This is a genomic window from Myxococcales bacterium (assembly GCA_016720545.1).
Classification (GTDB): Bacteria; Myxococcota_A; Polyangia; order Polyangiales; family Polyangiaceae; genus JAAFHV01.
On record JADKKK010000001.1, the window covers coordinates 575747 to 806432 of the forward strand.

Here is a 230686-nt window from a genome sequence, read left to right on the forward strand (position 1 = left end):
TCCACGACCCGCCCGCGCGGATACCCCCCGACCCCGGTGGCGAGGTCGAGCGCGAGCGATCCTGTGGAGATCGTGGTGACGGGCTCGATGTCCTCCGCGTCTCCCAGGGCCATGATCGCCCCCTTCCCGAACTGCTTCTCCACGCTCGTCACCACGCTCTTCAGCGCGCGCATCTTCTCGGCGACCTGCTCCATCATCACGCACTCTCGCTTTCGGTTTGGACTCGGTTTCGTATCGGTATTGACTCGGGTTGCGTTCGATTGGCGCTCAGAAGAAGTGGGGTGTGCGGCGGCGACCCGCGGCTCCCTCCGGACCAGGACGCGTCACGCGCCGTGGGGCGGTGTGGGTCCGCGGTCGAGGGCGCGCGCGGCGATCGCCTCGGCGACGTGCGGGGACCTCACCGCCGTGGCCCCGTCGAGATCGGCCACGGTGCGCGCGACGCGCAGCACCTTGCCGTAGGCCCGCGCGGAGAGGTTCAGCTTGCCTATCGCCATGGACAGCAACCTCGCCCCCGCGTCGTCCGGCGCGGCCACGCGCTCGAGGTCGGAGAGCGGGAGCTCGCCGTTGCGAGGAGCCGTCACCTCGCCCGCCTCGTAGCGCGCCGTCTGGACGCCTCGCGCCACCTCCACGCGCGCCCGCACGAGCGCGCTCGCCTCACCGCCGCCCGCGCGCCCGAGCTCCTCCACCGGGACCGGAGGCAGCACCACGTGCACGTCGAGCCGGTCGAGCAGCGGCCCGGAGAGGCGCGCGCGATAGGCTCGCACGCGCTCGGGTGTGCACCGGCACCGCCCCGTGCCGTCGCCCAAGTGGCCGCACGGGCACGGGTTGGTGGCGCCGACGACGATCGGCCGCGCGGGGAACGTCGCCTTGCCTTGCGCCCGCGACACCGTGACGACGCCGTCCTCGAGTGGCTGCCGGAGCGCCTCCACCGCCGCGCGGCGGAACTCGGACAGCTCGTCGAGGAAGAGCACGCCGTGGTGCGCGAGGCTCACCTCGCCCGGACGAGGCATGTCGCCACCGCCCACCAGCCCGACCTCGCTCACGGTGTGGTGCGGGGCGCGGAAGGGGCGCTCCTCCGCGACGCGCTCGAGGCCGAGCGGCATCGCGAGGCTGTGGATGGCCGTGACCTCCACCGCCTCCTCGTGGGTGAGCGCGGGCAGGATGCCGGGGAGCCTGCGCGCGAGCATGGTCTTTCCAGCCCCCGGTGGCCCCACGAAGAGCACGTTGTGGCCCCCCGACGCGGCCACCTCGAGCGCTCGACGCGCCGTCGCCTGCCCCTTCACCTCGGCCAGGTCGTGGTGCGCGAGGGTGATCCGGGCGGGCGACACCTCCGGCGCGCGCGGCAGCTCCGCCTCGCCGCGGAGCGCGCCGACGAGCTCTGCGAGCGAGGCGACCGTGCGCACCGAGATGCCCCGCACGAGCCCCGCCTCGCGCGCGTTCGCCTCCGGCACGATCGCGACCTTCACGCCGCGGCGGCGCGCGCCGAGCAGATGCGGGAGGACGCCGCGCACGGGTCGGACGGCGCCGTCGAGCGATAGCTCGCCGAGGAGCAGCATGTCGCCCGCGACGTGCTCGGGAAGCACGCGGAGGGCCGCGAGCGTCGCGACGGCGATGGCGAGGTCGAAGCCGCTCCCGTTCTTGCGCAGGTCGGCCGGCGCGAGGTTGACCACGATGCGACACTCCGACGTGTCGACCCCGACCTGCGCGAGGGCGCTCTTCACGCGCACCCGGCTCTCGCGGACCGAGGCCTCCGCGAGCCCGACGAGCTCGAAGGACGGCACGTTGCGAGATGCGTGCACCTCGACCCGAACCGGGTGCGCGTCGAGCCCCACGAGGACCGCTCCCATGACCGTTGCCAGCATGAGGCAGGCCTTTGCGCGCGCCGTGCCACGCGGGCACCCAGACAATTCTTTGTAATTTCAGGGGTTTTTCAAGGAGGGTGCTCGTCCTGGCCGTCCCCACGGCGTCCGCGGACGGCCGGTGGCGCAGAGGCGCCGGTCGGCCGAACACTGGCGCTCGAAGCGTCACCCCCAAGGGGCCCGCGCTCGACACGCGGAGAATTGTTGATATTTTTATGGGTGGAGCCGAGCCCGCCGGACCCTTTCTTGCCCCGTTTCGGCAAACACCGGGTATTCTGCACGCTATGGGGAAGGAAGCCCTCCGCGTATCCACGGTCCTCGCCGCCTCGCCGCAGGTGGTGTACCGCGCCTGGTTCGACGCGAGCCAGCACGCCGCGTTCACGAAGCACTCGGCGAAGCTCGACGACTTCATCGGCGGCAAGTTCACCCTCCGCGATGGCAAGATCACCGGGCGCAACATGGCGCTCGAGTTCGGCCGGCGGCTCGTGCAGTCGTGGCGGAGCGCCGACTTCCCGCGCAACGCGCCCGACTCACGGCTCGAGGTCGTCTTCGAGTCGGTGGGCGCCGGCACCCGCATGACCGTCATGCACTCCGACCTGCCCGAAGGCTTCGGCGAGCCGCTCCGCGCCTTCTGGGGCGAGGCGTACGGCGCGCCCATGACCGACTATTTCGGCAAGTTCGCCACGCTCCTCGCCAACACCCCGCCGAGCCAGGCGGTGCTGCCGCTCGACGACGGAGACGACGACGCCACAGAAGAGGCGCCGCCGCCCAAGTCGAAGCTCTCGGGGAAGGCGAAGGCCCGCGCCAAGGCCCGCGCCGCCCGCGAGGCGCGCGAGAACGCGCTCGCCGCCGAGCTTGGTCACCCTGAACGAGTGTCGAGCCCGCGCGCGTCCGCGAAGGCGAGCAAGGCCAAGGTCGCGCCGGAGTCGAGGGTCAGCGAGAGCGCCCGCGCGCGCCCGGTCAGCGCCCCCGAGCCCAAGAAGGCCACGCTCAAGTTCCCGAAGGACGCGCCGAGCGCGGCCAAGGTGCGCCCGAGCGCGAAGACCGCGAAGAGCGCGCCGCCCTCGGAGAAGAAGCCCGCGAAGCCCGCGACCAAGAAGGCCGCCGCGAAGCCCGCGACCAAGAAGGCCGCGAAGCCCGCCCCGAAGAAGGCCGCCGGCGCGAAGGCCAAGCCGAAGAAGGCCGCGAAGCCCGCCCCAGAGAAGCCGGCGAAGGCCCCGCGCGCGACCACCACCAAGGCGCCCAAGGCGCGCAAGTCCGCGACCGTGGCCACGGCCAAGAGAAAGCCGAAGGCGCCCACCAAGTTGAAGCCCAAGCCGAAGGCCAGGCGCGCGTAACCAGGTACCCCACGTACCCACGTATCCACGTATCCAGGTATCCAGGCGAGGTATCCAGGTAACTGGCCGCGGCTATTCGTGCCGAAGGGCCGTGATGGGGTCGAGCCTCGACGCGCGGCGCGCGGGGAAGAACCCGAACGCGACGCCCGTGGCGGCGCTCGTGAAGAGCGCGAGCCCGAGCGCCACGGGGTCGAGCGCCATCTTCCAGTCGAGCGCGCGCGAGAGCCCGTAAATCGCAGCGCTCCCGAACACCGTGCCCGCGAGCCCACCGATGAGCGACAGGCCCACGGCCTCCACCAGAAACTGCGTGCGAATGTCACCTTCGCGCGCGCCGATCGCCATGCGAATGCCGATCTCGCGCGTACGCTCGGTCACGCTCACGAGCATGATGTTCATCACTCCGATGCCGCCGACCACGAGGCTCACCGCCGCCACGCAGATGAGCAGGATCGTCAGCAGGGAGTAGATGGTCTCCTGCATCGCCTGGAACTCTTTCTGCGTACGAATGGCAAAGTCGGGTTCGCGGTCGTCGGGGATACGGTGCCGCTGACGCAAGATGGAGGTGATCTGCGCCACGGCGCGGTCGGTGGTGTCGGGGCCGCTCGCGCTCGCGAAGATCATTCCGGTCTGACCGGGCGGCGTGCGGAGGATACGGGCGCGCATGCTGGCGATCGGCAACAAGATGAGGTTGTCCTGATCGCCACCGAACGGGGCCTCGCCCTTGGTCTCGAGCACGCCGAGCACCGTGTACGCGTAGCGCCCGATCCGCACCGTGCGACCGACGGGATCCACGCCGCCGAAGAGATCCTTCGCCACCGTGCTCCCGATGACGATCACCTTGGTCTTGGCGAGCTCGTCGTACTCCGACCACGGCTCGCCCCGCGCCACTTTCCAGTTTCGCACCGTGAAGAAGGGGAGGGTCGCGCCGATGATTTGCGTCGAGGTGTTCTTGTCGCCATACACCACCTGCCCCCGCGAGCGCAGCGTGGGCGCGTAGGCCAGGACGCTCACGGCCTCGCGCCCGATCGCGCGCCCGTCGTCCTCGGTGAGCCTCGCGTGGCCCCCCGTGGCGGAGCGCGCGCCCGAGGCGTTCGAGGTCCCGAGGGATGATGATGATGACGTTGGAGCCCAGGCTCGAGATCTGGGAGCCGACCGACTCACGCGCGCCGGCGCCGAGGGCCGTCACGGTCACGACCGCGGCGACACCGATCAGGATACCAAGCACCGTCAGCCCCGCGCGGAGGCCGTTACGCACGATGGCGCGCAGCGCGAGGGTGACGCCGACGAAGAACGGCTTCATCAGTCGCTCCTCAGCGCTTCGATGGGGTCGAGGCGCGCGGCTCGGCGCGCTGGAAAGAAGCCGAACGCGACCCCGATGACCGCGCTCGTCGCGACGGCGATGACGATCGCGCGCGAGCCGGGGAGCAGCTCCCACCCGAGCGCGCGACCGAGGCCGAAGACCGAGCCGGCGCCGGCGACGATGCCGAGCGCGCCGCCGATCAGGGTGAGCACGACGGCCTCCACGAGGAACTGGAGGAGGATGTCGCTCTCGCGCGCGCCGATCGACATGCGAATGCCGATCTCGCGAGTGCGCTCGGCCACGCTGACGAGCATGATGTTCATCACCCCGATGCCGCCCACGAGGAGGCTCACCCCCGCCACGCCGAGGAGCAGCGCCGAGAGAATGGAGGCGATCCCCTCCTGCGCCTTCTGGAACTCGCGCTGGGTGTTCACCACGAAGTCGGGCTCGGCGCCTTCACCGATGTGATGTCGCTGCTTGAGGATCTCCTCGACCTGGGACTTCGCGCGCGTGGTGACCTCCTCGGTGGCGGCGCTCGCGAGCAGCATGTCGACGCGGCCCGGCGAGGTGCGCTGGATGCGCCCCCGGTAGCTGCCAATCGGCATGAGGATTCGGTCGTCTTGGTCGTCGCCGAACGTGGAGGTGCCCCGCGCCTCGAGGACACCGATGACGCGGTACGGAGACTGGCGAATACGCACGACGCGCCCCACGGGGTCTTGTGAGCCAAAGAGCGCCTCGGCGACGGTCGCGCCGATGACGCAGACCTTGGTCTTGAGCAGCTCGTCGGTCTCGGTCCACGCCTCGCCGTTGGCGACTTTGTATTTGCGAATCGGGAAGTAGCTCAGCGTGGTGCCGACCGCGAGGGTGGCGGCGTTCTTGTCGCCGTACACCATCTGAACACCCGTGGAGAGGAACGGGGCCACGTTGCTCACGCTCACGGCCTCGCGGGCGATGGCGCGGCCGTCGGACTCGGTGAGGCGGCCGAGGCCCTTCGCGCGAGCCCCCGACTGCTGCACCGCTTGGGGGTTGATGAAGAGCCCGTTCGAGGCGAACCCCGAGATTTCCCCGCCGACCTTCGCCGAGGCGCCGTCGGCGAGGGCGGTGACGATGACCACCGCCGCGACGCCGATGAGGATGCCGAGCACGGTGAGCGCCGAGCGCGTCTTCTGCCGAACGATGGCCGTGAGCGCGAGGCGCACGGCGTTGAGGAAGAGCGACAGCACCCCGATACCCCTCAGCGCCTCGGCGCGAACACGGTCATGAGGCCGTACAGCACGAGGGCGCCGACGAGCGTGAGCCCACACGCCGCGCCGGCGAAGCGGAGGCCCGCCAGCGCGCCCGCCTCGCGTACGGCGATCTCTACCGGCTTGGGCACCGAGGCCACCGCCACGACGCCGCGGAGCAGCAGCAAGAACGCCGAAAAATACAGCGCCGCGCGGAGGCGCTGGTCGCGCGTGAGGGGCCGCCCGAACGACCGCTTCCCGGCGCGCGCCCCCGCGTACGCCGCCGCGACCACGGCGAACACGAGCGGCACCGCGCGCACGTCCTTCGTCATGACGTAGGTGTTGTACAGGGAGCCGAGCATCGCGCCCCCTAGCGCGCCCGCGAGCATCGTGAAGAAGAACCCCGCGGAGAGCGGCGGACCCCGGCGCTCGCCCCGCGCGGCCGGGTCGGCGTCCTCCGCCTCGGGTTTGGAGGCCTCGGGCGGCGGCAGACGCGCGAGCTCCGCCTCCGCGTCCATCGGCGAGTCGTGCGCCACGTCGCTCACGATGCGGCCGTCGCGGAAGGTGATCACCCGCGAGGCGCACGCCGCGATGTCGTGCTCGTGCGTCACGAGCACGATCGTAATGGACTGCTCACGGTTCAGCTTCTGGAGGAGCGCGAGCACCTCGAGGCTGGTGCGGGTGTCGAGGTTGCCGGTGGGCTCGTCGGCCAGGAGGAGGGGCGGGTCGGTGACGAGCGCGCGCGCGATCGCGACGCGCTGCTGCTGGCCGCCAGAGAGCTGGTTTGGCGTGTGGCCCATGCGGTCGCCGAGGCTGACGAGCTGCAGCGACCGCTGGGCGCGCGCCCGGCGCTCGGCGCGACCGACCCCGCGGTACTGGAGGGGCAGCTCGACGTTCTCGAGCGCGGTGGTCCTCGCGAGCAGATTGAACCCTTGAAAAATGAACCCTATCATGCGGTTACGCACGATCGCGCGGCCGTCGTTCGTGCGCGCGCCGACGTCGACCCCGCAGAGCTCGTAGGTGCCGTGGCTCGGCCGGTCGAGGCACCCGAGGATGTTCATGAGGGTCGATTTCCCCGACCCGCTCGTGCCGACGATGGCCACGAACTCGCCGCGCATGAACGTGAGGTCCACGTCGCGGAGGGCATGCACCACGCTCTCGCCAGACTCGTAGTCCTTGGCGACCCCGCGGAGCTCGATCAGCGGCTCGGCGACGGGGGTCATCAGAACGGCTTGCCCTTGCGCTTCTTCTCGTCGGGCTCCGACTCGTCCGTCACGACCTTCGCGCCGTCGTCGAGCCCGGTGACCTCGGTGAACACACCGTCGGTGACGCCGACGCCGACGATCTTCGCCTCCGCCTTCTCGTCGCCGGGGGTGTCGGAGACGAGCACGTGCACGCGCGCTTGCCCTTTGGGGAGCGGCGCCTCGGGCGGGCGCGGCAGCGCCTTGCCGTTTGGGCCGAGCTCGGGCGTCGGCTTGAAGCGGAGCGCCGCGTTGGGCACGCGCAGCGTTGCCTTGGCCTCTTTGGTCTTCACGGTGATGGTGGCCGTCATGCCTGGCCGGAGCTTCTCCTCCGGGTTCTGGACCTCGACCACGGCCGAGTACGTGACGACGCCCTGCACGTTGTTCGGGGAGAAGCGGACCTGCTGCACCTTCCCGTGGAAGATCTCGCCGGGGAACGCGTCGACGACCGCCTCGACTTCCATCCCCTCGCGGAGCTTGCCCACGTCCGCCTCGTCGACGTCGGCCAGTACGCGCATGCGCCGGAGGTCTTGCGCGATGACGAAGAGGACGGGCGCCTGGAACGACGCGACGACGGTGGAGCCGGGCTCGACACCTCGCGAGATGACGATGCCGTCGACCGGCGAGTAGATCTTCGTGAAGCTCTTGTTCGTGGTGGCCTGCGTGAGCTGCGCCTGGATGGCGCCGGCCTGCGCGGTCGCCGCCGCGACCTGTGCCTTGGCCACCTCGTACTGCCCGCGCGCGGCGTCGAGCTCGCCTTGGGACGCGAGGTTCTCGCGGTGGAGGCGCTCGACCCGGTCGAAGCTCGCCTTCGTGGCCGCGAGGTTCGCGCGCGCGCTCTCGCCTTGGGCTCGCTGGGCGAGCAGGCTCGCCTGCGACTGGCTCACCTGCGCGTCGAACACGGTCGGGTCGATCTCCGCGAGGACGTCCCCCTTCTTCACGACGCTGTTGAAATCGACCGGCACCCGGGTGACCCGGCCGTTCGCTTGAGCGCCCACGTTCACCTGAAGGAGCGGCTGGACGGCGCCGGTCGCCTGCACCTTCTCGCTCACGTCGCCCCGGCTCACCGCGGCGGTGAGGTAGCGCGGAGGGGGGGCAGGCTTGTTCTTGGCTCGAACGACGAGGCCGACGGCGACGAGCGCCACGAGCGCGAGCACGACCCCGAGGCGGCGCAGCCACACCCGGCCGCCCTCCTCGGCGGCGAGGGCGCGGCGGAGCTCGTCGGTGGAGGCAGTGGCTGACATTTCGATCGCGACCTTCCCGGCTCGTCGGGGGCGCTCGAGGCCCCCCGAGTCACCCCGAGAGGGCACGAGTCGGCCCCGAGTCAAGCATCGGGGCGCATCCTAACGCTTCCCTCCGCGAGCGGTAGCGCGGCGTGCGGACCCGGGCCGGCCTCGCGCGGAAATTCCGAGCGTCCCGCCCAAGGGTTCCGCTCACTTTCTGTCAAAGGTGGCGTGGAAGCGGTATGGTCCCTCGGTATTTTCGCAGCAAGCGGCCCCGCGTGGGTGTCCGCTGGCGCGCGACCCCGTGTGACCCAGCCCCTCGCCCCCGAAATGGCTTCGAACAGACCGCCCCCCACGTCGGCGCTCACGGACCGTGAGCTGCTCGACCTCGCCAAAGCCGGAGACGCTCGCGCCTTCGGGCAGGTCGTCCGGCGCCACCAGGCCCGGATCCACCGGCTCGCCGTCCACATGGTGCGCGATCGCGCGCTCGCCGAGGACATCGCGCAAGAGGCCTTCTTGCGGGCGTACAACGCGCTCGAGCGCTTCGACGGGCGGAGTGAGCCCTACACCTGGATCTACCGCATCGCGGTGAACCTCTCGCTGAACGCGATCCGGTCGCGCAAGTCGTCACGAGTGTCCGGCGAGGACGACGACGCGCGCCTCGACGCGGTGCAGAGCGACCGGCCCGACGGCCGCGATCCCCAGAGCCAGACCGCCGGGCGAGAACAATACGTCGCGCTCTGCGAGGGCATCGACGGCCTCTCCGAGACCCTCCGCACGACCCTCGTGCTGGTCTGCATCGACGGGGTGTCGCACGAAGACGCAGCCGCGATCCTCGGCGCGCCCGAGGGCACCATCGCCTGGCGCGTGCACGAGGCCCGTCGCAAGCTCAAAGAGTTCATGGTGTCTCGAGGCTTTGGCCCGGAGAGCTTCCCCGGCACCTCTGGAGCAGGAAAATGAGCGTTACAGATCACGAGCGAGACTGGCTCGACGACGCGCTGGCCGCCTGGCCAGGCGCGCTTCGCGCCGACGACGAGCTCGACGCGGCCGCCGCCGAGGTCGAGCGCCGCATCGCGGCAGGCGAGCGTGGCTCGACCGTGGCCGCCATGCCGGACGAAAAAATCTTCGCATCTCCCGTTGGACAGTCGCCCGAAGAGAGTCATAACAACGCCGCCTCGAGCGCGGCTCATAGCAGCACGACGAGCGCGGCGCCCGCATCACGTGGGGCGCGTGGAAAGTCGGAGGAGTCGATGTCGATGTCGTCAGATCGTGAGCGAGACCGCCGTAGTTTGCAGGAGCTTGCCAAGCTCGCCAACGCAACCCCTGCCCCGTCCTCGGTCAAGTTCGACGTCGGCCCGCTCTCGGCGCCGCTGTCCAGCTCGTCCCGGAAAGACGAAGACTCGGGGCTCGTCAATCTGCAGGCGTTCGCGCCAGCGCCGGAGCCCGCTCCGGTCTCCGCGCCGCCGCCGGCCTCCGTCGCGCCCGCGTCTGCACCGCCTGCGTCGGCGGGGCCGTCCTCCGTCGCGCCCGCCAGCGCCGCCCCCTCGTCGACCGACGCCGCGGTGGTCTCGGCCGCGGTGGCGTCGACCACCGCGCCGGCGCCGACTCAAGGAGCAGCGGCCGTGGCCGTCGCCAAGCCTGCCGAGAAGGAGTCCGGCAACGGCAAGCTCCTCGTGATCGGAGGGTTGTTCGCGGCCGCCGCGCTCGCCGCCGGCGCGTTCTTCATGATGAAGCCCAAGCCGGCCGAGCCCGTCGCGATGAACACTCCGGTGGAGACGAAGGCCCCGGACAAGCCCGCGGCCCCGGTCGCGGCGCCCACCGCGGCTCCCGCGGCCACCGAGACGCCGACCGAGCACACCACCACCGCGGCCAAGCCCGTCGCGGCCGTCAAGGGCGCTGGGGCTGCGTCGGGGGGCGCGGCCAAGGTCGATCCCAAGGAAGAGAAGAAGGAAGAGAAGAAGGTGACCGCGGCGGACCTGCCCCCCTCGAGCGGCGCGCCGGGCGACCTCGGCGCCGCCATGCGCGTGGCCGCGGGCCCCGGCGCCCAGACCGCTCACGAGGAGAAGCCGACGGGCCCGCAATTCGCCGCGGGCAGCGTGCCCCAGAAGCCGTCCCAGGGTGCCGTCACAGGCGCGCTCGGCGCGGTGCTCGGCGCCGCCCGCGCCTGCGTCCAGCCGGACGACGCGGTCTCGCGCGCGACGGTCACGTTCGCGTCGGCCGGCAACGTGACGAGCGTGAGCGTCTCGGGTGGCGCGGCGGGCAAGCCCGCCGAGGGCTGCATCAAGGCGGCGCTCATGAAGGCGAAGGTCTCCCCGTTCGCCGAAGCGTCCTACTCGACGCCGGTCACCATCCGCCACTGAGCGCTCGGGCTCGCTGTCGAAGGCTCGGGGTCTCACCTCGAGCCTTCGGGCGTTTTGTGGCGGCGTTCGCCGGGGCGCAACGCAACCGCGCAACGGCGATGCTATGCTCGCGGCGAAACGCACGCTGCCCATTGGCCCCGCCGCGTGCCCATCGCCGATCGTGTGGCGCGTGTACGGATCGCGCCACACCTCCGAACACGGGGGCCGACACGAGGTGAACGGTGAGTACCCAAGATCGTAAGTTGCCCTCCCTCGTCGCCACCATGGCACCCGTGGCGGTGGCCGCGTCGCTGCTCGGAGCGGCGTGCCTCAGCTGCTTCGTCGCGGGCACGCTCGTGTCCACTCCCGATGGCCCCCGCCCCATCGAGTCTCTTCGCGTGGGCGACCTCGTTTGGAGCTACGCGCTCGCCGAGGGACGTCCGGTCGCACGCCCGCTGATCGCGATCCACACCGCGCTGGTGCGCGAGGCGCGGCGCGTCGCGCTCGACGACGGTCAGGTCATCCGGGGCGTCACCCCGGAGCATCCCGTCTTCTCGCCTACGACGCGCCTCTACTTCCCGGTCTCTCGGCTCCGTGAGGGCGATTCGGTCGCAACCTATCGCGAGGGCGCAGAGCACGCGCTCGCCACCGTGGCGAGCGTCGTCGCCACCGAGGTGCCCACACCCACGATTCAAGTGTTCAATCTGAGTGTCGGCGGCGAGGACCAGAACTACTTTGCCGACGGGGTCCTCGTTCACAACAAGAGCCCCGAATGCACGGCCGAGACGTGCTCTTCCTCTGACTCGGCGGCCCCCGACAGCTCGGTTCCCGACTCCACCTCCCCGGACAGCTCGGCTCCCGACTCCGCCTCCCCTGACAGCTCGGCTCCCGACTCCGCCACTCCCGACAGCTCGGCTCCCGACTCCGCCACTCCCGACAGCTCGGCTCCCGACTCGGGCGCAGAGGGCGGCGCGACCTGCGGCGCGTCAGCCATGGGCCAGGCCGTGAGCATTTTTCCGTCGGGCAGCAGCCTCGTCGGGGGCACGCTCACCTACGAGGGGTGCTCTGGCTCGTTCACCCTCGGCGCGACGCCCGCGTGGAACCTCACGGTGGCGGCCGTCCCGAGCTTCTTCCGGTTGCAGGTCCCGGGCTTCCACACGAGCTACTCGGCCGAGATGAACCCGATCGTCTTCTCCGTGCCCGCGCCGATCCCCCTCCAGGCCGTCGGCGCGGCTCAGCTGGCGGGCTACGACGCCACGAAGGCGCACGTCGTGGTGTCGATCGGGGCCGCGTCTGGCGCGCGTGCCAGAAGTCGGGCAACACAGTCTCGCTCCCGGGGCACCCCGAGGCGGTCGTCACGTACGTCAACAGCGACGGCACCGACTCGGCGTCGACGTCGACGCAGCAGAACGGGCTCGCCTGGATCCGCGGCATCACCCCCGGCGCCCCCGTCAAGCCGGCGTTCGTCTCGGGCGTGGCGGGGTGCACCCCGAACCTCGCCTTCAGCACCGGCAACGTCAAGCTCGCCGCCGACAGCGTGTCTGTGCTGAACGTCGAGATGAAGCCCTGAGCACCGCCCTGAAGGCGAGGGCGCCCGTCCCGAGCGGGACGACTTGACACCGGACCCCGCCCCAGCTACTCACAGCGGCCCCGTGAGGTGCGCGCCGTGAGCGGCGAGTCGCCGAGCGCTCACCCAGAAGAGGAATCCATGGTTTCGTCCACTCAGCAGTTCGAGCGTATTCGCAAGCGGAAGGCCACCACCAACGGCAAGCGAAACAAGCGCGAGCGCCGCGCGTCGGGCACGCCCGTGTTCGCGATCCACCCGGCCGGCTACGACGCCGCCGCCGCCGACGCGAAGCCCGCCGTCAAGGCCTGAGCCTACGAGCCTCGCACGCCACCGGGCGCTCCCTTCGGGGGCGTCCGGTTTGGCATTTTGTCGGCATCCTGGGGGCTGTGCCTTGTCAGGCCAGGGCCACGCCGACCCCGTACGCGGCGAGCGCGGCGATCCAGGCGATCGCCATCAGGCCGTCGCCCGTCTCCCACGCGTAGAACGGCGCGAGCGGCGGCACGAGCAGCGCGAGCACGCCCCGCTTCTTGGAGGCGCGCGCCAGGCGCGCGGCGACCACCACGTGGACGCACGCCAGCACGATGAGCGCGACGAGCAGATAGATGCCCAGGGCCCGCTCGTTCAAGGCAAGCCCTCGCCTCGGCCTCGCCTTCGACCTTCGTTGGCCCCTCCGGGCCTCACTTCAAGGTTCATGGCAAGCCCTCCCCTTCGGCTCGGCCTCGCCTTCGACCTTCGTTCGCCCTTCCGGGCCTCACTTCGAGGTTCATGCCTTCCTCCCTTCGTTCGGGCGGCACAGACACGCCGCTCGCCGGTGGCTCGCTCGCGTGTTCACGGCGTGGCCTCGGCCGGCGCGGGGGCGCGCAGGAGCTTGCTCCAGCGAAGCGCGCTGCCGACGAGGATCGCGACGATGAAGACGAGGAGGGTCGAGGTGAACGCGATGTTCACGAGAGCGCGACCGCGCAGGTCGGGGTTCGCGAGCATCGGCACGTAGAGCACGCGAATGCTCTCGACCCCGGCGGCCAGGGTGGTCGAGCCCACGAAGCAGAGCGGGAGGAACGTGACCAAGGCGTAGCGCTTCCGCGGCGCCTCCCGCAGCAGGATCGTGGTCGCGACGGCGAGCGCCGTGCATGCGAGGAGCTGGTTGGCGACGCCGAACATCGGCCAGAGGGTCTGGATGCTACCGGTCAGGATGAAGTAGGTCCACCCGCCGACGATGAGGCCCGTGGCGAGCACCGCCCCGGTCTTGCTCGTGGAGGCGCCCAGCTCTTGCCGCGCGCGCGCCAGAAACTCCTGCATGAGGAAGCGGCCGATGCGCGTGCCCGTGTCGATGGTCGTGAGCACGAACAGCGCCTCGAACATGATCGCGAAGTGGTACCAGTACGACACGAGGCGGCTCATCCCTGGGAGCCCCGCGAACACGCGCGCCATGCCCACGGCGAGCGACACCGCTCCTCCCGTGCGCGCCGCGACCACCTCGTCGGCCTCGCGCGAGAGGGCGGGGAGGTCCTTCACCGTGAGCCCGAGCCTGGCGAAGTCGGCGTCCTCCAGACTGGTCGCGCGCGGCGCCTTCGGATCCACACCAAAGCCAAGCTCGGCGAGCGCGGGGCTCGACAGCGCGAGGGCCTTCGACGCCGAGACGCGGCGCCCGGCGAGGACGTCGAGCGGGAGCGGCGCTCCGTCCTTCGAGCCGAGCAGCTCCCAGTCGTGCTTCCCGAACTTCGACTGCGCGCGCTCGAGGTCCGCGCGGCTCCGCGCGAGGCCGGCGCCGTGGGTCTCTCGGCTCGCGACGACCGCCACCTGCGGATCGGTGTTGATCGCGACGTAGTCCTCCTGGGGCATCGCGCAGGCGGCGATCAGCGCCGTGATGCCGACGAGGCCTTCCATCAGCATCGCGCCGTACCCGATCGCCCGCGCGTCACGCTCCTTGTCGAGCATCTTCGGCGTCGTGCCGCTCGCGACGAGGGCGTGGAAGCCGCTGATGGCGCCGCACGCGATCGTGATGAAGATGAACGGGAAGAGCGGACCTTTGACCACGGGCCCGCCGCCGTGGATCGCGGCCGTGACGCCGGGCATCTTGATCTCGGGGTTCACCACGACGACGCCGACGACCAAGAGCGCGATCGTGCCGATCTTCAGGTAGCTCGAGAGGTAGTCGCGCGGACACAGGAGCATCCACACCGGCAGGACGCTCGCGACGAAGCCGTACGCCGCCATCGCGAGGGTGAGGGTCGTCTTGGAGAGCTTCAAGTGCTCGGCGTAGGCCGAGTCGCCGACCACCTTGCCGAGCCCTAGCGCCACGAACAGCAGCACGACGCCGAACACGGAGGCCTCGCGGATCCCGCGCGGCGAGCCCCCGCGCACCTTGTGGATGTAGAGGCCCATCGCGAGCGCGATCGGGATGGACGAGCCCACCGTGAAGACGCCCCACGCGCTCTCGGCGAGCGCGCCCACCACCACGTTGCCGAGCCCGGCGAGCGCGATGACCACGATGAACAGGATGCCTAGCGCGGTGACCACCCCGAGCCCGGGGCCGAGCTCCTCGCGCGCGATCTCGGCGAGCGAGCGCCCCCCCCGCCGCACGCTCGCGACCAGGATGACGAAATCGTGCACGGCGCCCGCCACGCACACGCCGATAAGTATCCAGAGGTACCCGGGAAAGAAGCCGAACTGCGCGGCGAGGACCGGGCCGATGAGCGGGCCGGCGCCCGTGATCGCCGCGAAGTGGTGCCCGAAGAGCACGACTCGGTGCGTGGGGTGGAAATTCTCGCCGTCGTCGCGGGTGTGGGCCGGGGTCTCGCGCGTGTCGTCGAGGCAGAGCACCTTGGCGGCGAGAAACGCCGAATAATAGCGGTAAGCGACGGCGAGCACCGCCAGCGCACCGAGCATGAAGACGGCGGCGTGCATGGCGCCGAGAAATACCACGCGGAGCGCCCCAGGACGCCGTCACTTCGCGAGAGCCGCGGGAGCCTTTGACGAACGCCCTTCGCCTTGCGAAGCTCACCGGATGCGTCATGTCCACGCGCCCACGGCGGCCCTCGCCGCGGGCCTCGCGCTCTCGCTCGCGCTCACGGTCCCCATGGCGCACGGCGACGACAAGCCTCGCACGATCGCGCCGAACGAGATCCGAGAGGGCATGAAGGGCTACGGGCTCACCGTGTTCAAGGGCACCACGCCCGAGCGGTTCGACGTGGAGGTGGTGGGCGTGCTCCACAACTTCCGGCCGTCGCAGGAGCTCATCCTCGTGAAGACGCCGCACCCACGCCTCAACGTCACGAAGAACGTACGCGGGATGAGCGGCAGCCCCATCTACTTCGACGGTCGTCTGGCCGGCGCCTACGCGTACAGCTGGGCGATGTTCCAGGTGGAGCCCGTCGCCGGCGTGACCCCGATCGCGCCCATGCTCGCGGAGCTTCGCCGCCCGATCCCGCCCGGCTTCTGGCCGCTCGAGGGGCAAGGGCCGCTCCCGCGCGCGGCGGCGGCGGCGCGCCCCGCACCTCGACCCCACGCCGAGCTCGACCGCCCCGCCGTCGACTTCCACGGTGAGCCCGGCCACTACGATCTGGCGCAGCACGCCACGCAGATGCACGCGCGGTTCGCGCCCGATCCGTCCCGGCCGCTCCGCCCCGCGGCGACGCCGCTCATGCTCGGCGGCGTGGGCGACCGCACGGCCGCGAGCCTGCGTGGCGTGTTCGGGCCGCTCGGCCTCGATCCGATGCAGGCGGGCGGCGGCGCGGCCACCGTCGACCCGGCGGCGCCGCAGCACTTCGTCGACGGCGGGTCGCTCGGCGTCGTGCTCGTGAGCGGCGACGTCTCGATGATGGGCCTCGGCACCGTCACGCACGTCGAGGGGTCCCGGGCCGTGGGCTTCGGACACCCCATGATGGAGTCGGGCACGACGGCGCTCCCGACCGCGCTCGCCCGGGTCTTGTGGATCTTCGCGAGCGATCAGCACTCGTCGAAAATAGGTGAGATCATCCGCCCGCTCGGCACGCTCGTGCAGGACCGCATGAGCTCGGTCGTGCTCGACGAGCGCATCGCGCCGCCAATCTTTCCACTGTCGGTCGAGCTGCGCGGCGCCGTCGGCGCGCCGAAGACCTCCTGGCGCACGCAGGTCGCCGAGGACCGATTCATGAGCCCTCAGCTCGCGGCGGCCGTGTACGGCTCGGTGATCGAGGCGAGCACCAACGAGAAGCGCGACGTGACCTGGAAGCTCACCTCCCGCGTGACCGTGAGGGGGCGAGGCACCCTCGAGCTCGACGACTTCGGCGTGTCTTCGGGCTCCATGCCGGACGCCGGCGACTTTCGCGGCGCGCGCGTCGTCCGCTTCCTCGGCGACGTGCTGAACAACCCCTGGGAGCGCGCGTCGATCGAGCGCGTCGAGAGCACCTTCTCGGTGGAGTACACGAACGACGTCTGGCGGCTGCGCGGCGCCGAGGTCCTCGACCCGGTGGTCGACGCGGGGCGCTCGGCGAGGGTGCGCGTGCGCCTTCAACCCAACTACGGGCCCGAGGTCACGCGCGTGCTCGAGGTGCCCATGCGCGAAGATCTCGCGGGCAAGGAGGTGACCCTGGAGATCGCGCCGGGCTACGGCGTGTCGCCGGAGGTGGCGGCCCCGCGCAACCTCGCCGACCTCATCGCGAACGCGGGCCGGCAGCACCTCCTGCCGAGATCGCTCGTCGTGCAGCACGTGGTGGCTTCCCCGGGCGTGGCGTTCGAGGGGCACGTGGCGCCCGAGCTGCCGGGCTTCGCGCTCGATCTGCTCCGGCCCCAGTCGAGCGACGTCGGGCCAGAGGCCGTGCCGTCGTATGCGCGCGCCGTCTTCCCCACCGAGAAGTACGTGGAGGGCAGCGAGCGGGTGAAGGTCAACGTCCGGCGCGTGCTCCGGTAGCGTAGGCCGCTGCTTCGTAGCCCGCGGCCCGCGGGGCCCGTGTAGACTCTCCGAATGCTCGCACTCCCTTGGCGGCTCGTCGCGGCGAAGCCTGTCGCGCTTGACCGCTCGAACGCCGTGAGATCGCCGTCGCGCCGCTCGCGCTCGTACGCCCTCCGGTCTCTCGCCGCCGTCGGCTGGCTCGCCGTGGCCACGCTCTCCACCCGCGACGCGGGCGCCGTAGGCACGCGCGCGTTCTCGCTCGACAGCCTCGAGAGCCTCTCGGGCGGCGATCTCAAGGGCGTCAGCGTAGGGTCGGATGGCCAGGTGCGGGCGGGCCTCACGCTCGGGTCGGCGCCGCTCGGAGCCGACGCGCAGGGCACCTTCTCCGCCCTCGCGCTCCGCGACGGCAGCGTGCTCGTGGGCACGAGCCCACGCGGGAAGATCCTCCGCGTCGTGGGCGACACCGCGGAGCCGTACGCCGACACCGAGGCGCTCGCGGTGACCGCGCTCGCCGAGCTCCGGGACGGCTCGGTCATCGCCGCCACGATCCCCGACGGCAAGCTCTTCAAGGTGACCCGCGGCAAGGTCACGCCCTTCGCGACGCTGCCGGGCGCCAGCTACGCGTGGGCGCTCGCCGTCGACACCGCCGGCACCGCCGTCTACGTCGCCGCCGGTGGCCCGGAGGGGAAGGTGTTCCGGGTCAGCGCCGGCGGGCAGGTCGAGACGCTCTTCAAGAGCACGGAGCGGCACATCGTGTCGGTCGCCGTCGGGAAGAACGGCGAGATCTTCGCGGGCTCGAGCGGGAAAGGTCTCATCTATTCCATCAAGGGCCCGGGCCGGGCCGAGGTGCTCTACGAGCCGGGCGGCCAAGAGGTGAAGGCGCTGGCCGTCGCGACCGACGGCACGCTCTTCGCGATCGCCAACGAGTACAGCTCGCCGCCAGAGCCGCCCCGCAGGAGCGCCGTGGCCGCGGGGCGCCAGCCCGCCGGTCCCACGACGGGGGCGCGGCCGAAGCCCGGCAAGGGCACGCTCTACAAGCTGGACCCGACGGGCCGCCCCGAGAAGCTCATGGCCCACAGCGAGTTCCACTACGACTCGCTCTCGCTCGACGAGCGGGGACGGCCGCACGTGGGCACGGGCGCGGAGGGGCGCGTGTACACGGTCGACGACGCGCACGTCGTCACGCTCGAGGCCGACACCGACGAGCGCCAAATCTCCTCCGTGTCGATCGTCGGAGGACGCGGGTTCGTCGTCGCGAGCGATCCGCCCGTGCTCCACCGCGTGCTGGGTCAGGGTGGCGGCGACGCCGTGTGGACGAGCAAGGCGCTCGACGCGGGCATCCGGGCGCGCTTCGGGCGGGTGACCTGGCACGGCGGCGGTCGGCTCGAGATCTCCACGCGGTCGGGCAACACCCAGGCGCCCGACGAGACCTGGAGCCCGTGGAGCGCCGCGCAGACGAGCGCGTTCACGGTCGCGAGCCCGGCCGCACGCTTCGTGCAGGTGCGGGCCCGGTTCACCGATCCCCGCGCGACCCTCGAAGACCTCAACCTGCCCTTCCTGACGCAGAACCTCCGGCCGGTGGTGCTCGACGTGAGCGCGACCCCGAAGTCGGCGCCCCCGAAGGAGCCGCGGTCCGGGCTGCCTGCCACCGGCGGCGAGGCCCCCAAGCACGATCCGAAGCTCAAGATCTCGTGGCGAGTCGACAACCTCGACGCCGATCCCCTCCGCTACCGCGTGAGCTTCCGCCGGGACGGCACGACCACGAGCTTCCCGCTCACCCAGCCGAGCGAGGTGCTCACCAAGACCGAGTACGAGTGGGACACACAGGCGCTCCCCGAGGGGCGCTACCGCGTCGCCGTCGAGGCGAGCGACGAGCTCGCGAACGGACCGCGCGATACGCTCCGTCACTCCAACGAGAGCAGCGTCGTGGTCGTCGACAATACCCCGCCGCAGCTCAGCGATCTCGCGCTCGTCGGGCGCCGGCTCCGGGCACGCGCGACCGACACGGTCTCGAATATCGCCCGGGTGGAGGTGGCGGTGGACGGCGACACGATCTTCCGCCCGCTGGGCGCGGCCGACGGCGTGTTCGACTCGACCAGCGAGGGCGTCGACGACGACGTCTCGTCCCTCGTGCCCGCCGGCCGGCACGTCGTGACCGTACGCGCCTACGACGCGGCCGGCAACGCCACGAGCCGCGCGCTGGAGGCGAAATAGGCCACGCGCGACCTCGCTGCGCGACAGCGAAGTCATGCGCCGCGCCGCTGCGGCGACCGCGCGGCGACGGAGATTGGCCAAAGGCCGTGAGGTCTCCTACACTTACGAGGTCGCCGGGCGGGGGCTCGACTTCGGCACGCCACATGAATATGCACCTTCGACCCGCATGAGCGCCCCCGCCTCACCGACGCCCCGTCGCCACGCCCAAAGGCGGCTCGGCGTGCTCCTCTCGGCGGTCGTGACGCTGGGCATCTGCGCGGCGGTGCCTGCGTGCTCGGTGCTCGCCCAGGGCGACTTCCGTCCCGACGGCGAGACGCCCCCGCCCGAGGTGATCCCCACCGGCTCCGTACCCGCGAGTGACGCCCGGGCGGCCGACACCGCACCGCCTCCCACGCCGTACCGCGGCAACCCGCTGTGCCGCGCGAAGAAGGACGAAGGCTGCTGGCCCGACGACGGGAGCGCCGGTTGCAGACCCGACGACGGGGGCGCGTCGAAGACCGACGCGGGCACGCGGGAGACCACGCTCACCTGCCGGGTCCACCAGGACGGCCCCGTCTGCACGCCGGTCGGCGCCATCGCCGATGGCGACACTTGCACACGCTCGGCCGAGTGCGGGGCCGGCTCGGACTGCGCGCTCCGCGCCGACGGAACGGGGCAGTGCCGCCCCTACTGCTGCGGCGGATCCTGCGAAAAGATGGGCTCCCCGGCGGGGGGCGCGACCTTCTGCGACGTGGCGCAGCTGGCAGAGGAGTCGAAGCTGAAGGTGCCGGTCTGCGTGCCCGTCCGCGCGTGCAAGCTGCTGAGCGCGGGCGAGTGCAAGGTGGGCGAGACCTGCGCCGTGGTCACCGATCCGGGCGTGACGAGCTGCGTCCCCACGGGCCCCGCGCAAGTGGGCGAGCCGTGTGACGAAGCGCGCTGCGCCGCGGGACTGAACTGCCTGGGGCGCCCGGGCGCACGCAAGTGCTTCCAGCTCTGCCGAGTGGGACAGGCCGCGTGCGGCGAACGCCTGCAGTGCAAGACGAGCTCGCTCATCGGAGACGCGGCTTTCGGCATCTGCCAGCCGCCCTGACCCGCCGACTCGCGCGCACCGCGGGGCCAACGGCCCGTGGCCAGTCCCCGGACGTCCCTGACGCCCGGCGCTGACGCTTCCGGCGATAAATCGGCGTGCCTCGCAGGCGCGCGCGGCGGGCACGAGCCGTGCGTACGACGTGCGGCGGAGAGGCCGAGCGCGGGAGCGAGCGATGGACGAGACCACGGAGCGAAGGACGAACGGGCGAGGGCGCGACGGGCGCGTGCTGACGGCATGCAGCGAGCTTCGCCGCCGAGAGGTCGACGGCCTGTCGGACGCCGAGGCGCTCGCCGGCGTGCTCGAGGGCGCGCGGGCGCTCGAGCGAGCCGCGAGGCTCCTCGACGACCGTGGTGGCCTCCGCGGCCTCACGAGGCTTGGGTTCGGGGAAGCCGTCGAGCTGCTCGGGGCGCGCCCAGCCAGGCGTCTCGTCTGCGCGCTGGCGCTCGGACGCCGCGTACAGGCGAGCCTCGACGAGCCTCGACACCACGTCGACGACAGCGCGGCCGTGGCGCGGTGGGCGCGCGGCCGGCTCGCGTACCTCGAGCACGAGGAGCTCTGGCTCTTGGCGCTCGACGGGCGAAACCGCGTCCTCGCCGCCCGGTGCCTCGCGCGGGGGGGCCCGCACGCGCTGTCGCTCGCCCCGAAGGACGTCCTGATCCAGGGGCTCCGCGAGAACGCGCGCGCCCTCGTGCTCGTGCACAACCACCCGAGCGGCGACCCGGCGCCCAGCGCGGCGGACACGAGGTTCACTCGCGAGGTGGCCGACGCGGGGGCGATCGTGGGCCTACCCCTCCTCGACCACGTGGTGGTCGCGGGGGAGCGGTTTGCCTCCGTGCCCTTTCCACCGCCACGCGCCGTGACGCCCACGCAGGCGACGCCCGGCGAGGCTCGGGTCAGGTGAGCGAGGCGCGGAGCGGGTGGCATCGCCCCACGTAGCCACACGCGATGGCCTCGCAGCGCGGCAGGCTCGCCCGCGGGAACACGCCAAGCCATCGAGCCTCGGCGAGCGCAGACACCGTGTCGGCGACGCGCGCTTCGAGGGCGCCGCGCTCGGCCTCGGGCAGCCACACGGGCTCACCGGGCTCACCGCCGAGGAACACCACGCCGGCGCGCACGACGACCGCCTCGGGGAAGAGGCGACGCGCGGCGAGCGCGTAGAGCTCGAGCTGCAGCTCGTACGGGAGAAGAGCGGGACCTCGAGCGCGCTTGTAGTCGACGACCTCGAGCTCGAGGCCGACCCGGCCCGGGCGGGCGACCACGAGGTCCATGCTCCCGCGAAACAGCGCGGTGCGCCCGCTCCCGACAGGCAGGTGTACGGCGAAGGCGTGCTCGCGGTGCACCGTAGCGCCGCGCGCGACGCGCTCGGTGAGCCACGGTCCCGAGACGAAGCGCGAGAGCCGCCGGGCGATGGGCGCGTGCCGAGGATGATCGAGGGGCACGCCCTCGCGCACGAGCCCCGCGGAGATGCCCGCCAGAGACCGCGGCTGGCCGAGGAGCGCGAGATCGAGCCGCTCGAGCACTCGGTGCATTCGCGTGCCTTCGGACTGAGCGTCGACGCGCGCGGTGGGGTCGGACGGCGCTCTCTCGGTGGGCACCCCGACGGGCGGCCCTTCGCGGGCGGTGGCGCCCTTCGCCCCCCGAGCGAGGTGGGCGTGCTCGGGTAACCCCAGCAGATGCACGAGCTCGAACCTCCGCGCGCACAGGTGAAAGTCTTGGAGCGACGTAGGCGCGATCGGGAGCGTGCGGAACCTGCCGGCCCCGGCGACGCCCGAGGCGACGACGGGCTCCTCGGGGAGCGACGCGAGCGACGCGAGCGACGCGAGCGGCGAGACGGTCGCTCCCTCTCGCGACGGGAGCTCCACGTCCTCCACGGCGAAGGTCGCGGCCGCCGGCCCGATGACGAGGTCCTCGAGCGTCGCCGCCCCGCAGGTGGCGTGCGCGTCCCCGAGCGTCTTCTTCGGCGCTCTCCGGGCGCCCACGGGGAAGAGCATGTGGGACGCGCGGGTCATGGCGACGTAGAGCAGGCGGCGCCGCTCCGCCCGGTCGCGTCGCTGGCCCATCGCGCGGGTGCGCTCGTAGGCGGGCGAGTCGAGCACCAGCCCTCGAGGGTGCGCGAGACGCGGCGCCACGTACACGCCGCGCGCCGTGCGCTCGATGCCGAACGATCCACCGCCCGCGCGCGAAGCGTCGACGAGCGCGCCCATCTGCGGGACGAAGACGACCTTGAAATCGAGGCCCTTGCTCGCGTGGACGGTGAGGAGGCGGACCGCGTCGTCCTCCTCCGAGAACGCCGCGGCCTCGCCCTCGTCGTCGGTCCCGCCCGCCCGCGTGAGCACCCGCGCGACCAGCGCTCGTGGATCGTCGGCCTCGTCGGCCATCGACAAAAACTTACGCACATTCAACACTTTAGACCGACCACGAGGCAGCGACGAGAGGATCTCTTCGAGGCGCAACGTGCGGACGGCCTCGCGGAGCGCGCTGCCCGCACCGACGCGCGGCAGCAGGCGGCCCAGCCGCTCGACGACCTCGACGACCTGCGCGACTCGCGGGCGCTCGCCTTCGTGAATCAACGCCGCGCGCGTCCCTTCGAGGAGCGCCCCGTCGACCCGCCGGAGCCCCTTCCCGCGCTCGGTCATGCCCACCAGAGTCTCGTCGCTCACGGCAGCGAGTGGACCGCGCAGTACGGTGAGGGCCGCGAGGGCGTCGTTTGGGTCGAGCAGCAGGGCGAGGAGAGCCGCGAGGTCGAGCACCTCGCGCGCCTTGTAGAAGCTCTTCCCCGCGAGCACGTACGGGACGTTCACCTCGGCGAGGGCGTACGCTTGCTCGTCGAGCATGTCGTTCGTGAGGGCGAGCACCGCGCAGTCCTTGTAGCGAGGAGACGCTCCCGCCGGCAGCGCGCTCGGGCGCCGGCCCGACGTCAGCTCTTGAATCACCCGCGTGACGACGCGCGCGTCGTCACGCCGCGTGGTGGAGCCGCGCTTGGGCAGGGGAGGCCTGAGCCACACGGTGGGCGGCTGCGCGTCGAGAGGCGACGGCGCGGGCGGCGTGGACGGCGCGAGCAGATCCTCGATGTCGGGCGAGTACTCGAGTTCAAACAGCTCGCGCTTGTCGACCGCGTCCTCGAAGACGCGTGCGGAGAAAGCGTTGATGAACGACAGGAGCTCCGGCGAGCTCCGCCGGTTCGTGCGCAGCGGAAAGAAGTCGGCGCGCGGTTCGGCGGGCGTGTAGACGGCCCCCTCGTCGACGCGGAGCTTCTCGCGCGCCGGCTCGCCCGCCAACCCGACGCAGAGCTCGGCGAACACGGAGACGTCCGCGCCGCGGAAGCCGTAGATCGACTGCTTGCGGTCACCCACGACGAAGAGCCCGGTGGGGCGCACGCCCGCGACGCCCTCCGCGACGCCCTCCCCAGGCGGCGACGCCCACAGCAGCTCGAGCAGGCGCTTCTGCAGCCGCGAGGTGTCTTGGAACTCATCGACGAGGAGCACGTCATAGCGAGCGCCGATCTCCTCGGCGACCTGCGGATCCGACGCGAGGAGGCGCTCGAGGGCCGCGAGCAGCTCTCCGAAGCTGAGCCCGTCCGCCGCCTCTCGGGCGGCGTCGAGCTCGCGCTCACAGGCACCAAGGAGCGCGAGGAGCTGGCGGCCCGCGAGGGCGAACTGCTCGCGGGCCTGGTACGCAGCGAAGACCGCCTCGAGCTTCCCGCTCTTGCTGTTGCCCCGGAGACCCTCGAAGAATTCGCCGAGCGCGACCTCGTCCGGGTCATTCTTCAGCGAACGAACGGCGGCGAGCTGCGCGAGCACCTCGCGGGCGGCGTCGAACGACACCCGGTCGTCGAGGGTCGCGAAGGCGCGCGCGGCCGCCTCGTAGCGCGGCAGGTGAGCGGCGCCTCGCACCCGGGCCGCGAGGTCGAGCCACCGACGCTCGAGCACGCGCGCGTCGTCGGGAGCGAGGGCGAGATCGCGCACGCGCAGCCCGAGCTCTTCGAACGAAGCGAACGTGTGCGCCAGCCGGGAGACCAGCGCGTCGATGCCTCCGGCGAGCCCGACGAGCGCACGCACCGAGGGGCCATCCTCCGCCGCCCGGGCCTCGACCGCTCTTGCTATCGCCCGACCGACGCGGGCACGGAAGTCGGCCTCGTCCACCACCACGATGCCCCCAGGGCGCCCGACCTCGAGCGAGAAGTTGCCGAGCAGCGAGAGCGCGAAGCCGTGGAGCGTGCCGACGAACACCTCCGACGCCCCGCGCGACGCGGCGCGCGCGCCCTGCGCGACGCTCTCGACAGAGCGCGGAGCGAGCCCTCGCGCGCTTCGCGTGTCCTGAAGTACGGGCCAGTAGGGCGACGACTCCGGGGCCTCCCCTAGCGCGTCGAGAGCGAGCGCGAGCCGGGCGCGGATCTCTCGCGCGGCGCGGCGCGAGAAGGTCGTCGCGACGACCCGCGACGGGGACACGGCGCCGAGCTCGGTCTCTCCAAGCAGGGTGTGCACGAGCATGCCCACGAGCGCGTGGGTCTTGCCGGTGCCCGCGCTGGCCACCACCACCGCGTTGCGTGCGAAGCCGTACACGTCAGGCCCCTCCCTCGTGAGGGCCCACGATCAGGTCCTCCTCAGGGGGCATCGCGAAGCGCGGCCGGCGGCACCCACCGGCGAACGGACAGGTGCGGCACTGCGTGTCGAGCACCGGACGCGGCGCGACATCACCCGCGCGGACCCGTCGCACCGCGGCGAGCGCGGACGCGACCGCGCCGCCCTCGCCCGCCTCGCCCGCCTCGCCCCCCTCGCCCGCCTCGCCCGCCTCGCCCGCCTCACCCGCCTCGCCCGTCGCTGCGAGTGCGCGGGCGACGACGTCTTCGCCACGCCGCGCCGCCGCGCCACCTCGCTCGAGCTCACGCAGAGAGAGGTAAATTCCCTTGACCACCCGCACACGCTTCGCCTGCCGCGCCGCCAGGGCGTAGAGCGGCACCTGCAGCGCGGTAGTGCCTACGTGGCGCAGGGTCTCCTCCACGCGGCCGCGCTTGTAGTCGATGACCCGCGCAGCGGCCTGAGTGCGCCCGACGTCGACTCGATCGATGCGCCCGCGCACGACCAGGTCGGCCCCCACCGAGAGGCCCGGCCATCCGACGCGCTCGCCGAACGCCTGCTCGGCTACGTCGAAGTCCCAGACCTCGTCGGCGGCGGCCTCGCGGAGCACAGCCTCCACACGGTGGAGCACGTGGAGGGCGAGGACGCCGGCGAGCGGGGACTCCGCTTCACGCGCGAGGTGTGCGCGCGCCGCGCCGAGGCCCGCGGCGAGGATGTCGGTCGGGACACGCGGGCGCGCGGCGAGCAGGGCGCGCGCGGCCGTGAGCGCCACCGCGAGGGCCGCGTGGAGCGCGGCGCCCTCTTCGCGGGGCGTTGGCACCTCGGCGTCCTCCGGGGCGTCGCGCGCGCCGAGGACGACCTGGGCGAAGCCGCGAAACGGGCACTCCGCGAGCCGCTCGAGGCCCGTCACGGCGAGCGGGTGGCCGACCTCGGCTCCCGTCTCCTCGGCGATGGCTCGGGCGAAGGCCTCTGTGGGGGTGAGCGCGCCCACCCGTGGCGAGAGGGGTCGGCGCTCGTCCAGGAAGAAGCCCTCGCGGGCCCGCTCGACGTCGACGCGCTCGGCGACCGCCGGGTCGGGAGGCACCCCGGCGAGAGACGAGGCGACGCGGTGGTCCCCGAGCGAGAGCGCGCGGTCCAGCCGAGAGCCTGCGCCCCACGTCGACCTCGCCACGCCGGCGCGGAGCAGGCGGGACACGAACGGGGCGACGTCGACCGGGGCGTCGCTCTCGGCCGTCGCGACCGTGAGCACGACCCGCTCCGCGCGCGAGGCGGCGAGCGCGATCCCCGCGACGGCCTTCGCCTCCTCCGGGCCGCCCGCGGCGCCGGCGCCGAGAGCGCGGAGGATGTCGCCGTTGACGAGCGGAGAGCGAGGCTCGGCGGCGAGGCGACCGGAGACGTCGGCCAGCACGAGGAGAGAGAGCTCCTCGCCGGCGAGCTCGCTCGGCGTCGCCACCCGCAGCGCGAACGCGCGCGAAGCGCCGGGCAGCGACGTGGCGAGGGGTGCGAGCGCCGCGAGCTCCTCGACGAAGCGCGCGCGCGGGAGGACGACGTGCTCGGTCTGGAGACGACGCGACGCCGCGGCGAGGCCATCGAGCGCCTCGGAGAGCTCCCCCCACGCCCTCGCGTCGCGCGCGACCGCCTCGCGCTCGAGGCGCGCGCTGGGCGAGGCCTCGTCCGCGGAGAACGCGCCGAGATCGGCACGGCCTGCGAGGGCCTCGACGCCGAGCGCCTGGAAGAGGGCGCGCGTGGCCGCGCACAGCTCCCCCATGGTGCCGCCGAGGGGGAAGCTTGTCACGAGCTCGTGCAAGCGACCGACCTCGGCAGACTCCTCCGCGGAGAGCGAGCGGAGAGAGCCGAAGGCCCCGTGCGCCCCGTCGGCCGATCGCGGGGCGCGATGCAGCGCCCGGGCGACACGCGCGCGGCGAGCGCGCTCCGAGGGCCGCGAGAGGACGTCGACGTAGGGCGACGTGAGGAGCCGCGCGAGCGTGCGTGGCCCTGGTTGGTCGAGCGACGCGAGCACGTCGAACACGAACGTGCGCAAGGCCGAGGCGGGCCGCGGGAGCCCGTGGCTCGGCACGCCGACCTCCGCCAGCGCGCGCGCCAGCGCCGCGAGGTGCGGCTCGCTCCACCGCACGACCCCGACGGCGATGTCGTCGATGCACGCGCCCCCGTCGAGCGCGGTCACCACGGCGTCGGCGATCGCGTGGGCGTGGGACTCGGCGTCCACCGCGAACCGGACCTCGAGCCCCTCCAGCGCGGGCTCGGGTGGAGGGGCGTCGTCGAGGGTCCCGAGCCGCGGGGGGATGGGATCGGTGCGCGGAGCGTCGTCGAGCCACGAGGCCGTCCACGCGACGAGCGCTTCGAGATGGTCCGGCTGCCGCGAAGGGTCGACCGGTCGCTCGAAGCTGGGGAGGCACACGGTGGCGCGACCGCCGAGCTTACCGAGCTCGCGATCGAGCGCCTTGAAGAGCAGCAGCCTGCGCGGCGAGAGGTCGACGAGGAGGCGGGTCTCGAGCACGTGCGAGCCGAGCGCGGCGGCGAGGACCTCGGGGGGGACGCGCGCGCTCTGCGCGACGAGGCGCGTCGCGACGTGTCGCCGTGCGACGAGGCCGTGGCGCGCGAGATCTGCCGAGAGCGAGGTCTCGAGGGCCGCGAGCAGGCGAACCCTCGCGTCCCGGGGGCCGCTCTGCGGAGCTCCGAGGGACGCCGCGCGGCGAGGCTCGACCTCTTCGACGAAGGCCGCGAGGTCGTCGAGCGCCGACTCGCAGGCGGCCGCGAGCGCCGCGCTCGTAGGATCGACGCGGCCCCGGCCGGGGAGCCTCGGCGCGAGCGCCGCGATGGCGGCCCGCTCCTCTGCGCGCGTCGCGACCGCGAGGTCGGGCGCGAGCGCCCCGAGGAGCCGCTCCTCGAGCGCGGGCAGGGTGGTGGCGCGGTAGCCGGCGCCCGTGAGGCGCTCGACATGGCGCTCGGTGGGCACGACGAAAATGGGGCGCCCGAGATCGAGCGGCGGGGCGTGGGCGCGCGGACGCTCCGCGAACCCGAACGACAGCTGGCTCACGCGCCGTCCCCCAGGCCCGACGCACGACGTCGCCTCAAGGGAGCACCCTCGAGGGCAGCCGCAGCGCGTCGTCGAGGCGATCGCGGTCGTAGAGGTACGCGTACGCGGAGGCCGTGCCGAGCACGCGCTTCACGTAGTTGCGGGTCTCCTCGTAGGGGATGAGCTCGACGAACAGCTCGATCTCCTCGGTCGTGCGCCCGGACACCCAGCGGTTCACGGCGCCGGAGCCCGCGTTGTACGCGGCGACGGCGAGCGCCGGGTGGTGGTGCTGCTCGAGCAACTTCGCGAGCAATCTCGCCCCGAGGTCGACCGACACCTCGGGGCGCTTGAGCTCCGACTCGTGCGTCACGGCGCCGCCGGAGATCCACTTGGCCGTGGACGGGATGAGCTGCATCAGCCCGTACGCGTTCGCCGGGCTGCGGATGTCGGCGACGAAGCTCGACTCCTCGCGCATGACGCCCCAGAGAAGCGAGGCCCGCACGCCGTGGGTGGCGGAGCCCCGCGCGACCTCACCGGCGAACGCCTTCGGGTACGCGGTCTCCCACAGGCCGCGAAACGCGCCCTCCGGGAGACGCGCGAGGTGGTCGTGCACGCGCCCGCGAGAGAACCCGTGGCCTATCTCCCAGGCCTCGACCTGGTCGAACAGCGCGCCGACTTCCCACACCGCCTCGGCGGGCGCCGCATCGCCGAGGGCGTGCGCCGCTGCGAACTCGCGCTTCGCGGCCTCGAGGTCGTGCGCCTCGAGGAGCCGTAGGGCGCGCTGGAAGGGCGCGGACTGCAAGAGCTCGCGCGAGGGCGCGGCGAACGCGACGGCGGTGTCGCGGGCGGCCACGCGGGCGAGCTCGGCGCGCGCCCCCGCCAGGTCGCGCTCGGCGAGGTGGGCGTAGCCCCGGCCCATGTAGAACGAGAGCGGCGCGCGCTCGAGCGTCGCCACGAAGAGCGCCCGCGCGGCGGCCGGGTCGCCCGCGCGCTCGGCGATCCGCGCCCGAAAGAACGACGCGCGACCGGCGGTCGCCCAGTGGCGGTCGTCGGGGAAGAGGGCGTCGACGCGCTCGAGCAGGGGCTTCGCGGCGGCGTCGTCTCCCGCGCGGAGCGCGAAGAGGGCCGCGCGAAAGAGGGCCTCTCCGCGCATGTCGCCGGTCGGGTAGCGCTCGGCGAGCTGGACCAGCCGCGACACGGCCTCGGCCTCGCCCCCGTGCTCCGCCACGACCAGCGCGGCGCGCAGCGCGGCGTCGTCGGCCAGGCGGTGGTCGGCGAACCTACGCTCGACCTCGGCGAAGCGCGCCAGCGCCTCTTGCGGGCGCTTCGCGCTCACGCTGGCCTTCGCGCCGTTGTAGAGCGCGGTGACAAGCTCGGGCTGGGCGTCGCACTTCGGGAGAGCGTCGCCCCACGCGTCGGCCTGAGCCGCGCTCTTGGCGGCGCGCGCTGTCGCCTGCGCGCGCACGATCGCCGCGGCGCACGCCCCCGCCGGCGACAGCTTCGGGTCGACGAAGAGAGCTGAAGATTCCGCGAGCGCGCGCGCGTGGTCGCCCGCCTCGAGCCACCCGCGCGACGCGCCGACCCGCTCCTCGAGGTCGAGCTCGACGGGCCGCTTGGCGGGCCCGGCGGCGCGCGCGCGGGACGCGCGCGCGCCGACGTGCTCGGCCCGGTGGGGCGTCTCGAGCAGCACGCGCGACGCGAGCGCGTACGCCTCTGGCGCCGCGCTCGCGTCGCCGTCCGCGAGGGTCGAGGCCGCGTGCCCCGCGGCCTCGACCCAGTGGGGGCCACGCGGCGACGACGCGAGCACCTGGCGCCAGAGCACCAGCGCCTGCGGGCGCTTGCCCGACGCGGCGAGCGCCTCGGCCTGCACCATCTGCGCGTCCTCGGCCGCGGCGACGCCGGCGGCCGCGGAGGCCCCGGCGAGCTCGGCCGCGAGGTCGTACGACCGGACGGCGAGCGCGGCGCGCGCGCCGCCGAGCTTCGCGTAGGGCGCGAGCGGGCACGGAGGCGCGGCGGCGGCGGTGAACGCGGCGGCCGCGGCGGGCGGCTCGCCGCTCGCGAGGGCGAGGCGTCCCGCCAGCAGCGCGAAGGTGCAGCGGTCCTCGAGCGATAGATCGGATCTATAAAGCGCCGCGCCCGCCAGGCGCGCCGCGCCCGGGGCGTCGTGGGCCCGCAGGGCCTCGCGGACACCCGCCATGCGGGCGTCCGCGAGGGCCGGTCGCAGCGCGCTTCGGCCGGCCTTGGGCGCGCTGCCGCCGTCGGCGGCAGCGCGCCGCTGAAGCTCGTTGCCGGCCTCCGCGTCCGTGGGCGCCAGCGCGCGCGTGGGCTCGACCACGCCGCGCCGGCACGAGACGGCGACCATCGAGGCCGCCGCGGCGAGCGCGACGAGCGCCGCGCCGACGGCGCGCGCTCGTCGCGGCGGCGGGGCGGTCACGCGCGCCTCGCGGCGTGAAGATCGGAGGCCTCGTCGTCGTCCGCGCGATCGCGGCGCCGACGCGCGTCGGCGTCGAGCGACGCGAGCCGCCCCACGAGCGCCTGGTGCTCCCCCTGCTTGGTCCCGAGCTCGGGCGCGCGCGGTCTCGGCGGCCGTGGCCGCGCGCGCCGCGGCCTCCGCGTGCTCGCGCTCCGCTCGGTGGAGCGCCTCGAGCCCCGCGTCGCGCGCCTCGCGGAACGCCGCGAGCGCGCCGAGCTCCGCCGCCCGCAAGCGCTCGCGTCCGCGCGCACCTTCACTCTCGGTGCGGAGCTCTGCGTCGCGCAGCCCACGCTCGCGGCGCGCCAGATCGCGCGCCTCCCCGTGGGCCTCGAGGGCCTCGTCGCGGGCGCGCTCGGCCGCGGCGAGCGCCCCTCGCGCCTCGTCCACGCCGATCCTCCGCAGGCGCTCGAGCGCCTGGAGCGCCCGCCTCTCGTCCCCGCTCGTCATCGTGGTCAGCAGCATAGCGAAAAGCGAGCGAGCCCGTAGGTTTTCCCGGGTCGTGCGCGGCCTCAGTGTGGCGATGGACGCACGCGCGGCTGCGCCGATTCCCAAAGATCCTCGCCACCGGTATCGTGGAGCCATGCGGGCCATCCTCCACGACTGCGAGGGTCCGTTCGCGCTCCGCGCTGCGCCCCTCGCGCTGTGGGCGCTCCCCTTCGCGGCGGTGGCCCTCGAAGCCGGCGGCGCGACCACCTATTCGCTCGTGCTGCTCGCGGCGTGCCTCCCGGGCGTGTTCCCTCGCCTCGCGCCGCGCGACGTCGAAGTGCGGCTCGGCGGCGGCGAGCTCCGCCTCGTCGGAGGCGCCCGCACCCAGCGTGTCCGCGCCCGCGACGTCGTCGGTGCCTCGACCGCCCGCGTCTCCCACGGCATCGCGCTCACGCTCGCGCGGCGCGATCGCCAGACCCCCACGACGCTCGTGTTCGCGAACGACGAAGAGCTCGAGCGGGCTCGCGAGGCGCTCGGCATCGGCCACGGCGGGCTCGGCGCCGTCACCTGGCCGCTCGTGCCTGGCGCAGCGCACACGTCGGCGCCTACCGCACGCGCGATCGCCGCGGCGCTCTCGCTCGCGGCGCTCGTGGCCGCGTTCGCCGGCAGCGGCGAGCTCGCGGGAGTGGCGCTCTTCTTCGCCACGTTCCCGGCCTTCCTCGGCGTCGTGTGGGCCGCGCTCCGAGACTCGAGCCAGACCATCGAGCTCGGCCCACGCGGCGTGACCCTCCGCGGGTATCAGCAAAGCCAGGTGCCCTACTCAGCCATCTCCGGGGTGGCTCGCACGGGTAGCATGTTCGAGCTCGGCGTCCACGGCGGCACGCTGCGCGCGCGCCACCGCGTCGGCGCCCTCGCCGGCGCGGGCATCGACGACGCCGAGCTCGAGATCCTCTCGGCGCAGCTCGCGGCCTGCGTCGGACGCGCAGGTGGCCTCGGCCCACAGAAGCCGGAGGCCACCACGCGCATCGACACCTTGCGACGCGGGCACGAGTCGGCGCGCGACTGGCTCGCGCGGGTCGATATGGCCGCGAGCCTCCTCGCTCAGCCCGGCTACCGCGGCGGGACGATCGAGAGAGAGGACCTCTGGCTCACGCTGCGCGATCCCGAGGCCTCCGAGGACCTCCGCGCCGCCGCCGGGCGCGTCCTGATGCGCGTCGAGACCGCGCCCGACGCGCGCGCACGTGTCAGCGACATCGTGGCCGCCGTGCGCGAGGACGAGGTCCAGCGGCGCCTCCGCGTGGCCATCTTCCCCGAGCTCGATCCGCAAGCCGAGGAGCTCGAGCAGCTCGACGAACGAGCCAGGAAGCGCACCTTCACGGCGTCGCGCTGATCGCAGTCCTTCGCCGGCGCGCCTCTTAGCACTACTGCGAGCGCTTGCTCTCGCGGTGGTGCTCGTTGGCCGCCGGAGCGGACAAGACGGAGGGGTGAATCGGCCAGCTTTGTGGCCGACAGGGGGCGCCGCGCCCCCTACAAGAAACGGCTCGCACTACGGCCGTTCGCTCAGCGAACTGCGCAGCGAGAGGAACCTCTCGCAGTAGTGCTAGCTAGCTAGGTGGACCCCCACTCTTGCAGCGATCGGACCGCCGGGGCCGCCCCGCTGCCGCTCGTCGCCTCGAGCGCATCGCACGCCGCCAGCGCGGCGGCCATGGTCGTGAAGTAGGGCAAGTTTTGCAGCACCGCCTGCCTCCGCAGCGAGTAGCTGTCCCGCACGCTGCCCGCTCCGACCGTGGTGTTCACAACGAGCCCCACCCGCCCGCTGCTCAGCGCGTCGAGCGCGTGCGGAGAGCCCTCGCGCACCTTGCTCACGACCCGCGCCGGCACACGCGCGCGCTCGAGCGCGGCGGCGGTGCCACGTGTCGCGACGATCTCGTAGCCCAGCGCGCGGAGGCGTCGGGCGAGGCCACAGGCCAGAGGCTTGTCCGCGTCCTTCACGCTCACGAACACTTCGGGCACGTCCGACGGTCGCGCGATCGACAGGCCGCACGCGAGCATGCTCTTGCCGAACGCGCGGGCGAACGTGCCGGCGATCCCCATCACTTCGCCGGTCGAGCGCATCTCGGGCCCGAGGATGGTGTCCACCCCGGGGAACTTCGCGAAAGGCAGGACGCTCTCCTTCACGGCCACGTGTCTCGGGGCCGGGAGATCGGCCACGCCCTGATCGTCGAGGGTGACGCCCAACATCACCTTCGCCGCGATCTTCGCGAGCGGGCGGCCGGTCGCCTTCGACACGAAGGGCACGGTGCGGCTCGCGCGGGGGTTCACCTCCAACACGTAGACCTCGCCACCCTTGACGGCGAACTGCACGTTCATGAGCCCCACGACGCCGAGCTCGAGGGCGAGCCTCCGCGTCTGCTCCTCGATCGCGAGCTCGATCTCCGGGCCCAACGAGTGGGGCGGCAGCACGCTCGCCGAGTCGCCCGAGTGCACCCCGGCCTCCTCGATGTGCTGCATGACGCCGCCGATCACGACGCGGCGGCCGTCCGCCACGCAGTCGACGTCGACCTCCACGGCGCTCTCCAGGTACTGGTCGACGAGGATGGTCTTCGCCTCCGCGTCACTCGCCGCCTCGACGGCGAGCTTCACGAAGCGGTCGAGCTCCTCCCGCGAGTGCGCGAGCGCCATCGCCCGACCGCCGAGCACGTAGCTCGGGCGCACGAGCACCGGGTACCCGATGTCTTCCGCCACCTTGACCGCCGAGGCTAGCCCAGTCGCCACACCGCTCTTGGGGCGGCGCAGGTCGAGCTTCTCCAGCAGCTCGTCGAAGCGACCTCGCTCCTCGGCACGATCGATGGCATCGGCCGTAGTGCCGAGCAGCGTGACGCCGCGCGCCTCGAGGGCCCGCGCGAGCTTCAGCGGCGTCTGCCCGCCGAACTGCACCACCACGCCCACGGGGCGCTCGACCTCCCAGATGGCGAGGACGTGCTCGAGCGTGAGCGGCTCGAAGTAGAGCCTGTCCGACGCGTCCCAGTCGGTCGACACGGTCTCCGGGTTGCAGTTGACCATGACGGTCTCGAAGCCCGCGTCGCGCATCGCCATCGAAGCGTGCACGCAGCAGTAGTCGAACTCGATCCCCTGGCCGATGCGGTTCGGGCCGCCACCGAGGATCATGACCTTGGGCTTCCCCGAGCTCCGGCTGGCGTCGCTCGCCGATTCATATGCAGAGTACATATACGGCGTGTCCGCGGCGAGCTCCGCGGCGCAGGTGTCGACGCGCAGGAAGGCGGGCCTCACCCCCGCGGCCTCGCGGCGGGCGCGGACCTCGTCCTCGGTCGCGCCCGCCAGGAGGCCAATGCGCCTGTCGGAGAACCCGAGGCGCTTGGCGCGGAGGAGCCCGGCGGCATCGGGGAACCCCTCCGCGAGCCACGCCTCCGCCTCCACGATCGAGCGGATCTCACCGAGGAACCAAGGATCGATCCCCGTGAGGTCGTGGAGCTCCTCTGCGGAGATGCCCACCCGCAGCGCGTCCGCGACGTGGAAGATGCGATCGGCGCGAGGCACGCGGACGATCGCGCGGAGCGCCGCGCGGAGCTCGTCGCCACCGAGCGCGCCGCCCAAGCTCGTGGCGCTCGGGCGTTCGTCGGACGCCGCCTCCATGTTCAGATCCCTCGGGCGGCGCGGCGCCGCGAGCGCGCGGTGGTCGGCCTTGTCGAGCAGCGAGTCGAGCCCCTCGCGCCCGGTCTCGAGCGAGCGCGCGGCCTTCTGGAAGGCCTCCGCGAAGGTCCGGCCTATGCTCATCGCCTCGCCCACGCTCTTCATCTGGGTGCCGAGCGTGTCGTCGGCGCCGGGGAACTTCTCGAAGGCGAACCGAGGCCATTTTACCACGACATAATCGACAACTGGCTCGAACGCGGCGCTCGTCTTGGTGATCTCGTTCGTGAGCTCGGGGAGCGTGTACCCCACGGCGAGGAGCGCCGCGATCTTCGCGATCGGGTAGCCGGTGGCCTTGGACGCGAGCGCCGACGAGCGCGAGACGCGCGGGTTCATCTCGATCACGTGGACCTGACCGTCGCGCGGGTTCACGGCGAACTGCACGTTCGCGCCGCCCGTCTCGACGCCGATCTCCGTCATCACCGTGCGCGCCGCGTCCCGGAGGCGCTGGTACTCGCGGTCGGTGAGGGTCATGGCGGGCGCGCAGGTGATGGAGTCGCCCGTGTGCACGCCCATCGGGTCGAGGTTCTCGATGGAGCAGACCACGATGAAGTTGTCCGCGCTGTCGCGCATGACCTCGAGCTCGAACTCCTTCCAGCCGATGACGCTCTCCTCGACCAGCACCTCGGCGGTCGGCGACTGCGCGAGCGCCCAGGCCACCTTCTCGTCGAGCTCGGCCGCGCTGTACGCGATGCCGCCGCCGCTGCCGCCCATCGTGAACGACGGGCGGAGGATGGCGGGATAGCCGGTGGTGGCAACGATGGCCCGGGCCTCCTCGAGCGACCGCGCGGTGTCGGCGCGGGGGCAGGTGAGCCCAACGCGGGTCATCGCGTCTTTGAAGAGCTGGCGGTCCTCGGCCTTGGCGATCGACTCGGGGCGCGCGCCGAGCAGCTCGACGCCCAGCCTCGCGAGCGTGCCGCGCGCGTGGAGCGCGAGCGCGAGGTTCAGGGCCGTCTGGCCCCCGAGCGTGGGGAGCACGGCCTGAGGCCGCTCGCGCTCGAGGATGGCCTCGAGGGTCTCCACGTCCAGCGGCTCGATGTACGTCCGGAGAGCGAGCTCCGGATCGGTCATGATCGTGGCGGGGTTCGAGTTGACGAGCACCACCTCGTACCCGGCGGCAGCGAGCGCCTTCGCGCCCTGCGTGCCGGAGTAGTCGAACTCGCACGCCTGGCCGATCACGATCGGCCCAGCACCCAAGAGGAGGATCTTCGTCAGGTCGTCGCGGCGCGGCATTGGCACGCGCTGTTAGCAGGCCGACCGACGGCGGCCAAGCGCCGGCGCCCGCGCGGGCCGCGAGGAGAGGCCGAGCCTCGCCCCGCGGCGCGGCCACCCCTCAGGGGCAGGTCGCCTTGATCGCGTCCATCGCGGCCTTGCACTGCGTCGAGAGGGCCGCCTTCCCCGCCGGCGTCCCCGCCGCCTGCTTGAACGCGTCACGCTGGGCCTTGAACCCAGGCTCGGCGGCCGACTTGGCCGCGGCGCCCATCTTCCCGATGCAGGCCTCGTACTTCGTGATGTACGCGTCGCACTCTGCGACGCCAATGCCGGGCGCCGCGGGCTCGTCCTTCTTGCAGGCGGTGACGGCCGCGATCGCCCCAAGCACCAGCACACACACGAGACTCTTCTTGTTCATGGGCACCCCTTCTTCGGCCGCATCGCGCGGCGCCCGTCGAGGCTACGGGACGCCGCCGGCACGTGGAAAGGCTATTGAAGCTTCGCGACGACGACCTTGTGCGCGGCGAGGCACCAGGTCTTGCCGCCAGCGACGGGCGAGGTCTTGTTCTGCCCGTCGATCGTGACCTCCACGAGAGACACGTCGAGCGACGCCTCGAGCCGGCCACCCTTTCCGCCGAACGTGGTGACGTCGACGCTGCCCGTCTTCGCCATGAAGGTCTTCTGGCAGTTCGAGAGGTTGTCGTCGCACTTCGTGCGGATGAGCACGCACGTCTTGCATGTGTCGTAGCTCGCGTCCACGGCGGTGAGCGTTCGCTTGCCCACCGTGACGGCGTTGCCTGTGAGCGGCACGAGGACGAGCTCCATCGCGTCGACGGGAGAGGCGAGGGTCGTCTGGCTCACCACGCCGACCGACCCGTCGGAGGACTTCACGAAGCCGTCGTCGGCGACCGACACGAAGCCGTTGGTGTCGCACGCGCCGGGCACCGCGGTGTCGGGCTTCGACGCGTCGACGGGGCCGCCATCGGGCGGCGGCGGCGGCGTGGCGTCGCTGGCGGCGGCGTCGATCGTCGCGGCGTCGGTCGCCGCGACGCCGGCGTCGGCCGCGGGGGTGGGCGTGGAGGAGCACGCCGCCACCGCGACGAGCGCGGTCGCGAGGGCCACGAGGGGAAACGAGACGAGCGTGGAGGAAGGGCGCAAGATCATGCACCTACCGTAGCGCAGAGGCGACCTGCTGCGCGACCTGCCGCGTGGACCTCGAGGCGCGCGCCGGCGCGAAAACTTGGCCCGAGGTCCCGCGGTTCCTTATGCATCCGGCCCATGAGCGCGAGCGCGGCAGAAGAGACGGTCAAGTCTGGGTTCTCGTCCGGCAACATCGCCATTCCCCTCCCAAGAGCGTTCGGGCGGCTGCTGCTCCTGCGGCTGCTCGCGCGCGGCGGCATGGGTGACGTCTACCTCGCCGCGAGCACGGGAATCGAGGGCGCGGAGCGACCGTGCGTCGTCAAGACCGTGCGACGCGACCACATCCACGACGGCTCGTTCCTCGCGCGGTTCCTCGACGAGGCCCGGGTGCAGGCCCAGCTGAACCACCCGGGCGTCGCCCAGGTGATCGAGGCCGCGAGCGACGAGAACGGCGAGCCCTACACCGTCGTCGAGTACGTCGAGGGTCGCTCGCTCGCCGACGTTCGCCAGCGCGCGATCCAGCTCGGCAGCCGCATCGAGTGGCCCGAGGCCGTCGCGATCGGCGTGGAGCTCGGGCAGGCCTTGGCGCACGTGCACGAGCGCGCCGGCTCCGACGGCACGCCGCTCGGCATCGTTCACCGCGACCTCTCACCTCAGAACGTGATGGTGGGCTACGCAGGCGAGCTGAAGCTCATCGACTTCGGCACCGCGCGCGGCCAGAACCGCAAGTGCCACACGGTCGCGGGCGTGGTCTTCGCGAAGCCCGGCTACGTCGCGCCCGAGGTCGCCCGGCAAGAGGTGGGCGACGGGCGCATCGACGTCTACGCGATGGGCGTCATGATCTGGGAGCTCTGCGCGGGCAAGCGCCTCCTCGCGGGCGATCCGCAGAAGCACCTCGAGGAGGTGGCCCAAGGGCGCTTCACGGTGCCGTCGCTCCCGCGCACGCGCGGCGTCCCCGCCGAGCTCGACGCCATCCTCCAGCGCCTCGTCGCCAACGACCCCGACGAGCGCTACCTGAGCGCGAGCCACGCGGCGAAGGACCTCGCGAAGCTGCTCCAATCGGCCCCCGCCAAGGAGGGCGGCGAGCGGAGCGTTCGCAGCCGCATCGCGAGCTTCATGAAGACCCTCTGGCCGAGCGAGCCGGCGCGCTCGCGGGCCGAGTTCGGCAAGCTGCTCAAGCAGGCCCGCCATCTGCGGTCGGAGAGCGTCACGCCGAGCTCGAACAAGGTCGCGGAGCTCCAAGCCGCGCACATGAGCGACGACCCCTCCACGCTCGCCGGCACGCCGTATCGCCTCGGCAAGAAGATCGGCGAGGGCGAGAGCGGTCAGGTGTTCGAGGCCGAGCACGTCGAGCTCGGGCGCAAGCTCGCGGTGAAGGTGCTGGCCCCGACGCAGTCGGCCGCACATGACGCGGTGGAGCGCTTCCGCCGTGAGGCGCGCGTCGTCGCCAACCTGAAGCACCCGAACCTCGTGCACCTCCACGACTTCGGCAAGGCGCTGGACGGCCGGGTGTTCCTCGCGATGGAGCTGCTCGACGGCGAGACGCTGGAGAGCTACGCGCGGCTCGACTCCGACGACCACGCCAGCCGCGGGCTGCGCACCCGCGACGCGGTAGACGTGTGCGTGCAGATCACCCACGCCCTCGAGACCGCGCACGCCGCGGGGCTCGTCCACCGCGATCTGAAGCCGCAGAACCTCTTCATGACCCGCACCGGCATAGTAAAGCTGCTTGACTTTGGGGTGGCGATGGCCCTCAGCGACGTCGAGGGCGACGAGGGCGCCCGGCCCCGCGGCTTCGCGATCTTCGGCACGCCGGAGTACATGGCGCCGGAGCAGGTCGCCGGCGAGCCGGTCGACGAGCGCTGCGACATCTACGCGCTCGGCTGCGTGCTCTATCAGCTCCTCACCGGCTCCTGCCCATTCACCGGCACGTCCGGCGTGGCCATCATGGGCAAGCAGCTCCGCGACGTGCCCGAGTCGTTCGCGCAGATGGCGCCCGACCGCGTCCTGCCGGCCTCGATCGAGGCGATCGTGATGAAGGCGCTGTCGAAGTCGCGCGACGATCGCTACCCGAGCGCGAAGGCCATGCGCGAGGCGCTCGAGGCCGCGCTCGCCCGCACCGAGCGGCGCCGCGGCGTCGGGCGCGTGCTCGTCGGGCTCGCGGGGATCGCCTCGCTCGCCGTGGTGTTCGCCGGCGGCGCGAGCTACGCGCGCCACAACGGCGGGCTGGCTGGGCTCTTCGGGGGCTCGCCCGCAACGGCGCGCGCGCCCGCGATCCCCGAGGTGACGGTCGACTCGCTGCCGGTGGCGCCCGCCCCCACCGTGGGGGCCACGGCGACCACGGCAGCCGCGCCGAACGCCGAGTCGGCCGCGCTCTCCTCGCCGCCCGCGTCGACCTCCGCGGCGCCGCCGCCCGCGCCGCCGACCAAGCCCGAGGCGGCCCCCGGGGCCGGGCTCGCCGTCGCCGAGCCACCGCCCGCGAAGCCCGGCGAGGAGGCAAAGGCCGCCCTCCAGGACGCCGAGGAGGCGCCCCCCGCGCCGACGAAGCTGCTCCACCGCGCGACCGCCCGGGAGCCCGCGGCGGAAGCGACGGGCGAGCTCGCCTCCGCGCGGCAGGCCGCCGCCGCGAATCCCCACGACCCTCAGGCCCTCCGCGCGTGGGCGCGAGCCGCCTACGTCGCGCGCGCTAGCCGCGAGGCGCGGCGCGCAGGCCGCGAGTGGGCCGCCAACGACCCCGGGCCGGAGCCGCGCATCTTCCTCGCGAAGGTCCTCGACGCGTCGGGACACGGGGGAGAGGCCAAGCAGATCCTGGACGACTGGCTCGCGAAGCACCCCGACTCCACCGAAGCGCGCCGCCTGCGCGCTCGCCTCGGCGGCGGGCGCAAGCCTACGCGGCGCTAAATCAGCGACGGCGGCGGGTCGGCGGCCTACGTAGGGAAGTTTCCCACCTCATGGCGATCCTTGTCAGACGCGGCCATGGGCGGTATTGCCCTGCCTCCCGCGGCGCGCTCGCGCGGCCCGAGCTCTACGCGTGACGCCCAGCAGCATGGAAAAACCGAACTCTGTCGAGCTGCGCCTGCTCGACGGCCCGACCTACCCCACGATCCTCCGGCTCGCGATGCCGACGGTCATCGCGATGCTCTCCCAGAGCGCAGTGAACGAGATCGACGTGGTCTTCTTCGCGCGCCTCCCGGGGTGCGACGGCTCGACGGCCCAGGCCGCGCTCCTGCCGTCGCTCATCTTGGTGTGGCTCTTCGGGGGCTCGCTGTCGGCGATCAGCGTGGGCACCCAGGCGCTCACCGCGCGACGCTACGCGGAGCAGAAGCCCGAGGCCGCCGGGGCCGTGCTCGCGAACGCCGCGTGGTTCTGCCTCCTCGGGGGGCTCATCCTCACGGTGGTCGCGCAGTTCACGGTAGGCCCGCTGCTCCGCATGATGAACCTCGGCCCGGAGGTGCACGCGGTGGCGCTCGCGTACTCGCGCTGGCGAGTGTTCGGCATCATCGGCATGTCGATGACCGTCGGCGTGAAGTCGTTCTTCGACGGCATCGGCAAGACCCACGTCCACCTCGTGGCGGCCGTGGTGATGAACATCTTCAACGTGCTCTTCTGCTGGCTCTTCATCTTCGGGAACCTCGGCGCCCCGAGGATGGGCGCGCCCGGCGCCGGGTTCTCGGCCTTCGTCTCGACGTGGATCGGCCTCCTCATCGTGCTGGCGTTCACCTTGCCAGAGCGCGTCCGCTTCTCGCCGTATCGCCGCTCGAACCTCTCCTGGAGCCTCACGAAAGACCTGCTCAAGCTCTCGCTGCCCGCGGCGGCGTCGACGGTGGTCATGATGGTGGGGTTCGGGGCCTTCTCGCGGGTCGCGGGGCGGCTCGACGAGATCGCCTCGCACTCCGACGCGACGAACGTGATCGTCGGCGCGTGCGGCCGCGCCGAGGCGGTCAACGGGGCCGCGACCACGAACATCGTGGCCATCATGAAGCTCACCTTCACGGCCTGCATCGCGTTCGGGACGGCCACGGCCACGCTGGTGAGCCAGTCGCTCGGCGCGAAGAGACCCGAGACCGCAGACCGCTTCGGGTGGGGCAGCGTGAAGCTTGGCGTGGCCATTTTCGGCTTCATCGGGCTGTGCGAGGGCGTGCTCTTCACCCCGCAGATCGTCGGGTTCATCACCCACTCCGAGGCCGTGCGCGAGGCCGCCATGGTGCCCATGCGCGTCATGGGCGTGGTCACGCCCATCATCGCGATGGCGCTCATCCTGAGCGAGGCGCTGTTCGGCGCGGGGAACACGGTGTTCGTCGCCATCGCGCAGCTGTGCCTCATCTTCCTCATCCTCGTGCCCCTCGCGTTCGTCTTCGCGATCACGCTGAAGATCGGGCTGCTCGGGATGTGGATGGCGGCGGTGCTCTACGCCGTCCTCGCGGCCATCGTCATGGCGCTGAAGTTCCGCGGCGGGCAGTGGAAGGCCATCGAGCTCTGAGGAGGAGGACGATGCGAGACGGTTCACGAAGGTCCGCGCTGACGCGACGCGCGCTCCAACTCTTGGCGGCGCTGCTCCCCGCGGCCGGGCTCGCGCTCGTCGCCACGCAGGCCGAGGCAGCCCCCACGCTGCGAATCGGCGCGGTCTACGCGCCTGGCATCGAGCTCAGCGACGCCTCGCGCACGGGCGATCCGGCCGACGTGCTGCACGCCGTCGCGGGCGGAACGCACAACCTCGGCGCGGAGCTGTCCCTGGGCGGCGGGCTCTTGCGCTACCACCTCACGGGCGCGGTGAGCCTCGCGGCCTCGGCGACGGGACTCCGCGTAGAGCCGGCGACGCTGGGGTTCGCGATCCCGCTGTTCACCCGCCCTCGGTGGCGACTCGAGGTCGAGCCGACCGCGATGCTCGCCAACGTGACGTACCTCGAGGGCGGAAGCTCCGCGGCGTCGATCGTCGCCCTCTCGGCGGGCGCGGACGTGCGCGCGAACCTGGCGTACGGTCACTTCTTCGTCGCGTTGAGCCCGCTCGGCTTCGACGTGCGCTACGCGGCGATCGACGGCAGCGCCGCGAAGGCGCGCGCCTTCGCGGGCGGCGCCGCCACGTTTCGCCTGCGCCTCTTCGTGGGCGTCGAGTTCTAAATCACCGAGCCTGATCCTGGCACGGCAACGCCCCATCGCGCGCGCCGCACCCCTCGGAGACGCGCGCGCCTACCGCGGGCGCTTGCCCGTCCGGGGATCCGAAACCAGGAGTCAGCCTATTTCTTGAGGCGCGCGGCGAGGCTCACGCAGGCCTTCCCCGTCGCCGCGGCGCCGGCGCAGGCGCGGTCGAAATAGGACCTCGCCTTCGCCGCGTCCTTCGCGACTCCCCACTCCCCCGAGCAGGCCATCGCCGCGAGTCGGCACGACTCCTCGCGCTTGAGATCGCAGCCTCGGCCGAGCGCCGCGAGCGCCCCGGGCACATCCTTCTTCGCGTCGTCGCCGAGCGTGCCGTCGAGCATGAGCACGCCGAGCTCCGCGCAGCGCTTCGCGTCTCCCGCCGTGCACGTGCGAGAGAGCACGGCGCGCGCGGCGGCCGGGTTCTTCGGTGTGCCTTGCCCCTTCAGGTACTTGGCCACCACCGCGAAGCAGCCAGGGCCATAGCCGAGGTCGCACGCGCGCTGAGAGAGCGTCACCGCGCGCGGCGCCGCCCGGTCTCGCGTCTCCAGGCGCTCGGCGAGCTTGGCGCACGAGAGCGCGTGCCCGAGGCTACAGCCACGATCGAAGCTCGCGTCCGCCTTGTCGTCGCTCTTGGCGTAGCCGTAGAGCCCCTCAGAGATGTGGCTGCCGACGTAGAAGCACGCGGCCGGGACGCCGTCGGCGCAGGCCTTCTCGTAGAGCTTGGCGCCCTCGAGGTGCTGCGGATAGTTCGCAGCGCCGACGGCGGCGCCCGCGATGGCGATGCAGCCCTCCCCCTTGCCCTTGCACGCGTCCTCGACGCCGGTGAGCAGGTGGGCGAGGTTGTAGCAGCTCGCCGCGCTGCCCTTCTTGCATTGCGCACGACAGGCCGCCTCGTCCGTGGGCGCGCAGAGGAAGGCCTCATCTTTTGCGGCGGTCGTGCACCTTCCAGCGGCGAAGGCGTAGCCCTCGGGGCACGGGCTGGCGATGGTCGAGAGGCCGGTGTCCGCGCCGGGGCGCGCGTCGCCAATAGGGAAGAGCTCCACGCGAATCGCGCTGTGGCAGTCCGCGGGCGCCTGCACCGAGTCGGGGGCGGATTTCTTGCAAGCGTCGAGCGAGCCGTCGCGAAGGTTCGTCTGCTTGTCGCTCTCGCTCTTCGCGTCGGCGGAGCCGCCGAAGAGGGCCGCGGCGGCCGTGACGGTCGCGCCGCTCCCGCGCCTCATCGCGAACGCCCCGACGTAGACCGCTCGCACGAAGTGAGTCGCGCCTTCGCACGCGCCCGTGAGCTCGCTCTTGGCCGCGGCGCTGCCGAGCGCCGTGCTGCGACCGACCATCGCGGTCGCGAGATCCAGGCTCGTCCCACGAGCGACACCGCCCGCGAGCGTCGCGCCCGAGATGGGCAGGCTGGCGCGGATCTCGTCCTGAGACTTCAGCTGGACGACCTCCTCTTTGAGGCTCACGCCGGCGAAGCGATAGTCTCCCTTGAGCTCGCAGCTGGACAGCACGCGCATCCCGTCGCAGCCGTAGTGAACGACGGCGCGGCCCGACTTCATCGCGAGCTCCAAATCGGTCCGCTGCGAGGAGGGGAGATCGATGACGAGCGTCTGCGCGACCGCGGGCACCGCGGTGCACGGCGGGGCCGGGGCGTCACCGAGGGCCTGCTTCGCGCTCGGCGCCTCCACGCGCGCCGCGTTCGCGGCGGCGCCGGGGGAGCAGCTGGCGAGATGGAGAAGCGCGAGCGACCCGAGGGCACCGCCGGCTCGGCGGAGGTTCCGAGGCGCGCGTTCAGCGAAGGCGAGGAAGCGTAGCGTCATGACGCGTCGGGTAGCACGCGCTCGAAATGCCAACAACCCGCAGCCCGGTGACTCAGCGCAGTCAGTGTGGCTCGTCTCGCGCTCGCCCGGAGATGCGCAGACGCAGGCAAGCGTGAGCGCGGCGACGGCACGACCACTTGAACGACGTCCGGTTGGCCTGATTCACTTACGATCCGGGAAGGATGGCCACCATCGGTCCGTAGACTCACACCTATGAGCGTGAAGTCCATCCGCAAAGGCCTGCACCAGCTCGTTGGCGGCGATCCCAACGACGCCGCGATCTGCAACTTTTGTGGAGCTCACCGGAGCGAGGTGCCGCGGATCCTCGAGGGGAGCGCGGGCTACATCTGCGAGGGCTGCGTCTTCGCGGCGGCGGGGGACCTCGCGGCGCGCGACGCCCGCGAGGGCCGGGGCGCGGCGACCACCTTCCACGTCGTCGCGCTCGCGCTCGACTACGTCGACGCTCGCACTCCCCACGCAGGGCTCGAGCCCGTCTTCGACGCGGCCCTCGCGCTGGTCGAGGGCGACCCGTCGCGCTGCCGGCTCCTCGCGTCGCGCGCCTTCCGCCTCCATCACTTCGCGCGCGCGGCGGAGGCGCTCCTCCGTATCGACGAGCCCGTACGCACCGTGACCGACGCTCTCGGGGCACTGGCGGCGCTCGTCGTCGTCGGCGATCGGCCCACGATCGCGCGGGTCCTGGCGGCGCTCGACCCGATCGCTCTCAGCGACCTCCACCGCCTCCAGCGCGATGTGCACCGCGGGTGGGCGGCGTATCGGCTCGAGGCGAGCGCGGGACCGACCTTCACGTTCGACGGCGCGTCGCTCGGACCGATCGTCGAGCGGCTCCGCGCTCTCGACGCGCCGGCGTCGCTCGGCCAGGCGCTAGAGGTCGCCGCCGCCTACGAGCGCACGCGCGATCGTGGCGCTGCGCTCCAGCGTATCGAGGAGGCCCTCGGCGTCGAGGACAAGCCATCGCGTCGGCTCCTCCGCGGCGACATCCTGGCCGACGTCGATCCCGCCGCGGCGCGCGCGTCCTGGGAGGCGGCGCTCGCCCTCGCGCACCCCGACTCCGTCTGGGCCGCTCGGGCACGCGCGCGCATCGCCGGCGCTCGTCCGCGCTCCTGAGGGCGATGTCCGGGCGCCGTGGGGCACGGTGCCGCCAAACGGATGGAACCACCCTCGCTCTCCCGGGCTCGTCACCCAGGTCGGCGACGATCGACGCGCGGACCATCGGCCATGGAACCTGGCGGCGGTCTCGATACGTCTACCTCACGAATGATGCGTCATGGGCACCTCGCGCAGAAGCTCCGTCCGCTCCTTGGAGAGCTGACCCGCTTCGCCCGTTGGCTCGCGCAGACCCCGCAGGAGGCCGACGAGGTCGTCCAGGAAACCCTCCTGCGGGCGCTCCGCGCGCACGAAGATCTGGCGGACACGAGGCACTTGAAGGCGTGGCTCTTCCGCATCGCGCGCAACGCCCATGTCGACCTCCGCCGCGCGCAAGCGGGTCGCGATCGATTCGTCCTCCTTGGTGGTGGCCTCGACGAGCTGTCGGCGCTCGAGACTCCCCCGCCTGTGCCGCCCGCTCGCGTCGAGGGGGTGGACCTCGAGCGCGCCCTGGCCGAGCTTCCCGAGGGGGCGCGCGCGGCGCTCGTGCTCACCGACGTGTGGGAGTTCGATCACGAGGAGGTCGCGCGGATCCTCGACATTCCCGTGGGGACGGTGAAGTCGCGCGTGGCGCGGCGCGCGCGCGTCTGGCGGCACTTCTCGCACAAATCGGTCCGGAACGAGGCGCCGCCTACTCGCAGAGCCGGAGGGACGCATGACGTCGAGCGATCATCTCCAGGACGAAGAGCTGGTGGAACCGAAGTCCCGCACGCAGTCCGAGCATCTCCAGGGGTGCGCCTCCTGCCGGCAGCGACGCGAGACTCAAGACCGCGTGCGAGTGAGCTTGAGGGCCCTCGACCGGGAGGCCGCTGTGAGCCCGCAGGCGCTCGCGATGCTGCAGGAGGCGTCGACCTCCGGCCGGGCCTCGCGCCGTCGTTGGACGGCGGCGGTCGCCGCGACGCTCGTCGTGGCCGCTGCCCTGGCTGGGGTGGCCCGGAGGGCGCACGCGCCGCAGGGACCGCTCTCGGCCCCGCTCCGCGACGAGCTCGCGCTCGACCACCTGCACTACGCGCCGCTTCGTGCTCCTGCCCAGGTGGCCTCCAGCGACTCGCGCGTCGTGGCGGCTGCTCTCGAAGAGCGGCTCGGGCGCCCGGTCGTCGTCCCGACGTGGGAGGCGACGACTCTGATCGGCGGCCGCTCCTGCCGCATCCAGTCGGAGTGGGTCCCGCTCGTCCTCTACGAGCGCGCGGGACGGCGCATTTCGTTCTTCGAGCTTCCGAGTGCCCAGCTGTCGAGGGTGGGCTGTGACCGCGGGGAGGGCGGCCTGTCCATCTGCGCGACGGCGCGACCAGGCGGCGGGGCCTTCGTGGCGGTCGCGGACCTGCCTGCGCACGAGCTCGCCCGCCTCCTCGACCTCGTCCCCAGCTCGTAGTCCCCGCTCCAATGACCAAGATCGCCCTCAAGAACCCGTATCTCGTCGTCGTCGGCTGCCTCGTGCTGATGGTCCTCGGCTATGTCTCGTCGACACGAATCCCCGTAGACCTCCTCCCCACCTTCAAGACGCCGGCCGTCCAGGTGCTCACGCTCTACCCCGGCATGCCTGCGCCAGTCGTCGGCGCGGACATCACGAGCCGCCTCGAGCGTTGGACAGGGCAATCGAACGGCATCGCGCGTCAGGAGTCTCGCTCGCTCACCGGCGTGTCGGTCGTCCGCGACTACTTTCGCGAGGACATCGACCCCAACACGGCGATGAGCCAGGTCTCGTCGCTCGCCGCGAGCGACGTTTACTACCTCCCACCGGGCACCGCGGCGCCGATGGTCATGCCGTTCGACCCGACGGCGCCGCTGCCTCTGGCGCTCCTCTCGGTGTCCAGCTCCACGAAGACCGAAAAAGAGCTCTACGACATCGCTTACTTTCAGCTCCGGAACCTACTCCAAGGGATCCAGGGCGTCGTGGCGCCCGCCGTCTACGGCGGAAAGCTCCGGCGCATCTACGCGTATCTCGATCCCGACAAGCTCGCGGCGCGAGGGCTCGCGCCGATGGACGTCCAGATCGCGCTCCGCGCGCAGAACACGTTCGTCCCCACCGGCAACGTCAAGATCGGCGACCTCGATTACCAGCTCGAATCGAACGCCATCCCCGAGACGGTCGCCGAGCTCAACGCGTTCCCAATCAAGATAGGCAAGGACGGCGCGCCGATGCTGGTCGGGGACGTGGGATCGGTCGAGGACGCCGCGCAAATTCAGTCGAACATCGTCCGGATCGACGGCAAGCGGCAGGTCTACATTCCGATCTACCGTCAACCCGGCGCCAACACAGTCTCGGTCGTCGGCGCAGTAAAAGACGCGCTCGCGACGCTGAAGGCGACCCTCGGCGAGGGGATCGATCTCCGGGTGGTCGTCGATCAGTCGGTGTTCGTGAAGAAGGCGATCGCAGGGCTCGCGACAGAGGGGGCGATTGGCGCGTTGCTCGCGGGCATCATGGTCTACGTCTTCCTCGGAAACGCCCGCGCGAGCGCGGTGACCTTCCTCGCGATCCCGCTCTCCATCACCGCCGCGATCGTCGGCCTCGGCCTGACCCGGCAGTCCATCAACGCCATGACGCTCGGAGGTCTCGCGCTCGCCGTGGGGCGCCTCGTCGACGACGCCATCGTCGTCCTCGAGAACACGATGAGGCACATCCAGGCGGGCGTGCCACCTCGGGAGGCAGCCGCCCGAGGTGCCGCCGAGGTCCGCGCGCCCGTGCTAGTCGCCACGATTTGCACGTGCATCGTCTTCTTGCCTGTCGCGTTCCTCAAGGGAATGGGGTCGTTCCTGTTCGTTCCACTCGCGCTCGCCGTGACGTACGCCATGACGGCGTCCTACGTCGTGGCGATGACGGTCGTGCCGACCTACTCGGCTCGCTTCCTCGCTCGCCCGCACAAAGGCCGCGAGGCCGACGAGCATGGTGGCCCCCTCTATCGCCGGGTCGCGTCGAGCTACCGGCGCGCGCTCGAGAGGGCGTTCCGCGCCAAGTGGCTCGTCGCTCTGGTCGCCGTCGCCTCTCTCGGGGCGGCTGTGCTGTTTGCGCGCGGGCTCGGACAGGAGCTCTTCCCGCGCGCCGACGCGGGTCATATCACCATCTTCGCGCGCGCCCCGTCGGGCACCCGCGTAGAGAAGACCGAGGCCTACATGGCGCAGGTCGAGTCGGTTATCCGAGACACGATCCCGAGGAACGATCTCGCGATGGTCATCACCAACATCGGAGTACTCTTCGACTGGCCCGCTGCGTATACGCCCAACGCCGGTCCGGGAGACGCGTTCATGGAGATCGAGCTCACGGAAGGGCATTCTCGATCCGCGGAGCAATACGCGCGCACCCTACGCGCCGCGTTTCGGCAGCGCGTCCCGGAGATCGAGGTGGCGTTCGACACGGGCGGTCTCGTCACTGCCGCCCTGAACGGTGGCGAGCCGTCGCCCATCCATATTCAGATTCAGGGCGCCAAGGACAAGGACGGGCTCGCGCTCGCGCGAGAAATTCAGCGTCGCGTCGCGCCGGTGCCAGGGGCTGTCGACGTACGCGTCCAGCAGACCGACGATTATCCAATGGTCCGCGTCGACGTCGACCGCGTCGAGGCGGCGAAGCTCGGGCTGACCGTCGACGACGTCGTGAAGAACGTCTCGGCCGCCGTCGTGTCGAGCGTCGGCTTCGAGCCGTCGTTCTGGCTCGATCCTAAAAACGGCAATCATTACTACCTCGGTGTTCAATACCGAGAAGGCGTGGTCGACGACTTCGAGCGCCTCGGCGATCTCACCATCACCCCGCGTAAGGGCGGGCCCCCCGTCTCTCTGCGCACCATCGCGAAGCTCTCGCGGCGCGGCTCGATCGCCGAGGAGCGACACGTGGACATCAAGAAGGTGTTCGACGTGTTCGCGAACGTCGACCGTCGCGATGTCGGGAGTGTGACCACAGACGTCGAGCGTGCCATCGCCGGCGTGAAGCTGCCTGCGGGCGTGAACGTCAAGGTGTCGGGCGAGGTCGCCGAGATGCGGAGCACGTTCAAGCAGCTCGCCGGTGGCATCGGGCTCGCGGTGCTCCTCATCTACCTGGTCCTTGTCGCGCAGTTTCGCTCGTTCCTCGATCCGCTGTCGATCTTGCTCGCGGTGCCGCTGGGAGGGGTCGGCGCGATGGGGCTGCTCTGGGCCACCCGGACGACGCTCAACGTCCAATCGCTCGTGGGCCTGCTCTTCATGGTCGGCATCGCCGTCTCGAACTCCGTGCTGCTCGTCGAGTTCGCGGCGCGCCTTCGCGAGCAGGGCCGCTCACCGGCGGACGCCGCGGCGGAGTCGGCGGCCGTGCGACTACGCCCCATCCTCATGACGTCGCTCGCGGCCGTCCTGGGGCTTGTCCCGATGGCGATCGGCTTCGGTCACGGCGGCGAGGCTAATGTCCCCCTCGCGCGCGCGGTGGTTGGCGGCCTTACTGCCTCGACTCTTCTCACGCTCTTCGTGGTGCCCGTCGCCGATGCATGGCTCCACCGAAACGACGTCCTGAAAGCGCCCGATCTCGAAGGGCCGAACGTGGAGGCCATCCCGTGATGTGCGGAATAGTGAACTTCGTCGTGCTCGGAGCGCTGCTGCTCGGGGGAGTTGGCTGCAACCCGTCGAGGAAGGCTGAGGCGAGCGTCGAGACGAACGAGGCGATGCCCGCGCCGCGGCTCCGCCTCCGCGTGGTCCGCCCCCGGAAGGAGGCCAGCTCCGGCGAGCGCGTCCTCCCAGGCGTCCTCCTCCCGTGGCAGAGAGCGCAGCTCGGGGCTCGTGTTGCCGGCGAGCTGACCCGAATCACGGTGGATCGCGGCGACCACGTCGAGCGGGGGCAGCTGCTCGCCACGATCGGCATCCCGGGCCTGGCAGAGGACGTCGAGCGCGCCCATGCGCACCGGCGTACGGCCCAGGCCGAGCTCTCGTCGCTCGAGGACCAGCGCCAGCGCGTCGCGAAGGCGGTCGACGCGGGTCCAGCGGGCGTCATCGCCGAGGGCGAGATCGCCGCTCTGGACGCGAAGGTCGAGGCCGCGAAGGCGAGGATCGCGAGCGCCGCGGCCGAGCTGGGGCACGGTGGCGCGATGCTCGCGGACACGCGGATCGTCGCTCCCTTCACGGGCACCGTCGCCGCGCGTCGTGTGGACCGCGGGAGCGCGCTCTCCGCCGGCTCGATCATCGTGGAGGTGGTCGACGTCTCGACGCTCCGGATGACCTTCGACGTGCCGGAGCGAGACGCCGCCGCCGTGAAGGTCGGACAGAGGGTGACGGTGATCGTCCCGGCGCTCCGAGACAGGCGAGTGGACGCGAAGATCGCGCGCTTCGCGCCCGCGCTCGACGAGGCGACGCGCACGCTGCGCGTCGAGGCCGACGTCCCGAACGTCGAGGGCGCCATGCTCGCGGGCGTCTCGGCGCGCGCCGCGATCGACCTCGGCTCTCGAGGGGAGGTGCTGGTCCTGCCCGCCGACGCTGTGATTCAGGTTGTCGGTGAAGCCTTCGTCTACGTCATGGATGGCGCGGTCGCACGCAAGAGGAAGGTCGTGATTGGCTACGATCGCGGCCCCTTCGTCGAGATCTCGTCGGGACTGAAGGGCGACGAAGAGATCGTCACGGGCGGGCGCGGGCTCGTGCGTGACGGCGCGGCGTGTGAGGTGGCCCGATGAAGCTGCGCCCTCTCGCGGCGCTGTGGCTCGTCGGGGCGCTGGCGACTGGCGCGGCGCGCGCCGAGACCTTGACGATCGAAGATGCGACACGCCTCGCCCAGGAACGATCGCCTCGGCGCCAGGAGGCACAAGCGCTCGTGGAGGGGGCTCGGGCGGCCGTCTCGGTCGCGCGCAGCGGGTACCTTCCGGACGCGAACCTCGCGGCGGTCGCGACGGCGGGCTTCGGCGGCTCGACCCAGCAGCTCGGGGTGCGCGGAATCATCAACTCGCCCTACACGCAGCACTTCGGAGCGGGCATCGAGGCGGGATGGACCGTCTACGACTTCGGGCGCACGTCCTCTCGCGTCGACGCAGCCCTCGCGAGGGTCGACTCGGCGACGGCATGGAAGGGCCTCACTGGGCGCGCGGCGGCGCTCGACGCCGCTCGGGCGTTCGGTGCTGCCTTGATGGCCGAAGAGGACGCGCGCGCGACGGCCGCAGCCGTCGGGTTTCGCTCCCGGGGCGCCGACGCCTCACGGACGCTCGCCAGGACCGGTCTGCGCCCCGAGATGGACGCCCTGCTCGCTGGCGCCCGCGCAGCGGAAGCCAAGGCGGCGCTGGCGATCGCGGAGGCTGAGGTCGGCGTGGCGCGCGCGACCCTCGGAGCGATGCTCGGTCGCCCTCTCTCCGCGGCGACGACCTTGAGCGCGCCCGAACCTAGGAAGAGTGACGTCGACCACGCGACCGTTTCGGCCGGCGCGGCCCCCCGCGATCCGCTTCATGACGTCGCCGCGGCGGAAGAGGCACGCGCCGCCGCGCTCGACAGGGCGGCCACCGCCGAGCACCTCCCGAGGCTCGTGGTGGCAGGCAGCGCCGGCTACGCCCGGCGCGTCGCGCCAGACGAGCCAGGCTACGTGGCGGCAGGCGCTGGCGTCGTGGTTCCGCTGTTCGCCTTCGTAGGAGAAGCGGCGCGCGCACGGGAGGCGGGGGCGTCCGCCCGGGGCGCCGCGGCGCGCGCTTCTCAGGCCGACGTCGAGCTCGCGATTCTCCTCGCCCGCGAGACCGCGTCGCTCCGCGCGTTCACGGCGGCGCGCGCGGCCGCGGACACGTCGATGGCCGCCGCCAAGACGGCGCTCGACGCCGCGGAGGCGCGCTACGCGGCGGGGCAGATCTCGTTCGCAGAGGCCGACGCGGCGCGTGACGCGTTCGTTCGGACGGAGAGCACCCGACGCCGCCTCGGCATCGAGGCTGCGCTCTCCCTCGCGCGCCTCCGCATCTGGTTGGCGCGATAGACTTGGGCTGACGACCGCCTCGGCGCCGAACCACCGCGCGGCTTCAGCGCGCGGCGAAGCGGCGCAGACGCGCGACGTTCGCTACGCGTGGAGCCCTCGGATTTTTGGTGTTCTACGCACACTCCCCAGACGCGCTACGGCGGACGCTCGCCAGCGCGCGCGCGCTCTGCACGGGGCGATTGTGGGTGGTCGTGGGTGCCGGCGGTCAACGAGACGTCGGCAAGCGTTCGGCGATGGGGCGCGCCGCGGGCTCGCGGACGAGGTCATCTTCACAACGGACAACCCACGCGGCGAGGATTCCGCCGAGATCGCTCGCCACCTCGCCGCGGGTCTGCCCGTTGGGCGGGACTGCCGAATCGAGCTCGCGCGAGCTCGCGCGCTCGCGATCCCGGCGGCCTCGGAGGACGATCTGGTCGCGTCGTGGGGCGCGGGCACGCGGTCGGAGAGGCTGCGGGCGATCCCCGAGGAGGTGCCTCGGACGCCGACCTCACGCGGATCACGCTCCGCGCGCGGCAGACCGCGGCGGCCGCGACTCGCCCTGTAGGGTAGCGGTTGTGCGTCGTGCCGGGACGCGCGAAACGCATCGTGGCCGCCGGGCGTTGGTGCGTCCTCAAGCGCGCCCCAGTCGGGTGTGCCTTCAACCTACATTGGCGTTCGTTATCGCCCATCCACGCCCTTTGTCGCTGATGCGCCCTGACGGATCGTCGATCCTCCCTTTGGGGCGGTAGACGGGAAGACCCTTCGCGCAGTTTGTGCGCGTTTCACGACTGAACGCGCGCGCCGGCGCCTGGCACGCCTCGCGCATGGCGGGGGATATGCCCGCCCCGCAACGCCTCGCCGCGCTCTTCGTCCGTCCCCTCGCAGGCCTCACGGCGGCCCTCGCCGCGACGCTCCTGCTCGCGGGTACGGGATGCAGCGCGGAGGCCGGCGGGGCGGACGAGGAGGTCGCCGACGAGTCGGCCGAGGCGATCACCGGCTCGATCGCGGCCGGCACAGCCCTCATCGTGAACCGCCCATTGAACCTCCGCAGCAGCCCGAACCGCAGCGCCTCGGTGCGCACCGTGATGCCTCAGGGGGCGCGCGTGACGGCGGCCGGCGGGAGCGCGCAGGACGGCTACTACCGCGTGAACTACAACGGCCAAGACGGGTACGCCTTCGGCTCGTACCTCGACCGCTCGGGCAGCGGCGGCACCGGCGGCTCCGCGGGCTCGGGCACCACGCGGACCGTGACCCTGCTCTGGCAGGGCAACTGGGATTTTCTCACGCGCTGCGATCGCTTCTCGGAGGGGCGCGTCGCCTTCGCCTGCTCCGACTTCGCGCGGCCCTCCCGCGACTTCGTCGACAACGGCGACTGGCTCGCGGCGCCGGGCTCGCTGCAGGGCTCCCGCAACGCGCTCTGCGGGCGCCGGGTCGAGGTCTGCAAGAACGGCAGCTGCGTCACGGCGACGATCGTCGAGCGCTCCGTCGAGTCGAGCTCGAGCACGTGGGAGGGCAGCCCGCACCTCATCCGCGCCATGGGCGGCGAGGGAGGCTTCACCAGCTGCACGCACTCGTGGGGCACCGTGAGCGGGGTCTCGCTGCGGTACTAGGGTCCGCGCGGACTCGCCGCCCGCTCCCCGCCGCCCCCGCCCTCCGGCACCATCCGCCCGTCGACCGCGCGCGCGCCCACCTCGTCGCGTGCGCGTGTTTTCGCTTCTCCAATGCGCGGCCGCGGCGCTCTAGCTCCTGGGAGGAGCAGAGCCCGCGCCGCCCTCCGGCACCACCCGGCCGTCGACGAGCGCGCCTCGCGCGCGCAGGTACACGCCCACGGTCGCCGCGCCGAGCAGGAACACCTGCGCCGCGTAGCGGAGCCAGAGGAGCACGAGCAGCGTCTCGCCCAGGCCCACGTCGCCTTTGTGCGCCACGTAGCTCGTGATCGCGTGGGCGCCGAGGAGAAACAAGAGCGCCGACACCGCGGCGCCGACCAGGGTCTCGCGCGGCCGCGCGCGGGTGCGGGGCAGCACCGTGTAGAGCAGGAAGAAGATGAGCGTGGCGCCCGCGAGGGAGAAGCCCCACTCGAGGACCGACGGCAGGCCCGCGAGCCGCGCCCCCACCCGCTCCGCGGCGGCCACGCCCGCGCGAAACCCAACCAGGGCCGCGAGGCTCACGCCGAGCAAGGTCGCCACCACGAACGCGAGGCCGCGCGTGCGGAGCTGCCGGAGGAGCTTGCGCTTACCACCGCCGGCGGCGCCCGGCGCGTCGGCGGCGCCCTCGTCCGCGGGGCCGAGCTCCCACATCGCGTTGAGGCCGCGCTCGAGCGCGGCGAAGAGCCGCGTCGCGGAATAGAGCAGCACGAGCACGCTGAGGACGCCGAGCCCGTGGCCGTCGCGCGCGTGCCCCTCCCACCGCGCGACGACGTGCGCGAGCGCCGGGCCCGTCCACCGCGAGAGCTCGCGCTCGAGCGCCGCGGCGGCCGAGTCTCGGCTCACGAAGAGCGAGGCCACCCACAGCGCGAGGTACGCGAGCGGCACCGCCGACAGCAAGGCGTAGAACGCGATCGCCGCGGAGAGGAAGCGCCCGTCGCGAGAGAGAAACACGCGGAGGGCGGCGCGCAGCGGCGTGACCGCGGCGGGCGGACGGAGCGCTTGGAGCCGGTCTCGCATGTCTCGCATGCCGGAGCGCGCCTCGCCGCTCAGGTCGTGGCGGTCGTGGCGTGGGCCTGGGGCACCACGAGGCGTAGGGCGCGGGGCTCGACGACGACGCGTGCGCGCGGCGACGGATCGGCCTCCTCGCCGTCGATCTGAGCGAGCGGGAGCACCGCGCCCGAGAACGCGAGCTCGATCGTGCTCCCACGGAGCACGTCGGACTTCACCCAGCCGCCGGGGTCGCGGAGCGCCTCGGGGAGCGGGTTGCCGTCGTGATCGACGATCGCCTTGGCGACCCAGTCGGCCTGGTTGCGGAACGGCATGAGCTCCACGACGCCGTCGTCGGGGCGGCTCGCGCGGTCGAGCACCCAGGCGCCGGCGTAGATGCGTGTATTCTTCACGACGAGATCGGTGAGCCCTTCGTGGCGGTGGGTGACGCCGTCCACCGTGAGGGTCACGTCGAAGGTCTGATCGCGCACGAACGAGTCCATGAACACGCGCGCCATCGCGCCCGCGTACACCATGTGATCGCGGTAGAGGTGCTTCAGCGGGCCGAGCTGCTCGAGCACGCCGCGATCGAGGTTGCGCTCGAGCAAGACGCGCGCGGAGAACCCCCACCCGATCGAGTCGAAGAGCACGGCGCGGCCGGTCTCGGCGCCGTCGAGGTGGAGGTAGGTCACGTGGACCGCGTCGAGGCGCGCCTCGTGGCCGGCGGCCACCACGTCGACGTTGGCCTCGAGCGCCGACTCGCCGGCCGAGAGGCCGAAGCTCTTGCCCTGGTCGTTGGCGGTGCCGGTGGGGAGCATGCCCATCGCCACGCGCTCCTTCACACCGGACGCGAGCAAGGCCGCGCCGACCTCGCGGAAGGTGCCGTCGCCGCCCATCGCGACGACGAGGTCCGGCGGGCTCGCCGCGAGCGCGGCCTGGAGCGCGGGGACGGTGCGCCCACCGGGCAGCGTGGCGAACACCTCGCAGGCGAGGCCCCGCTGCCGGAGGAGCGCCGTGGCGCGGTCGATGCGCTGGGCGTTCGCGCCGCTCTGCGCCGTAGGGTTCCCGACCAGGACGACTCGCTTCATGAGCACTCCCCCCGCGCGTCTTCGGCGTTGGACCGAGTTAGACCTCGAACTCGCCCTTCTCCAGCAGCTCGGTGACGCGCCAGAGGAAGGAGTTCGCGGCGACGCCGTCGACGATGCGGTGATCGTAGCTGAGCGCCATCAGCATGACGGGGTGGACGACCATGTGGTCGTCGCCGTCGGGGCCGTCGACCACGACGACCCGCTTCTGGATCTCGCCCATGCGGAGGATCCCGACGTTCGGCTGGCTGATGATGGCGCCGCCGAAGAGGTTCCCCTTCATGCCCGGATTCGTTATGGAAAACGTCGCCCCGGAGAGGTCGTCGGCGGTGATCTTTCCGTTGCGCGCGCGCTTGGCCAGCTCGTCGACGGCGCGGACGATGCCGCGCACGCCGAGCTCGTCGGCCCGGCGGACGACGGGGACGACAAGGCCATCCGGCGAGTCGACCGCGACGCCGAGGTTGACGTCCTTGTAGACCACGTAGGCGTCGTCGAGGACGCGCGCGTTCAGGCCGGGGTTCTCGCGCAGGGCGCGCGCCGTCGCCGCGATCGCGAAGGCGAGCATCGTGAGCGACGCGCCTTCCTTCTTGTAGGCGGCCTTGTGCGCCTCCCGGAGGCGCGAGGTCTTGTGGAGATCGATCTCGGCCACCGTGACGACGTGCGGCGAGGTGACCTTCGAGTAGGTCATGTGGTCGGCCGTGATGCGCCGACGCCGCGTGAACGGGATCACCGTGTCGCCTTCAGCCTTGCGGTAGGGCGGCACCTTGAACGACGCGTACCCGACGCCGGGGATCGGCGGGACGAAGCCGCCGCCTTGGTTGACGAGCTGCGCGATCTGCTGGGCTCGCGGACCGGGCGCGACAGGGGCGGCGGGCGCGGCAGGCGCGGCAGGCGCGGCGGCGCGGAGCACGTCACCGCGGGAGATGCGACCTCGCTCGTCGCCCTGCACCGACGCGAGATCCACGGCGTTCTGGAGCGCGGCTTGGCGCCCACTCGGCGTCGCGAGCGGAGCGGCCTGCGCGGGCGCGGGCGCGGGCTCCGCCGCGGGCGCGGGCGCGGGCGCGGAGGCGGTAGCGCCCTCTTCGATGCGGCAGACGACGACCTTCAGCACCGGCACGACGTCCCCCTCGGCGACGAGCAGCGCGACGAGGCGCCCTCCGGCCGGAGCGGGGATCTCCTGGTCGGCCTTGTCGGTCGCGACCTCGAAGATCGGCTGGCCTTTCGCGACCACCTCGCCCTCGCGAACGAGCCACTTGGTGATGGTGCCCTCGGCGACGCTCTCCCCTAGCTGCGGGACGGTGACATCGATGATCATCCGGGTATTCCTCGACTTTCGGTAGACCGGATTTCCTTCTATCGGCACGCGGCGCGAAACACAACGTGGGACGGCGCTACGCCGGGCGCCGCAGGCTCGCCACGAAGTAGCCGTCCGTCCCGTGGACGTGGGGCAGGAGTCGAACCGACGAGACTCCCGGCTCGAAGACCCCGCCGGAGAAGGGCGCACGCTCGAGCCACGCGGACTGGCCGGCGAGCACTCCCTCGACCACGTCCTCGGCCTCTTCCTGCAGGACGCTGCACACCGAGTAGACGAGGCGGCCCCCGGGCGCGAGCAGCCGGGCGGTGCGCGCGAGGATGCTCGCCTGGAGGCGGGCGAGATCACTGAGCGCCTCGGGCGTTCGCCGCGCCCACAGATCGGGGCGGCGGCGGAGGGTGCCGACGCCGGTGCACGGGGCGTCCACGAGGATGGCGTCGTACGGCCCCGTCGCGTCGCCCGCGCCGAGCGACCAGTCGACCGCGAACGTGTCCCGGAGCCGCAGCTCTTGGGCGTCCAGCTCGGCGCGGAGGCGCGCCAGCTTCGAGGGGTGGACGTCGGCCGCGTCGCAGCCGCCTTCGCCCCGTGCGCCGAGCGCCATCGCCAGCACCGCGGTCTTGTTTCCGCGCCCCGCGCACGCGTCCAGGACCCGCTCGCCAGGCACGACACCGAGGGAGAGCGCGATGGCCTGGGAGCCCTCCTCCTGAATGGCCACTCGCTCGGCCGACGACGCGAGCTCGGCGAGGAGCGCGCGCGGATCGCCCGCCCCTGCGACGAGCACGGCGAGCGGCGAGATCGTCCCCTCGGTGACCACCGCGCCCGGCGCGAGCTCGCGGATCCGCGCGGCCACGCGCGGCCGGCGATCGGGGCTCGCGACGCGCAGACACACGGGCGCGCCTGCGGTGGCCGAGACGAGGAACGCGTGGGCGGACTCGGCGCCGAGCGCGCGGTCGAGCGCGGCCCGGAGCCACTCGGGCGCCGACGCGACCTGCGCCTCGACGCGCTGCTCCACGGTCGTCTTGGCGGCGCGCTCGGAGAGCCGCCGCAGCACCGCGTTCGCGAAGCTCGCCACGCGCTCGCCGCGCGCTCGCCGCACGAGGGACACGGCCTCGCTGACCGCCGCGAACGCCGGCACGCGGTCGAGCCCGAAGAGCTGGAAGCCACACACGAGCAGGTGGGCGTGGGTCTCGGGATCGAGGTTGAGCTTCCCGCGGGAGGACCCTCGCGCGAGCTCGGCGTCGAGGAACGCCCGCATGCGGAGCGCACCGTACACGAGCTCGGTGGCGAGGGCGCGATCGCGGGCGTCGAGCTGCGCGGCGCGACCGAGCTCGGTGTCGAGCACGGCCGCGGCGTACGCGCCGTCGCGGAGCGTTCGGGCCAGCACCTTCCCCGCGACGAGGCGCGCGGTGGGCACGGTGGAGGCGCGAGCGCGAGGCAGGGCGCCAGGCGGGGATTGCGCGCCGCCGGACGTCATGTCGGGGTTCCCCACGCGCGGGTCCTCACTCGGACCGGACGCGGATCTGCGGGGGCGCAGTGAAGGTGGGGTTCGTCATGCTGTACGGCTGCACGCGCACCACGGCTTTCTCGCACACCGCAAGCACGAGCCCGCCGCCGTTGGCCTTCGTGAGGCCAGGGCAATACGGCGCACCGCCGCGATCGGGATCGGGAGCGCTGAACGAGCCGGCGCCATCGGTCCCTTCCGCGATGGCGCCCACGCAGCCCTCGCGCTCCGCGGTGGTCACCGGCACCGTGCCGCGCTTGTAGAAAGAGATGAACGCGTCGTCGGTCCGGGGATTGGGCAGCGGCGGCAGCACGCTCGAGCACACGCCCCACGCGGCCAACGTCACCGGCTGGTTCGTGCTGTTCTGGACGACCCAATACCGGACCGGGAGCACGTTCGCGCTGAGGATGCCCGGGCACCCGCCCGAGAACTCGAAGCCGGTCTCGGTGGGCGCCGTGGCGAAGGCAGTCTGGAGCGTGGTGGTGTTCCCGACGGGGCCCAGCTGGATATTCACGCCGGTGGTGTCGCAGCCGACCGTGAACGTGGCGGCCGCCGACGTGCCGCCGCCGGGCGCCGGGCTCATGACGGTGATGAGCACCGAGCCAGGGTTGGCGAGGAAGCTCGACGCCAGGGTCGTCGTGAGCTGGGTCGCGTTCGTGTAGCTGGTGGCCTGCGGCACGCCGTTCACCCGGACGACGCTCGCGGGCACGAAGCCCGTGCCGAGCACGCTGAGGGGACGGTCGGGCGACCCGACGGTGGCGTTGTTGGGCGAGAGGCTCGTGATCACGGGAGCGGGGTTCTGCACCGAAACGCTCACCGCCGACGACGTGCCCCCTCCTGGGGTGGGGTTCACGACCCGGATGGCCACGGCGCCTGCGGACACGAGCGACGCCGCCGGGATGGTCGCGCGCAGGGTCGTCGCGTTGACGAACGTGGTCGCAGCGGCCACGCCGTCGAGGGTGATTTGCGACGAAGCGTAGTAGTGCGTGCCGGTCGCGGTGATCTGGGTGGCGCCCGAGCCGGCCTGAATGGCCGAGGGTGACACGGAGGCGAGCGTGGGCGCCGCGTACTGCACGCGGAACACTGTGGGCGCCGAGAGGCCGCCGCCCGGCGGGGGGTTGCTGACGGCGACCGGGAAGTCGCCGACCGCGGCGAGCGACCCCGCGGGGATGGTGGCGGTGAGGCGCACCGCGCTGACGAAGGCGCTCGTGATCGGCGCGCCGTTGAAGAGCACCGAGGTCGTGGGCAGGAAGCCGGCGCCGTCCAGGGTGATCGCGAGGGCGGGCCCGCCGACGTCCGCCGCGGCGGGAGTGAGCCGCGTCAGGGTGACGTTCGGGTTCGTCACGGTGAACACGATCGGCGACGACGCCCCGCCGCCGGGCGCGGGGTTCGTGACCTTGACCGGGAAGCTGCCGGAGGTGACGAGCATCGTCGCGGGGACGGTGGCCGACAGCTCCGTGGCGCTCTTGAAGGTGGTGGTGAGGTCGGTGGTGCCCATGGCCACCTTCGCCCCCGCCACGAAGCCCCCGCCGGTGAGGGTGACCGTAGTGGTCGGGGAGCCGGCGACCACGGAGAGCGGCGAGAGCTGCGTGAGATCGGGCGTGGGGTTCTGCACCTCGAACGTCAGCTCTTTGCTCGCGCCGCCGCCAGGAGGCGCGGTGCCAACGGAGATGCGCAGGGTGCCGACCGCGGTGAGCTTGTTCGAGGGGATGGCGGCCCGGAGCTCGGTGGCGCTCACGAAGGTGGTCGCGAGCTCGGCGCCGTCGAGCTGGATGACCGACCGCGCGACGAAGTTGTTGCCCGTCACGACGATGTCGGGGCCCACGGCACCGACGACGGCTCGGTCGGGAGTGACCGCCGTCGCGACGGGGACCTTGGCCACGTTCGGATCGACGGGCGGAGTGGTGCCCGTGCCCGTCCCGGTCGGTCGGGGAGGCGTAGTGGGCGGCACCGAGGGCTCGGGCGGGGCCGCGTCGACCTCTACGCCGGGCACGTCGCTCCCACACGCGCCGACGGCGGAGCCTGCGAGGGCTACCGCCACGAGCGAGAGAACGAGCAGAAATCGGCCAAAAGTCGTGCGCCTGGTGTTCATCGGGGGCTCCAAGCGCACGCTATGCCACACTTCACGACCCGTTGCCATCGAGGGCGGCGCCCCCTCGCCGGCATTCCTCGCTTCCAGGGCGAGCGCGATACCGTAGTGTAGGAGGTCGCGGCCGCTCGGGCCGCTCCGTTCATGCGCCGTCCAATCGCTCGTCCACCACAGCCGTCACACGCCAACGCGTCGGGATTCGACATGAGAACGCCACGCTCGCTCACCTCGCTCACCTCGCTCGCCTCGCTCGCCTCGCTCGCCTTGTTCGCCCTCGCCGCCCCGCGTGTTGCCCACGCGCAGACGCTCATCTCCGAGTCGTGGGAGTCGAACACCACGGCGGCCTGGGTCGCCTCCTCCGCGGTCAACCTCTACAACGAGGCCGGCGGCCCCACCACGCTCCGGAGCTCGGTCGACGACGGCCCCACGGAGGCGTGCGCCGGGTTTTACGCTCGCGAGACGGTGGGCCTCTCGGGCGGCCGCGTCTTCACGAAGCCCCCCGTGACGGTGAAGCCCGACACCGACTACTGCCTCATGGCGTTCGTGCGCGCCAACGCGAACGGAGCGCCCTACGTGGGCATCAACTTCAGCGCGAACAACCCCTTCGGCGGCGGAGCGTCGACCGCGGGGGAGTGCTGGCTCCTTGGGCAAGCGGGATTCAACAACGCCGCGACGGTCGGCTCGTTCTGCCCGCCCGGCGCGGCCACCATCGGCGCCAACCCGGAGAACGGCGCAATCGCCCCCGGCAGCACGACGTGGACCTGGGCGCGCCGCAATTTCCACACCCCCGCCGCGGGCCTCCCGGGCACGTTCGCGTACGTCAAGTTCGAGCATTTCTGCGGCTCGAGCGACTGCGTCGGCACGATCCCGCCCCTGGTGGGCCCCGACTTCGACGACCTTCGGCTGATCGAGGGCACCTGCCCGGCCGCGCCGCCCGTCGACGTCGCCCCCCACACCGTGTGCTCCGGCGTGACGCCGGTGTGCACCGTCGGGACGGCCACCACCCAGGCCGAATGCCGAGACTGCAACGGCGACTTCGGCTCCGGCGCGGCGCGCGCCTGCCCTAGCGCCGCCGCGAGCCGCTGCGTGACCGCGGGCCCGGAGACGGGGGCGTGCAAGGCCCCGTGCTCGGGCGACTTCGGCACGCTGGGCGCGGCGCCCTGCGCAGCGAACGCGCCGTTCTGCAGGCCGCCAGGCGATCCCGCGGCGACGTGCGCCGTGTGCAACGGCGACGCCGGCAGCGGCGCCACCGAGGCGTGCCCCACGGGCAGCCCGACCTGCTTCACCGCGGGACCCAACGCGGGAGGGTGCGGCAAGTGCACCTCCAACGCCGACTGCGCCCCCGGGAAGCCCCGCTGCGATATCCCGACCGGCGCGTGCTCGAACACCTGCGGCTCCGACCCCGATTGCGGCGGCCCGAAGAGCGGCAAGGTGTGCGAGGCGGGCCTGTGCGCGGACGGCTGCCGCGCCCGCGAGGGAAACGCCTGCCCGGACGGGAAGAAGTGCACCTCGAACGGCGCCGAGGCCGGTCGATGCGTCGACGACATCAAGGACAGCGACGGGGACGGCCTCTCGGACGAAGTAGAGGCGAAGCTCGGCACGAACCCCAACAGGGCCGACTCCGACGACGACCTCCTGGGCGACCTGGCCGAGGTCGGGCCCGATCGGAACAAGGCGATCGACTCCGACCGCGACGGAGTCATCGACGCGCTCGACAACGACGACGACAACGACGGCCTCGCTACGCGTGACGAGATCACCTTGGCGCGCGGGGCGAACCTCTCAATCGACGTGGATCTCGACGGCACCCCGAACTGGCTCGACCCCGACTCCGACAACGACGGCGTCCCCGACGCGACCGACGGCACCGCCGACCAGAACCTGAACGGCAAGCCCGACTTCCTCGACGCGACGTGGCCCGCGGGCGGCGTGCCCGCGCCCGCGTCGTCCCTCCCCGCCAACCTGAACCCGAACTTGGATGGCAAGCTCGAGGGAGGCGGGTGCGTCGTGGCCCCCTCGTCGGCGTCCAACGGCGCGACCGCCGCGCTCGGCATGGTCGTGGGCTTCGCGGCCCTCGGCGCGGCCCGTAGGCGGCGCTCGCGGCGCTAGCCGACGAAGGCCCAGGCTGCGGTCGCGCCCTCCCGCGACCGCGCCCGCGTTTCCTCAAGCTAGAGAGCGGCCTCGATCGCGGCGACGACCTCGGGCGCGGCCGGCGGCGTCTTCGGCGAGAACCGCTTCAGGACCCCGCCGTCGCGGCCCACCAAGAACTTCTCGAAATTCCAGCCGATGTCGGCGCCACCACCCGCGCTGCTGCCTACCAGGAACTGGTAGAGCGGGCTGCGCGACGCGCCGTTGACGTCCTGCTTCGCGAGCAACGGGAAGTCCACGCCGTAGGTGGCGCTACAGAACGACGCGATCTCGGCCTCGCTGCCCGGCTCCTGGCCAAGGAACTGGTTGCACGGCGCGCCGACCACGAGAAACCCACGCTCGCGATACTTGGCGTAGAGCTCGACGAGCCCCTCGTATTGCGGCGTGAGCCCGCAGCGGCTGGCCACGTTCACGAAGAGCACCACCTTGCCCGCGAGCTCGTCGGCGGGGAGCGGAGACCCGTCGAGGCGCGTGAACGGAATCCCCGCGAGCGCCTCCGGCCCTCCCTCCGGCGCCTTCCCGTACACGGCGCGGTTCACGGCGGACGACGCGGCTTCAACGACCTTCTTCAACATGTTCTCTCCTTGGGTGCGCCGCTTACTACGGCCTACTACAGGGCCACGTGCGAGCTGCCTCGCGGTTCCTAGTCGATGCCCGCGCCGTCGGGCGCGTTGCGGTCGGTGACGCGCGCTTGGACGTCGCCGAGGAGTCCGTCGTTTCGACGGAGACGGAGCATCAAGTGACGAGCTCCATGACCTGCGCGCGGATGGTGTCCCACTTGCGTGTGACGTCGTTCTTGAACGCGAGCGCCATCAGCAGCACGAGCACGCTCATGCCGACGAGGCTCGCGATCTCCCTCGTGCGCAGGCTGAGCGGGCGGCGACGGATGCCCTCGAGCAGGAAGAACACGAGGTGCCCGCCGTCGAGCACGGGGATGGGCAGGAGGTTGATGAGCCCTAGGTTGACCGAGGTGACGGCCATCGCCCACACGAAGTAGCGCGTGCCCTTCGCGCCGGCCTGGCCCGCCACGTCGTAGAGGGTGATGGGCCCGCTCACGGTCGCGAGGCTCACGCGGCCCTGGAACACCCGCAGAAAGCCCACGCCGATGAAGCGCACGACGGCGATGGTCTCGAGGCTCCCCTTCTTCAGGGCGTACGTGAGCCGGTGGTTGTTCGGTACCGTCTCGTCCTTCGCCTTGGGCGCCCAGTGGTTCGTCCGGAAGACGTAGCGCGCGTACGGCTGGCCGACCTCGTCCTGCCACTGCTCCTTGCGCAGCTGGAACGTCCCGCTCTTTCGCTCGCCCTCGCGCGTCCACACGAGCTCGTGCGGGCGCGCGGCGTCGGCGATGAGCCGCTGCTTCATGCCGCCGAAGAGGCGCTGCGGGACGCCGTCGAGCGCCACGACCCGATCGCCGGCGCGGAGGCCCGCGAGCCACTCACTCGAGCCCTCCGGGACGAACGCCACGTACATGTCGCTGGTCTCGATCCCGGTGCGCGAGAGCACGTCGCGCTCCCGGCTCGGCCAGTCGTCGATGTGCGTGCCCACGTCCTCGCGCGCGAGGGGTGTCAGCGTCGCGACACCCATTTCCATCACCGCGAGCTCGAAGAGGCCGCCCTCTGTCTTCACGGGGCGCATGTAGGTCACGGTGAGCGTGTCGCCGCGGCTCTTCGTGAGGATGTGCACGAGGTCGACGAAGCGGTCGATGGTGCGCCCGTTCACGCTCTTGATCTGGTCGAAGGTGCGGAGCCCCGCGCGGTAGGCGGGCGAGTCGGTGCGAGGCACGCCGATGACCGGGGCCGAGAACGAGGGGCTCACCCCCACCCGGCCGACCCTCTCGACCATGTCGAGCTCCTTCGGCTCGAGCTCCTCGATCTCCTCCACCGGGACCATGTCCACGTCGATCGTGGCGCCGTCGCGCTGCACGACGACCCGCACGGGCTTGCCCGAGCGCGTGGCGAAGAGCTCCTGCACCTCGGGGAAGCTCGCCACCGCGTGGCCGTCGATCGACACGATGCGGTCCTCCGGCATGAGCTTGCCGTCCGCTGGCTTGTCCGGCACCACCGCCCCCACGACCGGCGAGCGGAACTCCCGGTCCTCGTAGAACACGGACGTGTAGAGCAGCACGGGGAACAGCACGTTCATGGCGGGCCCCGCGAGCACGATGACGATGCGCTTCCAGAGCCGCTGGCTCTCGAACGTGCGCAGGCGATCCTCGGGCAGGATGGCCTCGCGGCTCTTGCCCTCCTCGAGCATCTTGACGAAGCCTCCGAACGGCAGGAGGCCCACGCAGTACTCGGTCTCGCGCCCGCGAATCTTCACGAGCTTCGGCCCGAACCCGACCGAGAACGTGAGCACCTTCACGCCGAAGATCTTCGCGAACGCGAAGTGCCCCGCTTCGTGGATGAAGATGAGCACGCTCACGAAGACGACGAAGTAGAGCAGGTCCAACGGCTATCCGTTCGAGACCTGGCTCGTCGTACGGCCAGGGACCACGCCGCCCGGGAAGGGCGACGACCGACGCTGCGTGCCCCGGAGGAAGGCGCGGGCGGGCTCGCGGGACGCCTCCTCCACCGCGACGCCAAGCGGCTGGACGATGAGGAAGAACGCGAGGAGTCCCACGCCGCCGACGGTGCTCACGGTCCCGAAGTGCGGCGGCCAGAGCGCGACGGCCGTGAGGCCGGCGCACACCGCGAGCTCGGCCACGGCGAAGAGCAGGTGCGCGGCGCGCCGACGCGCGAGGAAGGCCCGCGGGGGCGTGGCGGCGAGGAAGGTGACGGTGGCGTCGTCCCCGCCCTCGCTCGAGCTCAGGAGGTAGACCCGATCGCCGGGGAGGACCGGCGTGACGACGTCGCGCGGAGAGCCCTTGGCGCGCGCATCCTTGTAGAGCACATCGAACTCGGCGTCGCTTCCGAGGAGGGCGCAGCGGGCCTGCCTCTCGGGGTCGGGCCACACTTCGAGCTCCGAGCGGGCCGCGAGGCGCCTCGTGACCCCGGCGACCTCCACCTCGCCACCGAACAGCTCACCCCGGTAGTTCTTGTCCGAGAAGGCGAGCGACGGTGGATCGGCGTCGAGCGCCCGGGCGAGCTGTTGGACGCGGTGCTCCGCGAGGGCGCCCCCCGGCCCGTCGCCGCGCGTGACGGTCGCCTCCTGCAGCCCGGCGAGGCCGCGAGCGCGACGCCCGAGCGCGCGGGCCGTGTTCACGGAGGCGAGCGCGCAGAGGAGCGCGGCGACCCAGACGGCGAACAGCGCGACGCAGCCGAGCGCGAAGTAGGGGACGGGGCCGAGCATGCTTACACCGCGGTCCCGGCGGCCTCGATTTCGGCGCGACGCGTCTCGCGCGGCGCCAGATCGGTCGCGGCGGCGCTCGCCTCGGCCTGCGCGACCGCGCGAGGCGCGGGGCGCGCGAACCGGAAGAAGTACGTGCGCGCGAGGTAGCCCATCATGCTCGGCTCGTTCAGCGACGGATCGATGCGCGCGACGACCTCTTTGTCGTGCCACTCCCACAAGAGCGACCAGTGCAGGCCCGCGCGGTTGTGGTGGATGGTGTGGAGCCCGTTGTTGCACATCACCCAGTTGAAGGCGCGGCCCACGAAGTTGCGCGAGTGGTTCCACTCGCTCGTGACGTCGCAGCCGTCGTGTTGGATGAGGTTGATGCGCAGGATGCCGCGGGCGCCCCAGAGCTGGGGGATCACGACGAAGAAGAGCGCCGTCCAGAAGTCCCACGCGAGGAGCGCGGCCGTGAGACCGAAGGCGAACACCTGCTCGCGCACGTACTGGGCGCGGAAGTCGCCGCGACCATGGAGCTTCGACCAGCGCGTCACGCCCGCGAACGTCCGCGGCCCGGCGACGTTCGGGAAGTGGAGCAAGTTCAGCAGGTTCCAGCGGAACCGCACGTGCCCCGGCGCCGCCCAGTCTTCCTGGCCGTCGTCCTCGAAGTGGTGGTGCACCAGGTTGTGCGACGGGATGTTCGCCGAAGCCGGGTAGAGCGCGCCGAACGACAGCACCATGCGCCAGGCGTTGTTCAACGTGCTCGACCGAAAGGGCCCCGAGTGGAGCGAGTTGTGGAGCACCACCGTGTTGAGGAACGACAGCCAGCAGGCGAAGGCGAGGAGCGGCAGCGTGCGGGCGGCCGGCACGAAGTACATCGTGAACACCACCCCCATGTAGAGCGTGATGAGGCCGAGCTGCCGGAGGTCGTACGCGTTCTTCAAGAGCCCGCCGCTGGGCGCCACGGGAGCGCGCGCGCGCGCCGCGCCCGAGCCCGGCTCGTGCAGGACCTTGGAGGTGTTGGGAAGGCTCGTCATCGCGCTCTCCGTGCGCCACGCAGGCGGCGATGCCTTTCTTGACCGATCGCAGCCCTGCGTCAACCCGCGTTCGCGTGGCGTGCCGCGAACCGGGCTACGCGCACCCCGCTCCGCGCCCCCGAAGGCGCGAACCCACCTTCGCGGCGATTGCGCCACAACAAGGCGTTGCCGATCGCCGAGGCCAGGTCTAGAACACCGGCGGCTCGTCGCCTGAGCTCGTGGAGGGTCAAGATGTCTACCGCAGCGCGCGCCTCGTGGTTCGCATCCTTTGGGAGCTTGCCGCACCTTCACTTCCGCCGAGACGCGAACTTCTACCGGCGCTACGACGCGCGGTGGTTCTTCTTCTGCCTGGCGCTCATCGCGCTCTTGCACTTCGGCCACGTCGAGCCCCTCGCGCCGAGCTTCAAGCTTTGGTTCATCGCCGCGTTCCCCGTGGCGCTGTACGTGCACATCCTCTGCAGCGTGTTCGTCCACAACGCGAGCCACGGGAGCTTCCCGCGCTCGATCAACCGCCTCGTGGGCGAGCTCTGCGGGTTCATCGTGCTCTCCCGCTTCGCCTCCTGGCAAATCGTGCACGAGCGGCACCACCGCTTCTCGGACGACCCGGAGAAGGACCCGCACCCGCTCCTCCCGAACTACTTCAAGTTCACCTGGCGCGGCATCATGAACGTCGAAGTGCAGCTGCAGCGCGCCTACCTCGAGGTGTTCGGCGACACCCCCGAGAACCGCCGGCGCGAGCGCACGCGCGCGATGATCAGCTACGGCACGAACCTCGTGCTCATCGCCTTCTTCTTCCGGCTCCTCGGCCCGGCGGGCTTCATCGCGCTGTTCCTGCCGGCCCAGATCCTCGGCTGGATGCAGATCATGCACTTCAACTGGGTGACCCACAACGCGCTCGCGAAGACCGGCGAGTACCACCCGGTGAACATCGACAGCGGCATCTACTGGATCGGCAACCGAATCTTCTTCGGTATCTACATGCACGGCAACCACCACAAGCGGGCGAACGTCTTCAACCCGCTCTTCTGGGACGAGAAGAAGTACGGCAAGGCTGATCCGCTCATGAAGCCGTACCCGGTACCCGCGTCGCGCGAGCCCGCGCCGGCCGAATAGCGCACGGCGCGCGAGTCTCAGAGGGAGTGTCCTCGAGCGGGGCGCGTTTGCGTTTGCCTCCACGGGCGGGCGCCGATACGCTCCGAGAACGGCCAAATGAGCAAGATTCAGTCGCCGCTGCTCGGCTACAACAACAACGTCCGCCACAAGAACCGCGTCTTCCACATCCAGACGGAAGACTCGGGCGTGAAGCACCCGCACGTCATCACGCATCTGTTCATGGACGGCGGGCGCATCCTGAAGAGCGTCAAGCGGAGCTACGGCGAGCACGTCGGCTCGGACGGCCTCGCGGACACGGTCCGCCAGATGATGAAGGAGCAGCACAAGGCGATGTTCATCGCCCTGCGCGACGGCGAGTACGACGCGCTCCTCGATCCTACCGCGGCGACGGCCGAAATCCGCGGGCCCGAGACCTCCCGCGATCGACCCGTCACCGAGCCTCCGCCCTCGGCCCGCGTCGAGCCTCCCAAGCAGGCGCTCTCCACCGGCGGGATCCCCGCGGCGGTCCCGGCGCAGGCGCTCGCAGCGCGCCGCGCGAACGAGCCGCGAAACGTCCCGCCCCCGGCCGGCGCAGCGACGGCGCCCGCGCAGCCCGCAGCGAAGAAGGCCGCGCCGCGCGAGCGAGGCGCCGCGCGCCGCGACGAGCCGACGCGCTCACGGCGCTACGCCCCCGCCCGCCCTGCCGCCATCTTCGGGCAGAGCCCCACAGCCACCGGCTCGATCTTCGGTGAGGAGCTCGTGGGCGACAAGACCCTCGACGAGGTCATCCTCGGCTACCTCGTCGAAGACCTCACGCAGACCCAATAGGCCTCGTGCGACTTCTTTGCCCGCAGCCCCGAGGAGCCGTAAGTTTCGGGCGAATGATCCGACCTCGTGCGGCCACCTCCCGCTCCCGCGCCGCGAGGGCGCTCCCGCTCCTCGGCGCGATCGCGCTCGCGGTGGCGACGACGGGATGCGCGCACGACTCCGCGGACCGTCAGTTCGCGCGTCTGTCCGACGACGTGAACCGCCTCACCTCCGAGCGCGACGCGGTGACGAGCCTCGCGGCGCCCGTCCAGGCGCCCGCGCCCGCGCCCGTCACAGTCGACTCGACCCCCGCGCGCGCCCCCGCAGACGTGGACACGTCCCCCGAGTCCGACGACCCCGAGGACGTCGCACCGCGTCCATCGATCCGCGTGGCCGGCTCCGGCGGCGGCCAGCGCGTCCGCGCCCGCCGCGACGAGGGGGTCGAGGTCGTCGCGCCTGCCGCAGGCGACGGCCCCCGCCCCAGCGCCCTGGACCCCGAGGCAAAGAAGGCCTACGCCTCGGCGCTCGACAAGGCGCGCGCCGGCCACCACCGGGAGGGCCTCGCGCAGATGGGGGCGTTCCTTACGCGTTGGCCCGACCACCCGTACGCCGACAACGCCATCTACTGGCGCGCAGAGTGTCTTGCGGGCCTCGGTGAGCCGCAGAAGGCCGTCGCGGAGCTGGAGGGCCTGCTTTCGCGCTTCCCGCTCGGGAACAAAGTCCCCGACTCCCTCCTGAAGCTGTCGATTTTGTACGAGCGGGCCGGTGACCCCGCGAAAGCGCGCGCGGCGCTCGATCGGCTCGAGCGCGAGTTCCCGAAGAGCGACGCAGCCCGCCGGCGCGCGCGAAACTCCTCAGACGGTCGGCCACGAAGGCCCAAGGACCCGCTATGATCGGCACGATGAACCGTTCCACCTCACGCGCGCTCGCGGCGCTCCTCGGGTTTGGTCTGATCGCCATGTCGGCGACCGCGGCGGCGCAAGGAGCGGCAGGCAGCGGCGCAGCACCGGCGGCAGGTGGCGGCGGCGGTGCGGCCCCCGCGGCAGGTGGCGGCGGCAGCGCGGCCCCGGCGACAGGCGGCGGCGGCGGCGCGGCCCCGGCGACAGGCGGCGGATCGACGGTCGTCTTCCCGACCTACCCGAACGCGGTCGTGGCGCCCGTCCCCGAGGGCGGGGTCCTCGGCGGCGGCAACGTGACGGGGTCTTCGTCGAAGCCGATCACGGGCCCCGGCGATCGCGACGGGTTCGACCTCCGCGCATCGGGCGCCGGCGGTGGGACCGTCCGGGGTCGCGAGAACGGCTCTTTCATCTTCGGGGGCATGAACGCCCGCCGGAACCCGAGCGCCCAGGTGCACGCGGTGCGCAAGGGCGACACCCTCTGGCGCATCTGCGACCAGTACTTCTCGAACCCGTACCAGTGGCCTCGCATCTGGTCTTACAACCCCGAAATCCAGAACCCCCACTGGATCTACCCCGGCGAGCAAGTACGCCTGCGGCCCGGCGCCGACACCGACGCGCCCGCCGCCGCGCCCACCGCCGCGAACGCGATCCGCGGGCCCGCGCAGGTGCCGCCCGGCACGGTGTTCCTGAGGAACGGCGGGTACATCGAAGACCAGTCGAACAACTGGGGTGAGATCAATGGCTCGCCCGAGGACAAGATGCTCCTCACGGAGGGCGACGAGGTCTACATCCGCTTCGCCGACAACCGCGAGGCGAAGGAGGGCCAGCTCCTCACCATCTACCGTCCCCAGGGCGCAGTGCGCGGGAACGGCCAGATGATCGCCATTCAGGGCACGGTCCGGGTCGACAACTGGCGCGCGAAGGACCACACGGCCCGGGCGCGAATCGTGGAAGCGCTCGACGTCATCGAGCGCGGCGCCCGCATCGGCGCCATCCAGCGTCGCTTCGAGGTCGTCCCGCCACAGCGCAACGACGCCGAGACCGCCGCGCAGGTGATCGCGAGCGTCCGCAACCACAACTTCTACGGGCAAGACCAGGTCATCTTCATCGACAAGGGCGAGGACGCCAAGGTGAAGCCTGGCAACCGCCTGCTCGTGCTCCGCAAGGGCGACGCCTGGCACGAGAGCTTCATCGAGCGACGCGCCGTCGACCGCATCGCGCTCGAGAGCAACTCCCCCGCCGCGACCGAGGCGGTGCCACGCCCGAAGGACACCACGAAGCTCCCCGAGGAGATCGTGGGCGAGCTGCGGGTCATCACGGTGGGCAAGCACAGCAGCATGTGCATTCTGCTGGGCACCCGGCGGGAGATCGAGCTCGGCGACAAGGTCTTCCTGCGCAAGGGCTACTGAGCGTCGCCGGCGCGCGCGGCGCGCTTGCGAGGCGCGGTCGGCTCACCCGCAGACGTTGCCCGTGCACACTCCGCTCGCGCAGTCGCAGCGGTGCGCGCATGAAGCGCCGGCCCCCTTCACCTTCGGGCACACAGTGCCCACCCCGGGCTTGCAGCACTGGTCGCCGACGGGCACGTCCCAGCTCCCGCACGGGCCCTTCGTGCCGTCGGGGCAGGTGACGGTGCCGTCCGAGGCGAGCCCCGCGAGCCCGCGGGCGTCGACCGTGCAGGCCTGCGAGGTCGTGCGCATGCGCGCGAGGTAGAGGTTCGCGCCGCTCATGGTGACGCCCGTGAGGTTCGCGTTGCACAGCAGGGCGTCGCTGGCAGACGCGCGGGTCAGGTCGAGGCTCGTGAGGTCGGCGGACGTGAGGTCGGCGTCGTCGAACTGGGCGCCTACGGCCGACTTCCCGAGGGTCGCGCCGGTGAGGTTCGCGCGGTTGAACTGCGCGCGATCCAGCACGGAGTCGGTGAGCCGCGCGCCCGACAGGTTCGCGCGGGAGAAGACGGTCTCGAGGAGCTGGCAGTTCGCGCACGAAAAGCGCGAGAGATCGGCGTCGGAGAACGAGGCGCCGTCGAACACGACGCCGGTGAGCTTCGCGTCCATCCACCGTGACTGCGGCGCGGAGAGCCGCGTCTGCCCGCCGTAGCCGGGGGCGAACGTGAGCGTCACGCGCTCGAGGCCCGCTCCCGTGAGCAGAAAGTCGAAGTTCTTCATGTCCGCGAAGGCGGCCCCGGTGAACAGCGTGCCCTTCGCGCTCGCCGCCGTGTCCACGCCGCGCCAGGTCGACCCCACGAGCTGCGCGCCGTCCACCACCGCGCTCCGCGCGAACGTGCCGCCCAAGACCTGAGCCTTCGTGAAGACCGAGCCCGCGAAGCTCGCGTTGCGGACGACGTCGTCCTCGAGCGTGAGGTCGTTCACCTTCGCGTGGTGAAACGAGAGGCCGTCAATGGTGGAGCGGCGAATGGCCACGATGTCGGCGCTGGGCGCGACGCTCGCGACCCAGCTGCCCCCGGGCCCGGTGCCCGCGCCCTCGGAGACGATCGTCACGCCTCGGAGGGTCGAGCTCGAGACGAAGAGGTTCGGCAAGACCCAGCTCTTCGGGAGAGCCCCGCCGACCGTGGGCGGGGTGATCGTGACGTTCTCGAGGGTGCAGTTGTCGAAGCTCAGCGAGCCCCCGAACCGCGGGTCTTTCGTGGTGAGCGGGCCGTCGCGGAGCGTCGCGCCTTGGAACTGCACCAACGCGACGCGGCTGAAGTCGACCGGCGCCCCAGACGCAAGCGGAGGCAGCTTCGGGAACTTCGTGCCGACGAAGGAGATGATGTCGGCCGGTTGGTCGCGAAACACGAGCACGTCGTCGAGGTCGATGAACGTGTCGACCGTGCCCCCGTAGACGGCGGTGCGCGACCCGTCCCGAAGATAGGGGATGAGGCGCGCGCGGCCCGTCACGGGCTCTGCGCCGCCCGCGGACGGCGGCAGATCGACGATGGCGTTGGAGAGCATCGTGGAGAACGACTCCGACACCTGCGGGCGCTCGAGGAGCACCAATCGCTGCTGAGACAAGGTGAACGGCTGACCCGAGAACGACCCTCGAAACGTAATCGGGTGGACCTGGTAGCTGCTCACCGTGAGGGCGCGCATGTCCACGTTCTGGAAGGCCCCGTCGAGGGTGAGGTTGTAGACGAGCCCGGACATCTTCGTGTTCACGAAGGCGCCGACGAGCTCGCACTCGCAGGGAGACCCGCCCGCGCAGCAGCGCGCGTTCGTGATCTCGCCGCCGTAATATTCGCCCACGAGGCCGTATTTGCCATTCTCGTCGATAGGCCACGCGCCGGTGATGGTGCACCCGCGGCACTCGTTCGTCGCGAAGACGAGGCGAGGCACGCCGCTGGGCGAGCGCTCCGGGAAGGTGTGCAGCGTGTTGCGCGGCAGGTCGGCCACGCCGGGCCGGTGGTGCGTCGCCTGGACGGTGTAGCGCCCCGGGGCGAGGCTCGCCGTGACGCACGCCTCTCCTGCCACGAGCGAGGCGACCGCGGCGCCGCTCGTGTCCACGATCGTGAGCCGGTGCTTCTCTTCGTTGTCGTCGCGGAAGCAATATTCGCGCGGCCCCTCGCGCAGCACGTTGAAGGGGATGGCGAGCCTCCCTGGGGCGCCCGCGCGCGCTTTCGGATCGTTCGCGAGGAACGAGGCTGTCAGGTTCTGGTGATCGCACAGCGCGTGCAGCCGGCCGCTCGCGATGTCGTCGAGGTTGACGCCGTCGTCGTCGCCGCACTCCCGCGCGAGACTCTCGAGTGACGGGCCCGCCGTCGGGGTCGAGTCGTTGGCGCAGGCCGTGGCGCCGAGCGACGCGAGGACGAAGAGGCCGAGTCGATACGAGCGCTTCATAGGTGTTTGGTCTGGGTCTGGGCGGGGTCTAGGCGGGGCGAGGAGCGCGTGTCACGCGGGGAACCACTCGCTCAGCGTGGGGATGGGATATCCCCCTTGGCCGATGCGGTTCTCCGCGTTCAGGGCGAACAGCGTGTTGTAGCGATCGAGCGCGAAGCGACCGGCGTTCACGCCGCCGAGGGCCTTCACGAGGACGCCGCTCGGGCTGTAGATGTCGAGGCCGTAGGTCGTGCGGCCGCCGCTCGTGGTCATGGAGAGGAGCCACGCGTACCCCTTGTCGGAGACGTCGAGGTCGAGGTAGCGCACCGCGGGATCGCGAGAGAGCGGGAGCCACGCCCCGCCATAGGCCGCGATGGGGTTGCCGTAGAAGTCGAACACCTGCACGCGCCGCGCGGCCTGCTCGAGCACGGCGACCTGCGCGAGGTCGCGGAACGGCGCCACGGCGATAGGCCCCGAGAGCTGCCCAGCGCGCGGGCCCCTGCGCGCGTGCAGGCGGGCCACGCAGCCCTCCGCCCGATCCAGCGACACGGTCTCGAGGCCATATTCCGTCAGCGCGACGAGGGTGTGTGCCGTCGGGTGAACGCGGCAGTGCGAGAGCGTGCTCCCGCGAAGCTCGCCGCGTGGCTTGGGGAGGGTCGCGCCGCGCGCGAAGGTGGCCAGGCTGTCCTTGCGAGGATCGAACGGGTAGGCCCGCAGCGGCGCGCCGTCCACGCTCATCAGGACGCAGTCGAGCTCGCCTAGCCCGTGGACGACCCAGGTCACGGTGCGGCGGTCGGCGCCGGGGGTGGCGTTGTAGGTCGGGGCCGACTGAAGGAGCGACGCGTCGGCGCCTATTTGCGAGATGATGCGGGCGCTCCCGATAGGCGACGAGAAGTTCCACGCGAGGAACCCCTTCTGCTGGGACACCGAGATCCCCCCGAGATCGCACACGCCGAGCACACCCGAGGCGGGCACACACCGGAGCGCCGTGTGGTCGTCCACGGGGGCGTTCGGCGTGACGCGCCACTCGAACGCGCCGACCGAGGGCTCGAGCCGGCGCTTGTGCACGAGCGCCTTGATGTCTTCGATGGGGAGCGCCTTGCCCTCCACCTCGAGCTCGACCTCTTGTTCGTCGCCGGCGCGCTCCGAGTTGGCGACGGTCGCGAGGGCGGTCCCTACGACGCGGCCCGTCCTGTCGAAGAGCTGCACGGTGACCGAGAGGCGCCCGGCGACGGGGACGTCTTCGAAGACGTCGAGCGAAGCGCGCTGCCTGTTGTCGGGCGAGGCGACGGGGCGAAGGTCGCCCGACTTCGAGAACGTGGCCGTCGAGCCCACCGAAAGGGTGACGGTGTAGGTCGCGGCCGCGGGCGGGAAATACGCGCTCTCGAACGGCGTGGCCTGCACCTTCACGGCGTGGAGTCGCACGAGCTCGGACTTCGTGACCCACCCCTCGACGAGCGCGGCGCCCGCGGCCAGGGCGAGCTGCGCGCCGGTCTCGGCGACGTTCAGCGCCTTGAGCGCCCAGCCGATGACGGGGATCGCCGCCTCCAGCGCCGACTCGCCCGCCATCAGGACCAAGCCGAGGGCGATGACGCGGACCAGCACCTTCGCGGCCACGAGCGCGGTGCTGGTCGCGAGGTTGATGAGGCCGCTGTAGAAGATCGACACCCCCTCGGTCTTCAGGTAGTCCCAGACCTCAGCGCCCGTGACAAAAGCGCCCGTGATCTTGCGGGCGCCCAGGTTGAGGAGCGCGATCAAGGCCTCTTTGAGGGCGTCGAGCCCCACCTCTTTGAGGGCGTCGGCGAAGAGCTTCTTCAGCCCCTCTTCGACCTCTTCCCCCCCGGTGCCCGCGGAGAGCATGAGCCCCGGGAAGAGGAAGTCGAGGAGGAACGAGCCTATGGCGGCGCCCGCCACGCCGAGGTCGAAGGCGACGCCCAAGGTCTCGGGCACACCGGGCACCGCGTCGCCGCTGGCGGACGCGGGCGTGGTCGTCCAGAGCACGCTCTTCGTGGCGTTCTGGGGGACCGTGACCGTGACCTCGCCCTTCGACCGGCCTGTCCACGCATAGGAGATGCCGGGGTAGAACGTCGCGGGGACATAGCCGAAGCACTGCGCGCCGAGGAGGTCGCCTTTGTCGCTGAAGTGCGAGACGCCGTAGCAGACGCCCAGCGGGAGGTAGTTCGTGAGCGTGAGCTCGAACTCGTGGGTCGAGCCGACCTTGCTCTCGAGCGCGAGGCCTCGCCCCTCGCGCTTCTTCTTGTTGTGCGGGAACGTGTAGGTCGCCTTCGCCTCCTCCCCGAGGCCGCCGCCTGCGTCCGCGCCGGCTGCGCCCGCCGAGGGGGCGGGCCGCGCGATGGGCTGGTAGACCGCGAGCCCCGGCTGCGTGTCGAACTTGCCCGCGTCCTCCAGCGACTCGTCGCCGTGGATCCGCTCGAGGACCTCGCCGACGACGAGCAGCGTGAGGCGCGCGACGTCCGCGTGAGGCACCCACGAATATTCGAATACGGGAGCCCCGGAGGGGTCGAGGATGGGCGAGCCGTCGGGGTTCCTGAGCGGCACTCGCTGGCCTCCCGGGTCCTTGCGGTACTCCCCACGAACCCAGCCGACATACCCCTCTTCGGCCTCCTCGGGCGAGATGGCCCACTGGAGCTCGGTGATACGATTCGTGAGCAGCGCGAACGAGCCACACGCGGCGATGTGGGCGAGCACCTTCTGGGCAATGTCGGGGTCGAGGGCCATCACGCCGGGGTCTTGAAAGACCGACCACACCGCGGCGTCCTCGGCCTCGACGACGTGCTCGGGATCGGGGGCATACGAGTCGCCGCGGAGCCGGTCGTCCTTCGTGGGGACATGAACGCCCATGTGGAGTGGCACGGGCGCGCCACGCTTGCCGCGAAAGACGACCGAGAGGCTCTGCGCGCCGCGGACCGAGAACCCCACGTCGGTCGCGTAGTGCGTCGGCGTGCGCCGCCCGGCCCGCAGCCCCCCCGCGGCCCGAAGCGCGCCGAGGCTCGTCGCGTCGTGAGAGGTCAATCGCCGTCGCGCGCCGCCGACCCACAGCTCGACGCGGTCGTGCGCCTCGGGCGGGAGGAGCCAGGTCCCGTCGCCCCGCTGCAGGTGCACGTGGACGGTCTTCTCGACGCGGCGCGCCGTCCGCGCCGGCGCAGCGGGAGCGTCGGTACCGCACGCGAGGGAGCCGGGGAGCGCGGCGGCGAGGCCGGTGGCGGCGAGGAGCTGGAGGAGGGCGCGACGCGAGGGGCCGATGGGCATACGTGGGCAGGCGGAGGCGCGAGCTGCGACCCGGCGGCGAGGCGAGCTTACATGGTCTCGCCGAGCGGGGCCAACGGGTTGCCGAGCCGCACCGCACCGGATCGGTGGCGCCGCCTACAACGTTCGAGGGTCCGTAAGGGTGCTACGGTCGCCGGACATGGCCTCCCCCACAACGGATGAGCACGCGGACGGGAAGACCGAAGCCCAAGGGCATGGTCACGAGCCGAAGGGCTCGCTGGGCGCCCTCATGCTGGGCGCGCTCGGCATCGTCTTCGGCGACATTGGCACGAGCCCGCTCTATACGCTTGCAGAATGCACGCATGGCCCCCACGCCGTGCCACCGACGCACGACAACGTGCTCGGCGTGCTCTCGCTGGTGTTCTGGGCGCTCATGCTCGTCGTCACCGTGAAGTACCTCGTCTTCATCATGCGCGCCGACAACCGCGGCGAGGGCGGGATCCTGGCGCTCCTCGCGCTGCTGCCCGAGCGCTTCCGCGCGTCGAAGACGACGCCTGTCGGCGTGCTCGCGGTCGTCGTCATCGCGGGCGCCGCCCTGCTCTACGGCGACGGGATGATCACCCCGGCCATCTCCGTGCTCGCGGCGGTCGAAGGGCTAAAGACGGTCTCGCCCGCCTTCACGCCCTACGTCATCCCCGCCACGGTCGCGATCCTGATCGCGCTCTTTCTCATTCAAAGTCGAGGGACGGCGGCGGTCGGCGTGCTCTTCGGGCCCGTGATGGTGACGTGGTTTCTCACGATCGGCGGGCTCGGCGCCTACCACGCGTCCAAGAACCCGGCCGTGTTTCAGGCGCTCTCCCCCACCCACGCGGTCGGCTTCTTCCTCCACCACGGCAAGCACGGCTTCATGGTGCTCGGCTCCGTCGTGCTCGCGGTCACCGGCGGCGAGGCGCTCTATGCGGACATGGGCCACTTCGGGAAGAAGCCGATTCGCCTCGCGTGGGTGGCGCTCGTGCTCCCCTGCTTGGTGCTCGCGTACTTCGGCCAGGGCGCGATCCTGCTCGTGCGCCCGGAGGCCGCCGAGAGCCCCTTCTTCGCGATGTCGCCCGGGCCCCGCTTCACCGTCGGCCTCGTCGTCCTCGCCACCATGGCGACCGTGATCGCCTCGCAGGCGCTCATCTCCGGCGCGTTCTCGCTCACCCAGCAGGCGATAAGCCTCGGGTATTTCCCCCGCGTGACCGTCCGACACACCTCGAAGGACGCGGAGGGGCAGATCTACGTCCCCGAGATCAACTGGTTGCTGATGGTCGCGTGCATCGTGCTCGTCCTCACGTTTCGGGAGTCGAGCCGCCTCGCCGCGGCGTACGGCATCGCGGTGACCGGCACGATGGCGATCACGAGCATCGCGTTCTTCACGGTCATGCGCGAGAACTGGAGGTGGCCCCTCCCTGTCGCCGGCGGGATCCTGGCGTTCTTCCTGGCCTTCGACCTGCCCTTCTTCGCGGCCAACGCGATGAAGTTCATGGACGGCGGCTGGGTGCCGATCGCGATCGCCGCTGTGTTCCTGTGGGTCATGGTGACGTGGCGTCGAGGCCGCTTCTATCTCTCCCGCATCGTGGCGAAGAAGGCGAAGTCGACCGACGAGTTTCTCGCGGGCCTCGCGTCCACGCCCCGCAAGAAGGGGTGTGGGGTGTTCATGGGCGCGAGCCCCTCCGGCGTCCCCACCGTGCTGGCGGTGCACGCCGAGCGGCTCGGGGTGCTCGAGGACGAGCTCGTCCTCGTCGCGGTGACGCAGCTGCGTGAGCCGTACGTCTCGGACGCCGAACGCGTCGAGGTGGAGAAGCTCGCCGACAAGGTCTTCCGCGTCACGATCCGCTTCGGGTTCATGGACACGCCGCGCGTGCCGCCGGCGCTCGAGGTCGCGAAGGCGAAGCACGGGCTGGACGTGGACCTCGGCGCCTCGAGCTACTACTTGGGGCGTGAGAGCTTCGTCGCGAGCTCCGCCGGCGACATGGGGCCGTTCGCCGAGTCGTTCTTCGCCTTGCTCACGCGGAACGCTCGCCCTGCGACGGCGTACTTCGAGCTGCCTCCTGAGCGCGTCGTCGAGCTCGGCACCATGGTGGACCTCTAGAGCGTGGCTGCGCTGCCTCGCGGGTCGACGGCTCGGGCCGCCCCTCAGTCGTAGCGCTCGGAGTGCACCTGCTGGCGCTCGAGCCCCATGTCTTTGCGGAGCAGGTCGCGGACCGCACCGACCATGCGGTGGAGCCCGCAGATGTACACGTTCGTTCGACCGAACGACGACAGCTCGTCGTAGAGCTCTCGCACGTGGGTCTGGACGTAGCCGCGCCGCCCCTCCCACGCGTCGGGCGCGCGAGACAGCGTGAAGGCCCCACGGAAGTGCGGATAGCGGGCCTCGAGGTCGGCGAGCTCGTCGGCGTAGATGCGATCCGCGGGCGTGCGCACTCCGAAGATGAGGCGCATGGGAGAGGTGTCGCCGTCGGCGAGGGCGTGCTTGAGCATGCTGCGCAGCGGGGTGTATCCGGTGCCGGTCGCGACGAAGAGCGACGGGCCGCGCACCTTGCGCACGAAGATGCCCTGCGGACCGACGACGGTCACTCGATCGCCAGGGACGAGCGCGTGGAGGCGCGTCGAGCCCGGGCCCCCCTCGACCCGCGTCACCGCGAGCTCGAAGCGCCCCGTGCCGTCCGGCGGCGACGCGAGGCTGTACGCGCGGCGGAGCGCGCCGATGGTCTCGCCGAGCTCGAGGTTCACCCACTGCCCGGCGAGGAAGGAGAGCGGGAGGCCGTCGGTTCGCTCGAACGTGAGCTCACGCACGCCGTCGGCGAGAGGGCGCGCGGCGACCAGCGCGGCCGTGAACGTCTCAGGGGGCTGCATGGGCGCGTTGTACCTCAGCGTGCGGCGGGAAGGCGATACGCGAAGCCAGCTTTTACACGCGAGAGCGTCGCGAGGCGGTGCTCCATGAGCAGGAGCGCGTCGCCGACCTCTTCCAGGGCGAGGCCGCGCGCGCGCCCCTCGACGAGCACCTCGAGCGCGAAGGGCGTTGCGTCTTCCGGGTGAAAGAACGCGCCGGGGAGCAGCGCGACCTCGCCGGCCTCGCTCGCCACGAGGCGCGCGTCACAAAGGCCCCCCTCGTGCCGGAAGATGCCCGCCGCGGATGCGTCGTCGAACGCCTCCACGCGGAACCTGGCGCCCGACCACAGGTCCTCGAACGCGACGTGCCGCGCGCCCGAGTCGGGGAACAGCTGAAAGAGGCCGCGGTGCGCGGTGGTGAGCGATCGCGCCGCGGGACGGAGGTCGGCGGCGAGCGTCGGCCCGAGCTCGCGCGCGAGCCCTCCCCGAGTGAGGGCAGTGTCCCAGAACGCTCGGGTGCGGCGCTCGTCGGCGAGGGAGAAGGTCCCCGCGCGCTCGCCGAACGCCGTGCGGAGCCGCTCCACCCTCGCCGCGTGCGCCGGAGCCCCCGCGAGGGCCACGAGCGCATCGTACGCCGCGAACACCCGAGAACCTGCCATATCTTGGCGAGAGTCGCTCGAAACCGGGCGGAGGTGGTAGGCTTTCGCCAGGGCGCTCCCCGCCCCCCCGCGCCCACCCCCGCTCCTATGGAAAACCGCTTCTTCTTCCCCCAGCAGGCGCTCGACGAGTGGATCGTCGACGGACGCATCGAGCTCGCCAACGGGGAGCTCACGATCGTGTCGGAGGGCCGCGTCTACCGGGTCGCCGAGGCGGTGCGGGTGCTCGTCGAGGTCACGGGCGCGGAGGACGAGAACGAGCTCGTGGGTCGGGTCAAGTCGCTCGCCTTCCTGCAAGAGCTCGGGGCCGAGCTGCTCGAGGGCTCCATGCTCATCGGCGACAACGCCTACGACGTCGTGCCCGGCTTCACGGCGGTGCCACCGGTCCCCTACGAGGAGCACCGAAAGCGCCGGAGCGGGGCCACCGCGGGGAGCGACGAGGCCCTCATCCAAAGCCTCGCCGTCGGGAGCCCTCGCGCGTGAGCCCGGAAATGAGGCCCGGAGGGGCGAACCCAGGTCGATGGCGAGCGCGAGCCGAAGGCGAAGGGGTGCCATGAACCCCCACGTCGCGGACGTGCTCTTCGTCGCCGCGGCGCTCGACTACCTCGCGGCGACGGCCCTGTTCGTTCGCTACCTGGTCGCGAAGGCGCCGCTCGAGCGCGACGGCCTGCTCGCGGCCCGCCTCGTCGCCGTCGGCGCCGCGTTCCACGCCGCGCACATCGTCACGGCGTCGCTCGTGTGGCAGGTGTGCCCCGTGGCCGGCATCCACTTCCCCATCAGCGTGGCGACCATGCTCATGGCCGCGGCCTACGCCGCGCTCCGGAAGCGATGGCGCCTCGACGTCCTCGGAGCCTTCGTCGCGCCGCTCGCGCTGACGGCCCACCTCGCCCTCCGATTCACCGGCACCGGGCCGATGGACCCCACGCCGCGGCTGCGCTCGGCGATGCTGCCGGTCCACGTCGCGATGAACGTCCTCGGCGTCGCCCTCTTCAGCTTGGCGTTCGCCGCGGCCGCGCTGTTCCTCGTCCAGGAGCGGCTCCTGAAGAAGAAGCTCACGCTCGGGCTCTTCAAGCGGCTGCCACCGCTGGACGCGCTCGATCGAGCGGAGCACCGCTTCCTCCTCGCCGGCTTCCCGCTGCTGACTCTGGGCATCGTGACCGGCACGGTGTTCGTGCGGCACGCCGAGGTCGTCACCGCCTCCGACGTGGCCCGCACGGCCTTCGGCTACGCCACCTGGCTGCTCGCCGCGGCCGTGCTCTTCCTCCGCGCCTCGGCGGGGTGGCGCGGGCGGCGCGCGGCGTACGGCACAATCGCAGGCTTCGGGTTCGCCTTGGTGGTCATTGCATTCTACACGTTTCGCGCGCCCTCGGCTCCCCAGGTCGAGCTCCAGGGCCTGACGGCCGTCGCCCGCGCGTCCGGGGTCGTCCCGTGAGAGACCGCAGCGCGAGCATCGTGGTCGTGGGGCTCTCCCACCGCACCGCCCCCGTCGAGGTGCGCGAGCGGTTCGCGGCCGCGAGCGAGGCGCTGCCCTTGCTGCTCGCGAGGCTCGCGGCGCGCAGCGAGATCGCGGAGACCCTCTTCCTCTCCACCTGCAATCGTGTCGAGGTCTTCGCGCGCGCGCGCGCGCCGATGCCGGAGACCGCCTTCCACGCGGTGCGCGAGGTGCTGCGCGATCACGCCGCGCTCTCGAGCCACGAGGAGCTCAGCGGCTACCTCTACGAGCGCGACGGGGAGGAAGCCGTCCGCCACATTTTCCGCGTGACGGCGAGCCTCGAGAGCATGGTCCTCGGCGAGCCGCAGATCCTGGGCCAGGTGAAGGAAGCGTACGATCTCGCCGTCGAGGCGGGCACGCTCGGCAACCTGCTCGGCCGGTGCGTGACGCGCGCGTTCTCCGTCGCCAAGCGCGTGCGCCGAGACGGCGCTCGGGGCCGGCACGGTGAGTATCAGCAGCGTGGCGGTGGACCTCGCGCGGAGCATCTTCGGCGACCTCACGGGGCACTCGGTGCTGCTCGTGGGCGCCGGCGAGATGGCCGAGGCCGCGGCGAAGAGCCTCGGCAAGGGCGCCCGCTCGGTCAGGGTGTGCAACCGAAACTTCGAGCGCGCCGCCCAGCTCGCGCAGACCTTCGGGGGCACCGCCGCGCCGCTCGCGAACCTCGAGGAGGAGCTCGTCCTCAGCGACGTCGTCGTGGTGAGCACGGCGAGCCGCGACTTCGTCATCACGCGGGACCTCGTCAAGCGCGCGATGAAGCGGCGCAGGGGGCGCACCCTCTTCATCGTCGACATCTCGGTGCCGCGGAACGTCGATCCGGAGGCGCACGACGTCGACAACGTGTTCGTCTACAACGTCGACGACCTCGAGTCGCAGGTCGCCGAGGGGCTCCGCGCGCGGCAAGGCGAGGCGGCTGCCGCGGAGGCGATCGTGGCGGCCGAGCTCGACGAGTGGCGCACGTGGACGCGCGGGCTCGACGTGCAGCCCACCATCGTGGGGCTCCGCGCGAAGGCGCGCGCGGCCATGCTCGGCGAGCTCGACAGGAGCCTCGCCGGGAAGCTCCGCCACCTCGGAGAGCCCGAACGCGCGGCGCTGGCCCAAATGGTCGACTCCGCCGTGAACAAGCTCCTGCACGGCCCCACCGCCCGCTTGAAATCGGGCGACTCGGCGGAGCTCGTCGCCGCGGCGCGAGCGCTCTTCGATCTACGCGACGACGATCCCCCGACGGACGGCCCGAAGGCCCACGGCGAGCCGACGACGGAGCGTCCCCCTCCCCCGCGGAGCGACGAGGAGCAGGCGGTGCACTGACGTGTCCCCGACGGCGTCAGAGGCCCGCGAAGAGCTCGTGCGGCGGTTCGGCGGAGGCGACCTCATCGCGAGCGCGACGCTGCAAGCCGGCGTGCAGTACCTCGACACGTCGTACGGGTTCTGGGCCTACCGCCCCGTCCGGGGCGCGTGGGTCACGCTGGGCGGGCCCATCTGCGGCGAGGCCGACCGCGTGGCCATGCTCGACCGGCTGCTCGCCGCGACCCGCGCGCCCCTCCTCTGCTACGTGCGGGGGGAGCTGATCTCCGACCTCGACGCCGGCGTGGGCCTGCGCGCGCGGGGCCTGTACGCCGCGGGGATGGGCCAGGACCACCACGCCGACCTCGACGCGCTCCTCTCGAGCCCCTGCGCGGAGGTGAGGAGCGCGGTTTCGAAGGCGCGGCGCGCGGGGATCCGCCTCGAGCCGTTCGAGCTCGCCGACGCCGACGCCGACGCGCGCGCCCGGCTCGCCGCCCTCTCGGCCGACTACCTGCGGCGCGCGGAGATGCCCCGCGAGATGTCGTTCCTCATTCGGCCTCTCACGCTCGAGCGCGCCGGCGCCCGCCGCGCGTTCTGGCTCACGCGGCGGGCGCCCCCGGGCGAAGACCCGCGGTTCGGGGTGGTGGTCCTCAATCCCATTTACGATCGCGGGGAGCGGACTGCCTATTTGCTCGACGTCCTCAGGTTCGAGAAGACGCGGGTCTGGGGTGTGTGGCTCTCCACCGTGTTCGCGCTGGCGGAGCTCCTGAAAGACGAGGGGCTCGGCCTCTCGCTCGGGTTCTGCCCGCTCCACGCGGTGCAGCGCCCACCAAATGGCGCGTCGCGAGCGCTGGGCTGGCAGATGGAGCGCCTGGCGCACCTCGTGGGGAGCGCGAAGTACCTCACGAGCCTCCGACGGCTGAAGTCGCTCATCCCTCACGCCCGCGAGGCCCGCTACTTCGTCGCCCACTCGCGCGTCGCACCGGCCGCGCTCGCGCGCTTCACGGAGGCGCTCGGGGTGGGCGCCTCGGCCCTCCTCGGCCCCGATTTGCTGCGCGTCCTCCGGCGCGGCGTGCTCACGCGCACGGCGCGCCACGCCGACGAGGCGCCCCCGTGAGCCGCGAGGCGAGGCTACGCGCGCGGCTCGGCTTCTTCGTCGACGCGGGGCGGCTCGAGGCCTTGCCCTCCCCTTGGCAGGTGCGAGTGGGCTGGCTCGCGATGCTGCCCGTGACGCTCTCGGAGAGCGGGCGTGAGCGCGCGCGCAGCCGCAGCACGTGGCTTGGGCAAATACCGATCCGCGTGCCGCTGCAGACGCTGTATTCGCCGGCGCAGGCGCGCGCCGAGACTGGCCTCTACGAGCCCGCGAGCCACATCGTACGACACCTACTCAGCGTGTATCACGAGGACGCATTCTTGGGATACGATCTCCAGCTCTTGCAGTCGCACGAGGGCGGGCTCGCGCTGCTCCGGCGGCGCGCGGCGGAGGTGGCGTCGTCGCGCGGGTGGGTCGCGCGGGGGCTCCGCGAGCTCTGCGCGTGGCCGGGGTACCACGCGGGGCTCGCCGACCTGGCCGAGCGCGCGGAGCGCTTCGAATACCCCGATCCGCTCGACCTCGATCCCCGCTTCGTCACGCTCGTCGGCTTCGCGCGGTTCTGCCTCACGCTGCCCGACTGGCCTCCTCGGGAGTTTTACGGCTTCGACCTCCGGTCGCTCGGGAGGCGCCCGTGAGCACCCCGGGGGAGCTCGGCATGTACGATCCCGCGTTCGTCGCAGAGCACGCGCCGTGGCTCCGGCGCGGGCTCTTCCGCTATTTCCGCGCCGACGTCTCGGGGCTCGAGCATCTCCCCACGGGGCCGTTCGTCGCCGTCGGGAACCACAGCGGCGCCACGCTCATCCCCGACACCCTCGTCTGGCTCGCCGCGTACCACACGGCGGGGCGCCCCACGCCGCTGCTCACGCTCGCGCACGACCAGCTCTTCACCGCCTACCCCGCGCCCCTCTCGCGGGCGCTCGCGCGGCTCGGCGCGGTGCGGGCCTGTCCTTCGCTCGCCCGTCGGGCCCTCGACGCCGGGTACGCCGTGCAGCTCTACCCTGGAGGCGACTACGACGCGTGCCGCAGCTACGCGCGGCGCGACGAGATCGTCTTCGCGGGGCGGCGCGGCTACGTCGACCTCGCGCGCGAGGCCGGAGTCCCGCTCGTGCCCATCGTTTCGCACGGCGCGCACGCGGCGCTCCTCGTGCTCTGGGACGGCGCGGCGCTCGCCGACGCGCTGGACCTGCCCCGACGGCTCCGGCTCGCGACGTTCCCGCTCTCACTGTCGCTTCCCTGGGGGCTCTGGCTCGGCCCGCTGCCGGGATACTGGCCCCTGCCCACGCGCATCACCGTGCGCGCGCTCCCGCCGGTCTCGCCGGAGGGTCCGCCCGACGAGGTCGACGCGCGCGTGCGCGCCGCGATGCAGGCGGAGCTCACGCGACTCGCGCGACTCGCGCGGCGCGCGCGGCCTCCCGCCCCGGAGAGCGCCCCATGATCCTCGACTCGGTCGCCGCGCTCGCGGCCCTCTCGACCGCCGACCTCGAGCGCCGTCTCGAGCGCCTCTTCGACGCCGAGCCTCGGCTACGCCCGCGCGCGGAGGAGCACGACTACCAGCTCACCTACCCGCCCGCGGTCGCGGTCGAGAAGCCCCTCTACGCGCGGTCCCCCACGGACCCTGAGCTCCGCGAGCTTGGCCTCGGCGCGCTCGATGGCGTGGCCTTCTACTTCCACTTCGGGTTCTGCGCGTACCGGTGCAGGTACTGCTTTCACTACGAGCTCAAGACCCGGCGCGACGACGCGCTCATGGCGCGCTACGTCGACGCCCTCGCCCTCGAGCTCGACCGCGCGAAGGCGCTCGTGGGCGCAAAGAGAAACCTCCTTTACTTTCTCGGCGGCGGCACCCCGACCGCGCTGCCGACGGCCCTCCTCGAGCGCTTCCTCGATCGGCTAGTGAGCACGCTCGGGCGGCCCCCCACGGCGCTCAGCACGGTGGAGGCGAAGCCCGTCACGGCGACCGACGACAAGCTGCGCGCGCTCGTCGCGGCGGGGTTTCGTCGCATCAACCTCGGCGTCCAGACGCTCGACCCCGAGCTCTACGCGTACCACCACCACGGAGAGGACCTCCGCGTGGCGCAGAGCGCCATCGAGCGCGCCCGCAAGGCGGGGTTCGACTACGTGAACATCGACGTCATGACGGGCCTCGAGCGGCAGTCCGCGGCTTCGTGGGACACCACCCTCCAGGGCCTCGAGCGCCTGTGCCGGAGCGGCGCGGTCGACAGCGTCTTCATCTACCCGTACCACGACGATCCCCGCAGCAAGACCTACGGCACGACCGGCCTCGTGCCGTCGTTCGCCGAGACCGCCGCCACCGACGCGAAGGCCCGCGCCCTGTTCGAGCGCCTCGGCTTCTCGGAGCTCGGCGTGCGGTTCTACAGGTCACGCCGCCACGTGGCCCGCGAGCTGTTGGAGCTCGCCCGCGTGCGGCGGAGCCCGACCTACGGCGAGGTGCTCTATCACGGGCTCGGGAACTCGAGCTTCTCGGTGGGTGACCGCGCGACCTACCTGAACCACCGCGACGTCGGGACCTACTGCGAGGCGGTCGAGGCCGGGCGCTCCGCGAATCTCCCACTTCGCCCCCCTGACCGACGCTCAGCGCGCCGCGCGCGACGTCACGTTCGACCTGCTCTACAGCCCCATCACGCGCGTGCGCTCGCGCGAAGCGAAGTACGGCGCCGCCGCGATGCGGCCCCACCTCGAGCGCTTCCGGCGGTGGGCCGCGCTCGGCCTCGGGACGGAGAGCCGCCTGTTCGGGACCTTCACGCTCACGCCGCTCGGCAAGCTCGTACACCAGCAGATGCTCGCCGCGCACTACCTCCCCGCCGATCGCGCGGAGCAGGCGCTGGCGATGCGCGCGCGGGCGGAGCTCGGGCGGCGCTACCGCGGCTACTGAGCGCCGGCAATTCTCGCCGCAAGGGCGCCGCGATTGACTAGGCTGCGCCCATGCCTCGCATTGTGTATGCTACACGCAAATCGGCGCTCGCCCTCGCGCAGTGCCGCGCGTTCGTCGCGCGGCTCGTGGCGGCCCACGCGGGCCTCGAGACCGACGAGCTCCAGGTGGTGACCACCGGCGACCGCGTCCAAGACCGCCCCCTCGCCGAGATCGGCGGCAAAGGCCTCTTCGTGAAGGAGATCGAGGAGGCCCTCCTCGCGGGTCGCGCCCACCTCGCCGTGCACTCCATCAAAGACGTGCCGGCCGTGGCGCAGCCCGGCCTCGTGCTCGCGTGCATCCCCGAGCGCGAGTCCCCGTGGGACGCGCTCGTCGCGCCCCGGTTCTCGGATCTCGCGTCGCTGCCCAGCGGCGCGCGGGTGGGCACTGGCAGCCTCCGGCGGCTGGTCGAGCTCCGTCGTGCGCGACCCGACCTCGACATCGTGCCCCTCCGCGGGAACGTCGACACGCGCCTGCGCAAGGTCGACGCCGGTGAGTACGACGCGATCGTGCTCGCGCACGCGGGCCTGCGGCGCCTCGACCTCGGCCACCGCGCGACGTCGGTGCTGACGGCGGACGACTGCCTGCCTGCGGTGGGCCAGGGCGCCCTCGGCATCGAGTGCCGGTCCGACGACGACGCGACCCTCGCGCTGCTCGCGCCCCTGCACCACGCCGAGACGGCACGCGCCGTGTGCGCCGAGCGCGGCGTGCTGAAGGAGCTCGAGGGCGACTGCAAGACCCCCATCGGCGCTTTCGCGGTGCGCGAAGGCGACTCGCTCCGCGTGCGCGCGCTCATCGCGCGCACCGACGGCACCGACCGCCGCAGCGTCGACGAGCGCGTGCCCTACCCCACGACCGACGCGGCGGCCGAGCTCGCGGGACGTGAGGTAGGCGCCAAGCTGCGGCGCTGAGCGACCGTGAGGACGCACCGAGCCCGCCTCCGCGAGGACCGCGAAGAGCTGAGCTCCGTTCGATCTGGCGGCGGCAAAGGGGGATCTGACCAAGATCGCCGTGGATCGGTCGTGTGGCGCGGTGTTCCAGACGGGGCACGGAGGCAAGGGGGATACCAACCGTTCCTCGACGTCGGCGGAAAGTACTACGCAGTGCTCTCGACGCGCGAGGAGTCGGCTGGGGGTGGCGACGAGTACTCCCGCGAGGAGCTCGAGGTCACGACGCGCGTGCGACTCCTCACGCACGTCGCGATGACCGGCGCGAAGTGAGCTCTTGCACGCTCTCCGCCGCCCTTCGGTCTCGCGGGGCCCGTGGGCGTGGGCGCGGCGGCCCGCCGCGTCGTGGCCGGCTCCGGCCACCAGACGCCCATGAGGCCGACCCTCGACAATCCTTGAAGTCCCTGGAGGGGATCAGATGCGCTGCGGTGGCGCTCAGATTCCGTTCTTGCACATGCCGATGAGGGCGTCCCACTTGGCCTTCATCTCTTCGCGCACATTCGAGGCGTAGTTCTCGGGCCACCACATGCTGGTGCCTTCCGGGGGCGAGGCGGTCACCGGAGTTTGGCCAGAGATTCGTGAGTACGACACGCAAGCTGCGCCACCGACACATTGAAATCGGTAATACCCATTTCGTCTGCCGATCGACACGTTTCGGAGGTTGAGCGAAGCCTTCCACCGCGGTTCGGTGCTCTGCGTCTGATAGGTCTCGTTCTCGAACGAGCACCCCGCCACGCGCCATGGCGAGCCGGCCGGGCGCGACGTTCCCATCAGGTGGGCGGAGAGCCCTTGCGACGTCTGCATGCTAGCGGGGGGTGCCAAGGCCGACGGGCCCACGCCCGCGGGCGCGATGCTCGGAGCTGGACCCACGCCGGGGGTGAGCGGGATCGCCAATTGGGGATTGCCGCCTCCGGCCCCTACGCCCGCCGGCTTCACGTCGAGCAGCACCGTCGCATCAATCGCATAGGCGCGAAGGTAGTCGTACGTGACCTTCACGTAACCGCCGTTGCCCGCCCCCGTTCCCCAGCTATTTTTCAGCTCGAACGTGCCGCCGTTTCGACGGTCGTAGCCCACGATCACCATGGCGTGCCCCCCGTACGAGCCCATCGGGGCACCATCGTCGCCGAGGGATACGTCCACCACGTCACGAGAAGCGAGCGAGCCTGCGACACGGATGGCGATGATGACCTCTCGTCCCGAACCGACCCACGCTTCGATGAGGCGAGGGTTGTTCGCGACCATGCCGGCGTCGGTGGCGAGATCGGGGCGTCGAAGGCGGCGAACGAAGCGCCCGGGCACGGGGCCCCATCGCGCGTTCTGCGCGGCGCTGGGAGGGCGCGTCGTGGCGGGCATTTGGCTCTGGATGCCGCTCGCGGGGCACGCCATCTGTGTCGACGTGAGGTATGGCCACTCGCTCTCACGCGGGACTCCGCCGGAGGCCATGGCGTTCACGATGTGGAGCGTGTTCGAGCCGTTCATGCAGGGGTGACCACCGTGCGACGTGCTCGTTTGATACCAAATGTCTTGCTCGCTGAAGTCGACTGCGGGCACCATGCTCGGATAGGCCGCTTCGACCGCGGCGGTCACCGCGAACGCGACGCAGGTGCCGCGATCGCCCTGGTCTTTGACAGGCGTTTGGCGCCCTTTTACCGAATAGCTCAGCGGCGGTGCAACACCCGTCTGGCCATTCACGTACCCGTCGAAGCGCGCGATCGAATCCGGGATCTGCGCCGGTACGACCTCTCCCGGGACGGGCGCGTCCTCGTCGTCGAGCATCCGCGGACCGCCAGCGGTGACCATCATGGCGCGGCCCCGAGGCCCCGCCACGACCTGCGCGCGAAACGTCGCGAGCGGCACGGTGGCCTTTCCAGTACGAACGCGCTGCAGGAGCGCCCCCGTGACCGGCGCTTGGCGGAGCGCGACGCCGGGGAGCAGGAAGCGTGCGGGAGTCGGGGTTGGCGGGGCAGGCCGCGGTACGGGTGCCGGCGCGACGCCAGGGATCTGGGGCGCCGGAACCTGCGCGTAAGCGGCAGAGGCCACCGCGAGCCCTGCGAAGAGCAACGCGATCGCGCTCGGACGTTTCACCTTATGCATTCTACACCCACCCTCTCGTGAGACTCTTTGATCGGTCCCGAGCGCATCGAGCCGGCCTCCACGATTGGCGACGCGGGGCTGCCCCACGACGGCGCGCAACGGTTGACGCTCGCTAGCGTCCCACCAAATGGCTCTGAATGTCGACCTCTTGGGTGCGTTCGAGCGCTCTCGCGGGAGACGAGACCCCGCGAGCGCGGACGGCGTCCCCGAGCAGGGCGTGGTGACGCGCCGGCGCTACCGCTGCCGCTGGTGGAGCGACACCGTCCTCATCGTCAGGCCGCGGGGCCGGCCGTACAAGACCTTCCTCGATCGGGCCACGTCCGGGGACGCCGCGGACGACTTTTCGTGAACGCGCTGCCCGGCGTCGCCGAGCTCCGCGGGCTCGGCGCTTCCGCGGCGTACGGGTGGAGGCGGAGCGCCGTCACACGACGCACCTCGAAGGGCGCGGTGAGGACCCACTGCCTCATGGCGGTGTCGGGGAGGACGTGATCGCACTGGTGGCAGGTCGCGTCCCACATGCGCCAGAGTCGAACGCGAGCGAATACCTACTCAGAGCGACTACCGAAACTCCCAAAATGTCGCATTCGGTCGTATAGAAGCGCGCGACGAATGCCGAGGAGGCGCGCTGCGAGCGCTCGATTCCCCTTGGCGACCTCCAGCGCTCGCTCGATCAGCTTTCGCTCGAGCCGCTCGAGATTGGCGCGCAGGTCGAGGTCTTCCGGCGCCTGCGGAGGCAGCGCGCCGGGAACGGCAGGGGCAGGCGACGGCGACTCCTCCGGGAGACGGAGATCGTCCGCGTCGAGCACCTCGGAGGAGGCGAGCACTAGAGAGCTCTCCAAGACGTGCTTGAGCTGCCTGACGTTCCCGGGCCAGGAATAGGCGAGCAATCGGTCCATCGCGCTCTCCGACAGGGCTCTCCGTGGGCCGCTCCAGCGTCGTAGGAAAGAATCGACGAGCAGCGGCACGTCTTGGAGACGTTCGCGCAGAGGAGGGACGTGAATGGTGACCACCCCCAGCCGATAGTAGAGGTCTTCGCGCATGGTGCTGCCCTCGGACTTGGGCGCGACCGGCCTAGATGTCGCCGCGACGATCCGCGCGCGCGAGACAATCGATGTGGAGTCCCCCACTCGCTCGAAGCGGCCATCCTCCAGCACCCTGAGCAGCTTGGTCTGCAGCGACGGCGGAAGGTCTCCGATCTCGTCCAAGAAGAGTGTGCCTTCGGAGGCCAGCTCGAAGCGACCCGCGCGGCGCGTGCTCGCCCCGGTGAAGGCCCCTCGCTCGTGCCCGAAGAGCTCGCTCTCTACGAGGGAAGGCGGCAGCGCCGCGACGTTCACGGCGACGAACGCACCCGACCGCGAGCCGTGCTCGTGAATGGCCCTCGCGACCAGCTCCTTGCCAACGCCGCTCTCGCCCGTCACGAGAACCGGCGCATCGCCTCCCGCTGCCCGACCAATGGTCTTCCAAACCTCCAACATTCCCGGGCTCGAGCCGACGAAGGCGCTCTCCGACGTGGGCGCCTCGAGTTTCCTGCCCACGCGCGGAGCCCGCACCGCACGGGCGACCAGCGCGAGCAGCGCGTCCAGATCGAACGGCTTGGTCACGTAGTCGAACGCTCCGAGCTTCATCGCGCGGATCGTGCGATCGCTGTCGCCATAGGCTGTCGCGATGACCACGGGCAGCTGAGGAAACTCCGCGCGAAGGACCGCGAGCAGCTCGATGCCGTCCCCGTCCTTCAATCGTACGTCCAGGAACACGAGCTCCGGCTTGTCCGCGGCGATGCGCTCACGCGCGCCCGCGACTCCGGGGAGCGAGCTTGCGCCGTACCCTGCGTCCTCGAAGGCCGCTACCAGCGCCTCACGGATGGTCTGATCGTCATCGATTACCAGAATCTGTGGCGTGATCATGCCGAGTCCTCGGGAAGAGACAAGACGAAGCAGGCGCCGTCGACTCGACGCTCGAAGCGGAGATCCCCCCCGTGCGCGCGAGCGGTGGCCCTGGACAGCACGAGACCGAGGCCCGTCCCTTCGGCCTTCTGGGTGAAGAACGGCTCGAAGAGGCATGGCTCGGCCTGTTGGTCGACTCCCGGGCCCCAATCCCGGATCGACACGCGCGCTCCGGCGGAGCCCTGCTCCACCGCGACCTCGACACGGGCGCCCCGCGGGCTCGCTTCGACGGCGTTCCGCATCAAGTTCTCGAGAGCTCGCCCGATGTCGTCGGCGTTCACGACGGCTCGCCCCTGACCGGTCACGTCGAGGGTGACTCCAACCAAGCGCGCAGCAGGCCGCAAGAGCTCCGCGCGAGCTTCGGCGAGCGCGACCAGGTCCACGCCGGAACGCGAAGTGGGCTCCTTCTCTGCATTGAATACTCCTTCGTCGAGGCCAGAAGCAAGTCCCGAGCCGGAGCGACGGGCGCCGGGTTCCGGCCTCCAGAGTCGGAGGGGCGGCGCTATGGCTGTACGAAATGCGTACGGGGCTGTCCGCTCGTCGTACGCGAGGAGCGGACACTCGCCCCCGCTCGCGCTCATGCTCGCGCTCATGCTCGCGAGTCGGGAGGCGCGCGCGGCTCGCCCGATCGAGCTCACGGTGAGCGTGAACGACGACCTACCGGGCAGCGGCTACTCCGAGATCACGCCGGAAAACAGGGCGAGCCGCTACGTCGACTCCTGCCGCAGCACCTAGCCCCTCGCTCCCTTGTGGCGAAAGGCCGAGCCGCGCGACTTCTCGAAGGGATCACGCTTCCAGGAGACTAGCTAGTCCCCTGGAGTCGTGGTTCGTGTCAGAAGTCCGGTCTTCGGTGTCATCCCGAGGAGCGATGGGGTGCCCCGTTTTCGGCGGCGGCGGGCCCGTCCTCAACTCGGTCGTCGTTCCGCGCGGTGGAGGCGGCGCTTTGCGCTCAGGGGACAGTGGTTTCGGGTGTGACCGCGCGAGAACGCCGACCTTGTGGCGAAAGGCCGAGCCGGGCGACTTCTGGAAGGGATCACGCTTCCAGGGGACTAGGGATCGTACGCGCAGCGGAAGCCGGTCTTGCCGTATTGCGTGGGCAGGGTGAACTGGTTCGCGCTCGCGTAGCCCTCGCGGCGGAACGGTTGCACGTGATCGACCTCGAAGGTGTGGTGCCCCTCGTAGCTCCCGCCTTGCCACACGCTGCGGCCCATGCCGCTCGCGACGCGGAGGACGCCGTTCTCTGGGGCCCCGCCGTCCGGTGGGTTGTAGACGCACGACGCCGAGGTGACGTCGCCCGGGCCGCGGGGCCCGAAGTCACAGAAGATGCCAGTGCCGGGCTCGGCCTCGGTCATCTCCATGAGGTTCGCGCCGATGTCCATCCAGCCCTCGTCGGCGGCCGTGCGCAGCGAGGTGAGATCGAGCGGGAAGCGGCCTGGCGACGCGATGTACCCGGCGACATCCGCGCCGTTGCCATAGGCGTTCGTGCTGCCAGCGACGTGGCGATAGAAGTACTGGCCCTGATCCGGGACCTTGTTGGGGATGGCGTTCCCCCAGTTGACCGTCTGCTCGTAGTCCACGACTCCGCGGGTGGGGTAGCGGGTCTCGCCCCACGGGTAGCTCTGCGCCCCCCAGAGGGCCACGTACTCCGCCCGCGTCGGCAGGCGCCCGCCGTCCCACGCGCAGAACGCCGCGTAGATCCAGTTGGGCGCGCAGTTCATCGGCTTCTCGTCGTACTGGGCCTGCGTGAAGCGGCGCGCCGGGAAGCTCGCGCCATACAGGGCCTGGAGCGTCGCGCGCGGCTGCCAGTAGGTCGCGTGACCGTAAGCGTCGGGCCCGTTGTAGCAACCCTGCGCCATGCTCGGCGTGCGCTTGTCCATGACGCCCGCGCCGAGCTGGATCGCGAGGTTCATCGGGCCCGAGGTGGCCGCCGCCGGGAGCAGGTCTCGCACGTTCGTGGGCAGCTGGCGCTCGAGGCGCGCACCGATCGCCGTGGCCCCCGCGATCTCCGCCGCCGCCCAGGCGCGGAGGTTCGGCCCCACCGCGGTGATGAACTGGCGCACGCGGCCCGAGGTGACCTCGTACTTGCCGACGCGGATGCCCACACCAGGCACCGGGAGCGACCGGCAGCAGCTCTCGTGCACGCGCGCAGCCAGGTGAGACTCCTTGAGGCCGCAGGTGGTGATGCCCGACGTGGCCGCCGTCGCGCACGACTGGCCGCCGATGCACACGGCGCCGTAGCAGACGGACGAGGCGCAGTCGGAGTCCGCACCGCAAGCCAGCGCGTCGTCACACCGCGGCGCCGCCGTGCCGAGGTCCGGGTCGACGCTCCCGCCGCAGTCGATGTCGCTCTCGTCGCCGTCTTTCCGGCCGGCCTTCCGCGGCTCGCACACGAGGGCGGTGCAGAAGCCGCTGTCGCAGTCGCCGGCCACTTTGCACGCCTTCGCAGACACGCACTTCTTGGCGGGGTTGCCGAGGGTATCGGCCATCGTGCCGCCGCAGTCGATGTCGGTCTCGCCGAGCGAGGGGGAGAGCTTGCCGTCGACCCGGGTGGGGGCGCCGCACACTCCGGCCGCGCAGACGGCCGCCTCGCAGTCGGTCGCGTCGACGCAGCCGCCACCTTGCGGGCACACCGCCGTGGCCTTGTAGGAGCCGCCGCAGTCGACGCCGGTCTCGCCTGCGTTCCTGCGCCCGTCCCGGTGGGCCGCGTCGGTGACGGGGACACAGACGCGCGCCTCGCACACGTCGCTCGTGCAGTCGAGATCGGCCTGGCAGGGCGCGGCGTCGGCGCAGAGCGTGGGCAGCCCGACGCCGCAGGTCTTCGTCCCCGGAGGCGCGCACTTGTTCAGGAAGCAGACGCCGCTCGTGCACTCGGGGCCAGCCGCGCAGGTCGCGCCGTCGCACTTCTTGCACTTGGTTCCGCCGCAGTCGATGCCCTCTTCGTCGCCGTCGTTCTTGGCGTTCGTGCACGTGGCAGGGGCGCAGACGAGCGCGCTGCAGTTGCGGCTCACGCAGTCGCCGTCGACCTTGCACCCGAGACCGTCGGCGCACTTCTTCGCCTCGGCCGCGCCGCACTTGTCCGGCGCCGCGTCGGGCTTGGAGGCGTCGGGCGGCGTGGAGGTGTCCGCGCTCGCATCGACAGGGGGCGGGGTCGCGTCGGGCGAGGTCGAGGACGAGCTCGAAGACGACGGCACTGGAGCCGCATCGCTCACGGGGTCGACCGGAGGATCGGCGGGCGAGTCACCGCAGGCCACGAACAGGAACGCGCCGGCGAGGGCCACGAGCGTCAAGGAAACCGTGTTTCTCATTCGCGATCCTCGGGGGATGAGCGTGGTCAATGGCAGGCGGGTCAGACAGGCGGGAGACTTAGGCGTAGCAGCAGCGCCGCGCGATGACGATGGGAGATTCGTCGACGAGGGGGTCTTCCGCTCTCCCATGGCGCGAGCGGCGCGGCCAGCCCGCGCGGCGCCGTGCGGCGGCGAAACGCGAGCGGCCCCGCTCACCGAAAGGAGCAGGGCCGTCGAGGGTCGGAGGGAGCCGTTTTCTCAGCCGATGAGCGTCGCGTGCGCGTTGTTCGGGCCGAAGGGCGAGTTCTGCACCTTAAGCGCGGCGGCCAACATCTGGTAGAGGCCCTTTCCGCTCGGGAGGTTCGGGTTGAAGCCGACCGTGTTCGTCACCTTGCCGGTAGTGCCTGGCTTCGTGCGCGTACCGATGACCGTCGCGCACGCGCCGTTGGCGTGATCGCTGCCAGGCGCGCTGCGCGCGAAGTCGCCCATGATGCAGACGACGACGTTGCGATTGATGCCCTCGGTGTTGTTCACCCAGAGGCGGTCGAAGAACGTGATGAGCGGGGGGATGATGCGTGTATTCATCATGCCTCGCACCCTGCTGCCGTCGCGGTCGCCGTGCGTGTCCCAGCCTCCGTCCAACGCCATGACGACGTTCGTGCCCGAGCGGATCATGAGCTCGGCCGCGGCGATCTTCCCGGCGAAGCTGTTCACGGCCGTGCCGGTGACGCCGTAGGCAGGCAGGATGCGGTCGAACGCGTAGGGCGCGGGCGCCTTCTTCAGCGTGGCCGTGACCGTGTCGTAGCCGTCCTTCAGGTGCTCGAGGCCCTTCGGGCTGGCGCCGAGGCGCCCGGCGCTCATGGCCTGGGAGCCCTCGAGGGCGCGACCGGAGATCGCCCGGTCGGGGAGGGTGTCGTTGCCCTGGAGGGCCGCGATGGTGGAGCGCACGTCGGCGATGTTCTGGATCGACACGTTGCCGGAGGTGCCGGTCATGCCCTGAATGCTGCCGCCGCCGACGGTGGCGCACTTGATGCTCGCCTGGCCGCCCATCGCGGCCGCGAGCTGCACCGGGAAGCAGGCGCCGCCCTCGGTGATGCCGCCAGCCTGCGCGGCGCCGTGCGCGCTCTGCCGGTGGAACACGCCCACCGAGACGATCTTGTTGCGGGCCATCGGGGGGAGTCGCCCGAGGGAGGCGTCGACCACGGGGCCGCCGTTGGGGACCTGGAACGTGTTGCCGGCCGTGACGCCACCGAACGTGCCACCCATGAAGGAGTCGGCGCTCCCGAAGAGGGCGTTGTAGCCACCCTGAAGGTGAATCAGGAGAAGGTGGGGAGTGCCGTCGGCCACCTGGGCCGCCGCGTCTCCGATGAAGCCGGGCCCGGCGAGGCGAGTGCCCACCGCGGCGCCGGCGCCGATGCCAACGGCCTTGAGGAACGAACGTCGATTCAGCTTGCTCATGATTCGCTCCTGCTCAGTAGGTCAAGAAGCCCGCGGAAGAGAGGACGCTCGCGCACGCATACGCCCAGCGGCGGACCGGCGTGGTGGTGCGGGGGCCGGAGCTGATGGTCTCCGTGACCGAGTCGGTCACGGCGACCTTGGCGCAGGCGTCGATCTCGGCCGGCGTGGGGACGCGGCTCCAGAACTTTCGCTCCCAGGTGGCGCACTCGGTGGCGGCGGCGGCCTGGGTCGGCGCGGCCTCGTAGGTCGCGCCCTTGAGGTTGGACTCGCAGAGCCTGAACGCGACCTGGTAGGCCTCGAACAGGTTCACCGCGCTCGCCTTCGGCTCCGCGTAGAAGCGGTTCGGCGCCTGGCCGAACGTGGCGGCCGATCCCTGCAGGTCGGGCGCGGCCGGCAGGGCCATCACCCGCTTGTACTCGTCCGCGAGGGCCGAGTACGGCTTGAAGCGACCACGGTCGATGCCGGCGACGGCTTCGGCGCGCGTGCTGTGGAGGGCCACCCCGCCCAGACCGACGTACGAAGTCTGCGTCTCGCTGCAGGTCTTCTCGGGCGGGTTGTTCGGGTTGTTCGGGTTGTTCGGGTTGTTCGGGTTGTTCGGGTTGTTCGGGTTGTTCGGGTCGTTGGGATCGAGCCCGCCGGTGAGCTGATCGCCACCGCCAGAGCAGGCGGCGACTGCCGCGAGGACCGGAACCGCGAAAAAGAGCATCGATAGCTTCATGGTCACGCCCTCCTTTCTCACTGGCAGAAGCCGGGGTCTTTGGCGACGCTCGCCACGGCGCTTTGAATGGTGCCCTTGGCCTTGAACTCGGTCACGCAGGCGTCGAAGACCTTCGACTCACAGGCGTTCTCGGGGCGGCCGTAGAGGAAGTTGAACGCCAGCCGACAGGCGTTGAAGCCGAAGTTCGGCGACCCGACGAGCGCCTCGACGAGCTCCTTGTCGTTGGTCACGGTCTTGTCGGCGACCTGCTGCGGCCCGTCGGTCGGGGGCGTGAAGGTCGTGTTGTTGCCCTGGCGGACGACCTTGGTGAGCACGCGGGCGGCCTTGTCGAGCGCGTACCAGCTGTCGGCGTGGCAGCCCTTGCAGCCGGGGTTGGTGGTGCGGGTGCCGGCGCTCACGTCGACGCCGGGGGCGTTCGTGGAGGCCACCAACTCGAGCCCGACCGTGTTCTGCATGATGCGGTACGCCGTGACGATCTTGTAGCCCTCGAGCTCGTTGCCCGCGTAGCGGAGGAGCCACGGCTGCGAGCGGAAGTAGCCGAGGCCGTTCGGGTCGGCGGTGACCTGGACGTTGTTCCCCTGGGCGTCGCCGTCCACCTTGTACTGGCCGACGAAGAGGTCCGAGTAGGGCTTCTTGTTCTCGAGGACGTACTTCGCGAGGTGGTAGCTCGCGTCCTCCTTCGAGGTGGCCCCGGGGTCGTTGTTGAAGCTCGCGTTCAGGAAGCGCGAGAAGCGCTCGATGAACGCGGGGTCCGACACGAGCGTGTCGATCTGCCCCTGCGGGTTCGTGGCGAGCGCGGCCGAGGGGCTGCTCCCCAGGAGCGCGATCGACACTCGCGTCGCGCATCGCTCGTTCTTCGCCGCCGGATCTTCGTCCGCCGAGGCCTTCGTGCCGCTCCCCGCTACCACGGCGGCCGCGACGGCTGCTGGCAGGAGAAGAAGTGTCGCCCGACGTCCGAGGTTTGCCACGCTCATGGGTCCTCCTAAAAACTGGGAAGTAGATCCGACGTTCGGATTTGACTTCGTGGAGCATTAAGCATGCACCGTGCCACACGTAAGTATCGAATAGTACTACGCGGGAGGTGCGAAGAATTGGATCTTATGGGATCCATGTTGGGCCCCGTGAGAATCGGAGGAAAAGGGGGCGCATGTGCGCAAAACCTGCGGGACATGGGACCTCCGCCCGGCGCGCGACTGGCGCGCAGGGGCTCTTCCGCTATGCTACCCGCCCTCCGATGGCGTCCTCGTTCCCCACGCTGCGCCCCCCGCTCGCCGCGGTCCTCGCGCTCGTCGCGAGCCTCGCCCTCACGCTCTGGCCGGGCTCGGCGGCGGCGCGCGCCTCCGCGCCGGCCGTCGGCGAGCCCACACGCCTCGAGGTCCGCGGTCACCCGGACGCGTTCTATTACCGCGCGCGAGGCAAGGGCACGAAGCCCGTCATCCTCTACCTGCACGGGCGCAACGGCAACGCCGCGGAGGACTGCCGCAAGTGGGCGAAGGTGGCCACCCAGTTCGGCTGGGTGCTCTGCCCCCAGGCCCCCGGCGACTCGGGCGGTGGCGGTCGCACGTGGATGAACGACGCGCAGAGCGGCAAGGCCGTCATGGACGCGGCGCTCGCCTCGCTCCGCGCCAAGCACAAGGGCCGCGTGAACCGATACGGCAACATCCTCGTCGGGTTCAGCGAGGGGGCGTTCGTGGCCATGCAGGCCGGCCTCCTCGACCAGAAGACCTGGAGCAAGTGGCTCATCCTCGCGGCGAGCGACCGGTACTGGGTGACCGAGCCCGGCGCAGCGCTCACCGGAGGAACGGGCGGGGGGCACCTGCAGCGGGTCTACCTGCTCACGGGGGAGACCGACGCCGTCGCCCCGAACACGACGCGGGTCGGCGCGCTGCTCAAGAAGCACAAGGTGCCCGTCAGGGTGCGCATCGCGCCGGGCATGGGGCACGAGCTCGCGCGCGAGCAGATGATCACCACCTACCGGCGGCCGCTCTCGTGGCTCGCCCTCGGCCGATGACCGCGCGGCCGAGGCGGAGTCAGGCGTGAGCTCCGCCCCGCCGCACGCGGAGGCCGGGCGCTTCGTGGGCGGCCCCCGTGACTCGAGCTGCCCGTCCAGCCCATGGCTGCCGGAGCGCGAGCTCGTCGCCCTGGCCTCGGGGTTCGCCCGGGCGGAGGCCGCTCTCGGGCTCCGCGAGGTCAACCTGGCCCGGACGCCGTCGTTCGATCTCGTCGGAGCGCCTGGCGCGCCTCGCGTGCGCGTGCACCTCGCGCTCGAGTGCTTCCAGGTGACAGGGAGCTTCAAGGTGCGCGGCGCGCTGTTCGCCCTCCGCGAGGCGAGGCGGCGGACGCCGGGGCTCTCGCGGGTCGTCGCCGCGAGCGCAGGAAACCACGGCGCGGGGGTCGCGTTCGCTGCCAAGGCGCTGGGGCTCACGGCGACGCTGTTCGTGCCGCGAGGCGCGCCCGAGGCGAAGCTCGCGAAGATGCGCGCGTACGGCGCCGAGCCGCGCCTGGCCGACTCGATCCACTACGACGGCGCGGAGACCGAGGCCATGGCGTACGCTGCCGCCGAGGGCGTGCCCTTCGTCTCTCCCTACGACGACCCCGACGTGCTCGTGGGCAACGGCGCGTCGCTCGCGTTCGAGATCGCGCGCGCGCTCGGAGCTCCACCCGCGGCGGTCGTGGCGCCCATCGGCGGCGGGGGCCTCGCGACCGGCCTCGCCCTCGGGCTCGCCGTCGCCGCCGGGGTGCCCTACGGGGAGGGCCCGCCCGTCCTCGCCGCTCAGAGCGAGGCCTCCTGCGCGTTCGCGCTCTCGCTCGAGCGCGGCCGCGCGATCACGACCCTCGAGGGCCCGCCCACCCTCGCGGAGGGCCTCGAAGGCGGCATCTCCGAGCGCGGCTTCGCGCGCGCGCGGGCCGTGTGCGCCGGCGCGCTCGTCGTGAGCGAGGCGGCGATCGAGGCGGCGATGTATGCGCTCTACACGCATCTGGGGCTCGTGGTAGAGGGCTCCGCGGCGGTGGGCGTCGCGGCCCTCGCCACGCAGGCCGGACAGGCGGCGCTCGCGCGTGCCGGGGCCGGCTCCGACGCCGACGTCGTGGTCGTGGTGACCGGACGCAACGTGGACGCCGCCCGGGCCGCGAAGGTCGTCCTGCGGCAGCCCGTGCGCTGACATTGACCGGACGCCATCGGGGATGGGATAAGCCCCGCCATGAGCCAGAGCCCCGCCCCGAACGCCCCGCTCATCCTCGGCATCGCGGGAGGCTCGGGCTCCGGGAAGAGCACGATCGCGCGGGCCATCTTGGGGGCGTTGCCCGAGGGCGCGGGGGTCCTCCTCGAGCAGGACCACTACTACCATCCGCAAGCGCACCTGCCGCAGGAGGAGCGGGAGCGGGTGAACTACGACCACCCCGACGCCCTCGAGCTCGATCTCCTGGCGAGCCATGTGCGCGCGCTGAGAGAGGGCCGCGCGATCGAGCGCCCGAGCTACGACTTCACGACGCACGACCGCGCGAAGGAGACCACGCTCGTCCCGGCCGCGAAGGTGATCGTCGTCGAGGGCATCCTCGTGCTCTCCGACGAGCGGCTTCGGGCGCTCTTCGAGGTGAAGCTCTTCGTCGACACCGACGCCGACATCCGGCTCATGCGTCGGGTGCGGCGCGACCTCGAGCAGCGCGGCCGCACGTTCGCGTCGGTGCGCAAGCAGTACTACGACACCGTGCGCCCCATGCACCTCGCGTTCGTCGAACCGTCGAAGCGCTTCGCGGACATCATCATCCCCGAGGGCGGCCAGAACCGCGTGGCGCTCGACTTCCTCGTCGGCTTCATCCGCTCCCGCGCCTGACGGCGGACGAGCCGCGGCCAGGCCACCGTCCTCGGCTCCGCGTTCAGCGGTGCGGCTCCGATCGGCTCGCGACTACTTCTTGCCGGGCTTGGCGGAGCCCGAGGGCGCGGGCGCGGCGGGCTGCACGAGCTCGACCTCCCAGTCGAGCGGGGTGTCGTCGCCAGCCCACGGGGGGAAGACGAGCCCCGAGAACGCGTTCGAGATGCACCGCCCGGCGGGCTTGTCGGCGTGACTCGCGGGGACCGTGACCTCCTTGACGCGACCCGCGCGCCCGAGCACGAGGTGGATCGTGACCTTGCCCCACGGGCCGGTGGCCGCGCCCGATTCGTCGCGCGCGTCGCCGCACGAGTCCTTCACCGCGCGCGACGCGCGCTTCAGCGCCACCTCGGTGCCGTCCTTGTCGTAGGTGTTCTTGCTGGTCCCGGCAGGCGTCGCGGCAGGCGGTGGCGTCGCGGGGTCGTCGGTCTTGGGGGGCTCGTCCGTCTTCGGATCGCCGCCGGTCTCGGGCGGCTTCGGGGCGCCGCACGCGAACAGAGACGCAGCGACGACCAGCGCCGTCGGTGCCAAGAACCAACCGAGCAAGGAGCGCGTGTTCATGCGCGAAGTCTGCACCCGCCCAGGGCCCCACGTCAAAGGGGCGCGACGAACGGTGCGGGCAAAAATCAAGTAGCGCGCGGCGTCACGCCTTGCGCGAGCGCCGCTCGGCGACGCCCGCGAGCGCGAAGCAGCCGACGGCCGCGAGCAAGGCCGGCACACCCACGAGCGGGCGCATCGCGACCCACGTGCCACCGCCGACGCCCACCACGGCGCCAACGCCGAGCAGCCCGGAGATCAGCACCGCGGAGACGCGCGGGGCCCGCGTGAAGCGCGGCACGAACGGCCGCCGCGAAGCGAACGGCACGAGGAGGAGCGACAGCGCCACGATGGCCGCCAGCGCCGTGAGGCCTCGGAGGCCGAGCGTGAGGCGCGAGGTGTCCTCTTTCGCGACCGCGAACATGGCCTTGGCCTCCACGTCTCCGGAGGCGAGCAAGAACACGACCTCGTCGGCCTCGGGGTTCGGCTGATAGGCCACGAACGTGCCCCCCGACTGCCGCGCGACCAGGCTCACGGTCTGGGGCTTCACGATCTGATAGGAGATGCGCAGATCGCCCACCCTCGGGTCCTTGGGGTCCTTCCCGTAGAAGGCGGCCCCCTCGTGCTCGTGGAGCTGCGCGGCGTGCGGCGAGCGCGAGAGCATCTCCTGCGTGACCTTCGCGGGCTCGAACTTCGTGAGCTTCCGGAGCGCATCGCTCGGCAACACGAACGCCCCGAGGCGGGAGTCCTTCGCGACGAGCTCTTGCTCCGCGAACGCGGACTTCTCGGGGTTTTTGTGGGTGTCGGCCTCCTTGAACGACGACGAGTCCGCGGGCTTCTCCGTGAAGCGCTTCGTGTACACATAGGTCGTGACGGTCTCGTCCTCCCCCTTCTCGTTCTTGCGCTTGTCGTCGCGCTTCGACTCTTCCCACGCGTAGATCTCCACGTGCCTCACCAGGCGGAGCGCCTGCAGCTTCACGCCGAACGCCTCGTCCACGAGCTCCACGCCGCTCTGCGCCGCGCCGCGCACGTGCACGAGGGCGCCCTCGTGCGCCGGGTCGACGAGGTCGGCAGGCACCGTGACCACCGTGGCGGCGCCGCGATCCAACGAGACGTAGCGATCCACCCCGCGGCGCTCCACGAGGTGCGCCCCGGCGAGGCTCGCGACCAGCAGGAGCGCTCCCACGGCCGTCCGTCGCGGGGTGGCTTTCAAGGTGGCGACGACTCCGGACGGTCCGCCGGCTGCGGTGGGGCTCTCGGGCATGTCGTCATGATGGCACACGCCGGCGGCGACGACCCCACGCGCCGATTTCTCCGTCCGAGCCCTTCCCCGCGGCGCGCGGCGTGTCAGTATGCGCCCCAGAAGCCATGAAGAGCCCCGCCCCCCCCTCCGGTCATCGGTCTCGTTCGCCTCGTTCGCCTCGTTCGCCGGGTTGGTCGACCGACGCCTCGCTCGCAGCGCGGCTTCGCCCGGTCCGCCCCCTCGCGCTCGCGCCCCTCGCGGCGGCGCTCATCGCCGCGTGCGGCTCGACACCGCGTGACACCACCTTCACCGACGGCACGGACAGCGGCCCGGGCGTCGTGACGCCGGGCGACGGCGGCTCGCTCTTCGGCGACGCCGGCGGGGGGCCGGGCACGCCCGTGTGCGCGCCGAGCCCGGCGCACGCGGAGATCCCCGGCAACAACTGCGACGACGACGGCGACGGTCAGGTCGACAACCCACCCAGCTGCGACAAGGGCCTCGCGGTCGACGGCGACGCGGCGGCGTTCGCGAAGGCGATCGGCGTGTGCGACACCGTGTCCGCCAAGGGCTTCGGCCTCGTCGCTGCGACCTACTCGCGGGGCTACAAGCGCAACGACGCGCCCCAAGGCCCGCAGCACGGCATCCTCCCGAAGTACGGCAGCGTCCTCAAGCCCCGCGAGGGAGGGAGCTTGGGCGTCATCAGCACCGGCTATGCCCGCGAGTACAACGGCACGAACGGCACCCCGACGTTCCTCGAGGCGGAGGTCGACTGGTACAACTGGGGGCCCTACGATCTGCACCCCACAAAGGCCTCGAACGGCGCTGCGCCCCCCGGCTTCCCGAAGCCCGCCGCGGGCTGCCCCTCGAAGGCCACGCAGACCAACGACGTCATCGACGTGAAGCTCGTGCTCAAGGCGCCCGCGAACGCGAAGGGCATCGCGTTCGACTTCAACTTCTTCTCGTCCGAGTGGCCGGCGTTCGTGTGCTCGGACTTCAACGACTCGTTCATCGCCTACCTCACCGCGAAGGGCTTCAACGGCGGCGTCCCCGACAACATCTCCTTCGACGCGCAGAAGAACCCGGTCAGCGTGAACAACGGCTTCTTCGATCGCTGCACTCCGAACGTCGACACGGGCTGCGCCCCCGACGCCGTGCCGCGCACGTCGGTGTGCCCGGGTGGCCCGGCCGAGCTCGCCGGCACGGGGTTCGCGAAGGAGGACACCTGGTGTGCGCCCGTGAAGAGCAAGAAGAGCACCGCCGGCGGCGCCACCGGCTGGCTCACGTCCACCGCCCCCGTGGAGCCCGGCGAAGAGTTCACCCTCGAGTTCATCATCTGGGACACCGGCGACGGCGTGCTCGACTCCCTCACCCTCCTCGACAACTTCCGGTGGGTCGGCGGCGAGGTGAAGACCGAGACCGCGCGACCGCGCTGAGCTCGCCCGGCCTCTGAGCTCAGGGGCAGGGAAATCCATGGCCCCCCGCACGCGAAGCCCAACGGAGGTGGGCTCTGCGACGGCGCGCAGCACCAGGCCCGGCGCGGACGCGGCGGCGCCTTGAATCCGTCCGTCGGGGGGCTACCCTGGGAGGTCCCCTATGAGCCCGAGCTCGCAGAAGGCGCTGAAGTTCCTGGTGTTCGTCCTCGCGGCGTACCTCGTCTTCAAGATCGCGCCAGCCTACGTGTACGACTTTCAGATCCAGAACATGACCGAGAAGGTCGCGCAGTTCAAAGCGGACAAGGGGCTCAAAGAGGGCGTCATCCACGCCTATCTCTCCGACAGCATCCAGGGCGGCAAGCTCCCCATAACCGAGGCCGACTTCATCGTTCGGACCGACGGCCACACGGTGACGGTGCACGCAGACTGGCAATACCAGCCGGTGATTTTGCCGGCCACGCCGCTCTGGTCGGCGTGGGCGCCGGTGTTCGCGTTCCACGACGAGTCGTCCGCGCGCGTGAAGCGGTAGGCGCCAGGTCGACCGATGAGCCGCTTGCGCGCGGGCGATGGCGTCGGCCTCGTCGCCGCGCGCGGTGGCTCCATCGAGGTGTCCGTACTCGGTCCGCCGCGCCTGCGTTGGGGGCCTCAGGACGCGATGCCACGTCGCGGGCGCGCCGCGCTCACAGGGACGCGGCGACCGCGCGCAGGGAGGCGGCGGGATCGGCGGCGAGGACCTCGTGGTGCGACACGATCACGCGCCGCAAACCGGGCGTCGCGGCGAGCCGCTCGAGGTGCGCGCCGAGCGCGCGCTTGTCCTTCACGAGGAAGAGCCTGCCCACCCTGGAGACCCGCGGCCCTCCGCTCGAGGCCGTGACGTGGCGGAGCACGAACCCCTTCACGCCGGGCACGTGCGGCATGTTGAAGACCACGTCGTTCAGTACCAGCGTGACCTCGTCGCCCGAGCGCACGGTGAGCACGCCCTCTTGCCCACCGCAGCCGTCGAGCACCTCGTAGCCCGTCGACGCGTCGGCGACGAGGGCCTCGCTCGAGGCGGCGCGCGGCACGACGAGCTGCACCTTCCCGAGCGAGCCGTTGGGGGCGAAGAACTTCGCCTCGGGGTATCGCGCGGCGTAGGCCGGCGCGTCCATACGGTGAAACCCGTTGGGCACGATGACCGCGGTCACCTGACCACGCGCGTCGAGCGCGCGCATCGTCGTCTCGTCGAGGGCCATCGCGTTGTGCACGAGGAGCGAACCGTCGTCCCGGCGCGCGACGGTCATCACGCGCTTGAGCGGCATGTCGGGCAGCTCACCCTCGACGCGCCAGAGGTTCGGGGCGAGGGCCTCGAGGGGGCCATGCGGGAGCACGTTCCACGCGTCGCTTGCGGGCATGGCGGAACCTTGGGGCGTGTCGACGCGCGTGGCAAGCGCCGAGTCGACGCCCGCGTCAGCCCGCCGCCAGGGTCGCCTCGAGGGCGGCGGCGAGCGTGGCCATCTTTCGGACAGTGTTCATGTTTCTGCCCGTCGCGCGCCCCAGGAACGGCAGCCGCAGCTTCGAGGAGCCGAGGCCGTCCGGGTAGCGCACGAGCACCTCGCGGCCGGCGGCGCGGAGCTCCTCACGGCCGGGCGGTCGGATGGCCGCGAGCTCGGCCGGCGCGACGGGCGCGTCGAGGAAGTACGCGAGCACCCGGCTCGGATCGGCAGGTCCGATCCACGGGGCGTCGAGCAGCGCCTCGAGCTCGGGGCGCGTACGCAAGAAGACCTGCGCGCCCAAGCTCCCCGCGCCCATGTGCGCGGCGAGGGCCGCCTCGAGCCGCGCCTTCGCGGCGGCCGCCGGGATCGCCGTCGCGAACACCACGTTGCCGCTCTGGATGTAGGTCGTGACGCCGACGAAGCCCGCGTCGGTGCAGAGCCGTGTGAGGTCGGCCATCGGCAGCTTCCCGGTGCCTCCCACGTTGACGGCCCGAAGAAACGCGGCAAACACCGCGAGGTCCGAGCCACGAGGCGCCTTCGTCGTGCGAGCCACGGAGCGAAGCTAGCGCGCCGGCGGGCCCGCGTCTCACGCGTCCGCGGGTCTGCTACGCTACCCCGAATGTCGACCTACCGTGACGAGCTCGGCGCGGCGATGGCTCGCGCCACCCAGGCCGAGGCGCAGCTCGCCGCCGCCGAAGCGTCAGGCCGCGAGCGCCTACGCGCCGTCGAGCTCGAGCTGTCGTCGCTCCGCGACGCCGCCGACGCGAGGCGCTCCGAGAGGACGCGGCCCGTCCTCATCACGGCGCTCGCCGTGATGGCGCTCGCGCTGCTCCTGCTAGGCCGCGTGATCTTGCGGGGCCAGCAGCGACTGCAAGACGCCGAGGCGGCCGCCTTGCTGGAGGCCGAGGTCGCGCGGGCGCGCGAGGCGAGCATGATGGCGCGCGTGGCCGAAGCGCGCGCCGCCGGGCGCAAAGAGCTCGAGACGGAGCGCGACGCGCAGCTCCTTCGGAGCGCCTCCGGCCCTTCGGCGGACGACGTCGTGGTCAGCCCCGACTTCAACCGCCCCGCGATCGGCGTGGCCGTCATGCGCGCGCGCGCGGCCCTCGCGGAGTGCAGGGCGGGCGCGATGGGCCTGTCCGGCTCGGTGCTCGTGGTCTACGAGCCCTCGGGCCGGGCTACGCGCGTCACCGTGGAGTCGCCCGCGCTCCCGGCGGCCACCGCGGCGTGCGTCACGGAGCGGTTCCAGGCGCAGAGCGTGCCCGCGTTCCGGGGGACCCCGGTGACCGTGCGCGCCGCCTTCCGGATCCACTGACCCGCCTCACCGACAAGGTCCAAGGCCTCGCTTGAGGTCGAGGCCCATTCGCCGCGGCTCGTCCCACCGCGTTGGCGGCGCCTAGACGCCCCCGAGGCGCTCGCCGAACGCCGCGAGCCACGCGTGGACGTGCACCGCGCCCATGCACCTCGGCACCGCCAAGGCGGCCGCGTCGAGGTGCTCGCGCACCCGGCGGCGCGCGCCCTCGAGCCCGTTCGCCCGGACGACGCTGGGGCGCCCACGGGCCGCGTCTTGCCCGGTGGGCTTGCCGAGGCTCGCCTCGTCCCCGACCGCATCGCGTACGTCGTCGGCGGCCTGGTAGGCGAGGCCAACGAGCTCGCCGACCGCGCGCCAGGGCTCGGCCGAGGCGCCGGCCGCGATCGCGCCCATCGCCGCGGCCGCCTCGAAGAGCGACGCGGTCTTGGCGCGGTGGTACTCCTCGAGGGGTGGCGAGGGCTCCGACTCCCATGCCTGGCCCGCGAGGAGGCCGCGTGTCGTCCCCGCGGCCGTCGCGAGCGCGGCGAGCAGCCCGGGCAGCGCGGGGAGCGCCCCCGGAGCGTCGGCGATCGCAAGGCCCAGGGCCTCGAACGACTGCGCGATGAGCGCGTCGCCCGTGAGCACGGCGAGGGGCTCTCCGAAGCGCGCGTGCACACTCGGGAGACCTCTACGCGTCGGCGCGTCGTCGAAGCACGGGAGGTCGTCATGGACGAGCGACGCGGCATGGAGCAGCTCGACCGCGACGGCGGCCCCGGTGGCGACGCGCGGCCGCGCGTCCCCCTCGGCGAGGGCGACGACCAAGCACAGGGAAGGGCGCAGCCGTTGTCCACCGGGGAACAGCGCGTGGAGCTGAGCCGCGGCGAGCCGAGGGGGGCAGCCCGGGCCCACGCCGCGGGTCACGTGCGCTCGGAGCGCGCTCTCGATGCGCGCCTGGAGCCGAATTTGGAGGGGGGCCGCCGCGCCGGTCGGCGAGGTGGAGGGGTGAAGCTCGAGCCGCGGGGAGCAGGGCATGAACAAAACCTATCCCAACCATGGACAACCGCAAGCTACGATGTACAATGTTTGCACATGAAGTCGTCCACACAACGGGTTCTCGTAATTGGAGCTGGCGTAGGGGGCCTCGCCTGCGCCATCGACCTGGCCGCGTCCGGCCTCGCCGTGACCGTCCTCGACCGCGCTCCCGCGACCGGCGGCAAGCTCCGCACTGTCGAGGTCGGTGGGCTGCACGTCGATGCAGGGCCGACCGTGCTCACCATGCGGTGGGTGTTCGACGAGCTCTTCGCGGTGGCTGGCCGCCGCCTCGCGGACTCGGTGCGCCTCGAGGCGTCCGAAGTGCTCGCGCGGCACGCGTGGCCCGGCGGCGCGACGCTCGATCTGTTCGCCGACCCCGCGAGGTCGGCCGAAGCCATCGGGGCCCTGGCGGGCCCTGACGAGGCGCGGCGGTTCCTCGCGTTCTGCGACTACACCCGGCGCATCTACGAGACCGTCGAGGGCCCGTTCCTCCGATCGCAGCGCCCGACGTTCGCCGACCTCCTGAAGCAGAGCGGCACCCTCGGGCTCGGGGCGCTCTCGCGCATCGACGCGCACCGCACCATGGCGAAGGCGGTGGACTCCCACTTCCGCGACGCGCGCCTGCGGCAGCTCTTCTCGCGCTACGCCACCTACTGCGGCTCGTCGCCTTACGAGGCGCCCGCCACGCTCAACCTCATCGCCCACGTCGAGGCCGAGGGCGTGCACCGCGTGGTGGGCGGCATGGGGAAGCTCGCCGCGGCGCTCCGCAGCCTGGCGGAGGGCCTCGGCGTGGAGATCCGCTGCGGGGCCGAGGTGGCGAGCGTGCTCGTGAGCGGGGGCCGCGCCGAGGGCGTCGTGCTCGCGTCGGGCGAGCGCATCTACGCGCCCGCGGTCGTCGCGAACACCGACGTGGCCGCGCTGTCTTCCGGCCTCCTCGGGGAGGCTGCGAAGCGCTCGGTGAAGCGCGCCGACGTCGGGTCGCGTTCGCTCTCGGCGGTGACGCTCGCGCTCGCGGCGCGGCCCTCCGGCCTGCCGCTCGTCCACCACAACGTCTTCTTCTCGGACGACTACTCGGCGGAGTTCAAGGCGCTCGCGGCCGGTCGCGTGCCGGACGAGCCTACCGTTTACCTCTGCGCGCAGGACCGCGGCGACGACCCGCGCGCGGCGGGCGCCCCCGAGAGAATGCTGATCATTGTCAACGCACCTGCGACGGGCGACGAGCCCAACCGTTGGACCCACGAGGAGAGACAGCGATGCGAGAGAATCACGGCGGCGGCGATGGCGCGATGCGGAGTGACGCTCGAGGTGAGCGATCGAGCACTGACGACTCCGGTCGAGTGGAACAGGCTCTTCCCGGGCACGGGTGGGGCGCTCTACGGGGCGAGCGCGCGCGGGCCGCTCTCGTCGCTCTCCAGGGAGGGCGCGAAGACGCGACTGCCGGGGCTCTATCTCGCGGGCGGGAGCGTGCACCCTGGCCCGGGAGTCCCGATGGCGGCCTTGAGTGGGCGACTCGCAGCGGATTGCGTCAAGGCGGACCTCGCTTCGACCGCGCGATCGCGGCGGGCGGCTACCAGTGGCTCTATCTGGACGGCGTAAGCGAGGACGGCTCCACCGCGATCGTCATCATCGCGCTGCTCGGCAGCCCGTTCTCACCGCGCTATGCGCGCGAGCGGGCCGCGGGGGGCCCCGCGCGAGCCCTCGACTTCTGCGCGATGAACGTCGCCGTCTACGGCCCCCGCGGGCGGCTCTGGGCCCTCACCGAGCAGCGCATCGACGAGTCCGACCGCGAGGCGAACGCGCTCTCGCTGGGGCGAAGCTCGATGCGGTGGCAGCGCGACGAGGCCGGCGACCACCTCGTCGTCGACCTCGACGAGCTCAGCTCGCCGTTCCCGCGAAGGGTGCCTCAGCGAGTGAAGGGGCGAGTGACCTTCCGCCCGAGCGGCGTGGGGCAGGCTTCCTTCCCGCTCGACGAGGCGGGCCAGCACACCTGGTGGCCGGTCGCTCCGCTTGGCCGCATCGAGGTCGAGCTCAGCGAGCCCGGGCTCCGCTTCTCGGGTCATGGCTACCACGACGCGAACGCGGGCGACACGCCGCTCGAGAGCGCGTTCTCGCGCTGGTCGTGGTGCCGCGCTCGGATCGACGACGACCGCGCGGCGATCACGTACGACGTGGTCGATCGCCTCGGCCGGGAGCGTAGCCTCGCCCTCGAGGTGAGCCGCGGCGACGGGGGCGTCGCGAACGTCGTGCCGACGAAGGTCGTCTCGGCCGCGGCCCTCCCCTCCACTGGCTGGCGCCTCCCCCGAAGCGCGCGCACCGAGGGGGCCAGCCCGCGTGTGCACCGCGAGCTCGAGGACGGCCCGTTCTACGCCCGCACGTTGGTCGACACGCGGCTCGCCGGGCGTTCGGTCGTCGCGATGCACGAGACCATGTCGCTCGACCGCCTCGCGCAGAGCTGGGTCCGCTTCCTCCTCGGGTTCAAGATAGGCCGCGCATGAGCCACGACGCCTCCTCGTTCGCCCTCGCCTGGGCGCTCGCCTACGCGAGCTGCGCGCTCTGGGCGGTGATCCGCTCGTGGCGCGCCGGCGGGGCCTCGAGCCCGTCTCGGCCGAGCGAGGCGCAGAGCCCTGCGAGCGCGCTGCGCGTGCTGCTCCTGCGGCCATGCGCCGGGCTAGAGCCGGAGCTCGATCGGACGCTCGCGTCGACGGCCCGCGCCCGCCGCGCCTTCGCCATGGACGTGCGCTTCGCGGTGGAGTCCCAGCGGGACGCCGCGGCGCCCTCGGTCGACCGCGCGGTCGACGTCTTGGAGCGCGCGGGAGTACCCGCGTCCGCCGTGATGACGCACGCCCGCGCCGCGAACCGAAAGGCGGCGCAGCTCGCGAGGGCGCACGCCTCCGCCCCTAGGGGAGAAGAGCTCGTGGTGGTCGCCGACAGCGACGTCGACCTCGAGGACGCCCCCCTCGACGCGCTGGTCGGCGCTCTCTCCGACGACTCTATCGGCGCCGCCTGGGCCGCGCCCATCGAGATCCAGCCGACCACGGTGGCAGACCGCGCCTCCGCGGCCGTCCTCGACGCCTCTTTGCACGCTTTCCCGCTCCTCTCGGCGCTGGACCCGAGCGGCATGGTCGGAAAGCTGTTCGTCATCCGGACCGACGCGCTCGCGAAGGTGGGCGGCTTCGGCGCTCTCACGACGCACCTCGGCGAGGACATGGAGCTCGCGCGGCGCCTGCGCGAGGTGGGCCTCAAGACGACCGTGGCGCCGCTCGTGGCGCGCTCGCGCGCCCAGGGTCGCGCCTGGGGAGCCGTGATCGAACGCTATGCAAGGTGGATTCGTGTCGTCCGCGCGCAGCGGCCCCACTTGCTCCCGACCTACCCGCTGCTCCTCTGCGCCGCACCCCTCATCGTGACCGCGGCGCTCCTCGCAGCGCTCGCCGGCTCTGCCGGGAGCGGTCCCGGAGCGCTGACCGCGGCTGGTCTCACTGTGGTGGCCCGCGTCGCGACGGGTGCCCGCGCGAGGGCGCTCGGAGGCAGAACGTCCGGCGCGCGGGCGCTCGTCGTGGACGTAGTCCTCGCCGACGCTCTCCTCCTCGTCGCGTTCGCCCGCGCATGCCTCACGCGGCGCACGGTGTGGCGGGGCGTCCATCTGCTCCCCGAGGCCGGCGGTCGGTTCACCGAGGAGGCGCGATGACGCCCCGCGCGGCCGGAGCCGGCTCAGGCGCCGCGAGGGCGTGTGAGCCACGCGAGCGCGGCCTGAAGGAGCCCCATGACCCGACTTGGACGCACCTCGAAGATGGGCTCCCACTCGCTCCCCGCGCCACCGCAGAGGGCGGCGTCCAGCGCGTCGAGCTCCTCCGTCACCGCCGCCTCCTGCGCGAGCCTCGCGGCCTCCGCGTCACGCGAACCATCGCGCGCGAGCGGAGCCCCGAACGACACGTAGAGATCCGGCTCGGGCCGCGCGCCGTGCTCGTAGCGCAGCGCCACCGGCACCACCGCGGCGCGACGCGCCACCCGCGCAATCTCGGCCGTTCCACCGCGAAAGCCGAGGGGGCGCGCTGTCATGGGCCGCTCTCGCCCCTGCGCGAAGATCCACACGACGCGGCCCGGGCGATCGAGGAGCTTGGCCGCGTAGCGGATCGCGCGCGCGCCGTCCGCCGGCAGGTCGAGGTCCACACCGAAGGCCCCCACCAGGCCGAAGAACGGCAACCGCCTCAGGTTATTGGCGTCCATCATGGCGTAGGCGTCGACCCGCAGCACGCGCGTGGTGAGCACGAGGACGACGAGCGGGTCCCACCACGCCGTGTGGTTCGAGACGACCAGCACGGGACCTTGCGCCATGAGCGCACGCACGGGCTCGAGCCCGCGCACACGGAGCGCGCCGAAGCTCCGGCGCATGCGTCGCTCCGCGTCGCCCGAAAACCAGCGGGTGAAGAGCCTATTTTTCCGCGCAGGGATCACGCCACCGCTCCGCACAAGGAGGCCGTATGATCCTCGACACGTCGCTCGCACGCGGGCTCGTCTGGGTGCCCGTGGCGCTCGTCGTCGCCGTCGCCATGGACCTGTGGGCCGCGCTCCTTCACGGGCGGGTCTGGCACGGCGTTCTTTGGTCGGTTCACCGTTCGCACCACGCGCCGCAGGAACCCGGCGCGCCCGAGGCGCGGCTCGAGGCGAACGATGCCCTCTCGCTGCTTCACGCGCCGCTGGCGATCGCGCTCATCCTCGCGGGCTGCATGGCTGAAGCGAGCGTGGCACGCGAGCTCGCCTTCGGCACGGGCGTGGGCATGAGCACCTTCGGACTCGGCTACCTCGTCGTCCACGACGGGCTCTGCCACGGGCGCCTGCCGGTGGCGTTTCTTCTGCGCCTGCGGGTCTTCCGAGGGATCGTTCGGGCCCATCGCGTGCACCATACTGGCACCTCCGGAGGCGCTCCGTTCGGGTTCTTCTTCGGTGTCCGCGAGCTCGAGCGGAGGGCGCGGCGCAGGGCGCCACAGCCGCTACCCCCGGACGAGCGCACGCGCGACGCCCAGACTCCAGCGCCCCGCGGGGCCGACGCCGAGCCCCCGCACGACCTTGCCCCACACCGCCGGGTGTCGGGCGGCGGTCCGTCGGAGGAATTGGACCACTCCGCCCGGAGATAGCTCGTCCCGGAGCAAGCTCGCGTAGCGGGCGTTGCCCATCTCGGAGAGCGCGCCGAACGCCGCGTCGAGCAGCCCGTTGAGCTCGTCTCCATGGAACGAGCGCGAGGCCATCATGTGGGCGAGCGCGCCGGTCAGTGAGTGGACCGGGGCGTCGTCGACGACGCACCCAAGCTCGCGCGGCGGGCCATGGATGCCGCGCGAAATGGCCTCGGCCGCGGGCGCGAGGGAGCGCAGCGTCGCGCCGAAGCCGCAGTACGTGAGCGGCGAGTGGCGGGAGGCCGCGTCGCCCACGAGCACCACCCGCGGCCCGGGCGCGCGCGGCCCGGGCGAGAGGCGTGACCACCCCGGGATGAGCCCGAACGTCGGCCGCTGGAGCGTGATCGGCCCCCGTTTGTACCGCGGCAGAGTCTCGAAGAAGTCGGCATAGAGCTCGGCCAGCGAGACGCGCTCGTGGGCGCGCGCGTAGTAAAACAAGTAGACGGTGGTCTCGCCGGCGCGCCCGGGGAAGGCCTCCCACACGTGCTGGCGGCCGTCCACGACAGGGTCGACCGTCGCCAGAATGTCGCCGACGCGCGGGTTCATCTCGTCGGGCGCGTCTCCGGCCACGAGGCCCCGGAGCACGCCGCCCACGGTCGGGCACACGAGATCGGCCGTGGCGTAGGGGCTCGCCGCGCCTCGCGCGTCGACGAGCAGCCGCGCCGTGATCTCGCGGGGGGGCGCGCTGGGCTCGCCCGTGCGCCGCGCCAGCACGCGCACCGCGCTCACCCCCGAGGCGTGCGAGAGCACCTCGTGACCGTCGAGGAAGGTGACCCCGCGCCTCTCGGCGAGCGCCCTCGCTCGCGCGAGGAGCGGGCCCGCGTCGACGGCGTGATCGAGCACGCCCGTCACCGGGTAGCTGCCGCCGCCGTGAAAGCGGCACACGCCGTAGTCGTAGCGCGCCACGACGAGCTCGGAGAGCTCCTGCGCGGTGAAGAGGCCTGCGCGAACCAGCGCCTCGAGCTCCGGGCCGCTCGCGTTCCACTCGCGGTGCGCGGCCGCCGCGCGCGCGCGCTCGACCACGGCGACGGAGAGGCCCCGCGCCGCGAGGACCGGCGCAAGCAAAGACCAGAGTCCACCGCCCGCGAGGATGACGTCGAACTCCACGGAGCACCCTGCGGACGGCGCAGGCGGCGACCGCGTGGACACGCTTGCCACGTCGCGCAGCCTGTCGAGGTGCGCGAGTCGCTCCGCGAGCTCCGCCCCGCCCGCGTCGCGCACGAGCGCGATCGCCCGCTCGGTCTTCGCGCTCACGAGGCGCTCCGGCAGGCGCCGACGAGGAAGACCACGGCGTCGAGCGGAGGCCCCGCGGCGTCGGCCGGCCGGGCGCGGCGTGGACGCAGCGCGCGGAGGAGCAGCCACAGCTTGCGCCCCTTGGGCACGACGGCGCGGCGGGTGATCGAGTCGTAACCGGCCGCGGCGATGCTGCGACCGATGTCCGAGTAAATGAGCCGCGCCGCGCGGATCGCCACACGGCAATCCGCCGGGAGCGCGGCGACGCCGCGGTCGGCGCGGCGGTAGAGGACGTCGGCGGCGTCGAGCAGCCGCGCGACGATCGAGCGCATGGGGGCGGTCGGCGCGGGCGCCGCGAGCCAAGCCTCGGGGTCGACGCCGGCCTCGCGGAGCCACGCGCGCGGCAGGTAGAGGCGCCCCCGCCCCGCGTCCTCTCCGACGTCCCTCGCGATGTTGGTGAGCTGCATGGCCACCCCGAGATCGCACGCTCGCGCGAGGACGCTCGGCTCTCGGCGCCCCATGAGCACCGTCATGATGGCGCCTACCGCGCCGGCCACCCGCGCCGCGTACGCATACACTTCGTCCAAGGTCTCGTAGTGACGGTCCTCCACGTCCCACGCGAACCCCTCGAGCAGCGCCTCGAAGAGTTCGCGGGGCACCCCGGCGTCGACCACGACCGCTGCGAGCGCACGGTCCACCGGGTCGTCGTCGGGAGTGGCCGCGTAGATCCGCGCGAGCCGCGCACGGAGCCCCTCCACGGCCACGGCGGTCGTGCCCGGCTCCGAGTCGATCACGTCGTCGGCGACGCGGCAGAACGCATACACCACCGTGGCCTGCGCGCGTACGCGGCCCGGGAGCAGCAGGGACGCCGTTGAGAAGCTCTTCGAGCCGGCCCGGAGCAGCCGCGCGCACGCCGCGAGGTCAGCCGGGCCGATCGAGCTACCCATGCGGGACCACCGCGTCGAGGACGCGCGCCGAGGAGAGCACGCCGGGTACGCCGGCCCCTGGGTGCGTGCCCGCGCCGACGAGATAGAGCCCGTCGATTTCCTCGCTCTGGTTGTGCGGCCGGAACCAGGCGCTCTGGAGCAGCACCGGCTCGAGGCCGAACGCCGCACCGCGCTCGCTCAAGAGCTCGTCGCGGAAGTGCTGCGGCGTCATCACGCGGGACGAGACGAGGCTCCCCGAGAGGCCGGGCAGGACGGTCGCCTCGAGGTGACGCTCGATCTTCGCGCGGTACGCTTCGGCGCGCGACGACCAGTCGATGCCCGCGTCCAGGTGAGGCACCGGCGAGAGCACGTAGAAGCCCTCGGAGCCCGGCGGCGCGAGGTTGGGGTCGGTCGCCGTCGGTCTGTGCAGGTAGAGGCTGAAGTCGTCTGCGAGCACGTGGCGGTCGAAGATGTCGGTGAGCAGCTCCTTGTAGCGAGGGCCGAGGAGGATGGTGTGGTGCGCCACGTCGGGGTACTGCCGGTTGGTCCCGAAGTACCAGACGAAGAGGCTCATCGAGTAGCGAGACCCCTCGAGCTTACGGTCGGTCCAGCGGCGGCGGTACCGCGCTGGCAAGAGGTGGCTGTAGGTCCACGCCGAGTCGGCGTTGGAGACGACGACGTCCGCCGAGAGGACCTCGCCCGAGGCGAGCCGCACGCCGCGCGCCTTGCCCCGCGCCCCACCGTCGACGAGGATCTCCTCGACGGTCGCGCCATAACGGATCGACCCGCCCTGCCCCTCGATGAGGTCGATGAGGCCCCGCACGAGGGCCCCCGTGCCGCCAATGGGGAAGTGCACCCCCCACTTGCGCTCGAGGTAGGGGATGAGGCTGTAGATCGAGGTGGTGTTGAACGGGTTTCCGCCCACGAGGAGGGGGTGAAAGCTCAGCACCTGGCGCAGGCGTTCGTCCTGTACGAACTTTGACACGAGCCCGTACACGCTGCGGTAGCTCTCGAGCTTCATCATGGCGGGCACGACGCGCGCCATGTCGGTCCAGCGCGTGAACGGCACGTGCGCGAGCTTCTCGAAGCCCACGGAGAAGATCTCCTGGCTCATCGCGACGAAGCGCTCGTAGCCATCGAGGTCGGCGGGCGCGAGCTTGCGGATCTCGGCCCGCATCGACGCCGGATCGCCCGAGTAGTCGAACGAGCGGCCGTCGTGGAAGCGGATCCGATAGAACGGCGTGACCGGCCGGAGGTCGACGTGGTCGGCCATCCGCTTGCCGCAGAGCTCCCAGAGCTCCTCGAACAGGAAGGGCGCCGTGATGACGGTCGGCCCTGCGTCGAACGTGAAGCCGTCCTGACGGAACACCCGCGCGCGCCCTCCGGGCTGCTGGTCACGCTCCAGCACGGTGACGTTCCAGCCCCGCGCGCCCAGACGCACGGCCGCCGCGAGGCCCCCGAAGCCGCTCCCGATCACAATCGCACGCCGTCTTGTCGAAGTTATTTGCATAACGTTCCTCCGGATGTATAGAGATTGTATATACTCTATGCAGCCCATGTCAACCGAGGGGTGGTCACCATGACGGAGCGCGAGCCCGAAGGCGAACGAAACCGATCGAGCAGCGACGAGGCACCCGACCTCCCAGCGAGCGGGCCTTTTCGTATTCACACCGTGTCGGAGCTCACCGGCGTGCCTGAGCCCACGCTCCGGGCCTGGGAGCGTCGCTACGGCATCCCGAAGCCGGAGCGGAGCGCCTCGGGCTACCGGCTCTACGCGGGCGGCGAGGTCGAGCAGGTGCGCGAGCTGCGGCGCCTCTGCGACGAGGGCATGGCGGCGGCCGAGGCGGCCAAGGTCGTGCTCGCCCAGCGCACGAGCGCGTCGGCGAGCGCGCCCGTCGTCCCCCCTCACGCCGCGGCGATCGAGCGCATCCTCGGCGCGATTCGCCGCTTCGACGACGCCGAGCTCGACCGCGAGCTGCGCAAGCTGCTCTTCCTCGGCACGGCCATCACCATCCTCGACGAGGTGGTGACGCCGCTGCTCTACGAGGTGGGCCGCCTCTGGCACTCGGGAGAGCTGTCTGTGGCGGAGGAGCACCTCGCGTCGCAGCGAATCGGCACGCTGCTTCGGGACCTCGTGCGCCTCTCGCCGGGCGCGCTGTCGGAGCAGGCCGTCGTGCTCGCGAGCTTCGCCGACGACGAGCACGACCTCGGCCTGCTCGCGATGGCGCTCCGGTTCTCGGGCTGGGGCCTGCGTCCAGTGTTCCTCGGCGCGCGCACGCCGCCGGGGGCCATCCGGAGCGCGGTACGGGCCATGAGCCCGGCCCTCGTGGCGCTCTCGGTCACGCAGCCCCCCGAGCGGTCGCGCGCGCGCGAGCTCGTCGACGACTACGCGAGCGCGTGCGGCGACGTGCCCTGGATCGTCGGCGGCGGCGCCGCGGGGGCGATCGCCGACCTCATCCAAGCCCGCGGCGGAGTCCTCGCCGACCGCGATCCCGCCGAGCTCCGCCGATCGGTCCGCGCGCTCCTCAGCGCCGGCTCCGGGCCGGGCGCCTCTGCCACGTCTTCGACCCGAACCACCAAGCCAAGGAGATCTCGACCATGACACGCCCCACGCGCCGACCTCTCACCACCCTAGCCCTCGCCACGGCCGCCGCGCTCGCTTTGGCGCTCGCCGTCGCGGCGCCCGCCGCGGCGTTGCCCAGCGCCGGCGCCGCCCGCCCCGCGGTACAGCTCGTCGACGGCTGGGACCGGCCGTTCGTGCTGCCCCGGGCCCACGGCAAGCCCGTGCTCGTGGTCTACGAGGACAAGGACTCCGCGCAGCAGAACCAGGCCTTCAAGGACGAGCTCGCGAAGCTCGGCAAGGGCGATCGCTACAAGCAGAGCGTCACGCTGGTGGCCATCGCCGACCTCCAAGGTTACGACTACTGGCCTGTCCGCGGCTTCGTGAAGGACGCGATCCAGAGCGAGTCGAACAAGTTCGGCACCCCGATCTACTGCGACTGGAGCGGCGCCGCGCGCAACTCGCTCCGCCTGAAGAAGGGAGTGAGCAGCGTGCTGCTCTACGACCGTGAGGGAAAGCTCGTCTTCTCCCACGAGGGCCCCATGCCGGCCGCCAAGCGGCAGGCGGCGATCGAGCTCTTGCGCGACGCCGTCGCGGGGGCACGCTCGTGAGCGCGCTCGGTTCGCCCGGCATCGGCGGGGGCCTGCGGGGGCTCGTCGTGGCTGCGTCGGCTGCGCTCGTCGCCGCGTGCGGTGGCGGCGTGAAGGAGCCGGCCTACGCCGTGGCGAAGAGCACCGAGAGCTTCGAGCTCCGCACCTACCCGCAGCGCGTCGTGGCCGAGACGCGCGTGGAGGGGGACTTCGGCGAGGCGGGCGACGAGGGCTTCCGGCGGCTCGCTGGCTACATCTTCGGCAAGAACCGATCGGGCACGAAGCTCGCGATGACCGCGCCGGTCGGGATGAGCGGCGCCGCCGACGGCAAGAAGATCCCCATGACGGCGCCGGTCGCGCAGCGCGCGAGCGGGCCAAGCCGCGCCGAGTGGGTGGTCTCCTTCACGATGCCCGAGGGCGAGACGCTGGCCAGTCTGCCCGTCCCGCTCGACGCGCGCGTCACGCTGCGCGAGCTCCCTCCCGCGCGCGTCGCCGTGGTGCGCTTCAGCGGCCGGTGGACCTCCGAGAACATGGGAGAGCACGAGGCGGCGCTGCGCGCGTGGGCGCGTTCGGAGCGGCTCCCGGTGGTCGGCGACGCCGAGGTGAACCGCTACGATCCGCCCTTCGTTCCGTGGTTCGCGCGTCGAAACGAGATATGGCTCCGCGTCGAGGCCCCCGCGGCCCGTTCGTCGTGAAGTCCTTCACGACTCCCCACCGCGCCTTCAGCGCAGTTGATACTTCTCCCAATTCTCGCATCGGAGCCACCGTGAAACACCTCGCCCCGCTGACGCTCATCGCGCTCCTCCCGCTCGGCGGGCTCGCCTGCCAGAAGAGCCCGGACACGGCCTCACCAGCCACCACGTCGAGCACGGCGACCGCGGCCACCCCATCGACGCAGGCCGCGGCCACGGGCCTGCCGGCGTCGTTCCACGCCCTCTCGGCCAAGCGCCTCGACGGCGCGCTCGAGCCGCTCTCGACCTACAAGGGGAAGGTGGCCCTCGTGGTGAACACCGCCTCGGAGTGTGGCTACACGCCGCAGTACGCCGGCCTCCAGAAGCTCTACGAAGACCTCTCGCCCAAGGGCTTGGTCGTGCTTGGGTTCCCCTCGAACGACTTCGGCGGCCAGGAGCCCGGCAGCTCGAAGGAGATCGCCACGTTCTGCAGCACCAAGTTCAAGGTCACCTTTCCGCTCTTCGAGAAGGTCGTGACCAAGGGGCCGTCGCCCTCGCCCGTGTACGCCTTCCTCGCCAATGGCTTCGGGCGCCCCGAGTGGAACTTCCACAAGTACGTGGTCGGCAAGGACGGCCTCGTGAAGAGGGCCTTCCCGAGCAAGGTGACCCCCGAGAGCGACGAGCTGCGCAAGGCCATCGACGAGGCCCTCGCCGCGCCCGCCCCCTGAGGGCCGCGGCTCAGCCGGAGCGCCGCGGCTCGACCGTAGCGCGCGCGCCGAACGAAAGTGCGCCGCGGGGTCTGTCCACCGGCCAAAGTCTTCGCTATATCGCGCGCATGGCCGTGTCTCGCTCGCGCGCTCTGGGTGCGTGGCTCCTCGTCGTGGCGGGGTGCGTGTTCGCCATGGTCGTGGTGGGCGGTCTCACGCGGCTCACGCGCTCGGGCCTGTCGATCGTCGAGTGGAAGCCCCTCACCGGCGCGCTCCCCCCGCTCAGCCCGGCCTCATGGGCCGAGGAGTACGCGAAATACAAGGCCTCCCCCGAGGGACGCCTCGTCAACGCGGGCATGCCGCTCGACGCGTTTCAGCGCATCTTCTACGTCGAGTGGGCGCACCGCCTGCTCGGCCGCGTGACCGGGCTCGTCGTGCTCCTGCCGCTCGCGTGGCTGCTCGCGAAGCGCAAGCTCGACCGGCGCCGCGCGTTCACGATCCTCGGCATCTTCTCGCTCGGCGGCCTGCAGGGCCTCGCCGGGTGGCTCATGGTGAAGAGCGGCCTCGCCGACGCGCCGCACGTGTCGCCTTACCGTCTCACGCTCCACCTCTGCCTCGCGCTCCTCTGCTTCGCCCTGCTCGTGTGGACGGCCCTGGGCGAGCTGATCGTGCCCGACGCGCACGGCACGCGCCGTCCGCGCGCGCTCCCGTGGACCGCGAGGCTGGCCCTCGCCCTCGTGAGCATCACCGTGGCGTGGGGCGGCCTCATGGCGGGCACGCACGCGGGCCTGGTGGCCCCCACCTTCCCCACGATGAACGGGACATGGATCCCCGCGGAGCTCGCGCCCACGAGCCTCGGCCCCGTGCGAAGCGCCTTGGCCGACGCCCTCACGATCCACTTCGTTCACCGCTCGCTCGCGTACCTCACCGCGCTCGCGGTCCTCGCGTGTGCAGCGCTCGCGTTCTCGAGGCCCGCGCCCCGCGCTGCGCGCGTCGCCGTGGGCGGCATGCTCGTCCAGGTGGCGCTGCAGATCACGCTCGGGGCGCTCACGGTGCTCGGGCGCGTCCCCATCGGGTGGGCGAGCCTCCACCAGGCGAACGCCGCGCTCCTGCTCGGGTGGTGCGTGGCGCTCGTGTACGTGGCGCGCCCGGCGCCGGCGCGCGGGCCAGCCCCGGCCCCGGCGGCAGCAGCCGACCGCGCCGAAGAGCCCCTCACGACGGCCAGCGCGGCGTAGCTCCGACAGCCTCACCGGCTCGCCGCGAAAGCGCACATCGCGTAGCCTCGCCCCATGATCTCCACGCGCAAACTGGGCGCTCTCCCCGGAATCGGCGATCTCCGGCGCATCACGAAGGGCCTCGCGGCGCTCGACGCCCTCCTCTGCCCCGACTGGGAGTCGCGCTACTACTCGTTCAACGCCCGGTGGGACCTGGACACGGGCGCCGAGATGGCGTCGATGCGCGACGGCAGCGGCGACGAGTGGTTCCTGTGGTTTTCCCGGGCCGGCGCGGCTCTGAAGGGCTTCGCGCACGAGGCCTTCATGAGCCCCTTCGGAGGCCACCGCTTCACGCCCGAGGAGCAGCGCGGCCACGCCCTCTACCCCGGCCTCCTCGCAGGCTTCCCGGAGGCGCTGGCCCCCTTCCTCGATGAGCCGGCCTTCGACCTCGAACAAGCCACGTTCGTGCTGTGGCGGCTGCGCGAAGACACCGCGTGGCGCCACGGAGACCTGGTCTGGCCCGCGCTCGAAGGCGGCGACGATCCCGACGGCTCGGAGGCGCTGCTCTCTCCGCTCGCCGGCAAGCCGGCGGACTACGTGGCCTGGGCGGCCGAGTACTTCGAGATCGAGATCGCCGTCGACGACGCGGCCCACGTGCTCGCCCTGCGCCCCCTCGACGAGGCGATCGTCGCGCGACTCGGCGGAGCGCGCACGCTGGACGAGCTGCGCGAGGACCTCGAGGAAATCGGGTATCCGCTCGACGCGCCATGAGGCGTAACATCTCCGACTGGTTGACCTATGCGGCGGCGGCGACCGAGCCGACCGAGGCCGCGCGCTGCCTCGACGAGGCCATCGCCCTGGCCGAGGCTTGCTACGAGTGGCGCGCGCTGCTCCGCGGCGTCGCGACGATCCCCCTCGTGTCGCGCGAGCGGGTGAGCGACCTCGCGACGCGGACCTTGGAGCTCGCCCTCGCCGAGCGCGAGATCTGGGGCTTTCGCGACGTCGCAACGCTCCGCGCCACGCGGCTCGACGATCCGACGGGCGCGCGCGTGGCGCTCGAGGCGGGCGTCGCGGCGCTCCGCGAACCACGGCCCGACGGCCTCGGCGCGCTGGCCGCGCTCGATGGCGACGCGGCGTCCGCGCGGGGGTACGAGTGGGTGTTGCTCGGGCAGGGGTTCGCAGAGATTCTGGGGGACACGGACGCTCAGCGTCGCTGTCTCGAGGCCGGGCGTGACAAGGCGCGCGCCCGGCGCAACGCAGACGACCTCTGCGACATCGCGCGCGAGTGGGCGACGAGCATCGATCGCGACGCCGGCGTAGCGCTCCTGCGCGAGGCCGAGGCGATGGCAAGCGACGGCTCCGTGCGGCCATGGACTCTCGCCAACGCATGGCATTCGCTGGGGGACTCCGAGGCCGTCCACCGCGTGCTGGACGCAGCCCTGCGGAGCGCGACCTCCACCGACGCCGCGCTCCACGTCGCGCGGGCCTGGGCCTCCCATCGCGAGGTCGACGAGGTCGCGAGAGCCCACGCGCGCGCGGAGGAGCTCGCGTCCACCGCGGAAGATTGGCTCGCCATTGCCGAGTTGGCGTTCGATGTCGGGCTCGGCGAAGACTCGATTCGTCGCGCGCTCCTGCGCGCCGAGGGGCTGGCCGCGGAGGGCGACGTCAGGGTGCGCGTCTCCAGCGCATACAGCCAATGGCTGCGCGACGACGAAGCGGCGGCCCGCGTCGGCCCCCGCGGCGTACGCCCCGAGGCCCACCGCGAACGCGCGCGAAGCCTCTCCGGGTGGGGACCGGGCGGGGAGGTGGGCGGGGACGGCGGGGACGGCGGGTGGGGAGCGTCGGCCTCCGACCTCTTCGATTGGCTGCGCTCCCGCGCCGGGCCGGAGACCCTCACGCGCATCGCGAACGCCGACTACGGGATGGACGCCGAGAAGCACCTGGCCGCGCTCACCGACATATGCGGGACGGGCCTGGTGCCGAAGAGGCTCGGCTGGGAGCCTCACGAGGTCCTCGCGCTCACGCGCTGGTCGACGGGAGAGACCGCGGACCACCTCGCCCGCGCGCTCTGCTGCACTCTCCTTAGCTTGGCTCCCAGCGACTTCGACGAGCTCGTGACGAACGGGCCGATCCTGGCCGAGAGCTGCCTCGCGCTCGGCGCCGAGGCGACCCACCGGGCAGAGCTCTTCTTCGCATGGCTCGCCGAGACCGAAGCCGGCGACGCGGGGGACGACGGGCCGGAGCAGCCTCTTGCGCTCCTCCTCCTCCTCCTGCTCCGCACGGCGTCGACGCCGAACGATCCACGACTGGGAGCCCTCGCCGAGAGGCTCGTCGACCACCCCGCCTACGACCTCGGAGAGGTCGCGGAGTGGATCGCAGAGTCGATGCGCTCCGACCTGTGGACCGATCTGTTGGACCGCATTCTGGTACCCGTAAGGGCCAATCGTCCCGCCACGGCGCGCGTGCTGGAGGGACTGGGGCGATAGCTGATCCCAGTCCGCCTGCGCGGCCGCCGTCGGCGAGGCGTGGGACGCGGAGCCGTGCGGGTCGTTCGACACCCGCCTATCGCCAACCAAGAAACGCAACAGGGTCGCCTACTTCGGAGGCGACCCAGAACACGCGAAAAACCAGGGGCTACGGGCGCGAGTGCCAGCCGGCGTATTCCGCGCGGGGCGTGATGGCACCCGAGTTGGCGCGCTTGACCAGGCCATTGAGCGTCTTCGACGGCCAGCTCTTCTGAATCATGTTGACGACCCACCCCGGCAGCATGCCCTTGGGGTCCGTCTGCACTTCGACCGTGAGCTTCACCTTGTTCACGCCCTTCAGAGCCTCGAACCTGTAGTAGGTCCCGCGGGCTTCCGCGCGAACACAGCAGCTGCTCTCCGGCACCCTGGGGTGCACAATGCTCTTGATGTTGGCGGTGAACACACCGGTGGCTGGGTTGGCGTTGGCGTCGGCGCGCAGCACGTAGTCGCGGTTGCTGATACCGACCGGCAAGTTGAACTTGATCCAATAGATTTCCGACAGCGGGCCCGGTCTCTCGACCTCCCTGCTGTCACCGTAGCGATCGACCCAGTTCTTGCGCTCGTCCTTGTCGAGGAACACTCCGAGCAGTTTGTCCATGGTCACGTCGGCGACGACCTCCCCCTTGAACGCCAGGAGGTTGGTGCCGGGCACCTCCTTCTTCCACACGGTCACCCCGTCGATCACGCCCACGGACTCCCAAGCGCCTTGCGCTCGCGCGACGCTGGGGAAGACGAGGGTCAGGCACACGACGGCCAGGAGGGCCGAGAAGAGAGCTCTGAAGCGACTGAGCCTGTGGGCGGAGTGCATGGGATGCTCCAAACGTTGAGGGGATATTTGGCGGCAACCTGGCCAAGGTCGCAGGGTAGAGCTCGGCGAGGCCGCAGGACATTGGGGGATGGATGGCAGGCCGCTTGGAGGTGTCGCCGTACGGAAGCCGACAACCCGACTGACGACGCCCGCGCGCGTCTCATGCAAGGCGAGCTCGACGTGGGGCCCATGGCGCCGGGATCGGCGCGCCGCCACGCCGCCTCGCGCCCTCTCCCTCCCGCGTTCTGTCCTGGCAAAAACCGAGCAGACAGCGCGAAAACTGAACGATTTTCAGCGTCCCCAAGGGGATTCGAACCCCTGTTAGCGGCGTGAAAAGCCGCCGTCCTGGGCCAACTAGACGATGGGGACAGGACACACGAAACGAGACGAGACGCACGCGAGCGAGCGCACCTGCACACAAAAACGGAGCGAACGCGCGCCACGGAGGGGCGCACGTTCTGCGGTCCGCGAGGGTTCAGGCCTTGGAGAGCGCGTGGACCTGCGCCGAGAGGCGCGAGATTGTGCGCGAGGCAGCCTTCGGGTGAACGACGCCCTTGCTCGAGGCCTGGTCGATCTCCACGATCGCCACCTTGAGCGCGGCGGCCGCGTCGCCCGCGTTCTTGGCTTCGAGCGCCACGCGAACGCGCTTCACGAAGGTACGGACAGAGCTGCTGACGGCGCGGTTGCGCGCGGTGCGCGTGATGCGCTGGCGGTTGCGCTTCTCGGCGGACGGATGATTGGCCACGTGAATCCTCTTGTTGGGCCCAACCCTCGGTCTCGGGGGTCGGGGCCGCGCACTCTATGAAAATCCGCCCCGATGTCAAGGGCCGCTCGCCACGACCGAGCGCCGCGGTGACGAGCCCCAAAGCATGCACCGTTCGCGGCTCGCCGGCAACTTGGGCATTGGGACGCGCCTGCGGTATCCCCGACGGTGCCATGGTCTCGCCCTCCCCACCACGCCCACGCCCGGTCCCGCGCGTCCCGCGCGTCCCGCGCTTCCTGCAGGCCCCGCGCGTGGTGCACGGCGGGTTCGCCGCGCTGGCGCTCGTCGCCGCGGTCGCCTCTCTGGGGTGCCGCAAGTCACCCGCCGGGGCCGACGCCGAGGCGGTCGTGGTCGTGGCGCCCGGCGAAGACGCGGGCCCCTCGACCGAGCCGGCCGTCGTGCCCAAGAGCGAGGGCGGCCGGCTGGCGAGCCGCGCGATGGAGACCTGGGTGTTCGAGGGCCCGAGCCAGAACAGCAAGCGTCTCGGGTACTTGCGCGCCGGCGCAATCGTGAGCACGCGCGGCGGCGTCGCCGGCCGCGAGGGCTGTCCCGGCGGCTGGGTGCCCATCGCGCCCCAGGGCTTCGTGTGCGTGGGGCCCACGGCCACGGGCAACCTCGACGACGCGATCGTCAAGGCGTCGGCGCGGCGCGCCGAGCTCGGCGCGGGGCTCCCCTACGGGTACGCGGTGGTCCGCACCTCGCATGCCCCGTTCTACACGCGCCTGCCGTCCGAGGCCGAAGCCAAGTCCCTCGAGTCCGACTGGGAGAAGCACTTTCGCACGCTCACCGAGGCCGAGGCCGAGGAGGCCCGGGACGGCGAGTACCCCCAGCTCTCGTCGCTGCCGGGCGGGGCGTTCCCGCTCGAGCCGGCGCCGGGCGTGCTCGCGGCGTGGGCGACCGATGGCAAGGACGATCCGATCCCCGACTACCTCGCCGACGGCAAAGCCACGCTGAACCTCTCAGGGCTCGCCTTCTCCCACAAGCCCGACACAGACGGCGGCTCCCCCTGCCCCGGCGGCGCGGCCGCGTGCATCCCGCTCGACGCCGCGCGGCCCATGCGTCGCCTCGGCATCTCGTTCATCGCGAGCCTCCTGCACGGCAAGCGCCGCTTCTTGCTCACTCCCGAGCTGTTGCTCATGCCGGCCGATCGCGTCCGGCTCGTGCGAGGCACCTCGTTCCACGGCGTCGAGCTGTCGAACGACGGCCCCCTGTCCCTGCCCATCATCTTCGTTACCAAGGCGGGGGCGAAGCGACACACGCTGGAGGGCAAGCACATCAAGGCCGGGGCGGAGCTGCCCTGGCGGAGCGCGCACAAGGTCGAGAAGAAGATCAAGGTCGTCGGCGGCGATCACTTCCACGTCCTCGCCGACGGCTCGCTCGTGAACACCAAGGAGTCGGTGCGGCTCGACCCCATCCGAAAGCTCCCCAAGTGGGCCAAGGAGGGCGAGCGCTGGCTCGAGGTCAACCTCGCGAAGCAGACGCTGCTCGCGGTCGACGGCGACAAGCCGGCGTACGCCACGCTGGTCTCCACCGGCGCCGGGGGCGTGGCCACCGACACCGAGAAGAACCCCTACGTCACTCCACGAGGCATCTTCCGAATCCACACGAAACACACCGCGTCCACCATGGACAGTCACGTCCCCGAGGCCGCGTTCGAGCTCCGCGACGTGCCCTACATTCAGTATTTCAAAGACGGCTATGCCCTGCACGCCGCGTATTGGCACGATCAGTTCGGCTTGCCGCGCTCCCACGGCTGCATCAACCTGGCCCCGAAGGACGCGGCGCACCTCTTCGCGTTCACCAAGCCCGAGCTGCCGCCAGGCTGGCACGGCGTCATGCTCCCCCTCCGCGGCACGGTGGTGTGGGTCCACAACTGAGCCACGCAGCGGGGATGGGCGCGCCAGCCTGGCGGCGCTACTTCGCCTCCACGTAGCTCACGACGCGCAGCCCGGTGACGAGCCCCTCGCGCTCGTCGAGCTCGAGGAGCACCTCGAGGATCTTGGTGTCGATGCGCTCGGTGGGGTCGTCGGTGCGCACGTTCTTGCGCCCCATGCGGCGGCCCACCTCCACCACGTGGGCGGCGAAGCGCTTGCCGGGGTACGCGTTCAGCGTCACGAACGCCTTCGCGCCCACCGCCACCTTCGCGATGTCGCGCTCGTCGAGATCCATGCGCACGCGCAGGGTGCGCGTGTCGCCCACCACGGCGATCGGCTCGCCGCCCTGCGGGTTGTAGTACTCGCCCGCGCGCAGCTTGACCTGCAGCACCTTGCCCGCGATCGGCGACTGAATGGTGAGACGCTCCAGGGTCGACCTGGCCTGGTCACGGCGCGCGGTGGCCGCGGCGACATTGGCCTGCGCCACGAGGACGTCCTCGGAGCGCGCGCCGGTCACGGCCGCGCGCTTGCGGGCCTCGGCGGCGTCGAGCGCGCTCCGGTCGGCCTCCGCGACGCCCCGGGCACGCGCCACCTCGTCGACCGTGGCGGCCCCGCCTTTCGCGGCTGCTTCGAGTCGCGCCAGCGTGCCCTGCGACAGGTCGGCGCGCGCCTTCGCGGCGCTCGTGTCGGCTACAATGGCCTGGCGGTCTTCGGCGCGGAGGCCGCGCGCGACGCGGAGGAGCTCCGCCCGACGCACCCCGAGATCGGCCTCCGCCGCCTCGAGGGCCGACTTCTCGGCCTCGTTCTCGAGCTCGGCGATCGCCGCGCCGGCCGCGACGTCTTGCCCCTCCACCACGCGCACCGCGCGGATGCGCCCAGGGACGTGGCTCGCGAGCTTGGTCTCGCGATCGGCGGGCTCGATGATCCCGTTGCCCGCGACGAGATCGCCCGTGGGCACGGTCGTTCGCTCGTCGGCCCCCGCCTTCGGTTTGGCGACGCGCTCGGCCTTCTTCACGTCCTTCTCCGTGACCACGGTCTGAGGGCCGGCGAGCACCGAGCGCGTGACCATCACGACGGCGAACAGGAGGAACGCCCCGAACGCGAAAAACCCGAGTGGAATGCGCTTCTTCTTCATACCGCCCTCCCGTTGGTCGGTTGGCAAAGACACGCCGCTCGCCTGCGGCTCACTTGCATGTTCATGACTTCTCCACGATGAGCCCGTCCTCGATGTGCACGATGCGATCGCCGAGGTGGAAGATGCGGTTGTCGTGCGTGACGACTACGACGGTGTGCCCGTGGTCCTTCGCCAGCGAGCGCAGTGTCTCGGTGACGGCGAGACCGTTCTGCGCGTCGAGAGCCGCGGTGGGCTCGTCGGCGAGCAGGATGGGGGGCGCCCCCGCGAGCGCCCGGGCCACGGCCACGCGCTGCCGCTGACCGCCCGAGAGGTCACCGGGCTTGCTCTCGTACTTGTCGGCGAGCCCCACCTGCGTGAGCAGGCGGTGAGCCTCGGCCTCGGCGGCGCGCCGCGAGTAGCCGCGCAGCTCGAGCAACGTGCCGATGTTCTCGGTGGCGGTGAGCGACGCCAGCAGGTTATGGGCCTGGAAGACGAACCCGATGTACGAGAGGCGCAGGCCCGGCAGGGCGGCGTCTTTCGCCTTCGAGATGTCTTGGTCAAACAGCCTCACTACCCCGCCGGTCGCCGTGAGCACGCAGCCGAGGATCGACAGCAGCGTGGTCTTCCCGCTGCCCGACGGCCCCGAGAGCATGACGAACTCCCCCGGTCGCACGGCGAAGTCGACGCCCTTCAGCGCGCGGTACGCGGTGGCCCCGGAGCCGTAGGTCTTCTCGACGCCGCGGCAGTCGATGGCGAGGTCGCCCGCCAGCGCGCTCATCGGAACACCATCGCCGGCTCGACCTTCCGGAGGCGTAGGAGCGCGAGGCCCGAGGCCATGACGCACATGAACACCATGACGACGACGGTGCCGATCGTGAGCTGTGGCGGCAGGTTCAGGGCGAGCTTCGCTGAGCGAATGCCTATCGCCATTCGGGACACGAGGAAGAGCCCGATGATCGAGCCGAGCACTCCGTAAAGCACCGACTGAACGAAGAGCAACATGCCAAGATCGAAGTTCGTCGCGCCGATGGCCTTCAGCGTGCCGAACTCGCGGATGTTGTCGACCACGGCCGAGAACATCGAGAGAGACACGATGACGAAGCCGACGATGAGGCCGAACAGCGTGCTCGTTCCGAAGGTGATGCCGATGGGCGTCTTGGTGAGCACGTTCTTCACGATCGAGCGGCGAAACTCGGGCTGCGTGAACACCCCCGAGCCGGAGAGGCGCTCGGCCACCGCCTTCTTCACCACGTCGGGATCGGCCCCGGGCTCGAGCTTGATGAGGCCGAAGTTCGCCCGGTCGCGTGGCAGCTTGGTGAGCTCGCGCGCCAGCTCGTAGTCGGCGAAGGCGTAGCTTGGCCCGAAGGGGATGAGGCCCCAGGTGAAGCCGCCCACGGTGATCTTGCGGCCGTTCACCTCCCGCACGCTCCCGAGGTTCAGGCCGCCGAGGGTCTCGCGCTCGGAGTCCTCGAAGATCATCGTGTCGGGGCGGTTCAGCACCTTCGCCTGTCCGGCGACCAGATTCCAAGGTCCGCCGAGGTAACCCGGGTACGAGGCGCCCACGAGGTTGACGGGCTCGCTGCCGCCAGCGGGCAGCGCCACCGTCGCGGTCGCGAACACCAGAGGCTCCGCCGCTGCCACCCCCGGCGTCGTGCGCGCGGCGAGGATGTCGGAGTACGGCACGACCTTCCCGCCCTGCACGGTCTCGGCGCCGGGCGGCACGATCCACAGCTCGGCGGTCGTGTTGTTGACGAACATGATGTTCTTGTAGACGAGGCCCATGAACGTCCCGAGCTGCTGGTTCGACAGCACCACGGCGAACACGACCCCGAGCATGGTGCCGGCCATCTTCAGCCAGTCGTGGAACATCATCCTCACGCCGGCGCGCGCCATGGTGCGGAAGCGAAACGGGAAGCTCGCGCGCGTGAGGATCGGACCTGCGGCCTTCATGCCTTCCTCCCTTCGGTCGGGCGGCATAGACCTTCGTTCGCCCCTCCGGGGCTCACTTCGAGGTTCATCCCTTCCTCCCTTCGGTCGGGCGGCATAGACCTTCGTTCGCCCCTCCGGGGCTCACTTCGAGGTTCATCCCTTCCTCCCTTCGGTCGGGCGGCATAGACCTTCGTTCGCCCCTCCGGGGCTCACTTCGAGGTTCATCCCTTCCTCCCTTCGGTCGGGCGGCATAGACCTTCGTTCGCCCCTCCGGGGCTCACTTCGAGGTTCATGGCGACCTCCCGGCGTCGGTCGCGTGGCCGCCCGCGGCGAGGCGAAGATCGGCGCGTGAGAAGAGCAGATCGCCGTCGGCCTGAATGCGCGTGACCTCCGCCTGAAAGGCGTCGCGCTCGGCGACGACGACGTCGAGGAACGTGGCGGTCCCCGCCTCGTAGCGCTGCTTCGCGGTCTCGGCGGCGAGGCGGCTCGCGACGAGCCCCGCCCGGGCCGCCCGCGCCTTGTCGATCTGGGCGCGCACGAGATGCCAGGCGCCGAACACGCGGTCACGGGCCGCCGCGCGGGCGCGCTCCTCGCGCACCTTCGCGGCCTCGGCCGAGCGCTCCTGGGCGTTCGCGGCGCTGAGCTGCCCTACGTCGAAGCGGATCGCCGCGGTGGCCGAGAGCGCGTAGATGCTCGCGCGGTCTTGGAAGCCCGTGGCGTTGGTGAGGCGCTCCTGCGCCGCGACCGACAGCGTGGGCAGGAGCGATGCGCGAGTCGCCGTCGCGCTGCGCTCGAGGGCGCGCGCGTCGGCGGCCGCGGCCTTCACCGCGGGGTGTCCGTCCAGGTTGCGCCCCTCCCACTCCGACAGCGGCGCCTCGGGCTGGAGATCGGCCGTGAGCGCGGGCGCGCCCGTCGAAGGGCGCTGGCCCGAGTCGGTCTCGAGCGCGCGCCGGGCGACGGCGACCTGGTAGGTCGCGTCCGCCACGATCTGCTGGCCTCGCGCCACCTCGACCTGGGCCCGACGCCCGTCGAGCTCCTGCGCGAGGCCCGCCGCCCTTCGGGCCTCCACGAACGAGGCGTTCTTCTCGGCGGCGGCCAGCGTCCGCCCGGCCGCCTCGCGCACGGCCTCCGCCGCGACGACCTGGTAGTAATCGCGAGAGACGGCGCGCTCCACGTCGAGCTCCACGACCTTCGCGCGCGACTCGGCGGCCTCCAGCGTGCGCTTCGCAGCCCCTATGCGCTCCCACTGACCGACGTCGACGACGGTCCAGCTCGCGGTGAGGAAGAGATCGGCCTGGTTGAGCGGCACGATGGTCTTGTCACCCACCTTCGCCTCGTACTGGTTGCGCGTCAGGGTGCCCTGCGCGCCGAGCACCGGGAGCAGCCGCAGGTTCGCGGCCGAGACCTCCCCCTCGCGCTGGGCGAGCGTCGCGCGGGACTCGCGCGCGTCGAACCCCTGGCGCCGCGCCGAGGCGACGAATCCGTCGAGCGGCTCGAGGGCGTGAGCCGACGAGGGCGCGGCGACGCCGAGGGCCAACGCGAGGCCCCACAGGCCCCGGATAATAAGTGAGTGGTCACTCAACATAAGGGTTCTCATCGCGCCGTTCTCCTGCCCCCAAAGGCCGCCTTGCCCGCCTTCGTCGCGTGGCCCGCCTCGCTCGCGCCGCCCGGCCCGGCCATCGCGCCCACCACGCCTGGCTCGGGCGCCACCCCGTGGAGGAACAGCGTCGCGTGCGCGCTCGCGAACTCGCTCGACGTCATGGGGTGGACCTCGGTGCCTACGAAGCGACGCATCACGTACCCGACGAACACGTAGTGCCAGAGCGCCCCGACGAACATCCGCGCCATGGTGTCCGTGGGCCCGGCCCGAAGGCGACCGTCCTCGACCAGGGCCGTGAACAGCGCCTCCACCGCGCCGATCGCGCGGATCGGGGGAGGCACGCCCGGCCCAAAAAAAGGCTCGCATTCCTGCGACATGGCGCCGGCCATGTGCATCACCACGAAGGGCACGACGCGCTCGAACTTCGTGAGCATCGCCACGCTGAGCTCGCGCAGCACTTGCTCCACGGGCTTGTCGCGCGCCCCCAGGGCGACCTTCGCGACCAGCCCGGCGATGTCGATCTCGGCGGAGAGCGCCAGTTCGAAGAGCCTGCGCTTGGTGCCGAAGCGCTTGAACAGCGTGCCCTCGGACACGCCCGCGCGCGCCGCGATCTCCGCGGTGGTCGCGGTGACCCCGCGGGCGACGAAGACGTCTCGCGCCGCCTCGAGCAGCGCTGCGTCCGTGATGGAAGAGGGGCGGGCCATTAGTGAGTGAACACTCACTTATTACCGCGCTCCTGAGATGTCAAGGCTCGGGCATGTGCGGCCGACCGACCCACGCGCCCGCGCAGGCCAGCGCCCACGCGACGGGCGAGCAGGTCAGCGCGAACAGCAGCGCGATCGGGGCCGCGAAGCCGAGCACCCCGAGGACCAGAACGATGGCGAGGCCGCTCGCGAGCGCCGGCTCGAGCAGCGACGGCAGCGACGAGGCCTTCGCGAGCAGGTACCCGCTGAGGGGGAACGCCGAGAGCACGCCGGCGCCGAGCAGCGCGACCGGCCCGGTGGTGGAGACGTCGCGTTCGTCGACGATCGAGAAGTCGACGTGCGCCCAGTGCCCAAACGCGACCGAGGCGCCGAGGCCGAGGATCATGGCGCCGATGGTCATCAGCGCGCCGAGCACGATCCAACCGACGACCAGCGGCCTGCCGCGCCGCCGCAGCGCCTCCCGCACGGTGCCGAGGCTCGGCGGGCCGCTCGTGGGATCGAGCGACACGGGCTCGAGGCGGTTCTCGGTGGACGGCGCGGCGTCGCCGCGCTGCCGCAGATCGCGGGCGGCGAAGAACGCGAGCGCCCCCATCGGCAGCAGCAACGGCAGCGTCGCGGCGAGCGCGCCCGAGCCGCGCCCCCACACGAGGTGCGAGTAGAGCCCGTGCGCCAGCGTCGCGAGCAGCCACGACGCGGGGAAGATGGGGCCTGGGGTCTTCTGCCGCCTCGCGCGGCCGAGCGCGTAGCCCCACGCCGTGGCGAAGAAGAGGTTGGCGGGGAGGGCCAGCGCCGCGCGGGCGAGCCACACGACCTCGTGCGGCGTGACCATGAGCATGCGCGCGTTCTGGGTGACCGCGAAGCCGAGGGCGGAGGCGGCCGCGTACACGACGCCGTCGTAGGGCTCGTCGAAATGCCTCGAGCGAAACGCGGGCCACATCGCCGCCACCTTGGCGGCCTCCCGCACGGGCGCGACGAACGCGAAGATGAAGACCAGCGCGCCGGCGTTGCCCGCGACGTGGGTCCGCACGTCGAGGCCCGTCCACCGCGTCGCGAGAAACTCGAGGTAGAGCGCACCGCCACCAAACGCGCCGCCCAAGAAGAAGGTGGTCAGCACGATGGGCACAGGCTCGCGCCGCGTGTCGGAGAAGAACACGAGGCCGAGCAACAGCAGGGCCGGCACCACGGCCGGGACGAGCCACCACAGAGTCGAGAGCACTGCGAGACCTTAGCGTCCCGCAGCGCGGGTGGACACCCGTCGTTCAGTCAGGCGCACCCTCACGCGCGGCGCGGTCCGCGCGGTGATCGGTCACGGCCCGAGGTGGAGGCCGAGGCGGAGCGCGCCTGCGAAGCCGAAGCCGAGCGACTTGCCGTCGTACTGGTAATACGGGCTGTCCCGCACCTGCGCCTGGATCTCCTCCGGCAGCGCCGAGATGTCGGACTTGGGGCGCTGGAGCGACAGAAAATCGCCGGTGAGGCCGACGCCGACAGACACGTAGTTGTTCAGGAAGTAGTCCAGGCCGACGTCGAGCCCGGCGTTCCACCCGCGCACGCTGACGCTGTCGGCGAGGGCCTGCGACGCCGGCGCGGTCGATGAGGATCCCGACGGGCCGAACAGATCCCCCAAGGAGCCCACGCCCGAGTAGCCGCCGTGCGCGCCGATGAGCACGTCGACCGCGGAGATGGGCAGCTTGAACAGGAGCTCGCCGTTGGCCTGCACGAGGTTGAACGGCGACAGCTTGTGCCAACGCAGCTTGAACCCAAGGCTCACGATCACGATGCGGAACCCCGCGCCCACCCCCGCGACGAAGCCGCCGCCGCTCGCGTTCTCGATGGCCAGGTTCTCGGCCGAGAACTGCCGCATGTTCACGTAGCTCGGGCCGATCTCGCCGTTGACCCAGAAGATCTCGGTGAGCCGGCTGCCCTCGCCCTCCGCCTTCGCCTCCGCCTTCGGATCGCGGCCGGGCTCTCCCGAGCGCGGCGAGGTGGGCGCGAGCTCGCTCGGCAGACCCGAGGGAGGCGGCGCGACTGGCGGCGGGGCAGCCGAGGGCGCCGTCGCGGGCGCGGGCTGGGCTGGGGCGACCGCAGGAGGCGGCTCCGCCGGTGGCGCGGCGGGCGCAGGCGGCGCCGGGGTGACTGCGGGCGGCAGCTCGGCTCCTTGAGCCTCGGCCCTCCGCGCGACGCCAACGACGCCAAGCCCGACGAGAAGAACACCCAAGGTCCGACGGAGCGCCATACCTCGTACGATACTCTTCACCCCATGTTCATTCATGGCTTCCTCGCAGGCTCGCGCACGCGCGGCCGCGAACGGATGACCTGGGTGGCGAGATCGCGTCGCTTCGCGAGCGTTCCTGCTCGACGAGCGCTGGCCCGCTACAGCCCGAAGTGCAGGCCCGCGCGGGGCCCGACGAACAGCCCGAAGCGGGGATCTCCGCCTCCGAAATAGAGATCGGGCGACACCGACGCGCCCACGGAGAAGGCGGAGCTCAGATAGTAGTCGAACCCGAGATCGAGCCCCGCGTTGCCGCCGCTCGAGCCGCCCGTGTTGGTGACGCCTGCGTATCCGCCGTGCGCGCCGAGCACGAGATCGGACGACCCCAGCACGAGGTGGTAGGCGGCCTCGCCGTTGACCAACAGCAGGTTGGCGCTGCCCAGCTGATCGCGGACGCGGGCGCCCAGGGTGAACGTGAGCAGTCTCACGCCCACCGCGGCGCCGAAGCCGAAGAACCCCGAGCCGCCGGTGCCGGCGATGAAGCCCCCGCCCAGGTCCGCGTTGACGTACACGAGCTCGAGCCGACGGCCGCTGTCTTCGCTCTCACCCTCTTGCAGCTGCGCGACGGTGCCGCTCGCCCCGGGCGCGGGTGCGCCAGGTGCGCCAGGTGCGCCAGGTGCGCCAGGTGCGCCAGGTGCGCCAGGCGGTGGCGTGGGCTGCCCGAAGGGAGCGGGAGGGACCAACTGCGCCGAGGCGTCTCGCGGCGCGGCGAGCGAGAGGAGGGCCAGCGCGACGAGCGCCCCCGAGCAATTGCGTGCAGTCTTCACGTACCCTCCAGCTCCGCGGCGAGATCGGGATCGAGATCGAGATCGCTCGACGGCACGCGGTATTCTTCGTTCAGCCAGCGCCCGAGATCCACGCTCTTGCAGCGTGGTCCGCAGAAGGGTGCGGCGGGGTTCTCCGCGCGAGGGGCGGCGGGGCGGGAGCAGACGGGGCAAGCGCTCACGGACGAAACTCTACCACGGCGCCGGCGCGGGCCGCGCCGCTCAGCGAGGATCAGCCGCCTTGCAGCCGACGACCGCCTCGATCTTGGTGCCGGCCGCGGCGTTCACCTTGGAGCAGAAGTCCGCGCACAGGAGGATCTTCTTCGGGGCCAGGTTGTCGTCGTAGTACCAGGCGTTCGGGTTCGCGGCGCACTTGCTCTCGTCGGTCACCCGCACGAGCAGCTGCGGAGCGGCTCCGGGGAACGTCGCCTGCACCGCGACGGTGGTGGGATCCGACGCGGCCTGCTGCGGGACGCTCAGCTCGCACGCGAGCCTATCCACGGTGCCCTTCGCGATGTTGTCCAGCACGCCCGAGTAGTCGGTCTTGCAGACCGAGTCGATGATGCCCTTGGTCAGCTGGCTGAGCTGCTGGTACTGCGAGCCGTTGTTCTCGGAGGTCGAGCACTTCGCTCCCGTGACGAACGCGGTGCCGGGGGTCCAACCGGCGATCGTGTGGAAGATGTACCGGCGATTGGCGGCGGTGCCGAACATGCCGGCGGGCGCCTTCGCGAGCAACTGGGTGTCGAACGTGGTGTGCGCGAGCGACGACTGGTCGTCCGTGACCTCGACGAACACCTTGTAAGCGTCCATGCGGAGGTGCTTGTTCCAGGCGAGCGCCGCGTTCGGGCTGTCGTAGGTGGAGAGGATGAGCTGGAGCGAGTTCGTGCTGCCGACGCTCTGGTTGATGTGCCAGAACAGCGGAGGGTTGTCAGCGCAGTTCGCGCCAGCGAGGGGCGCGCCCACGCAGATGACGTTGCCCGTTTGGGTGGAGCTCGAGGCCTTGGTGACGATGAAGATGACGCGGTAGTCGAGCCCGCTCATGCCTATTTTGGCCGCGAACTGGTTTACGTTCAGCTTTATCTGCCTCATCTCCTCGGTCATGCTGCCCGAGTTGTCGATGACGAAGATGATGTCGACCTTCGCGCGCTCCACCTGAGCGACGCTCGACGCGCACCCGTCGGGCTTCGCGTCGCTCAGGCCCGCCGCGTCGCCGCCGCCGAACGGGCCGTTCGGGCCGCCGGTCGAGGTCCCCGAAGGGCCGCCGCCGCTGTCGGGGGTGTCAGTCGGGAACGCGTTGGGCGCGTCGGAGCTGCCTCCACACGCGGCGCCGACGAGCGCCGCGCTCGCGAACGCGACGGTGACGAACAGTCGGGCTCTTCGCATTCGCATTCGCGTTCCCATGCGCACCTCCAGCGCCGGTCGCGGCGCCTTCATGGAGCGTCCCACGCGAAGGGCTCGAGCGCAACGACGTTGGCCGCCGCGCGTCCCCGGCCGCCCCCGCTCTTCGGCTACTCTTCGGCCGCCGCCTGCTCCTCGCCCGAGGGGGGCGCGGGCGCCTCCGGGGCCGGCGCAGACTCGGCCGGCACGCACGAGCGCGCGAGGAGCTCGGCGACGTCGAGCTGCTGGATCTGGTCTTCCAGGCTCTGGCTCTTCAGGCCGTCGGTCAGCATGGTCATGCAGAACGGGCACCCGCTCGCGATGGTCTTGGCGCCGCTGTCCACGAGCTGGAGGGTGCGCTTCACGTTCACGCGGTTCGTGTTCTGCTCCTCCATCCACATCTGCGCGCCGCCCGCGCCGCAGCAGAGACCGCGCTGTTTCGTCCAGTAGTCCGGCTCGACGAGCTCGACCCCGGGGATCGCGCGCAGGATCTCGCGCGGCGACTCGTACACCCCGTTGTAGCGGCCAAGGTAACAGCTGTCGTGATAGACCACTTTTCCCGTGACGGGGTTCGTGGGCTTGAGCTTCCCCATGGCGACGAGGCCCATCAGGAAGTCGGTGTGGTGCACCACCTCGAGGGTCGCGCCGAAATCGGGATACTCGTTCTTCAGCGTGTTGAAGCAGTGCGGACACGCGGTGATGACCGTGCGCGCGCCGCCTTGCTCCTTGTACGCGTTCAGCACCGAGGCGTTGGTCTCGGCGAGAGTGGCAAAGAGGATCTCGTTACCCGCGCGCCTCGCGGGATCCCCCGTGCAGGTCTCTTCCTGGCCAAGAATCGCGAAGTCGACGCCGGCGAGCTTCAGCAGCTCCGCGGTCGACCGCGCGATCTTCTTGGCGCGGTCGTCGTAGCTGGCCGCGCAGCCAACCCAGTAGAGCACCTCGGCGTCGGGCTTGTCGGCCATCATGGGAATGTCGAGGCCGTCGGACCACGCGCTGCGATCCATGCGCGACAGGTTCCACGGATTGCCGTTGACCTCCATCGCCTGGAACGGCTTGGCGAGCTCGTGGGGGAACTCGTTCTTCACCATGACGAGGTTTCGCCGCATGTCGACGATCTTGTCGACGTAGGTGATCATCACCGGGCACTGCTCTTCGCAGGCGCGGCAGGTGGTGCACGCCCAGAGCACGTCCGGGTGGATGATGTTGGGCACGAGATCGGTAATGGTGAACGCCGGCGGGAGGGCCGAGCCCTCCTTCTCGTCGGCCATCGCCTCGGCGCTCTTCTGGCCCTCTTCGAGCGCCGGGTCGGCGCCGCCCCAGCGCATCTCCTTGGCGGTCCACATCGCCTCGTTTTCGTAGAGGTGGTCGCGGAGCGCGAGGGTCAGGTGCTTCGGCGAGAGGATCTTTCCGGTGCGGTGTGCTGGGCAGTTGTCGGAGCAGCGCCCGCACTCGGTGCAGGTGTAGAAGTCGAGCACGGCCTTCCACGAGAACTGGTCGATACGCGCGGCGCCGAAGCCGCCGGCCAGCGGATCGGCGAGCTCGGCGACCTCGCCGAAGCGCTCCATCAGCTTCTCGGTGTTCTCGGCCATGGGGCGAAGTCGACCGGGCGGATCCATGTCCTTCAGGAACACGTTCGGGATCGCCGTGATGACGTGGAAGTGCTTCGAGTGCGGCAGCAGGTTCATGAAGATCAGCACCAGCGCCGAGTGGATCCAGAATCCTCCCTGCGCGATGGCGATGAGGGCCGCGGGCGGAAGCCCCTTGAACGCGGCGGCGAACGCGGAGCCCGCCGGCGACGGGAAGAACGAGAACCCGGCGTGGGCCTCGGTGCCGAGCGGGTACGGCGCCGTGATGACGGCGATGCGCTGGCACTGCTCGAACGTGGCGAGGGCCGCGTCGGGCGCGCAGATCTCGCCCTGCCGCGCGGCGAGCACGAGCGAGGCGCCGTCGTAGGCCATGTCGGCGACCATCATCGTGAAGATGATGGTGAGGATGAGCGTGGCCTCGGCGCTCAGGGTCATGCGCTTCTGCGGCTTGACGAGCCGGAAATAGAAGAACACCGACACGCCGAGGATGACGAGGACGGACACGATGTCCTTCGCGAACTCGTACACCTTTCCCACGGGCTGGGACGGCCCGAGGATGAACAGATTCCACGCCGGGTAGATGCCGCGGCCCCACAGCACGAGCGTGCGCAGGGTGAGGGTCAGGAAGCCGAAGAAGATGAGCTTATGGGCCCAGCCGGAGGGCTGGTAGTAGTCCATTTTCTCCTGCTTGAACGCGTAGTTCCAGACAGCGAGGAGGCGCTCCTCGAGCTTGTCCAGCCGGTTCGCCCCCGTGCCGATTTGGAGCAGCTGCCAACGTCGGATCGCCGACCACGCGAACACGGCGTGAGCGACGACGATGAGCGCGATCATCACGGGAGGGTTCATGGAGGTGTCCTCCATATAGGGTGGTGGCCCAACGCGTCAAATGGGACGGCTTCGATCCGCGTCGAGGGGGTCCGGCGTGCGCGGCCGCCGCTTGAGGGGCCCGCCCCTCCTCGGCTAGGGTTGGCCAGTGGTCGGCGTCACGAGCACCGCGCGGGCGAAGGGGATCCGCCCGGTCCTCGTCGCCCTCGCGTGCGTGAGCCTCACGGCGTGCGCGAACGTGGAGGCGCGGCCGCTCCCCGTGCGCGCGCACGTGCCCAACGCCGCGGAGGCGCCTGGCAGACCCGCCGCCGATGCGCTGGAGACCACGGTGCGCGCGGCGGTGGCCGAGTGGAACGCCGCCCACGCCGCGCACGACCGCAGGCGCCTCGAGGCCGTCTATGACACACACGTGCGGGTTCGCGGCGGCGGCGTTGGCGGCACCGGCCCCCTCACCGGCCCGCTCACCCTCGCGCGCGACGCGCTCTTGCGGGTCAAAGAGGCCGATTTCGCGCGCTCTCCGGCCAGCGTGCCGCTCGTCGTCGGCGTGGAGCTCGACCGCACCACGCCCGGGCTCCCCAAAGCGCGCGTCCGCCGCGAGGTACGGGCGGTGAACCGCATCGCCTCGAGCGAGCTCACGCTCACCTTCTCCTGCGATCGCGCGCGCTGCCTCGTCGAAGCCGAGGACGACGACGCGTGGACGACCTCGGGCCAGCGCGCCGCCACCCTCTTGTCCCGGCCCGGCTCGTGCGTCGAGGCGCTCACGCGCCTCCTCGGCTCCGTGCCCGACGCGCGCGCGCGGCTCGCGGGCCGCGCCCCCGAGACGGCGTTCGTGGTGCTCAGCACGCCCCCAGAGACCCCCGTGTACAGGTTCGCGCTCGCGGCCCTCGATCCCGGCGCGGCCGCGCCGTCCGCGATCTACGAGCTCACGCCCCGCACGCTGGAGATCCGCGAGGCGCTGCCCGGCGACCTGACGCAAACCGGCGATTCGGGCGCCGCCGAGCGAGCCAAGCGAGCGTGTGTGTCCAGGTAGGCAACGCGCGCAAAGTTCCCGCCCGCCGCGCCTCAACGAGTATCGTGGGGACGTGGCCACGACCGCGTTCAGGGACGACGTTGGGCCCCGGCGGCCGGCGCGGCGCGCCGGCGTTCGCGCGGGCGCGGTGGCTCCGTTTGCGCTCGCGTTGAGCGCGTGCGGTGCGCTCTCCGCAGACCCCGAGAGCCCGATCGTCCTCACCACCTTCGCGGTGGAGGTGTCGGTCCCCACCACCGCGAGGAACCCCCACGTGGCCCTGGTGTGGCAGGGGCAGCGCGTTGCCCTCCTGCAAGGGTCGAACGAGCTGCCTCTGGCGCCCGGACACCACGGCGCGCTGTCGATACCGATCCGTACTGCGCCGCCGCTCGATGCGATCCACCGCGTAGACGTGGCCGCGGGCGAGTCGACCGCGTTTGGGTTCGCGGTCGGCGCGCTCGTCGCCTACGAAGAGGTAGACGGGAGGCCCGGATTCACGGAGGGCGACCCTGCCCTGGCCTTGAGCCGTACGACGTACGTCGTCTGGCTCGAACGCCCGCCCAGCGCCGCGGAGGCACGGCTCCTCGCCGACGGCGCCGGGCGGGTCCCGGTGGCCGGGTTCAATTTCCAGCGCCTCGACAAGCCGGGAGCCCGCTGGCTGTCGCCCACCGACCCGTCCCCACGGCTCGACACGCCCACCGACGGGCAGCCGCTCACTCTCCCTGACCGTGTGTGCTCACCGCTCTATGGCCCGGTGCCCGACGCGCCACTTCCAGCGTACGACCTCATCACGACGTTTCCCCCCGAAGGCGCGTTCGAGCTGAGCTGCGCGGCCCGCACCCTCGTCGTGCGAATTTGCTACGCCGACCGGGTGTGCGCGGCCCGTCTCGACTGCTCGCGGACCCGAACCCTCGCCCCCACCGAGCAGCCCCCCCCGGGATGGCCATGCCCGGTCCAGTGAGGGGCCGGGCCCTGTCCCGCCTGGCGCTCCCCGCGCTGGCGGTCGCTGCGGGCCTCCTCGTGGGCTCACCCGCCCACGCTCTCGGGCCCCGAGGCGGCGTGCGCGTGCTCGTGGTGCTTGGCGGGCCGGGCCGCGACGCCGAGGTCTCGCGCACCGTCGAAACCTTCGTGCGAGGCGGCTTCGTGAGGCCCGGGCGGGCCATCGCCGTCCCCCACGCGACCCAGGCCCAGGTGGGAGAGGCGTTCGCCCGCGCACGCTCCCTGGCCGAGCGCTTCGCCCCAGAGGAAGTGTTCCTCGTGGTGGTGGCGCTCGGCGAGAGCCCCGTCCCGAGCGAGCCCGGCGAGGCGCTCGCGCTGACCGACGGTCCCCTCCCGCTCGCCACCCTCGCGACGCTGAGCCGCGACCTCCCGGCGGCGCTTCACCTCTTGGTCTCGGAGGTGTGCGAGCAGCGGGACGGCCCCACGGAGCTCGCGCTCGGGCGGCTGGCCGGGGGCCCGACGTGGCTGCGCGCCCGAAGCCCCTGCGGCGGCCGGCCCACATCCAGCTTGCTCCCCGAGACCCCTGGCTCCCCGCCGCCATCGCTCGCGACCGACTGGCTCACGGGCCTGGAGGCGGCGGCCGACCGCAACGACGACCATCGCGTCACGCTCGGAGAGAGCTACGCCTACGTCGCGGCGCAGGCCGCCGAACGAGGCCCCGTGAGCACCACGGGCCCGTTCCTCGATCCGGCGTCCGAGGTCGTGCTGACACACGACGCGCCACCCGCCACCGAGATCGCGCTCCGCCGGGGTCGGGGGATCACCTACCGGTTCTTCGAACACGGTCGGATCCCCCCTTTCGCCGAGGTGCGTTCGCTCGCCGACCGCGAAGTGCGCGTGCGCGTGCCGCCCACGCGCCTCGTCGTCCACGCGCTCGACGAGCGTGGGCGGGCCGGCGCCATCGAGCTCCGCATGACCTCGGGATCGCTGCATTTTCTCTCCGCGGCCGACGTCCGCGCCGAGGCCCCCTCGGTGCTTGGGCGCGAGGGCGGAGCGCTCACGCGGGCCAACCACGAGGTGTCGGTCAGCTACGGCGCGGGCGTGGGCGGGTACGCGTCGGTGGCGCATGGCGGTACGCTCCGCTACGCGTACGCCTCCGACCGGTACGCCCTCCAGCTCGCGGGCACCGCGGCGCTGGCCGGCAACACCACGACCGCCAACGAGAACCTGTTTACCGTGTTCGGGGCGCGGCTACGGGCGGAGCGACGGTGGCTCTCCGGGGCGCCGCTCCTCGCGGTCGGAGTGGGGGTCGTGGGCGAGTTCGCCGTGCAAACGCTCCGGCGCACGGACTCCGCTCGCGTCCTGGCGGCCGGCTATCCTACGGAGCAGCGCTTCCGCGCCGCGGGCGCGGGCCCCGAGGTGTACGCGAGCCTCCGCACGACCATCGGAGGGACCTCGTTCTTCGGGCTCGAGGTCGGCGGGGCCTTCCCCCTGGTCCCGGTGGGGGAGTCCTTCCGGATGTTCCCGCGGGCCGAGGGCTCGGTCTTCGCCGGCCTGGTCTACTGAAAACATGAAGCACGGCCCCGAGGCTGGGGCGGCGTGCGCCTTTTCGTGCCCGCGAGAGCCAACCAGCACGCCGCGAGATGACGGCAGAAACCAGCAGAACAAATGGATTTCTCTCCCATTCGGAGAGAAAGACGCGCCACCTTGAGCCAAATGGGCGAAGAGATCTCGATTCTTCGGGAACAAACGGCTCCTGGTGGGGGAATGGCCAAGAAAAGTATCCGTGCAAGGCTCCAGCTTGGCCAGTCCGTGCCAAAAGCGCTCTACTTGCACCAGACCTGGATGGCTCCATCGCGCTGCGGGCCCGGGGGCATGGCGCGCGCCTGCTGGCACTTCATGCTGACGGGCGTGGGGGTCGGTGACGGATTCGTAGGCGTCGGCGCAGGCTGCACCGGCGGGAACGGGAACGGGAACGGGAGCGTCGGCGCGGGCGTCGGCGCAGGCGTCGGAGTTGGCGTCGGCGCAGGCGTCGGGGTTGGCGTCGGCGCAGGCGCAGGGCCGGGCCCCGTGGGCTTCGGGCCAGGCCCGGCGGGCTTCCCAGACGGCTTGGGGGGCGTCGGCGCGAACGTTGGCGCGGCGGTGGCGGCGGGGTCGAGGGGCGCGTGAGTGTCCGCGGTGGTCGGGACCGTGCTGGTCGGCTCGGCCGTCGTGGCGGGCGTCGTCGGGGTGGTGAGGCCGAGGGGGACACCTGACGTCGTCGGGGTCTTCGACGAGAAGAGCCCATTTCCCACCCCGGTCGCGGCGACGACGATGGCCGTGACGCTGAAGAGCGCGATGATCCCAGCCCCGATGAGGAGCCCCTTGCCTCTCCGTGGCGCGGCGGACGAGCCGCCGTGGTGCACGGGGGGGCGGTGCAGAGCCGCGTGAGCCCCGCCGGCTGGACCGTAGGCGGGCGCCGGGCGGTGGGGCGCGCCGCCGTAGCCCGCCCCGCTGGCGTACGGGGCCGACGCGGAGGCCGCGAACGCATCCATGGCCGGAGCCCCCGGCTGGGTTCCCCCTGCGGGGGAGGCCAACGCGCCGACCGCCGGCGAAGGGGGGGAGAATGAAGGGGCGGAGAACGACGCGGCGGCGTAGCCGGGCGCGGCGGGCGGGACATAGGCCTCGCCGATCTCGGTCGATCGGCGCGCGGCTTGAGGGGGCGCCGCGGGGGCGACCGGCAGGACCGACGCCAGCGCGAGCGGCGCGCCGGGATCCGTGGTCCGCTCGGCCGCGAACGCCTCGATGAAGGCGGCGACCGTCGGGAAGCGCGCATCGGGTGCCTTCGAGAGCGCGCGCTCGATGGCCTTGCGCATCGGCCTCGGCACCACCTCGCCCTCGATGGGCTTCGGTGCCATTCGCATGTGCTGCGTGGCCCACTCCCACGCTGTGTTGGCGCTGAAAGGGAGCTCGCCCGTGAGCATCTCGTAGGCCATCACGCCGAGTGCGTAGATGTCACTTCGGGCGTCGACCGACGTGCCGGTGAACTGCTCCGGGCTCATGTAGGGCGGGGTGCCGAGCACCGTGCCCTGCTGCGTGAGCTTCTGGTCGGCCGAGGTCGCGGACTCGCGCTTCGCGATGCCGAAGTCGAGCAGCTTCACGAAGTCTTCCTGCCCCGCGCGGCTCGTGAGGATGATGTTGTCGGGCTTCAGGTCGCGGTGGACGATGCCGAGCTCGTGCGCCTCGCCGAGCGCGCCGCAGACCTGCGCGAGGATCTTCTTCGTGCGCTCCGGCGAGAAGCGTTTCGCCGCGGTCAGCGCGTCACCCAGGCTCTGCCCCTGCACGAGCTCCATCACGATGAAGAGCTGGCCCGCGTCGCTCGTGCCGAAGTCGAAGACGCGGATGGTGTTGGGGTGCTCGAGCGCCGCGACCGTGCTCACCTCGCGCTGAAACCGCGTCCGGATGGCCTCGTCCTGCGAGAGGTGCGCGTGGAGCGTCTTGACGGCGACCTTGCGAACCGTCGCGCCAAGGTTCTGCTCGGCGAGGTACACCGAGCCCATCCCGCCCTCGCCCAAGAGCTTCACGATGCGGTAGCGCCCGGCGATCATCTGGCCGATCAGCGGGTCTTGCCCAGCGGTCTTGGCGAGCGCACCGCCACATTTGCCGCAGAACGGCTGGGACGCGATGACCGGGGCTTGGCAGTGGGGGCAGTTCATTTCGGGCGCGAGGAGCGCGAGAGGCGCTCCCTGTTTCTCCCTTCCGTGGAGTCTTTCCGCGAGGCTCACCGGAAGGATAGACGAGAGACAGCAGCGTTTCGGTCTGCCCCGGACCAGGCGTTTACGAAACTTCAGACACGAACGGGGTCACTTTCCGCAGAATTTCTTGATCATCGCCGCGTTCCCGCTCTTCTTCGCGTTGGTGCACATCGGGCTCTCACTCAGGCCGGGGGTGGGAGGTTTCACCGTCGGCGCGGTCGACCCCTTGGGCTTCGCCGTGCCTCCGCCGCCGGCTGGAGGGGTCACGGTCCCGCCGCCGAGCGGAGGGGTGTCTCCCCCGCCGCCGAGCGGAGGCGTCGCGACCGTGGCGGTCGGCTCGGCCGTGGGCTCGGCCGTGTGCGGGGCGCTGGCTGTCACGGGGGGCGGCGCGGCGAGCACCGTGGTCTTGTTGCTACTGCTGCCCTTCAGCGCGACCACGAGCACGATCACCACGACGACCGCCAGGGCCCCGGCGATCCCCAGGATGATCCCGGTGTTGCTCTTCGCGGGGGGCTCGGCGCGGCCCGGGGGCGGGCCGGCGGCCGGGGGCGCACCGTAGGCGGCCGCCGCGGGGGCCCCATACGCCGGGGGCGCCGCCGGAGGCGGGCCGTACGCAGCGGGCGGGGCGCCGTAGGCCGGCGGCGGCGCGCCCATGGGAGCCATCGCGCCGACCGCGGGCTGGCCCATCTCCGTCTTGACGGGGGTCCGCTGCGAGGGGACCACGGGAGCGGCGGTGGGCACCGTCGAGGCGCCGCCTGCGAACGCCTCGATGAACTCCTTCGCCGACGCGGGCCGATCGTCGGGGCGTTTCTCGAGCGCGCGCATGATCGTCGCGCGCGCCCGCTCCGGAAGCAGCCCGCCGTTGGGCTGCGCCTCGATGGGCTTCGGCTGCGCCGTCATGTGCTTCGTGGCCCACTCCCACGCCGTGTTCGCTTCGAAAGGGAGCAGGCCGGTGAGCATCTCGTAGGCCATCACGCCGAGCGCGTAGATGTCGCTGCGCGCGTCGATGGGGAGGCCCGTGAACTGCTCGGGGCTCATGTACGGCGGCGTGCCGAGCACCATGCCCTGCTGGGTGAGCTTGGCCTCGTTCGGGTCGTGCTCGGAGCTGCGCTTGGCGATGCCGAAGTCGAGCACCTCCACCCAGTCGGTCTGGCCGGCGCGATCGCAGAGGACCACGTTCTCGGGCTTCAGATCGCGGTGGACGATGCCGGCCTCGTGCGCCTCCTGGAGCGAGCCGCAGACCTGGGTGAGGATCTTCTCGACCCGCACGGGGTCCATCGCCCCTTCCTTCTCGATCACTGCGGCGACGCTCTTCCCCTTGATGAACTCCATCACGATGTAGAGGAGGCCTTCGGGCGTGGTGCCGAAATCGAAGACCTGGATCGTGTTGGGGTGGTGCAGCTGCGAGACGGTCCCGCACTCGCGCGCGAAGCGCGCCTTGATCTTCTCGTCGGTCGACAGGTGCTTGTGCAGCGTCTTGACGGCCACCTTCCGGACGGCGGTGCCCATCTGCTGCTCGCCGACGTACACGCAGCCCATGCCGCCCTCACCGAGCAGCTCGGTGATCTTGTACTTACCGGCGATGGTGGTGCCGATGAGCTGTGCTGCGTCTCCGCCTTCTGCTTCCATCGGCTGAAGCGTCGCACAAATCGACGAAAGCCTCCACGCTCTCGTCAGGGCGCGTCAGCGGACCCTGGAGGGGGCGTCGCCCGTGCCGAGGAGACCGGCGAGCGACGCGACCTCCACGTCGCGGGCGGGGATCTCCGAGACCGGCGTGAAGGACTGATCGGACTCGAGCCGAAACGACCCGACGTATCCCGGCGGGGCGCCCGTGCGCCACTCGTCGGGACCAAAGAGAGAGAACCAGCGGGTGCCGCTCGGCTCGGTGTAGATGTGGTAGGTGGCGCCCGGCTTCTTCTCGAAGGCGCAGCGCGCGCGGTGGAGCTCGGCGTCGGCGCGAGCCTTCTCGAGGAGCGCCCGCGCCTTGTCTTGAAGTGCGCGGATCTGCTCGGCGATCAGGACAAGCTTGCCCGACGTCATCGTGGCGATGGTCTCGTCGGCGAGCTGAATCTCGCGGGCCACGTCGACCAGCGCGAACGAGGGCGCGAGGCGGCTCAGGGGGTACGGCGCCGCGGCCGCCGGGCCACGATAGCGACCCTCGACCAGCTTCACGGGGTTCTCGGTCGGCGCGCCGCCGGCTTCGGGACGGTCTGGGATCCGGGGGGAATCGTCGGTCATCGGGGCTCCTTGTTGGCGCGCGTCGGCGCGGGGCCACCCGCGTCGGCAGGCGCGAGGGGGGCGGGGGTGGCCGGCGGCCAGGGGACCGGCCACCGGGTGTCCGTCGCGCGATCCCACAGCTCGAGGTGGGTCCCGCGCGAGATCGCCGGGAACATCACCCCCACGCGCGTGGAGAGCTTCGGTGCGAGCTTGGCGCCGCGCTCGCCCTCGACGGCTCCGAGCAGCGGAAAGTCGAAGCGCACGCGGTCGAGCAGCGTCGCCCCCTCGTAGAGCTCGAGCGCGAAGCGGCCCATCACCCTCGGGCTCTCGCGCGGAGCCGGCAGCGTGACCACGTTCATCGAGACGAGGTACACGTCTCCGCGGACCCACCGCAGGTCGACCACGTACTGCTCGCTCGACCGGAGCGGCCGCGGATCGGGGGGCGTGCGCGAGAGCGCGCCGGCGTCCGGGCGCCCCATGCTGGGCTCGTCGGCCTCCGCGCGCGTGTCGCCCACCGCGAGCGCAGCTGCCGCGGCGAGCGCGAGCGCGCCGCCCGCTCTCAGCCAGCTGCGCGGGGTGAGCAGCTTCACGAGTCGCCCTCCCCCACCGCGGTGTCCCACGAGGTCGCGATCGCCCACGCCGCCGACTCGCCACCGAGCGTGACCCACGCCGCCTCGAGCTCCTCCGGCACCGGACACGAGATCGCCCGGGGGCCGTCCGCCGCGGGCAGCTTTATGCATGCACAATGCAAGAAAATGCGCGCGAGACCAAGGACCTTCCCCGAGGGGAGCGAGAGGCGCCCCGGGCCGCCGTAGGTCCGATCGCCCAGGAGCGGCGCCCCCAGCGAGGCGGCGTGAACACGGAGCTGGTGCGTGCGGCCGGTCTCGGGGGCGAACGCCACGAGCGACACACCGCCCGCCTCGGCGATCACGCGGTAGCGGGTCGACGAGGGCTTCCCGGCCGGATCCACGCGGCGGTGGCGTGGGTCCGCGGCGCGGCCGATCGGCGCGTCGACGCGGCCCCCGCTGGGCCCACCGGGGCGCAGCGCGCCCTGCGCGAGGGCGACGTAGCGCCGCAGGTAGGTGCCCTCGGCGCGGGCGGCCTCGAGCCGCTCGCGGCCCTGGCGCGTGATGGCGAACGTAACGAGCCCGCTGACCTCGCGGTCGAGCCGGGAGGTAGGGTGCAGCGCCGACTCAGGGAGCCCCGTCGCGCGCGCGGCGAGCGAGCTGAGCGCGTGGCGCGCCCCCGAGGAGTCGGGGATCGTGGGTGTCCCCGCGGGCTTGTTCACGATGAGCAGATCACGATCGCGGTGCACGATCGGCACCAGCGCGGGCTCCGCGGAGGGCGCGGAGACCGTCACGACCTGGCCGACCCCCACCACCACGCCGACGGCGCCGGCGCGCCGCGCGTCGACGAAGACGCGCCCCTCCGCGACCGCCACCTCGGCCACGCCGAGCTCGCGCAGCGCGCGGGCGAGCGCGACGTCCGACGACGCCACGAACCGGAGCTCACGCGGGCGCCCGCGCGGCGCGCTTGACGGTGAGCGCGCGCTCACGGGGCCGCGCCCTCGGGGAGGATCTCCACGGTGCCGCGATCGCCGTCGACGCGGAGGCGATCGCCGGTCTTCACGACCAGCGTGGCCCGCTCCACGTTGACCACACTCGGCACGCCGAACTCGCGGGCGACGACGGCCGCGTGAGAGAGCGGACCGCCGAGCTCCGTGACGACGCCCGCGGCCAGCAAGAAGAGCGGCGTCCAGCCGACGTCGGTCGTATGCACGACGAGAATTTCGCCGGGCTGCAGCGCGGACATCTGCGCGGGGCTCATGAGCACCCTCGCCTGCCCCTCCACGACGCCCGAGCTCGCGGCGATGCCCGCGAGCACGCGCCCCCCTGCCGGCGGGAGCAGCACGGCGGGAGGCAACCCCACGAACGTGGGCGGCGGATCGGGGCGAGACAGGTCGCGCGCGAGCTCGGCGCGGCGCGCGCGGACGAGGGCCGCGAGGTCTCGGCGCGAGGCCCGAAGCGCCGTCATGATCTCCTCCACCGAGAGGAAGAACACCGACTGCACATTGGCGAGCGGCGAGGCGGTGCGCTGCAGGGCGTGGAAGTCGTCGGCGAGCTCTGGCGAGAGGCGCAGCAGCCGGCGATCGGCGTCGAGCGCCACATCCCGGATCATGCCCAGAACGCGGGTGACCCAGGCGCGCATGCGCTCACGCAGCCGCGCCGCCTTCTGCGCGCGCGCGACGAGGTGCCGCACGAGCGTCTGCGTGGGCAGGGCGAGGCGCGCCTGAAGGTTCCGCATCTCCGCGTCGGCTTCGGCCCGCGACCGAGCGAGGGTCGCGTCGATCTCGCGGGTCTCGCCGCGCAGGGCGACGCGGAGCATGGTGAGCACGGCGCGAGGGTCCTCCCGCCAGCGCGGGGTCGAGAGCTCGGCCTCACGCACGGCGCGATCGCCGTAGAGCTCGAGGAAGCGCGCGAGCGCCCGCTTCGTGGGGCCGTCCGGCACGGCGTCGAGAGACCGAGTGCTCTCGAGGAGGAGGGCGTCCCTCGCGGCGGGCTCGTTCCGCGCGAGCTCGGCGACGCGCAGCACGCCGATCCCGGGGCGCGCGCTCTCGAGGTCGCGGATGCCGCGGACGAGCTCCTGCGCGAGCCTGTCCGCGTCGGATCCGGCGACCCGCGCGAGGAGGGTGCGGAGCGCGACGTGCGTGCCGAGCGAGCTCGAGGCGCAGGTGAGCATCACGGTGCCCGACCGCTCGAGGAAGGCCTGCACGTCGCGCATGCGCGTCGCCAGCCCCTCGTCCGGGAGGATCGCCAGATCGAGGGCGAGGTGGGCGCGGAGGGTCTTCTCCGCCTGCGCCTCGAAGGCGTCCACCTCGGCGTCGAGCCGGAGCTGCTCGCGCAGGAGCCGCGTGGCCGTGACCGGGAGCCGCGCGTAGAAACCTCGACGGGAGACGTCGCTCACCTCGCGCTCGAGGAGCTCCGCGCCGGAGCCGCCGCCGAGGCCCATCAGCGTGCGTGGATCGAGGCCGGGCACCTGCGCCGCGATGCGCATGAACTGCGAGAGGTTCAGGTAGAAGCGCCCGTGAACGTTCCCGACGAGCTTGGCGTTCTTCGGCACGGAGCAGCCGAGCGCACCGAACGCGCTGCGAAACCCGGCCTCGCTGAACGCGCCCGCGATGGACCACGTGAACGGCGTCGCCACGCCGGGGAGGGCCTCGCCCACGTTCACGTTGCTCCACACGGTCTGGGCGTCTCCGCCCTCGGGGAAGCCTCGACCGGTGACCGGGCGGGCCTGCACGAGCATCACTCGCTCGCCCTGGCACGCGAACTCCACGTCCCACGCCACGTCCTCGATGCCCTCGAGCTTCGCGGCGACCTCGGCGAGCTGGCGGAGGTGATCGGGCCCGAGCGCGGGGGCGTCCGGCGCAGGCGCCTCGCGCTCCTCCACGCCGGCATCGCCCACCACCGTGACGATCGGCTTTCGCGCGACGGTCTCGGACACGACGCGCCCGTCGCGGGCGAGCCGCAGCATGTCGGGTGAGGTGACCCCGTCGACCACCGGCGCCCCCAAGCCGAAGCCTACGTTGATGACGCGCTCCCCCCGCGCCGCCACCGGGCCGTGGATCCGCGTGAACATGACCCCCGCCGCGTCGGCTTCGACCATGCGCTGCACGACGACGGCCATGCCCACGTCGCGGACTCCATGTGCGGCGAGGTACGCGAGCGCGCGCCCCGAGGCGATGCTCGCCCAGACCTCGCGCACGGCGGCCGCGAGGGCCGGGCCGCCGCGCACGCCGAGCTTCGTCTCGGCGAGGCCCGCCATCGACACGAGCGCCCCATCCTCGCAGGTCGCGCTCGATCGCACGGCGAAGCCCCACCGCGCCGGGGTGCTCCAGCGCTCCCAGAGCGCGTCGAGCTCAGCCTCGAGATCGTCGGGCAGAGCCACGCGGAGGATCTCCTGCCGCGCCTCCGCGGCGCGCGGGTAGACGTTGCGTCCCATCGCGACCCGCAGGAGCGAGCGAGGCTCGCACAGCGGCGGGAGCCCCCGGAGCGCGGCGGCGAACGCGCCCTCCGGGATGACCCAGGTCTCCGGCACGTCGAAGCCGTGACGCACGAGCCACGCGAGGCGCGCCGCCTTTCCGCCGAGCGACGCCGCGTCGTGGAGAGAGCCCTCGCGGCCCGCGACCTCGAGCGGGAGCAGCCACCCGCTCGTCCCCGCGCCGCCCCGCGCTCCGCCGCCTCCGCCGCGCGTCGCGCGCCCGTGCTTCGCCATTTCGCCGCGATCCTAGCCAATGCCGGCGAGCGAAGCCATGGGAGAGACGCGCGCCTCACGAAAGCGCGGCGCTACGCGTGCGCGAGCAGGAGGTCGTGCCAGAGCAGCATCTCGAGCGCGCCCGGTCCTCGATTGAACGGGTAGTCGTGGGGGCCAGGCACCAGGAGGTACTCGTGTTCGAGCGAGGCCGCTCGGAGGGCCTGCGAGGCGGCGGTGATGACGCGCCGGAAGTAGTCTCGATCGCTCGTCAGCAAGCGCAACCTGAGGGAGGGCTCGCGCGAGCGGGCGGCCCGGACGGCCTCCACGAGCTCGGGGATCCACGGATCGTCGATCGCGGCCTGGAGCGATCCGACGCACGCGTACTCCTCCGGGTGCGCGAGGCCGGCGCGGAGGGCGACGATGCCACCGAGCGACACCCCGTCGATCCCCGTGGACGCGCGCCCCGGGAAGACGGGCAGCTCGCGCCGCGCGCGAGGGAGCACCGTGTGCTTCAGGTAGTTGGCGTAGTCGCGGAGCGCGAGGGGGCTCCGGAGGTCGAGGTCGGGCAAGTAGGGGCACACCACCACGAGGCCGCGGTACGCCTGCCGCGCGAGGCGCGCGTTGTGGTCCGCGAGCCGCTGCGGCGCCACGAAGCCCTCGAAGTCGGCGGCGCGCAGCGGGGGCGAGCGCAGGCGCCGTGCCGCGCGAGGCAGCGCGTAGTCGTGGGGCCAACCCAGGGCGCCGAGCTCGGGGCCCTTGCGCGCCTCGCCGCGCCCGTGGAGCGCGATCAACAGCGGCGTCCGCTCGCTGGGGCCGAGCGGAGGCAGCACGACCGCGGCCCGCGCCTCGGGCGAAGCGTCGCCCCCGAACGACCACTCGAGCACCTGCGCGCGGGTCGCGTTCGCGTTCGCGTTCGCGCCCGCGTCGCGTCCGCCGCTCACCGTGATCGCGCTGCCCTCGTCCTCCGCGGCGTTCAGGGCGGCGTACGTGCCCTTGGCGTCCGCGGACGGCTCGCTCGTCGCCCTGCGCGAGCACCCGAGGAACGCGGCGGCGGCGCCGAGACCCGCAGACACTCCGACCTCCACGAGCGCGCGGCGAGACAGCGCGGCGCGGGCGGCCCGTGGACGACCTGGCCGCTCCATGGGAGGGGCGTCGCTCACGCGCTACTCGTCCGTCGCCGGGGGCGGCGCCCGCCCGGTCGCTTGGGTCACGAGGTCGATGAAGGAAGGATCGGTCGCGAGCTGCTCGCGGAGCACGACGCGGATCGCCTCGAGCTGGCGCTCGCTGAGGCCTCGCAGGCCCGAGGTCGCCTGTTCGACCCGCGCCTCGAGGTAGCCCCGCTGATCGAGCGCGCCCGCCCGCAGCTGCTCCAGCGGCGAGCTCGCGCCGCCCACGGCCACGGAGGTGCCCGCGGCGGAGTGCCGGGCCTCGTGGACCTCGGCGAACGAGCGCTCGACGCCCTTCGCGCCCCCCGGCCCCGCGGCGCCGTCCGCGCCCGAGGTCGCGTCGGGCCCGGCCACGTCGGTCACGCCGGAGGTGTTCTTGCCGATCTTGTCGATGCCCATGGTCGGTCTCCGGAGCGTACGCCACGTATCTGCCGCAGGGAACCCGCGACGCGAGCGCCGCGGCGCCCCGCGGGTCTCGCTCCCTCTCGGCCGGGGCGAGCGCTCCGTTGCGTGGGCGCGCAACCCCACGCGACTTTTCTATTCTTCCAACGCTGGAGCGCGCCGTCGCGTAGAGTCCGGCCATGTTCCAAGGTCTGCGCACGCTCACGCTCCAGGTCACCGATCTCGCCGCGGCGAAGGCCTGGTACACGCGCGCCATGGGCGTCGCGCCTTACTTCGACGAGCCCTTCTACGTGGGCTTCAACGTGGGCGGCTACGAGCTCGGCCTCCAGCCGCTCGACCCGGCCAAGGCGCCCCCGCCCCTCGGCGACCGCGCGACCACCTACTGGGGCGTCGACGACGTCCCCGCCGCGATGGCCCATTTGTCGGCCCTCGGCGCCGCCGACGTCTCCGGCCCCGAGAACGTCGGAGACGGCATCGTCGTGGGCACGCTGCGCGACCCGTTCGGCAATCTCTTCGGCGTGATCCACAACCCGCACTTCACGGCGCGCTGACTCGGCGGTCCGGCGCTTCGATCGAGCCCGCTGATTCATCCTGAATTTCCTTGATATTTCGCCAGGTTGGCGCGCATCGCGAGGCGCGACGTCTCAGCGGGGGACGTGGGCGCGGCGCAAGCGGCGCTCGTGCGTGGCCGCGCCGTCCTCGCCGAAGTAGACCCACCCGTCGAAGGCGAGCAACGCGACGTCGGACGAGGCGGGCGTCGCGACGCCGCCGAGCGGGACCGCGGCGAAGCTGCCGAAGTTTCCCCGCAGGCCGTCCAGGGTGACGCCTCCGGCGTGGGCCCGCGCGATGATGCCGCGGACCCCGTCGGGCGCCACCTGGAGCGAGAGCGCCGTCGGGTGGCCCGGCCCGGCGACCGGGAGCGACACCGGCACGCCCACGGGCTTGCCCTGGCCGTCTACGCGCAGCGCGAGGGCGCGGTAGGCCCCGCCTCGGGAAGGATCGGCGCCCTCGGGCGCCTGCTCGATCCACGCCACGATCGCGCCCGCGGCCCCGCCCACGGCCGGGACGAGCTCGGGCGAGCGCGAGTGGGGCACGCTCGGCAGGAGCCGGAGCTCCTCGGTGAGGCGGGTCGCGTCGTGGGTGCGGAGCTGCGCGAGGTAGATGTCCGCGAAGCCCTCTCGCGGCGCCTCGCGCGCGTCGGACCAGGCGGCGAACACCCGGTCGCGCCCCGCAGCGAGCAGCTGCAGCCCGGTCGCGTCGCCCGGCGCGCGCGTGATGCGCTCTTCGCGGACGATGCGCTTCAAGTCGGGCGTGATCTTGGTGGCGTACACCTCTCCGTTGCCGTCGCGAAAATCAATCCACCCCACGATCCACGCGTCGCCTACCCACGCGAGGGCCACGTCGGTCGCGCCGCCCCGGGAGCTCGTGAGCACGATCTCGTTGGTCCGCCGGCCTCGCGCGTCGATACGTGTAATATGCACCTGCGGCTCGGCGCCCTGGCGCCCGACCCAGGCGACGGCGCCGCCGTCCTCCGGCCGCCCCGCTGGCGCGATCGCGAGGCCTCCTACCGCGAGGGCGCGGCTCGTGAGCACGGTCGGGTCTTTCGCGGGGCCTTTCGCGGGGGCGGCCTCGGCGAAGAGCACGCGCCCTTGCTCGTCGTAGGCGCGGACGCGGACGACGGCGGCGCGGCTGGCGCGGCCGGGCAGCTCGAAGTCCGCCGAGAGGCTCGCGACCAGGTGGGTGCCGCCGAGCTTGAGGTGGGCGAGCTTGGCCTGGGCCTCCCCGCTCGAGAGCGTCTCGATGTCGAGCATGCGCGACTCGAGCGGCGCGGTGGGCGTGGGGTCGCGGAGGGGCGCCGCGGGCGAGGTGCGGGCCGCCACGAACGCCGTGCGCACCCGGGCCGGCGAGGCGCCCGCGGCGGAGAGCGCCAGGCACCCGCTCGGGCAGCCGAGCGCCCACGCGAGGCCCGGGGGATCGTCGCCAACCTCGAGGGGCGTCACGTCGAGCGGCGCCAGATCGCGATCGGCGCGGAGGAGCGCGGGCGCGAAGGGCGCGACGGCGCAGTCGGGCTCCGCGCGAGGATCGAAGCTGCACGCCCGGACCGAGGCCAGAACGGCGAAGCCGTCGGGCGCGCCCGCGATCTCGACGCGCCCCTTCGGGGCGACCTCGAGGCGCGTGGCCCGGTGGGCGGGCACGTCCGTGAGGCGGACGAGCTGCACGAACCGACGGTCGCGGGCCTCGGGCACGTCGCGCTCCCACGCCACCGCGACGCCGCCCTCGCCGCCGGCGACCGCGACGAGCACGTTGCCGTCGCGGGTGTCGGCGACGCGACGCGCCGGCCCCGCCCCGCGCTGGTCGTCCACCGTGACGGCCAGCACCTCGGGCTCGGTGCCCGAGGTGTCGGTCCACAGCACGTGGGAGCGCCCGCGCTCACGCGCCACGTCGACGGTCCCGCGGACCGTCGCGCTCACCGCCACCGGGACCGCCCGCTCGATGCGCGCGTCAGCGTCGAGGGTCATCAGCGAGATCGCCGGGGCCGGCGGTGAAGAAGGTGACTCCGGTTTCTTCTTTGGTTCCGAAGACTTACCAGGCTCCGGCGGGGCCTCGGCGCCCGCGCGCGCGTGCACGACCGCGACCTGCACCTGCGCCCCCGCGGGCACGACCTGCCACCCGATCACGCCCTTCACGAGGCGAACGGGCACGCCGCGCAGCTTGCCCACGGGGTCGAGCGAGGCCGCGAAGAGCCCGCCTTCGCGCTCGCCCGCCTGGTCGACCGACTGGTCGACCCACAGCGCCAGGGCCCCGCGGGGCGTGGCGACGAGGTCGCTCCACACGATGTCGCTGGTCGTGCGGGTGATCTCGGCGGCCGGGCCGCGGAGGGCGCCCTCGTCGGTCACGCCGAACGCCCAGAGGCCCTTCCCGCGATCGGTCAGCGCCGAGAACAGGACCGCGTAGCCGCTGTCGGGCCCTTGGGTCGCCGAGATGGCGAGGTCGGCCGAGTCGAACGGGGTCGGCACGAGGCCGCGCACTCCCGACCGCAGCTCGCCCTGGGGCGTGAGCGGGATGACCGAGACGCGGCGCACGCCGTCCTCACCAAAGCCGAGGAACGCGGCCATCGCCGACCCGTCGCGGCGCGCCAGGAACGGCCCGACCGAGCGATCGCCGACCGTCGCGATGAGGTTGCCGCGCGCTTTGCCCGTGGGACGCTTGGGCGGGACCGTAGGCTTCGGCTTCGACGTGGTGGCTCCGACGGGCCCGGCGCTCACGGGGGCCGCGCCCCCACGGCAGCCGCAGATCGCGAGCGCCGCGAGCGCCACCGCGAACGCCGACGCAAGCGCAGCGGAGCGCGCCCCTACCCGGGGGCGAGGAGGCGAGGCGGCGGGCGGGCGGGCGTGGCGAGTCATGACGCGACCGTGGGACATAGCACGCGAGGGAGCGTCCCGCGCCGCGCCGCCATTCCCGGGCGCGCGCGCGTTTGCCGCGAATCTACGCGCTGCGGAACAGGCGGTGCAGGTTGCGGCGCTCCCAGGCGTGGGCGCGGTCGAACGCGCGGAACTCGCGCTCGCGCGCGCGGAGCTCCGGCGGGTGGAGCTGACGGCGCCCCTCGCCCCGGGCGGCGGGGATCATGTGGTGGAGCAGCTCGTGGTAGAGCACGAACGCGACGAAGTAGCGCGGAACCCAGGGTCTATCGAGCACCGGGTGGATGCGGGCGAGGCGGTCGACGTCGCTGTAGCTGCCGAGCTTGAGGCTGCGCCGCGGCACGGCGCTCTTGCGCGACCGCTGGCCCCAGGTGACCAGGGCGTCGCAGGCGCCGCCGAAGTACCGCTCGTTCAGCTCGCGGAAAATCGAGAGCAGGTCGTGGGTCTTGCCCCGGGTGACGAGCGGGCCGCTCCGTGAGACACGGCAGGCGAGGCGCGAGCTGTGGGCGTCGATGAACGCGCTCACCCGGAGGCTAGCGTCGCGATCGCCAAGGACGAGGTACCGCACGAGCGCGTCCACCACGCGAGGCGCCGCGTCGAGGAACATGTGGTGGAGGCGCACCACGAGCACCCCGGCGTGGGTGGAGTGGGACACGATGGTGTGGCGGTTGTCGGTGATCGACAGCCTCACCGGCCCGAGGAACGCCGCCACCAGGCGCCGCTCGAGCGACTGCCGAGAGCCCTCGTGGACGAACAGGCGGGGAGGCGGGACCAAGGCCAGGCGGACACGGCTCGCCTCGTGGGTGGACACTCGGATGGCCGAGGCGCCGATGGGCCCCGCCAGCTGGGCGGCGTTCGCCCGCGCGAGCCGTGGCCCGGGGAGAGCCTTCTGAGCCACCGCCGACCGAGAGCCCATCGCCGTTCGACCTCCTCCTTTTGGGGTAGAGGAGGGGGGGGGGCCTGTCAAGGCGCGGAACAATAAGTATATATATCAGCTATTTACACCTGTAGGTTTGGCCCCCCACCCGAGCCATTCTGCGCGCCTCGCGGTGCCCGCGAGCTCCACCTTGACGGGGCCTCGGAGGCGAGTCAGGGCGGCGGACGACCGCTCGACCCCGGTCAGCGCGCGAACGTGAAGGTCTTGGGATCGAGGATGAACCGAAGCTCGGACGTGTACCCACCTCGCTCGGTGTCGGCGCGCAGCTCGAAGGAAGCGACCATCGCCTTGAGCATCCCGGACGGCGGACGCCCCGAGAGCTCCGCCACGACGTCGGAGAGGTCCGGCTCGTGCCCGATGAGCACGGCGTTGTCCGAGTCGGACTCGAAGAGCTCGCGCACGAGCCCGAGGGGATCGCGCCCGGGCGACATCTCGGCGCGCACCAGGAGGGGCACCTCGCCCGGCAGGCGCAACGCGCGGCGGAGCGCGGCGCCGACCTCCTCGGCGGTCTCGCGGGCACGCACCAGCGGGCTCGCGATGAGGACCCGTGGGGCCTCCCCGGCCGCAGCGAGCGCCTCGGCGACCTCGCGGACCCGTCGGCGGCCGCTCGGCGTGAGGACGCGATCGTAGTCTCGGCCGGAGGCAGCGTAGTCCTCAGCCGGACCGTGGCGCATGATCGCGATTCGCATGGTGGCTCTCGTGGGACGCGGGAGGCGCCCGCCGATCACGTACCACGCGCGCGCGCCCGGCGCCCACGCGCTACGGGCCCGGCCGCAGAGCCCCGCCCCCTTGCGGGCCGCCGCGCGCCGGGCGACCCTCCGGGGATGGAACGCGCGATCACCCTCCACTCGGCCGGCGCCCGGCTCGCGGGCGTCCTCCGGCTGCCTGACGACCTCGCCCCCGGCGCGCGGGTCCCCGCGCTCGTGTGCTGTCAGGGATTCAGCCTGGTGAAGGAGGTCTGGCTCCCCAAGAACGCCGAGGCCCTGAACCGCGCGGGGTACGCGACCCTCAACGTCGACTACCGCGGCTTCGGCGAGAGCGAGGGCGAGCCCCGCTGCCGGCTCGTCCCCTGGGCGCAGGTCGACGACGTGCGCGCGGCGCTCACCTTCCTCGAGACCGTGCCTGAGGTCGATCCCCGGCGGCTCGGCCTCTTCGGCATAAGCCTCGGCGCCAGCGTCGCCGTCGGCGCGGCGGGGCGCGACGATCGCGTGCGGGCGCTCGTCGCCATCGCGGGCCCCGGCGATCTCGGCCGCGTGTGGGCGAGCTTCCCCGACTTTCCGCGGTTTCGCGACAAAGTGCGCGCCGCGCGCCGCGCCACCACGAGCACCGGCGAGGTGACGTACGTCGCCGTGCCGAAGCTCCTCGCCTCGGATCCCGAGACCTGCGCGCTCCTCGTCGCCGACGCCCCGAGCTTCCCCACCTGGCGGCTCGAGATCACCTTCGAGTCGCTCCAGGACCTCTTCGAGTTCGCGCCCGAGGACGAGCTGCCCAAGAGCCGCGCCGCCTCTCTCTTCGTCTACCCCGAGCGCGACGCGCTCATCGCGCGGAGCGAGATGACGAGCCTCTACGCGAAGGCGCGGGGCGAGAAGCGGCTCGTGGCGCTCCCCGGCCTCGCGCACCACGAGATCTACAACGACGGCCCGGGGTTCGAGCCCGTGATGCGCGAGACCCTCGCCTTCCTCGACGCGCACCTCCGCTGAAAGCGCGCTCCTCGGCTCACGCGCCGGGGCAGAACATCGAGTGGAACCCCAGCGGAATACGCCGAGGCAGGTCGACCCGCGCCACCTCGCGCATGTCGCGGGCGTCCAACACGAAGCACACCGAGAGATCGTCGCGGGCGCTGGACCCGAACGTGACGAGCCACCCGTCGTCCTCGCGGTCACCGCGGCCTCCCGCGCGCGGCGCGAAGGCCGCCTCGCCCACGAACATGCCGGGCGGCGCGTCCCACACGACGCGGTCGGGCGCGAACGCTCCGCCGGCGAGGTCGTACTTCACGAGACCGTCGAACTTGAGCGCGGAGTCGCGCGCGATCCGCGGGTTGTAGGTGAAGCGCGCGCGAGTGCCCTGGACGGTGTCGTTGATGCGCGGGAACTCGGTCGCGAGATCGTCGAGCGCGCGCTCACGGGTCTCGCCGGTGTCGAGGTCGAACCGCCACTCGTAGAGATGGGGCACGAGCTCGATCGTGTCGAGTCGGGCGACGCCCCCCGAAGTGTCCTGTTGCTCCGGGATGGGGTCGCGGACCCGACAGCCCACGAGCACGATCTCGCGGCCCACCTCGTAGGCGTTGATGGTGTGATACATGTAACAAGGCTCGGCCTCGAACCAGCGGACGTCGGCGGCCCCGCCGAGCCGGGGGAGCACGCCGAAGCGGCTCCGCCCGCCCCGATCGAAGGCGATCTTGCGCTTCCCCGCCTTCAGGCGCTCGGGGTCCCACCCCATAGGAAAATCGAGCAGTATCGAGTAGTTCTCCGTGATCGCCATGTCATGCAAGATGTGCGGCGACTCCGTGGGGATGGCCTCGTAGCGCACGAGCTCCCCCTCGGGCGAGACGACGCCATACCGAAGATACGGCCGCCGAACCATGGAGTGATCGAAGAACACGAGCTGGTTCGTGCGGGGGTCCACCTTGGGGTGGGCGGCGAAGCCCCCGGTGAGCTTCCCGTCGAAGCGCTCGGGCCCTATCGTGGACAGATCGCGCGTGGAGAGCTCGTAGGGAGTCCCCGAGAGCCACCAGAGCGACAGGAGTCGGCCTCGGTGAAACACGAGATCGGTGTTCGCGGTGTCCTTCACCGGGCCGCCGGGGAGGCTCATGGCCTCGGGCCGGAGGGGCTCCAAGATGCCAGTCCAGAGGGCCCTCCCCGCCTCGCGCTCGGCCTCGAACCCGCGGGTACGCACCCAGCGGTTCATGTACGACGCGCGGCCGTCTTCGAAGCGGATGCCGTGCACCATCCCGTCGCCGTCGAACCAGTGATACTTGCCTATCGGCGCGAACTGCGGGTTCGGAGAGTTGCGCACGTACAGGCCGCGGAGCTCCCGAGGGAGCTCGCCGTGCACGCGGAGGTCGGTGGCGTCGAGCTCGTCGGAGATGGGCGTGTGCTCGGCCTCGAGGTAGCCTGTGGGGTGGGCGGTCGCCATGGCGACGAGCCTACCTCCGAGTGGAGGCCCCGGCACGCGAGGAATCGAGGCCCCAAACGCCGGGGCGGGCGCGAGTAGGAGCCCGGTCCCCCGCGCTGCGATGCAACCGGCGCGGGTTTCCGGCCCTCCCGGCGGCCCCATCCGCTACCCTTTGGCCCATGGGTGTTGCTCGGTTCGCGTGGGTCGTCGGAGCGCTCGTGCTGGTCTTGGTCGGCGCGCCCGCCTGCAAGCGGAGGTCTGCGCCGTCGCCAGACGCGGCGGCGACCGCCTCGCCGACCGCGCAGGTCATCCGGCGAGGCGCCGGAGGGTTCCCGCTCCCGAGCGGCGCCACCGGAGGGGGCGGCGCCCCCCCCGGGGGGGGGGGGGGGGGGGGGGGGGGGGGGGGGGGGGGGGGGGGGGGGGGGGGGGGGGGGGGGCGGGCCGCCCCCCCCGGCGGGGGGGCCGGGGAGGGGGGGGGGCCCCCGCGGGGCGGGGGGGGGGGGGGGGCGGGGGGCGCGGGGGCGGGGGGCGGGGGCGGCGGGGGCGGGGGGCCCCCCGCGAGCGAGCTCTCCCCGCGAGGCTCCGTGCGCCTCACCGCGAGCAAAGACGGGAAGACCAGAAAAGGAGGGCGGCGGGGGGGGGGGGGGGGGGGGGGGGGGGGCCGGGCCCCGCCGGGGGGGGGGGGGGGCCCCCCCCGGCCCCCCCCGGGTGAAAGCGAGGTCGCGGGGGGCGCGGGGGGGGGGGTGCTTGTGCCTGCGCCCGGCGGGGCACCGGGGCCCCCCCGGGGCCAACACCCCGGGGGGGGGGGCGGCTCTGAGAAGTGTTCGTGGTGGACGCGAGCAAGCTCTAGAGGAAGCGCGGGCATCCTGTGCGCCGGAGGGGGGCGCGCTTGACGGTGCGTCGACGGTCGCCCACACTACTTGGCGCCATGCGCGCGCGCAGGCGTCCGCCACGCTGCGGCTCCCATGGCTCACCGAGCGAGGCCCCCTTGAATCCCCAGAGACGACGCGGGCGAGCCCCGAGCCCATCGCGCCAGGTCCTGCTCTGCGGAGTGCTGGCCGGCGCTTTGGCGGCCGCGTGCGACGAGACCTCCGACACGCTCCTCGGCGGTCCGCCCCCCGCCGTCGAAGATCCGGCCGTGGCGGCCGCCGGTCAGCAGCTCGCGGCGGGCCCGGCGATCACGCGCAACCTGTCGAACCGCGAGTACCTGAACGCGGCCTCGGCGCTCCTCGGGGAGCGACTCCCCCTCGACCTCCAGAAGAGCTGGACCCCGACGACGCAGTTCTCGGGCTTCGACGCGGTGCCGTGGAGCAACCTCGACACGAAGGCGATCCGCGACATCACCGAGACGGTCGAGGCGCTCCTCGATCGCGCCTTGGCGTCCCCCAAGGTGGTCACGTGCGCGGCGGCCACCGCGGCCGAGCTCGCCTACGATCCGTGCGCGCGCTCGATCGTCGAGCCCTTCGCCCGCCGAGCCTACGGCAGGCCGCTCGCCCAAGCGGAGTCGACCGCGCTCGCCGCGCGCTACGACCAGGGGATCGTCCTCGCGAAGACCTCGCTCACCGAGCCGAGGGCGATCTTCCTCGACGGCCTGCGCTCCGCCCTCGGCACCGTGCTCCTCGCCCCGCAGTTCATGACGCGCATCGAGGCCCCGCCGAGCCCTGAGTTTTCGGGCGAGCGCGACCTCGACGCGTACGAGCTCGCGAGCCGCCTGTCGTTCATGTTCACGGCGTCGCTCCCCGACGACGAGCTGTGGGCCAAGGCGGTCGACGGGAGCCTCGCGAAGGACCCCGCCGTGCTCCGCGCGCAGACCGAGCGCCTCCTCGACACGAAGACCGAGGCCTTCGTCCAGAGCTTCATGGGCCAGTGGTTCGACTTCCGCGCCTACGAGGGCGCGGCGGCAGGCACCCTCGAGCACACCATGTGGGAGGAGAGCTGGCGCGTGATGGCCGACGTCGTCCGCGAGGGCCTGCCGGTGACCGCGCTCGTCCGGCCGGGCTTCACGTACCTGAACCAAGAGCTCGCCGCGCACTACAGCGTGGACGCCAAGCTGTCGCCTACGCTCACGCGGGTCGCCACGATGGAGCGCGGCGGCGTGCTCCAGCAGGGCAGCTGGCTCACCCTGAGCGCGACCCCGCTGAAGACGAGCCCGATCCACCGCGGGCGCCTCGTGCAAGATCGCCTGCTCTGCAAGGCGATCCCGCCGCCGGACTCCGCGCTCTTCGAGCAGATCAAGAAGGCCGCGGACGCCATCCCCGCGGGGGCCTCCGTGAAGGAGCGCCTCGAGAGCCACCGGAACGCGGGCCCCGCGTGCGCGGGCTGCCACGAGTACATGGACCCCATCGGCCTCGGGCTCGAGGGCTTCGACATGCGAGGGCGGCTCCGCAACGCGTACGCCGACACCGGCAAGCCCGTGGAGAGCGCGAGCACGCTGCTCGGGCGCCCGTTCGCGCGGTTCGACGAGCTCAACACCATGCTCGCCGACCTGCCGGACTACCACCGCTGCGTGGCCGAGAAGCTCACGGTCTACTCCACGCGCCGAATCGTCGACGCGAGCGCAAACGCGGACAAGGACCTTCTCTATTATTTGACCCTCCCGGTGGAGGGCAAGCCGCCGAGCCTCCGCGCGATGATCACGCGCCTCGTGATGAGCAAGGCGTTCCGCAGCGTGAACCACGGAGCCGCGAAGTGACCCTAAAATCCCGCATCTCCAGGCGCAATGTCCTCCGCGGTCTCGGCGTGTGCATCGCCCTCCCCCTCGTGGAGTCCGCCCGCGAGCCGCTCGCCCACGCGCAAGGGATGGGGCCGAAGAAGCGCTTCATCGGCTGCTTCTTCGGCAGCGGCGCGCCCATGCCCGACGCCAACAACGGCGACTGGGGCTACGCGGGCGCGCGGGGCGGCGCGCTGAAGCCGCTCGCCGATCTCGGGGTCGCGGCCAACGTCTCGGTGATGCGCGGCTTCCGCGCCGTGAACAACTTCGACGTGCACTGGTCGGGCACCGCGGGCTTCCTCTCGTCCACGCCGGTCGGCACGACGAGCGCCGCGAACCCGAGCGCCGATCCCAACTACCAGCGCTGCGCGAAGTCGCTCGACCAGCTCGTGGCGGACACCGATCCCAAGGCCTCGATCCGCAGCCTCCACGCGGGCTTCAGCCAGGTGCCGAGCTGGGACCAGGGCCACGACCGCGCCGGCTCCATCAACTACGTGAACTCGATCGCGTGGCGCGACGCGACGAGCCCCATCTCGAACATCCTCGACCCCATGGCGATGTTCGCGCGGGTCTTCGGCTCGAGCGACAAGCTCTCGAACGAGCAGGCCGCGTACCTCTTGAAGCGCCGAAAGAGCATCCTCGACGGCGTGCTCGATCAGTACAAGCACCACAAGTCGACCCTCTCCGCGGCCGACAAGCAGCGGCTCGACGCGTACGCGCAGAGCATCCGCGAGGTCGAGGGCGAGCTCGCGAGCGCCGCGAGCGCGACCACGTGCGTGCGGCCGGCCGCCGAGACCGCGGGCGAGGCCTACGTGCGGAACTTCCGCACGATGCACAAGCTCATCATCGCGGCGATGCAGTGCAACCTGACCCGCTCCGCGACCGTCATGTACAACGACGGCATCGGCCCGAACCGCCCCACGGCGGCCGTCGCGGCCGAGCAGCACGACTCGGCGCACAACAACTGGGCGAACCTCATCCAGATAAACCAGATCCAGGTCGGGCTCTGGGGCGAGCTCATCGCGGGGCTCAAGGCGGCGGGGCTCCTCCGCGAGACCGTGACGATCCTCGGGAGCAACATGTCCGACGGTCGCACGCACAACTCCGCGAACGTCCCGCTGCTGGTCGCGAGCGAGAACGTGGCGAACGAGCTGAAGCTCGGCCAGGAGATCTACGGCACGCCCACGCCAGCCGGCGTGACCGACGTGAACGTCAACAGAAATATGTCTGATCTACACGTCGACCTCCTGAAGCTCTACGGCGTCACCGTGCCGAGCCTCGGGGACGGCGCCTACAAGAGCACCGGCAGGCCCTCTGGGATCCTCGTCTAGCCGGCGCGCCGTGAGGCTCTCCCCGAGGACCGCGCCTCTCGTCGTGCTCGCGAGCGCGCTCGTGGCCGCGTGTTCGAGCGACACCGCGTCGCCCGCGGACGCGGGGCCCGGGGTCGCGCCCGCCGACGCCGCCACCGCGGCCGAGGGAGGATCCCCCGTCACGAGCCCAGCTGTCGGCCCCTCGTGCGCCAACGGCGCCCGCGACGGCGCAGAGGTCGACGTCGACTGCGGCGGCCCGCTCTGCCCGGCCTGCGCGAACGGTCGCGCCTGCGTGACCGGCAAGGACTGCGCGAGCGGCGCCTGCGACGCCGGCAAATGCACCAACGACGCGGGCTGCTCCGACGGCACGCGCGAGGGCTTCGCGGCCGCGGCCACGTTCCCAAACATCGCGGCTTGCGCGGGCGCGTGGTCCGTCCCTGGCCTCGGCGTCTCCACGCCCGCGTGCGGGCGCGGGGGCGGCAACAGCGGCCAGAACCCCACCGGCAAAGACTGCGCGGTCGCCGATCTCTGCCAGGTCGGCTGGCGCGTCTGCGACACCCCCGCCGCGGTCGCCTCCAGGACGGGCGGGCGCGGGTGCGCGGCCTCCGGGATCACCGGCCAGGCCTCGTTCTACGCGATCCGCCAGGCCGGCGCGGGCGGCGCGGCGTGCGGGCCGGGCACCAACGATCTGTTCGGCTGCGGCGACGTCGGCGACGCCCCCGACGCGGTCACCTGCGCGCCGCTCGATCGCTTCTCCAACGATCTCTGCCGCGCGCTCCCGCCGGTGTGGACCTGCGGCGCGAACACCGCCGACGAGCAGGGCGCCGTCACGAAGACCGCGAGCACGGGCGGCGGCGTGCTCTGCTGCCGCGACTGACGGTCGCCGCGCGCGGGGAAGAGCGGCTATCCTGCCGCCCATGCTGTCCGGCTCGCTCGCCTCGCTCGCCTCGCCCGCCTCGCCTCGCTCCGGGGCTTCGCGCAACCGCGTTGGCTTTGCGCGGACCTTGGGGGTGAGCCTCGCCGCCTGCACGCTGTGCGTCGGCCTCGGCGCGTGCGACGAGAAGCCCGCCCCAAAGCCGACCGCCGCGACATCGGCCTCGGCCCCGCCCGCGCCACCCCCCGCGCCCGAAGCGCCGGCCGCGCCCGTGCTCTCGATGGACGACAAGGCCCTCAGCGTGAGCGGGACGACGGTGCCCTTCGACGCGCCCGACGTGCCGGGCAGGCTCGCCGCCGCGCTCTCCGGGAAGCCCAAGGTCGCCGGGGAGCCCGTGTCGCTCGCGGTGGTGCGCTCGGCGAAGGCCCCCAAGGTGGCGCAGGTGGTCGCGGCGCTCCGAGGGGCCAAGGCCGCCGCGGTGGTGGTCAAGGCGCAGAAGCGCGACGGAGGCATGGGCGAGCTCACGGTCGCGTGGCCCTCCGCGCCGCCGTGCACGGCCGTGGCGTACCTCGGCAAGGACGTCTCGATCTCGGTGTGGACCGCCGGCGGCACCGTGGCCAAGCGGTTCGCGAAGGGCATGGCGGGCCCCGACATGACGCTCGGCTCCGAGGGGCTGCGCAAGGTCGCTGGCGCGTGCGAGTCCCCCGTGGCGCTGCTCGCGGCCGACGAGTCGGTGACGTTCGGCCTGCTCTTCGACCTCGCGCTCGCCACGCGCGAGTCCGAAGACGCGCGCGTCGCGGGGCTCAAGTTCGGGCTGCCCGCCGAAGCGCCCGTGCCGGGGCGAAAGGTGACCCCGTGAGGCGCGAGGTCTTTGTCCTCGGCAGCTCGACCACCCAGTTTCGTCGGTGGCCGGAGCGCACGCACCGCGATCTCCTGCGCGAGGCGTACACCGCGGCGCTCGAAGACGCGGGCGTCGACCCGGCGCGCGTGGAGGGCGCGTGGTTCGGGAGCGCCGCCATGCACCACTTCGGTCAAGCGAACATCCGCGGACAGGTGGCGATGGCGCCGCTCGCGCGAGAGATGCCCTCCGGCCTCTACCCGCAGCACGCGCCGATCGTGAACGTCGAGGGCGGCTGCGCGACGGGCGCGCTGTGCCTCGCGTCGGCGTGCCACGCGGTCGCGGCCGGCGCCTGCGACGTGGCCGTCGCGGTCGGCGTGGAGAAGGTGTTCATGCCCGAGGCCCCCGAGAAGATGCTCGCGCTCTTCAACGGCGGGATGGACCAGCTGCACCCCGAGGAGTGGCGTGCACTCTACACGGAGCTCGCGCCGTCGAGCGGCACGTCGTACGCGCCCCGAGCCGACCGCAGCGCCATCCTCGACGCGGTCGCGCTTGGCGCCGCGTGGCACATGAAGACGTACGGCACGACGCTGGAGGCCCTGGCGCGCGTCGCGTCGAAGAACCACGGGCATGGGGTGCACAACCCGAACGCGCAGTACCGCGAGGCGATGTCGGTCGACGCGGTCCTCGCCGACAAGCCCGTCGTCTTCCCGTTCACGCGCGCGATGTGCGCGCCGATGAGCGACGGGGCGGCGGCGGTGCTCGTGGGGTCGGCCGAGGCGTTGGCGGGCGCGCCCGCGCGCGCGCATCCGAGTCGCGGGGCTCGGGATGGCGAACGGCGGGCGCTCACGCTTCGAGGACGACTCGGTGACGCGCGTGGCCGCGCGGCGGGCCTTCGCGCGCGCGGGCATCGATCCATGCAAAATACACGTAGCGGAGGTCCACGACTCGACCGCGTTCGCCGAGCTCGCCGCGCTCGAGGATCTCGGCCTCTGCGCCCGCGGCGAGGGCGGCCCGTTCACCGAGAGCGGGGCCACGGCGCGCGGCGGCGCGCTCCCCGTGAACACCTCCGGCGGCCTCGAGTCGAAGGGTCACCCGCTCGCCGCGTCCGGCCTCGCGATGGTGCATGAGCTCGCGCTGCAGCTCACGGAGCGCGCGGGCCCGCGCCAGGTGCCAGGCGCCACCTGGGCGCTAGCGCACAACGCGGGCGGGCTCATGGGCCTCGACGAGGCGACGAGCGTGGTGACCCTGCTCGAGCGGCGCTCGTAGCTCGCATAGCGCGTTTACGGCCAGGGGATCGGCGCGGTGACCGAGGTCCCCGTGCCTAGCTCCGGCCAGCCCGCCTTCCACGTGATCGGGGCGATGAGCCCGTGGCGCCCCTTGGACGTGTCGTGTTTGCCGTTCGGGAGCGCTGGCCACGCGTGGTGAAAGAACAGATCGACCCCGTGCGTCGTCACGACCGAGCCGTGACCCGGGCCGACCCATCGGGCGTTGTTGCCGAGCAGCGGCGCGCCGCGCTTCGTGAACGGGCCGCGCGGGGACGGGCCTCGCGCGACGCCGGTGCGGTACCGATCGTCGTACACGTTCGCGCTGTAGAACATGTAGTAGACCCCGCTTCGCTTCACGACCCACGGCGCCTCGACCACGCCGCCCTCGAAGGTGCTCGCGTCGTTCGTGAGCACCGTGGTCGCGGTGGAGCCGGGGGCGAAGTCGAGCCCCGTGGCCGCGAGCTCGCGCACCAGGATGGGGGTCGGGCGGCCCGTCGCGTTGCCATCCACCTTCCAGTACAGGTACCGCTTGCCGTCGTCGTCCTGAAAGAACGTCGCGTCGATCGCCCCCATCGCGTCGGTGACGAGCGGGCCCCCGCGATCGACCCAGGGCCCGAGCGGCGAGGGCGCGCTCGCGGCGCCGATCGCGAGCCTGTCGGCGCCGTCGGCCGCGGTGTAATAGGCCACGTAGCGCGCGCCCACCTTGTGGATCTCTGGTGCCCAGTTGCGCGCGCCGTTCGCCGACCACGAGGCCTTCCCGCTCGGCAAGATCGACTTGCCCGTCGCCGCCCACGCCACGAGGTCGTCCGACGAGCGGATGGCCATCGTGCCGCCCGTGCACACCATGTAATACGTCGGGCGCGCGCCGCCGTCGCGCAGCACCCCAGGGTCGGGGCAGTCGAAGGGCACTACGGGGTTCGTGAAGGTAGGCACGGGCCCAGGGAGCTTCACGCCAGCCGCGTCGGTGGGGGCGGCGGCGGCAGGCTTCAGCGCGGCGGGTGGAATGGGCTCGGTGCGACCGCCCGGCGGAGTCCACAGGAGCTCGAGCTCCGCCGCGCCGCGGTGTTGGAAATAGTCCACGCGGAGCGCGTGGGCGCCGCGCGTGAGGGTCACCTTGGCGCGGGTCTCGGTGAGCGCGTGGATCGTGAAATCGTCGACGGCCAGCTTGCCGTCCACGAAGACGCGGACCCCGTCGTCGCTCCGCGCGACGAGCTCGTACACGCCCTCGGCCGCGATCTCCAGGGCGGCCGTGTACCGCACCGAATAGAGGACCGCCCGGACCTTGTCGTGCGGCGCGACGCCATCGGCGAGCCGCAGGGCGACGGCCGGCTCGGTCCGCGTGAGGACGAGATCGTGGAAGCCGTCGAAGTAGTCGGCGCGCACACCGAACGGTGACGGCGGGACCGACGCGTCGGACGGCGGCGGGGCGCTCGGCGGGGCGCTTGGTGGCGGCGGCGGCGGCGTGACGGCGGTCGAGGCCGAGGGTTCGACCAGCGCCCCGCCAGGCTCGGATCCACCGCACGCGACGAGCGCGACCATCGCGACGAGCGCGACGAGGCCGAGCACCGAGGCGCGGGAGGGCGAGGACACGACACGAGTCTCCACCACCGGAGGACGACGAGCAAGGCCGGACGGCGCCCGCTCACGCGGTCAGCGCGTCACGCAGCGCACTCCAATCTCGGGCGCGCTGTCGGCGGAGCGCCCCGAGTAGGGGCGGAGGTCCTTCACCGCCTTCCTGTAGTCGCCGCCCATCGCGCGCGTGCCGTTCACGCCCGTCTCTACGAGCTCCGAGACGTTGCCCACGAGCCCGACGACGCCCTCCGGCGTGGCCCCGCGCGGGTGCGCCGTCACCTCGCAGGTGCCCTCCTTCGCGCGATCCGAGCAGGCGCGCCCGGAGTCTTCGTCCTCTCCCCACGGGAAAGCGCGCTGCGCGTTCCCGCGCGCCGCCCACACCCACTGCTGCTCGGTAGGGACGAGCACCGGGGCCCCCCCCGGGGGCGGGCGCGCCCCGGGGGGGGGGGGGGGGCCCCCGGGGCCCGGCCTCCGGGGGGCGCCGCGGGCTTGGGGCGCGGGGGGGGGGGAGGGGGGGGGGGGGCCGGGGGGCCGGGGGGCGGGGGGGGGGGGGGGCCGGGGGGGGGGGCCCGGGGGGGGGGGCCGGGGGGGGGGGGGGGGGAGGGGGGGGGGGGGGGGGGGGGGGGGGGGGGGGGGGGGGGGGGGGGGGGGGGGGGGGGGTCACCCCGCGCCACCGGTCCCGCGGGCGGGCCGTCGAGCGCGAGCAGCCCAGCGCACCGCGCACGCCGCCTCGCGCCTGCTCGAGCGGCGGGGTCACCCTCGCGGGCCAGCCGAGGCTGACGACGTGCCGCCCGCCTCGACACCGGCCGGGTCTCTCCCGGGGGCGCCGGGCCGGGGGGGGGGGCCGCGGGGGCCCGGGGGGGGGCCCGGGGGGGGCCCAGGCCATGAGGTCGGGGGCCTCCTGCGCGCGCACCGCCTCGCACCGCACGCCGAACGCCTCGCCCACCGTAGGCGCCTCCCCCGCGATGGCGCGCGCCGGGCTCCCGCCGCACCCGAGGAGGGGGGACGAGCACGCCGCTGCGAGCAAAGAAAACCACGAAATCCGCCCGAGATCCGCGTTCTTCATTCCGCGCAGCCTAGCCACCCAGGGCCAGGCCGCGCCAGCCGCACGAACGGATGACACGCGGCCTACTACGCGGTCGAGGCGCCGCCGTGGTTCGATCTGGTTCCGGTCCGCGGACGCCGCTAGGCTGCGCCCATGAAGAGAGCGGCGGCGCTGGGCGCGTGTGTGTGTGGGCTGGTGGCGAGCGTGTACGGGTGCGTGGGCGACGACCCGGCGCCCGTGGCGGCAGACGCCGCGCCCGACTCGACCGCGCCGATCGTCGCCGACGCCACCCCCAGCGACGCGACGACCGCCCCCGACGCGGCGACCGACGCGGCCGCTCCGGACACCTCCACGCCCGACGCGGCGACCGACGGCCGAGTGCCGACCTGCGCGGGGCAGCCTTTCGCCACGCCGGTCGCGCTCGACACTTCCCAGATCGCCGCCGCGCTCGCGTCCACCATGTGGGGGCCTCGCGTCGTAGGTGGCAACGCGTACTTCTCGGCGGTGCCCGTGGGCTCGACCGAGCAGCAGCTCTTCCGCGCGACCTTCACGGGCGGCGCCGTCCCCGCGCTCTCGAACGCCACGGTGCTCGCGCCGCCGTCGTCCGCGACGGTCGTCGAGTGGGCGCCTACGGTGTCGCCCGACAGCTCGCTGCTGGTGTTCGCGACGGGCTTCCCCGGCCCCCGGCAGCTCGCGGTCGCCACGGGCGCGGGCGGCGCGTTCACGGCGAGCACGCTCATCGCCAGCCTGAGCACGGCGGCCGACGAGTCCGACCCCTACTTCGCCAACGCCCGCGCCCTGTACTTCGAGCGCGAAGACACGACGGGCGCCCCGACGTTCGAGATCTATCGCTCGGAGGTGACCGCCGGCGTGTTCGCGGCGCCCACGAAGGTGAAGCTGCTCTGCCCGCTCGCGAACTGCGGCACGCCGGTGGTGACTCCCACCGAGGACCTGCTCCTCTTCGCGGCGTGGCCGGGCGGCGGCACCTTCGCGCCCACGGCGCGTGAGGCGAGCCTCGTGGGGACGAGCGCCGGCGCGGTCATCGACCACCCCGAGCTCGGCGCGCGCTACCCGTCGTGGGTCTCCCCCGACGGCTGCGAGGTGCTCCTCGGCGGCGGCGGCCTCTCCACCATCACCGACATCCGCTACGCCAAGCGAACACCGAGGTAGGGTTCGCGAGCGCCGGCGCGCCGGCGGGGCGGAGGTCTCGCGTAACCGCCACCCACCCTCGCGCGTAGAGGCTCCTGAGCGGCCGCGGTCCCTGCGGCATCGGAGCCATCATGCGCGATCCCTTCCAGCCTTCCATGAGCCGTCGCATCTTCCTCGGTGGCCTCACCGCGGGCACCGTCGTCACCGCGCTCGCGGGGGCGCGGTACGTGCTCGCCGGCGAGGAGGCCGAGCGCCACGCGCGCAGCACCCTGCGTGCCGACGGTCGCCCGCGCCTTCCGCCCGGGCAATACCTGCTGCAGCGCCTGCGCCCCATGGGCGGAACCGAGGGCGATCCCAGCCCTGGGGCCTTTCGCCTGCGCGTGCACGGCGAGGTCGATGCACCCTACACGCTCGACTTCGCCGAGCTGCTCCGCATGCCTCAAGTCACGCAGACCTGCGACGTGCACTGCGTGACCAAGTGGACGGTGCTCGACGCCGGGTGGACCGGGGTGCGCCTCTCGGACCTCGCCGCGCGCGCACGGGTGCGGCCCGGTGCGCGGCACGTCATCTTCGAGGCGGCGGCGGGCTACACCTCGAACGTCACGCTCCGAGAGGCCATGGCCCCGAACGTGCTCGTCGCTCACAAGCTGAACGGCGGCAGCATCCCGCGTCCGCACGGCCCTCCGGTCCGCGCGCTCGTGCCCGACGCCTACTTCTGGAAGAGCGCGAAGTGGCTGACGGGCATCAAGTTCGTCGCGCGCGACGAGCCCGGCTACTGGGAGGTGCGCGGGTACCACAACCACGCCGATCCCTGGCGGGAGGAGCGTCATGGTTGACGCCCGCGCCGAGGCGGCGATCGAAGCGGATGAGCGCGCGGCGCCCGCGGAGAAGGCGAGCGCGGGGAGAGGGGCAAAGACCGCGAAGTCGGCCGCGGCCACCGTGCGTCCTTGGGTGCGCGCGATCCACCGCGACATCGGCTACGTGGCCGTGGGCCTCACCGTGGTGTACGCGGTGTCGGGGCTCGCGGTGAACCACCTCACCGACTGGAAAGACGGCGACGCGAGCTTCGTGAGCTACTCGATCGAGCGGCAGGTCGGCGCGCTGCCCGCGCCCACGGGCGACGACGCCGCCGACGATCGCGCCGTCGCCGCCGCCGTGCTCGCGAAGCTCGGCATCCGAGAGGCGCCGCGCGAGACCTACCGCGTGGGCGAGGGGCTGCTCGACCTCACGTTCGACAAGCGCACGCTCCACGTGGAGACCAAGACCGGTCGCGTGGTGGACGAAGGCCAGCGGGCGCGCTTCTTCCTCCGCGCCGCCAACTGGCTGCACCTGAACCGCGGCAAGAAGGCGTGGACCTACGCGGCGGACGCGTACGCCGCGGCGCTGCTGTTTCTGGCGTTCTCTGGGCTCTTCATGATCCCCGGGCGCAAGGGGCTGTTCGGCCGTGGCTCGGTGCTGGTGGGCGTCGGCGTCGCGCTGCCGGTCGCGTACGTCGTGCTCTCGGGCGGGCCCTGACGGAAACCCACCTCGGCGGCTCAGCGGTTGGCGTAGCGCTTTCGGATCGTGGGGAGCAGGTACTCCTCGAACGCGCGCTCCACGTCCCACATCGGCTTCCAGCCCCAGTCGCGCCGCGCGCGCGCGTCGTCCACGTCCTCCGGCCAGGAGTCGCAGATTTTGTTGCGCACGGGATCGGGCGCGTAGGCGATCTCGGCCTTCGGGTAGTGCTCCCGTACGCGCGCCTCAATCTCCGCCGCAGAGAGGCTGAACGCGCCCACGTTGTACACGTTGTCGGTCAGGGAGGCGCGGTCGGCCTCGAGCAGGGCCACGAGCGCGTTGACCGCGTCGGGCATGGCCATGAACGGGATGCGCGTGTCCGGCCGCACGAAGCACGAGTACGGCTCCCCGCGCGCGGCGGCGTGGAGCATCTCGGGGCCGAAGTCGCTCGTGCCGCCCGTCGGGACGGTCTCGGCGGAGATGAGCCCCGGGAAGCGCAGCGCGCGAAAATCGAGGCGGGCCGCCGTGGAGAGCGCGCCGAGCTGCCGAAAGTGCTGCGTGAAATAGCGGCCGAGGTGCTCGCAGTAGAGTTTGTTGCACCCGTACATCGTGATGGGCACGTTGTGGTCGCCCTCGGCCACGCGCGCCGCGCGCGCCTTGGTCTCGAGGTCGGGGAGACCGTACACCGCGATGCTGCTCGGGAACACGAAGCGGACGGGCCGCCCCAGCCGCCCCGACTGGTTCTGCGCGACCCGCAAGAGGTGCAGCGTGCCCTCCACGTTCACCTGGTGGGCGAGCTCGGGATCGCGCTCGCCGCGCGTGGACAGCAGCGCCGCGAGGTGGAACACGACCTCGATCTCGTGGTGCGCCGCGACCTGATCGAGCAGGTACTTGTCCATGATGTTGCCCGCGTAGGTCTCGAGGCACAGCGGGCGGTAGCGCTCCGGCAGCGGCGTGAGATCGACGGTGACGGCGCGGTAGCGCCCGTCGGTGTGGAGCCGCTCGAGCAGCGTGCGACCGATCTCTCCGTTGGCGCCAGTGACGAGGACGACAGGCTTCGACATGGGCGCGCACCCTAGCACCAGCTAGCGCGTCCGCGTGCGTCGCCGCCGCGACCTCAATCGCGGAACCAGGCCGGCGCGCGCACACGAGGAGGGCGCGAAAAACCCGCGGATCGGCTACGGTGTGCCCGTGGACTCCGCCCACGCGACGAAGGTGTGCTCAGCGTGTGGCGGCAAGTACCCCCAAGACGCGCTGTTCTGCCCGGCCGACGGCGCGCCCCTCCAGAGCAGCACGAGCTCGGCCCGCGGCGGCGAGGGGCCCGATCCGTATCTGGGCCGCGAGATCTCCGGCCACATCGAGGTCAAGCAGCTCGCCGGCGTGGGCGCCATGGGCCGCGTCTACCGCGCCTACCAGAAGGGCATCGACCGCGACGTGGCCGTCAAGGTGCTCCACCGCGAGCTGTCCGCGAACAAGCAGCTCGTCGCGCGGTTCACCCGCGAGGCCAAGGTCGCCTCGCGCCTGCAGCACCCCAACGCCGTGCAGGTCCACCTCGCAGGTCAGCTGCCCGACGGCGCCATGTACATGGTCATGGAGTTCCTCGACGGCCTGTCGCTCCAGAGCGCCCTCGCGGCCTCGTCGGGCGCCATGCCGCTCGGGCGGGCGCTGCACATCGGCCTGCAGCTCTGCGACGCCGTCGGCGAAGCGCACACCCAGGGCATCGTGCACCGCGACCTCAAGCCCGAGAACGTGATGCTCGTGCGCCGGGGCGACGACGCCGACTTCGTCAAGGTTCTTGACTTCGGCATCGCGCGCATCAACTGGGGCGAGCAGTCGATGGCGACCGCCGCCGGGCTCATCTTCGGCACCGCGCGCTACATCTCGCCCGAGGGCGCGAAGGGCGAGGGGGTGAACCCCCCGGGCGACGTGTACTCGATCGCCACCCTGCTCTTTCAGATGCTCTCGGGGCGCACCCCGTTCGAGAGCGACCAGGCCGTGGCGCTGCTCCTCCAGCAGATCCACGACACGCCGCCGTCGCTCGTCAGCGTCCCGCGCGCGTCGTACGTGCCGACCCCCATCGCCGACGTCATCATGCGCGGGCTCGCGAAGGATCCCGCGGCGCGCTTCCCCGACGCACGCGCCTTCGGCCGCGCCCTGGCCGAGGGAGCGCTGCGCGCGGGCCTCTCGGGCAGCGATCTTGGCCCGCTCGCGGTGGGCTCCGGCGGCGGCGGCCTCCTCAAGCTCGTGAGCCTCGAGCGCACGCGCCAGCTCGAGCTCTCGTCTGACCTGCAAGAGCGCATGGCCGCCCCACCCGCGTCGCGGCAGCGCCCGAGCGGCACCGAGGTGCCCCCGCCGAGCTCGCTCCCGGGCAACGCCACCGTCCGGTGGAGCCCCGCCGATCCCATCCCCGCGGCGCGCCCGCTCGACACCACGCTGGACGACACGTCCGCCCCGCCCGCGCCCGTCGCTCCCGTCGCGCTCGCGCCGCCCACGGTCGAGTCGCGCGAGGTGCAACCCGCCACGCCGTCCTTCCCGCCCACGCCGACGCCACCGCCCGCGCGCTCCAGCCGCGCGCGCCTCACGACCGCCGCGCCCGACGACGACCTCGACGAGCACGAGCCCCCGCGGGCCTCCGCGCGCCAGGGCCGCACCTCGCTCGTGACCATCGTCCTCGTCTGCTTCGCGATGGGCGTGCTGCTGTCGATAGGTGTAGCCTACAAGCTTGGCCGCATCGGCCCCGACCGCGCCCTCGAGGCCGAGCTCGCGCGCTCCCAGGCCGCGCTCCTCGCGCACCGGCTCTACGAACCGCCGGGCGACAACGTGCGGGAAATCACGGCGCTCGCGCTCCAGCGCTGGCCGCGCGAGCCGCGGCTGCTCGAGGTGCGGGGGCGCGCCTGCGACGAGCTCGTGACCCTGGCGCGCGTCGAACGGAACGCGCCCGAGTCGCTCCGCATCGCGAAGATCGCGACCGACCTCGACCCCACCGATCCCTCGGCGAAGCGCCTCGTCGAGGACCTCGAGAGCGAGGTCGCCAAGCTCGTGCCGCCGGAGCCCACGACCGCGCCCCTCGCCTCTGGAAAGCCGCCCGGGCCTTCCACGGGCCCTGGTCCCGCGCCGGCGCCCGGTCACTCCACCGCGCAGACCTCGCTCGACGTCTCGCCCGCGGCGCCGCGCGTGGGACAGACCGTCGCGTTCGTCGGCCGGGCCCCGGCGAAGGGAAAGATCGTCGATCCCGCGTTCACCGTGTCGGGCACCACGCTCGCCCCCGCCCGCATGCCCGCGCTCCCCGCCGGGCCCGGCGTCTACCGCGGCGCCTTCGCCTTCCTCCAGCCGGGCGCTTACCAGGTGGTGTTCACGGCCGCCGTCGACGGCGCGCCCACGCGCGTGGAGCGCACGGTGACCGCGGCGGCGCTCGGCGCTCCCGCGCCCACCTCCGCGCCCACGACCGACCCGCCCGACAACCCGCCTCTCCCCACCGCGCCCACGGCCCCCACGGCCGCGCCCTCGAGCTCCAGCGCGCGATGGCTGTAGACTGCAAGTGGTTCTCTCTCGTGGCGGTCGGGGGGCTCGCGCTCGCCGAGCCTGCCGCGGCGGAGCCTCCGCGCGAGGCGCGGGCCGAGCTCGCGGCCTCCGCCCCGCCCGCGGCGGTCGACCTCGGGCCGCGCCTCCACGCGCAGATCGAGCTCGCTACCCTCGTCCTGCCCACCGCCGGGCTCTTGGGCCCGGACCGCCGGCCGACGACCGGCGCCGACGTGGCGCTGCCGCTCGGCTTTCACTTCCACTACCGCGCCGATCAGTGGGCCCTGGGGGCGACCGCGTCGCTCGGGCTCTTCGCCCTCACGAGCTCCCCCTACGGCGGCACCCCCGCGCTGCCGCGTACACATGAGCGGGGCTTCTTCCAGCTCGGCCCCGAGGCTCGGTACTCCCTGCGCGAGGGCCGCCCGTGGGAGATGTGGCTCGGCGGCAAGGCGGGCCTCGTCATGCTCGCCGACCGCTACGCGACCGTGCCCGGCGACACCGTGCCCTCGAACTACGGCGTCAAGACCGACAGCGTCCGCAGCGAGGGCCTCTTCGCGCTCGTGGGCGGCGGCGGGGCGTGGCGCATGACCGACCTCTTCACCCTGGGCCTCGACCTGCGCGCGGGCGCCCTCGCCTTCCCGTCGGGGCGCCGCTGCTCGCCCCTCGGCGACTGCAGCAGCATGACCGGCGTGTTCCCGGCGCTCGAGCTCGGGCTCGCGTTCGGTCTCCTGCGCGATCTCTGAGGCCCTCCCAGGGTCGCCGGAGTGCGTGCACAATGCATGCATGCATGCATGCATGCATGCACACTTGGGCCGTCAGCCGCGCGCGCCGCCCTCCGCGGGCGGGCCCCGCCGGCCCGGGGCGGGGGCCGGCGCCCCCGCCCCCCCGGCGGGAGGGCCCCGGGGGGGGGGCCCCGGGCGGGGGGGGCCCCCGCCGGGGGGGGGGGGCGCGCGCCCCGCCCGCCCCGCGCGGCCGCGGCGGCAGGGCGCCCCCCCCCCAAACCGCAAGCCCGGCCGGCCCCCCCGCCACCAAGCCGGCGAAGACGCCCCGGGGCCGAGCGCCCGACCAACGCCCACCGAGCGGGACCCCCACCCAAGAAAAAAGGGCCCCCAACCAGGACCGCCCGGGAGGCCAGGGAACAAGCCCAAAGAAAGAGCGGCCGCCCACCCGGAGGGGGAACCCGAGCGAAACAGGCGCGACCGGCGAAGACCGCGGGCCACCCCAACCGGGCGCACCGCCCGGCGAGCCGCGGCACCCGCCGCCCCCGAGAGAGCGCCAGGCGACGGGGGAACGGGGGGCCCCCCGACAGGCGCCCCGGGCCGCCCCCGACCGGCGCACCCGGGGCCACCCGAGGCGCAAACGAAAACGACAACGAGCGGCCCCCCGGCCCGGCCCGCCCCCACAGCCGCGGGGGGCCACCCACCGCACCCACAAAGAAACACCCACAAAGGACCCCCCCCCAGAAGGCCGGGGAAGCCCGCCCCAGAGCCCACGGAGGCCCCCCAGGGGCAAGCCGCCCCAGGAAAGAGCGAGGCCGCACCAAAAAGGGGAGAGCAGCAAACCCCAACCCGAGCCCCCCCGACACGCGGGGCGGGCCGCGAGGAAAACGGCAGAACGACGCCGCGGAGAAAAAAACCCAGGGACACAAAAGGGGCGACCGGAACTAGGGCGCCATCGCGAGCAGCGCCGCGACCCGCTCCAGCGCCACGGCGAAGAACGCGAGCAGCGTGACGGCGCGGAGGCTCGGGAGCGCGCCACGGAGCGATGCGAGCGGGCTCCGCGAGAGCACCGCCTGCGCGGCCGCGACGGTGACGCCCGCCGCGACCAGCGGGCCGCCCACCACGAGCGCGAGGGTCACCCCGGCCGCGAGCGTCCCCACCGTGTGCACCACGAGGTCGTCGCCCACCTCGGCGCGCACCACCGCCCGCGCGATGCTCGCCGGCCCTCCGGTCGCGAAGAAGAACACGCCGCCCAGCAGCGTGAGGAGGGTCGCGCTCGGCGACTCGGCGTCGGCCACGGCGGGCAGGCGCGCCTCGAGCCGCGCGCCGCGCAGCTCGTCGAACAGGCCGCCCGCCATGCTCGCGGCCCACATGGGCACGGCGCTCGCGATCGCGAGCGGCAGGCCGCGCAGCACGTCGAGGGCCAAGGTCACGATCGGCCCGCCCACCTCCGGCGCCGCGCCCGACAGCGCCGGCGAGATCGCGAACGCGAGGCACAGCGCCATCGACGCGCGGACGGTGACGGGCAGCCCGCGCAAGCCGAACGCCGGCACGAGCAGCGTGGTCGGGAGCAAGCGCGCGAACCCCCGCGCGAGCCCGAAGCCCGTGCCCTCGAGCGCGAACGCCCGCACGACCTGGTCGAACACGCCGAGCTCGGGCCCCACGGCGCGTGGATAGCACCTCTCGCGGGCCCGTGCGTGCTCGCGGGCGCTTCCCGCGGAGATGCGTGCAGTACACATACACAAACGCGGAGGCGCGACGACCGCGTTGACGCGGGCCGCGCGTCTCCCCCATGCTGCGCCGCCATGGCGCTCGACCTCACCCTCGTCGGAAAAGAATCGGACCCCCGCCCCTTCACGTACACGTGGAAGGACACGGTGCTCTACGCGCTCGGCGTGGGCGCCAAGCGCGACGAGCTCGACTACCTCTTCGAGGGGCGCGGGCCGAAGGTGCTCCCGAGCTTCGCCGTAGTCCCCATGTTCGAGCCCATGTTCGACCTCGTGGCGCAGGCCGGCGGCGATCTGTCGATGGTCGTGCACGGCGGCCAGCGGGTGCGCCTCCACAAGCCGTTCGCGCCGGAGGGCACCGTCTCCACGACCGCGAAGATCCGCGGCATGTACGACATGCGACGCTTCGCGAACGTCTTCGTCGACACGACCACCCGCGACGCGGTGGGCGAGCTCATCGCCGAGACCACGGCGAGCATCATCTTTCGCGGCGAGGGGGCCTGGGGCGGAGAGCCGCCGCCGAAGGAGCCGCGGCGAGAGATCCCGAAAGACAAGGAGCCTGACTTTCGAGTCGAAGAGGCCACCGCGCCGGAGCAGGCGCTGCTCTACCGGCTCTCGGGCGACGTGAACCCGCTGCACGCCGATCCTGCCTTCGCCGAGAAGGTCGGCTTCACCCAGGGTCCCATCCTCCACGGGCTGGCGACCTACGGGCACATGGTCCGCCACGTCGTGCGCGGCGCGTGCGGCGGCGACGGCGACCGGCTGACGGGGTTCGACGCGCAGTTCCGCAAGCCCGTGTGGCCGGGCGATACGCTCGTCACCGAGGGGTACCTGGTCGAGCCCGGGCTGTACGCGCTCAAGGTCTCGGTGAAAGAGCGCGCCGAGAGCGTGCTCACCGCCGCCTGGGCCACGGTCGCGGGCTAATCCGCGGTCGCGGTCGGGCCCGCTGATTTCGCCCGACTCAACGTCGGATCACCCTCGGCGGCGGCGGCGCCCGACGAGGGCGAGGGCGCCGATCCCAAGGAGCCCGACCGCGGCGAGGAGCTCGCCACCACGCGCGGGCGAGGCGGCCGCGCAGCCCGAGGTGTCGGTCGGGACGGGCTCGGCGGGCGCCTCGGTGGTCGACGCGCTCGGCGGCGAACCGGGCAGCGCGCCCGTGGGGGTGCCACCAGGCCCGGGCGCCGGCGAGGAGGCATCGACCCCCGGCGCGGCCCCGTCGGGCCCCGCGTCGGCGCTCCCGGGACCGGGCGGGCACGTGATCCCCGACTTCACCTGCGGAGCGGCGAGCGTGGTATCCGCGCGGAGGGCCGCCTCCGTCAGGGTGGCGGCCGCGGCGCTGTCCCCCGCCAGGTGCGCGAGGAAGAAGGCCGTCGCGTAGCGCGCGTGGACGGTCTGCCGCGCGGGCGCTGCAGCGCCGCCGCAGAAGGGGCCGCACGTGAGGCGCGCCGCGCTCTCCCCGTCGCAGTGAGTCGCGCCCACCACGTCGGCGAAGACCACGGGGCCCGGGCTCGCGCTCGCGAAGGGCTTCCAGGCCGCCTGGTTGTTGCAAGAGCCCCCCGCCGCGAAGAGCGAGAGGGTCGGGCTGCACAGCGTGCCGTACGCGGCCTTGCCCGCGCCGTCCTTGTCGACCGGGTCGAAGAGGACGACCGCCCGTGGCTTCATCTTGGCGGCGGCGACCGTCGTCGCGAGGCCGCCCGCCGAGTGGCCCTCCAGGCCCAGGCGGCTCGCATCGGCCTTCGGCAGCGCGGTGCGCGCGTACGCGACGAGGGCCTCGATGACCGCGGCGTTCTTGGCCGTGTCGGGCGCGAAGGCGTTGGGGAAGGTGGGCGCGATCACCACGAAGCCGTGGCTCCCGAAGTGCTCGGCCCAGCCGACCTGGTTGGCGGCGCTGGCCGAGAAGCCATGGCTCGCGATCACCAGGGGATACGGCCCGGGGCCGGCTGGGACCACCACCTTGCCACCGTCGGCGCCGCCGGTGCCGCGCGGCAGATCAGTGGTGGCCGTCCCCTCCGCCCCCTTCACCCCGTAGTCGGCCGCGAAGGCCTCGCCTTCGAGCGCGAGGACCCAGGCGAACGAGGCGAGCGAGGCGAGCGAGGCGGCGAGGAGAGGCAGAGCGGCGCGCTTCATTCCGCGCAGCCTAGCGAAGCGCTCGCCGGCCACAAGGGTAGTTTGCATACGAAAGATCTCCACGCGAAGTTTCAGCCGGCGCCCGGCTCAGGGGAAGCCGGGGCCGTAGTCGGTGAAGGCGTTCGGCCGCCGGAACGCGAGCAGCGAGAAGCTGATGCTCACGTCGAGCGAGCGCACCTCGTGCCACCAGCCGGCCGGGAGGAACAGCGCGTCCCCGGGCTCGAGCACGATCCTGTGACGGCGCGCGGGGAACGCAACGGAGTCGCCTCGAAGCGTCGAGTAGAACCCGCGCGCCTCGTCCAGGAGGCTCGCCTCGAGCGGTGAGGCGAGGACCATCTCTTTTCGACCGTAGAGCTGGCAGAAGAGGATGTTCGTGGTGTCGTGGTGGAACGGCGTGATCGTGCCCGCGGGGCCGAGCCAGAACGAGGTGCCACCCGCGAGCAGCCCACGATCGAACCAAGCATCGTCGATGATGACGTCGTCGAGCAGCGCGCCGAACGTGGCGCGATCCATGTTCTTGTTGTGCGCGACCGAGTAGAGATCGTTCGTGGGGGTCTCGGCGCGAACGAGCGCGACGTACTCGGCGAAGGTCATGCGAACGGCGAGCTGACGCGAGCGGCGGTCGTAGTCGTTCGGGAAGGCGTCTCGCCCACGCACGACCTCGATCTCCTCCCCGCCGAGGCGCTCGGCGAGCCGCTCCGGGGTCCACTCGCGCGCCGGCCACCCGCGGGTGAAGTCGGGGAGCACGCACGGACGGTTCGCCTCGAAGTAGCGCGCGTAGAACTCGTCGGCCGAGGGCGTGGACCTGCGCTCGATCTCGGTCGGCTCGAGCGCCCGACGGAGGGCGAGGACCTGGTCGCGACGGTCTCGCGCGCTCCGCTCGCGGCGCAGCGCGGGGAGCAGGGGCGAGGTGGCGAGCGCGGCGATCTCGCGGACGGCGATGTGCTTCGGCACGCCCGCCCCCGCGAGGGCCTCGACGAGCTGCTCAGGCTGCACGCCCGCGCCGAGGTCCTCGATCGCCCACGCCCGCAGCGCGTCCGAGAGCCCCACGGCCTTCCGAGGCGACCTCGGGGACGCGGGCCTCGCGCTACGCCGTGGCCAAGGGCGACGTGTCATCGCTGAGAGGGGCGGGGCTGCGAAGAACGCAGCGCGGTGGGGCGCCGAGGCAGCGTAGCGAGCACCTGCCGAGGGTGTGTGGGGCCTGTGAGAATGTCAAGCGGGGCCTCCCGCCTCTTCTGCTGCGCCTCCGCGGCTGCGGTAGCTCCCCTGCGCGCGGCTCGGACGAGGGCGCTCGGCTCTGACCGCGCGGCGGGGCGGGGCGGGGCGGGGCTGGCTCGTCGGGAGGGGTCGCGAAGCGCGCGCGCTCCACTCATACACACCTTGCACAACGTTTCACGGTCGAGCCTCCCGCTTGCCCCAGAAATTCAGCGTAAATACCCACCGGAGGTGCCCAGGATGAACAAAGTTCGTTCATGGCTTGACAATATCTATACAAAGTCTAACTTCAGCATGTCCTCGACGACGGCGCTTCGGCGGGTCGCGAGGATCTCCGGGGCCGCCTCTGCTTTGGCGGCCGTCGGGCCAACGTTCCGCCGTGCGTCTCCGGGCGCGCCACGGTGTCGCTGCGCCGCGCTTCGCCCTGGAGCGTCCCGTTCACCACAGCCTCTCGCGTCCCCTTCCCCTTGATCGGAGATCACCCCATGAACCTCGCCGTCCGCTCCATCGTCGCCTCGTCGCTCGCCGTCGCCCTCTTCGCCTGCTCGGATAGCGGCACCTCCGACCCGGCGCCCGCGCCCACGGCGACGGCCACGGCGACCGCCACGGCGACGACCGCGCCCACGACGCCGCCCCCCGCGCAACTCACGAACATCGTCGATACGGCGGTCGGCGCGGGGAGCTTCAAGACCCTCGCCGCCGCGCTCACCGCCGCCGGCCTCGTCGACACCCTGAAGGGGCCCGGCCCATTCACCGTGTTCGCCCCGACCGACGAGGCCTTCGCGAAGCTGCCCGCGGGCACCGTCGAAGCGCTGCTCAAGCCCGAGAACAAAGCCGCGCTGACCAGCATCCTCACGTACCACGTCGTCTCCGGCAACGTGAAGGCCGCGGACGTGACGAAGCTCGCCTACGCCGAGACCATCCAGGGCGGAGACCTCCGCATCAAGGTCTCGGGCTCCGACGTCATCATCAACGACAGCATCAAGATCGTGAAGACCGACATCCTCGCCTCGAACGGCGTGATCCACGTGCTCGACGCGGTGCTCGCGAGCCCGCCCAAGGACATCGTCGAGACCGCCACGGCGGCCGGTTCGTTCAAGACGCTCGTGGCCGCGGTCGGCGCTGCCGGCCTCAGCGAGACCCTGAAGGGCAAGGGTCCGTTTACGGTCTTCGCCCCGACCGACGCGGCGTTCGCCAAGCTCCCAGCGGGCACGGTGGAGAACCTCCTGGTCCCAGCGAACAAGGCCCAGCTCGTCGATATCCTGAAGTACCACGTAGTCGCCGGGAAGGTGCGCTCCGACAAGGTCGTGGGCCTCACCTCGGCCCAGACCCTGCTCCCCATGAACACCGTCGCGATCAAGGTGGAGGGCGCGAGCGTGTTGCTCAACACCACCACTAAGGTGACCAGCGTCGACGTCGACGCCTCCAACGGCGTCATCCACGTGATCGACAGCGTGCTCCTCCCGAGCAAGTGAGCCCGCCGGGCGCGCAAGCCGGGCCGGCCCAGCCAGCATGAGCCGCGCTCAACCACGCCCGCCCAGCCCTCCTTCGAGGGGTGTGGCGGGCGCGAGCGATTCCGCGCCTACCGGACGGCGGGCTCCGGGGCGCCGTAGAGCTCAGTGAGCGGATCGCGCGTCGAACTTCGCAGCGGAGTGAGCGACGAGCCTCATTGGCTGACGGCGTTGAGGCACGAGGCGACGCCCACGATGCTGAACACGAAGAGGGCGATCGCGACCCGAATCCAGAAGATGGCGTTGCCGATGCTTCCAATCGTCGACATGAAGCCGCCGGGCTGGTGGCCGCTCGTGAAGGTCATGCCGCCCCCGAAGGGCTGCACGTGGGGCGCGCCGTAGCCTTGCTGAGGCGGCACGGGGCCCCCGTAGGCGCCAGGCGGCGCAGCGCCGTACCCGTGCTGTGGGGGCGGACCGTAGCCACCCTGCGGCGGGGCACCGAAGGGCGCAGGAGGTCCGTACGCCCCCTGCCCGCCCGGGGCGCCGTAGGCCTGCTGCGGGGGAGGTGCGGCGAGCGCCTGCCCGCAGTACACACACTGCGTGGCGGTGGGGTTTTGGGAGGCGGCCCCGCACTTCGGGCAGTTGGGCATCGACATGGCAGACCTCGTGGCCACACGGTTTCATCCCGTGGGTGGACGGTGCTTCAGCGTATCTCGTGAGCGGAGCGCGTCAAAGGCTCCGCGGAGGCGCGAGCGGGGCGCAGCGCGGCGGGGAGACGCGAGCCGGGCGCGGCGCCCCGCACCGGGGGCTACCCTCGCCGACCCAAAGTGCTAAGGGTTGCGCGCAGCGACGACAACCCGAACCCCCCACCACGTGAGATCCCCATGGCCAAGCTGTCCAAGTCCATCGTCATCGTCGGCGCGAAGCGCACCGCCTTCGGCACCCTCCAGGGCACCCTGAAGGGCGTCACCGCGAACGATCTGGCGACTCACGCCGCCAAGGCCGCGATCGCGCAGTCAGGCATCGCGGCGGACGCGATCGGCCACGTCATCATCGGCAACGTGATGCAGACCAGCGCGGACGCGATCTACTGCGCGCGCCACGTCGGTCTGAAGGCCGGCCTCCCCATCACCACGCCCGCGCTCACGGTCAACCGCCTGTGCGGCTCAGGGTTCCAGGCGATCATCAACGGCGCAGAGCAGCTCCTCCTCGGCGAGGCCGAGTCGGTCCTCGTCGGCGGCACCGAGAACATGACCCAGGCCCCGCACGTGCTCCGCGGCGCGCGCGACGGCTTCGCCTTCGGCAAGGCGCCGCAGGTCGGCGACTCTCTGTGGGACGCCCTCACGGACAGCTACTGCCAGACCCCGATGGCGATCACGGCCGAGAACCTCGCCCAGAAGTACGGCATCACGCGGGCCATGTGCGACGAGCTCGCGCTCTCCAGCCAGAAGCGCTGGGCGGCGGCGAACGAGCGCGGCGCCTTCAAGGACGAGATCGCGCCGATCGAGGTCGCACAGAAGAAGGCGACGGTCAGCTTCGCCACCGACGAGCACCCACGCCCGCAGACCACGACCGAGGCGCTCGGCAAGCTCGGCCCCGCCTTCAAGAAGGACGGCGTGGTCACCGCGGGCAACGCCTCCGGCATCAACGACGGCGCGGCGTGCCTCGTGCTCACCACCGAGGAGAACGCCACCGCGAAGGGCCTCAAGCCGCTCGCGCGCATCGTGCAGTGGGGCGTCGCCGGCGTGGAGCCCAGCCTCATGGGCATCGGCCCCGTCCCCGCGATCCGTGACGCGCTCGCGCGCGCCGGGCTCGAGCTCAAGGACATGGACCTCGTCGAGGTGAACGAGGCCTTCGCCGCGCAGTACCTCGCGTGTGAGAAGGAGCTCGGCCTCGATCGGGAGAAGACCAACGTGAACGGCGGCGCCATCGCCATCGGCCACCCGCTCGGCGCGAGCGGCGCCCGCATCGTCACGCATCTGGTCTACGAGCTCGCGCGCCGCGGCGGTCGCTACGCCGTGGGCAGCGCGTGCATCGGCGGCGGCCAGGGCCTCGCGGTCATCATCGAGCGCATGTAATCTACACGCGTGTAGTCCACATTGGTGCGAGGGCTTGAGCCTCTCGTCCGTGTGTAGCGCGGGCAGCGCGCCGGGAGACCGAGCCTGCCCGCGTGTCCGCGTCGCGTCTCGAGCGCGGACGTCCTACTTCCAGCTGCCCACGGGCTGCGTGACGCTCGGGTTCACCTGGCCAGGAGGGGGCACGGCGCTCTTCGAGCCGAACTGCTGCACGTTGCCCGAGGTGGTCCCGGCCGGCATCAGGCTGCCGCCAATGCCGACGCGGATGACGTCGAACCCCGGCATCGCGGCCGGCGTGAACGTTCCCTTGACGTCGGCGACGGGCACCTCGACCGAGAGCTCGAGGGCGTCGCCGAAGCGCCGCGACACCTGCGCCGCGCGCTTCTCGGCGAAGAGACCGTCGGCCGTGGAGAAGTCCATCGCCGCGGTGAGCGCGATCCACGCCGGCATGTCGGGCGCGCCCCCCATCGACTTGAACGCGCGGTGACACACGATCGCGCCGCCTTCGTACTTCAGCTTGATGGACAGCGCGCTGCTCGAGCCGGTGCGCGGCGTGAACGTCGCGGCGTACTCCGGCTTGATGGCCGCGATGAGCGCAGCCCCGGTGAGGCCCGGCACCCCGTCGCAGACCTCGTCGGGGGTGGCCAGCGGGTACGTGGGCGGGGGCCCGCTGGCGTCGGCTACGCTGCCGTCGGGCGGGCTCACCGTGGTGTCGGTCGTGGCGTCGACGGGCGTGGGTGCCGCGTCATTCGCCGGCCCGGCGTCGGTGGCGGTGGGACTGCTCGTGATCGCGCACGCGCTCGCGGCGATCGTGAGTGCCAGCCCAAGCGCGAGTGAGGTGGAGAGTGAGATCCGCATGACGTCCGCGAAGCAAACCATGTGCCAAACAAGCCTCTTCGCGAATTTGAGACGTTGTGGGCGGGCGGGGCGGCGGCCTTGGCACGGATTGGCACCAAGAGGTGGCCACGAGCGCGAGCGCGCGGTTGCGTGGCCCCGCCGATCCTGCGAGCGTACGCGCATGCACGCATCCTCCCTAGCCCGCACGCGATCCCTTGGCTTTTTCATCGTGGCCGCCCTCTTGGTCGCGCCGCTCCTCGTCGCGTGCGACAAGAAGGGAGAGGGCGCCTCCGCGACCGCCTCGGCGACCCCAAGCGCGTCGGCCGCGCCCTCGGCGGAGCCCCCGAAGGAGACAGGGACGAAGCTCACGAAGAAGTCGCCCGCGGCCGGCGCAAAGCGCACCCAAGACGAGTCCAGCACGACGAACATCAAAATCTCGCTCGGCGGGAAATCGATGGCCATGCACGAAGAAGAGTCCAAGAAGGCCGAAGAGGAGATCCTCGAGGCCTCCGGGGACACGGTGACCAAGCTCAAGGTCACCTTCGTGGACGACAAGAAGTCGTCGTCGGAGGGGGGCAAGCCCGCGAAAGAACGGAAGAGCCCGCTCGCCGGCAAGACGTACACGGTCTCCGCGAAAGACGGAAAGCTCACCGTCCTGAACGACAAAGACAAGCCCGCGCCCAAGGCCGAAGCGGACCTGGTGGCCAATCAGTACCACGACCTCGGCAAGCCCGACGAGATCATGGCCGCGATCCCCACTCGCGCGCTGAAAGAAGGCGACGACGTCCCCGAGCTCGCCGGCGCCTTTGAGAAGAAGATGGCGAGCGAGGCCAAGGACCCCAAGAATCCGAAAGAGAAAGTGGCCTTTGAAGGGGCCAAGTTCACCTTCAAAGGCAAAGAGGGGGACTCGGCTGCCTTCGATGTCGTCGTGACGATGAAGGCCGACGTGGGCTTTCTTGGCAAGATGACCGTGCCGCTGAAGGGCAAGATGCTGATCCGCGTCGCCGACGCCTGGCCGGCCTCGATGACCCTCGCCGGCCCCATAGGCTTCGAGCTCACGGAGAAGGACAAGAAGGCCGGGACCGAGGCCAGCGGCGACCTCAAGCTGCAGCTCGGCTGGAGCTACAAGTAAGCGAGACGGGCTCGCGCTCCCGAGGCGGCGCGCTCGGCGCGTAGACGGGTCACGAGCGCCGTCAGCACCCGCCACGGAGCGCGCCGTCCGCGTCGTCGCCGCCACCGGCCGGAGCTGGTAAGGTTCCCCGTCATGGACGAGCAGCAGAGGAAAGACGCGTGTCGGCTCATCGCGGGGCTCGTGGTCTCGGACGACGACCTCGACGCGCGAGAAGACGCCTTTCTAGACCGCCTGCTCGCTCGCTTCGGTATCCCGCAGAGCGAGCGAGAGACCATCTTCCCCATCGTCGATCGCGACGACGCGGCGGAGGCGATGAAGGCGCTCCCGATCGAAGCGCAGCTCGAGGCCTTCACGCTCCTCGTCGCGGCCGCGGCGGCCGACGGCAAGGTCGCGGCGGAGGAGCGCGCCTACCTCGACGCCGTCGCGACGGTCGTCGGCTTCGATGCCGCCGCGCTCGACGCCGCGATCGCGGCCGCGCTCGCGGGCTGAAGGGCCCCGCGCCGCGAAGCGCCGAGGTCGAGCTCGGCGGGCTCGCGAGAGTCAGTTCGCGGGCTTCGCGGGCCGGGCCTTCGCGTCTTCGGCGGCCGCGCCGTTCTTCGCGGGCTTCGCGGGCGCAGCGGCGACGGGCTCGGGCGTAGACGGCTTGATGTTGTTCTTCACGAGCACCATGCGCTCGAGCCTGTCCATGAGCTCGGGGTGCTGGTCGAGGTAGGCCTTCGCGTTCTCGCGGCCCTGGCCGATTCGCTCGTTTTGGAACGAGAACCACGCGCCGCTCTTCTCGACGATGCCGAGGTCGGACGCGAGGTCGAGCACGTCGCCTGCGCGGCTGATGCCCTGCCCGTAGAGGATGTCGAACTCGACCTCGCGAAACGGCGGCGCCATCTTGTTCTTCACGACCTTCACGCGCGTGCGGTTGCCGACGACCGTGGGCTCCTTCTTGTCGGACGCGGCGGCCTCCTTGATGGCGCCGATGCGGCGCACGTCGAGGCGAACCGACGCGTAGAACTTGAGGGCGTTGCCGCCCGTCGTGGTCTCCGGCGAGCCGAACATGACGCCGATCTTCATGCGGATTTGGTTGATGAAGATGAGCAGGCAGTTCGAGCGGGCGACGCTGCCGGTGAGCTTGCGCAGCGCCTGGCTCATGAGGCGCGCCTGGAGGCCGACGTGGCTGTCACCCATGTCGCCCTCGATCTCGGCCTTGGGTACGAGCGCCGCGACCGAGTCGACGACCACGATGTCGACCGCGTTCGAGCGGACGAGCATGTCGGCGATCTCGAGGGCCTGCTCGCCGTAGTCGGGCTGGGAGAGGAGCAGCTCGTCGGTCTTCACGCCGAGCTTGCGCGCGTAGCGGGGTCGAGCGCGTGCTCCGCGTCGATGAAGGCCGCCACGCCACCTGCTCGCTGGGCGCTGGCGATGGCGTGGAGGGTGAGCGTGGTCTTGCCGCTCGACTCCGGCCCGTAGATCTCCATGATGCGACCGCGCGGGTAGCCGCCGATGCCGAGCGCGATGTCGAGCCCGATGCTGCCGCTGGGCACCACCGAGACGTCGCCGCCGAGGTGCTCGCCCTCCTTCAGGCGCATGATGGAGCCCTTGCCGTACTCTTTTTCAATGCTGGCGAACGCGAGCTCGATGGCCTTCGCGCGGTTCTTGTCTTCCATCGGCGGGACTCCTAGCGTCGCGGGTGCGACCACGTGATTGCGTGACCTGGGAGGAGCCAGAGTACTATCCGTGTGTTCAGCTGTCAAGGGCGGGGCGCGGAGGCGGCGTCCGGCCCCACGTGACAAGAGTCTGACGGCGCGGGGCTGAGCGCGAGCCTAGCTTCACCCCATGACCGTCGCCGTCCTCGTCAACGTCAAGTCACGTCACGGCTCTGCCGCTGTGGGGGAGCGCATCCGCGCGATCCTTCCGGAGGCGCGGGTCGCGGTCACGAGCTCGCTCTCGGAGGCGCGGGCGTGGGTGAAGGACGAGATCGTCGCCAACCGCCCCACCATCCTGCTCTCGGGCGGCGGTGACGGCACGGCCATCGCGCTCCTGAACGAGCTCCGCGAGCAGGGGGTCGAGCTCCCCACGTTCGGGCTCCTCGGGCTCGGCACGGGCAACGGCTGGGCACGTGCCACGGGCGGCGTGGGCAAGCGGGCCGTATTTCGCGATCTGCAGGCGCTCTCCGCGGCCGGGCCGCGCGTGCCGCTCCGTCGCTTCGATCTCGTCGAGACCGAGGGCCAGGTCACGCCGTTCGCAGGGACCGGCTGGGACGCCGAGATCCTCTCGGACTATAAGGCCGCGCTCGCCGTCACTCCGCGCTTCGTCGACCGTATAGGCGGCACGCGGCTCGGGTACCTGCGCAGCATCGTCACCCGCACCATCCCCCGCCAGTTCACGCAGAAGCGCCCCATCGTGCGCGTGGTGAACCTGGGGGAGCCCGCGATCATGCTGGACGCCAAGGGGAAGGCCGTGCCCATGGCCGATGGCGGGCGCGGCAAGGTGCTCTACGAGGGGCCGCTCGGCGTGGGCGGCGCGGCCACCACCGAGGAGCTCGGGCTCGGCTTCCGCGCGTTCGCGCTCGCGCACCTCGTGCCGGGCCGCATGCAGGTGCGGGTGTTCTCGGCGTCGATGCCGAAGACCGTCCTTCGGGTCCCGCAGATTTGGAACGGCATCCACCCCATCCCGCACGACCACAACTTCTTCCTCACGCGGTGCCGCTTCGAGTTCGACCGCGAGGTGCCCTTCGAGATCGGCGGCGATCTCGTCGGCAACCGGCGCGAGATCGAGCTGAAGCTCCACCCGAGCCCCATCTCGCTCGTCGACTTCCGACGCGTGAACTGAGCGCGGCGAGCGCGCGCTGGCCGCGCTTCAGTAGGTGGCCGGCGGCGCGTTCGCGAGGCGGAGGCCTTCACGCACGTACGCGGCGACGTCGCGAGGCGCGCCTATCCCTTGGTCCAGAATCTCCATGGTGCGCGTGTCGATGAGCGCGTTCCACGGGAAGCCGTCGATGCCAAAGACGCTGAGCCGCCGCCCGTCGACGTCGAGCAGCACGGCGTGCTTGGTCTCGTAGGTGTCGCACCAGGTCTCGAGGTCGGCGAGCGAGGGCCCCACGCTGCGCTTCGCGCCCTGCATGAGCACCTGGATGATCACCGCGCCCTCGGCGCGGAGCGCGCTCGCCGCGGCCAGGGTCTGCTTCGCCTCGCTGGCGCACACGGGGCACCAGCCCGCCACCCCCTGGATGTGGAGCAGCCGGCTGCGCTTCGCGTCGGGATCGTACAGATCGGCCATGGCGAGCGTCTTCAGCGTGCCCTGCGGATTGCCGTCGAGGTAGCCCTGGAACGCGAAGTTCGCGAGGCGGTCACCCGCGCGGACCTTCGAACGCGCGCGCGTGCCGATGTGGTCCGTGGGGTACGCGAGGCCGTCCGGGTTCACCGAGACCGCGGGCACATCGGGGTCGACGAAGGGCGTCGACGGCGTGGACGAGCAGCCCGCGAACGCCAGCGCGCCGGCGAGGGCGGCGGCGCCAGCGACGCGTGACAGAGCGAAGGCCATACGCGCAGTGTCTCGGATTCGCGGCGGAACTCAAGGCCGGCCTGTGAGCCGCGGAGGCCCGGCCCGGCCGGCGGGGTCACGGGGTCACGCAGACCGCGAACGCGCCGAGGTAGTCTTGGAACGTCCCGCGGAACGTGCCCCCGCCCGTGGGCCGGAGCTCGGCGCCGTTCACCGTGAAGTAGAGCTCGACGTCGGCCTCGACGTAGTGGCCAGTGGGGTCGCGGCGCAGCGTGTACCGAGGGCAGTCGGCGCGGTCGCGAACGCGGGCGGACGCGGGCCACTCGAAGGGATCGAGCGCGCGGAGGTCGAGCGTGTAGTGTGCATTGTTTCCCCAGCGGGCGTCGAAGCTCACGTACGAGGTCGTGAACGCGGCCTCGCCCACGAACCGCCGGTGCACTTGGACGTCGAGCTCGCGCCACAGGTTGGGGTTGTCGCGATCGGTCACGCCGGCCTTCCACACCTCGAAGCCGACTTGCCGGAGCGCCGCGCGCTGCCGCGCCCAGGTGTCGTACCTGAAGCCGCCCTCGAGGGAGCGCCACGCCCCATCGCAAATGCGACCGTTGCAGGTCGCGCGCTCGATGCCGTAGCTCGCGTTGCCGAGCCAGCCCGGCTCGCTCGCGGAGGGCGCGACCCGGAAGTGGTAGTTCTTGCCGTAGTCGGAGTCGAAGTTGTTGCAGCCGTACCGGTCGTTGTTCTGGAACCACATCTCGAGATCGCCGGTGGAGTCGAGGGGGATGCCCGGCTCCGGCGCGCCCGCACCAGGCCCGTCGGGGCGCAGGCCGGCGACCTGCACGGAGCGCACCTCGCCGCCGTTCCACCGGTACCAGGCCGTGACCGACCACGCGGGGCGGCCCGCGTACGTGGCCTGGCAGCGCGCGCGGCTCGAGGCGTAGAGGACCTTCAGGCGCTTGCCGCGCTCGAGCGCGCCGCGCACCTCGGTCGTGTAGTCCCCGTGGAACACGACGGTCGCCTCGGCCGTGGACGCCTGCCCGAGCTCGCCCGCCATGTCCTCGAGATCGGGGCCGGCGCCGGAGCAGCCCGAGAGACCGAGCGCGAGGGAAGCCGTCAGGAAGACACCTAGAGCGGAGCTGACGTAACTCATGGGCGCGTTACTAGCTCCGAGCCGCGGAGAGTCAAGGCACAATCGCACCTTGTGTGATGGCCGCGCGAGGGCTAGGAGCGGCTCATGCGCCGCTCGTCCGCCTCGTCGCACGCCTGGCGGACTCCGAGGGCGCACGCGAGGCTCGCCTCCGCCGCGGGGCTCGCCGCGCTCGTCGCGCTCGTGGCCGTCGGCGCGGCCGGCTGCGACAAGGGCACGCGCCCCGACGCAGGCGACCCTCCGACGAGCCCCTCGACGCTCGCGCGGCGCCTCGGGCTCGACGCGGCGGCCCTCGCCCCCGAGCCCTCCGATCCCGTCGCGCCCGCGGGCAACCTCCGCGAGGAGGCCGCGACCTTCACCACCCTCGAGGCGTGCGTCGTCGAGCGCGCCGCGAAGCTCGATCCGCTCTTCGGCGACGCCGTGCGCGCGATCGGCTACGACACGCTCTTTTATGACGGTTGCCGGACGGTCCAGGCGGCCAAGGAGCGTGACGCGCGCCTGTGTGAGCCCATCGTCTCGAGCGCGCTGAAGGCCCGCTGCGAGACGCTGGCGGCCATCGCCCGGGGCGACGCCGACGCGTGCCCCCGGGTCGACGTGACCACGGTCGCGCAGGGGCGCAGCCCCACCTGCCTCGCGGCGGCGGCCGGCGACGCGCGGCTGTGCGCCGGCGAGCCGAAGATCTCGCGGATCCACTGCGAAGCGCTGGTGCTGCGCGACGAGCACAGGTGCGAGTGGGTGCCCGACGACGCGCTCCAGCCGGGCATGGGCCGCCGCTCGTGCCTTCGCGAGCTCCAGCGCCTGCGCGCGTTGCTGCCGGAGCTGCACACGAACCTCGCGCCGCTCGTCACGCCGAAGGCGACGCTCAGGGTCACCTACGGCCGCGCGCGCGGAGGCCCCGACGCGCTCCTCGACGCAGGCCGCAACGGAGGTGCGGAGCTCGACGCGGGACGCGAGCCACCCGTGGACGCGACGAGCGACGTGGAGCGCGGGGCGGTGATTTTTCCCGCGTACGCGCGCCGCGATCTCTTCGACCGAACGCGACTCGCCGTGGAGCTCGGCGATCTCGTGGAGCCGACGCCGGGGTTCCTCGCGTCTTCACCCACGCGCGCGCCACGGCTGGCCCTGCTCGTGTCGTTCGGCAAGGGCGGCGTCGACGCGCGGGTCGAGCGCGCGGAGCTCGTGCTCCCCGGCGCGCGGACCCGGGTCTACCCCTCGGAGAGAATGAAGAGCGCGGTGACGGTCACGAAGCTCGAGGCGCACCGCGGCGGTGAGCTCTCGCTGCGCTTCTCTGGGGAGATCGACGGCGTGACGATGGGCCTCGAGGTCACGACCTTCGTGCGCGACGTCGTCACCCAGGTGCCCTCGAACCTGCCGAGCTCCCTCCTCGCGGCGACCCCGCCGAGCGACCTCGACGCGGGTCCGCTCGCGTGGCCCACCAAGCCGTCAAGCGCGCGCGACGCGCAGTGAGCCGGCGGGGCCGAGCGACGACTCGGGCTAGACGCCGATGAACAGGCGGTGCGCGAAGTTGCGCTCGAGCTTCGCGCGCAGCACCTTGTCGGCCGCGAGCTCGATGTCGTACTCGACGCGCTTGAACTCGAAGCGCTTCTTGTCGGTGTCGTAGACCGTGTAGCTGGCGCGGTTGTCGAAGTCGCGGGGCTGCCCGACGCTGCCGACCGACACGATGTACTTCTTGTCGGGCTCGAGCACGAAGTCGGCGCTGGAGAGCTCCTCCACCGAGTTCTTCGTCAGCGCGAAGACCTTGCAAAGGTGCGAGTGACCGATGAGCGTGATGTGCCCGAGCTTCTCCCAGATCGGGAGGCACTCGCGCGCCTGCTCGGGCGCGAAGATGTACTCGAACTCCTCGAGCCGCACGGGCGAGCCGTGGCAGAGGAGCACGTCGGAGTCTTCCACCTTGTGCTGGTACGGGAGACCCTTGAGCCAGCCCATGTTCTCGCTGGAGACCATCGACGCGTGGATGTCCAGCGCGTGGCGCGCCGCCTCGTAGTAGTACGAGTAGTCCATGCGGCCGGCGACGGCCGCGTCGTGGTTGCCGAGGATCGTGACCTTGGCGAGCCCACGCACGATGTCGGCGCACTCGTTCGGCGAGCCACCGTAGCCCACGGTGTCGCCGAGGCAGTAGTACGTGTCGATCTTCTCGTCGCGGTAGGCCTCCAGCACCGCGCTGAGCGCCTCGATGTTCGCGTGAGTGTCGCTGAAGATGCCGAAGCGCATAACTTCTCATGACCGTAGAGCCTTTTCCGCTCCGATGGAACCTAATCGCGCGGATCTTGCGCCCGCGCCGCCGCCGGTCCGCGACCCGCGCCTTGCGAGAATCGGCGCGGCGTGCGATTCCCCGCGGGATGAGCGACGAAGAGACGAACGGGCGACCCCATGTGCGGGAAGATTTGCCACCCCCGGCAGAGCTAACCCCCCCGCCCCCGAGCGTCGCGGAGGCGCTCAGCGCGTGCGTTCGCTTCGTGCACGCAAAGTACGGCGTGCTCCTCGACGGAACGTCCGACACCCTCAGCTTGCTCGACCAATACGTGCGCGACGCGCGCGCAGAAATCGCCGCGAAGCCCGCCGCGCTGGAGCTGCTCGCCACCTCGGCGGGCGCTTACCTCGGCGAGGTGCTCCGACGTGAGTACGGCGCCGAGTGGCTCGCGGAAGGCGACCCTTCGGGCTGGCGGCTCTTGTTCACGCACGTGTTCCTCTCGTTCAACCCGGTCGGCCTGGCACGGGAAGCGCTGGTGTCCGCCGAGCAGGAGGGCTGGCACGCGCACCTCGCGACGGACCCCGCCGAGCAGGACGGCGTGATGGCCAGGCTCGCGTCGCTGCCGGACGTCGACGAGGAGGAGTACTACCTGCCCTCGACCCGCTTCGACGTCGTGGGCATCGTGTTCGAGCACCTCCGCGCACGGATGGCGCGTACGGGCACGTCCGACGTCACCTTCTCGGCCGACGACTACTGAGCCAGCCCCCGTGGGCCTGGAAGGCGCGTTGTTCCGTGCCTATTTCCCGGCCTCGCGCCCCGCGTCGGCGAGCCCGCCGAGCGCCGCCGCGCCCGGGGCCGCCACCGCCTCGGACGTCGAGGCCGTGTCGCCCAGCGCCGAACGCCACGCGACCTGGTAGCGGCCGGGGGCGAGGCCGTCGAGCGCGAGCTGTCCGTAGGCGCCGACCCACGCCACCGGGAGACCGTCGAGCCACACGACCGAGAGCCCCGTCGTGGGGTTCGACAGGTCGAGCGTCGCGTTGCTGGTCGGATCGCCGTGGCGCAGCGCGCGCAGCTCTTGAGGCGAGAGCATGCGGCCGGCACGCTCCCTCGGGAACAGCTCGCCGGAGGGCGCGGTCAAGGGCGGCGGCGCGAGCAGCGAGGAGCTGAGCACGTCGGGCCGGCGCGCGAACGAGCTGGCCTCGATGATGAGCGTCCCCTGGGTGCTCCACCGAAACTCGGCGTAGAGGGGCACGTCCTCGAGGGCGCAGGCCGGCGTACGCGGCAGCGCGTTCGCGAGGTCGAGCAGGAACCGACAGAGCAGGACGCCTCCCTCACCGACGTCCGCGACGTGCGCGAGGTCGAGGGTCACGATCGCGGAGCGTGCGGTGATCTCGACGCGACGCGTGCGCGCGCCGAGGCGCCGAGGTCCCTCGCCCTTCGACGAGACCTCCGCCTGATCGAGCGGGCCCACGTCGAGGCGGCGATCCGCGAAGAGCGCCCGCAGCGTGCCGGGTGCGAGGGCGCGGTAACGGGTCCCGAGCACCGCGATGTGCCCGAGGCGGTCGGCGCGCGCGCGCAGCTCGAGGTCACGCGGGAACACGAAGCCCTGGCCCTCCGGCTGGAGGCGCATGCGGGTCTGCGAGAGCTCGACGCGCGCGCGCCGCTCGACGCGCCGCTTCGCGAGGTCGATCCCCGCCGGGTTGTGCTCGGGCAGCTTCGGGGTGCCGGTCGACTCGGCCGTGTGAAACCACAGCTCGACGACGTGTGCGGGAGACTCCTTGGTGGGGGCCACGTCGGCTCGCAGCACCTCGCCTGCGCGCAACGGTACCGCCGGCGGCCCCGCGTCGGGGCCCGCGTCGACCTCCACGATGGAGCTGTCGACCGCCTGCGCGTTGGCGAGCGGCGCAGGCATCACCTGGGCCTGCGGGCTCGGGTGGTCCTGCACTTCCCCGGGGGCCGGGGTCTTGGCGCACCCGGCGAGCGCGAGCGACAGCGCCGCGGCCCGAGGCGAGCGCGCTCGCGCTCGAGACTGGCGCGCGCCGCGAGGCCCCGCGCCGCGCCGCGCTCATGGCATGTCGAAGTCGGCGACCACGTGCACGCGGGGATCGAGGGGCGGAGCGCCCGGGAGGTGCTGGGTGTCGACGAAGACGCTCTCGGTCCCGGGGTGCTGGCCGAGCAGGATGTTGCAGTTGCCTGGCTCGTTGTCGAACACGCCGATCACCTCGCCGAGGCGCGCGAGGCGCGGCCCGAAGTCGGCCTTGAAGACGTCGTCGGGGATGTCGAAGGCGGGCTTGAGGATGAGCTCAGTGCCCGGCAGCCCGATCGGGAAGCCGCTGTCGCGGAGGCTCTTCCAGCTGCCGACGCTCATGGCTGGCAGGTCACGGCCCGTGAAATACGTAACGATCGCGCCAGCTTCGTAGCAGGCGCGCGCGAACTGCACGGCGCCCGGGAGCGGCACGTCGTGGCGGATGTGGTCGTCGGCGAAGAAGCGAGCCTTCCAAAAGGCCTCGGCCTCGGGCACGAGGGCCTCCGGGATACCGAGCTTCGCGAGCGTGTCCTTCATGAGGTAGAGCAGGCGCTCCGGCGCCGCGTCGAGCAGCGTCTGCGACTCCGCCGGGTGGCTCTCGCGCCAGGACTCGCCGAGCTCATGGAGGATCGCGCAGGTGCGCGGCCGGTTGTCCATCAGCGTGCCGTCGAGATCGAAGGCGATCACGCGTGCGCGACCGTTGGTGGGAGCGCAGCGCTCCACGATGCGCCGGAGGAGCGCGTGCTTGTCTGGGTTAGGGAGTCTCGGGTAGGCCATCGCGCGGGCGCTCTCGGTAGCATAGGTCGGGCGAGAGCCAAAGCCCGGAGCGACGCCCCGTGCAGTCCCCTCGGCGCGGGGGTGGCGGGTGTGCTACGTGCGAGCCCGCAATGAGCCAGCGGGACCACTACGACGTGCTCGGGATCGCGCGCACCGCCTCCCCGGAGGAGATCAAATCGGCGTTCCGCAAGCTCGCGTCGCAGCACCACCCGGACAAGAACCCGGACGACCCCGGCGCCTCGTCGCGCTTCAAGGAAATCAGCCTCGCCTACCAGGTCCTGTCCGACCCGCAGCGCCGCTCGCTCTACGACCGCATGGGCCACCGCGCCGAGGAGTCGGGGTCGCCCTTCGGCGCTGGAGGCCCGTTCGCGGGCGGCGTCGTGGACGTGAGCGACCTCAACATCGACGGCTTCCTCGGCGATCTGCTCGGGGTCTTTGGCGTGGGAAAGGCCGATCGCGGCGATCTCAAGCGCAACCTCGAGGTCACCTTCGAGGAGGCCGCGTTCGGGTGCGAGAAGGAGCTGAAGTACGAGCGCGTCGTCCCCTGCGGCGACTGTGAGGCCACGGGGGCCGCGCCGGGCACCAAGCCGGACGCCTGCTCGATGTGCGGCGGACGCGGCCGCGTGCGGATCCAGCAGGGGCTCATCCCGATCGCGGTCGATCGCACCTGCGCCCGGTGCAAGGGCTCGGGCCGCATCGTGCTGCAGCCGTGCAAGACCTGCAAAGGGAGCGCGCTCGTCACGCAGGGCCACGCGCTCAAGATCACGCTCCCGCAGGGGGTCGATCACGGCGCCACCAAGCTGGTGCCGGGGGCCGGGAACCGCCCGCGCCCCGACCGGGGCGCCGGCGATCTCGAGCTCACGATCGTCGTGCTCCCCCACACCTTCTTCAAGCGCGTGGGTGACGACGTGGTGTGCTCCGCGCCCATCACGTTCGTGCAGGCCGCGCTCGGCGGCGAGATCGAGGTGCCCACCCTCGACGGCAAGGGCAAGCTCCGCGTGCCGGCGGGCACGCAGCCCGGCGCCGTGCTGCGCATCAAGGGCAAGGGCATCCCCTACCGCGCTGGCATCGGCCGCGGCGATCAGCGCGTCGAGGTGCACCTCGAGGTGCCCACCACGCTCACCGAGAAGCAGCGCGCGCTGCTCGCCGAGTTCGCCGCCGAGAGCGGCGAGGAGCTCACCGCGCAGCAGCGCTCGTTCATGGACAAGCTGCGCGATCTCTTCGGGTAGCGGCGCCGGACGTGCCTCAATCGCAGACGGTCTGACCGGCGCGGAAGTGGGTGAGCATGCCCGCCATGCGGCCGTTCCAGAAGGCCCAGTCGTGCTGGGCGTTCGTTTCGGTGATCCGCGTCACGTCGTAGCCCTTCGACTTCAGCGTGGTGTCCATCAGGTTGGTCACCTCGCAGTTGTCGTTCGGGCACCCTGAGTCGAGGTAGAAGCGCGCGGGCGTCTTCGGGTCCTGCCCGGCGCGGGTGATCATCGCGTTGTCGGCCCAGAAGTACGATGAGCTCTGCGCTCCGACCCAGCCGAACGTGCCGGGCTGCGAGAAGGCGATGTGGGTCGAGATGAGCCCACCGAGCGACGCGCCCGAGACGCCGCGCGCGCGCGCGTCGTTGCAGACCCGGAAGTCCCGCGTGAGCCGCGGCAAGACCTCGGTCGCGATGACCCGCGCGTAGGCGTCGCCCTTCGAGCCCGGGGTGGCGAAGGTGTACTCGTCCATCCGCACGTTCTGGTTCGGGAGCGCGACGAACGCGAGGATAGCGGAGAGCTCGGGCTTCGCCGCATAGAGGGTGGCGGCCGGGCCGACGAAGTCGCCTCGCGTGAGCGACTCGTTGCCGTCGTGGAAGACCACGAGCGGCAGCTTCTTGCAGCTCGGCCCGTCGTAGGCCGGCGGGAGCCAGACGAACACGTCGCGCGCGTTGCCCAGGATGGCCGAGGTCGTGCCGCGGAAGGCCACCATGCGAGGGCGGTCCTTCGGGAGGGCGTCGGCGTGGACCACCCCGTTGAGCTCGCCCACGGTCTTGTGGTCGATGCCGTCCCACACGACGTTCCGCGCGAGGAGGTCCTCGCGGTACCCCGCGTCGGAGGTGCCCGCGAGCAGCTTGTAGGTGTGAGCTACGCCGCGCTGGACCTTGACGTCGGCCACCCAGAGATCGGTGCCAGGAACCACCGTCATCGGGAGCGCCTTCGCCTTGTCCCAGCCCACGAAGCTGCCGACCACGCTCCACGCGCTCGCGCCGGCGGGCGGCGCGACGCTGGCCAGGAACACCACGCGGTCACTCCCGGGGTCTTCCAGGGGGCCGCCGCCCTTCGCGCTCACCTCCGCGAGGAAGGTCGCCACACGGGCGCGCCGCGCCGCGTCCGAAGAGAGGGGCCCGAGGTCCGCGACCAGCGCGTCGTACAGCGCGGCAGGCGCGGTCTTGGCGCGGCCCTCGCGCGTGCAGTCGGTCGCAGGGCCCGCGTCGGGGGTGGCCGCGTCGGTCGGCTGCGGGCCGACCTCGACGTCGGCGCCCGCGTCGCCGCCAGGCACGGTGACCGGAGGGAGCGGCGCGACGCTGGGCTCGGTGGCGGGCGCGGTCGCGGCGGGGTCGCTGCTGCACGCGATGGAGAGGATCGAGGCCAGCAGCGCAACGGGGAGGGCGTATCTCACGGGTGAGTGACTTACCCTGAAAGGCCGCCCTGTCAAACGCCCCCGCACCGCAAAAACGCCCCCCACACGCGCGATCTCGCCCGCGTGTGCACTTCGTCCTCGACGTAACTCAAAAATGCGTTACGCCACTGCCGGCGGGTAGCGACCGCCCCGGGCGAGACAGAAGATGGAACACCTAGAGAGCCGTACGCGCGCACCGAGTACATTCGCACGCATGGAGACGAGCGAGGAGGCACAGGTTCCGGCCCCCGCCGCCGCGCGGCCCGTCCGCTGCGAGGCGCGCGGCGTGAAGAAGGCGTTCGCGGGCAACCCCATCCTCCGCGGGGTCGACGTGGTGATCCCCGAGGGCGGCTTCTCGGTGCTCGTGGGCCCGAGCGGGTGCGGAAAGTCGACCCTGCTCCGCCTGGTCGCGGGCCTCGAGGAGGCCGACGAGGGGCAGATCTTCATCAAGGGGAAAGACGTCACGCGCGCGGCCCCGCGCGATCGCGACATCGCCATGGTGTTCCAGAGCTACGCGCTCTACCCGCACCTGTCGGTGCGGGACAACCTGGCCTTCGGGCTCACGCTGCGGAGCACGCCGCCCGCGGAGATCGAGAAGCGGATCCGCGAGGCGAGCGACATGCTCGGCCTCGAGAAGCTGCTCGATCGGCTCCCGAAGCAGCTCTCCGGCGGCCAGCGCCAGCGCGTCGCCATGGGCCGCGCCATCGTGCGCCGCGCGAACGTGTACCTGTTCGACGAGCCGCTCTCCAACCTGGACGCCGCCCTCCGCGCCGAGGTGCGCGTCGACATCCGTCGCCTGCACGACCGGCTCGGCGCCACGTCGCTCTACGTCACCCACGACCAGGTCGAGGCGATGACCCTCGCCGACACGCTCTGGGTGCTGAACGGCGGCCTCGTCGAGCAGAGCGGCCCACCGCTCGAGGTCTACGAGAAGCCCAACAGCGTGTTCGTCGCCACGTTCCTCGGCTCGCCGCCCATGAACCTCTTCGAAGGCGCGCTCACCGGCGACGGAGGTGAGGTCTTCGTCGAAGGGCAAGGCGTCCGCGTGCGCGCCGACCTGAGCCGCCACACCCAGCTCACCCCGGGTCGCAAGGTGAAGCTCGGCGTGCGCCCGCACGACCTCGTGGTGGCCGGCGATGGGCGCGCGGCGGCGGGCGAGCTGCACGTCGAGCTCGTCGAGGCCCTCGGCTTCGAGGCGTACGCCTACGGGTGGATCACCTCCGCGGGCCCGCGCGTCATCGCGCGCCTCGCCCCGGAGCACGCGCGACGCGCGCGCGTGGGCGACGTCATCCCCGTCGCCGCGGAGCTCGAGCGCCTGCACCTCTTCGACGCCGAGACCGGGCGCGCGCTCCCATGAGCCGCACACGCTCGGTGGCAGCCGCGCGATCGCTCGCGTGGCGATCGCTCGCGGCGCGCCTCTGCCTCGGGTGGCTCGTCGCGCTGGTGTCGCTCGTCTCGGGCGTGGCGAGCCTCGGCGGGTGCGCCGGCACCGGGCGCCCGCGCGTCGTGCTGTGGCACGCCTACCGCGGCAAAGAGGAGGAGGCGCTCCGTCAGGTGCTCGCCGCGTTCCAGAAGGAGCAGGGCGTCGACGTCGAGGCGCTCGCCATCCCCTTCGACGCCTACGCCGCCAAGCTCGAGGCCGCGGTGCCGCACGCGCACGGCCCCGACCTCTTCATCGACGCCCACGAGCGGCTCGGCTCGTACTTGCAGAATACACTCGTTGCGCCCGTAGGCGACGCCGTGCCTCCGAGCGAGCTCGCGACCTACGATCCCGCGGCGCTCGCCGCCGCCACCGTGGGAGGCCAACTCTACGGCGTGCCCCTCGCCCAGAAGTCGCTGGCGCTCTTCGTGAACGATCGGAAGGTGCCGTCGGCGCCGACCTCGTTCGAGGCGCTCGCGAAGCGCGGCGATCTCCCGAGCGGGAGCTACCCGGTCGCGTTCGAGTCCGAGGGAGCCTTCTCCCACGCCCCGCTCCTGCACGCCTTCGGCGGTCGCATGGTCGACGGCGCGGGCGCGTTCGCCGCGACGGGGCCCGAGGCCGAGGCGTCGCTCGCGTTCCTGCTCGCCCTCCGGCGAGCCGGCGCCGTCCCCGAGGAGCCGAGCGGCGCGCTGGTGAGCGAGCTGTTCGCGAGCGGCAAGCTCTCCGCCGTGGTGAGCGGCCCGTGGTTCCTCGCGGACGCGAAGAAGGCGGCGAGCTACCGCGTCTACCCGCTGCCGCGTCTCCGCGAGACCGGCGACGCGCGGCTGCGCGCCTTCCTCACCGTGGAGGTCGCCTTCCTCGCCCCCGAGGGCGCCAAGAACCCGCACGCGCGCGCCCTCGCGCGGCACCTCGGGGGACTCGCCTCCGCGCGGATCCGCGCGACCGTGGGCAAGCAGGTCGTCGCGACCACGGCCGCGTGGGACGACCCGGCCGTGAAGGCCGATCGCGATCTCGCCGCGTTCCACGAGGCCGCGACCGAGAGCGTGCCGATGCCCACGTCGGTGTCGATGCGCGCGGCCTGGGTCCCGCTCGACCAGGCGATCAAGAAGACCCTCCGCGGCGACGCCTCGCCCCACGACGCGCTCGAGGAGGCCCGCGCGCGCTTCAACGACGCGATGAAGCCGCCGCCGCCGAGCCCCTCGCCCACGCCGCTGCTGGTCGCGCTCTCGGCCGTGCTCGTCGGGCTCGCGCTCCTCGCGGTGAAGAACGCGCGCGAGCCGGGCTTCCCCTCGAGGCTCCGCGCCTCGCTGCCCGCCTACCGCTACGTCGCCCACGCCGCCGTGGTCGTGTTCGTGCTCGTCGTCCTGCCCCTCGTGGCGGGCGCGCTGACCTCGTTCTTCGCGGGCACGCGCAACGCGCCGCAGTACGTGGGTATGACAAACTATGTCATGGTGCTCACCGCGCGCGGTGGTCCCCTCCTCGGCAGCGGCTCGTTCTGGCTCACGCTGCTCGTCACGGTGCTCTGGACGGTCGTCAACGTCGCGTTCCACCTCGGCATCGGCCTCGGGCTCGGGGTGCTCCTGTCGCGCCCGCTGCTGCGGCTCAAGGCGCTCTACCGCGTGCTGCTCATCCTCCCGTGGGCGGTGCCCTCGTACGTCACCGCGCTCGCCTGGAAGGGCATGTTCCATCGGCAGTACGGCGCCATCAACGCGCTGCTCCACCTGCTGGGCGCCGAGCCCATCTCCTGGTTTTCGCGCTTCTCGACGGCGTTCTCCGCCAACGTCGCCACGAACGTGTGGCTCGGGTTCCCCTTCATGATGGTCGTCACGGTGGGCGCGCTCACGGCGGTGCCGAAGGACGTGCTCGAGGCCGCCGAGGTCGACGGGGCCACGCGGTGGCAGCGCTTCCGGCTCGTGGTAATGCCCCTCGTGGCGCCCGCCCTGCTCCCCTCGGTGGTCCTCGGCAGCGTGTGGACCTTCAACATGTTCAACGTGGTGTTCCTCGTCTCCGGCGGCGAGCCCGACGGGCAGACCGACATCCTCGTGAGCGAGGCGTACCGCTGGGCCTTCACGCGCAACGCGCAGTACGGGTACGCGGCGGCGTACGCCGTGCTCATCTTCGGGCTCCTGCTGCTTGGGTCGAAGGCGATGCAGCGGATCGGCCGGCCCGCCGACCAAGGGGCGAGGTAGTCGTGGATCGCAAGCCCTCCCTGCTCGAGTCCGCCCTCGTCCACACGGCCCTGCTGCTCGCCGTCGGCTTCGCCGTCTACCCCATCCTCTGGGTGATCTCGCTCGCGTTCTCCGAGAGCGGCCTCTCCGCGTCGAGCGGCGCGCTCCCGGTTCCGCACGATCCGTCGCTCGCGAACTTTCGGGCCGTCACCGGCGTGCGCGAGGGCGGCGACGGCGGCACCCTGTTCCTCATCCAGCTCGGCAACAGCCTCGTCGTGTCGCTCGCCACCGCGTTCGTCGCGGTGCTGATCGCGACCCCCGCGGCGTACGCGCTCGCGCGCTTCGAGTTCGTCGGAAAGAAAGCCGGCATGAGCACGCTGCTCGCCACGCAGATGTTCCCCACGGTCGCGAGCGCCGTGCCGCTCTACCTGCTCCTCGAGACGCTCCACCTGCTCGACTCGCGCGCGGGGCTCGTGCTCGTGTACGCGACGACCTCGGTGCCGTTCGCCATCTTCCAGCTCCGCGGCTCGTTCGAGACCATCCCGGTCGAGCTCGAGGAGGCCGCGATGGTCGACGGCGCCACGCGCGCCCAGGCCTTCCTCCGCGTCGTGCTGCCTGCGGCGCGGCCCGCGATCGCCGTCACCGCGCTCTTCGCGTTCATGAGCGCGTGGAACGAGTTCATCCTCGCCGCGACGCTGCTCTCCCGCGAGACCGCCTTCACGCTCCCCGTGCTGCTCCAGCGCTTCGTGGGCGAGCACGACGCCGCGTGGGGCCCGTTCGCCGCGGGCGCGATCTTGGTCAGCGTGCCCGTGATGGCGCTCTTCTACCTCGCGCAGAAGCAGCTCGTGGGCGGCCTCACGGCCGGCGGCGTGAAGGGTTAGGACCTCGCGACCCCACCAAATCTCGCGCGATTTCCACGAGATACAGGGACGTCGATCTTCTTCTCGGCGAAAACTTGGCCCGATCGCGCGTCTTCCTTTGTCGTCGGTCCATGCCCACCAAAGTTGCCCCCGCAGCGCCTGCCTCGTCTCCCCAGCCGGACCGCCGGGCGGGCGGTCCCGATCGTCGTGGGGGCGACGACAGACGCGCCTTTCCGCGACCGGAAGGGCGCCGCCGCGGCGGTGGGCGTCGCGCAACCGACCCGAAGGAGGCCTGAAACATGAAGCTCTCACTCCGAACCCCCGGCACGCATCCACCGCCCGCACCCCTCGCCCCCGCCGCCCGCTGAGCGTGCGTCAGCGCGCGCGCGCTCGGCACAGCGCCGCCGCGAGCTCCACGAACCCCTGCCCGCGCGTGGCCTCGGTCACGTAGCGCGGCGGGACGGCCAGCTGCGCGAGCGCGGCGGTGACGTTGGCCACGCCGAACGTGGTGTGGAACGCGGCGAAGCAGGGCGCGTCGTTGCCGCTGTCGCCCACGTAGGCGTACCGCGAGAGCGCGCGCCCGGGATCCACCCCGAAGCGCTCGCGCAGGAAGCCGACCGCGCCGCTCGCCTTGTCCTCCACGTCGTACGTGGCGTGCACGTGCACGCTCGAGCGCGAGGTGCGAGCGCCGAACGCGCGCACCTCGGCTTGCAGGGCGGCGATCCGGTCCGCCGGCAGGTGCACGCGCTCGCCGATGTCCCACGTGACGTCGGACACGCGGGCGTCTACGTCGTCTGTGAGCCTCGCCTCGGGCACGACGTCGCGCATGCGCTCGACGAGGCGCCCGAGCCGCACCCGCCGCGCGCGCCGCTCTTCGGCCCCGCACCGGTCGAGCCGCGTGACGTGCTCGCCCTCGCGGATCACGGCGATCGGGCCGTTCTCGGTGACGACCCCGTCGATCGGCCACTGCCGCGCGAGCAGCTCACCCCAGCCGCTGGGTCGCCCGGTGACCGCGATCAGGCGGAGGCCGGCGCGGGCGAGCGCGAAGAGGCTCGCGTACGCCGCCTCCTCGAGCCTGCCTCGCGTGAGCAGCGTGTCGTCGAGGTCGAAGAGGAGCCCCTCGAGCCTGCGGGCGTCTTCGTCGGGGAGGGCGCTGAGTGGTCTCATCGCGGCGCGATCTCCGCGATGAGGGCCTTCAGGTAGAGCCCCTCGGGGAACGCCGCGCCCACCGGGTGATCGGCGCCCTGGAAGTGCCGCTCGAGCACCACGGCGCTCGTGTTCGAGCGCTGCGCCCCGAGGGCCAGCGCGCGGGTGAGCGCGTGGAGATCGACCGCCGCCGAGCAAGAGCAGAAGATGAGCTTTCCTCCGGGCTCCACCGCGCTCGTCGCGAGCTGCGCGAGCTTCGCGTACGCTTGCAGCGCTTGGTCGCGCGAGGCTCGGGACGGCGCCAGCCGCGGCGGATCGCACACGACCAGCGAGTACGCGCCGCGAGCGTCACGGAGGGCGTTGCGCGCGTCGTTCTTGGCGTAGGAGATCGAGGCGGCGAGGCCGTTGTCGACCGCGAGCGTGGCCCCGACCTCGACGGCGAGGGCGCTCTCGTCCACGGCGTCGACGTGCCGCGCACCGCCACGCGCGGCGGCCATCGCGAACGACCCGACGTAGGAGTACGCGTCGAGCACGCGGCGCCCGGCCGGTCCTCGGCACAGCTCCTCGACCCGGGCGCGCAGCCCGCGCTGGTCGAAATAGAACCCCGTCTTCTGCGCGAGCTCGCGCGGCAGGCGGTACGCGAGCCCGCGCTCGCGGAACGTGAGGATCCCGTCGAAGTCGCCGCGGACGACGCCGGTGCTCGCTTCGAAGCCCTCCAGGCGCGCGGCGCTCTCGGGCGTGCGGTCGACGATGGCCCGCGGGTGCACCACGTCTTGGAGCATGCCGAGGAGCAGCGCCTCTCGGCGCTTCATGCCGACGGTGAGGAGCTGCACGACCAGGACGTCGGCGAACCTGTCGACGATGAGCCCCGGGAGGCCGTCGCCCTCGGAGTGCACGAGCCGGTAGCCGTCGGTGGCGGCGCCGTCGAGCCCGAGCTCCTCCCGGCGTCGGAGCGCGGCGCCGATGCGCGCGCGAAAGAAGGCGGCGTCGACCGCGAGGTCCGGATCGCGGGTGAGCAACCGCACCGGGATCGCCGACTTCGGCGAGTAGAACCCTCGCCCAAGGAAGTTGCCGCGCGGGTCCTCGACGCGCACGAGGTCGCCGGCGACGGCGCCTCCCCGCAGGTCTTGCACGGCCTGGGCGTACACCCACGGGTGCCCTGCCCACACGGGCTGAACGTGGCCCGGCTTGATGCGAAGGATGGGCTCCGGAGGATGCACGCGTGAACAGCTCTCTTTCTCGGCCTGCTCTCAGGCGCGGCCCGGCGCGGGTCCAGGCGACGACACCGGTTGTCGTCGGCCCGTGAACGCCGGTCAACATCTGAACGCGACGGCGCGCCAAAAATCGGCCACAATCGGGGTTACGGACGTGGCACCCGAGTTGCTTCGTCCTCGCCGGTCCGTCGCTCAGTCTCCCGCGCTGCGCGCTCGGCAGGAGCCCCCATGAAGCCTTCGCCCCGTTTGCCCCGGTCGCCCCGGTCGCCCCGCTCGCCCCGCTCGCCCCGCTCGCCCCGCTCGCCCCGGCTGGCCTTGCGTTTCGCCGTCGGGTCCTTCGCCGCCGTCGGCGCGCTCGTCGCGAGTCCGGCGCCCGCGCAGGCGCAAGACGCGGCGTGTCCCCCGGGCAGCTGGTTCTGCGCCGACGCGCCGCCCGCTCCGGCGGCGCCGGCCCCCCTGCCCCCTGCCGAGGCGCCCGCCGCGCCCCCCGCCGCCGCGCCTGCTCCCGCGCCTGCGCCGCCGCCTCCGGTGGTCGTTTACCAGCCACCCCCGCCCCCCGTGGTGGTCGTGGCTCCGCGCGCAGCGCCGCAGGTGTACCACTACACGCCCCGCCCCGCGATCCCGCACCGGCAATGGGGCCTGAACCTCCACGTCGCGGGCATCGCGCTCGGCTCCGGTCGCAACGGCGAGGCGGCGATGGGCCTCGTGGGCCTCGGCCTCCGCTTCCGCCCCGTGCCCGGCTTCGCGCTCGAGGCGAACATCGACGTCGCCGGTGGCACCGACTACAACGGCTTCCGCCGCACGGAGACCCTGGGCACCCTGAACGGCCTGCTCTACTTGAACCCCAAGAGCCGCGCGCAGTTCTACCTGCTCGGCGGCCTCGGCCTGTCGGGGGCGCGGGTCTCGGGCGACGACTACGCGTACCTCTCCTCGAGCAGCCTGTATTCGCCCGGTGACCGCAAGTACACGTACTTCGGCGGCCAGGGCGGCGCGGGCATCGAGATCCGGCTCTCGCGGGTCGTCGCGCTCAACTTCGACATCCGCGGCTTCGTCCGCTCGCGCACCGACGGGCGCGGCGCGCCCGAGTTCGTCGACTCCTCCGGTCGTACGACGAACACCTCGGGTGGCGCGCTCGTGAACGGCGGCATCACGTTCTACTTCTGACCGCGCGGCCGCGGCCCGCGCCGCGCGCCTCGCCACTTTCCGAGCCAGCCCTGCCCTCGCCCCGCGCCGCGTTCATCCTCCAGTGGGCAGGCGTTCTCCGCGGCCTCCGCGAGCGCGCGCCGCGGGGCGTCGACGCGGCGCTCGGGCTCACCGCGGGCGCCGTCTTCGCCCTCACGTCCCCGCCGACGGATCTCCACGCGCTCGTGCTGGTCGGCCTGGTCGCGTTCGCCGCCCTGCTGCGCGGCCCCGAGACCGCGCGCGGAGGGGCGGTGATCGGCCTGTTCTTTGGGGCCGGCGCGAACCTCGTGGCGCTCCGGTTCGTGCCGGAGGTCATCGTGCGCTTCACGCCGCTGCCGTACGTGGCGGCGCTCCTCGCGTGGGCGCTGCTCTCGTTCGCGCAGGGGCTCTCGTGGGCGCTCGCGGGGGCGCTCGCCGTCGCCGCGCGGCGCCGCGCCGTGCCGGCGTTCCTCGCGTTCGGCGCGGGCGTGTACGCGGCGCTCTTCATGCCCGGCCTCTTCCCGTGGACCCCGGCGGGCGGCCTCTCGCCGTGGCCCGTCACCGTGCAGCTCGCCGAGCTCGTGGGCGAGCGCGGAGTGAGCTTCGTCGTCGCGCTCGGCGCGGGGCTCGCGGCCGAAGCGATCGCCTCACGCGGCCGCGGTCGCCTCGTCCTCGGCGCGCTCTCGGCCGCCGTCGCGGCGGTCGTGGTCGGCTACGGCGCCCTCCGCATGCGCGCCATCGACGGCGAGCGCGCGGCCGCGGCGAAGGTGCGCGTGGGCCTCGTCCAACCCGGCACGCCGGCCACGGTCCGCTGGGAGGCGCGCGCCGCCCCGGCGATCCGAGATAAACTCAACAATCTCACAAAGATAGCTGAGTCACGCGGCGTGGCGCTCACGGTGTGGCCCGAGGCGTCCTTCCCGTACGCGCTCTCGCACGGGGCGCGCCTCTCCCCGACCGGCGAGCGCGCCGTGCTCTCGACGGGCGTCCGCGGGCCCGTGGTGGTGGGCCTCACGCTCCTCCGAGGCGCCGAGTCGTCGACCAACTCCGCCTTGATCGCCGAGCCCGCGAGCGGAGCGCTGCCGCTCACGCGCCTGTCCGCGCCCTACGACAAGCGCCACCTGCTGGCGTTCGGCGAGACCGTCCCGCTGGCCGACCAGATCCCGTGGCTCCGGCGCACCTTCGCGCGGGGCACGGGCCTCGTGCCGGGAGACCACAGCGCCCCGCTCGAGGCGGGCCCCGTGCGCGCGGGGATCCTCATTTGCTACGAGGACAACCTGCCCGAGGCGGGCCGCGAGGCGATGACCTCGGGCGGCACGAGGCCGCCGAACCTGCTCGTGAACCTCACGAACGACGCGTGGTTCGCGGGCAGCGCGGAGGGCGAGCTGCACCTCCGGCTCTCAGTCTTGCGCGCCGTCGAGACGCGCCGCGATCTCGCGCGGGCGGTGAACCTCGGCCCCACGTCGATGGTCGACGCCGCCGGCCGCGTGCGCGCCCGCTACGACGCGCCGTTCCCGAAGGTGCTCGACGTGGAGGTCGCGCTCCTCGAGCGGGGGCGCACGCCCTACACGCGCTTCGGGGACACGCCGCTCGCGCTCCTCGTGGCGCTGGCGGTCCTCGCGCACGGCTGGCTCGCCCAGCGGCGCCGGGCCGACGCGACCGACTGAGGCCCAGCGCCCCGGCACAGCGCGCCGCGCCATGTGGCTCGACGAAGGCCGCGTGCTACCGTTGGCGGATGTCTCAGACGGCCGAGCGGCTCCTCATGAGCGAGGCGGAGTACCTCGCCTTCGAACGCGTCTCCCGTGAGAAACACCAGTTCGTGCGCGGCGAGGTGTTCGCCATGGCGGGCGCGAGCCTCCGGCACAACGCGCTCGTCTCGCGGCTCGTCCGCCACCTCGGAAATGCCCTCGACGGCACGCGGTGCCAGGTGTTTCCCTCGGACTTGAAGGTCTACGTGGCCGCGCTGGAGACCTTCACTTACCCCGACGTCACCGTCGTGTGCGGCCGGCCCGCGCTCTACGAGGGCGCAGGCGACGTGCTCACCAACCCCAAGGTGATCGTCGAGGTCCTGTCCGAGGGCACCGAGCGGTACGATCGCGGCGAGAAGGCCGAGGGCTACCGCGCCACGCCCTCCGTGTCGGATCACGTCCTCGTCAGCCAACACAAGGCGCACGTCGAGCACTTCACGCGGCGAGAGGACGGCTCGTGGACGCTCCGCGAGGCCTCGGCGGGCGGGAGCGTCGTGCTCCTGTCGGTGTCGGTCACGCTCGACGTGGACGCGCTCTACGCCGGCGTGTTCGACCTGCCGGCCTGAGCTCCGGGCGGCTGCCGCGGCGAGGCGCCCGGGTTTGGGGCCTCCTCGCCGCGAACCCCGGCCTCTTCAGCCCTTGTCCTTGTTGCTGCGTGAGACGTTGAAGTCCGGGGCGTCCTCGGCGGTCACGGCGGTGTAGATCACCCGGCGGCCGTCTTCGCCGTACTTCACGTCGACGATCTTCATGTTCGCGTCGAGGAGGGTCTTCATGGCGTCGACGCAGCGGGCCGTCTTCGCGTCGATCCGGATCGCGGGGTTCGTCGACGCGCTCGACAAGATGGGCTGCAGGTCGGTCTCGGTCGAGCAGGTCAGCATCACGACGTGGGCCGGGGCCGTGGGGGCCGCGCGCCCGGTGCTCGAGTGGAAGGCAAGGCCGCCCACGACGGCAGCCCCGAGCAGCGAAACGACGAGCATCTTCTTCGACACGATCATGGCTCAAGCTCCTTGTGAATAGCGAGACGCGACCCTCGTTCGTAGCAGAGATCAATCGCCACGTCCTGGCTGGGCGCCAAACCGACGTCGCGCGCCTCCGAGAGCGCCGCTCGACCCGGGCCCACCGGGCGCCATCCCGTGGTACACGCGAGCGGCTTGGGGGCGCGCGACGCCAGGATCGCGAGCGCACGAGGCACGAGGCACACGGGGAGCGCACGGCGATGCAGACCACACGACCGCTCGGCATCATCGCGCTCGCGCTGTCGGGCGGAGGCTACCGCGCCGCGGCCTTTCACCTGGGGACGATGAGGGCGCTCGACGAGCTCGGCCTCCTCGGCGACGTGCGAGTGCTCTCCACGGCCTCGGGCGGCAGCATCGTCGGCGCGAGGTACGCGCTCTCCGTCGCGCGAGGGCACGACTTCGCGCAGTTCTCGCGGGACTTCTCCCAGCTGCTCGGCACCAACGTGGTGGCCGACGCGCTCGACCTCCTGCACCGGGGCCCCCGCGCGCCCTCGCTCATCCAGCGGGCCGCGGAGGTGTACGACCGGCACTTCGGCGGCGCGCGCCTCGGCGACCTCGCGGACAATCCGCGCGTGAAGGCGCGCTTCGACCGCGTGGTGGTGAACGCCACGCACTTCTCGCAGGGGTACGCGTTTCGCTTCCAGTTCCCGCCGCGCCCGCGCGTGCCGTTCGGCAACCGCGGCGTGACCCTCCCGCCCGACGCGTGGGGAAAGGTCCGCCTGGCCGACGCCGTGGCCGCGTCGTCGTGCTTCCCGGCGGGCTTCGAGCCCCTGCGCTTCCCTGACGACTTCGACTGGGGCGGGGACGCGCCCCCCGCCGTCACCGGGACCTCGGTCGCCGCGGGCGAGCAGGCCACGGAGACCAGCCTGCCGCTCATGGACGGCGGCATCTACGACAACCAGGCCATCGCCGCGGTGCTGCTCTCCGGGGGGCGGACGCCCGACGAGGAGCTCGGGCTCCTCCTCGCCTCCGACACCGACCAGCGACACACTCCCTATTACACGACCCCCAAGCCCGGCGGGCTCGCGCGGGGGCTCGGCGCGGCGCCGCTCGGCGTGGTGCTCCTCGGGGCGCTTGGCGTCGGTGTCGGCGCGGCCGCCTGGGCGTGGAGCGCGAGCGGCCCGGCCGCGACCGTAGCGCACGTCGTGGCCACTCTCGCGATAGCCATCTTCGTGCTTGTCTTCGTCGCCCTCGAGGTCGCCCAGGCGAGCCTCCCCTTTCCCTACCCGCGCCTCGCGCTCCAGCTCCTGCAGACGACCGTGAGCGGTCTCGGCGCGATGGTCGCCACACGCGCGCTCTCGGTGCTCGCGCTCACCACGAAGGTGTTCATGGTGCGGGTCCGCGATCTTGGGTATCGCCTCGCGCACGCCGAGCTGCCCGGGCGGGTCGTCGCGTTGCACATCTACGCGGCCGACGGGGCCCTCGACCGACTCGACCCGAGCGCCCCCAGCCCCGCGGTGCGCGCCCGCGCCGCGCGCGCGAGAGACATGGACACGTCGTTGTGGATGACACCCGAGGAGCGCCACGACGTGGAGGCCACGGGATACGCCACGACGCTGGCCTCGCTCGTGCGGTATCTCCGCCGCTGGCGCGAGAAGGGCGCCGCGCTCCGCGACGATCGCGCGTTCCCCGAGGATCTATGCGAGCGGGCCGAGCGCGCCTGGGAGCGCGCCAACGCCGTGGACTGACGCGACCCCTGCACCGGGCCACCCCTCAGCGCCGCGCGGGCCCGAGCGGCGCTCGAACCGGGGAAGCTCCGCGTCCACACGCCCCGGCGCAAATTAGAGGCCGCGACACCCACCGCGCAATCGGTGCGCGACGTGGTTCTCGCTTTCCCCAACGCGCGAACGATGAGAGCCTCGATAGGAGCCAGGTCGACCGGCTCGGGGGAGCGAATCGACTCGATGGGCAGACGCACGGGGACCGAGACGATCGCCAAGCTGTTCGTGGCCTTTCTGCAACAGGCCACGTGGTCGCAGAAGGACCTGGAGCGTCGATGTGACATCGGCGTGCGGGCCGTGCGCAAGGCGCTGCTCGACCTCCAAGACGCGGGCGTACCGCTCGAGCGCGAAGAGGACCCGCCGCACGTCTACTGGAGTGTCCCCCGGGACTGGCCGGCCCCCGGGGCGCGCCTCGGCGCGCTCGAGGGACTGGAGAGCGACACCGTCGCGCGGCTCATCGCCCGCCTGCCCCGGTCGCGGGAGCGCGAGGCCGTGCTCGCCAAGCTGATGCCGCCGGTGCTCGGTCGGTCGACGCCCGCTACGCACTCGAACACGGCCGAGGAGCGGGTGCGCGAGGCGGTGTTCCGCGCCCTCGAGCAGGGCCTCCGCGATCGTGTCGCGCTGACGATGGGCTATTTCTCCGCGGTGAGCGGGCGCGACTCGCTGCGCACGGTGTCGGTGCAGCACCTCGCCTACGGGGACCGCCCCCGCTTCGTGGCGCATTGTCACACGACCGACAGCCTCCGGTGGTTCCGCGCCGACCGCGTGCACAGCGCCAAGCTCGAGCCCGGCGCGGCCTATCGCGCCGTGGAGGCCGCGGTGCTGGAGCCGTTCGTGGCCGAGAGCATGGACGGCTTCCGCGGCGGCGGCGAGGCGGTCACCTGCGAGGTGGTGATCCGCGCGGCCGAGGCGCGCTGGGCGCTCTCGCACATGCCGTACGAGCCCAAGAGCGCCGTCGTGACGGCCGGCCCCGAGGGGAGCCGGGTCTTGCTGCGCACCGCGGGGCTGGAGGTGCTGGCGCGGTACCTGGTGGGCCTCGGCGCCGCGGCCCGCGTGGTGTCGCCGCCCGAGCTGCGCGAGCGCGTCGTGGAGCTGGCGCGCGAGGCGCTGGCGTCGAACGGGATCGACGAACGCGGCGCGGAGCCGAGCGCGCCGCAAGAAGCAAGGCTGAACGGCGGACCAGTGCGCCCTATTCGGCGCGCGAGGCAGGGCGGAATAGGGCAGCGCGGCGTGGGAGAGGGTGAGTGAGTGCGGCGAAGGCCGCGCCGAGTGACCCCATGAGCCTATGGACCGCCGACATCACGACGCTCTCGTTGCCGACGCGAATGGCCAACGCCACCGCCCGATTGGGCGTCGCGACGGTGGGCGATCTGCTGGGCGAGCTGCTCGACGCGGGCGATGGCCACGTTCGCCTCGCCGACGTCATCGCCACGCTCCCCACCGCGAGCGGAGAGCCCTCGACGCGCGTGAAGGGCATGCTGGCGAACCAGCTCGGCGCTCGGCGCGCGGGCGAATGTGTGGTGCGCGTGGACGACGAGGCCGCCGTGGCCCCGAACCTCCCCGACCTAGCCTTGATCGAGACCCCGGACAAGGGCATGCCCTTGCATTGGCCGCAGCGGATCTGGAAGCAAACCTCGGGGTCCACGCGCTCGCCGTCCGCAAGCGCCGCTCACCTTTCTTGCCTCCTCGCACCAGACCAGGCAGCGTGCCCAGGTCGGTGCTCGCCGACGTGAAGGCTCGGGCTGCTACCCGGGCCTTCGATCTTCTGCGCTCGCCCCTTACCCCTACAGCGGCGCGGTCGGCGGGGCCACTTCGTGGGTCACTTCACCGCGGATCCTGAAGGGCGTGTGCACCCCCTCACGCAGTCGGGCCACGAGCCCTGATCCGCGGGCCGGAATGCCCATGATCGATCCCAGAGCCCCCGTTCCGGTTGCCCGGAGCCCGATTTCGCGTGCCCAAAGCCCTGATCGCCGACCCGGAGCGCCCCAAATCGCCCCCGGAGTGACCGCGGGGGACCCCGGAAGCCTTGATCGCCGACCGAGCGCCCCCCCGGGCGCGCCAGGCGGGCCCCGAGCGCGCACGCCGACGGCTGATCGCCGACCCGGCGTGACCCAAAGCGCGCCAGGCGTGATCGATCGAGCGCCAGTCGACCCTCTTCGCGCTCCGCAACGATCCCAAGGAGGCGCGCTCGTTCCGGGGTTACCGAAAGAACGCCGGGATCGTCGGCGAATGGCACGCCGCGGGCGGCGAGCTCGGGTCTCGACGAAGCCTTCGTGGCCACCGTGCGGCGGCTGCTACAGCCCCGGAATGCTCGCCCTCGACATTAGAGGCGAGGACTCTCGCTTCGTCACGGGCAAGACCCGCCGCGCGCCCCCGTGGGCGCGCGTGCGAGGGTCTCCGGCTCAGTGCTGTGGCTTGATACCGTTCTTCGTCGCGTTGTCGCAGCCGGTGGCGATGTTCGTCGCCTTTCCGCCGTGCTTCAGGATCTTGAACTCGACGCGGCGGTTCGCCTCGTGGGCGGCCTCGGAGTCGCCCGGCTCGACGGGGCAATACTCGCCGTAGCCACGCGAGACGAGGCGGCTCTTGTCGACGCCGCGCTTGACGAGCGCTGCGACGACCGCCTTGGCGCGGTTGTCGGTCAGCGTGACGTTGACCTTGGGATCGCCCTTGTGGTCCGCGTGGCCTTCCACCTCGACGAGCTCGATGTCTTTCCCGTTCTTGAGGATCTCGGCGACCTTGTCGAGGATCGCGTCGTCGGCCGGATCGAGGTTCGCGTTGCCGCTCCCGAAGAGGATCTTGCCGTGCACCTTGATGTCCTCGCCGACGATCTCGGCGAGCTGCTCGTCGGGGCAGCCCTTCTTCTTGGAGGTCGCGGTGCCGGCCTTGTCGGGGCAGGCGTCCTCGGAGTCGGGGACACCGTCGTTGTCCTTGTCGGCGGGCGGCGTCGGCGCGGCCGGCGCGGAGGCGCTCGGCGCGGGCGGCGGCTGGTTCAGCGCGCCGCTCGCGCCGAACTTCGCCGAGCCACCGCCACAGGCCACCGCGGCGCCAGCCAACAGGAGCCCCGAGAGAGAGACGAGCGTCGTGATCTTCATGGTCAGTGTGCCCCCGAACGGTGTCGCCTGTGGTTGATCTCCCGCATGGGCGGGCGAGCGCCGGGCGGAGGGTATGCGACCGAAAGTAGCGGCGTGCGCAGGCCACATCCCGCGGGCGACCCTACACGGGATGTGCGGAGGCGGCACGCGTATCGTGCGACCGCGGGCAGCCGGCGTCAGCGCGCGTTCGCGGGGCGAGGAGGAGGGCAAGCAAAGCTCAGCTGTGGTAGAAGGTGCCCATGAAGCTCGCGACACTCCTGCTTGTTGGTTTGGCATGCGTCGCCACCGGCTGTGACAAGAAGGGCGACCCGCCCGCGAGCACCGCGACCGAGGGCGCCGGCAACGTGGCGGTCGGCGCGGGCACCGTGGCGGTGGCCGCCAGCGGGGTCGGGGCCACCGTCAACGTCGCCAACCCCGGCCCCCCTGCCCCGGGGAGCTCGGCGGCGACCGTCGTCGCGCCCGGCGTCAGGGTCGACCCGACGAGCGTGGCCGTGGGCGGCAAGGACGGCGGCGTCACCGTCAACAAGGGCGCCGTGAACGCGGGCGGCGTGAAGGTCGAGCCGGGCAAGGTCGTCGTCCCGGGTCTCGGCACCATCACCCACTGACCGCCGCATCGCCTCGCGCCCCCCGCGGGACGGTCGGTCTCCCCGGGTGACCGCTCCGGCTATCTGGCGCGCAGTCCCAAGCGGTTGGCGCGTGGCCTCATCCCCTCGGGCGGGCTCGCGCGCCAGGCTCCCTGTCGGCGAGATCGCCTATCTTCTCGGGTATTCCGAGCCCGGCACGTTCACGACAGCCTTCAACCGCTGGACGGGGGTGTCCCCCTCGGAACACCGCGCGGCGAGGCGATAGCGCACGATCGCGACACACGGCCCTATGCCCTGGCCACGCCCTGGCCCTTCGCCCCTGGGCGGCCTGACTCCCACGTTCGCCGCGGCGCTCGGCGTACCTTCGGCGTGCCACGTCCAGGTCTCCGAGCTCGAAGTAGAGGTCTCCGAGTACGCTACTACTCGGGAATCGTTGACCTCCTGCGAGGGAGCGCGCGCGCGTGGGATCATTCTCCGCGAACGTCACGGGCGGCGCCCCGACCCCCATTCTCCGGGCGGGTATTTTCGGGTATCAGATTGGGATGTTGAAGGGCATACTTTGGCTCGTCGGCCTGTTCCTCGCGCTGGCGCTCGCGGGGAGCGTCCTCGTGGCGTCGAGCTACGTGCAGTGGCGGGGCACGACAGAGCTGCCCAGGGGCGCCGAGCTCTACGACCCGAGCACGCAGCGCTTCACCGCCGCCGGCGCCCACGAGTGCTCCGGCCGCGGAACCCTCGTCAAGGCCCCCAGCGGGGCGATCACGCTCGAGGGCTGCGGCGAAGGCGCGCTCGAGTGGAACCCCACCACGCTCGCGTTTCGCAAGGTCGCACAGGACGACGGGCCCACGTGCGGCGCCCCGTTGCAGGATGGACGGCAGGCGAGCGTGACGACACCCTCGGACGCCCAGGACGCGACCCTGTTGCGCCATGGCTTCCGCAGCCAATGCCGCACGCTGCCGACGCCGCGGCCGGTGAGCGCAGACACCCTCGTGTCGCTCCCTGGTGAGCGGCTGTTCATCTCGGGATCGACCCTCGCGTGGTCCGAGCAGGAGTGGCAGCGCAAAGACCGGTTCTTTGCCTTCGTCGAGCTCACCACCGGTCGCTGGGTGGAGCTCCCGTCGCCGCCCGGTGGCAGCGCCATCGAGATCGTCCGGGCCGCGGCGGCGTCGCCATCGCAGGTGTTCGTCGCCACGGCCTGGTACGTCGGGGACCTGGGACAGGAGGGTCCGTGGCAGGCGTGGCTGCTCGATCTCGCGGCCCGTACGTGGACCCCAGCGCCGCTGCCCGCGGGAGGGCCGAGCGCTTCGGAGTGGCCTGGGCCTCCACTGCCGTCGCTGTCGGAGGGAGTCCTCCTGGGGATTCCCGCCGGTGTGCTGCTCGCGAAGGGCCAGGGCAATTGGTCGTTCAGCCTCGCGACGCGCGCGTGGAGCCCCGTGGCTCCCATGCTCGAGCCTCGGTCCCTCCCGAGCTCCCTGGTGCTCCACGACGGAAAGGTCCTCTTCGCGGACGGGATCACCCGGGTCGCGCGTCCACGCTACGACATGGGCAGCGCCGCGAGGTTCGCCGGGATGGTAATCCTGGGCCTGGCGGCGCTCGGGCTTGGCTTTTATCTGTCCTGGCGATTCCAAGCCCCGATGTGGTCTCGCATCACGGCTGTCGTGCTGAGTCTCATGTGGACCGGCCTCTTCGCGCTGGTCCTCTCGGGCCTCTCGGGCATGCACGGCCGCCCCGCGCGCACCCGCGGCACCGGCCCGCGCCGCCTGCGTCAACCCCGCGCGAGCTTCCGCGCCCGACCGAACGCGAGCCCCCGCGCTCCATGCGAGGCCAGCTTGCGCGAGGCCTTCCGTTGGGCCTGCGACGCGCGCTTGGAGCTCGCTTCCGTCACGGCGTTCGAAGAGCTCGCTGACGCCCTGGAGGCGCTGCACGCGCCTTCGTCCCTCGTCGAACGCTGCCATCAAGCGGCTGCGCAGGAGTCGGTGCATGCACGGCTCTGCACCGAACGCGTGAGCGCGTTGAGCCCCGTCGAGCTCGAGCTCACGCCGCTCGAGAAGCTCCCCGAAGAGTCGCTATCTCTCGAAGACACCTTGGCGACGATCGCGTGCGATAGCCTCGCCGACGGCTGCCTAGGCGAAGGCGAAGCCGCCCTCTCCGCGAAGGAGTCCGCAGAGAGCTCGCGCGATCCCCAGACGCGCGCCGTGTTCGAGACCATCGCCCGGGACGAGCACGCCCACGCCGAGCTCGCTTGGTCCGTGCTGGAGTACTGCCTCTCGCACGACCTCCCCGCCGTGCGGGGAGCCGTCACGCAGACACTCGCGGAGCTGCCTCCTCCCAGTGGCTCTCCGGAGCTCCTCGCGCAGGTCACGGAGCGCGCGCGAGGGCTCTTGCGACGGTCGCCGCCCACGGCCGCGTGACCGGCGTCACCGCGCCCCGAGGCGCGCCTCCCGATCCGCCAACACTGCCTGCCATTGCACCGATGAACGAACAATTCTGCTCGCACGGCTGGCGCCATCAGGCCGTGGGGAGAAGGAGGCGCCGCATCCGCGCCAGCCCGCCGCCGACGTCTGCGTCATCGGTGTCGCCACCGCCGCGCTCGAGGCGGTGCTGGGCCAGCGCCGCTACGGCGAGCGGTCCCTCATAGAACTCGTGGAGCTGGCGCGCCCCCACGCGGCGGATCGCCCCGTGTTCGTCGTCGGCAGAGCGGGTCCTGCGGGCGAAGGTCACGCCGAAGCAGGCCTCCGCCAGCTCCAGGCACTCGGCCGCGATCGCCGCGGGGTGGGTCCCACGTGGCCGACCGCGACACTCCTCGACGAAGGTCAGCGCTAGCTTGTAGCCGCGGGCCGACCAGGCCCGCGCGAACTCGACGGCGCACTCGTCGCTCACGACTCGCAGCGGGTCGCTGACGGCCTTCGCGTCGGCCCGCGCTGCCGCGGCCTCCTGCAAGTCGACCTCGACCTCGACCGGTTCATCCTCGAGGTAGCCCTTGCCCTCGAGGGTCTTGATGCTCTTTTCGAGCGCGCGGGCAGCGGCCGCGGCCGTCGCGTAGACGCGCGATTCGTGGCGGGTGCTCTTGTGCTCCTCGTTGACGTAGCGATGGTGGCGCTTGACGACGGTTCGATCATCGAGGCCCAGCTCAGTGACGAGCCCTACCTCGACGTCCTCGACGTCCTCGTCGACCTCGTCGTCGAGCAGGAAGCGCCGCAGCCGCAGCCGCAGGGCGCCGCTCACTGCTGCTCCGTAAGGAGCGCCAGCACGGCCTGGCAGGCGCCCGTGCGTCGCAGATCACGCCTCTCGGTTTCACGCATAGTTTCGGCGGAGGAGGAGAGATTCGAACTCCCGGACAGCTTGCACCGTCGGCGGTTTTCAAAACCGCTGCCATAGACCACTCGGCCACTCCTCCAAGTCTTCGTAAGTACAACACGATTGTCGCGCTGTCACCTCTCTGTTCTTCGCCATCCCGGGAGGCGGACGTTCGTAGCTTTGCGCCGCGCGACCCCGTCTCGGACGATGGGGCATCCGCTCGGGCGGGTCCGTTTCAGGGCTGGGAGTTGGCCGACCGCGCGGCGCTGAAGGGCGTGGCGGCCCGCGCCGGCCAGCTCGAGGCGTGTCCCCTGCCGTGCGCGGCGTGGCAGTCGCCGGGGTCCACGCCGTGATCAACGTGAGCGAGGCGCATACTTCGTGGGACCGCGACGGGCGTCATGCGGTGCGAGCTCGTGGAGTTTGCGGTGGCGGGTATCTGCATTTTCGTCAGCTACGGCCGGGCGTGGGGGCCCGCGCTACTCGACGGACACCGAGGTGTGGTACCGTGCCCGCACGCGCGTGCGCTGCCCCCCGAAATAGAAGGACGAAGGTCGACGAGGCAGATGAAGGCAGCGCGAATCCACGGCTACGGCGGCCCCCAGGTGCTCGTCATCGACGACGTGCCCCCGCCGCAGTGCGGAGTCGACGACGTGCTGGTGGAGGTGCACGCGTCGTCGGTGAACCCGATCGATTGCAAACTTCGCGCGGGGTCCCAGCGGGGCGCCGTGCGGCTCTCTCTCCCGGCGAGGCTCGGGATGGATGTCTCGGGCGTCGTCGTCGAAGTGGGCAGTCACGTCACCGGGTTCGTGGTGGGCGACGAGGTGTGGAGCTCACCACACCACAAGCGACAGGGCACATACGCCGAGCTCATCGCCATTCGCGCCGACGAGGTCGCGAAGAAGCCTGCGAGCATGACGCACGCGCAGGCCGCCTCGATCCCGCTCGTGGGGCTCACCGCGTGGGCGTGCCTGGTCGACGCGGCGGACCTCAAGGCGGGCGAGAGCGTGCTCATCGAGGCCGGCTCGGGCGGCGTAGGGTGCTTCGCCATCCAGCTCGCCAAGCACCTCGGCGCACACGTCGCGACCACGTGCAGCGGCCGCAACGAGGAGCTCGTGCGAGCGCTCGGGGCGGACACCGTGGTCGACTACACGAAGGAGAGCTTCGACGAGGTGCTCCCCCCGCAGGACGTCGTGCTCGAGGCGATGGGTGGTGACTCGAAACGCCGAGCGTTCAAGGTGCTGAAGCGCGGGGGGAGGCTCGCGTCGATCAACTCCGATCTGCCCGCGCTCGCGAAGAAGTTCGGGCCGAACCTGGGCGTAGTCGCGGCGGGCGGGAAGATCGCGTCGATGATCGTGTGCGGGATGCTCACCCGCGGGGTGAAGGCGCGGCCCGTCATCCGCAAGTGCAGCGGCGAGGATCTGGCCAAGCTGGCGGCGCTGTGTGACGCGGGCCACATCAAGGCCGTGCTCGACCGAACGTTCTCACTCGCCGACATCGCGGAGGCTCACGCCTACAGCGAGACCGGGCGCGCGCGCGGGAAGATCGCCATTCAGGTGCGCTGAGCCGCGCCCCCGAAGCCGGCGCCCGACCACCTCCTTCGGATCAGCGAACATCGGCGTGCGCCTCGCTCGGCGCGCGGCCTCCTGCGACATCACGCGCCCCTGGCCGGGGGCGCCGTGAGCGCGACGCCGGCGCCGCGCTCTGGTAGTGACGCGCCATGCCGCGGCCACCGCTTCTCGAGCGCCTCTCCGATCCTGGCTTCACCCCGGGGCGGCGCGACGTGGCGCCGCTGTGCGCGCTGCTCGTGGGCGAGGACCAGGCGAACGCGAAGCGAGCTGAGGCCGCCCTCGTGCGGGCCGGGGCGGCCGCGACCGTCGGAGTGATCGCGTTCGCCGAGGGGGCGCCCCGGCCCGAGGCGTACCGCGTCGCGAGGCTGCTCGGCGCGCTTGGCGGGGAGCCGGCGCGCGCCTACCTCGCGCGACGTCTCCGAGAGGCCACCGGCAAAGAGCGCCGCTGGGCCGCGACCTCCTCGCGAAGGTGTCACCGACCGACGCCGAGGGTCCGCTGCTCGACGCGCTCGACGCGCTAGGCAAGGCCGGCGAGGCCGGCGACGTCGCCCGCGGGGAGGACGTGCGCGCGTTCGTTCAAGCGCTCGGCAAGGTGGGTGGGCGGGCCACGCTGCGCGCGCTCGATCGTGTGACGACCCCCGATCCCGAGACCGCGCGCGTCGTGGAGAAGGCGCGGCTCCTCGTCACGCGGACGGCCTCGCGCGGCGAAACGCGCGGCGCCGTTGGGCCCGCGTTCGATCTCGAGGCGCCGCGAGACGCGCGTGGCCGCGTGTCGCTGCGGTTCACGTGCCGGGAGGGGCTCGAGAGCGTGCTCGCCGAAGAGCTCGGCGCGTGCGGGCCGCGAACGCAGGTGATGTACACCGGACGCGGGTTCGTGTCGGTCGTGCACACGGGGCCGCTGCGCGAGGTGCTCGCGGCCCGCACGGCGCTGTCGCTCGCCTTCGAGCTCGACGCCTACTCGCCGCCGACCGAGGCGCCCGACGGCGGCCTGCCCGCGCGCGTGGCGGCCTTCCTCACGTCGCCCGCGGTCCTCGAGGTGGTGGCGACGGAGGGGCACGGGCGCGGCGGCAAGGCGCGCTTTCGCCTCGTGCTCACGAGCGAAGGCTACGGGCGGGCGGCGGTGTTCGAGGTGGCTCGACGTGTCGCCGCTTCGGGGGCGCCGCTCTTGAACGATCCTACGGAGAGCGACTGGTCGTTCACGGTGAGCGAGCGCGGAGACCGACTGGCGGCGCTGCTCGAGCCGAAGAACGTGCAATCTGCACGATTTAGCTACCGCACCCGCGACGTGCCCGCCGCGTCGCACCCCACGGTCGCCGCGGCGATCGCGCGGCTGTCGGCGCCGCGCCCCGACGACGTCGTGTGGGATCCGTTCTGCGGCTCCGGGCTCGAGCTCATCGAGCGGGCGCGCCTCGGGCCGGCGCGCGCGCTCGTAGGCACCGACGTCGACCCGCGCGCGATCGATGCCGCGCTCGAGAACGCCCGCGGCGCAGGCGTCACCGTCGACGTCCGGCAGGGCGACGCCCGCGAGGTGCCCTGCCCGGCCGGCCTGACGACCGTGCTCACGAACCCGCCGCTCGGCCGGCGCGTGCTGCCGGGGGAGCACGAGGCGCTGCTGGTCGACATGCTCCGGCGAGTCGGCGCGGCGCTCGCGCCGGGCGGGAGGCTCGTGTGGGTCTCCCCGTCGCGGCGGCTCGACGCGGTGGCGGACGCGGCGGGCCTCGCCCTCCAGCGGGCGTTCGACGTCGATCTCGGCGGCTTTCGAGGCCGCCTCGAGATCCGGGTGAAGCCGGGCGCGGCACCTCCTGCGGCCTACAAGGGGCGGCGGAGAGGGCCGCGCTGAGCTCACGGGCCGGCCACCCTGCCTGTTGGCACGGTGGGGGCCCCGTGCGACGATGCGGGAACATGACCACGTGCTCGAAGTGCCACGCCGAGCTCATCGGCGTGAGGAAGTTTTGCTCTGCGTGCGGGACGCCGGTCGCGGACGCGCCCGCCCCGTCGAGCCCGACCTCGGACGTCATCAGCGTGGGGCGTGTCGGCGGCGACGTCGACCCGCTCGCCCGCACGGCCATGCCGGACAGCCAGGCGCCGCTGGCGACGCCGCCCCAGAGCGCCCTCGAGGCGCTCGGACAGACGTCGCCGCAGTCGCCGATCGCGAAGCGCCCGGTGAACGCCACCGTGCCCCTCACGGCGATGCCCCACTTGCTCGCCAAGTTCGGTCCTCCGCCGGCCGCCACGCCCGCTCAGCCCGAGGCGCCCGCCCCTCCCGCGCCTGCGCCTCCACCCCCGCAGCCCGCCGCGCCGTCTCCGCTCGCCGTCACGACCGACCCGAGAGACCTGCCCGGGCCCCCGCCGACCGCCCCCTCCGGGCCTGCAGCCGCCGCGCGCGCCCCCGCGGTCGAGCCCGCCTTCTCCATGCTCGGCACGACGCCCGATCCCTATGTCCCAGTGCCGCCGCCGCCGAGCTTCTCGGGAGCGGCGCTCGCGGCCACCTTCCCGGAGGGAGCGCCCTCGCCGCCCCTCACGGGGGGCCCCGCGGGACCGCTGGGCGCGGAGGCCGCAGCGCCGTCCGCGGCGCCCGCTCCAGCGCCGGCCCACGCGGGCCTCGCCGTGGGGCACCCCATTCATCCGTCGGTGCAGCAGCCGCCGACTCCCCAGGCGTCACCCGCCCCTGCGCCCCCGGCGGTCGGCGCGATCCCGGCGACCGCTGCCTCGTACGGCCAGCACCAGGTGGCGCCCTACGCGGACTCCGCGCAAGTGGCCCATCCGTATCCCCCACAGGCCGGCGCGACGTCCAATCCGTACGGCGCGCCGGTAGACGCGCACGCGAGCGCGACCCCCTACGGGCAGGCGCAGCCGGCCGCCGCGAATCCGTACGCTCAGCCGGAGCCGCCCGCCAACCCCTATGGTCAGGCCCAAGCGCCAGCCGCCAACCCCTATCAGGCCCAAGCGCCAGCCGCCAACCCCTACGCTCAGGCGCAGGCGCCGGCCGCGAACCCCTACGCCCAGGCGCAGCCGGCGGCAGCCGCCGCGAACCCGTACGCGCAACCCCAGCAACCCGCGAGCCCCTATGCGCAGGGTCCGCTCGGAAACCCCCTCGCGCAGCAGCCCGCCAGCTCCTACAACTACGCGCCGATCGGCAACCCGCTGGGCCAGCAACCCTCGGCCTCGTACGGGCAGGCGCCCGCGCAGCAGCCGGCCTATGGCCAGCAGCAGCCGGCCTTTGGGCAACAGCAGCCGGCCTTTGGGCAACAGCAGCCGGGCTATGGCCAGCAGCAGCCGGCCTATGGGCAACAGCAGCCGGCCTATGGGCAACAGCCCTACACCCCCCCCCCCCAACAGGGGTACGGCGGCGCCGCGGCGGCGTATGGCTCGTTCCTGCCAGGCATGAACGTGTCCGTGATGTGGGCGAACGGCAACCGCTACCCGGGGGTCGTGCAGCAGGTCCAAGGCGCGCAGGTGTTCGTCGTCTTCCAAGACGGCCAGTCCCAGTGGATCGACGCGCAGTACGTGTCGCCGGCGTGAGCCCGTGAACCTCGAAGTGAGCCCACGAGGGGCGAACCAAGGTCGAGGGCGACCACGAGCCGGAAGCGAGGTATCGCCATGAAGCTCTCCGAGCTCGCTCGGGTGATGGAGGAGCTCATCCCCTTCAATCGGTTCCTTGGCATTCGGTGCGAGGAGGTGCGCGAGGGCTACGCCCGCCTTCGGATCCCCTTCCGCGCCGAGCTCGTCGGCGATCCGATGCGGCCCGCGCTCCACGGGGGCGTGCTGTCCACGCTCGCCGACACGGCAGGCGGCGCGGCCGTGTGGACGGGCCTGCGCGACGCTCGCGGCCGGGTCTCGACCATCGATCTCCGCATCGACTACCTTCGCCCCGCGCGGCTCGCCGACCTCGTGTGCGAGGCCACGGTCGTGCGCCAAGGCAACCGCGTGGGCGTGGCCGACATGCGCCTCTACCACCCGCCCGCGGCCCCGCCGGCGGGTGAGCCCGAACAGGCCCCGGACACCATCGCGACGGGAAAAGGCGTCTACAATGTCACGCTCTCTCGCGACCAGCCTCGGGCGCGCTGAGATCGGCCACGGCCGACCGATCGGGGCGCGCGCGACCGCGATGTTCGCGGCGACCCTGACGACCGGGGCCCTGCTCGCCGGCTGCGCGAGCGACGCCCCGACGCGCGTGCCGACGCGCGCGGCGCCCGAGGTGGTGGCGACGAGCGACGAGAGCTTCGTTCTCCAGGCGAGCGCATACGTGGAGCTGCACCTGTGGCTCATCGAGCTCGCGGCGCGCCCGTCGCTGCGCGCGCCCGCGGAGCTCGCGCGCGCCCGTGAGGCGTACACCGTGGTGCTCGACGCCGCCGACACCGACGCGCTCGCGAGCCGCACCACCCGGGAGCTGTCGGGCTGCGGGTCGGCCGCGTGCGCCCAGGCGGCGCTGCGCGGAGCTCGCCTCGACGAGGTCTTCTCAGCGGCGTTGCCCTGGTTTTTGGCGCGAGCGTGGCCCAAGATCCTCGCGCGCACCGATCTCGCACGGGCCCGTCTGCGAGCGAGCCTGCCGGAGACCTTCCCTAGGCTGCTCACGGAGGTGGTGGCGGCCGTCGACGCGCGCGCTCCAGGTCGCACCTTCCGACTCGATGTGGTCCACGCCGATCCGCGGTACCGAGGCTCCCCCCTCGCCCCGCTCGCCCTCGAGGACACGTCGCCGTGCCTGCGAGGCCGCGAAGAAGACAGGCCCGAGGCGATCGCGTGCGCGCTCTTCCAGGTCGCGCTCGACGTCCGCGACGACAGCACCCTCTTCCGACGGCTCGAGCGGGCAGCGGGCCGTGAGCCGGGCGCCCGGGCTCGCGCGCGGCGCCTCTACTCGCTGGCGGCGGCGCACGCGGTGCGCGTGGCGACGCGCGCGGCGACCGGCACGAGCCGCGAGGGCTTCACGGCGAGCCTGCTCGACCCCGAGCCCGAGGCGGCGATCTACCTCGCGCGCCACTACGCGGAGCGCGCGACCCCTCGGTTTCTCGAGGACCTCGACAAGGCCACGTCCCGATGAGCCCGACGCGCCCTCCGACCGCGACGAGCCGACCGGCGACGCCGCGCTCGGAGGCCGAGCTCCGCGCGCGCGCGGAGGCGCTCGCGGGACACGATCTGGGCGCGCTGGCCGACGCGCTGGGGGTGGTGATCCCGGGCGACCCGCGGAGGACCAAGGGCAAGTGGGGTGAGCTGCTCGAGCGAGCGCTGGGCGCGACGGCAGGTTCCCGCAGCGAGCCCGACTTCCCGCACTTGGGCGTCGAGCTGAAGACGGTGCCGATGCGCGCCGACGGGCGGGCGATCGAGTCGACCTACGTGTGCCGAATCGACCTCGCGCGGGCCGAGGAGCTCGAGTGGGAGACGTCGGCCGCGCGGCGCAAGCTCCTACGCGTTCTCTGGATCCCGCTGCTCGCGGCCGACGCCGACTGGCGCAGGCGGCGCATCGGGACGCCGCGACTGTGGAGCCCTACGCCCGAACAAGAGGCCGCGCTCCGGACCGACTTCGACGAGATCATCGGCGCGCTGGCGACCGGGCGGGTCGAGGAGATCACCGCGCGATGGGGCCGCGTCATGCAGGTGCGACCGAAGGCGGCGACGGGCAAGAAGACCTTCGTCACGACCACCGCCGACGGCGACCTGGTCGCCACCGTGCCCAAGGGCTTCTACCTTCGGGCGCGGTTCGTCAGCGCGCTCATCGCCGATCCGCGGGCGCTCGTAGCCACCTCGCCGAGGTAAATCGGCGCGTCGGCGTCCATCACGATCCGCAACTTCACCGAGCGGCTACCGAACGCGTGGGGAAATCGCCGCCAGCATGCGCCCGCTCGCCGCGCCGTCACGCCGAAACGAGTGGTACCGGGGCACGCCTTCGGCGCGCGCGCACTGAGCGCAGCCACCCACGTCGTCGATCGCCTCCGCGGCGAGCCCCGCGGCGCGGAGCTGCGCGCGCGCGGCGAGGCGCAGATCGACCTTGGCCTTCCCCTCGCCGTAGCGGGTCGTGATCACGCCGGGCTCGGAGGCCGCTCGCGCGATCGCGTCCGCGATGCCCTCGGTCACCTCGAAGCAGCATGCGCCGATGTGCGGCCCGATCGCCGCGAGGTGGCCGCCACCGGGCGCCAGGCGGCGGAGGGCCTCGACCGCCACGCCGATCACGCCCGCCTCGATGCCGCGCCACCCGGCGTGGATCGCGGCGACCGCGCCGGAGCGCTCGCACCCGACCAGGATCGGCACGCAGTCGGCGACGCGTACGCCCACGGCCGCGCGCGCGTCGGCCTGGGGGGCCCCGGGGAGCGCGACGACGGCGTCGCCTTCGAGCGCCAGGAAGGCCACCGGATCGCCGGCCGCGAGGTCGGCGACGTGGGTCGCCGTCCCGTGCACCTGCCGCACCGAGAAGAGCCGGCCGGCGTCGAATCCAACCACTCCACCTATCATCCTGATATTTCTGACCAATTCATCCGACGAACGCGCGAGCGCCGCGTCCGCGCCGGCCCCCGAGAACCCGTGGACGAACCCCGCGCGGTCCAGGACCTCGCTCCGTTCGACGATGACGGAAGGCCGCATGCCGATTCGTGGTATCACGGCAGCATGTCTGCTCAGGACCCTTTCATCGGGAGGGACATCCTCGACGGCCAGTTCCAGATCCTCCAGAAGATCGGGAAGGGCGGCATGGGCGCCGTCTACAAGGCGGTGCAGCCGGCGATGAACCGCATGGTGGCGGTGAAGATCCTCCACCCCAAGTTCACGACCCGCCGCGACCTCGCGTCTCGGTTTCGACGGGAGGCTCGCGCGATGAGCCACCTCACGCACCCGAACACGGCGAAGGTCTTCCTCTACGGCGAGCTCGACGACGGGTCGCTCTACATCGTGATGGAGCTGCTCGAGGGGAAGAACATGAACCAGACCGTGCGGTCGGAGGGCCCGATGCCCCTCGACCGCGCGGTCGCCATCCTGCGCCAGGTGTGCGCGGCGCTCGCGGAGGCGCACGCGGCCGGCATCATTCACCGCGACCTCAAGCCCGAGAACGTCTTCCTCTGCCAGCAGGCGGGCATGAAGGACTACGCGAAGGTCCTCGACTTCGGCCTCGCCAAGGTCACCGAGCGCGAAATGCGGCCCGGGTCGATCGCGCTCACCCAAGAGGGCATGGTCTTCGGCACGCCCGAGTTCATGAGCCCCGAGCAGGCGCAGGGCAAGAAGCTCACCGCCGTGAGCGACATCTACTCGCTCGCGGTCATCCTGTACGAGGCGCTCACGGGGAAGCTCCCGTTCGATGCCAAGAGCGGCATGGAGTTCATCCAGCACCACGTCATGACCAAGCCGCTCACGCTCGCGCAGCGGGCGCCGAACCGCACGTTCCCGCCGCTGCTCCAGGCGGTGTTCGACAAGGCGCTCGAGAAGGACCCGGCGAAGCGGTTCCCGACCGCGCTCGAGTTCTCGAACGCCCTCGACGCCGTGCTCGCAGGCGGCACGGAGCTGCCGGCCTCGGTCGCGCCCCCGGTCGCCGCGCAGGCGCCTAGATCGGCGGCGCCCAACTCGGCACCGCAATCGCAGCAGCCGGCGGCGTCGCAGGGCGCGCCACAGTCGCAGAAGCCGCCGTCGCACCAGCCCCACTCCGCACGACCCCCGCCGTCTGCGGGACCGCACTCGGCGCCAGCCCCGAGCAGCTCGCTGCCGCGCGAGTCACTCGACTCACCGGTGTCGCTTCCCACCTCCGCGCCGCCAGTCAAGATGCTCGCGGTGGTCGCCGTCACGTTCCTGCTCGTCGGCGCGCTCATGGCGGTCGTCGCGATGCGGCTGCTCGCGAAGTGACCCGCGGCGCCGCGCTGTCGGAGCGGGCGCGACGGACGCTCGGCGGGTACTTCACGACCCTCGCCGCGCTCGTCGGGGTGGGGGTCTTTCGCGGCCTGCCGGTGCGGGACGTGTGGGTGGACACCCTGGCCGCGGCGCTCTGCGGGGCGCTCGCGGTCGCGGCGGCGGGCCTGCTCGCGCGCGCCAAGTGGCGTGAGCGATTCGCGCGCGCGGTCGCCTGGAGCGTCCTCGCCGTGGGCCTCGTCACCGTAGCCGCGCTCGCCCTCACCGCGAGCCATATCGCCGGCCTCTATGGCCCCGTGGGGAGCGGCGGGGCGCTCATCTTCGGGCTCGTCGCGGCCCTGCTCGTCCCCTACCTCATCGTCGCTCCGGCGCTCGCCGTGCACTGGCTCTCGCGCAGGCGGCCACGGTGAGCGACGGGCGGCTCGCCGGCGTGCTGCTGGGCTATGGGCTCGCGCTGACGGTCGCGAGCGCCGCGGTCTACGGGCGCGCGCGGCTGCGCCCCACTGCGCCGGCGGACGCGACCGTCGTCACGAGCACCTGGCGACGCGGCGAGCTGGTCGGGAGAGCGTCGTCGCGCGGCGACGTGGCCGGGGCGGCGAGCGCGCTATCGGTCGACACGGTGCGCGAGGTCGTCGTGGCCGAGGGGCCGGTGTCGACCGAGCCCCGCCTCTTCGCGCTCGCCCTGCTCCCCGGCAAGGACGGCGTGCGCGCGCGCCTCGACGGGCGCGAGGCGATCGTCACCGTGGACGACCTGCTCCGGGTGTCGGCCTACGAGCACGCGTACGCCGATCCCCACACCGGCATCGGCTTCGGCACCGATCCCGAGCTCACGTTCGCGCTCCTCGCCGAGCGCCTCGGCGTCCCGGTCGCCGAGGTGCGCGCGCGGGCGGAGCTCACTCGCCTGCGGTTCCGGCGCGACGTCGCGCCGGAGCGCGCCTCACCTCGCCCCGCGACGGCGGCCGAGCTCACGACCGGCTTGGCGCGTCGCGCGGTGCTCGAGCTCGCGCTCCACCTCGCGAAGCTCGTCGATACGCGTGGATACTACAAGTACCTCGTGCGCGCGGTGACGAACGAGGCCGACGGCTCGTACAGCTGGCCGAGGCACGCCGGCGCGACGTTCTTTCTCGCGCAGGCCGCCGGGATCACGAGGGAGCCCGCCGTCGTGGCCGCGGCCCAGCGAGCGGCGGCGCTCCTCCGCGACGGAGTGTTCGCCGACTGCGGCGCGAACCGGTGCGTCGCGCTCGAGCCGGTCGCAGAGGTGGGGTCTTCGGCGCTCGCCATCCTCGCGTTCGCCGCGCTCGACGAGAGCGGCTTCGACACCGGCTACCGGGCTTCGGTCGCCTCTCTCGCACGGTTCTTGCGCGACCAACAGCGCCCGGACGGGGAGTTTCGGCATTTCTATGACCGCCGCGCGCGCGCGCCGATCGACCAGCAGGTGCTCTACTACTCGGGCGAGGCCACCCTCGCGCTCGCGAAGGCCTACGAGCTCAACCACGACCCCGCGGATCTCGCCGCAGCGACGCGCGGGAGCGCACGCCTCGGCCGGAGCTGGGAGTTCTTCGGCAGTCAGTACTACTTCGGCGAGGAGCACTGGACATGCCAGGCCGCGGCCGAGCTCGCGCTCATCTCCCCCGAAGCCACGCGCGACGTCGCCAACCCGCGGAGCGCGCTGTCTCTCTGCGCGCGCTGGCACCGGTACACGCGCGCCATCCAATACGGCCCCGGAGAGACCCCGTTCGACGCGGAGGGTGGCTTCGGGGTTGGACCGCTCATTCCGCCCC

The 230686-nt window shown here is 72.2% G+C and carries 189 protein-coding genes, 2 tRNA genes and 6 pseudogenes (1 of these 197 only partly in view); 103 read left to right on the top strand and 94 right to left on the bottom strand.

Translation table 11 applies throughout. The features are described from left to right. On the bottom strand, positions 1 to 194 hold the beginning of the coding sequence (gene recA, locus IPQ09_02385; GenBank protein MBL0193071.1) for a recombinase RecA. 832 nt of this gene lie to the left of the window's left edge; 194 of the gene's 1026 nt are visible here — the first part of the coding sequence; its start codon is at positions 192 to 194; the stop codon falls past the left edge of the window. Between the two features lie 129 nt (positions 195 to 323). Continuing rightward, on the bottom strand, positions 324 to 1862 hold the full coding sequence (locus tag IPQ09_02390) for a YifB family Mg chelatase-like AAA ATPase (protein MBL0193072.1): 1539 nt from the start codon (positions 1860 to 1862) through the stop codon (positions 324 to 326). Between the two features lie 281 nt (positions 1863 to 2143). Here IPQ09_02390 and IPQ09_02395 point away from each other — a divergent pair, with 281 nt between their 5' ends. Continuing rightward, entirely contained in the window at positions 2144 to 3196 is a 1053-nt protein-coding gene (locus IPQ09_02395) for an SRPBCC domain-containing protein (protein MBL0193073.1), read from the top strand. Between the two features lie 72 nt (positions 3197 to 3268). On the opposite strand, the pseudogene IPQ09_02400 reads toward IPQ09_02395, so the two are convergent. From IPQ09_02400 to IPQ09_02415, 4 genes and pseudogenes are all read right to left on the bottom strand, one after another. Further along, positions 3269 to 4496, bottom strand: a pseudogene (locus tag IPQ09_02400) (ABC transporter permease). Next, positions 4496 to 5716, bottom strand: a complete 1221-nt coding sequence (locus tag IPQ09_02405; GenBank protein ID MBL0193074.1) for an ABC transporter permease — start codon at positions 5714 to 5716, stop codon at positions 4496 to 4498. The pseudogene IPQ09_02400 and the gene IPQ09_02405 overlap by 1 nt, the downstream one beginning before the upstream one ends. 14 nt (positions 5717 to 5730) lie before the next feature. Beyond that, positions 5731 to 6921, bottom strand: a complete 1191-nt coding sequence (locus tag IPQ09_02410) for an ABC transporter ATP-binding protein (protein MBL0193075.1) — start codon at positions 6919 to 6921, stop codon at positions 5731 to 5733. 20 nt (positions 6922 to 6941) lie between these two features. Next, positions 6942 to 8204, bottom strand: coding sequence for an efflux RND transporter periplasmic adaptor subunit (locus IPQ09_02415; protein ID MBL0193076.1), 1263 nt, complete (start codon positions 8202 to 8204; stop codon positions 6942 to 6944). 309 nt (positions 8205 to 8513) lie between these two features. Between IPQ09_02415 and IPQ09_02420 the strand changes: the two genes are divergently transcribed. The 3 genes and pseudogenes from IPQ09_02420 (at position 8514) to IPQ09_02430 (ending at position 10944) form a co-directional block, all read left to right on the top strand. Next, positions 8514 to 9143 (top strand): sigma-70 family RNA polymerase sigma factor, encoded by a 630-nt coding sequence (locus IPQ09_02420; GenBank protein ID MBL0193077.1) that lies wholly within the window; start codon positions 8514 to 8516, stop codon positions 9141 to 9143. After that, a complete protein-coding gene (locus IPQ09_02425) occupies positions 9140 to 10543 on the top strand; it encodes a hypothetical protein (GenBank protein ID MBL0193078.1) in 1404 nt (467 codons plus the stop codon). The genes IPQ09_02420 and IPQ09_02425 overlap by 4 nt, the downstream gene beginning before the upstream one ends. A 263-nt stretch (positions 10544 to 10806) precedes the next feature. After that, positions 10807 to 10944, top strand: a pseudogene (locus IPQ09_02430) (Hint domain-containing protein). A gap of 332 nt (positions 10945 to 11276) precedes the next feature. On the opposite strand, the gene IPQ09_02435 reads toward IPQ09_02430, so the two are convergent. After that, positions 11277 to 11567: a hypothetical protein gene (locus IPQ09_02435; protein ID MBL0193079.1), complete on the bottom strand. Its 291-nt coding sequence runs from the start codon at positions 11565 to 11567 to the stop codon at positions 11277 to 11279. Between the two features lie 51 nt (positions 11568 to 11618). On the opposite strand from IPQ09_02435, the gene IPQ09_02440 reads away from it, so the two are divergent. Both IPQ09_02440 and IPQ09_02445 read left to right on the top strand, forming a co-directional pair. Further along, positions 11619 to 12092: a hypothetical protein gene (locus IPQ09_02440; GenBank protein ID MBL0193080.1), complete on the top strand. Its 474-nt coding sequence runs from the start codon at positions 11619 to 11621 to the stop codon at positions 12090 to 12092. A 138-nt stretch (positions 12093 to 12230) separates the two neighbouring features. Continuing rightward, the gene (locus IPQ09_02445) at positions 12231 to 12398 is read left to right on the top strand and encodes a hypothetical protein (GenBank protein ID MBL0193081.1); all 168 of its coding nucleotides are present in this window, start codon (positions 12231 to 12233) and stop codon (positions 12396 to 12398) included. Positions 12399 to 12483: 85 nt separating this feature from the next. Here the strand turns inward: IPQ09_02445 and IPQ09_02450 are convergent, their stop codons facing one another. Then, a complete protein-coding gene (locus tag IPQ09_02450) occupies positions 12484 to 12714 on the bottom strand; it encodes a hypothetical protein (protein MBL0193082.1) in 231 nt (76 codons plus the stop codon). Positions 12715 to 12917: 203 nt separating this feature from the next. After that, the gene (locus IPQ09_02455; GenBank protein MBL0193083.1) at positions 12918 to 14993 is read right to left on the bottom strand and encodes a carbon starvation protein A; all 2076 of its coding nucleotides are present in this window, start codon (positions 14991 to 14993) and stop codon (positions 12918 to 12920) included. Between the two features lie 100 nt (positions 14994 to 15093). Between IPQ09_02455 and IPQ09_02460 the strand changes: the two genes are divergently transcribed. From IPQ09_02460 to IPQ09_02475, 4 genes are all read left to right on the top strand, one after another. Then, positions 15094 to 16977: a hypothetical protein gene (locus tag IPQ09_02460; protein ID MBL0193084.1), complete on the top strand. Its 1884-nt coding sequence runs from the start codon at positions 15094 to 15096 to the stop codon at positions 16975 to 16977. Between the two features lie 54 nt (positions 16978 to 17031). Next, on the top strand, positions 17032 to 19173 hold the full coding sequence (locus IPQ09_02465; protein MBL0193085.1) for a hypothetical protein: 2142 nt from the start codon (positions 17032 to 17034) through the stop codon (positions 19171 to 19173). A gap of 220 nt (positions 19174 to 19393) precedes the next feature. Continuing rightward, positions 19394 to 20242, top strand: a complete 849-nt coding sequence (locus IPQ09_02470; GenBank protein ID MBL0193086.1) for a hypothetical protein — start codon at positions 19394 to 19396, stop codon at positions 20240 to 20242. Positions 20243 to 20414: 172 nt separating this feature from the next. Continuing rightward, the gene (locus IPQ09_02475; GenBank protein MBL0193087.1) at positions 20415 to 21143 is read left to right on the top strand and encodes a DNA repair protein; all 729 of its coding nucleotides are present in this window, start codon (positions 20415 to 20417) and stop codon (positions 21141 to 21143) included. Here the strand turns inward: IPQ09_02475 and IPQ09_02480 are convergent. The 3 genes from IPQ09_02480 to IPQ09_02490 are packed head-to-tail and all read right to left on the bottom strand — an operon-like array spanning position 21136 to position 30290. Continuing rightward, on the bottom strand, positions 21136 to 24804 hold the full coding sequence (locus IPQ09_02480; protein MBL0193088.1) for a UvrD-helicase domain-containing protein: 3669 nt from the start codon (positions 24802 to 24804) through the stop codon (positions 21136 to 21138). The two genes, IPQ09_02475 and IPQ09_02480, sit on opposite strands and share 8 nt — an antisense overlap. A gap of 1 nt (position 24805) precedes the next feature. Further along, complete coding sequence (locus IPQ09_02485; protein MBL0193089.1) at positions 24806 to 27877, bottom strand: PD-(D/E)XK nuclease family protein; 3072 nt, start codon at positions 27875 to 27877, stop codon at positions 24806 to 24808. Positions 27878 to 27911: 34 nt separating this feature from the next. Continuing rightward, entirely contained in the window at positions 27912 to 30290 is a 2379-nt protein-coding gene (locus IPQ09_02490; GenBank protein ID MBL0193090.1) for a lytic transglycosylase domain-containing protein, read from the bottom strand. Positions 30291 to 30407: 117 nt separating this feature from the next. On the opposite strand from IPQ09_02490, the gene IPQ09_02495 reads away from it, so the two are divergent. Together IPQ09_02495 and IPQ09_02500 are read left to right on the top strand one after the other, a co-directional pair. After that, positions 30408 to 30815, top strand: a complete 408-nt coding sequence (locus IPQ09_02495) for a hypothetical protein (protein MBL0193091.1) — start codon at positions 30408 to 30410, stop codon at positions 30813 to 30815. A 94-nt stretch (positions 30816 to 30909) separates the two neighbouring features. Continuing rightward, positions 30910 to 32145: a hypothetical protein gene (locus IPQ09_02500; GenBank protein MBL0193092.1), complete on the top strand. Its 1236-nt coding sequence runs from the start codon at positions 30910 to 30912 to the stop codon at positions 32143 to 32145. Positions 32146 to 32363: 218 nt separating this feature from the next. Here IPQ09_02500 and carB read toward each other — a convergent pair whose 3' ends face one another. From carB to IPQ09_02515, 3 genes are all read right to left on the bottom strand, one after another. Next, positions 32364 to 35696, bottom strand: a complete 3333-nt coding sequence (gene carB, locus IPQ09_02505) for a carbamoyl-phosphate synthase large subunit (GenBank protein ID MBL0193093.1) — start codon at positions 35694 to 35696, stop codon at positions 32364 to 32366. A gap of 100 nt (positions 35697 to 35796) precedes the next feature. Further along, entirely contained in the window at positions 35797 to 36093 is a 297-nt protein-coding gene (locus IPQ09_02510) for a hypothetical protein (GenBank protein ID MBL0193094.1), read from the bottom strand. A gap of 71 nt (positions 36094 to 36164) precedes the next feature. Beyond that, on the bottom strand, positions 36165 to 36839 hold the full coding sequence (locus tag IPQ09_02515; GenBank protein ID MBL0193095.1) for a hypothetical protein: 675 nt from the start codon (positions 36837 to 36839) through the stop codon (positions 36165 to 36167). Positions 36840 to 36953: 114 nt separating this feature from the next. On the opposite strand from IPQ09_02515, the gene IPQ09_02520 reads away from it, so the two are divergent. From IPQ09_02520 to IPQ09_02530, 3 genes are all read left to right on the top strand, one after another. Further along, positions 36954 to 39716 (top strand): protein kinase, encoded by a 2763-nt coding sequence (locus IPQ09_02520; protein MBL0193096.1) that lies wholly within the window; start codon positions 36954 to 36956, stop codon positions 39714 to 39716. A 145-nt stretch (positions 39717 to 39861) separates the two neighbouring features. Beyond that, on the top strand, positions 39862 to 41295 hold the full coding sequence (locus IPQ09_02525; GenBank protein ID MBL0193097.1) for an MATE family efflux transporter: 1434 nt from the start codon (positions 39862 to 39864) through the stop codon (positions 41293 to 41295). Between the two features lie 11 nt (positions 41296 to 41306). Beyond that, positions 41307 to 41933: a hypothetical protein gene (locus IPQ09_02530; protein ID MBL0193098.1), complete on the top strand. Its 627-nt coding sequence runs from the start codon at positions 41307 to 41309 to the stop codon at positions 41931 to 41933. A 116-nt stretch (positions 41934 to 42049) separates the two neighbouring features. Here IPQ09_02530 and IPQ09_02535 read toward each other — a convergent pair whose 3' ends face one another. Further along, on the bottom strand, positions 42050 to 43762 hold the full coding sequence (locus tag IPQ09_02535; GenBank protein ID MBL0193099.1) for a sel1 repeat family protein: 1713 nt from the start codon (positions 43760 to 43762) through the stop codon (positions 42050 to 42052). Between the two features lie 213 nt (positions 43763 to 43975). Here IPQ09_02535 and IPQ09_02540 point away from each other — a divergent pair, with 213 nt between their 5' ends. From IPQ09_02540 to IPQ09_02570, 7 genes are all read left to right on the top strand, one after another. Further along, positions 43976 to 44887: a ClpX C4-type zinc finger protein gene (locus IPQ09_02540; protein MBL0193100.1), complete on the top strand. Its 912-nt coding sequence runs from the start codon at positions 43976 to 43978 to the stop codon at positions 44885 to 44887. Between the two features lie 150 nt (positions 44888 to 45037). Continuing rightward, the gene (locus tag IPQ09_02545) at positions 45038 to 46174 is read left to right on the top strand and encodes an RNA polymerase sigma factor (GenBank protein ID MBL0193101.1); all 1137 of its coding nucleotides are present in this window, start codon (positions 45038 to 45040) and stop codon (positions 46172 to 46174) included. Between the two features lie 135 nt (positions 46175 to 46309). Then, positions 46310 to 49444: an efflux RND transporter permease subunit gene (locus IPQ09_02550; protein ID MBL0193102.1), complete on the top strand. Its 3135-nt coding sequence runs from the start codon at positions 46310 to 46312 to the stop codon at positions 49442 to 49444. Beyond that, positions 49441 to 50547 carry an efflux RND transporter periplasmic adaptor subunit gene (locus IPQ09_02555; GenBank protein MBL0193103.1) on the top strand — a complete coding sequence of 369 codons (1107 nt, stop codon included), beginning with the start codon at positions 49441 to 49443 and terminating at the stop codon, positions 50545 to 50547. Before IPQ09_02550 ends, IPQ09_02555 begins: the two co-directional genes overlap by 4 nt. Then, entirely contained in the window at positions 50544 to 51818 is a 1275-nt protein-coding gene (locus IPQ09_02560) for a TolC family protein (GenBank protein MBL0193104.1), read from the top strand. Before IPQ09_02555 ends, IPQ09_02560 begins: the two co-directional genes overlap by 4 nt. A gap of 107 nt (positions 51819 to 51925) precedes the next feature. Further along, positions 51926 to 52546 (top strand): hypothetical protein, encoded by a 621-nt coding sequence (locus IPQ09_02565; protein ID MBL0193105.1) that lies wholly within the window; start codon positions 51926 to 51928, stop codon positions 52544 to 52546. Positions 52547 to 52633: 87 nt separating this feature from the next. Beyond that, positions 52634 to 53407: an SH3 domain-containing protein gene (locus IPQ09_02570; protein ID MBL0193106.1), complete on the top strand. Its 774-nt coding sequence runs from the start codon at positions 52634 to 52636 to the stop codon at positions 53405 to 53407. A gap of 129 nt (positions 53408 to 53536) precedes the next feature. Here IPQ09_02570 and IPQ09_02575 read toward each other — a convergent pair whose 3' ends face one another. The 5 genes from IPQ09_02575 to IPQ09_02595 all read right to left on the bottom strand — a co-directional run bounded on the left by IPQ09_02575 (position 53537) and on the right by IPQ09_02595 (position 60420). Continuing rightward, positions 53537 to 54469: a YihY/virulence factor BrkB family protein gene (locus tag IPQ09_02575; protein MBL0193107.1), complete on the bottom strand. Its 933-nt coding sequence runs from the start codon at positions 54467 to 54469 to the stop codon at positions 53537 to 53539. Positions 54470 to 54489: 20 nt separating this feature from the next. Next, positions 54490 to 55518 carry a hypothetical protein gene (locus tag IPQ09_02580; GenBank protein ID MBL0193108.1) on the bottom strand — a complete coding sequence of 343 codons (1029 nt, stop codon included), beginning with the start codon at positions 55516 to 55518 and terminating at the stop codon, positions 54490 to 54492. Between the two features lie 37 nt (positions 55519 to 55555). Then, entirely contained in the window at positions 55556 to 56827 is a 1272-nt protein-coding gene (locus IPQ09_02585; protein ID MBL0193109.1) for a 2-oxo acid dehydrogenase subunit E2, read from the bottom strand. 79 nt (positions 56828 to 56906) lie between these two features. Beyond that, a complete protein-coding gene (locus IPQ09_02590; protein ID MBL0193110.1) occupies positions 56907 to 58316 on the bottom strand; it encodes a Sun protein in 1410 nt (469 codons plus the stop codon). 10 nt (positions 58317 to 58326) lie between these two features. Further along, a complete protein-coding gene (locus IPQ09_02595) occupies positions 58327 to 60420 on the bottom strand; it encodes a hypothetical protein (GenBank protein ID MBL0193111.1) in 2094 nt (697 codons plus the stop codon). 201 nt (positions 60421 to 60621) lie between these two features. On the opposite strand from IPQ09_02595, the gene IPQ09_02600 reads away from it, so the two are divergent. Continuing rightward, positions 60622 to 62526: a hypothetical protein gene (locus IPQ09_02600; GenBank protein MBL0193112.1), complete on the top strand. Its 1905-nt coding sequence runs from the start codon at positions 60622 to 60624 to the stop codon at positions 62524 to 62526. Between the two features lie 59 nt (positions 62527 to 62585). Here the strand turns inward: IPQ09_02600 and IPQ09_02605 are convergent, their stop codons facing one another. The 4 genes from IPQ09_02605 to IPQ09_02620 form a co-directional block, all read right to left on the bottom strand. Next, entirely contained in the window at positions 62586 to 63140 is a 555-nt protein-coding gene (locus tag IPQ09_02605) for a glutathione peroxidase (GenBank protein ID MBL0193113.1), read from the bottom strand. A 160-nt stretch (positions 63141 to 63300) separates the two neighbouring features. Next, a complete protein-coding gene (rseP, locus tag IPQ09_02610; GenBank protein ID MBL0193114.1) occupies positions 63301 to 65013 on the bottom strand; it encodes an RIP metalloprotease RseP in 1713 nt (570 codons plus the stop codon). Between the two features lie 3 nt (positions 65014 to 65016). Beyond that, complete coding sequence (locus IPQ09_02615) at positions 65017 to 65853, bottom strand: hypothetical protein (protein MBL0193115.1); 837 nt, start codon at positions 65851 to 65853, stop codon at positions 65017 to 65019. A gap of 2 nt (positions 65854 to 65855) precedes the next feature. After that, complete coding sequence (locus IPQ09_02620) at positions 65856 to 66776, bottom strand: fatty acid desaturase (protein MBL0193116.1); 921 nt, start codon at positions 66774 to 66776, stop codon at positions 65856 to 65858. A 324-nt stretch (positions 66777 to 67100) separates the two neighbouring features. On the opposite strand from IPQ09_02620, the gene IPQ09_02625 reads away from it, so the two are divergent. The 4 genes from IPQ09_02625 to IPQ09_02640 all read left to right on the top strand — a co-directional run bounded on the left by IPQ09_02625 (position 67101) and on the right by IPQ09_02640 (position 71076). Beyond that, positions 67101 to 67982, top strand: a complete 882-nt coding sequence (locus tag IPQ09_02625) for a fatty acid desaturase (protein MBL0193117.1) — start codon at positions 67101 to 67103, stop codon at positions 67980 to 67982. Between the two features lie 96 nt (positions 67983 to 68078). Then, a complete protein-coding gene (locus tag IPQ09_02630; protein MBL0193118.1) occupies positions 68079 to 68789 on the top strand; it encodes a hypothetical protein in 711 nt (236 codons plus the stop codon). A gap of 53 nt (positions 68790 to 68842) precedes the next feature. Continuing rightward, the gene (locus IPQ09_02635; protein MBL0193119.1) at positions 68843 to 69661 is read left to right on the top strand and encodes a tetratricopeptide repeat protein; all 819 of its coding nucleotides are present in this window, start codon (positions 68843 to 68845) and stop codon (positions 69659 to 69661) included. 8 nt (positions 69662 to 69669) lie between these two features. Further along, the gene (locus IPQ09_02640) at positions 69670 to 71076 is read left to right on the top strand and encodes a LysM peptidoglycan-binding domain-containing protein (GenBank protein ID MBL0193120.1); all 1407 of its coding nucleotides are present in this window, start codon (positions 69670 to 69672) and stop codon (positions 71074 to 71076) included. A gap of 42 nt (positions 71077 to 71118) precedes the next feature. On the opposite strand, the gene IPQ09_02645 is transcribed toward IPQ09_02640, so the two are convergent. After that, positions 71119 to 73497, bottom strand: a complete 2379-nt coding sequence (locus IPQ09_02645; GenBank protein MBL0193121.1) for a pentapeptide repeat-containing protein — start codon at positions 73495 to 73497, stop codon at positions 71119 to 71121. Between the two features lie 51 nt (positions 73498 to 73548). Next, positions 73549 to 76746 (bottom strand): hypothetical protein, encoded by a 3198-nt coding sequence (locus IPQ09_02650; GenBank protein ID MBL0193122.1) that lies wholly within the window; start codon positions 76744 to 76746, stop codon positions 73549 to 73551. Between the two features lie 157 nt (positions 76747 to 76903). Here IPQ09_02650 and IPQ09_02655 point away from each other — a divergent pair, with 157 nt between their 5' ends. Then, positions 76904 to 78835, top strand: a complete 1932-nt coding sequence (locus IPQ09_02655) for a potassium transporter Kup (GenBank protein ID MBL0193123.1) — start codon at positions 76904 to 76906, stop codon at positions 78833 to 78835. Between the two features lie 44 nt (positions 78836 to 78879). Here IPQ09_02655 and IPQ09_02660 read toward each other — a convergent pair whose 3' ends face one another. Then, a complete protein-coding gene (locus IPQ09_02660) occupies positions 78880 to 79599 on the bottom strand; it encodes an FAD-dependent oxidoreductase (protein ID MBL0193124.1) in 720 nt (239 codons plus the stop codon). Positions 79600 to 79613: 14 nt separating this feature from the next. After that, positions 79614 to 80234, bottom strand: a complete 621-nt coding sequence (locus tag IPQ09_02665; protein ID MBL0193125.1) for a hypothetical protein — start codon at positions 80232 to 80234, stop codon at positions 79614 to 79616. Between the two features lie 87 nt (positions 80235 to 80321). On the opposite strand from IPQ09_02665, the gene IPQ09_02670 reads away from it, so the two are divergent. The 9 genes from IPQ09_02670 to IPQ09_02710 all read left to right on the top strand — a co-directional run bounded on the left by IPQ09_02670 (position 80322) and on the right by IPQ09_02710 (position 88243). Then, positions 80322 to 80714 carry a hypothetical protein gene (locus IPQ09_02670; GenBank protein MBL0193126.1) on the top strand — a complete coding sequence of 131 codons (393 nt, stop codon included), beginning with the start codon at positions 80322 to 80324 and terminating at the stop codon, positions 80712 to 80714. A 70-nt stretch (positions 80715 to 80784) separates the two neighbouring features. After that, positions 80785 to 81663 (top strand): cytochrome c biogenesis protein CcsA, encoded by an 879-nt coding sequence (gene ccsA, locus IPQ09_02675; protein MBL0193127.1) that lies wholly within the window; start codon positions 80785 to 80787, stop codon positions 81661 to 81663. 504 nt (positions 81664 to 82167) lie between these two features. Beyond that, positions 82168 to 83028 (top strand): glutamyl-tRNA reductase, encoded by an 861-nt coding sequence (hemA, locus tag IPQ09_02680; protein MBL0193128.1) that lies wholly within the window; start codon positions 82168 to 82170, stop codon positions 83026 to 83028. A 1-nt stretch (position 83029) separates the two neighbouring features. After that, entirely contained in the window at positions 83030 to 84121 is a 1092-nt protein-coding gene (locus IPQ09_02685) for a DUF2156 domain-containing protein (protein MBL0193129.1), read from the top strand. Next, a complete protein-coding gene (locus tag IPQ09_02690; GenBank protein ID MBL0193130.1) occupies positions 84118 to 84732 on the top strand; it encodes a hypothetical protein in 615 nt (204 codons plus the stop codon). The genes IPQ09_02685 and IPQ09_02690 overlap by 4 nt, the downstream gene beginning before the upstream one ends. Next, a complete protein-coding gene (locus tag IPQ09_02695) occupies positions 84729 to 85532 on the top strand; it encodes a glycerol acyltransferase (protein ID MBL0193131.1) in 804 nt (267 codons plus the stop codon). Before IPQ09_02690 ends, IPQ09_02695 begins: the two co-directional genes overlap by 4 nt. Next, positions 85529 to 87028 carry a radical SAM protein gene (locus IPQ09_02700; protein ID MBL0193132.1) on the top strand — a complete coding sequence of 500 codons (1500 nt, stop codon included), beginning with the start codon at positions 85529 to 85531 and terminating at the stop codon, positions 87026 to 87028. Before IPQ09_02695 ends, IPQ09_02700 begins: the two co-directional genes overlap by 4 nt. 9 nt (positions 87029 to 87037) lie before the next feature. Beyond that, positions 87038 to 87934, top strand: a complete 897-nt coding sequence (hemC, locus tag IPQ09_02705) for a hydroxymethylbilane synthase (protein ID MBL0193133.1) — start codon at positions 87038 to 87040, stop codon at positions 87932 to 87934. 111 nt (positions 87935 to 88045) lie between these two features. Next, complete coding sequence (locus tag IPQ09_02710) at positions 88046 to 88243, top strand: hypothetical protein (GenBank protein MBL0193134.1); 198 nt, start codon at positions 88046 to 88048, stop codon at positions 88241 to 88243. A gap of 162 nt (positions 88244 to 88405) precedes the next feature. Here the strand turns inward: IPQ09_02710 and IPQ09_02715 are convergent, their stop codons facing one another. Then, the gene (locus IPQ09_02715; GenBank protein ID MBL0193135.1) at positions 88406 to 90055 is read right to left on the bottom strand and encodes a C1 family peptidase; all 1650 of its coding nucleotides are present in this window, start codon (positions 90053 to 90055) and stop codon (positions 88406 to 88408) included. A 136-nt stretch (positions 90056 to 90191) separates the two neighbouring features. Here IPQ09_02715 and IPQ09_02720 point away from each other — a divergent pair, with 136 nt between their 5' ends. Further along, the gene (locus IPQ09_02720; protein MBL0193136.1) at positions 90192 to 90413 is read left to right on the top strand and encodes a hypothetical protein; all 222 of its coding nucleotides are present in this window, start codon (positions 90192 to 90194) and stop codon (positions 90411 to 90413) included. Between the two features lie 196 nt (positions 90414 to 90609). On the opposite strand, the gene IPQ09_02725 is transcribed toward IPQ09_02720, so the two are convergent. Both IPQ09_02725 and IPQ09_02730 read right to left on the bottom strand, forming a co-directional pair. Beyond that, positions 90610 to 91968 (bottom strand): sigma-54-dependent Fis family transcriptional regulator, encoded by a 1359-nt coding sequence (locus IPQ09_02725; protein MBL0193137.1) that lies wholly within the window; start codon positions 91966 to 91968, stop codon positions 90610 to 90612. Then, positions 91965 to 92390, bottom strand: coding sequence for an ATP-binding protein (locus IPQ09_02730; protein MBL0193138.1), 426 nt, complete (start codon positions 92388 to 92390; stop codon positions 91965 to 91967). Before IPQ09_02730 ends, IPQ09_02725 begins: the two co-directional genes overlap by 4 nt. A gap of 121 nt (positions 92391 to 92511) precedes the next feature. On the opposite strand from IPQ09_02730, the gene IPQ09_02735 reads away from it, so the two are divergent. Beyond that, complete coding sequence (locus IPQ09_02735) at positions 92512 to 92742, top strand: hypothetical protein (protein MBL0193139.1); 231 nt, start codon at positions 92512 to 92514, stop codon at positions 92740 to 92742. A 314-nt stretch (positions 92743 to 93056) separates the two neighbouring features. Here the strand turns inward: IPQ09_02735 and IPQ09_02740 are convergent, their stop codons facing one another. From IPQ09_02740 to IPQ09_02755, 4 genes are all read right to left on the bottom strand, one after another. Then, positions 93057 to 95312: a hypothetical protein gene (locus IPQ09_02740; GenBank protein MBL0193140.1), complete on the bottom strand. Its 2256-nt coding sequence runs from the start codon at positions 95310 to 95312 to the stop codon at positions 93057 to 93059. Positions 95313 to 95549: 237 nt separating this feature from the next. Then, on the bottom strand, positions 95550 to 96749 hold the full coding sequence (locus IPQ09_02745; GenBank protein MBL0193141.1) for a DUF1501 domain-containing protein: 1200 nt from the start codon (positions 96747 to 96749) through the stop codon (positions 95550 to 95552). A gap of 13 nt (positions 96750 to 96762) precedes the next feature. Then, positions 96763 to 97467: a hypothetical protein gene (locus IPQ09_02750; GenBank protein MBL0193142.1), complete on the bottom strand. Its 705-nt coding sequence runs from the start codon at positions 97465 to 97467 to the stop codon at positions 96763 to 96765. Positions 97468 to 97484: 17 nt separating this feature from the next. Continuing rightward, positions 97485 to 98441, bottom strand: coding sequence for a hypothetical protein (locus IPQ09_02755; GenBank protein MBL0193143.1), 957 nt, complete (start codon positions 98439 to 98441; stop codon positions 97485 to 97487). A 260-nt stretch (positions 98442 to 98701) separates the two neighbouring features. Between IPQ09_02755 and IPQ09_02760 the strand changes: the two genes are divergently transcribed. The 3 genes from IPQ09_02760 to udk are packed head-to-tail and all read left to right on the top strand — an operon-like array spanning position 98702 to position 101300. After that, on the top strand, positions 98702 to 99478 hold the full coding sequence (locus IPQ09_02760) for a hypothetical protein (protein MBL0193144.1): 777 nt from the start codon (positions 98702 to 98704) through the stop codon (positions 99476 to 99478). Positions 99479 to 99503: 25 nt separating this feature from the next. Then, positions 99504 to 100628, top strand: coding sequence for a pyridoxal-phosphate dependent enzyme (locus IPQ09_02765; GenBank protein ID MBL0193145.1), 1125 nt, complete (start codon positions 99504 to 99506; stop codon positions 100626 to 100628). A gap of 39 nt (positions 100629 to 100667) precedes the next feature. Then, positions 100668 to 101300: a uridine kinase gene (udk, locus tag IPQ09_02770; protein ID MBL0193146.1), complete on the top strand. Its 633-nt coding sequence runs from the start codon at positions 100668 to 100670 to the stop codon at positions 101298 to 101300. A 72-nt stretch (positions 101301 to 101372) separates the two neighbouring features. On the opposite strand, the gene IPQ09_02775 is transcribed toward udk, so the two are convergent. Both IPQ09_02775 and IPQ09_02780 read right to left on the bottom strand, forming a co-directional pair. After that, positions 101373 to 101897, bottom strand: a complete 525-nt coding sequence (locus IPQ09_02775; protein MBL0193147.1) for a hypothetical protein — start codon at positions 101895 to 101897, stop codon at positions 101373 to 101375. Between the two features lie 82 nt (positions 101898 to 101979). Continuing rightward, positions 101980 to 103137, bottom strand: a complete 1158-nt coding sequence (locus IPQ09_02780) for a TMEM43 family protein (GenBank protein MBL0193148.1) — start codon at positions 103135 to 103137, stop codon at positions 101980 to 101982. A gap of 104 nt (positions 103138 to 103241) precedes the next feature. Between IPQ09_02780 and IPQ09_02785 the strand changes: the two genes are divergently transcribed. Beyond that, positions 103242 to 104549 (top strand): choice-of-anchor L domain-containing protein, encoded by a 1308-nt coding sequence (locus IPQ09_02785; protein MBL0193149.1) that lies wholly within the window; start codon positions 103242 to 103244, stop codon positions 104547 to 104549. 160 nt (positions 104550 to 104709) lie between these two features. Beyond that, entirely contained in the window at positions 104710 to 105078 is a 369-nt protein-coding gene (locus IPQ09_02790; GenBank protein MBL0193150.1) for a hypothetical protein, read from the top strand. Positions 105079 to 105229: 151 nt separating this feature from the next. Here the strand turns inward: IPQ09_02790 and IPQ09_02795 are convergent, their stop codons facing one another. Beyond that, entirely contained in the window at positions 105230 to 105940 is a 711-nt protein-coding gene (locus IPQ09_02795) for a hypothetical protein (GenBank protein ID MBL0193151.1), read from the bottom strand. A 55-nt stretch (positions 105941 to 105995) separates the two neighbouring features. Continuing rightward, on the bottom strand, positions 105996 to 106574 hold the full coding sequence (locus tag IPQ09_02800; GenBank protein ID MBL0193152.1) for a DUF1697 domain-containing protein: 579 nt from the start codon (positions 106572 to 106574) through the stop codon (positions 105996 to 105998). Between the two features lie 66 nt (positions 106575 to 106640). Between IPQ09_02800 and IPQ09_02805 the strand changes: the two genes are divergently transcribed. Next, a complete protein-coding gene (locus IPQ09_02805; protein ID MBL0193153.1) occupies positions 106641 to 107333 on the top strand; it encodes a hypothetical protein in 693 nt (230 codons plus the stop codon). An 81-nt stretch (positions 107334 to 107414) separates the two neighbouring features. On the opposite strand, the gene IPQ09_02810 is transcribed toward IPQ09_02805, so the two are convergent. Then, complete coding sequence (locus IPQ09_02810) at positions 107415 to 108341, bottom strand: polyprenyl synthetase family protein (GenBank protein ID MBL0193154.1); 927 nt, start codon at positions 108339 to 108341, stop codon at positions 107415 to 107417. A 57-nt stretch (positions 108342 to 108398) separates the two neighbouring features. Between IPQ09_02810 and crtI the strand changes: the two genes are divergently transcribed. Genes crtI through IPQ09_02825 form a run of 3 tightly spaced genes read left to right on the top strand, consistent with a single transcriptional unit; the run spans position 108399 to position 112026 of the window. Then, positions 108399 to 109937, top strand: coding sequence for a phytoene desaturase (gene crtI, locus IPQ09_02815; GenBank protein ID MBL0193155.1), 1539 nt, complete (start codon positions 108399 to 108401; stop codon positions 109935 to 109937). Continuing rightward, positions 109862 to 110836 carry a carotenoid 1,2-hydratase gene (locus IPQ09_02820; GenBank protein MBL0193156.1) on the top strand — a complete coding sequence of 325 codons (975 nt, stop codon included), beginning with the start codon at positions 109862 to 109864 and terminating at the stop codon, positions 110834 to 110836. The genes crtI and IPQ09_02820 overlap by 76 nt, the downstream gene beginning before the upstream one ends. Then, entirely contained in the window at positions 110833 to 112026 is a 1194-nt protein-coding gene (locus tag IPQ09_02825) for a glycosyltransferase (GenBank protein ID MBL0193157.1), read from the top strand. The genes IPQ09_02820 and IPQ09_02825 overlap by 4 nt, the downstream gene beginning before the upstream one ends. Before the next feature lie 23 nt (positions 112027 to 112049). Here IPQ09_02825 and IPQ09_02830 read toward each other — a convergent pair whose 3' ends face one another. After that, the gene (locus IPQ09_02830) at positions 112050 to 112793 is read right to left on the bottom strand and encodes a lysophospholipid acyltransferase family protein (GenBank protein MBL0193158.1); all 744 of its coding nucleotides are present in this window, start codon (positions 112791 to 112793) and stop codon (positions 112050 to 112052) included. Positions 112794 to 112819: 26 nt separating this feature from the next. On the opposite strand from IPQ09_02830, the pseudogene IPQ09_02835 reads away from it, so the two are divergent. Continuing rightward, a pseudogene (locus tag IPQ09_02835) lies at positions 112820 to 113308 on the top strand (sterol desaturase family protein). A 21-nt stretch (positions 113309 to 113329) separates the two neighbouring features. On the opposite strand, the gene IPQ09_02840 reads toward IPQ09_02835, so the two are convergent. From IPQ09_02840 to IPQ09_02850, 3 genes are read right to left on the bottom strand one after another with little or no spacing between them, the layout of a single operon-like run. Beyond that, entirely contained in the window at positions 113330 to 114778 is a 1449-nt protein-coding gene (locus IPQ09_02840; protein MBL0193159.1) for a lycopene cyclase, read from the bottom strand. Next, positions 114760 to 115689, bottom strand: coding sequence for a phytoene/squalene synthase family protein (locus IPQ09_02845; GenBank protein MBL0193160.1), 930 nt, complete (start codon positions 115687 to 115689; stop codon positions 114760 to 114762). The genes IPQ09_02840 and IPQ09_02845 overlap by 19 nt, the downstream gene beginning before the upstream one ends. Beyond that, positions 115682 to 117226, bottom strand: coding sequence for a phytoene desaturase (locus tag IPQ09_02850; GenBank protein ID MBL0193161.1), 1545 nt, complete (start codon positions 117224 to 117226; stop codon positions 115682 to 115684). Before IPQ09_02850 ends, IPQ09_02845 begins: the two co-directional genes overlap by 8 nt. Positions 117227 to 117247: 21 nt before the next feature. On the opposite strand from IPQ09_02850, the gene IPQ09_02855 reads away from it, so the two are divergent. The 7 genes from IPQ09_02855 to IPQ09_02885 all read left to right on the top strand — a co-directional run bounded on the left by IPQ09_02855 (position 117248) and on the right by IPQ09_02885 (position 123896). After that, positions 117248 to 118270 carry a MerR family DNA-binding transcriptional regulator gene (locus tag IPQ09_02855; protein ID MBL0193162.1) on the top strand — a complete coding sequence of 341 codons (1023 nt, stop codon included), beginning with the start codon at positions 117248 to 117250 and terminating at the stop codon, positions 118268 to 118270. Continuing rightward, entirely contained in the window at positions 118267 to 118839 is a 573-nt protein-coding gene (locus IPQ09_02860) for a hypothetical protein (GenBank protein ID MBL0193163.1), read from the top strand. Before IPQ09_02855 ends, IPQ09_02860 begins: the two co-directional genes overlap by 4 nt. Before the next feature lie 89 nt (positions 118840 to 118928). Beyond that, on the top strand, positions 118929 to 119513 hold the full coding sequence (locus IPQ09_02865; protein MBL0193164.1) for a heme-binding protein: 585 nt from the start codon (positions 118929 to 118931) through the stop codon (positions 119511 to 119513). Continuing rightward, the gene (locus IPQ09_02870; GenBank protein ID MBL0193165.1) at positions 119474 to 120217 is read left to right on the top strand and encodes a glutathione peroxidase; all 744 of its coding nucleotides are present in this window, start codon (positions 119474 to 119476) and stop codon (positions 120215 to 120217) included. Before IPQ09_02865 ends, IPQ09_02870 begins: the two co-directional genes overlap by 40 nt. Positions 120218 to 120324: 107 nt before the next feature. Further along, on the top strand, positions 120325 to 121431 hold the full coding sequence (locus IPQ09_02875) for a COX15/CtaA family protein (protein ID MBL0193166.1): 1107 nt from the start codon (positions 120325 to 120327) through the stop codon (positions 121429 to 121431). A 54-nt stretch (positions 121432 to 121485) separates the two neighbouring features. After that, complete coding sequence (locus IPQ09_02880) at positions 121486 to 122181, top strand: hypothetical protein (GenBank protein MBL0193167.1); 696 nt, start codon at positions 121486 to 121488, stop codon at positions 122179 to 122181. Then, complete coding sequence (locus IPQ09_02885) at positions 122178 to 123896, top strand: hypothetical protein (protein ID MBL0193168.1); 1719 nt, start codon at positions 122178 to 122180, stop codon at positions 123894 to 123896. The genes IPQ09_02880 and IPQ09_02885 overlap by 4 nt, the downstream gene beginning before the upstream one ends. A 148-nt stretch (positions 123897 to 124044) precedes the next feature. On the opposite strand, the gene IPQ09_02890 is transcribed toward IPQ09_02885, so the two are convergent. The 3 genes from IPQ09_02890 to rpsT all read right to left on the bottom strand — a co-directional run bounded on the left by IPQ09_02890 (position 124045) and on the right by rpsT (position 125488). Further along, on the bottom strand, positions 124045 to 124743 hold the full coding sequence (locus IPQ09_02890) for a hypothetical protein (GenBank protein ID MBL0193169.1): 699 nt from the start codon (positions 124741 to 124743) through the stop codon (positions 124045 to 124047). Positions 124744 to 125038: 295 nt separating this feature from the next. Then, a tRNA-Glu gene (locus tag IPQ09_02895) sits at positions 125039 to 125112 on the bottom strand. A gap of 106 nt (positions 125113 to 125218) precedes the next feature. Continuing rightward, the gene (rpsT, locus tag IPQ09_02900) at positions 125219 to 125488 is read right to left on the bottom strand and encodes a 30S ribosomal protein S20 (GenBank protein MBL0193170.1); all 270 of its coding nucleotides are present in this window, start codon (positions 125486 to 125488) and stop codon (positions 125219 to 125221) included. A 191-nt stretch (positions 125489 to 125679) separates the two neighbouring features. Here rpsT and IPQ09_02905 point away from each other — a divergent pair, with 191 nt between their 5' ends. Beyond that, positions 125680 to 127383, top strand: a complete 1704-nt coding sequence (locus IPQ09_02905; protein ID MBL0193171.1) for a L,D-transpeptidase — start codon at positions 125680 to 125682, stop codon at positions 127381 to 127383. A 37-nt stretch (positions 127384 to 127420) separates the two neighbouring features. Here IPQ09_02905 and IPQ09_02910 read toward each other — a convergent pair whose 3' ends face one another. The 11 genes from IPQ09_02910 to IPQ09_02960 all read right to left on the bottom strand — a co-directional run bounded on the left by IPQ09_02910 (position 127421) and on the right by IPQ09_02960 (position 139554). Then, positions 127421 to 128515 carry an efflux RND transporter periplasmic adaptor subunit gene (locus IPQ09_02910; protein ID MBL0193172.1) on the bottom strand — a complete coding sequence of 365 codons (1095 nt, stop codon included), beginning with the start codon at positions 128513 to 128515 and terminating at the stop codon, positions 127421 to 127423. A gap of 61 nt (positions 128516 to 128576) precedes the next feature. Beyond that, positions 128577 to 129272 (bottom strand): ABC transporter ATP-binding protein, encoded by a 696-nt coding sequence (locus IPQ09_02915; protein MBL0193173.1) that lies wholly within the window; start codon positions 129270 to 129272, stop codon positions 128577 to 128579. Continuing rightward, a complete protein-coding gene (locus IPQ09_02920) occupies positions 129269 to 130444 on the bottom strand; it encodes an FtsX-like permease family protein (protein ID MBL0193174.1) in 1176 nt (391 codons plus the stop codon). Before IPQ09_02920 ends, IPQ09_02915 begins: the two co-directional genes overlap by 4 nt. A 268-nt stretch (positions 130445 to 130712) precedes the next feature. Further along, positions 130713 to 132020, bottom strand: a complete 1308-nt coding sequence (locus tag IPQ09_02925; GenBank protein ID MBL0193175.1) for a TolC family protein — start codon at positions 132018 to 132020, stop codon at positions 130713 to 130715. Continuing rightward, the gene (locus tag IPQ09_02930; protein MBL0193176.1) at positions 132017 to 132727 is read right to left on the bottom strand and encodes a TetR/AcrR family transcriptional regulator; all 711 of its coding nucleotides are present in this window, start codon (positions 132725 to 132727) and stop codon (positions 132017 to 132019) included. The genes IPQ09_02925 and IPQ09_02930 overlap by 4 nt, the downstream gene beginning before the upstream one ends. A gap of 40 nt (positions 132728 to 132767) precedes the next feature. Further along, on the bottom strand, positions 132768 to 133943 hold the full coding sequence (locus tag IPQ09_02935; GenBank protein MBL0193177.1) for a PrsW family intramembrane metalloprotease: 1176 nt from the start codon (positions 133941 to 133943) through the stop codon (positions 132768 to 132770). 90 nt (positions 133944 to 134033) lie between these two features. Continuing rightward, entirely contained in the window at positions 134034 to 134960 is a 927-nt protein-coding gene (locus IPQ09_02940) for a hypothetical protein (protein ID MBL0193178.1), read from the bottom strand. A gap of 137 nt (positions 134961 to 135097) precedes the next feature. Next, entirely contained in the window at positions 135098 to 135763 is a 666-nt protein-coding gene (locus IPQ09_02945) for a hypothetical protein (protein MBL0193179.1), read from the bottom strand. Continuing rightward, the gene (gene yacG, locus IPQ09_02950) at positions 135760 to 135942 is read right to left on the bottom strand and encodes a DNA gyrase inhibitor YacG (GenBank protein MBL0193180.1); all 183 of its coding nucleotides are present in this window, start codon (positions 135940 to 135942) and stop codon (positions 135760 to 135762) included. Before yacG ends, IPQ09_02945 begins: the two co-directional genes overlap by 4 nt. A 40-nt stretch (positions 135943 to 135982) precedes the next feature. Next, entirely contained in the window at positions 135983 to 137143 is a 1161-nt protein-coding gene (locus IPQ09_02955; protein MBL0193181.1) for a VWA domain-containing protein, read from the bottom strand. Between the two features lie 125 nt (positions 137144 to 137268). Beyond that, a complete protein-coding gene (locus tag IPQ09_02960) occupies positions 137269 to 139554 on the bottom strand; it encodes a (Fe-S)-binding protein (protein MBL0193182.1) in 2286 nt (761 codons plus the stop codon). Between the two features lie 142 nt (positions 139555 to 139696). Here IPQ09_02960 and IPQ09_02965 point away from each other — a divergent pair, with 142 nt between their 5' ends. The 3 genes from IPQ09_02965 to IPQ09_02975 all read left to right on the top strand — a co-directional run bounded on the left by IPQ09_02965 (position 139697) and on the right by IPQ09_02975 (position 143059). Next, the gene (locus IPQ09_02965) at positions 139697 to 140578 is read left to right on the top strand and encodes a hypothetical protein (GenBank protein MBL0193183.1); all 882 of its coding nucleotides are present in this window, start codon (positions 139697 to 139699) and stop codon (positions 140576 to 140578) included. Positions 140579 to 140630: 52 nt separating this feature from the next. Further along, complete coding sequence (locus tag IPQ09_02970) at positions 140631 to 141515, top strand: hypothetical protein (protein ID MBL0193184.1); 885 nt, start codon at positions 140631 to 140633, stop codon at positions 141513 to 141515. A gap of 98 nt (positions 141516 to 141613) precedes the next feature. Beyond that, the gene (locus IPQ09_02975) at positions 141614 to 143059 is read left to right on the top strand and encodes a hypothetical protein (protein ID MBL0193185.1); all 1446 of its coding nucleotides are present in this window, start codon (positions 141614 to 141616) and stop codon (positions 143057 to 143059) included. A 260-nt stretch (positions 143060 to 143319) separates the two neighbouring features. Here the strand turns inward: IPQ09_02975 and IPQ09_02980 are convergent, their stop codons facing one another. The 8 genes from IPQ09_02980 to IPQ09_03015 all read right to left on the bottom strand — a co-directional run bounded on the left by IPQ09_02980 (position 143320) and on the right by IPQ09_03015 (position 153263). After that, positions 143320 to 145188, bottom strand: a complete 1869-nt coding sequence (locus tag IPQ09_02980; protein ID MBL0193186.1) for a protein kinase — start codon at positions 145186 to 145188, stop codon at positions 143320 to 143322. Positions 145189 to 145335: 147 nt separating this feature from the next. Beyond that, positions 145336 to 146856 carry a protein kinase gene (locus IPQ09_02985; GenBank protein MBL0193187.1) on the bottom strand — a complete coding sequence of 507 codons (1521 nt, stop codon included), beginning with the start codon at positions 146854 to 146856 and terminating at the stop codon, positions 145336 to 145338. Between the two features lie 54 nt (positions 146857 to 146910). Beyond that, positions 146911 to 147465, bottom strand: a complete 555-nt coding sequence (locus tag IPQ09_02990; protein MBL0193188.1) for a DUF2452 domain-containing protein — start codon at positions 147463 to 147465, stop codon at positions 146911 to 146913. Beyond that, a complete protein-coding gene (locus IPQ09_02995) occupies positions 147462 to 148034 on the bottom strand; it encodes a hypothetical protein (protein ID MBL0193189.1) in 573 nt (190 codons plus the stop codon). Before IPQ09_02995 ends, IPQ09_02990 begins: the two co-directional genes overlap by 4 nt. Beyond that, positions 148031 to 148942 (bottom strand): RluA family pseudouridine synthase, encoded by a 912-nt coding sequence (locus IPQ09_03000; protein MBL0193190.1) that lies wholly within the window; start codon positions 148940 to 148942, stop codon positions 148031 to 148033. The genes IPQ09_02995 and IPQ09_03000 overlap by 4 nt, the downstream gene beginning before the upstream one ends. Before the next feature lie 53 nt (positions 148943 to 148995). Next, a complete protein-coding gene (locus IPQ09_03005) occupies positions 148996 to 151719 on the bottom strand; it encodes a phosphoenolpyruvate synthase (GenBank protein MBL0193191.1) in 2724 nt (907 codons plus the stop codon). Between the two features lie 71 nt (positions 151720 to 151790). After that, entirely contained in the window at positions 151791 to 152858 is a 1068-nt protein-coding gene (locus tag IPQ09_03010) for an esterase (GenBank protein ID MBL0193192.1), read from the bottom strand. Between the two features lie 3 nt (positions 152859 to 152861). Then, a complete protein-coding gene (locus tag IPQ09_03015) occupies positions 152862 to 153263 on the bottom strand; it encodes a hypothetical protein (GenBank protein ID MBL0193193.1) in 402 nt (133 codons plus the stop codon). 182 nt (positions 153264 to 153445) lie between these two features. Here IPQ09_03015 and IPQ09_03020 point away from each other — a divergent pair, with 182 nt between their 5' ends. Next, positions 153446 to 153817, top strand: coding sequence for a VOC family protein (locus IPQ09_03020; GenBank protein MBL0193194.1), 372 nt, complete (start codon positions 153446 to 153448; stop codon positions 153815 to 153817). A 93-nt stretch (positions 153818 to 153910) separates the two neighbouring features. Here IPQ09_03020 and IPQ09_03025 read toward each other — a convergent pair whose 3' ends face one another. From IPQ09_03025 to IPQ09_03035, 3 genes are all read right to left on the bottom strand, one after another. After that, entirely contained in the window at positions 153911 to 156670 is a 2760-nt protein-coding gene (locus IPQ09_03025; protein ID MBL0193195.1) for a hypothetical protein, read from the bottom strand. Positions 156671 to 156752: 82 nt separating this feature from the next. Then, on the bottom strand, positions 156753 to 157601 hold the full coding sequence (locus tag IPQ09_03030; GenBank protein ID MBL0193196.1) for a hypothetical protein: 849 nt from the start codon (positions 157599 to 157601) through the stop codon (positions 156753 to 156755). Between the two features lie 203 nt (positions 157602 to 157804). Further along, positions 157805 to 158311 carry a histidine phosphatase family protein gene (locus IPQ09_03035; protein MBL0193197.1) on the bottom strand — a complete coding sequence of 169 codons (507 nt, stop codon included), beginning with the start codon at positions 158309 to 158311 and terminating at the stop codon, positions 157805 to 157807. A 135-nt stretch (positions 158312 to 158446) separates the two neighbouring features. Between IPQ09_03035 and IPQ09_03040 the strand changes: the two genes are divergently transcribed. Further along, complete coding sequence (locus IPQ09_03040; GenBank protein ID MBL0193198.1) at positions 158447 to 159322, top strand: alpha/beta fold hydrolase; 876 nt, start codon at positions 158447 to 158449, stop codon at positions 159320 to 159322. 16 nt (positions 159323 to 159338) lie between these two features. On the opposite strand, the gene IPQ09_03045 is transcribed toward IPQ09_03040, so the two are convergent. After that, complete coding sequence (locus IPQ09_03045; protein ID MBL0193199.1) at positions 159339 to 160757, bottom strand: carotenoid oxygenase family protein; 1419 nt, start codon at positions 160755 to 160757, stop codon at positions 159339 to 159341. 967 nt (positions 160758 to 161724) lie between these two features. Between IPQ09_03045 and IPQ09_03050 the strand changes: the two genes are divergently transcribed. The 6 genes from IPQ09_03050 to IPQ09_03075 are packed head-to-tail and all read left to right on the top strand — an operon-like array spanning position 161725 to position 167737. Beyond that, the gene (locus tag IPQ09_03050; protein MBL0193200.1) at positions 161725 to 163428 is read left to right on the top strand and encodes a DUF1588 domain-containing protein; all 1704 of its coding nucleotides are present in this window, start codon (positions 161725 to 161727) and stop codon (positions 163426 to 163428) included. Beyond that, the gene (locus tag IPQ09_03055) at positions 163425 to 164777 is read left to right on the top strand and encodes a DUF1552 domain-containing protein (GenBank protein ID MBL0193201.1); all 1353 of its coding nucleotides are present in this window, start codon (positions 163425 to 163427) and stop codon (positions 164775 to 164777) included. The genes IPQ09_03050 and IPQ09_03055 overlap by 4 nt, the downstream gene beginning before the upstream one ends. Positions 164778 to 164787: 10 nt before the next feature. Next, complete coding sequence (locus tag IPQ09_03060; GenBank protein MBL0193202.1) at positions 164788 to 165633, top strand: hypothetical protein; 846 nt, start codon at positions 164788 to 164790, stop codon at positions 165631 to 165633. A gap of 40 nt (positions 165634 to 165673) precedes the next feature. Further along, on the top strand, positions 165674 to 166489 hold the full coding sequence (locus tag IPQ09_03065; GenBank protein ID MBL0193203.1) for a hypothetical protein: 816 nt from the start codon (positions 165674 to 165676) through the stop codon (positions 166487 to 166489). Beyond that, positions 166486 to 167598 (top strand): thiolase family protein, encoded by a 1113-nt coding sequence (locus IPQ09_03070; protein MBL0193204.1) that lies wholly within the window; start codon positions 166486 to 166488, stop codon positions 167596 to 167598. Before IPQ09_03065 ends, IPQ09_03070 begins: the two co-directional genes overlap by 4 nt. Further along, positions 167588 to 167737 carry a hypothetical protein gene (locus tag IPQ09_03075; GenBank protein ID MBL0193205.1) on the top strand — a complete coding sequence of 50 codons (150 nt, stop codon included), beginning with the start codon at positions 167588 to 167590 and terminating at the stop codon, positions 167735 to 167737. Before IPQ09_03070 ends, IPQ09_03075 begins: the two co-directional genes overlap by 11 nt. Positions 167738 to 167751: 14 nt before the next feature. Here the strand turns inward: IPQ09_03075 and IPQ09_03080 are convergent, their stop codons facing one another. Then, complete coding sequence (locus tag IPQ09_03080) at positions 167752 to 169326, bottom strand: family 43 glycosylhydrolase (GenBank protein ID MBL0193206.1); 1575 nt, start codon at positions 169324 to 169326, stop codon at positions 167752 to 167754. A 60-nt stretch (positions 169327 to 169386) separates the two neighbouring features. After that, complete coding sequence (locus IPQ09_03085) at positions 169387 to 169716, bottom strand: SUMF1/EgtB/PvdO family nonheme iron enzyme (GenBank protein ID MBL0193207.1); 330 nt, start codon at positions 169714 to 169716, stop codon at positions 169387 to 169389. 790 nt (positions 169717 to 170506) lie between these two features. Here IPQ09_03085 and IPQ09_03090 point away from each other — a divergent pair. The 3 genes from IPQ09_03090 to IPQ09_03100 all read left to right on the top strand — a co-directional run bounded on the left by IPQ09_03090 (position 170507) and on the right by IPQ09_03100 (position 173017). Next, entirely contained in the window at positions 170507 to 171523 is a 1017-nt protein-coding gene (locus IPQ09_03090; GenBank protein MBL0193208.1) for a hypothetical protein, read from the top strand. Positions 171524 to 171633: 110 nt separating this feature from the next. Then, on the top strand, positions 171634 to 172338 hold the full coding sequence (locus IPQ09_03095) for a molybdopterin-dependent oxidoreductase (GenBank protein ID MBL0193209.1): 705 nt from the start codon (positions 171634 to 171636) through the stop codon (positions 172336 to 172338). Next, complete coding sequence (locus tag IPQ09_03100; protein MBL0193210.1) at positions 172331 to 173017, top strand: PepSY-associated TM helix domain-containing protein; 687 nt, start codon at positions 172331 to 172333, stop codon at positions 173015 to 173017. Before IPQ09_03095 ends, IPQ09_03100 begins: the two co-directional genes overlap by 8 nt. 20 nt (positions 173018 to 173037) lie before the next feature. On the opposite strand, the gene IPQ09_03105 is transcribed toward IPQ09_03100, so the two are convergent. Continuing rightward, positions 173038 to 174060 carry an NAD-dependent epimerase/dehydratase family protein gene (locus IPQ09_03105; protein ID MBL0193211.1) on the bottom strand — a complete coding sequence of 341 codons (1023 nt, stop codon included), beginning with the start codon at positions 174058 to 174060 and terminating at the stop codon, positions 173038 to 173040. A 127-nt stretch (positions 174061 to 174187) separates the two neighbouring features. On the opposite strand from IPQ09_03105, the gene IPQ09_03110 reads away from it, so the two are divergent. Continuing rightward, on the top strand, positions 174188 to 176527 hold the full coding sequence (locus IPQ09_03110) for a protein kinase (protein ID MBL0193212.1): 2340 nt from the start codon (positions 174188 to 174190) through the stop codon (positions 176525 to 176527). Continuing rightward, positions 176518 to 177258 carry a hypothetical protein gene (locus tag IPQ09_03115; protein MBL0193213.1) on the top strand — a complete coding sequence of 247 codons (741 nt, stop codon included), beginning with the start codon at positions 176518 to 176520 and terminating at the stop codon, positions 177256 to 177258. The genes IPQ09_03110 and IPQ09_03115 overlap by 10 nt, the downstream gene beginning before the upstream one ends. Positions 177259 to 178178: 920 nt before the next feature. Here IPQ09_03115 and IPQ09_03120 read toward each other — a convergent pair. Next, positions 178179 to 178898 carry a flagellar biosynthetic protein FliR gene (locus IPQ09_03120; GenBank protein ID MBL0193214.1) on the bottom strand — a complete coding sequence of 240 codons (720 nt, stop codon included), beginning with the start codon at positions 178896 to 178898 and terminating at the stop codon, positions 178179 to 178181. Between the two features lie 141 nt (positions 178899 to 179039). Here IPQ09_03120 and IPQ09_03125 point away from each other — a divergent pair, with 141 nt between their 5' ends. After that, entirely contained in the window at positions 179040 to 179885 is an 846-nt protein-coding gene (locus tag IPQ09_03125; protein MBL0193215.1) for a MaoC family dehydratase N-terminal domain-containing protein, read from the top strand. Positions 179886 to 179933: 48 nt separating this feature from the next. Here the strand turns inward: IPQ09_03125 and IPQ09_03130 are convergent, their stop codons facing one another. Both IPQ09_03130 and IPQ09_03135 read right to left on the bottom strand, forming a co-directional pair. After that, complete coding sequence (locus IPQ09_03130; GenBank protein MBL0193216.1) at positions 179934 to 181088, bottom strand: hypothetical protein; 1155 nt, start codon at positions 181086 to 181088, stop codon at positions 179934 to 179936. Between the two features lie 87 nt (positions 181089 to 181175). Further along, complete coding sequence (locus tag IPQ09_03135; GenBank protein MBL0193217.1) at positions 181176 to 182138, bottom strand: cupin-like domain-containing protein; 963 nt, start codon at positions 182136 to 182138, stop codon at positions 181176 to 181178. A 650-nt stretch (positions 182139 to 182788) separates the two neighbouring features. Between IPQ09_03135 and IPQ09_03140 the strand changes: the two genes are divergently transcribed. After that, entirely contained in the window at positions 182789 to 183778 is a 990-nt protein-coding gene (locus IPQ09_03140) for a fasciclin domain-containing protein (GenBank protein MBL0193218.1), read from the top strand. 191 nt (positions 183779 to 183969) lie between these two features. Here IPQ09_03140 and IPQ09_03145 read toward each other — a convergent pair whose 3' ends face one another. After that, on the bottom strand, positions 183970 to 184410 hold the full coding sequence (locus IPQ09_03145; protein ID MBL0193219.1) for a hypothetical protein: 441 nt from the start codon (positions 184408 to 184410) through the stop codon (positions 183970 to 183972). Positions 184411 to 184638: 228 nt separating this feature from the next. On the opposite strand from IPQ09_03145, the gene IPQ09_03150 reads away from it, so the two are divergent. Further along, positions 184639 to 185832 (top strand): acetyl-CoA C-acetyltransferase, encoded by a 1194-nt coding sequence (locus tag IPQ09_03150; GenBank protein ID MBL0193220.1) that lies wholly within the window; start codon positions 184639 to 184641, stop codon positions 185830 to 185832. A gap of 123 nt (positions 185833 to 185955) precedes the next feature. Here IPQ09_03150 and IPQ09_03155 read toward each other — a convergent pair whose 3' ends face one another. Beyond that, a complete protein-coding gene (locus IPQ09_03155) occupies positions 185956 to 186708 on the bottom strand; it encodes a hypothetical protein (GenBank protein ID MBL0193221.1) in 753 nt (250 codons plus the stop codon). Positions 186709 to 186847: 139 nt separating this feature from the next. On the opposite strand from IPQ09_03155, the gene IPQ09_03160 reads away from it, so the two are divergent. Further along, complete coding sequence (locus IPQ09_03160) at positions 186848 to 187798, top strand: hypothetical protein (GenBank protein MBL0193222.1); 951 nt, start codon at positions 186848 to 186850, stop codon at positions 187796 to 187798. Positions 187799 to 187930: 132 nt separating this feature from the next. Continuing rightward, the gene (locus IPQ09_03165) at positions 187931 to 188287 is read left to right on the top strand and encodes a hypothetical protein (protein MBL0193223.1); all 357 of its coding nucleotides are present in this window, start codon (positions 187931 to 187933) and stop codon (positions 188285 to 188287) included. A 51-nt stretch (positions 188288 to 188338) separates the two neighbouring features. Here the strand turns inward: IPQ09_03165 and recA (IPQ09_03170) are convergent. Continuing rightward, positions 188339 to 189456: pseudogene (recA, locus tag IPQ09_03170) on the bottom strand (recombinase RecA). Positions 189457 to 189625: 169 nt separating this feature from the next. Between recA (IPQ09_03170) and IPQ09_03175 the strand changes: the two are divergent. Then, complete coding sequence (locus IPQ09_03175; GenBank protein MBL0193224.1) at positions 189626 to 190621, top strand: diacylglycerol kinase; 996 nt, start codon at positions 189626 to 189628, stop codon at positions 190619 to 190621. A gap of 27 nt (positions 190622 to 190648) precedes the next feature. On the opposite strand, the gene IPQ09_03180 is transcribed toward IPQ09_03175, so the two are convergent. Further along, the gene (locus IPQ09_03180; protein MBL0193225.1) at positions 190649 to 191332 is read right to left on the bottom strand and encodes a redoxin domain-containing protein; all 684 of its coding nucleotides are present in this window, start codon (positions 191330 to 191332) and stop codon (positions 190649 to 190651) included. Positions 191333 to 191408: 76 nt separating this feature from the next. After that, a complete protein-coding gene (locus IPQ09_03185; protein ID MBL0193226.1) occupies positions 191409 to 192434 on the bottom strand; it encodes a hypothetical protein in 1026 nt (341 codons plus the stop codon). 84 nt (positions 192435 to 192518) lie between these two features. On the opposite strand from IPQ09_03185, the gene IPQ09_03190 reads away from it, so the two are divergent. After that, positions 192519 to 193898 (top strand): hypothetical protein, encoded by a 1380-nt coding sequence (locus IPQ09_03190; protein ID MBL0193227.1) that lies wholly within the window; start codon positions 192519 to 192521, stop codon positions 193896 to 193898. Positions 193899 to 193925: 27 nt separating this feature from the next. Here IPQ09_03190 and IPQ09_03195 read toward each other — a convergent pair whose 3' ends face one another. Then, the gene (locus IPQ09_03195; GenBank protein MBL0193228.1) at positions 193926 to 194663 is read right to left on the bottom strand and encodes a metallophosphoesterase family protein; all 738 of its coding nucleotides are present in this window, start codon (positions 194661 to 194663) and stop codon (positions 193926 to 193928) included. 128 nt (positions 194664 to 194791) lie between these two features. Here IPQ09_03195 and IPQ09_03200 point away from each other — a divergent pair, with 128 nt between their 5' ends. Continuing rightward, on the top strand, positions 194792 to 195400 hold the full coding sequence (locus IPQ09_03200) for a hypothetical protein (protein MBL0193229.1): 609 nt from the start codon (positions 194792 to 194794) through the stop codon (positions 195398 to 195400). Between the two features lie 39 nt (positions 195401 to 195439). On the opposite strand, the gene IPQ09_03205 is transcribed toward IPQ09_03200, so the two are convergent. Next, positions 195440 to 196588: a hypothetical protein gene (locus IPQ09_03205; protein MBL0193230.1), complete on the bottom strand. Its 1149-nt coding sequence runs from the start codon at positions 196586 to 196588 to the stop codon at positions 195440 to 195442. Between the two features lie 120 nt (positions 196589 to 196708). Then, entirely contained in the window at positions 196709 to 197446 is a 738-nt protein-coding gene (locus IPQ09_03210) for a haloacid dehalogenase-like hydrolase (GenBank protein ID MBL0193231.1), read from the bottom strand. 110 nt (positions 197447 to 197556) lie between these two features. Between IPQ09_03210 and dnaJ the strand changes: the two genes are divergently transcribed. Beyond that, the gene (gene dnaJ / locus IPQ09_03215; GenBank protein ID MBL0193232.1) at positions 197557 to 198675 is read left to right on the top strand and encodes a molecular chaperone DnaJ; all 1119 of its coding nucleotides are present in this window, start codon (positions 197557 to 197559) and stop codon (positions 198673 to 198675) included. Positions 198676 to 198691: 16 nt separating this feature from the next. Here dnaJ and IPQ09_03220 read toward each other — a convergent pair whose 3' ends face one another. Then, positions 198692 to 200095 (bottom strand): hypothetical protein, encoded by a 1404-nt coding sequence (locus IPQ09_03220; protein ID MBL0193233.1) that lies wholly within the window; start codon positions 200093 to 200095, stop codon positions 198692 to 198694. Positions 200096 to 200309: 214 nt separating this feature from the next. On the opposite strand from IPQ09_03220, the gene ugpC reads away from it, so the two are divergent. From ugpC to IPQ09_03235, 3 genes are read left to right on the top strand one after another with little or no spacing between them, the layout of a single operon-like run. Then, on the top strand, positions 200310 to 201452 hold the full coding sequence (gene ugpC / locus IPQ09_03225) for a sn-glycerol-3-phosphate ABC transporter ATP-binding protein UgpC (GenBank protein MBL0193234.1): 1143 nt from the start codon (positions 200310 to 200312) through the stop codon (positions 201450 to 201452). Then, positions 201449 to 203704: an extracellular solute-binding protein gene (locus tag IPQ09_03230; GenBank protein ID MBL0193235.1), complete on the top strand. Its 2256-nt coding sequence runs from the start codon at positions 201449 to 201451 to the stop codon at positions 203702 to 203704. The genes ugpC and IPQ09_03230 overlap by 4 nt, the downstream gene beginning before the upstream one ends. A gap of 2 nt (positions 203705 to 203706) precedes the next feature. Then, positions 203707 to 204564, top strand: a complete 858-nt coding sequence (locus IPQ09_03235; GenBank protein MBL0193236.1) for an ABC transporter permease subunit — start codon at positions 203707 to 203709, stop codon at positions 204562 to 204564. Between the two features lie 354 nt (positions 204565 to 204918). Here the strand turns inward: IPQ09_03235 and IPQ09_03240 are convergent, their stop codons facing one another. Next, positions 204919 to 205710, bottom strand: coding sequence for a hypothetical protein (locus IPQ09_03240; protein MBL0193237.1), 792 nt, complete (start codon positions 205708 to 205710; stop codon positions 204919 to 204921). Further along, positions 205707 to 206882: a class I SAM-dependent rRNA methyltransferase gene (locus IPQ09_03245; protein MBL0193238.1), complete on the bottom strand. Its 1176-nt coding sequence runs from the start codon at positions 206880 to 206882 to the stop codon at positions 205707 to 205709. Before IPQ09_03245 ends, IPQ09_03240 begins: the two co-directional genes overlap by 4 nt. A gap of 450 nt (positions 206883 to 207332) precedes the next feature. Here IPQ09_03245 and IPQ09_03250 point away from each other — a divergent pair. From IPQ09_03250 to IPQ09_03260, 3 genes and pseudogenes are all read left to right on the top strand, one after another. After that, positions 207333 to 207419, top strand: a pseudogene (locus IPQ09_03250) (calcium-binding protein). Positions 207420 to 208270: 851 nt separating this feature from the next. Next, entirely contained in the window at positions 208271 to 209728 is a 1458-nt protein-coding gene (gene lnt, locus IPQ09_03255; protein MBL0193239.1) for an apolipoprotein N-acyltransferase, read from the top strand. Between the two features lie 68 nt (positions 209729 to 209796). Continuing rightward, on the top strand, positions 209797 to 210375 hold the full coding sequence (locus IPQ09_03260; GenBank protein MBL0193240.1) for a Uma2 family endonuclease: 579 nt from the start codon (positions 209797 to 209799) through the stop codon (positions 210373 to 210375). 66 nt (positions 210376 to 210441) lie between these two features. Here IPQ09_03260 and IPQ09_03265 read toward each other — a convergent pair whose 3' ends face one another. Beyond that, the gene (locus IPQ09_03265) at positions 210442 to 210804 is read right to left on the bottom strand and encodes a hypothetical protein (GenBank protein MBL0193241.1); all 363 of its coding nucleotides are present in this window, start codon (positions 210802 to 210804) and stop codon (positions 210442 to 210444) included. A gap of 221 nt (positions 210805 to 211025) precedes the next feature. Here IPQ09_03265 and IPQ09_03270 point away from each other — a divergent pair. From IPQ09_03270 to IPQ09_03280, 3 genes and pseudogenes are all read left to right on the top strand, one after another. Next, a pseudogene (locus tag IPQ09_03270) lies at positions 211026 to 211208 on the top strand (patatin-like phospholipase family protein). 1521 nt (positions 211209 to 212729) lie between these two features. Continuing rightward, a complete protein-coding gene (locus IPQ09_03275) occupies positions 212730 to 213794 on the top strand; it encodes a WYL domain-containing protein (GenBank protein MBL0193242.1) in 1065 nt (354 codons plus the stop codon). 29 nt (positions 213795 to 213823) lie between these two features. Further along, complete coding sequence (locus IPQ09_03280; GenBank protein MBL0193243.1) at positions 213824 to 214279, top strand: hypothetical protein; 456 nt, start codon at positions 213824 to 213826, stop codon at positions 214277 to 214279. A gap of 669 nt (positions 214280 to 214948) precedes the next feature. On the opposite strand, the gene IPQ09_03285 is transcribed toward IPQ09_03280, so the two are convergent. Continuing rightward, on the bottom strand, positions 214949 to 215638 hold the full coding sequence (locus IPQ09_03285; GenBank protein MBL0193244.1) for an OmpA family protein: 690 nt from the start codon (positions 215636 to 215638) through the stop codon (positions 214949 to 214951). 239 nt (positions 215639 to 215877) lie between these two features. Here IPQ09_03285 and IPQ09_03290 point away from each other — a divergent pair, with 239 nt between their 5' ends. The 3 genes from IPQ09_03290 (at position 215878) to IPQ09_03300 (ending at position 218630) form a co-directional block, all read left to right on the top strand. Further along, positions 215878 to 216243, top strand: coding sequence for a hypothetical protein (locus tag IPQ09_03290; protein MBL0193245.1), 366 nt, complete (start codon positions 215878 to 215880; stop codon positions 216241 to 216243). A 7-nt stretch (positions 216244 to 216250) separates the two neighbouring features. Next, the gene (locus tag IPQ09_03295) at positions 216251 to 216487 is read left to right on the top strand and encodes a helix-turn-helix domain-containing protein (protein MBL0193246.1); all 237 of its coding nucleotides are present in this window, start codon (positions 216251 to 216253) and stop codon (positions 216485 to 216487) included. A gap of 196 nt (positions 216488 to 216683) precedes the next feature. Next, positions 216684 to 218630, top strand: a complete 1947-nt coding sequence (locus tag IPQ09_03300) for a ferritin-like domain-containing protein (GenBank protein ID MBL0193247.1) — start codon at positions 216684 to 216686, stop codon at positions 218628 to 218630. Positions 218631 to 218727: 97 nt separating this feature from the next. On the opposite strand, the gene IPQ09_03305 is transcribed toward IPQ09_03300, so the two are convergent. Together IPQ09_03305 and IPQ09_03310 are read right to left on the bottom strand one after the other, a co-directional pair. Further along, positions 218728 to 219444, bottom strand: coding sequence for a hypothetical protein (locus tag IPQ09_03305; protein MBL0193248.1), 717 nt, complete (start codon positions 219442 to 219444; stop codon positions 218728 to 218730). A gap of 85 nt (positions 219445 to 219529) precedes the next feature. Continuing rightward, positions 219530 to 219616, bottom strand: a tRNA-Ser gene (locus IPQ09_03310). Between the two features lie 463 nt (positions 219617 to 220079). On the opposite strand from IPQ09_03310, the gene IPQ09_03315 reads away from it, so the two are divergent. The 7 genes from IPQ09_03315 to mutH all read left to right on the top strand — a co-directional run bounded on the left by IPQ09_03315 (position 220080) and on the right by mutH (position 226835). After that, positions 220080 to 221078, top strand: a complete 999-nt coding sequence (locus IPQ09_03315) for an NADP-dependent oxidoreductase (GenBank protein ID MBL0193249.1) — start codon at positions 220080 to 220082, stop codon at positions 221076 to 221078. 155 nt (positions 221079 to 221233) lie between these two features. Continuing rightward, entirely contained in the window at positions 221234 to 221605 is a 372-nt protein-coding gene (locus tag IPQ09_03320) for a hypothetical protein (GenBank protein MBL0193250.1), read from the top strand. Further along, positions 221554 to 222924, top strand: coding sequence for a methyltransferase (locus IPQ09_03325; protein ID MBL0193251.1), 1371 nt, complete (start codon positions 221554 to 221556; stop codon positions 222922 to 222924). The genes IPQ09_03320 and IPQ09_03325 overlap by 52 nt, the downstream gene beginning before the upstream one ends. A gap of 62 nt (positions 222925 to 222986) precedes the next feature. Next, the gene (locus tag IPQ09_03330; GenBank protein ID MBL0193252.1) at positions 222987 to 224606 is read left to right on the top strand and encodes a hypothetical protein; all 1620 of its coding nucleotides are present in this window, start codon (positions 222987 to 222989) and stop codon (positions 224604 to 224606) included. A gap of 78 nt (positions 224607 to 224684) precedes the next feature. Further along, on the top strand, positions 224685 to 225152 hold the full coding sequence (locus tag IPQ09_03335) for a PaaI family thioesterase (protein ID MBL0193253.1): 468 nt from the start codon (positions 224685 to 224687) through the stop codon (positions 225150 to 225152). Further along, the gene (locus IPQ09_03340) at positions 225115 to 226122 is read left to right on the top strand and encodes a hypothetical protein (GenBank protein MBL0193254.1); all 1008 of its coding nucleotides are present in this window, start codon (positions 225115 to 225117) and stop codon (positions 226120 to 226122) included. Before IPQ09_03335 ends, IPQ09_03340 begins: the two co-directional genes overlap by 38 nt. Beyond that, positions 226119 to 226835 carry a DNA mismatch repair endonuclease MutH gene (gene mutH / locus IPQ09_03345; GenBank protein ID MBL0193255.1) on the top strand — a complete coding sequence of 239 codons (717 nt, stop codon included), beginning with the start codon at positions 226119 to 226121 and terminating at the stop codon, positions 226833 to 226835. Before IPQ09_03340 ends, mutH begins: the two co-directional genes overlap by 4 nt. 45 nt (positions 226836 to 226880) lie before the next feature. On the opposite strand, the gene IPQ09_03350 is transcribed toward mutH, so the two are convergent. Continuing rightward, complete coding sequence (locus IPQ09_03350) at positions 226881 to 227657, bottom strand: polyphenol oxidase family protein (protein MBL0193256.1); 777 nt, start codon at positions 227655 to 227657, stop codon at positions 226881 to 226883. Positions 227658 to 227681: 24 nt separating this feature from the next. Between IPQ09_03350 and IPQ09_03355 the strand changes: the two genes are divergently transcribed. Both IPQ09_03355 and IPQ09_03360 read left to right on the top strand, forming a co-directional pair. Next, the gene (locus tag IPQ09_03355) at positions 227682 to 228902 is read left to right on the top strand and encodes a protein kinase (GenBank protein ID MBL0193257.1); all 1221 of its coding nucleotides are present in this window, start codon (positions 227682 to 227684) and stop codon (positions 228900 to 228902) included. Further along, positions 228899 to 229315 (top strand): hypothetical protein, encoded by a 417-nt coding sequence (locus IPQ09_03360; protein ID MBL0193258.1) that lies wholly within the window; start codon positions 228899 to 228901, stop codon positions 229313 to 229315. The genes IPQ09_03355 and IPQ09_03360 overlap by 4 nt, the downstream gene beginning before the upstream one ends. A gap of 631 nt (positions 229316 to 229946) precedes the next feature. Here the strand turns inward: IPQ09_03360 and IPQ09_03365 are convergent. After that, positions 229947 to 230225 carry a hypothetical protein gene (locus IPQ09_03365; GenBank protein ID MBL0193259.1) on the bottom strand — a complete coding sequence of 93 codons (279 nt, stop codon included), beginning with the start codon at positions 230223 to 230225 and terminating at the stop codon, positions 229947 to 229949. Positions 230226 to 230686: the final 461 nt, after the last annotated feature.

Coding starts and splice junctions, on each gene's coding strand:
- IPQ09_03115 (MBL0193213.1), top strand. CDS start 176,518: ATGGCTGTAGACTGCAAGTGGTTCTCTCTCGTGGCGGTCGGGGGGCTC.
- IPQ09_02445 (MBL0193081.1), top strand. CDS start 12,231: ATGGTTTCGTCCACTCAGCAGTTCGAGCGTATTCGCAAGCGGAAGGCC.
- IPQ09_03095 (MBL0193209.1), top strand. CDS start 171,634: ATGCGCGATCCCTTCCAGCCTTCCATGAGCCGTCGCATCTTCCTCGGT.
- IPQ09_02720 (MBL0193136.1), top strand. CDS start 90,192: ATGGCTCTGAATGTCGACCTCTTGGGTGCGTTCGAGCGCTCTCGCGGG.
- IPQ09_03210 (MBL0193231.1), bottom strand. CDS start 197,446: ATGGCCTACCCGAGACTCCCTAACCCAGACAAGCACGCGCTCCTCCGG.
- IPQ09_02775 (MBL0193147.1), bottom strand. CDS start 101,897: ATGAACACGCGCTCCTTGCTCGGTTGGTTCTTGGCACCGACGGCGCTG.
- IPQ09_02990 (MBL0193188.1), bottom strand. CDS start 147,465: ATGACCGACGATTCCCCCCGGATCCCAGACCGTCCCGAAGCCGGCGGC.
- IPQ09_02910 (MBL0193172.1), bottom strand. CDS start 128,515: ATGAAGAAGAAGCGCATTCCACTCGGGTTTTTCGCGTTCGGGGCGTTC.
- mutH (MBL0193255.1), top strand. CDS start 226,119: ATGAGCCCGACGCGCCCTCCGACCGCGACGAGCCGACCGGCGACGCCG.
- IPQ09_03040 (MBL0193198.1), top strand. CDS start 158,447: ATGGAACGCGCGATCACCCTCCACTCGGCCGGCGCCCGGCTCGCGGGC.
- IPQ09_02635 (MBL0193119.1), top strand. CDS start 68,843: ATGATCCGACCTCGTGCGGCCACCTCCCGCTCCCGCGCCGCGAGGGCG.
- ugpC (MBL0193234.1), top strand. CDS start 200,310: ATGGAGACGAGCGAGGAGGCACAGGTTCCGGCCCCCGCCGCCGCGCGG.
- IPQ09_02660 (MBL0193124.1), bottom strand. CDS start 79,599: ATGCAGCCCCCTGAGACGTTCACGGCCGCGCTGGTCGCCGCGCGCCCT.
- IPQ09_02645 (MBL0193121.1), bottom strand. CDS start 73,497: ATGAAGCGCTCGTATCGACTCGGCCTCTTCGTCCTCGCGTCGCTCGGC.
- IPQ09_02580 (MBL0193108.1), bottom strand. CDS start 55,518: ATGAAGCGAGTCGTCCTGGTCGGGAACCCTACGGCGCAGAGCGGCGCG.
- IPQ09_02745 (MBL0193141.1), bottom strand. CDS start 96,749: ATGAGCAAGCTGAATCGACGTTCGTTCCTCAAGGCCGTTGGCATCGGC.
- IPQ09_02810 (MBL0193154.1), bottom strand. CDS start 108,341: ATGCCCTGCTCCCCGCGGCTCGAGCTTCACCCCTCCACCTCGCCGACC.
- IPQ09_03290 (MBL0193245.1), top strand. CDS start 215,878: ATGAAGCTCGCGACACTCCTGCTTGTTGGTTTGGCATGCGTCGCCACC.
- IPQ09_02790 (MBL0193150.1), top strand. CDS start 104,710: ATGAGCCCGAGCTCGCAGAAGGCGCTGAAGTTCCTGGTGTTCGTCCTC.
- IPQ09_03335 (MBL0193253.1), top strand. CDS start 224,685: ATGAAGCTCTCCGAGCTCGCTCGGGTGATGGAGGAGCTCATCCCCTTC.
- IPQ09_02650 (MBL0193122.1), bottom strand. CDS start 76,746: ATGCCCATCGGCCCCTCGCGTCGCGCCCTCCTCCAGCTCCTCGCCGCC.
- IPQ09_02870 (MBL0193165.1), top strand. CDS start 119,474: ATGGCTCCGCGTCGAGGCCCCCGCGGCCCGTTCGTCGTGAAGTCCTTC.
- IPQ09_02940 (MBL0193178.1), bottom strand. CDS start 134,960: ATGGCGCTCCGTCGGACCTTGGGTGTTCTTCTCGTCGGGCTTGGCGTC.
- IPQ09_02915 (MBL0193173.1), bottom strand. CDS start 129,272: ATGAGCGCGCTGGCGGGCGACCTCGCCATCGACTGCCGCGGCGTCGAG.
- IPQ09_03320 (MBL0193250.1), top strand. CDS start 221,234: ATGCCGCGGCCACCGCTTCTCGAGCGCCTCTCCGATCCTGGCTTCACC.
- IPQ09_02875 (MBL0193166.1), top strand. CDS start 120,325: ATGGCCGTGTCTCGCTCGCGCGCTCTGGGTGCGTGGCTCCTCGTCGTG.
- IPQ09_02415 (MBL0193076.1), bottom strand. CDS start 8,204: ATGTCAGCCACTGCCTCCACCGACGAGCTCCGCCGCGCCCTCGCCGCC.
- IPQ09_02535 (MBL0193099.1), bottom strand. CDS start 43,762: ATGACGCTACGCTTCCTCGCCTTCGCTGAACGCGCGCCTCGGAACCTC.
- IPQ09_02960 (MBL0193182.1), bottom strand. CDS start 139,554: ATGATCGCGCTCATCGTCGTCGCTCACGCCGTGTTCGCGTGGTCGGCG.
- IPQ09_03330 (MBL0193252.1), top strand. CDS start 222,987: ATGACCACGTGCTCGAAGTGCCACGCCGAGCTCATCGGCGTGAGGAAG.
- IPQ09_03130 (MBL0193216.1), bottom strand. CDS start 181,088: ATGAAGCGCGCCGCTCTGCCTCTCCTCGCCGCCTCGCTCGCCTCGCTC.
- IPQ09_03275 (MBL0193242.1), top strand. CDS start 212,730: ATGGGCAGACGCACGGGGACCGAGACGATCGCCAAGCTGTTCGTGGCC.
- IPQ09_03045 (MBL0193199.1), bottom strand. CDS start 160,757: ATGGCGACCGCCCACCCCACAGGCTACCTCGAGGCCGAGCACACGCCC.
- IPQ09_03340 (MBL0193254.1), top strand. CDS start 225,115: ATGTCACGCTCTCTCGCGACCAGCCTCGGGCGCGCTGAGATCGGCCAC.
- IPQ09_02670 (MBL0193126.1), top strand. CDS start 80,322: ATGGAAAACCGCTTCTTCTTCCCCCAGCAGGCGCTCGACGAGTGGATC.
- IPQ09_03230 (MBL0193235.1), top strand. CDS start 201,449: ATGAGCCGCACACGCTCGGTGGCAGCCGCGCGATCGCTCGCGTGGCGA.
- IPQ09_03260 (MBL0193240.1), top strand. CDS start 209,797: ATGTCTCAGACGGCCGAGCGGCTCCTCATGAGCGAGGCGGAGTACCTC.
- IPQ09_02985 (MBL0193187.1), bottom strand. CDS start 146,856: ATGGAAGCAGAAGGCGGAGACGCAGCACAGCTCATCGGCACCACCATC.
- IPQ09_02890 (MBL0193169.1), bottom strand. CDS start 124,743: ATGCACTCCGCCCACAGGCTCAGTCGCTTCAGAGCTCTCTTCTCGGCC.
- IPQ09_02550 (MBL0193102.1), top strand. CDS start 46,310: ATGACCAAGATCGCCCTCAAGAACCCGTATCTCGTCGTCGTCGGCTGC.
- IPQ09_02560 (MBL0193104.1), top strand. CDS start 50,544: ATGAAGCTGCGCCCTCTCGCGGCGCTGTGGCTCGTCGGGGCGCTGGCG.
- IPQ09_03315 (MBL0193249.1), top strand. CDS start 220,080: ATGAAGGCAGCGCGAATCCACGGCTACGGCGGCCCCCAGGTGCTCGTC.
- IPQ09_03015 (MBL0193193.1), bottom strand. CDS start 153,263: ATGGGCATCGACAAGATCGGCAAGAACACCTCCGGCGTGACCGACGTG.
- IPQ09_03025 (MBL0193195.1), bottom strand. CDS start 156,670: ATGACTCGCCACGCCCGCCCGCCCGCCGCCTCGCCTCCTCGCCCCCGG.
- IPQ09_02825 (MBL0193157.1), top strand. CDS start 110,833: ATGAGCCACGACGCCTCCTCGTTCGCCCTCGCCTGGGCGCTCGCCTAC.
- IPQ09_02740 (MBL0193140.1), bottom strand. CDS start 95,312: ATGAGAAACACGGTTTCCTTGACGCTCGTGGCCCTCGCCGGCGCGTTC.
- IPQ09_02455 (MBL0193083.1), bottom strand. CDS start 14,993: ATGCACGCCGCCGTCTTCATGCTCGGTGCGCTGGCGGTGCTCGCCGTC.
- IPQ09_02575 (MBL0193107.1), bottom strand. CDS start 54,469: ATGCGAGACATGCGAGACCGGCTCCAAGCGCTCCGTCCGCCCGCCGCG.
- IPQ09_03155 (MBL0193221.1), bottom strand. CDS start 186,708: ATGGTTTGCTTCGCGGACGTCATGCGGATCTCACTCTCCACCTCACTC.
- IPQ09_02955 (MBL0193181.1), bottom strand. CDS start 137,143: ATGCGAAGAGCCCGACTGTTCGTCACCGTCGCGTTCGCGAGCGCGGCG.
- IPQ09_02860 (MBL0193163.1), top strand. CDS start 118,267: ATGACACGCCCCACGCGCCGACCTCTCACCACCCTAGCCCTCGCCACG.
- IPQ09_02525 (MBL0193097.1), top strand. CDS start 39,862: ATGGAAAAACCGAACTCTGTCGAGCTGCGCCTGCTCGACGGCCCGACC.
- IPQ09_02855 (MBL0193162.1), top strand. CDS start 117,248: ATGACGGAGCGCGAGCCCGAAGGCGAACGAAACCGATCGAGCAGCGAC.
- IPQ09_02570 (MBL0193106.1), top strand. CDS start 52,634: ATGCCCGCCCCGCAACGCCTCGCCGCGCTCTTCGTCCGTCCCCTCGCA.
- IPQ09_02515 (MBL0193095.1), bottom strand. CDS start 36,839: ATGATCTTGCGCCCTTCCTCCACGCTCGTCTCGTTTCCCCTCGTGGCC.
- IPQ09_02795 (MBL0193151.1), bottom strand. CDS start 105,940: ATGCCCGCAAGCGACGCGTGGAACGTGCTCCCGCATGGCCCCCTCGAG.
- IPQ09_02390 (MBL0193072.1), bottom strand. CDS start 1,862: ATGCTGGCAACGGTCATGGGAGCGGTCCTCGTGGGGCTCGACGCGCAC.
- IPQ09_02755 (MBL0193143.1), bottom strand. CDS start 98,441: ATGAGCGTGGCAAACCTCGGACGTCGGGCGACACTTCTTCTCCTGCCA.
- IPQ09_02885 (MBL0193168.1), top strand. CDS start 122,178: ATGAGGCGTAACATCTCCGACTGGTTGACCTATGCGGCGGCGGCGACC.
- IPQ09_03005 (MBL0193191.1), bottom strand. CDS start 151,719: ATGGCGAAGCACGGGCGCGCGACGCGCGGCGGAGGCGGCGGAGCGCGG.
- IPQ09_03355 (MBL0193257.1), top strand. CDS start 227,682: ATGTCTGCTCAGGACCCTTTCATCGGGAGGGACATCCTCGACGGCCAG.
- IPQ09_02725 (MBL0193137.1), bottom strand. CDS start 91,968: ATGATCACGCCACAGATTCTGGTAATCGATGACGATCAGACCATCCGT.
- IPQ09_02750 (MBL0193142.1), bottom strand. CDS start 97,467: ATGAAGCTATCGATGCTCTTTTTCGCGGTTCCGGTCCTCGCGGCAGTC.
- carB (MBL0193093.1), bottom strand. CDS start 35,696: ATGCCGCGCCGCGACGACCTGACGAAGATCCTCCTCTTGGGTGCTGGG.
- IPQ09_03200 (MBL0193229.1), top strand. CDS start 194,792: ATGAGCGACGAAGAGACGAACGGGCGACCCCATGTGCGGGAAGATTTG.
- IPQ09_02545 (MBL0193101.1), top strand. CDS start 45,038: ATGATGCGTCATGGGCACCTCGCGCAGAAGCTCCGTCCGCTCCTTGGA.
- IPQ09_02920 (MBL0193174.1), bottom strand. CDS start 130,444: ATGAAGGCCGCAGGTCCGATCCTCACGCGCGCGAGCTTCCCGTTTCGC.
- udk (MBL0193146.1), top strand. CDS start 100,668: ATGAGCCAGAGCCCCGCCCCGAACGCCCCGCTCATCCTCGGCATCGCG.
- IPQ09_03065 (MBL0193203.1), top strand. CDS start 165,674: ATGCTGTCCGGCTCGCTCGCCTCGCTCGCCTCGCCCGCCTCGCCTCGC.
- IPQ09_02655 (MBL0193123.1), top strand. CDS start 76,904: ATGGCCTCCCCCACAACGGATGAGCACGCGGACGGGAAGACCGAAGCC.
- IPQ09_02615 (MBL0193115.1), bottom strand. CDS start 65,853: ATGCTCGGCCCCGTCCCCTACTTCGCGCTCGGCTGCGTCGCGCTGTTC.
- IPQ09_03240 (MBL0193237.1), bottom strand. CDS start 205,710: ATGAGACCACTCAGCGCCCTCCCCGACGAAGACGCCCGCAGGCTCGAG.
- IPQ09_03160 (MBL0193222.1), top strand. CDS start 186,848: ATGCACGCATCCTCCCTAGCCCGCACGCGATCCCTTGGCTTTTTCATC.
- IPQ09_02700 (MBL0193132.1), top strand. CDS start 85,529: ATGATCCTCGACTCGGTCGCCGCGCTCGCGGCCCTCTCGACCGCCGAC.
- IPQ09_03100 (MBL0193210.1), top strand. CDS start 172,331: ATGGTTGACGCCCGCGCCGAGGCGGCGATCGAAGCGGATGAGCGCGCG.
- IPQ09_03030 (MBL0193196.1), bottom strand. CDS start 157,601: ATGGGCTCTCGGTCGGCGGTGGCTCAGAAGGCTCTCCCCGGGCCACGG.
- IPQ09_02905 (MBL0193171.1), top strand. CDS start 125,680: ATGGTCTCGCCCTCCCCACCACGCCCACGCCCGGTCCCGCGCGTCCCG.
- IPQ09_02845 (MBL0193160.1), bottom strand. CDS start 115,689: ATGGGTAGCTCGATCGGCCCGGCTGACCTCGCGGCGTGCGCGCGGCTG.
- IPQ09_02530 (MBL0193098.1), top strand. CDS start 41,307: ATGCGAGACGGTTCACGAAGGTCCGCGCTGACGCGACGCGCGCTCCAA.
- IPQ09_03140 (MBL0193218.1), top strand. CDS start 182,789: ATGAACCTCGCCGTCCGCTCCATCGTCGCCTCGTCGCTCGCCGTCGCC.
- IPQ09_02930 (MBL0193176.1), bottom strand. CDS start 132,727: ATGGCCCGCCCCTCTTCCATCACGGACGCAGCGCTGCTCGAGGCGGCG.
- IPQ09_03090 (MBL0193208.1), top strand. CDS start 170,507: ATGAAGAGAGCGGCGGCGCTGGGCGCGTGTGTGTGTGGGCTGGTGGCG.
- hemC (MBL0193133.1), top strand. CDS start 87,038: ATGCCTCGCATTGTGTATGCTACACGCAAATCGGCGCTCGCCCTCGCG.
- IPQ09_03350 (MBL0193256.1), bottom strand. CDS start 227,657: ATGCGGCCTTCCGTCATCGTCGAACGGAGCGAGGTCCTGGACCGCGCG.
- IPQ09_02510 (MBL0193094.1), bottom strand. CDS start 36,093: ATGAACAAGAAGAGTCTCGTGTGTGTGCTGGTGCTTGGGGCGATCGCG.
- IPQ09_02785 (MBL0193149.1), top strand. CDS start 103,242: ATGAAGAGCCCCGCCCCCCCCTCCGGTCATCGGTCTCGTTCGCCTCGT.
- IPQ09_02465 (MBL0193085.1), top strand. CDS start 17,032: ATGCTCGCACTCCCTTGGCGGCTCGTCGCGGCGAAGCCTGTCGCGCTT.
- IPQ09_03035 (MBL0193197.1), bottom strand. CDS start 158,311: ATGCGAATCGCGATCATGCGCCACGGTCCGGCTGAGGACTACGCTGCC.
- IPQ09_03190 (MBL0193227.1), top strand. CDS start 192,519: ATGCGCCGCTCGTCCGCCTCGTCGCACGCCTGGCGGACTCCGAGGGCG.
- IPQ09_03265 (MBL0193241.1), bottom strand. CDS start 210,804: ATGATCGTGTCGAAGAAGATGCTCGTCGTTTCGCTGCTCGGGGCTGCC.
- IPQ09_02595 (MBL0193111.1), bottom strand. CDS start 60,420: ATGAACACCAGGCGCACGACTTTTGGCCGATTTCTGCTCGTTCTCTCG.
- IPQ09_02880 (MBL0193167.1), top strand. CDS start 121,486: ATGATCTCCACGCGCAAACTGGGCGCTCTCCCCGGAATCGGCGATCTC.
- IPQ09_03285 (MBL0193244.1), bottom strand. CDS start 215,638: ATGAAGATCACGACGCTCGTCTCTCTCTCGGGGCTCCTGTTGGCTGGC.
- IPQ09_02850 (MBL0193161.1), bottom strand. CDS start 117,226: ATGGGCTGCATAGAGTATATACAATCTCTATACATCCGGAGGAACGTT.
- IPQ09_02805 (MBL0193153.1), top strand. CDS start 106,641: ATGTCGACCTACCGTGACGAGCTCGGCGCGGCGATGGCTCGCGCCACC.
- IPQ09_02760 (MBL0193144.1), top strand. CDS start 98,702: ATGGCGTCCTCGTTCCCCACGCTGCGCCCCCCGCTCGCCGCGGTCCTC.
- IPQ09_02600 (MBL0193112.1), top strand. CDS start 60,622: ATGAGAACGCCACGCTCGCTCACCTCGCTCACCTCGCTCGCCTCGCTC.
- IPQ09_02395 (MBL0193073.1), top strand. CDS start 2,144: ATGGGGAAGGAAGCCCTCCGCGTATCCACGGTCCTCGCCGCCTCGCCG.
- IPQ09_02605 (MBL0193113.1), bottom strand. CDS start 63,140: ATGTTGAAGAAGGTCGTTGAAGCCGCGTCGTCCGCCGTGAACCGCGCC.
- IPQ09_02475 (MBL0193087.1), top strand. CDS start 20,415: ATGGACGAGACCACGGAGCGAAGGACGAACGGGCGAGGGCGCGACGGG.
- IPQ09_02520 (MBL0193096.1), top strand. CDS start 36,954: ATGAGCGCGAGCGCGGCAGAAGAGACGGTCAAGTCTGGGTTCTCGTCC.
- IPQ09_02780 (MBL0193148.1), bottom strand. CDS start 103,137: ATGCCCGAGAGCCCCACCGCAGCCGGCGGACCGTCCGGAGTCGTCGCC.
- IPQ09_02425 (MBL0193078.1), top strand. CDS start 9,140: ATGAGCGTTACAGATCACGAGCGAGACTGGCTCGACGACGCGCTGGCC.
- ccsA (MBL0193127.1), top strand. CDS start 80,785: ATGAACCCCCACGTCGCGGACGTGCTCTTCGTCGCCGCGGCGCTCGAC.
- IPQ09_03280 (MBL0193243.1), top strand. CDS start 213,824: ATGAGCCTATGGACCGCCGACATCACGACGCTCTCGTTGCCGACGCGA.
- IPQ09_02735 (MBL0193139.1), top strand. CDS start 92,512: ATGGCTGTACGAAATGCGTACGGGGCTGTCCGCTCGTCGTACGCGAGG.
- crtI (MBL0193155.1), top strand. CDS start 108,399: ATGAAGTCGTCCACACAACGGGTTCTCGTAATTGGAGCTGGCGTAGGG.
- IPQ09_02420 (MBL0193077.1), top strand. CDS start 8,514: ATGGCTTCGAACAGACCGCCCCCCACGTCGGCGCTCACGGACCGTGAG.
- IPQ09_03020 (MBL0193194.1), top strand. CDS start 153,446: ATGTTCCAAGGTCTGCGCACGCTCACGCTCCAGGTCACCGATCTCGCC.
- IPQ09_03105 (MBL0193211.1), bottom strand. CDS start 174,060: ATGTCGAAGCCTGTCGTCCTCGTCACTGGCGCCAACGGAGAGATCGGT.
- IPQ09_02980 (MBL0193186.1), bottom strand. CDS start 145,188: ATGAACTGCCCCCACTGCCAAGCCCCGGTCATCGCGTCCCAGCCGTTC.
- IPQ09_03125 (MBL0193215.1), top strand. CDS start 179,040: ATGGCGCTCGACCTCACCCTCGTCGGAAAAGAATCGGACCCCCGCCCC.
- IPQ09_03075 (MBL0193205.1), top strand. CDS start 167,588: ATGGTGCATGAGCTCGCGCTGCAGCTCACGGAGCGCGCGGGCCCGCGC.
- IPQ09_02540 (MBL0193100.1), top strand. CDS start 43,976: ATGAGCGTGAAGTCCATCCGCAAAGGCCTGCACCAGCTCGTTGGCGGC.
- dnaJ (MBL0193232.1), top strand. CDS start 197,557: ATGAGCCAGCGGGACCACTACGACGTGCTCGGGATCGCGCGCACCGCC.
- IPQ09_03195 (MBL0193228.1), bottom strand. CDS start 194,663: ATGCGCTTCGGCATCTTCAGCGACACTCACGCGAACATCGAGGCGCTC.
- IPQ09_02625 (MBL0193117.1), top strand. CDS start 67,101: ATGTCTACCGCAGCGCGCGCCTCGTGGTTCGCATCCTTTGGGAGCTTG.
- IPQ09_03185 (MBL0193226.1), bottom strand. CDS start 192,434: ATGAGTTACGTCAGCTCCGCTCTAGGTGTCTTCCTGACGGCTTCCCTC.
- IPQ09_03165 (MBL0193223.1), top strand. CDS start 187,931: ATGGACGAGCAGCAGAGGAAAGACGCGTGTCGGCTCATCGCGGGGCTC.
- IPQ09_03175 (MBL0193224.1), top strand. CDS start 189,626: ATGACCGTCGCCGTCCTCGTCAACGTCAAGTCACGTCACGGCTCTGCC.
- IPQ09_03150 (MBL0193220.1), top strand. CDS start 184,639: ATGGCCAAGCTGTCCAAGTCCATCGTCATCGTCGGCGCGAAGCGCACC.
- IPQ09_02460 (MBL0193084.1), top strand. CDS start 15,094: ATGCGTCATGTCCACGCGCCCACGGCGGCCCTCGCCGCGGGCCTCGCG.
- IPQ09_02500 (MBL0193092.1), top strand. CDS start 30,910: ATGCGGGCCATCCTCCACGACTGCGAGGGTCCGTTCGCGCTCCGCGCT.
- IPQ09_02665 (MBL0193125.1), bottom strand. CDS start 80,234: ATGGCAGGTTCTCGGGTGTTCGCGGCGTACGATGCGCTCGTGGCCCTC.
- IPQ09_03145 (MBL0193219.1), bottom strand. CDS start 184,410: ATGTCGATGCCCAACTGCCCGAAGTGCGGGGCCGCCTCCCAAAACCCC.
- IPQ09_02925 (MBL0193175.1), bottom strand. CDS start 132,020: ATGAGAACCCTTATGTTGAGTGACCACTCACTTATTATCCGGGGCCTG.
- IPQ09_03180 (MBL0193225.1), bottom strand. CDS start 191,332: ATGGCCTTCGCTCTGTCACGCGTCGCTGGCGCCGCCGCCCTCGCCGGC.
- IPQ09_02640 (MBL0193120.1), top strand. CDS start 69,670: ATGAACCGTTCCACCTCACGCGCGCTCGCGGCGCTCCTCGGGTTTGGT.
- IPQ09_02630 (MBL0193118.1), top strand. CDS start 68,079: ATGAGCAAGATTCAGTCGCCGCTGCTCGGCTACAACAACAACGTCCGC.